Annotated in this window: 182 protein-coding genes, 2 tRNA genes, 1 other RNA gene, 1 riboswitch and 1 other annotated feature (1 of these 187 cut by a window edge); of the genes, 121 read left to right on the plus strand and 64 right to left on the minus strand. The window is 45.2% G+C overall.

Translation table 11 applies throughout. The features are described from left to right. Positions 1 to 27 precede the first annotated feature (27 nt). Positions 28 to 104, plus strand: a tRNA-Trp gene (locus tag F0228_RS03090). Positions 105 to 850: 746 nt separating this feature from the next. On the opposite strand, the gene F0228_RS03095 is transcribed toward F0228_RS03090, so the two are convergent. Then, positions 851 to 2,131 carry a sodium:proton antiporter gene (locus F0228_RS03095; protein ID WP_004740869.1) on the minus strand — a complete coding sequence of 427 codons (1,281 nt, stop codon included), beginning with the start codon at positions 2,129 to 2,131 and terminating at the stop codon, positions 851 to 853. A gap of 168 nt (positions 2,132 to 2,299) precedes the next feature. Here F0228_RS03095 and metH point away from each other — a divergent pair, with 168 nt between their 5' ends. Next, entirely contained in the window at positions 2,300 to 5,977 is a 3,678-nt protein-coding gene (gene metH / locus F0228_RS03100; protein ID WP_171761886.1) for a methionine synthase, read from the plus strand. A 105-nt stretch (positions 5,978 to 6,082) separates the two neighbouring features. On the opposite strand, the gene lysC is transcribed toward metH, so the two are convergent. Continuing rightward, positions 6,083 to 7,450, minus strand: a complete 1,368-nt coding sequence (gene lysC, locus F0228_RS03105) for a lysine-sensitive aspartokinase 3 (RefSeq protein WP_061033504.1) — start codon at positions 7,448 to 7,450, stop codon at positions 6,083 to 6,085. Between the two features lie 107 nt (positions 7,451 to 7,557). Beyond that, positions 7,558 to 7,735, minus strand: a riboswitch (Lysine riboswitch). Between the two features lie 176 nt (positions 7,736 to 7,911). Here lysC and F0228_RS03110 point away from each other — a divergent pair. After that, the gene (locus F0228_RS03110) at positions 7,912 to 9,051 is read left to right on the plus strand and encodes an alanine--glyoxylate aminotransferase family protein (RefSeq protein ID WP_102424820.1); all 1,140 of its coding nucleotides are present in this window, start codon (positions 7,912 to 7,914) and stop codon (positions 9,049 to 9,051) included. A gap of 101 nt (positions 9,052 to 9,152) precedes the next feature. Here the strand turns inward: F0228_RS03110 and F0228_RS03115 are convergent, their stop codons facing one another. From F0228_RS03115 to F0228_RS03130, 4 genes are all read right to left on the minus strand, one after another. Continuing rightward, a complete protein-coding gene (locus F0228_RS03115) occupies positions 9,153 to 10,916 on the minus strand; it encodes a PglL family O-oligosaccharyltransferase (RefSeq protein WP_171761887.1) in 1,764 nt (587 codons plus the stop codon). A 96-nt stretch (positions 10,917 to 11,012) separates the two neighbouring features. Further along, positions 11,013 to 13,844 (minus strand): excinuclease ABC subunit UvrA, encoded by a 2,832-nt coding sequence (uvrA, locus tag F0228_RS03120; RefSeq protein WP_171761888.1) that lies wholly within the window; start codon positions 13,842 to 13,844, stop codon positions 11,013 to 11,015. Between the two features lie 150 nt (positions 13,845 to 13,994). Then, on the minus strand, positions 13,995 to 14,867 hold the full coding sequence (gene galU, locus F0228_RS03125; protein WP_048657943.1) for a UTP--glucose-1-phosphate uridylyltransferase GalU: 873 nt from the start codon (positions 14,865 to 14,867) through the stop codon (positions 13,995 to 13,997). 157 nt (positions 14,868 to 15,024) lie between these two features. Next, on the minus strand, positions 15,025 to 15,672 hold the full coding sequence (locus tag F0228_RS03130; protein ID WP_116869929.1) for a LuxR C-terminal-related transcriptional regulator: 648 nt from the start codon (positions 15,670 to 15,672) through the stop codon (positions 15,025 to 15,027). A gap of 279 nt (positions 15,673 to 15,951) precedes the next feature. Here F0228_RS03130 and F0228_RS03135 point away from each other — a divergent pair, with 279 nt between their 5' ends. From F0228_RS03135 to tldD, 26 genes are all read left to right on the plus strand, one after another. Then, a complete protein-coding gene (locus F0228_RS03135; protein ID WP_061033509.1) occupies positions 15,952 to 16,506 on the plus strand; it encodes a single-stranded DNA-binding protein in 555 nt (184 codons plus the stop codon). Positions 16,507 to 16,667: 161 nt separating this feature from the next. Continuing rightward, entirely contained in the window at positions 16,668 to 18,683 is a 2,016-nt protein-coding gene (gene csrD / locus F0228_RS03140; protein WP_061033510.1) for an RNase E specificity factor CsrD, read from the plus strand. A 2-nt stretch (positions 18,684 to 18,685) separates the two neighbouring features. Next, positions 18,686 to 20,128 (plus strand): MSHA biogenesis protein MshI, encoded by a 1,443-nt coding sequence (locus tag F0228_RS03145; protein ID WP_171761889.1) that lies wholly within the window; start codon positions 18,686 to 18,688, stop codon positions 20,126 to 20,128. After that, positions 20,128 to 20,775 carry a type 4a pilus biogenesis protein PilO gene (pilO, locus tag F0228_RS03150; RefSeq protein WP_171761890.1) on the plus strand — a complete coding sequence of 216 codons (648 nt, stop codon included), beginning with the start codon at positions 20,128 to 20,130 and terminating at the stop codon, positions 20,773 to 20,775. The genes F0228_RS03145 and pilO overlap by 1 nt, the downstream gene beginning before the upstream one ends. Further along, the gene (locus F0228_RS03155; protein WP_019826977.1) at positions 20,768 to 21,100 is read left to right on the plus strand and encodes a hypothetical protein; all 333 of its coding nucleotides are present in this window, start codon (positions 20,768 to 20,770) and stop codon (positions 21,098 to 21,100) included. The genes pilO and F0228_RS03155 overlap by 8 nt, the downstream gene beginning before the upstream one ends. Positions 21,101 to 21,115: 15 nt before the next feature. Then, on the plus strand, positions 21,116 to 22,774 hold the full coding sequence (gene mshL, locus F0228_RS03160; RefSeq protein ID WP_019826975.1) for a pilus (MSHA type) biogenesis protein MshL: 1,659 nt from the start codon (positions 21,116 to 21,118) through the stop codon (positions 22,772 to 22,774). 47 nt (positions 22,775 to 22,821) lie between these two features. Continuing rightward, complete coding sequence (locus F0228_RS03165; protein WP_171761891.1) at positions 22,822 to 23,661, plus strand: AAA family ATPase; 840 nt, start codon at positions 22,822 to 22,824, stop codon at positions 23,659 to 23,661. 2 nt (positions 23,662 to 23,663) lie between these two features. Next, positions 23,664 to 24,809, plus strand: a complete 1,146-nt coding sequence (locus F0228_RS03170; protein WP_171761892.1) for an MSHA biogenesis protein MshN — start codon at positions 23,664 to 23,666, stop codon at positions 24,807 to 24,809. Next, positions 24,799 to 26,523 carry a GspE/PulE family protein gene (locus F0228_RS03175; protein WP_105059038.1) on the plus strand — a complete coding sequence of 575 codons (1,725 nt, stop codon included), beginning with the start codon at positions 24,799 to 24,801 and terminating at the stop codon, positions 26,521 to 26,523. The genes F0228_RS03170 and F0228_RS03175 overlap by 11 nt, the downstream gene beginning before the upstream one ends. A gap of 12 nt (positions 26,524 to 26,535) precedes the next feature. Next, a complete protein-coding gene (locus F0228_RS03180) occupies positions 26,536 to 27,759 on the plus strand; it encodes a type II secretion system F family protein (RefSeq protein ID WP_061033517.1) in 1,224 nt (407 codons plus the stop codon). Between the two features lie 3 nt (positions 27,760 to 27,762). Beyond that, a complete protein-coding gene (locus F0228_RS03185; protein WP_171761893.1) occupies positions 27,763 to 28,218 on the plus strand; it encodes an MSHA biogenesis protein MshF in 456 nt (151 codons plus the stop codon). Between the two features lie 79 nt (positions 28,219 to 28,297). After that, positions 28,298 to 28,873, plus strand: a complete 576-nt coding sequence (locus F0228_RS03190) for a prepilin-type N-terminal cleavage/methylation domain-containing protein (RefSeq protein ID WP_019826964.1) — start codon at positions 28,298 to 28,300, stop codon at positions 28,871 to 28,873. Between the two features lie 35 nt (positions 28,874 to 28,908). Further along, the gene (locus tag F0228_RS03195) at positions 28,909 to 29,373 is read left to right on the plus strand and encodes a prepilin-type N-terminal cleavage/methylation domain-containing protein (RefSeq protein ID WP_171366951.1); all 465 of its coding nucleotides are present in this window, start codon (positions 28,909 to 28,911) and stop codon (positions 29,371 to 29,373) included. 142 nt (positions 29,374 to 29,515) lie between these two features. After that, the gene (locus F0228_RS03200) at positions 29,516 to 30,007 is read left to right on the plus strand and encodes a prepilin-type N-terminal cleavage/methylation domain-containing protein (protein WP_171761917.1); all 492 of its coding nucleotides are present in this window, start codon (positions 29,516 to 29,518) and stop codon (positions 30,005 to 30,007) included. After that, positions 30,004 to 30,573, plus strand: a complete 570-nt coding sequence (locus tag F0228_RS03205; RefSeq protein WP_171761894.1) for a type II secretion system protein — start codon at positions 30,004 to 30,006, stop codon at positions 30,571 to 30,573. The genes F0228_RS03200 and F0228_RS03205 overlap by 4 nt, the downstream gene beginning before the upstream one ends. Continuing rightward, a complete protein-coding gene (locus F0228_RS03210; protein WP_061033522.1) occupies positions 30,573 to 31,313 on the plus strand; it encodes a prepilin-type N-terminal cleavage/methylation domain-containing protein in 741 nt (246 codons plus the stop codon). Before F0228_RS03205 ends, F0228_RS03210 begins: the two co-directional genes overlap by 1 nt. Beyond that, positions 31,303 to 31,731 carry an MSHA biogenesis protein MshP gene (locus F0228_RS03215; protein ID WP_105059035.1) on the plus strand — a complete coding sequence of 143 codons (429 nt, stop codon included), beginning with the start codon at positions 31,303 to 31,305 and terminating at the stop codon, positions 31,729 to 31,731. Before F0228_RS03210 ends, F0228_RS03215 begins: the two co-directional genes overlap by 11 nt. Positions 31,732 to 31,942: 211 nt before the next feature. After that, positions 31,943 to 36,598 carry a DUF6701 domain-containing protein gene (locus F0228_RS03220; RefSeq protein ID WP_171761918.1) on the plus strand — a complete coding sequence of 1,552 codons (4,656 nt, stop codon included), beginning with the start codon at positions 31,943 to 31,945 and terminating at the stop codon, positions 36,596 to 36,598. Positions 36,599 to 36,748: 150 nt separating this feature from the next. Then, entirely contained in the window at positions 36,749 to 37,792 is a 1,044-nt protein-coding gene (locus F0228_RS03225; protein WP_004740843.1) for a rod shape-determining protein, read from the plus strand. Between the two features lie 94 nt (positions 37,793 to 37,886). Continuing rightward, positions 37,887 to 38,774 carry a rod shape-determining protein MreC gene (gene mreC, locus F0228_RS03230; protein ID WP_008220573.1) on the plus strand — a complete coding sequence of 296 codons (888 nt, stop codon included), beginning with the start codon at positions 37,887 to 37,889 and terminating at the stop codon, positions 38,772 to 38,774. Further along, entirely contained in the window at positions 38,764 to 39,252 is a 489-nt protein-coding gene (gene mreD / locus F0228_RS03235) for a rod shape-determining protein MreD (RefSeq protein ID WP_019826951.1), read from the plus strand. The genes mreC and mreD overlap by 11 nt, the downstream gene beginning before the upstream one ends. A 7-nt stretch (positions 39,253 to 39,259) precedes the next feature. Beyond that, positions 39,260 to 39,862, plus strand: a complete 603-nt coding sequence (locus tag F0228_RS03240) for a Maf family protein (protein WP_061033575.1) — start codon at positions 39,260 to 39,262, stop codon at positions 39,860 to 39,862. A 20-nt stretch (positions 39,863 to 39,882) separates the two neighbouring features. Then, a complete protein-coding gene (gene rng, locus F0228_RS03245) occupies positions 39,883 to 41,352 on the plus strand; it encodes a ribonuclease G (protein ID WP_004740839.1) in 1,470 nt (489 codons plus the stop codon). A gap of 10 nt (positions 41,353 to 41,362) precedes the next feature. Next, complete coding sequence (locus F0228_RS03250) at positions 41,363 to 45,235, plus strand: YhdP family protein (protein WP_171761895.1); 3,873 nt, start codon at positions 41,363 to 41,365, stop codon at positions 45,233 to 45,235. A 65-nt stretch (positions 45,236 to 45,300) separates the two neighbouring features. Then, positions 45,301 to 46,113 carry a carbon-nitrogen hydrolase family protein gene (locus tag F0228_RS03255; RefSeq protein ID WP_019826945.1) on the plus strand — a complete coding sequence of 271 codons (813 nt, stop codon included), beginning with the start codon at positions 45,301 to 45,303 and terminating at the stop codon, positions 46,111 to 46,113. A 19-nt stretch (positions 46,114 to 46,132) separates the two neighbouring features. Then, positions 46,133 to 47,578: a metalloprotease TldD gene (tldD, locus tag F0228_RS03260; RefSeq protein WP_019826943.1), complete on the plus strand. Its 1,446-nt coding sequence runs from the start codon at positions 46,133 to 46,135 to the stop codon at positions 47,576 to 47,578. A 101-nt stretch (positions 47,579 to 47,679) separates the two neighbouring features. On the opposite strand, the gene F0228_RS03265 is transcribed toward tldD, so the two are convergent. Then, positions 47,680 to 49,059, minus strand: a complete 1,380-nt coding sequence (locus F0228_RS03265; RefSeq protein ID WP_008220562.1) for a PhoH family protein — start codon at positions 49,057 to 49,059, stop codon at positions 47,680 to 47,682. A 464-nt stretch (positions 49,060 to 49,523) separates the two neighbouring features. Between F0228_RS03265 and rapA the strand changes: the two genes are divergently transcribed. Continuing rightward, entirely contained in the window at positions 49,524 to 52,433 is a 2,910-nt protein-coding gene (gene rapA / locus F0228_RS03270) for an RNA polymerase-associated protein RapA (protein ID WP_171761896.1), read from the plus strand. An 88-nt stretch (positions 52,434 to 52,521) separates the two neighbouring features. On the opposite strand, the gene F0228_RS03275 is transcribed toward rapA, so the two are convergent. Next, the gene (locus F0228_RS03275) at positions 52,522 to 53,793 is read right to left on the minus strand and encodes a divalent metal cation transporter (protein WP_171761919.1); all 1,272 of its coding nucleotides are present in this window, start codon (positions 53,791 to 53,793) and stop codon (positions 52,522 to 52,524) included. 158 nt (positions 53,794 to 53,951) lie between these two features. Here F0228_RS03275 and F0228_RS03280 point away from each other — a divergent pair, with 158 nt between their 5' ends. Further along, positions 53,952 to 54,686 carry a pseudouridine synthase gene (locus F0228_RS03280; protein WP_171761897.1) on the plus strand — a complete coding sequence of 245 codons (735 nt, stop codon included), beginning with the start codon at positions 53,952 to 53,954 and terminating at the stop codon, positions 54,684 to 54,686. Positions 54,687 to 54,722: 36 nt separating this feature from the next. After that, complete coding sequence (locus F0228_RS03285) at positions 54,723 to 55,685, plus strand: D-2-hydroxyacid dehydrogenase (RefSeq protein ID WP_171761898.1); 963 nt, start codon at positions 54,723 to 54,725, stop codon at positions 55,683 to 55,685. An 83-nt stretch (positions 55,686 to 55,768) separates the two neighbouring features. On the opposite strand, the gene F0228_RS03290 is transcribed toward F0228_RS03285, so the two are convergent. The 4 genes from F0228_RS03290 to argR form a co-directional block, all read right to left on the minus strand. Next, the gene (locus F0228_RS03290) at positions 55,769 to 56,206 is read right to left on the minus strand and encodes a universal stress protein (protein ID WP_004740830.1); all 438 of its coding nucleotides are present in this window, start codon (positions 56,204 to 56,206) and stop codon (positions 55,769 to 55,771) included. Between the two features lie 104 nt (positions 56,207 to 56,310). Continuing rightward, positions 56,311 to 58,890 (minus strand): TRAP transporter permease, encoded by a 2,580-nt coding sequence (locus tag F0228_RS03295; protein WP_019826930.1) that lies wholly within the window; start codon positions 58,888 to 58,890, stop codon positions 56,311 to 56,313. Between the two features lie 254 nt (positions 58,891 to 59,144). Further along, positions 59,145 to 60,113 (minus strand): TAXI family TRAP transporter solute-binding subunit, encoded by a 969-nt coding sequence (locus F0228_RS03300; protein WP_008220541.1) that lies wholly within the window; start codon positions 60,111 to 60,113, stop codon positions 59,145 to 59,147. Positions 60,114 to 60,456: 343 nt separating this feature from the next. Next, positions 60,457 to 60,927, minus strand: a complete 471-nt coding sequence (gene argR, locus F0228_RS03305; protein WP_004740827.1) for a transcriptional regulator ArgR — start codon at positions 60,925 to 60,927, stop codon at positions 60,457 to 60,459. A gap of 331 nt (positions 60,928 to 61,258) precedes the next feature. Between argR and mdh the strand changes: the two genes are divergently transcribed. Beyond that, positions 61,259 to 62,194 (plus strand): malate dehydrogenase, encoded by a 936-nt coding sequence (gene mdh / locus F0228_RS03310; protein ID WP_171730888.1) that lies wholly within the window; start codon positions 61,259 to 61,261, stop codon positions 62,192 to 62,194. Positions 62,195 to 62,318: 124 nt separating this feature from the next. Beyond that, on the plus strand, positions 62,319 to 62,510 hold the full coding sequence (locus tag F0228_RS03315) for a hypothetical protein (RefSeq protein ID WP_017061375.1): 192 nt from the start codon (positions 62,319 to 62,321) through the stop codon (positions 62,508 to 62,510). A gap of 93 nt (positions 62,511 to 62,603) precedes the next feature. Here the strand turns inward: F0228_RS03315 and ispB are convergent, their stop codons facing one another. Next, positions 62,604 to 63,575 (minus strand): octaprenyl diphosphate synthase, encoded by a 972-nt coding sequence (gene ispB, locus F0228_RS03320; protein ID WP_017061376.1) that lies wholly within the window; start codon positions 63,573 to 63,575, stop codon positions 62,604 to 62,606. 267 nt (positions 63,576 to 63,842) lie between these two features. Here ispB and rplU point away from each other — a divergent pair, with 267 nt between their 5' ends. The 6 genes from rplU to folA all read left to right on the plus strand — a co-directional run bounded on the left by rplU (position 63,843) and on the right by folA (position 67,750). Beyond that, positions 63,843 to 64,154, plus strand: a complete 312-nt coding sequence (gene rplU / locus F0228_RS03325; RefSeq protein ID WP_004740823.1) for a 50S ribosomal protein L21 — start codon at positions 63,843 to 63,845, stop codon at positions 64,152 to 64,154. 19 nt (positions 64,155 to 64,173) lie between these two features. Beyond that, complete coding sequence (rpmA, locus tag F0228_RS03330) at positions 64,174 to 64,431, plus strand: 50S ribosomal protein L27 (RefSeq protein WP_004735905.1); 258 nt, start codon at positions 64,174 to 64,176, stop codon at positions 64,429 to 64,431. A gap of 265 nt (positions 64,432 to 64,696) precedes the next feature. Next, entirely contained in the window at positions 64,697 to 65,869 is a 1,173-nt protein-coding gene (cgtA, locus tag F0228_RS03335) for an Obg family GTPase CgtA (protein WP_171730887.1), read from the plus strand. 123 nt (positions 65,870 to 65,992) lie between these two features. Continuing rightward, positions 65,993 to 66,760, plus strand: a complete 768-nt coding sequence (locus tag F0228_RS03340) for a threonine/serine exporter ThrE family protein (RefSeq protein WP_171730886.1) — start codon at positions 65,993 to 65,995, stop codon at positions 66,758 to 66,760. Next, positions 66,760 to 67,233 (plus strand): threonine/serine exporter family protein, encoded by a 474-nt coding sequence (locus F0228_RS03345; RefSeq protein ID WP_171730885.1) that lies wholly within the window; start codon positions 66,760 to 66,762, stop codon positions 67,231 to 67,233. Before F0228_RS03340 ends, F0228_RS03345 begins: the two co-directional genes overlap by 1 nt. Before the next feature lie 37 nt (positions 67,234 to 67,270). Continuing rightward, positions 67,271 to 67,750, plus strand: coding sequence for a type 3 dihydrofolate reductase (gene folA, locus F0228_RS03350; RefSeq protein ID WP_105024294.1), 480 nt, complete (start codon positions 67,271 to 67,273; stop codon positions 67,748 to 67,750). 101 nt (positions 67,751 to 67,851) lie between these two features. Here folA and apaH read toward each other — a convergent pair whose 3' ends face one another. From apaH to lptD, 6 genes are all read right to left on the minus strand, one after another. After that, on the minus strand, positions 67,852 to 68,655 hold the full coding sequence (gene apaH, locus F0228_RS03355) for a bis(5'-nucleosyl)-tetraphosphatase (symmetrical) ApaH (protein WP_171730884.1): 804 nt from the start codon (positions 68,653 to 68,655) through the stop codon (positions 67,852 to 67,854). A gap of 27 nt (positions 68,656 to 68,682) precedes the next feature. Next, positions 68,683 to 69,063 carry a Co2+/Mg2+ efflux protein ApaG gene (apaG, locus tag F0228_RS03360; protein WP_004740817.1) on the minus strand — a complete coding sequence of 127 codons (381 nt, stop codon included), beginning with the start codon at positions 69,061 to 69,063 and terminating at the stop codon, positions 68,683 to 68,685. Positions 69,064 to 69,152: 89 nt separating this feature from the next. Next, positions 69,153 to 69,968, minus strand: coding sequence for a 16S rRNA (adenine(1518)-N(6)/adenine(1519)-N(6))-dimethyltransferase RsmA (gene rsmA / locus F0228_RS03365; RefSeq protein ID WP_061033536.1), 816 nt, complete (start codon positions 69,966 to 69,968; stop codon positions 69,153 to 69,155). After that, positions 69,965 to 70,954 carry a 4-hydroxythreonine-4-phosphate dehydrogenase PdxA gene (gene pdxA, locus F0228_RS03370; RefSeq protein WP_171730883.1) on the minus strand — a complete coding sequence of 330 codons (990 nt, stop codon included), beginning with the start codon at positions 70,952 to 70,954 and terminating at the stop codon, positions 69,965 to 69,967. The genes rsmA and pdxA overlap by 4 nt, the downstream gene beginning before the upstream one ends. Next, entirely contained in the window at positions 70,944 to 72,239 is a 1,296-nt protein-coding gene (gene surA, locus F0228_RS03375; protein WP_171730882.1) for a peptidylprolyl isomerase SurA, read from the minus strand. The genes pdxA and surA overlap by 11 nt, the downstream gene beginning before the upstream one ends. 43 nt (positions 72,240 to 72,282) lie before the next feature. After that, entirely contained in the window at positions 72,283 to 74,619 is a 2,337-nt protein-coding gene (lptD, locus tag F0228_RS03380) for an LPS assembly protein LptD (RefSeq protein WP_081090363.1), read from the minus strand. A 149-nt stretch (positions 74,620 to 74,768) separates the two neighbouring features. On the opposite strand from lptD, the gene djlA reads away from it, so the two are divergent. Both djlA and F0228_RS03390 read left to right on the plus strand, forming a co-directional pair. Continuing rightward, the gene (gene djlA, locus F0228_RS03385; protein WP_061033540.1) at positions 74,769 to 75,623 is read left to right on the plus strand and encodes a co-chaperone DjlA; all 855 of its coding nucleotides are present in this window, start codon (positions 74,769 to 74,771) and stop codon (positions 75,621 to 75,623) included. A 61-nt stretch (positions 75,624 to 75,684) separates the two neighbouring features. After that, positions 75,685 to 76,230: a DUF924 family protein gene (locus F0228_RS03390; RefSeq protein WP_061033541.1), complete on the plus strand. Its 546-nt coding sequence runs from the start codon at positions 75,685 to 75,687 to the stop codon at positions 76,228 to 76,230. A gap of 92 nt (positions 76,231 to 76,322) precedes the next feature. Here F0228_RS03390 and F0228_RS03395 read toward each other — a convergent pair whose 3' ends face one another. The 5 genes from F0228_RS03395 to leuA all read right to left on the minus strand — a co-directional run bounded on the left by F0228_RS03395 (position 76,323) and on the right by leuA (position 82,163). After that, positions 76,323 to 77,105, minus strand: a complete 783-nt coding sequence (locus F0228_RS03395; RefSeq protein WP_061033542.1) for a DUF547 domain-containing protein — start codon at positions 77,103 to 77,105, stop codon at positions 76,323 to 76,325. Between the two features lie 182 nt (positions 77,106 to 77,287). Then, positions 77,288 to 77,890 carry a 3-isopropylmalate dehydratase small subunit gene (gene leuD, locus F0228_RS03400; protein WP_061033543.1) on the minus strand — a complete coding sequence of 201 codons (603 nt, stop codon included), beginning with the start codon at positions 77,888 to 77,890 and terminating at the stop codon, positions 77,288 to 77,290. 14 nt (positions 77,891 to 77,904) lie between these two features. Further along, the gene (gene leuC / locus F0228_RS03405) at positions 77,905 to 79,317 is read right to left on the minus strand and encodes a 3-isopropylmalate dehydratase large subunit (RefSeq protein WP_004740808.1); all 1,413 of its coding nucleotides are present in this window, start codon (positions 79,315 to 79,317) and stop codon (positions 77,905 to 77,907) included. Positions 79,318 to 79,428: 111 nt separating this feature from the next. Next, positions 79,429 to 80,520 carry a 3-isopropylmalate dehydrogenase gene (gene leuB / locus F0228_RS03410; protein ID WP_004740807.1) on the minus strand — a complete coding sequence of 364 codons (1,092 nt, stop codon included), beginning with the start codon at positions 80,518 to 80,520 and terminating at the stop codon, positions 79,429 to 79,431. Positions 80,521 to 80,615: 95 nt separating this feature from the next. Then, positions 80,616 to 82,163 carry a 2-isopropylmalate synthase gene (gene leuA, locus F0228_RS03415; protein WP_171761899.1) on the minus strand — a complete coding sequence of 516 codons (1,548 nt, stop codon included), beginning with the start codon at positions 82,161 to 82,163 and terminating at the stop codon, positions 80,616 to 80,618. 568 nt (positions 82,164 to 82,731) lie between these two features. On the opposite strand from leuA, the gene F0228_RS03420 reads away from it, so the two are divergent. From F0228_RS03420 to F0228_RS03465, 10 genes are all read left to right on the plus strand, one after another. Continuing rightward, a complete protein-coding gene (locus F0228_RS03420) occupies positions 82,732 to 83,391 on the plus strand; it encodes a TetR/AcrR family transcriptional regulator (RefSeq protein WP_048609655.1) in 660 nt (219 codons plus the stop codon). Then, the gene (locus F0228_RS03425; RefSeq protein ID WP_171761900.1) at positions 83,391 to 84,728 is read left to right on the plus strand and encodes an HlyD family secretion protein; all 1,338 of its coding nucleotides are present in this window, start codon (positions 83,391 to 83,393) and stop codon (positions 84,726 to 84,728) included. Before F0228_RS03420 ends, F0228_RS03425 begins: the two co-directional genes overlap by 1 nt. Beyond that, entirely contained in the window at positions 84,725 to 87,832 is a 3,108-nt protein-coding gene (locus F0228_RS03430; protein WP_171761901.1) for an efflux RND transporter permease subunit, read from the plus strand. The genes F0228_RS03425 and F0228_RS03430 overlap by 4 nt, the downstream gene beginning before the upstream one ends. A 207-nt stretch (positions 87,833 to 88,039) precedes the next feature. Next, the gene (locus F0228_RS03435; RefSeq protein ID WP_171761902.1) at positions 88,040 to 88,564 is read left to right on the plus strand and encodes a phosphatase PAP2 family protein; all 525 of its coding nucleotides are present in this window, start codon (positions 88,040 to 88,042) and stop codon (positions 88,562 to 88,564) included. Positions 88,565 to 88,618: 54 nt separating this feature from the next. Continuing rightward, positions 88,619 to 89,674 (plus strand): MJ1255/VC2487 family glycosyltransferase, encoded by a 1,056-nt coding sequence (locus F0228_RS03440; protein WP_171761903.1) that lies wholly within the window; start codon positions 88,619 to 88,621, stop codon positions 89,672 to 89,674. A 346-nt stretch (positions 89,675 to 90,020) separates the two neighbouring features. After that, the gene (gene leuO / locus F0228_RS03445) at positions 90,021 to 90,980 is read left to right on the plus strand and encodes a transcriptional regulator LeuO (protein WP_061033548.1); all 960 of its coding nucleotides are present in this window, start codon (positions 90,021 to 90,023) and stop codon (positions 90,978 to 90,980) included. Between the two features lie 201 nt (positions 90,981 to 91,181). Next, positions 91,182 to 92,990 (plus strand): long-chain fatty acid--CoA ligase, encoded by a 1,809-nt coding sequence (locus F0228_RS03450; RefSeq protein WP_171761904.1) that lies wholly within the window; start codon positions 91,182 to 91,184, stop codon positions 92,988 to 92,990. Positions 92,991 to 93,450: 460 nt separating this feature from the next. Continuing rightward, on the plus strand, positions 93,451 to 95,190 hold the full coding sequence (locus tag F0228_RS03455) for an acetolactate synthase 3 large subunit (RefSeq protein ID WP_008219987.1): 1,740 nt from the start codon (positions 93,451 to 93,453) through the stop codon (positions 95,188 to 95,190). A gap of 1 nt (position 95,191) precedes the next feature. Then, positions 95,192 to 95,686, plus strand: a complete 495-nt coding sequence (ilvN, locus tag F0228_RS03460) for an acetolactate synthase small subunit (protein ID WP_008219984.1) — start codon at positions 95,192 to 95,194, stop codon at positions 95,684 to 95,686. 115 nt (positions 95,687 to 95,801) lie between these two features. Next, a complete protein-coding gene (locus F0228_RS03465; RefSeq protein WP_061033550.1) occupies positions 95,802 to 97,685 on the plus strand; it encodes a diguanylate cyclase in 1,884 nt (627 codons plus the stop codon). A gap of 604 nt (positions 97,686 to 98,289) precedes the next feature. Here F0228_RS03465 and F0228_RS03470 read toward each other — a convergent pair. Both F0228_RS03470 and pykF read right to left on the minus strand, forming a co-directional pair. Continuing rightward, positions 98,290 to 98,961, minus strand: coding sequence for a GntR family transcriptional regulator (locus F0228_RS03470; RefSeq protein WP_081090364.1), 672 nt, complete (start codon positions 98,959 to 98,961; stop codon positions 98,290 to 98,292). Positions 98,962 to 99,137: 176 nt separating this feature from the next. Further along, on the minus strand, positions 99,138 to 100,550 hold the full coding sequence (gene pykF / locus F0228_RS03475) for a pyruvate kinase PykF (RefSeq protein ID WP_008219975.1): 1,413 nt from the start codon (positions 100,548 to 100,550) through the stop codon (positions 99,138 to 99,140). 429 nt (positions 100,551 to 100,979) lie between these two features. Between pykF and F0228_RS03480 the strand changes: the two genes are divergently transcribed. Together F0228_RS03480 and glmS are read left to right on the plus strand one after the other, a co-directional pair. After that, the gene (locus tag F0228_RS03480) at positions 100,980 to 101,750 is read left to right on the plus strand and encodes a DeoR family transcriptional regulator (RefSeq protein WP_061033552.1); all 771 of its coding nucleotides are present in this window, start codon (positions 100,980 to 100,982) and stop codon (positions 101,748 to 101,750) included. Positions 101,751 to 101,857: 107 nt separating this feature from the next. Then, positions 101,858 to 103,690: a glutamine--fructose-6-phosphate transaminase (isomerizing) gene (gene glmS / locus F0228_RS03485; RefSeq protein WP_171761905.1), complete on the plus strand. Its 1,833-nt coding sequence runs from the start codon at positions 101,858 to 101,860 to the stop codon at positions 103,688 to 103,690. A gap of 107 nt (positions 103,691 to 103,797) precedes the next feature. Here glmS and F0228_RS03490 read toward each other — a convergent pair whose 3' ends face one another. The 6 genes from F0228_RS03490 to rpsU form a co-directional block, all read right to left on the minus strand. Then, the gene (locus tag F0228_RS03490; protein WP_061033554.1) at positions 103,798 to 105,066 is read right to left on the minus strand and encodes an O-acetylhomoserine aminocarboxypropyltransferase/cysteine synthase; all 1,269 of its coding nucleotides are present in this window, start codon (positions 105,064 to 105,066) and stop codon (positions 103,798 to 103,800) included. Between the two features lie 214 nt (positions 105,067 to 105,280). After that, positions 105,281 to 105,356 (minus strand) — tRNA-Ile (locus F0228_RS03495). A gap of 163 nt (positions 105,357 to 105,519) precedes the next feature. Then, entirely contained in the window at positions 105,520 to 107,364 is a 1,845-nt protein-coding gene (rpoD, locus tag F0228_RS03500) for an RNA polymerase sigma factor RpoD (RefSeq protein ID WP_008222514.1), read from the minus strand. A 99-nt stretch (positions 107,365 to 107,463) separates the two neighbouring features. After that, positions 107,464 to 109,215, minus strand: coding sequence for a DNA primase (gene dnaG, locus F0228_RS03505; RefSeq protein ID WP_061033564.1), 1,752 nt, complete (start codon positions 109,213 to 109,215; stop codon positions 107,464 to 107,466). A 119-nt stretch (positions 109,216 to 109,334) separates the two neighbouring features. Beyond that, entirely contained in the window at positions 109,335 to 109,778 is a 444-nt protein-coding gene (locus tag F0228_RS03510) for a GatB/YqeY domain-containing protein (protein ID WP_171761906.1), read from the minus strand. Positions 109,779 to 109,803: 25 nt separating this feature from the next. Beyond that, on the minus strand, positions 109,804 to 110,019 hold the full coding sequence (gene rpsU, locus F0228_RS03515) for a 30S ribosomal protein S21 (RefSeq protein ID WP_004396009.1): 216 nt from the start codon (positions 110,017 to 110,019) through the stop codon (positions 109,804 to 109,806). 255 nt (positions 110,020 to 110,274) lie between these two features. Between rpsU and tsaD the strand changes: the two genes are divergently transcribed. Beyond that, positions 110,275 to 111,291 carry a tRNA (adenosine(37)-N6)-threonylcarbamoyltransferase complex transferase subunit TsaD gene (gene tsaD / locus F0228_RS03520; RefSeq protein WP_171730864.1) on the plus strand — a complete coding sequence of 339 codons (1,017 nt, stop codon included), beginning with the start codon at positions 110,275 to 110,277 and terminating at the stop codon, positions 111,289 to 111,291. A gap of 106 nt (positions 111,292 to 111,397) precedes the next feature. Then, positions 111,398 to 112,213, plus strand: a complete 816-nt coding sequence (locus F0228_RS03525) for an alpha/beta hydrolase (protein WP_061033565.1) — start codon at positions 111,398 to 111,400, stop codon at positions 112,211 to 112,213. 44 nt (positions 112,214 to 112,257) lie between these two features. Here F0228_RS03525 and plsY read toward each other — a convergent pair whose 3' ends face one another. Continuing rightward, positions 112,258 to 112,854, minus strand: a complete 597-nt coding sequence (plsY, locus tag F0228_RS03530; protein ID WP_061033566.1) for a glycerol-3-phosphate 1-O-acyltransferase PlsY — start codon at positions 112,852 to 112,854, stop codon at positions 112,258 to 112,260. A 138-nt stretch (positions 112,855 to 112,992) separates the two neighbouring features. On the opposite strand from plsY, the gene folB reads away from it, so the two are divergent. The 3 genes from folB to F0228_RS03545 are packed head-to-tail and all read left to right on the plus strand — an operon-like array spanning position 112,993 to position 114,650. Continuing rightward, a complete protein-coding gene (folB, locus tag F0228_RS03535; protein ID WP_105059010.1) occupies positions 112,993 to 113,352 on the plus strand; it encodes a dihydroneopterin aldolase in 360 nt (119 codons plus the stop codon). Then, complete coding sequence (folK, locus tag F0228_RS03540; protein ID WP_061033568.1) at positions 113,349 to 113,831, plus strand: 2-amino-4-hydroxy-6-hydroxymethyldihydropteridine diphosphokinase; 483 nt, start codon at positions 113,349 to 113,351, stop codon at positions 113,829 to 113,831. Before folB ends, folK begins: the two co-directional genes overlap by 4 nt. A gap of 15 nt (positions 113,832 to 113,846) precedes the next feature. Further along, complete coding sequence (locus tag F0228_RS03545; protein WP_061033569.1) at positions 113,847 to 114,650, plus strand: undecaprenyl-diphosphate phosphatase; 804 nt, start codon at positions 113,847 to 113,849, stop codon at positions 114,648 to 114,650. An 87-nt stretch (positions 114,651 to 114,737) separates the two neighbouring features. On the opposite strand, the gene F0228_RS03550 is transcribed toward F0228_RS03545, so the two are convergent. Continuing rightward, complete coding sequence (locus F0228_RS03550; RefSeq protein WP_061033570.1) at positions 114,738 to 116,054, minus strand: multifunctional CCA addition/repair protein; 1,317 nt, start codon at positions 116,052 to 116,054, stop codon at positions 114,738 to 114,740. 36 nt (positions 116,055 to 116,090) lie between these two features. Here F0228_RS03550 and F0228_RS03555 point away from each other — a divergent pair, with 36 nt between their 5' ends. Continuing rightward, the gene (locus F0228_RS03555) at positions 116,091 to 117,761 is read left to right on the plus strand and encodes an ExeA family protein (protein ID WP_171761907.1); all 1,671 of its coding nucleotides are present in this window, start codon (positions 116,091 to 116,093) and stop codon (positions 117,759 to 117,761) included. Continuing rightward, on the plus strand, positions 117,761 to 118,681 hold the full coding sequence (locus tag F0228_RS03560) for a general secretion pathway protein GspB (RefSeq protein WP_061033572.1): 921 nt from the start codon (positions 117,761 to 117,763) through the stop codon (positions 118,679 to 118,681). The genes F0228_RS03555 and F0228_RS03560 overlap by 1 nt, the downstream gene beginning before the upstream one ends. Positions 118,682 to 118,806: 125 nt before the next feature. Here F0228_RS03560 and F0228_RS03565 read toward each other — a convergent pair whose 3' ends face one another. From F0228_RS03565 to F0228_RS03575, 3 genes are all read right to left on the minus strand, one after another. Then, a complete protein-coding gene (locus F0228_RS03565) occupies positions 118,807 to 119,418 on the minus strand; it encodes a TIGR04211 family SH3 domain-containing protein (RefSeq protein WP_008222545.1) in 612 nt (203 codons plus the stop codon). A 205-nt stretch (positions 119,419 to 119,623) separates the two neighbouring features. Beyond that, positions 119,624 to 120,886, minus strand: a complete 1,263-nt coding sequence (locus tag F0228_RS03570) for an inorganic phosphate transporter (protein WP_061033573.1) — start codon at positions 120,884 to 120,886, stop codon at positions 119,624 to 119,626. Between the two features lie 128 nt (positions 120,887 to 121,014). Next, positions 121,015 to 121,695 (minus strand): TIGR00153 family protein, encoded by a 681-nt coding sequence (locus F0228_RS03575; RefSeq protein ID WP_008222549.1) that lies wholly within the window; start codon positions 121,693 to 121,695, stop codon positions 121,015 to 121,017. 207 nt (positions 121,696 to 121,902) lie between these two features. Between F0228_RS03575 and F0228_RS03580 the strand changes: the two genes are divergently transcribed. Then, positions 121,903 to 123,420: an inorganic triphosphatase gene (locus F0228_RS03580; RefSeq protein ID WP_061033574.1), complete on the plus strand. Its 1,518-nt coding sequence runs from the start codon at positions 121,903 to 121,905 to the stop codon at positions 123,418 to 123,420. A gap of 39 nt (positions 123,421 to 123,459) precedes the next feature. On the opposite strand, the gene F0228_RS03585 is transcribed toward F0228_RS03580, so the two are convergent. Beyond that, complete coding sequence (locus tag F0228_RS03585; protein ID WP_171761908.1) at positions 123,460 to 124,209, minus strand: potassium channel family protein; 750 nt, start codon at positions 124,207 to 124,209, stop codon at positions 123,460 to 123,462. A gap of 96 nt (positions 124,210 to 124,305) precedes the next feature. Here F0228_RS03585 and F0228_RS03590 point away from each other — a divergent pair, with 96 nt between their 5' ends. From F0228_RS03590 to hldE, 3 genes are all read left to right on the plus strand, one after another. Next, on the plus strand, positions 124,306 to 125,562 hold the full coding sequence (locus tag F0228_RS03590) for a methyl-accepting chemotaxis protein (RefSeq protein ID WP_171761909.1): 1,257 nt from the start codon (positions 124,306 to 124,308) through the stop codon (positions 125,560 to 125,562). 385 nt (positions 125,563 to 125,947) lie between these two features. Next, positions 125,948 to 128,797, plus strand: coding sequence for a bifunctional [glutamate--ammonia ligase]-adenylyl-L-tyrosine phosphorylase/[glutamate--ammonia-ligase] adenylyltransferase (glnE, locus tag F0228_RS03595; protein WP_171761910.1), 2,850 nt, complete (start codon positions 125,948 to 125,950; stop codon positions 128,795 to 128,797). Positions 128,798 to 128,917: 120 nt separating this feature from the next. Beyond that, the gene (hldE, locus tag F0228_RS03600; RefSeq protein ID WP_048658013.1) at positions 128,918 to 130,348 is read left to right on the plus strand and encodes a bifunctional D-glycero-beta-D-manno-heptose-7-phosphate kinase/D-glycero-beta-D-manno-heptose 1-phosphate adenylyltransferase HldE; all 1,431 of its coding nucleotides are present in this window, start codon (positions 128,918 to 128,920) and stop codon (positions 130,346 to 130,348) included. 110 nt (positions 130,349 to 130,458) lie between these two features. Here the strand turns inward: hldE and tolC are convergent, their stop codons facing one another. After that, a complete protein-coding gene (gene tolC / locus F0228_RS03605; protein WP_061033396.1) occupies positions 130,459 to 131,778 on the minus strand; it encodes an outer membrane channel protein TolC in 1,320 nt (439 codons plus the stop codon). A gap of 227 nt (positions 131,779 to 132,005) precedes the next feature. On the opposite strand from tolC, the gene nudF reads away from it, so the two are divergent. The 6 genes from nudF to parC all read left to right on the plus strand — a co-directional run bounded on the left by nudF (position 132,006) and on the right by parC (position 138,967). Further along, positions 132,006 to 132,635, plus strand: a complete 630-nt coding sequence (gene nudF, locus F0228_RS03610) for an ADP-ribose diphosphatase (RefSeq protein WP_061033395.1) — start codon at positions 132,006 to 132,008, stop codon at positions 132,633 to 132,635. A gap of 4 nt (positions 132,636 to 132,639) precedes the next feature. Continuing rightward, positions 132,640 to 133,080: a DUF1249 family protein gene (locus tag F0228_RS03615; protein WP_008222561.1), complete on the plus strand. Its 441-nt coding sequence runs from the start codon at positions 132,640 to 132,642 to the stop codon at positions 133,078 to 133,080. A gap of 59 nt (positions 133,081 to 133,139) precedes the next feature. After that, on the plus strand, positions 133,140 to 133,964 hold the full coding sequence (gene cpdA / locus F0228_RS03620) for a 3',5'-cyclic-AMP phosphodiesterase (protein ID WP_171761911.1): 825 nt from the start codon (positions 133,140 to 133,142) through the stop codon (positions 133,962 to 133,964). A 15-nt stretch (positions 133,965 to 133,979) separates the two neighbouring features. Then, entirely contained in the window at positions 133,980 to 134,585 is a 606-nt protein-coding gene (gene yqiA / locus F0228_RS03625; RefSeq protein WP_061033393.1) for an esterase YqiA, read from the plus strand. A 239-nt stretch (positions 134,586 to 134,824) separates the two neighbouring features. After that, the gene (parE, locus tag F0228_RS03630; RefSeq protein WP_008222567.1) at positions 134,825 to 136,705 is read left to right on the plus strand and encodes a DNA topoisomerase IV subunit B; all 1,881 of its coding nucleotides are present in this window, start codon (positions 134,825 to 134,827) and stop codon (positions 136,703 to 136,705) included. A 3-nt stretch (positions 136,706 to 136,708) separates the two neighbouring features. Continuing rightward, on the plus strand, positions 136,709 to 138,967 hold the full coding sequence (gene parC / locus F0228_RS03635; RefSeq protein WP_102423068.1) for a DNA topoisomerase IV subunit A: 2,259 nt from the start codon (positions 136,709 to 136,711) through the stop codon (positions 138,965 to 138,967). Positions 138,968 to 139,072: 105 nt separating this feature from the next. Here the strand turns inward: parC and degS are convergent, their stop codons facing one another. The 3 genes from degS to zapG form a co-directional block, all read right to left on the minus strand. Continuing rightward, the gene (degS, locus tag F0228_RS03640; RefSeq protein WP_061033391.1) at positions 139,073 to 140,137 is read right to left on the minus strand and encodes an outer membrane-stress sensor serine endopeptidase DegS; all 1,065 of its coding nucleotides are present in this window, start codon (positions 140,135 to 140,137) and stop codon (positions 139,073 to 139,075) included. 160 nt (positions 140,138 to 140,297) lie between these two features. Continuing rightward, positions 140,298 to 141,653, minus strand: coding sequence for a DegQ family serine endoprotease (locus F0228_RS03645; RefSeq protein ID WP_171761920.1), 1,356 nt, complete (start codon positions 141,651 to 141,653; stop codon positions 140,298 to 140,300). 127 nt (positions 141,654 to 141,780) lie between these two features. Next, entirely contained in the window at positions 141,781 to 142,236 is a 456-nt protein-coding gene (gene zapG, locus F0228_RS03650) for a Z-ring associated protein ZapG (RefSeq protein WP_061033389.1), read from the minus strand. 219 nt (positions 142,237 to 142,455) lie between these two features. Between zapG and zapE the strand changes: the two genes are divergently transcribed. From zapE to sspB, 8 genes are all read left to right on the plus strand, one after another. After that, positions 142,456 to 143,559 carry a cell division protein ZapE gene (gene zapE / locus F0228_RS03655; protein ID WP_171761912.1) on the plus strand — a complete coding sequence of 368 codons (1,104 nt, stop codon included), beginning with the start codon at positions 142,456 to 142,458 and terminating at the stop codon, positions 143,557 to 143,559. 247 nt (positions 143,560 to 143,806) lie between these two features. Further along, complete coding sequence (rplM, locus tag F0228_RS03660) at positions 143,807 to 144,235, plus strand: 50S ribosomal protein L13 (protein WP_004740759.1); 429 nt, start codon at positions 143,807 to 143,809, stop codon at positions 144,233 to 144,235. A gap of 15 nt (positions 144,236 to 144,250) precedes the next feature. Beyond that, entirely contained in the window at positions 144,251 to 144,643 is a 393-nt protein-coding gene (gene rpsI / locus F0228_RS03665) for a 30S ribosomal protein S9 (protein WP_004740758.1), read from the plus strand. Positions 144,644 to 144,974: 331 nt separating this feature from the next. Continuing rightward, positions 144,975 to 145,565 carry a ubiquinol-cytochrome c reductase iron-sulfur subunit gene (gene petA / locus F0228_RS03670; protein WP_004740757.1) on the plus strand — a complete coding sequence of 197 codons (591 nt, stop codon included), beginning with the start codon at positions 144,975 to 144,977 and terminating at the stop codon, positions 145,563 to 145,565. Beyond that, the gene (locus F0228_RS03675) at positions 145,565 to 146,830 is read left to right on the plus strand and encodes a cytochrome bc complex cytochrome b subunit (RefSeq protein WP_008223666.1); all 1,266 of its coding nucleotides are present in this window, start codon (positions 145,565 to 145,567) and stop codon (positions 146,828 to 146,830) included. The genes petA and F0228_RS03675 overlap by 1 nt, the downstream gene beginning before the upstream one ends. Further along, entirely contained in the window at positions 146,827 to 147,564 is a 738-nt protein-coding gene (locus F0228_RS03680; protein WP_171761913.1) for a cytochrome c1, read from the plus strand. Before F0228_RS03675 ends, F0228_RS03680 begins: the two co-directional genes overlap by 4 nt. 97 nt (positions 147,565 to 147,661) lie before the next feature. Then, positions 147,662 to 148,297 (plus strand): stringent starvation protein SspA, encoded by a 636-nt coding sequence (sspA, locus tag F0228_RS03685; RefSeq protein ID WP_004740754.1) that lies wholly within the window; start codon positions 147,662 to 147,664, stop codon positions 148,295 to 148,297. A 5-nt stretch (positions 148,298 to 148,302) separates the two neighbouring features. Continuing rightward, positions 148,303 to 148,797, plus strand: a complete 495-nt coding sequence (sspB, locus tag F0228_RS03690) for a ClpXP protease specificity-enhancing factor (protein WP_061033386.1) — start codon at positions 148,303 to 148,305, stop codon at positions 148,795 to 148,797. Between the two features lie 99 nt (positions 148,798 to 148,896). On the opposite strand, the gene F0228_RS03695 is transcribed toward sspB, so the two are convergent. Genes F0228_RS03695 through F0228_RS03710 form a run of 4 tightly spaced genes read right to left on the minus strand, consistent with a single transcriptional unit; the run spans position 148,897 to position 152,314 of the window. Then, complete coding sequence (locus F0228_RS03695; protein WP_171730860.1) at positions 148,897 to 149,502, minus strand: BON domain-containing protein; 606 nt, start codon at positions 149,500 to 149,502, stop codon at positions 148,897 to 148,899. 16 nt (positions 149,503 to 149,518) lie between these two features. After that, positions 149,519 to 150,109, minus strand: coding sequence for a phosphoheptose isomerase (locus tag F0228_RS03700; RefSeq protein WP_004729817.1), 591 nt, complete (start codon positions 150,107 to 150,109; stop codon positions 149,519 to 149,521). Positions 150,110 to 150,111: 2 nt separating this feature from the next. Then, the gene (locus F0228_RS03705; protein WP_061033384.1) at positions 150,112 to 150,510 is read right to left on the minus strand and encodes a YraN family protein; all 399 of its coding nucleotides are present in this window, start codon (positions 150,508 to 150,510) and stop codon (positions 150,112 to 150,114) included. Then, positions 150,497 to 152,314, minus strand: coding sequence for a penicillin-binding protein activator (locus tag F0228_RS03710; RefSeq protein WP_171730859.1), 1,818 nt, complete (start codon positions 152,312 to 152,314; stop codon positions 150,497 to 150,499). Before F0228_RS03710 ends, F0228_RS03705 begins: the two co-directional genes overlap by 14 nt. 61 nt (positions 152,315 to 152,375) lie before the next feature. Between F0228_RS03710 and rsmI the strand changes: the two genes are divergently transcribed. The 22 genes from rsmI to F0228_RS03820 all read left to right on the plus strand — a co-directional run bounded on the left by rsmI (position 152,376) and on the right by F0228_RS03820 (position 181,435). Beyond that, positions 152,376 to 153,242 (plus strand): 16S rRNA (cytidine(1402)-2'-O)-methyltransferase, encoded by an 867-nt coding sequence (gene rsmI / locus F0228_RS03715; protein WP_105058998.1) that lies wholly within the window; start codon positions 152,376 to 152,378, stop codon positions 153,240 to 153,242. Positions 153,243 to 153,498: 256 nt separating this feature from the next. Further along, positions 153,499 to 153,938, plus strand: an RNA gene (gene rnpB, locus F0228_RS03720) — RNase P RNA component class A. A gap of 228 nt (positions 153,939 to 154,166) precedes the next feature. After that, positions 154,167 to 155,117: a 16S rRNA (cytosine(1402)-N(4))-methyltransferase RsmH gene (gene rsmH, locus F0228_RS03725; protein WP_171730858.1), complete on the plus strand. Its 951-nt coding sequence runs from the start codon at positions 154,167 to 154,169 to the stop codon at positions 155,115 to 155,117. Between the two features lie 3 nt (positions 155,118 to 155,120). Next, on the plus strand, positions 155,121 to 155,438 hold the full coding sequence (ftsL, locus tag F0228_RS03730; RefSeq protein WP_017062901.1) for a cell division protein FtsL: 318 nt from the start codon (positions 155,121 to 155,123) through the stop codon (positions 155,436 to 155,438). Then, positions 155,435 to 157,192: a peptidoglycan glycosyltransferase FtsI gene (locus tag F0228_RS03735; RefSeq protein WP_008223684.1), complete on the plus strand. Its 1,758-nt coding sequence runs from the start codon at positions 155,435 to 155,437 to the stop codon at positions 157,190 to 157,192. The genes ftsL and F0228_RS03735 overlap by 4 nt, the downstream gene beginning before the upstream one ends. Positions 157,193 to 157,210: 18 nt before the next feature. Continuing rightward, complete coding sequence (murE, locus tag F0228_RS03740) at positions 157,211 to 158,695, plus strand: UDP-N-acetylmuramoyl-L-alanyl-D-glutamate--2,6-diaminopimelate ligase (RefSeq protein ID WP_116870008.1); 1,485 nt, start codon at positions 157,211 to 157,213, stop codon at positions 158,693 to 158,695. Then, on the plus strand, positions 158,695 to 160,068 hold the full coding sequence (murF, locus tag F0228_RS03745; protein ID WP_171730856.1) for a UDP-N-acetylmuramoyl-tripeptide--D-alanyl-D-alanine ligase: 1,374 nt from the start codon (positions 158,695 to 158,697) through the stop codon (positions 160,066 to 160,068). The genes murE and murF overlap by 1 nt, the downstream gene beginning before the upstream one ends. After that, entirely contained in the window at positions 160,065 to 161,147 is a 1,083-nt protein-coding gene (gene mraY / locus F0228_RS03750) for a phospho-N-acetylmuramoyl-pentapeptide-transferase (RefSeq protein ID WP_008223690.1), read from the plus strand. Before murF ends, mraY begins: the two co-directional genes overlap by 4 nt. Before the next feature lie 58 nt (positions 161,148 to 161,205). Then, positions 161,206 to 162,522: a UDP-N-acetylmuramoyl-L-alanine--D-glutamate ligase gene (gene murD, locus F0228_RS03755; protein ID WP_171730855.1), complete on the plus strand. Its 1,317-nt coding sequence runs from the start codon at positions 161,206 to 161,208 to the stop codon at positions 162,520 to 162,522. Positions 162,523 to 162,544: 22 nt separating this feature from the next. After that, positions 162,545 to 163,741 carry a cell division protein FtsW gene (gene ftsW / locus F0228_RS03760; RefSeq protein WP_061033378.1) on the plus strand — a complete coding sequence of 399 codons (1,197 nt, stop codon included), beginning with the start codon at positions 162,545 to 162,547 and terminating at the stop codon, positions 163,739 to 163,741. Between the two features lie 12 nt (positions 163,742 to 163,753). After that, positions 163,754 to 164,815, plus strand: a complete 1,062-nt coding sequence (gene murG / locus F0228_RS03765; protein WP_061033377.1) for an undecaprenyldiphospho-muramoylpentapeptide beta-N-acetylglucosaminyltransferase — start codon at positions 163,754 to 163,756, stop codon at positions 164,813 to 164,815. Positions 164,816 to 164,828: 13 nt separating this feature from the next. After that, the gene (murC, locus tag F0228_RS03770) at positions 164,829 to 166,289 is read left to right on the plus strand and encodes a UDP-N-acetylmuramate--L-alanine ligase (RefSeq protein ID WP_008223697.1); all 1,461 of its coding nucleotides are present in this window, start codon (positions 164,829 to 164,831) and stop codon (positions 166,287 to 166,289) included. Between the two features lie 191 nt (positions 166,290 to 166,480). After that, positions 166,481 to 167,260, plus strand: coding sequence for a cell division protein FtsQ/DivIB (locus F0228_RS03775; protein WP_032498757.1), 780 nt, complete (start codon positions 166,481 to 166,483; stop codon positions 167,258 to 167,260). Beyond that, positions 167,253 to 168,521, plus strand: a complete 1,269-nt coding sequence (gene ftsA, locus F0228_RS03780; RefSeq protein ID WP_004740737.1) for a cell division protein FtsA — start codon at positions 167,253 to 167,255, stop codon at positions 168,519 to 168,521. Before F0228_RS03775 ends, ftsA begins: the two co-directional genes overlap by 8 nt. 31 nt (positions 168,522 to 168,552) lie before the next feature. Next, positions 168,553 to 169,782, plus strand: a complete 1,230-nt coding sequence (gene ftsZ / locus F0228_RS03785) for a cell division protein FtsZ (protein ID WP_061033376.1) — start codon at positions 168,553 to 168,555, stop codon at positions 169,780 to 169,782. A 96-nt stretch (positions 169,783 to 169,878) separates the two neighbouring features. Then, positions 169,879 to 170,796: a UDP-3-O-acyl-N-acetylglucosamine deacetylase gene (gene lpxC, locus F0228_RS03790; RefSeq protein ID WP_004740735.1), complete on the plus strand. Its 918-nt coding sequence runs from the start codon at positions 169,879 to 169,881 to the stop codon at positions 170,794 to 170,796. A gap of 388 nt (positions 170,797 to 171,184) precedes the next feature. Then, on the plus strand, positions 171,185 to 173,911 hold the full coding sequence (gene secA, locus F0228_RS03795; RefSeq protein WP_116870012.1) for a preprotein translocase subunit SecA: 2,727 nt from the start codon (positions 171,185 to 171,187) through the stop codon (positions 173,909 to 173,911). Positions 173,912 to 174,246: 335 nt separating this feature from the next. Next, the gene (gene mutT / locus F0228_RS03800; protein ID WP_008222857.1) at positions 174,247 to 174,645 is read left to right on the plus strand and encodes an 8-oxo-dGTP diphosphatase MutT; all 399 of its coding nucleotides are present in this window, start codon (positions 174,247 to 174,249) and stop codon (positions 174,643 to 174,645) included. Between the two features lie 92 nt (positions 174,646 to 174,737). Beyond that, positions 174,738 to 175,562 carry a 4-hydroxy-tetrahydrodipicolinate reductase gene (gene dapB, locus F0228_RS03805; protein ID WP_081090357.1) on the plus strand — a complete coding sequence of 275 codons (825 nt, stop codon included), beginning with the start codon at positions 174,738 to 174,740 and terminating at the stop codon, positions 175,560 to 175,562. A gap of 502 nt (positions 175,563 to 176,064) precedes the next feature. Then, on the plus strand, positions 176,065 to 177,204 hold the full coding sequence (gene carA, locus F0228_RS03810) for a glutamine-hydrolyzing carbamoyl-phosphate synthase small subunit (protein WP_004740731.1): 1,140 nt from the start codon (positions 176,065 to 176,067) through the stop codon (positions 177,202 to 177,204). Positions 177,205 to 177,220: 16 nt separating this feature from the next. Then, positions 177,221 to 180,451: a carbamoyl-phosphate synthase large subunit gene (carB, locus tag F0228_RS03815; protein ID WP_128162012.1), complete on the plus strand. Its 3,231-nt coding sequence runs from the start codon at positions 177,221 to 177,223 to the stop codon at positions 180,449 to 180,451. A 204-nt stretch (positions 180,452 to 180,655) separates the two neighbouring features. Then, positions 180,656 to 181,435, plus strand: a complete 780-nt coding sequence (locus F0228_RS03820) for a TSUP family transporter (protein WP_061033373.1) — start codon at positions 180,656 to 180,658, stop codon at positions 181,433 to 181,435. Here F0228_RS03820 and F0228_RS03825 read toward each other — a convergent pair. The 11 genes from F0228_RS03825 to gltB (F0228_RS03875) all read right to left on the minus strand — a co-directional run bounded on the left by F0228_RS03825 (position 181,386) and on the right by gltB (F0228_RS03875) (position 199,352). After that, complete coding sequence (locus F0228_RS03825) at positions 181,386 to 182,231, minus strand: LysR family transcriptional regulator (protein WP_171730854.1); 846 nt, start codon at positions 182,229 to 182,231, stop codon at positions 181,386 to 181,388. The genes F0228_RS03820 and F0228_RS03825 overlap by 50 nt on opposite strands. A 62-nt stretch (positions 182,232 to 182,293) precedes the next feature. Beyond that, positions 182,294 to 182,875 (minus strand): flavodoxin family protein, encoded by a 582-nt coding sequence (locus tag F0228_RS03830; protein WP_171730853.1) that lies wholly within the window; start codon positions 182,873 to 182,875, stop codon positions 182,294 to 182,296. Between the two features lie 200 nt (positions 182,876 to 183,075). Continuing rightward, on the minus strand, positions 183,076 to 183,693 hold the full coding sequence (locus F0228_RS03835) for a TRIC cation channel family protein (RefSeq protein WP_061033370.1): 618 nt from the start codon (positions 183,691 to 183,693) through the stop codon (positions 183,076 to 183,078). Between the two features lie 74 nt (positions 183,694 to 183,767). Then, positions 183,768 to 184,622 (minus strand): vitamin B12 ABC transporter substrate-binding protein BtuF, encoded by an 855-nt coding sequence (btuF, locus tag F0228_RS03840; RefSeq protein WP_008222870.1) that lies wholly within the window; start codon positions 184,620 to 184,622, stop codon positions 183,768 to 183,770. 1 nt (position 184,623) lies between these two features. Next, positions 184,624 to 185,577, minus strand: coding sequence for a cobalamin biosynthesis family protein (locus F0228_RS03845; RefSeq protein WP_171730852.1), 954 nt, complete (start codon positions 185,575 to 185,577; stop codon positions 184,624 to 184,626). Positions 185,578 to 185,587: 10 nt separating this feature from the next. Further along, positions 185,588 to 186,283 carry a 5'-methylthioadenosine/S-adenosylhomocysteine nucleosidase gene (mtnN, locus tag F0228_RS03850; protein WP_004741524.1) on the minus strand — a complete coding sequence of 232 codons (696 nt, stop codon included), beginning with the start codon at positions 186,281 to 186,283 and terminating at the stop codon, positions 185,588 to 185,590. Positions 186,284 to 186,410: 127 nt separating this feature from the next. Further along, positions 186,411 to 186,839, minus strand: coding sequence for a DUF1499 domain-containing protein (locus F0228_RS03855; protein WP_171730851.1), 429 nt, complete (start codon positions 186,837 to 186,839; stop codon positions 186,411 to 186,413). A gap of 177 nt (positions 186,840 to 187,016) precedes the next feature. Next, positions 187,017 to 188,429, minus strand: a complete 1,413-nt coding sequence (locus F0228_RS03860; protein WP_171730850.1) for an FAD-dependent oxidoreductase — start codon at positions 188,427 to 188,429, stop codon at positions 187,017 to 187,019. 16 nt (positions 188,430 to 188,445) lie between these two features. Then, on the minus strand, positions 188,446 to 192,909 hold the full coding sequence (gltB, locus tag F0228_RS03865) for a glutamate synthase large subunit (protein ID WP_171730849.1): 4,464 nt from the start codon (positions 192,907 to 192,909) through the stop codon (positions 188,446 to 188,448). A 426-nt stretch (positions 192,910 to 193,335) separates the two neighbouring features. Next, a complete protein-coding gene (locus F0228_RS03870) occupies positions 193,336 to 194,805 on the minus strand; it encodes a glutamate synthase subunit beta (protein ID WP_061033364.1) in 1,470 nt (489 codons plus the stop codon). Next, a complete protein-coding gene (gltB, locus tag F0228_RS03875) occupies positions 194,805 to 199,352 on the minus strand; it encodes a glutamate synthase large subunit (RefSeq protein ID WP_171730848.1) in 4,548 nt (1,515 codons plus the stop codon). Before gltB (F0228_RS03875) ends, F0228_RS03870 begins: the two co-directional genes overlap by 1 nt. Before the next feature lie 531 nt (positions 199,353 to 199,883). On the opposite strand from gltB (F0228_RS03875), the gene F0228_RS03880 reads away from it, so the two are divergent. From F0228_RS03880 to F0228_RS03895, 4 genes are all read left to right on the plus strand, one after another. Beyond that, positions 199,884 to 200,837: a TIGR01212 family radical SAM protein gene (locus F0228_RS03880; RefSeq protein ID WP_105058985.1), complete on the plus strand. Its 954-nt coding sequence runs from the start codon at positions 199,884 to 199,886 to the stop codon at positions 200,835 to 200,837. A gap of 91 nt (positions 200,838 to 200,928) precedes the next feature. Further along, positions 200,929 to 202,680 carry a diguanylate cyclase gene (locus F0228_RS03885; RefSeq protein WP_105058984.1) on the plus strand — a complete coding sequence of 584 codons (1,752 nt, stop codon included), beginning with the start codon at positions 200,929 to 200,931 and terminating at the stop codon, positions 202,678 to 202,680. Between the two features lie 150 nt (positions 202,681 to 202,830). Further along, a complete protein-coding gene (gene arcB, locus F0228_RS03890; protein WP_116870022.1) occupies positions 202,831 to 205,182 on the plus strand; it encodes an aerobic respiration two-component sensor histidine kinase ArcB in 2,352 nt (783 codons plus the stop codon). 7 nt (positions 205,183 to 205,189) lie between these two features. Continuing rightward, entirely contained in the window at positions 205,190 to 205,633 is a 444-nt protein-coding gene (locus F0228_RS03895) for a hypothetical protein (RefSeq protein WP_008222882.1), read from the plus strand. A gap of 124 nt (positions 205,634 to 205,757) precedes the next feature. On the opposite strand, the gene arcA is transcribed toward F0228_RS03895, so the two are convergent. Beyond that, positions 205,758 to 206,474, minus strand: coding sequence for a two-component system response regulator ArcA (gene arcA / locus F0228_RS03900; protein ID WP_004741534.1), 717 nt, complete (start codon positions 206,472 to 206,474; stop codon positions 205,758 to 205,760). A 578-nt stretch (positions 206,475 to 207,052) separates the two neighbouring features. On the opposite strand from arcA, the gene F0228_RS03905 reads away from it, so the two are divergent. Continuing rightward, positions 207,053 to 207,538: a putative 4-hydroxy-4-methyl-2-oxoglutarate aldolase gene (locus F0228_RS03905; RefSeq protein ID WP_116870023.1), complete on the plus strand. Its 486-nt coding sequence runs from the start codon at positions 207,053 to 207,055 to the stop codon at positions 207,536 to 207,538. Positions 207,539 to 207,602: 64 nt separating this feature from the next. Here the strand turns inward: F0228_RS03905 and F0228_RS03910 are convergent, their stop codons facing one another. Then, positions 207,603 to 208,061, minus strand: coding sequence for a ribonuclease regulator (locus F0228_RS03910; RefSeq protein WP_116870024.1), 459 nt, complete (start codon positions 208,059 to 208,061; stop codon positions 207,603 to 207,605). A 319-nt stretch (positions 208,062 to 208,380) separates the two neighbouring features. Then, positions 208,381 to 208,499: a sequence feature (Thr leader region), on the plus strand. Between the two features lie 29 nt (positions 208,500 to 208,528). On the opposite strand from F0228_RS03910, the gene thrA reads away from it, so the two are divergent. The 4 genes from thrA (at position 208,529) to F0228_RS03930 (ending at position 214,074) form a co-directional block, all read left to right on the plus strand. Beyond that, positions 208,529 to 210,988, plus strand: coding sequence for a bifunctional aspartate kinase/homoserine dehydrogenase I (gene thrA, locus F0228_RS03915; RefSeq protein WP_008224342.1), 2,460 nt, complete (start codon positions 208,529 to 208,531; stop codon positions 210,986 to 210,988). Positions 210,989 to 211,005: 17 nt separating this feature from the next. Then, the gene (thrB, locus tag F0228_RS03920) at positions 211,006 to 211,962 is read left to right on the plus strand and encodes a homoserine kinase (protein WP_008224344.1); all 957 of its coding nucleotides are present in this window, start codon (positions 211,006 to 211,008) and stop codon (positions 211,960 to 211,962) included. Continuing rightward, positions 211,959 to 213,245: a threonine synthase gene (gene thrC / locus F0228_RS03925; RefSeq protein WP_116870025.1), complete on the plus strand. Its 1,287-nt coding sequence runs from the start codon at positions 211,959 to 211,961 to the stop codon at positions 213,243 to 213,245. The genes thrB and thrC overlap by 4 nt, the downstream gene beginning before the upstream one ends. Positions 213,246 to 213,414: 169 nt before the next feature. Further along, positions 213,415 to 214,074, plus strand: coding sequence for an NAD(P)H-dependent oxidoreductase (locus F0228_RS03930; protein WP_171761914.1), 660 nt, complete (start codon positions 213,415 to 213,417; stop codon positions 214,072 to 214,074). 95 nt (positions 214,075 to 214,169) lie between these two features. Here the strand turns inward: F0228_RS03930 and grcA are convergent, their stop codons facing one another. Next, the gene (grcA, locus tag F0228_RS03935) at positions 214,170 to 214,547 is read right to left on the minus strand and encodes an autonomous glycyl radical cofactor GrcA (protein WP_004739575.1); all 378 of its coding nucleotides are present in this window, start codon (positions 214,545 to 214,547) and stop codon (positions 214,170 to 214,172) included. 326 nt (positions 214,548 to 214,873) lie between these two features. Here grcA and nfo point away from each other — a divergent pair, with 326 nt between their 5' ends. The 3 genes from nfo (at position 214,874) to F0228_RS03950 (ending at position 217,494) form a co-directional block, all read left to right on the plus strand. Further along, positions 214,874 to 215,782, plus strand: coding sequence for a deoxyribonuclease IV (gene nfo, locus F0228_RS03940; RefSeq protein ID WP_008224350.1), 909 nt, complete (start codon positions 214,874 to 214,876; stop codon positions 215,780 to 215,782). A 393-nt stretch (positions 215,783 to 216,175) separates the two neighbouring features. Next, positions 216,176 to 216,856 carry a uracil-DNA glycosylase gene (gene ung / locus F0228_RS03945; protein WP_008224351.1) on the plus strand — a complete coding sequence of 227 codons (681 nt, stop codon included), beginning with the start codon at positions 216,176 to 216,178 and terminating at the stop codon, positions 216,854 to 216,856. Between the two features lie 86 nt (positions 216,857 to 216,942). Beyond that, entirely contained in the window at positions 216,943 to 217,494 is a 552-nt protein-coding gene (locus tag F0228_RS03950) for a hemerythrin domain-containing protein (protein WP_032498816.1), read from the plus strand. Between the two features lie 145 nt (positions 217,495 to 217,639). Here F0228_RS03950 and F0228_RS03955 read toward each other — a convergent pair whose 3' ends face one another. Next, a complete protein-coding gene (locus F0228_RS03955) occupies positions 217,640 to 217,828 on the minus strand; it encodes a DUF3545 family protein (RefSeq protein ID WP_004739567.1) in 189 nt (62 codons plus the stop codon). A 712-nt stretch (positions 217,829 to 218,540) separates the two neighbouring features. Between F0228_RS03955 and F0228_RS03960 the strand changes: the two genes are divergently transcribed. Together F0228_RS03960 and yaaA are read left to right on the plus strand one after the other, a co-directional pair. Beyond that, positions 218,541 to 219,968, plus strand: a complete 1,428-nt coding sequence (locus F0228_RS03960; RefSeq protein WP_061033405.1) for a sodium:alanine symporter family protein — start codon at positions 218,541 to 218,543, stop codon at positions 219,966 to 219,968. A 222-nt stretch (positions 219,969 to 220,190) separates the two neighbouring features. Then, the gene (yaaA, locus tag F0228_RS03965) at positions 220,191 to 220,967 is read left to right on the plus strand and encodes a peroxide stress protein YaaA (protein WP_171730844.1); all 777 of its coding nucleotides are present in this window, start codon (positions 220,191 to 220,193) and stop codon (positions 220,965 to 220,967) included. A gap of 113 nt (positions 220,968 to 221,080) precedes the next feature. On the opposite strand, the gene srmB is transcribed toward yaaA, so the two are convergent. Together srmB and F0228_RS03975 are read right to left on the minus strand one after the other, a co-directional pair. Continuing rightward, positions 221,081 to 222,346 (minus strand): ATP-dependent RNA helicase SrmB, encoded by a 1,266-nt coding sequence (srmB, locus tag F0228_RS03970; RefSeq protein ID WP_061033355.1) that lies wholly within the window; start codon positions 222,344 to 222,346, stop codon positions 221,081 to 221,083. Between the two features lie 107 nt (positions 222,347 to 222,453). Then, positions 222,454 to 223,182, minus strand: a complete 729-nt coding sequence (locus F0228_RS03975; RefSeq protein WP_061033354.1) for a methyltransferase — start codon at positions 223,180 to 223,182, stop codon at positions 222,454 to 222,456. 314 nt (positions 223,183 to 223,496) lie between these two features. On the opposite strand from F0228_RS03975, the gene brnQ reads away from it, so the two are divergent. Continuing rightward, positions 223,497 to 224,810, plus strand: a complete 1,314-nt coding sequence (brnQ, locus tag F0228_RS03980) for a branched-chain amino acid transport system II carrier protein (protein WP_105058976.1) — start codon at positions 223,497 to 223,499, stop codon at positions 224,808 to 224,810. A gap of 124 nt (positions 224,811 to 224,934) precedes the next feature. Here the strand turns inward: brnQ and fldB are convergent, their stop codons facing one another. Beyond that, complete coding sequence (gene fldB / locus F0228_RS03985) at positions 224,935 to 225,456, minus strand: flavodoxin FldB (RefSeq protein WP_061033352.1); 522 nt, start codon at positions 225,454 to 225,456, stop codon at positions 224,935 to 224,937. A gap of 150 nt (positions 225,457 to 225,606) precedes the next feature. Here fldB and xerD point away from each other — a divergent pair, with 150 nt between their 5' ends. The 5 genes from xerD to lysS all read left to right on the plus strand — a co-directional run. After that, entirely contained in the window at positions 225,607 to 226,521 is a 915-nt protein-coding gene (xerD, locus tag F0228_RS03990) for a site-specific tyrosine recombinase XerD (protein WP_008224436.1), read from the plus strand. Between the two features lie 26 nt (positions 226,522 to 226,547). Next, positions 226,548 to 227,327 (plus strand): thioredoxin fold domain-containing protein, encoded by a 780-nt coding sequence (locus F0228_RS03995; protein WP_061033351.1) that lies wholly within the window; start codon positions 226,548 to 226,550, stop codon positions 227,325 to 227,327. Positions 227,328 to 227,446: 119 nt separating this feature from the next. Beyond that, positions 227,447 to 229,183, plus strand: coding sequence for a single-stranded-DNA-specific exonuclease RecJ (gene recJ, locus F0228_RS04000; protein WP_171761915.1), 1,737 nt, complete (start codon positions 227,447 to 227,449; stop codon positions 229,181 to 229,183). 236 nt (positions 229,184 to 229,419) lie between these two features. Next, positions 229,420 to 230,518 (plus strand): peptide chain release factor 2 gene (prfB, locus tag F0228_RS04005; protein WP_100205982.1). Its coding sequence is split into 2 segments (ribosomal slippage): positions 229,420 to 229,494 and positions 229,496 to 230,518, totalling 1,098 coding nucleotides; the frame shifts between segments, so codons are not numbered across the junction. Positions 230,519 to 230,582: 64 nt separating this feature from the next. Then, on the plus strand, positions 230,583 to 230,686 hold the 5' end (the start) of the coding sequence (gene lysS, locus F0228_RS04010) for a lysine--tRNA ligase (RefSeq protein WP_061033349.1). 1,414 nt of this gene lie beyond the right edge of the window; only the first 104 of its 1,518 coding nucleotides appear in the window; the start codon lies at positions 230,583 to 230,585; its stop codon lies off the right edge, out of view.

The raw sequence follows: 230,686 nt of genomic DNA on the forward strand, positions 1-230,686 counted from the left end.
TTTCGAATCTAAAGTACAAAAAGTTTTAGGGGTGTAGCTCCAATTGGCAGAGCAGCGGATTCCAAATCCGCGTGTTGGGAGTTCGAATCTCTCCACCCCTGCCACATTAAAAGGCTCTAGCAGAAATGCTAGAGCCTTTTTGCTTTCTGAATCTAATAATACTCTATTGGCAGAGCCGCGGATTCCCCTACTTACCAAAACTGTGCGTGTTGGGAGTCTATGCCTCAACTCTTGCCATATACTAAGCCTCTGCAGAAATGCTGAGGTTTTTTTTCGCGAAGCAAAGTTGGAATAACTACGCGTTCCCCTAGCTCGCCAGCTCAGTTTAATCTCTCCATTCCTGCCATATTTAAGTCTTTAGACTGCGCGTCCCAGCAAAATGCTAGAGCCTTTATTATTCCTGTCATCTTTAGAAGTAACGCTAGAAGTACCAAGTGATCTCTATCTAGCCAATACTCATTTTGCTCTATAGTTCTGCTAGTTAATAACTAACGCTATTCTAGCGAGACATTGATTCCCGTTCTTTGTGTTTCCAGGTGAAAGGTGAAGTCTTTCGATTGAAGCTAATATAACTTGAGAGTGGGTTATTGGGGAGGCTAGTGAGTGTGCAGAACAATGAGGTATCTGTAGGACTTAACCTCCTGAAAGAGTTCCGGCCAAATTTAGTACTCCCCCTAAATTAAGGTTTTCGATTACTCCAATAATAGTGGTATCAAATATCTATATAAGCTTCTATGTTCTACACATACCTTTCAGCGATAGCTTCAGTGTGGGAATTGGTGAGTTTGACTTTCATTAGGTATAAAAAAGGCCACCTAAAGTAGGTGGCCTTGGTAAATCTATCTAGGTGTTAATCTAGCTCTTTCTCTGCTTGTTTTGCTTTCTCTATCATAGGAGTGATTGTTGAGCCTTGAACTAGAATAGAGAACACAACAACGGCGTATGTCATGACAAGGATTATCTCTTTAACATCTATTGCCTTGTCTTCAATTACCCAGATACCGGAAGGGATTGATAGAGCCATGGCTAGCGCTAAGCCTCCGCGTAAGCCGCCCCAAGTTAGAATCTTAATCGACCATGGGTTGTAAGTTCTAAAGCGCTTAAATCCAATGTACGACAAAAAAACACTTAGGTAGCGTGCACTTAATACCAGAGGAACTGCGAATGCCATTAGGATCCAGTCTTCTTGGTGGAATTTGAATAGCAGCATCGACATACCAATCAATAAGAACAGCACGCCATTTAAGAACTCATCAATCAGTTCCCAGAAGTGGTCTAAGTGGTCTTCACTCTCTTTTGAGAAGCCGATGAAGCGAGTCCAGTTACCAATCATGATACCTGACACCACCATAGCTAATGGACCTGAGACGTGGAGGACTTCAGCAAAAGCATAGCCCGCTGTAGGAACACCAATAGTTAGTAGTAATTCCATTGAGTGGTCATCAGTGTTACTGATTAAGTAGTGGAATATTAGACCTAAAGCAAAACCATAGACGATACCGCCAATTGCCTCTTGGACAAATAACATGGTCACACTGCCCACTGTCGGTGCCTCGGTACCAAAAGCTATGGTGAACAGAGTGACGAAGATTACCAAGCCAAAGCCATCGTTAAAGAGAGACTCACCTTCAATCTGAGTCGAGATTCGTTTGGGTGCATCGAGTTTCTTTACAATGGCTAAAACAGCGATTGGATCGGTTGGTGAGATAAGAGAACCGAACAGTAAGCAGTAAATGAGATCGAATTGGATGCCGATGAACTGACAGAATCCATAAAGAACAAAACCAATAAAGAAGGTCGAGAATAGAGTCGCACCGAGTGCGAGTACTGTGATTTCCCATTTTTGGTCTTTAAGGTTTGGGAGTTTGATCCCTAAGCCGCCAGCAAATAGTAGGAAGCCTAATATCCCTTTAAGTAGGAAGTCTTCAAAATTAATACTGGCAACCGTTTCAGAAGCAATGTCGGCTAATTGAAACCAGTTGTTTTGGCCCGCAATGATAATTAAAAGAGACAGCATCATTGAGCCTGCTGTGATGGCGATGGTTGTTTGCATTTTACCAATTTTGCTATTAACAAAGGCAATGAGCATGGCTGCAGCAGACAAGAAGCATAAGGTGTAATAGACCGACATTGGGGTACCAACATGTAACAAAGTATGAATATGAATTTTCGTTGTCTCATGCTCAAATAGCAAACACTTTTTGTCAGGACTCGGTAATCAATTTCCTCTTTTAGACGTCTAGACTCCTTTTTAATGTGTGATAGGATGGAAGCATAATTAAAGGAATGAGGTTGTACCGTGGGAAGTAATGTAAGGCAAAAGATTGATGCTCTGTTGAAGCAACGAATTTTACTGATTGATGGTGGCATGGGCACCATGATTCAGGACTATAAATTGGAAGAGCAAGACTATCGTGGTGAACGCTTTGCGGATTGGCATAGTGACTTAAAGGGTAACAATGACCTTTTGGTACTTACACAACCTAAGCTTATCAAAGATATTCATTCGCAATATTTGGAAGCTGGGGCAGACATCCTTGAAACCAATACTTTTAACGCTACAACCATTGCTATGGCCGACTACGATATGGAAAGCCTTAGTGAAGAAATTAACTTTGCAGCAGCCAAGTTAGCACGAGAAGCCGCTGACGAATGGACTGCAAAGACTCCTGAAAAACCTCGTTTCGTTGCCGGCGTCTTAGGTCCAACAAACCGCACTTGTTCTATCTCTCCAGATGTTAATGATCCGGGTTATCGTAATGTGAGTTTTGATGAGTTAGTCGAGGCCTACTCTGAATCGACTCGCGCGCTGATCAAAGGTGGCTCAGACCTTATTCTTATCGAAACTATCTTCGATACACTCAATGCTAAAGCGTGTGCTTTTGCAGTGGAATCTGTTTTCGAAGAAGTAGGCATCACTTTACCGGTCATGATCTCCGGCACCATTACTGATGCATCAGGTCGTACGCTTTCAGGTCAGACGACGGAAGCTTTCTATAACGCCCTTCGTCATGTTAAGCCTATCTCGTTTGGTTTGAACTGTGCATTAGGCCCTGATGAGCTGCGTGAGTATGTTGGCGAGATGTCTCGTATCTCAGAGAGTTATGTTTCTGCTCACCCTAACGCTGGCTTACCTAACGCATTTGGCGAGTATGACCTTTCACCTGAAGACATGGCAGAGCACGTTAAAGAATGGGCTGAAAGTGGCTTCTTGAACTTGATTGGTGGCTGTTGTGGTACTACGCCAGAACATATTCGTCAAATGGCAGAAGCGGTTGAAGGTGTAACTCCTCGCCAATTGCCGGACCTACCTGTGTCGTGTCGTTTATCCGGTTTAGAACCTCTGACCATTGCAAAAGAGTCTCTGTTTGTAAACGTGGGTGAGCGAACGAACGTGACCGGTTCTGCGCGCTTCAAACGCTTGATCAAAGAAGAGCTTTACGATGAGGCATTGAGTGTTGCTCGTGAGCAAGTTGAAAATGGTGCCCAGATCATCGATATCAATATGGATGAAGGAATGCTAGACGCTGAAGCGTGTATGGTTAAATTCCTTAATCTATGTGCCTCTGAGCCAGAGATTTCAAAAGTCCCAGTAATGGTCGATTCATCAAAATGGGAGGTTATTGAAGCCGGCCTGAAATGTATTCAGGGTAAAGGTATCGTTAACTCCATTTCTCTTAAAGAAGGTAAAGAGAAGTTCGTCGAGCAAGCGAAGTTGGTTCGCCGCTATGGTGCAGCCGTAATCGTGATGGCGTTCGATGAAGTCGGTCAGGCAGATACACGTGAACGTAAAGTCGAGATCTGTACCAATGCTTACAACATTCTTGTTGATGAGGTTGGCTTCCCACCTGAAGACATTATTTTTGACCCAAACATCTTCGCGGTTGCGACTGGTATTGAAGAGCATAACAACTATGCGGTTGATTTCATTGAAGCGGTAGGCGATATCAAGCGCGACCTACCTCATGCGATGATCTCGGGTGGTGTATCGAACGTGTCATTCTCATTCCGAGGTAATAACTACGTTCGTGAGGCAATCCACGCTGTATTCTTATACCACTGTTTTAAAAATGGTATGGATATGGGCATCGTAAACGCTGGTCAGCTGGAAATTTACGATAACGTGCCAGAAGATCTGCGTGATGCTGTTGAAGATGTTGTACTAAACCGTCGTGAAGACTCTACGGAACGCTTGCTGGATATGGCAACCGAGTATCTAGAGCGAGCGGTTGGTAAAGTTGAAGATAAATCAGCACTCGAGTGGCGCACTTGGCCTGTAGAGAAGCGTTTAGAGCACTCTTTGGTCAAAGGTATTACTGACTTCATCGTTGAAGATACTGAAGAAGCACGTGTCAATTCAGCTCGACCAATTGAGGTAATTGAAGGTCCGCTAATGGACGGCATGAACGTGGTCGGCGACTTGTTTGGTGCAGGCAAGATGTTCCTCCCTCAAGTTGTTAAATCGGCCCGTGTAATGAAGCAAGCTGTAGCCCACTTGGAGCCGTTTATTAATGCATCCAAAGAAGTTGGTGCGAGTAACGGTAAGATCCTTCTCGCGACAGTGAAGGGCGATGTTCATGATATTGGTAAGAACATTGTTGGCGTCGTTCTTCAATGTAATAACTATGACATCATCGACCTGGGTGTGATGGTTTCATGTGAAAAAATTCTCAAAGTCGCGAAAGAAGAAAATGTCGATATTATTGGTCTTTCTGGCCTGATTACTCCATCCCTTGATGAAATGGTGCATGTTGCCAAAGAGATGGAACGACAAGGCTTTAAGCTACCACTATTGATTGGTGGTGCGACGACATCCAAGGCGCATACTGCTGTTAAAATTGAACAGAATTACTCAGAACCGGTGGTCTACGTTAATAACGCTTCTCGTGCAGTTGGCGTATGTACCTCACTACTTTCTGAAGAGCTAAAACCTGCCTTCGTTGAGAAGTTGGACCTAGACTACGAGCGCGTTCGCGATCAGCATAATCGTAAGAAGCCTCGCACTAAGCCAGTGACACTCGAGCAAGCTCGCGCAAATAAAGTGGCGATTGATTGGGACGCATATACCCCGCCAGTACCAGCTAAACCGGGCGTACATGTATTCAATGATTTTGATGTGGCAACACTGCGCAACTACATCGACTGGACACCATTCTTCATGACATGGTCATTAGTCGGTAAGTACCCAGCTATTCTTGACCATGAAGAAGTGGGCGAAGAGGCAAAACGTTTGTTCAAAGATGCGAACGAGTTACTGGATCGTGTAGAGAAAGAAAAGCTACTCGAAGCCCGTGGTATGTGTGCGATGTTCCCAGCCAACAGTGTGGGTGATGATATTGAGGTGTATACCGATGAGTCTCGTACTGAGGTTCTCAAAGTTCTACATAACCTTCGCCAACAGACTGAGAAGCCTAAAGGCTTTAACTACTGTTTGTCAGATTACATTGCTCCAAAAGAAAGCGGTAAAGCGGACTGGATTGGTGGCTTTGCAGTGACAGGTGGTATTGGTGAGCGTGAGTTAGCGGATGAATATAAGGCTAATGGTGATGACTACAATGCCATCATGATTCAGGCTGTGGCTGACCGACTAGCAGAAGCGTTTGCTGAATACCTACACCAAGAGGTGAGAAAGGACATTTGGGGTTACGCTCCAGATGAAGACTTATCTAACGATGATCTGATTCGAGAGAAATACCAAGGTATTCGTCCTGCTCCTGGTTATCCTGCTTGCCCTGAGCATACAGAGAAGGGCACGTTGTGGGAGTTGATGGATGTTGAGAAGACCATCGATATGTCACTGACGTCCAGCTACGCGATGTGGCCTGGTGCTTCAGTTTCTGGGATGTACTTCTCTCACCCTGATTCTCGATACTTTGCGATTGCTCAGATTCAACAGGATCAAGTAGACAGCTATGCTGACCGTAAGGGTTGGAATATGTTGGAAGCTGAGAAGTGGCTAGGTCCAAATATTAACTAGCTATTAAATCCGCGAGTTACTTGTAAAAATAGAAAGGGTTGCTTAATTGCAACCCTTTTTGTATCTGTACTTTGAGCGTTGAACTCTTATTAATTCAGTATCGCCTTATTCGAATAGCTCTTGATGCAGTTTTTGAATCGCCTGTTTAGATACTGATTCATTGAGCAGGAAGCATAAGTTATGAGGGCTTGCTCCGTAACAAATCATGCGCAAATTGAAATCTTCAAGGGTGCTGAATACTTGCTTAGCGTAGCCTTTGCTTTCACTCATGTTATTACCAATCAATGCCACTAAACACAGGTCATGTTCCACATCGACTGAACAAAGTTCTTCTAGCTCAAGACGTGCTGCTTCTGGTAACTCAGGTGCACCACCAGATGTATCAGTTTGATCTAGGGTGAGTGAAACACTGATCTCCGAGGTGGTGATAAGATCGACCGAGATCTTATGTTTAGCAAGGATCTCGAATACTTTCGCGAGAAAGCCGTAAGCATGGAACATATTAGCGCTACGAAGCGTAACCATGGTTTGGTTGCAGCGAAGGGCAAGGGCTCTGAATAGTGGAGAGCTTTCTACCTGCTGGCGAATCCAAGTTCCACCCAATTCTGGTGCTTTTGAAGAGCCGACAAATACCGGAATTTGGTGACGTAGTGCTGGCACGAGAGTCGATGGGTGCAGGATCTTCGCTCCAAAGTTTGCCATCTCAGAGGCTTCACTGAAGCTGATTTCTGGGATTGGAGATGCTTTAGGTGCGATGCGAGGATCTGTGGTGTAAATACCTGGAACATCTGTCCAAATCTCTAAGCCAATCGCTTGTACTGACTCTGCAATAAGCGCTGCTGAGTAATCACTACCACCACGGCCTAAGGTTGTTGTATTGCCGTCATTGTCTGCACCAATAAAACCTTGTGTGACGACAACTTGTTGTTGGCACAGTGGAATCAGTTGTTCTTTCGCTAGCACTGAAATCTCTTCAAGCTGAGGTTCAGCTTTGCCGAAATCATCATTGGTGCGCATCACTTCTCTGATATCGAAGCGAACCGCGGATGTACCACGTTCGCGAAGGATTTGAGCAAGAAGGTGTGTCGACATCAATTCACCGCACGCGACCAAGTGATCGGTTAACTTAGTGCTTGTTTGAAACGATGCAGCCTCGGCAGCGCTCGCAATGTCATCAAGAATGGAGTGAACTTCTTTTTCGACGCTGATTGGATCAGCAAGTTGATCAAGAATTGCATTGTGGATGTCCGTTAATTGGGTCATAACCTCTTGACGACGAGCTTTGTCTTGAACACCATTTGCCAGTTCGACAAGTAAATTAGTTACTCCTGAACACGCAGAACTTACGACTAACTTGGTATTTGAGTTGTTTTCAATAATGGCAGCACAACGGCTCATTGCTTCAAAGTTGGCAACACTTGTACCACCAAACTTAGCGACATTAAAAGAACCAGCTACATTAGATGCACTCACGATATATCTCCCACGACTTCCTAAAATAAAATTACGGTTGGGTAATCCAACGTCCATTGTTTTCGAAGAGAGTTTTAGAGCAAAAAGAGAGGAATTATGTGAATAGTAACCTCAGAAGCTCTTCACCATATAGAAATAGTGACAGTTGCCGGGATTCAGCCCGCTCAACCGATAATAAAGGTCCTGCATCCTTTTATTATCTCGGCACTGCTCCCCCTAAATGCTTTGTATCGGAAATGCGGTTCCACAAAACACCTGCCTGGGCAGTGCTCCTCTTCTGCTAGATAGCCATTTCATTGAACGTGTTTGCGCTCACAATGTCAATTGGTAACTTGAGATAATTTAAAAATAATTTTAACAATTATGTGACAGTGGTTTGACCTCAAGACCGAAGGCTAATTGCTGACATGTTCGATTTGCTTTAGGGTGGAATATCAACACCATTAACGTAAGGGATTTACATGTCTAACTTAACAAATACTTCTACAATCGATAGTTTTTATCCACCACATCGAACGTTAATGGGGCCTGGGCCTTCTGATATCTCACCTCAAGTACTGCAAGCTTTGAGTCGTCCAACCATAGGTCATCTAGACCCACTGTTTATTGCAATGATGGATGAGGTTAAACAGCTTCTTAAGTATGCATTTCAGACAGATAATGAGTTTACGATTGCTGTATCAGCGCCGGGCAGCGCAGGTATGGAAACTTGTTTTGTTAACTTGATTGAACCCGGTGAAAAGGTCATCGTCTGTCGAAATGGCGTGTTTGGTGAACGTATGCGAGAAAACGTGGTGCGCTGCGGTGGCGAAGCAATTCTTGTTGATGACGAATGGGGTAAGCCTGTATCTGTCGAAAAGGTACAACAAGCATTATCAGAAAACCCAGATGCTGTCGCGGTTGCGTTTGTGCATGCTGAGACTTCTACTGGTGCGCTATCGGATGCTCAAGCTATCTCTGCGGTTGCCCGACAGTTCGATGCATTGACGATTGTTGATGCTGTGACCTCACTGGGTGGTGTACCACTGTTAGTGGACGAATGGCAGCTCGATGCGGTTTATTCTGGGAGTCAGAAGTGCTTGTCTTGTGTTCCTGGTTTATCACCAGTGACTTTCTCTCAGCGTGCCGTTGATAAAATGAAAGCGCGTCAGTCACCGGTACAAAGCTGGTTCTTGGATCAGAGCCTAGTATTAGGTTACTGGAGCGGAGAAGGTAAGCGTAGTTATCACCATACTGCACCAGTCAATAGTCTTTACGCGCTGCATGAGTCTCTCGTGCTATTGAAAAATGAAGGCTTGGATAATGCTTGGTCTCGCCATCACGCTATGCATCAAGAGTTGAAAGAGGGCGTGGAAGCATTAGGACTGAAATTTGTTGTTGAGGAGGAGAGCCGTTTACCTCAACTTAATGCTCTTTACTTCCCTGAAGGAATCGATGAAGCGAAAGTCAGATCGCAGCTTTTAGAAGAGTATAATCTTGAGATTGGTGCTGGCCTAGGTTCTTTGGCTGGTAAGGCATGGCGTATTGGCTTGATGGGCTACGGTGCTCGCAAAGAGAATGTCGCGTTGTGTCTTAAAGCGCTGCAAGACGTACTTAAATAGTCAAATCAGATTAGTTTTAAAGAAAAGCGCACGAGGATCGTGCGCTTTTTTGTGTTTGCTCTAAAGGTGAGATGCGAAAGTCATATCTCGCTAGTCCTTAGCTATTCTGCGGATGAAACATTGTTTTCTGCTTGGGATACTTTCTGGTACTGAACCTGTGAAAAGTCTCTGTCAGGAAACAGAAACTTGGCTTCGCTACGGATTTGTTCCGCCTTGCTTTCTTCCCCTAAACCTTGATAGGCAAGGATCAGGTTACTGTAGAACGCAGGTCTTGGTTTACTCTTTATGATCTCGAGTGACCAATCAACATAGGGCTGAATAAGGCTAGGATCGCCTTTATAAAGACCAATGTTTAGGTAAGTGCTGTATATGTCCCAATCGTAGCGATCTTTCCAAACCACAGGGTTGGTGACTTGTTTGAGAATATCTGGGTTTTTAGGTTTAGATAGCTCAAATTTGGTCAGTACATAGTTGGTATGCAGTGCGCTCAACATGTAAATACTCACCAGAATTGGCAACACTAAGCTGATCACTCTAAATAGTGTTTTACTGATGATACTGAACGGCTGTTGATAGTGACGCGAAGCGCGCTGGTCGACCCAATAAATCAATATGATAAAGGTTATCCAGTGTATTGCCGAGTGATAGAACGGGTACTCCAATTGAGAGTGTAAAAGTATCGGTATGAATAGCGCCAGTAAAGCTAAGCGTGTTCCTTTCGCTGAGCTAGAGATACGCGACAGTACTAACATTGCGGCAATCAAGATTCCTATGATAGGAACAATACCACCCTCAACCCCCCAGAATAGAAACTCATTGTGAGGGTGATCCATTGCTGGAAGCCCAGGATGATAGTTTGAATTGAGTTGGTGCTGACGAGCGGTATACAGAGTGTACTCTGATTCAAATTTTCCGTAGCCGTAACCCGTAAATGGTTTCTCTACCAACATGTCTAATGTTTGCGGGAAGGTGTAAGCGCGAGGGCTTTCTAGGTTCGCTTTTTTACTCGCTATGCTATCTGTAGTGCTAAGGCTGATCACTGAAAATGCAACTACGATACCGACAGCAACGGAAGCACACCATCCGTAGAAGCGTTTCTTGGTCGAGAATTTGTATAAGTAGGGCAGAATACATACAAATCCAATGAGTGCCGCTAACCAACCTGTGCGTGATGCGATGATGATCAGCAGTGGTACGGTTAATGTTGGTGTTAGGTAGAGTAAAAACGATTCGCTAATCTTGTGGTTGTACTTAGCGGGCTGCCTCGCTAATAGGTAAGCCGAGAGGACAAAACCAGTCGCTAAAAAACTGGCCATCACATTTGGCTGTTGGAAGATTCCATAAGGACGATTAGCTTCAGTGTTGTAACCAAATAGGTTACCTGGCTCCAATACAAAATATTGTACATAACCAAAAAGCGCTTGTATGACGACAGCGAGTACGATGAACCACAGCATGCGCTGTTTATGTTTATTACTGAATTTGAACTGCTGAAGTACTACAAATAAAGCAAAGCCAGCCCATAACCCAAGTAATCGACTGGATGCTCCTTGCGGCGAAGCATTGCTGTATAGAATAGGCAGTGTGAGTATCACGCAGCTTATCAGCAAACCTATGGTTAACTTGGAATACTTGAGTACTCGATTGGTAGCTAGCTGGTAAAAGCCAATCGCTAGAGTGAAGCTTAGAGCCAGCCAAGTCGTCGGGTTAAAGGATAAAGCAAGGCCAGAACCTCCCGGGTTAGGCATAAAAAAGTGCATGGCTATTAAGAACACAACAGCTAATGAAGCAAGGAATGCTTTGTTGAGAGGTAGCTGAGTGACCTGATTTTCTAGCTGGGTTCCGCTAGTGTGTATTGTTGCCATAAATCCCTAACCTTATAAAAACGGAGCTTGTTCCTTTTGAAACAAGCCCCGTTACTTTAACATTTTTCTGTCTGCCCGCAGGACGCTATTTTACACCTAGTTCAAATTTAACATAGGCTTAAGGAAGCGGGCGGTATGTGAACCTTCGACTAGTGCCACATCTTCAGGTGTACCCTCTGCAACGATTTCACCACCACCTTGACCACCTTCAGGGCCGAGATCGAGTATCCAGTCTGCGGTTTTAACGACATCCAAGTTGTGTTCAATTACCACAACGGTATTACCGTGATCACGTAGTCTATGTAATACGGTCAATAGCTGTTGGATATCGTGGAAGTGAAGGCCGGTTGTTGGTTCATCAAGAATGTATAACGTTTTCCCTGTATCTCGTTTAGACAGCTCACGTGCCAATTTAACACGTTGAGCCTCACCACCAGATAGGGTAGTTGCGGCTTGCCCCAAACGAATGTATGAAAGACCGACATCCATAAGCGTTTGCAGCTTACGTGCGATCACTGGAACCGGATTAAAAAACTCACGTGCGTCTTCTACGGTCATTTCCAGTACTTCGTCGATGGTTTTACCTTTGTAGCGAACTTCTAGTGTTTCACGGTTGTAGCGCTTGCCTTTACATACATCACACGGCACATAAACGTCTGGTAAGAAGTGCATTTCTACCTTGATAACACCGTCGCCCTGACACGCTTCACAGCGCCCGCCACGTACGTTAAAGCTGAAGCGTCCCGGTTTGTAACCGCGCGAACGTGACTCCTGTGTACCCGCAAATAATTCACGAATAGGTGTAAAGATCCCTGTATAGGTTGCAGGGTTTGATCTTGGCGTTCGACCGATAGGGCTTTGGTCAATATCGATGACCTTGTCGAAATGTTCTAAGCCTTTAATTTTCTTATGTGGTGCAGGTATTGCTGTCGTTGCCCCGTTGAGTTGTGTGTGAGCAATTTTAAAGAAGGTGTCATTAATCAGTGTCGACTTTCCTGACCCCGATACACCTGTAATACAACTGAATAGGCCAACTGGGATAGTTGCTGTGACATTTTTCAGGTTATTACCGGTAGCACCAATGATCTCGACGACTTTCTTTTTGTCGATCGGCGTTCGTTGTTTTGGTACTTCAATCTCTTTTACGCCACTTAAGTACTGACCTGTCAACGAGTTTGGATTGTCGACGATATCTTGCATAGTACCTTCAGCGACGACGTGACCACCGTGAACACCGGCACCTGGGCCGATATCTATCACATGATCTGCACAGCGAATCGCGTCTTCATCATGTTCAACGACAAGTACCGTGTTGCCTAAATCTCTCAGGTGAATCAAGGTTTGCAATAGACGTTCATTATCGCGCTGGTGGAGACCAATAGATGGTTCATCCAATACATACATAACCCCCACTAAGCCGGCACCGATCTGACTTGCGAGGCGAATTCGTTGTGCTTCACCACCAGATAGGGTTTCAGCACTGCGTGACAGGTTGAGGTAGTTCAAGCCGACATTAACCAAGAAGTGCAGGCGATCATTGATCTCTTTCATCACCTTATCGGCGATTTGCCCACGTTGACCGTCTAACTTCAATTCTTGGAAAAATTGCAGTGCGTCAGCAATGCTCAATTCAACGATTTCAGGCAATGTAGTATCGTCAATGAAGACATTACGAGCCTCTAATCTCAAGCGTGTACCATCGCAGCTAGAGCATGATTTCGTTGAGATGTATTTAGCAAGGTCTTCACGGACTGCGCTTGATTCTGTATCACGATAACGGCGCTCTAGCGTATTCAAAATACCTTCAAATGGGTGACGTTTGACTCGAATATCACCACGATCATTGATGTATTTGAATTCAACTTCAGTACGACCTGAACCTTTAAGAATAATCTCTTGAGTCTTCTTCGGTAGAGAATTAAAGGGTGCAAATAGATCGAAACCATAGTGCTCCGAGAGCGAGGTTAGCATCTGGAAATAGTAGTAGTTCTTTTGATCCCAGCCCTTAATGGCTCCGTCTGCGATGCTTAAACTTTCATCCAAGATCACTCTGCTTGGGTCAAAGTACTGTTGAACTCCAAGGCCATCACACGTGCCACATGCACCTGCTGGGTTGTTGAATGAAAATAGGCGAGGTTCAAGCTCTTGCATGCTGTAACCACACTTAGGGCAAGCGAAGTTAGCAGAGAATACGATCTCTTCTTGGTCTGTTTCATCCATCCAACCGACAACAGCAATACCACCGGAGAGCTCTAATGTGGTCTCGAAAGATTCGGCTAAGCGTTGTTGAAGATCAGGGCGTACCTTAAATCGGTCAACCACTACTTCTATCGTGTGTTTCTTGTGCAGTTCTAGTGCTGGTGGATCGGATAGGTCACAGGTTTCACCATCAATACGTGCTCGAATAAAGCCCTGAGCCGCTAAGTTTTCCAGCGTTTTTACGTGCTCACCTTTACGCTCTTTAACGATTGGTGCTAATAGCATCATTTTTGAACCAACAGGTAGCTCAAGCACCTTGTCCACCATTTGGCTGATGGTTTGCGCGGCAAGCGGTGTGTTGTGTTCTGGACAGCGAGGTTCGCCGACTCGTGCGTAAAGAAGCCTCAGGTAATCATAGACTTCTGTAATGGTACCAACCGTTGAACGAGGGTTATGAGACGTCGATTTCTGTTCTATCGAGATGGCGGGAGATAAGCCTTCGATGTGGTCGACATCAGGTTTTTCCATAAGGGATAGAAATTGACGAGCATAGGCAGACAAAGACTCAACATAACGGCGTTGCCCTTCTGCGTAGAGGGTATCAAACGCAAGTGATGACTTACCTGAACCAGAAAGACCTGTGATAACAATCAGCTTATCACGAGGGATAGTAAGGTTTACGTCTTTGAGGTTATGCGTGCGAGCGCCTCTAATTTCTATTTTATCCATCTCAACAGACCATGTAATTTTTAGTGGCTAAAGTATTACATAGAGTGAGATTTGTGCAAAGTTTTACTGGATAAAAAAACAGTAAAACAAAAAAGGGTAACTCATCGAGTCACCCTTTTACTATTTGAAACGCTAGTTATTAACCAGTCGTTATGCTTCTTTCTTGGTCGAGTGCTTACCTAGCTCGATTTGCTTTTGGTCTTTTTTGTATAGGTTTTCAAAGCAGTAGTTTGTTGCTTCGATGTAGCCTTCTACACTACCACAGTCAAAACGTTGGCCTTTAAATTTATAAGCCAATACACAGCCTGCTTTTGCTTGTTTTAACAATGCATCGGTAATCTGGATCTCGCCACCTTTACCTGGTTCTGTTTGCTCGATCAGTTCAAAGATATCTGGAGTCAGAATATAACGACCAATGATCGCTAGGTTGCTTGGAGCAGTACCTTGCTCTGGCTTTTCTACCATGTCATCAACACGGAACAGGTCGTCTTTGATCATTTCACCCGAGATAACCCCGTACTTATGTGTCTCTTCTTCTGGTACTTCTTGAACAGCAACAATAGAACAGCGGAACTGTTTGTATAGCGCAACCATTTGAGCCAATACACCTTGTTGCTCGTTCACACAAAGGTCATCGGCAAGTACCACTGCAAATGGTTCATCACCTACAAGCTCACGACCAGTCAGGATTGCGTGACCTAAGCCTTTCATCTCACGTTGACGAATATAGGTAAAGTTTGCCGCTTCAATCGTTTCACGAATATTAACCAGCAGGTCTTCTTTGTTTGTGCCACTGATCTGATGTTCCAGCTCGTAGTTCTTGTCGAAGTGATCCATGATCGAGTGCTTACCACGACCCGTTACGATACACATTCCGTCCATACCGGCTTCGATTGCTTCTTCAACGCCGTATTCAATCAGTGGTTTGTTTACTACTGGCATCATTTCTTTCGGCATTGATTTGGTTGCTGGTAAGAAGCGTGTACCGTAGCCTGCTGCCGGGAAAAGGCACTTTTTGATCATCGTAAGACCCTTTATCTATAATAATTATTGATTCAACCTGAGTGGTTGATATTTCTGAGGGCAACTCTAGCACAAATTTTGTCGAAAATTCAGCAACAATCCATATGGCTAACCAGAGCTTCCCTCAAAATTATCGTCACTTTAAGAAGCAGATCAATTATGCAAGCAGGTTCTGGTTGGCCCATGCTATCGCTTGGACTCTATTTTTTACTGCCAGCTTGCGAAATATCTGATAAAGATGGGACTTAACTGTGAACTCGCTGATAAAGAGATCATCGGCTATTTGTGTGTTCGATGAGCCTGATTGGAGGCAACGAATGACCTGAATCTCGCGAATAGTGAGATCAACATTGGTAGGCGTTGTGTTGGTATTGACCATATTACGGTAGTAAAACAGCAGTTGGTTGGTGACCTTTCTTGGCAGCCAGTTATCGCCATCGATTACCTCTTGTAAACCAAGAGCAATCTTGTCTTTTTTATCGGTGTTATAAAACAGTCCTTTTAATACACCATAAGTCAAAAGCTCTGAGGTCGGCAGTTGCTGTGGGACATTAAACAAAATGATCTCATTATTCTTCCACATCACGGTCAAATTAGGGCAGATAGCCAATAGCTTTGGTACTTCTTTATAGTCGACAAGAAGAATACGATTACTCTGCTTTCTGTCTACCAACATTAAGTCGTCTGGCGTCATCTTATACAAGATGATAGATAGGTGTTTTTCTATCTCTTTTACATGTATGTAAGTATCACTTGGGTCGATGCACATAAAGTGTAAAGTGCGAGCGTATCGAGACTTTCTCATTGAAACGTCCTGTTTAAGAGGGATGGGTATTCACGTTGTCATGCCGACTTTGGCTTCTCTAGCACCATCGTTGTGACTTGCGTTGAATATCAATTCTCAAAGTAAATGAGTGGTTTGTAAGTGGAGAAAAAAGCAACATCGCTCTGAATATCATGATTTGTTACGTTTTTATTCTTTGTCGTGAGGTGAGAATAGGAATGCGATTTATCACAGCAGAAAAGCATGCTATTCTTGTGCGCTAAAAATTTTCTGAGACTATGAATTTAGACGGAGCAAATCATGGCTAGCCGTGGAGTTAACAAAGTTATATTAGTGGGTAACCTAGGTAATGACCCAGAAATTCGTTACATGCCAAATGGCGGCGCAGTAGCGAACATTACCATTGCAACGTCAGAGTCATGGCGTGATAAAGCAACTGGCGAACAGCGTGAAAAAACAGAATGGCACCGTGTTGCGCTGTTTGGCAAGCTAGCTGAAGTTGCTGGTGAGTACCTACGCAAAGGTTCTCAAGTTTACATTGAAGGTCAACTTCAAACTCGTAAATGGCAAGATCAAAGCGGTCAAGATCGCTACACGACTGAAGTTGTGGTTCAAGGCTTTAACGGCGTTATGCAAATGCTAGGCGGTCGTGCTCAAGGTGGCGCACCAGCTCAAGGCGGCATGGGTGGCCAACAACAGCAAGGTGGTTGGGGTCAACCTCAGCAGCCGCAACAACAGCAGCAATACAGTGCTCCAGCTCAACAGCAGCCGAAAGCACCTCAACAAGCTCCTCAGCAGGCTCAACCTCAATATAATGAGCCACCGATGGATTTTGATGATGACATCCCATTTTAAGCCCTGTTTTTAATATATTATAAAGACAGTATTAATTTGGAAAGAGCCGCGATTATCGCGGCTTTTTGTTACCTAGAATTCTTAACGCTTTATTTACAACGTCAATTTATAGTATAAGTAGCAATACGGTATAATGTGAGTTGAAAAGGATTTCGTTATTCATGAGATATACCCCCACACTAAAATTGAGCACCCGATTGGTCGCATTTGTCACCGTGATAGTTATCAGTGCGATGTTCATTCTTTTTATCGGTGGCACCCTCTCATTTAAGCGTATCGGGCAAGAGTATTTAGACCATTATTTGGTGGGTATTGTCGACGTTGTAGATAAGGAAATGGAAGACCCAGACGCTGCATATTCAATGCAACGTTGGATGCCTAAGATGTTGCAAGCAAGCAACATTGTTGAGATGAAACTCTCGAATAAGACCGGCATTGTTTATCGCTTCAAAGATACCTCCCCACAGATTGATCCTAGCCGCCTTTATGAAAAGAGCTTTGTATTAGAGCGAAATACCGGTTATCGAATCGAATTTAAGGCTCTGCCTCCTTACATTGGATACAGCTACTCATTGGAAGCAATGTGGTCGATTACTTTAGCGGTCGCTTTGATTATATTTTGCCTAGCTCGTGGCGTTCGATGGCTAAAAGAACAGTTAATGGGCTCTGAAATGCTGGAAGAGCGTGGAAGAATGATTCTAGCTGGTCAGGTTGAGGCTCATGCAAAAGGTGATGAGCGAGAATGGCCTTTTACCGCGAGTGAAGCTCTTGATGTTCTTATTGAAGAGTTAAAAGACGCTCGGCAAGAGCGTAGTCGTTTCGATACTTTTATTCGTACTCATACCTTCTTAGATAAACTCACAGGCACCGCCAACAGAGTACTATTCGATAACAAGCTTGAATCGGCACTGCATGAAAGTGGTGCGCGTGGTGGTGTGCTGTTAATACGTATCGATGAGTGGGAACAGGTATGCGATGATAATGATAAGCAAGTTACAGATAACTTTATTATTGAGGTTGGCGAAGTATTATCGAATATCGTACAGCGCTACCCAGATGTTATTTTCTCTCGTTATTATGAAGCCGACTTTGCTGTATTTATCCCGCACCAAGGTGCCAAAGATATTGCGACGCTGGCGGCTCAGTGTTTAAGGCAACTTGATAAGCTAACACCACCAGAGCCTTTAGAGTCGGATAATTGGTGCCATATCGGAGTGACCATGTACACCGAAGGTGAACGTCATAGTCAGATCATGGATGAAACGGAAACCGCATTAAAAAGTGCGCAATTGGAGCGTATTAATAACTGGAGTCGTTTCCCTAAACAAAATAAAAATGAGCTCGATAGAGGAAGTGTTCGCTGGAGAACACTACTTGATACAGCACTGCTCCCTGATAATTTAGTAATCTTTGCTCAGCGGTGTTATCTTATGTCTGAATTAGGTCAAGCTAATGAATTACATAGAGAAATATTCACTAGAATTCAGGATCCTGAGAAGGGTTTATTGAAGTCTTCTCGCTTCATGCCTGCGGTGGAGCAAGTGGGTTACCAAGCTCAAATGGATCAATCGGTGTTGAGGGTGTTGTTGAAGTCACTGAAAGAATCGACTCAACCTATTCACTATTCGGTGAACCTTAACGTCACGCCTTTTGCGAGTAAGCAGCACTTTAAGTGGTTTAGGAGTGAGTTGTTGCAGCTTTCTGCACAGCATCGGTCACAACTCGCTTTTGAGTTTCCAGAGGGGCACCTTATTGCTCATCTTGATTATATGAGACCGGTGGCAAAGATGTTGCGAGGACTTGGGTGTAAAGTGATTGTTGGTCAAGCTGGGCGAACCATTGTCAGCACCCACTACATCAAGGACTTGAAGGTCAACTATATAAAGCTTCACCGAAGTTTGATTAAGAAAATCGATCAAAGGCATGAGAACCAGCTGTTCGTCCGCAGTTTAATTGGGGCGTGTGGTGACTCTCCAACTCAAGTGATTGCGGTGGGAGTCGAAACAAAACAAGAAAAGAACACCTTGATAGAGTTAGGTATTAACGGTTATCAGGGAAGGTATTTCGACGAAGAACAACAAATTATCCCTTTGCCTAACAAAGGCTCAAAGCCAGTGAAAGCTGAGTCTGTAGTAAAAGTTGGTCGAAGAAATCGATGGCGTAAGAGTAGTAGCTAAGTATGAATTTTAAAGCGATTGTAGACAAATTAAAGCCAAGCAAAAGCAATGGCAACACTCAAGTTGTCATGTTGGGTAATGATGCAGTCTATATTTCATCGTCAGAGCAAGCATCCCAAGTAACCAGTATTCCTTTCGTTAATGGAGATTGGGAAAGCGCGCTGAAAAAGTCGCTGAATAGTGAGGCGTTTACCAGTAATAGCCTTCAACTGATTGTTTGTGCCAACTATTACCAGACCTACCAACTTGATAAGCCCGACATTCCAGAAAGCGAATGGTCGGTTGCCTTACCATTTCTGCTCAAAGACCTTGTTGCTGAGAGAGTTACGGAGATTACTGCGAGTGCGGTGGCCTTACCTACCTCGAATAAGCTGCAAGTGTATGTATTACCGAAAAAGCTGTTAAATAAGCTGGTTAGTATTACAAGCGCGGCGCAAGTTGAGCTTAAAGGTGTGGTGCCGGAAGATGAAATTTGGGGTTACAGTGCTGGTGAACTGTCGAACTTTATTCTTTTACAACGCAGCCCTAACTCGCACTTTAAACTGGGTGCGTTTGTTGAGCACACTGTTTGTTTCCAAAGAACGATTCGTAGTGTGGTACCCCCTTTAACTGGAGTAGCATCCAGTGCTCTGCAATTAGATGGCCTTGCCTTGGAGCTTCAACGCTCTATTGATTATCTGTCTTCTCAAATTAAAGGCACCCAACTTCATCAACTAAAGATCTGTTGTGATGAAGAGGATGAAGCTGAATTACAAAGTGCATTAAATAATACGCTGAGCTCAACGGTCTCTTTGCTTGTTGAAGGTGAGCGCGAAAACTCTGAAAGTTTGTTAGTGCAATTAGCCGCTGAAAAAGAGACGTTTACGGTCAACCTTTACCCTGAGCATTTAAAGCCTAAAAAAGAGTATTTTACGTTAGCGAATGTGGCTGCGAGTTGGGGAGTGGTTAGTGCGTTGTTGCTTGGCAGCTACTTTGTCATGAACTATCAAGCTTCCAATTTAGACACTGAATTAACAGTGTTACAACAAGACTCTAACCAGCTTAACAAACAAGTTAACCAACTGAATAGTAAGTTAACTCAACATAAACCCTCCCCTGAGAAAGTGGCGGCAGTTGACCGTCTCAAACGTGAGACTCAAGCAAAAAAAGAGGCGCTAAAGGCGGTTGGACAATACGACGAGTCTCAGCAGGTCGGGTATTCTGGCGTCATGAATTCCTTAGCTCAATTAGGCCGAAATGACATCTCTCTTTCGCATATCTATATGACTCATGACACGCTAGATCTGAGTGGCTTAGCTCGCAATGCTAATGTCGTCCCCAACTGGATTGGCCAATTCAAAAATGAGCTTAATCTTGTCGGTCGTTCTTTTGAAAAACTGAAAATAGGTCGTAATGATCAAGATGTGGTGACCTTTGAGTTAAGTACTCGTAGGGAGAGCAAGTAATGCAGCAGTGGAATCAGCTTAGCGATAAGTTTCTTGCATTAAGCCCAAGAGAAAAGTGGCTGCTTTTCGTGTGTGGTTTAGTTGGTCTCTCTATGTTGCTATTTACTTTGCTGGTGGAGCCTGCATACCTCGAGTTGCAAGCTAAAAACGCCAAGATGACGAGCTTGAATCAGTCAAATCAGAGGCAGCAAGGTGAGTTACTTGTTCTGCAAGCTAAATTGAACAAAGACCCTGATAAAGATATCAACCTCGAATACAAAAAACTGATGCGAGAGAGTCAAGAGCTCTCTCTCGAACTTGCCGAAATGGTTGATGGGTTGATCTCGCCATCCCAAATGTCGCAATTGCTCGAAAGTGTACTTAATGCTGGTAACGGTTTGAAGTTGGAGTCGTTGGAGTCACTTAAGCCAGAAGCGATCTCGAACAACAAAGAGACCAGTGAATATTCAGGTTATTTTCTTCACCCGGTGAGAATGGAATTGACTGGTAGTTACTTTGACATTGCAGCTTACCTTCAGGCGCTTGAGTCTCTTCCTGTGAGCTACTACTGGCGTACATTTGAATACACAGTAGAAGAATACCCGAAAGCTCGACTTGTATTTGAGGTTTACACGCTAGGTACCAGACAGGAGTTTATCGGTGGTTAGAACTCTATTGTTGTCATTACTGTTTGCCAGCTCTCTGGTGTCGGCAGAGCAAGATCCAACGGCACCTCTGGGGTGGATGACGCCTCAACAAAAAACAGCGCCGGCGAAGAAATCGCCAACTCATTATCGCCTACCGTCTTTAGAGAGCATCGTGTGTAAAGCGGATACGCCTTGCTACGCCATTCTCAATGGTGAAATTGTTGCTCAAGGGGAGACGATACGAGGGTATCGAGTTAAGAAAATAGATTCAGAATACGTCACTCTGCAGAGAAGCTCTAAGCAGTGGAAATTAGAGATGTTCTCTTTAGATATTAAGAATAATTAAGGTTTGAGTGAAGACATGCGTAAACTTGTAGTAGCAATCCTAGTGTCATCTTTGGTCGGCTGTTCGATGGGGCATCGTGATCCCGTTGAGATAAAAGAGTCTTTAAACGAATCTATTAATGAAGCGAACAGCAAGGCGCTTCACGACCTGCCTTCGTCTGTACAAGATGATCTTATGCCTCAGCTTAATTCCGATGCCATGTCTCCGGGAATGGAGACCGTGAAGCGTTTTCGTATTCAAGCAAAAGGTGTCGAAGCGAGAACCTTCTTTGCCAGTTTAGTGAAAGGTACAGAGTACAGCGCAGCGATTCATCCAAGTGTTTCTGGAAAGCTTACGTTGAACCTAACGGATGTGACGCTAGATGAAGTGCTGGCTGTGGCTCAGGATATGTATGGCTACGATATTGAAAAGCGTGGCAAAGTGATTCAAGTTTACCCTGCGGGCCTTCGCACTGTGACAATCCCTGTCGACTACTTACAGGTTAAACGTGCTGGTCGCTCATTGACTACGATAACGACGGGTACGATCTCTAACTCAGACAACAGTTCATCGAGCTCTTCAAGTTCTGACTCAAATTCATCGAACTCTTCAAATAATTCAAACTCTACCTCGAACGGCGGTACTGAGATTGAGACCACTTCTGAAAGTGATTTCTGGCCACAACTTGAGGCTGCGGTCGCACACCTAATTGGTTCTGGGAATGGGCAAAGTGTTGTCGTGACACCTCAAGCGAGTGTGATTACGGTTCGTGCATTCCCTGATGAAATTCGTGAGGTTCGCGAGTTCTTAGGTGTTTCCCAACAGCGCTTGCAACGCCAAGTTATCCTTGAAGCCAAAATCATGGAAGTGACGTTGAGCGATGGTTACCAGCAGGGCATTAACTGGACGAAAATGTTCTCGTCAAACGGAACTAATTACACTGTTGGCATGGGTTCTATAGTCAAAGATGCGACAGGAGCTATTATTCCGGGCACATTACCTGGGATGGACCCTATAGGTGCAGCACTTGGTGGTCAATCCAATATTGTTGTATCGGGGAGCAGCTTCGAGGCGGTATTGAGCTTTATGGATACTCAAGGCGACCTCAATGTGCTTTCTAGCCCAAGAGTCACAGCTGCAAATAACCAAAAAGCGGTGATCAAAGTCGGCACAGACGAGTATTACGTCACAGATTTATCAAGTGCGGTTGGCAGTGGTGATAATGCCAACGTAGCACCTGAAGTGGAATTAACGCCGTTTTTCTCTGGTATCTCATTAGATGTGACCCCTCAAATTGATGATAAAGGCAGCGTATTCTTGCATGTCCACCCTGCGGTTATCGAAGTCGAAGAAGAAGTTAAAGAACTCAACCTTGGCTCAACAACGGGTGTCGTACAGCTTCCTTTAGCGAAAAGCTCTATTCGTGAGTCTGATTCAGTGATTCGTGCACAAGATGGTGATGTGGTTGTTATTGGTGGCCTGATGAAATCAAATACCAGTGACGTGACTTCTAAGGTTCCATTCTTAGGCGACATTCCGGCTTTGGGTCACTTGTTCCGCAACACCAATCAGTTGACGCAAAAGACCGAGCTCGTGATTTTGCTTAAACCGACGGTTGTGGGTGTGAATACTTGGCAAACTGAGCTTGAACGTTCTCGTGATCTGCTTCAGCAATGGTTCCCTGATGAAGAGTAAATGCTTACTTTCTGAATTGGCAGCGCTTCACTAAGCCGGGTGAACCTATGTATCAAGCTCATTTTGGTTTTGAACAGCTGCCATTTACTTTAACGCCGAATACCGATTTTTTTTACGGATTAGCCCCGCATTTTGAGGCGATTCAAACGGTCATTTCGGCGTTAGAGATGGGAGAGGGCGTCATCAAGGTGACTGGAGAAGTAGGCACCGGTAAGACTATGGTTTGTCGGATGTTGGTCAATCACCTAAAAAACTGTACTGCATTAATTTACTTGCCAAACCCAGTGTTGTCCGGAGCTGACTTACGTCATGCTGTCGCCAAAGAGCTTGATTTAAAGGTTGAGAACGAAGCCTCGCTGGTGGATAACATTCAACATAAGTTGATTGAACTGCATAATTCAGGCTTAAGAGTGGTTGCGATTATTGATGAGGCACAAGCTCTCTCTGACGAAGCACTAGAGACATTGAGACTGTTCGGCAATCTGGAAACTGAAGACAAGAAATTACTTCAGATAGTGTTACTTGGACAGCCAGAACTAGACGCTCGTTTAGAGGCTTATCATCTAAGACAATTTCGTCAAAGAATCACTTTTAGTTCGACATTAAGGGCGCTAACTCTTGATGAGACGGTGGCTTATATTGATAACCGAATTGCTAAATCTGGTGGCAACCCAGAACTGTTCAGTTTGAATCAAAAAAAGGCGATCTGTCGTTCTTCACTAGGTATCCCAAGGCTGATAAATCAGCTATGCCACAAGGCTTTACTGTTGTCGTTCAGTGAAAGCAAAAAAAGTATCGATAACCAACATCTGTTTTCTGCGATGCATGAAACTTACGATGTGTGTAAGCCCAAATTTAAAACGCCAATACTGTGGGGTTGGAATTAATTATGAGCGTCATTAATAACGCCTTGTCTGAATTGGCAAAGAAAAAATCAGCGACAGCAATAGAAGCTGCGGTCGTGCCTAAGGTAAAAACGCGCTCACCATTTGTGTGGGTAGCTGCAGGTTTTACTCTGAGCTTGGCCATGGGCGGTTGGGCGATATCACAGGGCCCAACGGTAGATAACTCAATATCGACTCAAGATAGGCAGGTTCAGGTTTCTGTTGTAGATAGCTCGGCAGAAGTACCTGCAATTGTTACTCAAGCTCCGTCATCGCCAACTAAGAAGTTAGTGACGGTCGATGCTTCCTATCTAACTCAAGTAACCCCAGAAAAAAGCTCTCGAAATCAGGCGCTAGTTGTGGATTCAGCGGTTAAAACGCCACAAATAACAAAACCTCAGGTACAAGCGAAACCGACAGCAACAACAAAAGTAAATACGACACAAGTTCCTGAGCCGACCTTGATTGCGAGTGTTGCGAAGAGCAGCCCAGCTTCTATTTCTAATGAGCCAAAAGACTCAGAAAATAGTGGAATACTGATTGAACAAGTAGAACTGACCCCAGAGCAACTTTCTGTAAATGCTCAAGGGCGAGCTCAGAAGGCGCTAGATGCAAATGATCTTACTGGTGCATTGAAGGGGTACAACGAAGCACTTCGTTATACGCCAAGAAATGAGGATGTTCGTCAAAAGCTCGCTATTCTCTATTTCGGCAAGGGTGATACTCGTAAAGCTTACGAGCTTTTTCAGTCGGGTATTAAGCTCAACATCAATAGTGAAAAGCTACGTTTGGGTTTATCAAAACTGTTGGTAAAAGCGGACCAAGCAGAAGCAGCGTTAAGCCCTTTGGTACATATGCCTCCGCATCCAACTCAAGAATATCTAGCAATGCGTGCTGCGCTGAGCCAAAAGTCACAGCAAGAAGAGATTGCACTGGAGAGTTACCAAAAGCTGGTCGAGATTGATTCTGAGAATGCTCGCTGGTGGCTAGGTTTAGCGATACAGCAGGAGCGACAATTAGACTTTGCTGCTGCAAAGCAATCATACCAAGCTGCGTTAACCCGAGTCGGTATCTCATCTCAATCACAAAGCTTTGTGCGTGACCGATTGAAAATAATCAGTGCTTTAGAGGAGAGCAGCAATGCAAATTAGATTAAGAAAAAGGCTTGGTGATTTGCTTGTTGAAGAAGGCATCATCACTGAGGCTCAAGTTGAACAAGCGCTTGCCTCTCAAAAGAGTACTGGTCGTAAGCTTGGTGATGCTCTGATCGAACTTGGCTTCTTGTCTGAGCAGCAAATGCTAAGCTTTTTGTCACAACAGCTTGCTATTCCTCTGATCGATCTCAGTCGAGCGAACGTTGATGTTGAAGCGGTTCAGCTTTTACCTGAAGTGCATGCCCGCCGTCTTCGTGCATTGGTTATTGGTCGTCAAGGTGACACGCTGCGCGTGGCGATGAGTGATCCTGCGGATCTGTTTGCTCAGGAATCACTGCTTGGTCAATTGGGTGATTACGCACTTGAATTTGTTGTGGCGCCAGAAAGGCAACTGGTCGATGGGTTTGATCGCTACTACCGTAGAACCAAAGAGATCGCCTCATTCGCTGAGCAGCTTCATGCAGAGCACCAAGTTAATGAAGCTTTCGATTTTGATATCGCAGAAGAAGACAGTGATGAAGTGACAGTGGTTAAACTGATCAACTCGCTGTTTGAAGATGCTATTCAAGTGGGTGCTTCTGATATCCATATTGAACCTGATTCTAATGTGTTGCGTCTTCGTCAGCGTATTGATGGCGTCTTACACGAAACTCTCCTTAACGAAGTGAATATCGCTTCTGCGTTGGTATTACGTTTAAAGCTGATGGCAAACCTCGATATCTCAGAGAAGCGCCTTCCTCAAGATGGTCGTTTCAATATTCGAGCGAAAGGTCAATCTGTCGATATTCGTATGTCGACGATGCCTGTGCAGCACGGTGAGTCAGTGGTTATGCGTCTGCTGAACCAATCTGCCGGCTTACGAAAACTGGAAGCGTCGGGCATCCCGAGTGATTTACTGGTTCGTCTTCGTAAACAGTTGCGTCGCCCTCACGGAATGATTCTAGTCACTGGTCCTACGGGCTCGGGTAAAACAACCACCCTTTATGGTGCGCTAAGTGAGTTGAATGAACCGGGTAAAAAAATTATTACTGCGGAAGACCCGGTGGAATACCGCCTGCCTAGAATCAACCAAGTGCAGGTTAATCCTAAAATCAATCTCGACTTCTCTACGATCTTAAGAACCTTTTTACGTCAGGATCCCGATATCATTCTTATTGGTGAGATGCGTGACCATGAGACGGTCGAGATTGGTTTGAGAGCTGCACTTACCGGTCACTTAGTGCTAAGTACACTTCACACCAACGATGCGGTAGACAGTGCACTGCGTATGATGGATATGGGCGCACCAGGTTATTTGGTAGCTAGTGCAGTTCGTGCGGTAGTGGCGCAGCGATTGGTTCGTAAAGTTTGTACCGACTGTAAAGTTGATGACGAGCTGGACGAGGCGCGCAAACAGTGGCTGAGCGTTCGTTTCCCTAACCAGGTCGATGTTCCTTTCATGAAAGGGCGAGGTTGTCAGAACTGTAACTTAACCGGGTATCGCGGGCGTATCGGTGTATTTGAGATGTTGGAGCTTGAGCACAATATGATGGATGCTTTAAGAGCTAACGATGCTGTGGGTTTTGCTCAAACCGCAAGACAGTCTGAAAACTACAAACCACTATTAGCCTCTGCGATGGAGTTGGCTTTGCAGGGCGTAGTGAGCCTCGACGAGATAATGAACCTCGGCGAAGGTGACGCATCAGGCTCAACTGACCCAATTTATCTGTAGGGGTAGAGTGATATGCCAACGTATCGTTATGTAGGTCGCAGCTCTGATGGCAGCCAAGTCAGTGGCCAATTAGACGCGAATAACGAAGATCTTGCCGCTGAAAGCTTGATGAGTAAGGGTATTATCCCAACCTCGATTAAGCTCGGGAAAAGTGGTGGTTCCGTATTAGATATGGACGTCTCTGCTCTATTCTCACCGAGTGTGCCACTTGAAGTCCTGGTGTTGTTCTGCCGCCAGTTATACAGCTTAACTAAAGCGGGGGTTCCGCTATTAAGGTCGATGAAAGGCCTGACCCAAAACTGCGAAAATAAGCAGTTGAAGGCTGCTCTTGAAGAGGTGGTCGCAGAGTTAACCAATGGTCGTGGACTGGCGGCTTCGATGCAGATGCACCCTAAAGTATTTAGCCCACTGTTTGTTTCTATGATCGGTGTTGGTGAAAATACAGGTCGTCTTGATCAGGCTTTGTTGCAATTAGCGGGTTACTACGAACAAGAAGTCGAGACTCGAAAGCGAATCAAGACCGCGATGCGCTATCCAACCTTCGTGATCAGCTTTATTTTGATCGCGATGTTCATACTTAACATCAAGGTTATTCCACAGTTCTCCAGCATGTTCGCTCGGTTTGGCGTCGATTTGCCACTGCCGACCCGTATCTTAATAGGCATGTCTGAGTTCTTTGTTAATTACTGGGGAATTATGCTCGGCGTGATTTTTGGTCTTATCTTTGCTTTTAAAGCCTGGGTTAAGACGGACAAAGGCCTAGAGAAGTGGGACAGGATTCGCTTAAAGATACCTGTCATCGGTGGGGTCGTGAACCGAGCATTACTGTCACGTTTTTCGCGTACCTTTGCTTTGATGCTGAAAGCGGGTGTGCCGCTGAACCAATCGTTAGCACTATCTGCTGAAGCCTTGGATAACCGCTTTTTAGAGCTGCGGGTACAAGCCATGAAGTCGGCTATCGAAGCGGGCAGTACGGTTTCTTCGACGGCGATTAACAGCGAAATTTTCACACCGCTGGTGATACAAATGATCTCGGTAGGTGAAGAGACGGGTCGTATCGATGAGCTATTACTCGAAGTGGCTGACTATTATGATCGAGAAGTCGATTATGATCTTAAAACCTTGACCGCAAGAATAGAACCGATCTTGTTGACCATAGTAGCAGGCATGGTGTTGATTCTTGCTCTCGGTATTTTCTTACCTATGTGGGGAATGCTGGATGCAATCAAAGGTTAAGGAATGCTAAATAACCTACAACGCTCACGTTTTGTGATTTGGACTGTGGTTATTCTTTTTCTAACTATAGGGCTACTTTCTGCATGGGAGTCAGTAGAAGAAGATGCGACCAATACGGCATTAATCGTGGCAAGTAAGCGTATCCTTGAACAAGCAAACCTGTTCAAACAGCAATATTTGCTTAAAGGTGCAGAACAAAAAAGCAACTCTGAATACCCAAAAAGCTTCAGCAGAACTGGGTGGATAATGCCCATTCAAGACTCGGAGGTTGACTGTAATTATTGGCTGGATGAATTGTATCCACCGAAGAGCATTCTAGGGCTAAACTCTCCAAGAGTTGAAGACCAAAGTGATAACAAACAGTTTTATTGTAGTTATCATTATGGTGATAAATATCAGATAGATATATTACTCAAGAGCGAAAGGTTTAGCGTGAAAGCCAATATTTTGGCTTTGTGAAAATATTGACAGTTTTAGTATGGTTTTATACGAGCGCGAATGTATAATGCGCGTTAATAATTAGATGAGTAGGTAGAAAATGCTTAAGAATCAAAAGGGTTTCTCCCTTGTCGAATTAGTGATAGTGATCGTAGTCGTTGGTTTATTGGCGGTCGCTGCGTTACCTCGTTTTCTCGACGTGACGGATGAAGCCAAGAAATCAAGCATTGAAGGTGTCGCTGGTGGCTTTGCAACGGCTGTTTTGTCGGCAAGAGCACAATGGGAAGCAGAAGCAAGGCCGTCAGAGAAGATAGGTGTTGAAACATACAATACTGTAAATTATGATGGTGTTGATTTTTGGTTAACAAGATCAAAGAACAGTAGCAATGTGGATACTGATTTTCGAGATGGTTATCCATGGACCCTGAACAACAATTCTGGCACTGCGCCACAAGATATTTCAGACCAAACATGTTCTGAGTTGATGGAAAACTTGCTGCAAAACCCACCGAAAGTGGGCCCTGTTGCAGATGTAGCGAACAACTCAAACTACAAGTATTCAGCGCAAGCAAATTCTGGTGATGCAACCTGTACCTACGTTCAATTAGAGGGTAGTACCGAGCATGAATTTGTTTACGAAATTAAAACTGGTCGTGTGACCGTAACTTTGCAGTAAGTCTGCGTAAAATTAAACATAGAGAGAGCTTAACTATGAAAAGACAAGGCGGTTTCACCCTAATCGAACTAGTGGTTGTAATTGTTATTCTAGGTATTCTTGCTGTAACTGCGGCACCACGTTTCCTAAACCTGCAAGATGATGCGAAGAATGCAACTCTTGAAGGTCTAGCTGGTGCTATTCAAGGTGCTTCGGGCATTATTTATGGAAAGTCTGCTATTGAAGGTGAAGAAGCACTGTCTTCGGCTCAAGTAACAACCACAAGTGGTAATGTTGATACGGTATTTGGTTACCCAGCAGCAACATCTACAGCTATTCAAACAATTGTTCAAGGTGTAGGTGCTGGTGAGGACTTTGAATTTATCAAAACAAGCGGCGCAACATCTGCATTGTTTGGTATTAACGGATACACTACTAACTGTGTTGTATACACTCAAGCAACAGCAGCTAATGTGGAAGCTACAGCTAACGTTGTAGAAGACGCAAACTGTGCACCGTAGGTTTTTAGTTTAGATTGAGGCCAGCACCTGCTGGCCTTTTTTCTATCTATAACACATAAATATTAAAACTATTCATATACATAAGATCGCAAACTTCGTTATCTTGTATAATTGGTATTCGCTAGGCAGTGAGAGGCTAATGATGGATAGCAGCCCCATATCTAAAGGCTTTACTCTGGTAGAGCTGATCATCGTTATTATTATTCTCGGTATTGTTTCCACTTTTGCCGCGAGTCGCTTCGTTGGTACTTCTAGCTTTTCTACTGTTTCTGCCCAAGAGCAAACCATCTCCGTCATTCGTCAAATTCAAGTTAATCGAATGCAATCAAACGTTTCTTCTGCCAATGATAGTTTCCGTCTTGCGATCAATAGTGACTGCTTAGGTTCGGTTTCGGCATGTAGTTTAAATTTATCGAATAGTGCTCAAAAATCACAAGCCGATGCTCGTAGTGATTATGTGCGTGAGTCAGATATTACATTTTCTCCTGCCAATACGATTATCGATTTTGATCTATTAGGGAACCCTTCAGTAAGCGCTGGCGTTAATATTACGATTAACTCAACCACTTCGAGCAATAGCGCCCAAGTCTGTATTAATTCTCAGGGCTATGTACGAGAGGGAACTTGCTTATGATTCGCTCACGTGGATTTACTCTGATTGAAAGTATTGTTGTGATTATCGTCCTAGGCATTGCGATGGTCACAATTACCAGCTTTTTAACACCACAAGTGGCAAGCTCAGCTGACCCACAGTATCAAAACCGTTCAGTCGCTTTAGGTCAGAGTTTGATGAATCAAATATTGGCACGTGGTTTTGACGAGCATAGTGATTTTGATGGCGGTCTTATACGTTGTGGTGATGCAGGTGCTACGTCTTGTTCTACTCCGAATGAACTTGGCGTTGATGGCTCAGAGGCAACGCCCGCAGCTTTTAACGATGTCGATGACTATATCGGTTGTTGGTACACAGATACCACGGAATCAGCTTGTGTCTCATCAATTAAGTATCCGCTAGCTAATATCCTAGATGAAAATATTGAAGGCAGTTATGCTAATTTCAGAGTCGAAGTATCGGTGTTTTATGATCAAAACATGGACGGAATTAATGATAATTCGATTGGCACGATGAAGCGTATTGAGATACAGATCTTTGGTGGTAACAATCGCTACAGCGTTATCGCTTACAAGGGGAACTACTAATGAAGCAACGTGGTTTCACCTTAATTGAGATGATTGTAACGATTGTCGTTGTTGGTGTGATTGGTTTAGCGATCGCAGGTTTTGTTGAGTACGGCATGAAAGGTTACGTCGACACAATTGATAGACAAAAGGTGCAAGTAAAAGGGCAGTTTGTTGTAGAGAAAATGTCGCGCGAGATAAGCCACGCAGTTCCTAACAGTTTTGATTCGAGCATTATGCCTGCTTCGGCTTTTGCTCAGAAATGTCTTACCTTTTACGCTATTAAATATTCTGGTTTCTACCACCTTGATGAAGCGACAGATAACTTGAACTTTATTATCGGGCAAAACTCTCCAATACTCGACGCTGACGATTTTTTAATTATTAACCCAACCAATTACTCGGAGCTAGGGGCTGGTTCGACTAAGCGGATTTCGGTCTCAGGGTTAGTTTCCACGGATAATGTCTTCACAGCTCCATCGGTTAGTCTTAGCAGCCAGTCTATTGCTCAGCGCCATTATATTTATGATGGGAGCGCCTCGGTGAGTTACTGCTTAGTGAGCGATACTATTCAGAACCAAGGGTTAATTCAACGTAACGGAATCACTGTGGCGGATAGCATAAATTATGCTGAAAGTAATTTTCGTTACGAAGAGCCAAGCTTGCAAAGAGGCGGTGTGATTCATATTGACCTTGTGCTTGAGCAAAATAGTGAAGTGAGCGTTTACCAACAAGATGTGCAGGTACTCAATGCGCCATAGAAAATCATCCCAACAAGGTAGTGTTTTGGTCGTCGCAGTATTTGTTATTGTGGTGATGGGCTTTCTTGCGACTTCTTTAGTGCAAGTACAATGGTCAAACCACGATACATTGACTCGCAAACAGCTTGGAACACAGGCTTGGTTATTAGCACATTCCGCTAATGAGTGGGCACTCACTCAAGTTTATCCATTAGCCGTTTCGCCTGCGGTCTCAACCAGTGTGAGCACTGTGTGTAGCAACTTAAACTCAAACCAAGTGAGTGGTGGGATGTCGACTATCTGTACCGTAGAGCAATTAACTTGTCGACAAATCGGTGTGCTAGATGGTGTTGGCTTTTTCAAAATTGAATCAACAGCAATCTGTGGTTCGGGTATAAACCAAGTACAGCGTATTCAAGAAGTTTGGGTGAGGGAATAGTGACATGAATAGTATAAATTTTCTAAGAACCCTTCCCCTACTTTTTTTATTTTCGTGCTGGTCTTTTGATTCTTATGCACAGACTAATTACAACTTAAATAACTGGAGGCACTTCGACTCCCTATGTTCTGGTAGTACAAGTGTTAGTGGTGGTAATTCCAAAACTTATTTCTGTAACGGAGTATTTGACGCGGATAACGCATATATAAAAATGAACAGTGGTTCAACATTGTGGGCTAGTGGTGGATTTAAACTGATTAACAGTGATTTCACACACAATAACAATAAAGTTTTCTTAGAAGGCGGCTCTAGCGGTGATAGTTATTTTGAAAACTCAGACTTACGTGCTGATATAGCTGTAAACAACAAGGTAACAACGAAAAACTCGATCATTAGAGGTTCAGTATCTAACGTTAGTAGCCACGAGATCGTTTTAGAGTCTGACTCATGGGTCTCTGGAAACGTTGATGGCGGTACTAAAATTACTATCTCTGATTCTCAAGTTAATGGCAGGGTTACTAATAGAACGAATAATGAGATAGAAATAAAGGATGAATCTGTTGTTTGGGGGAATGTCAATGCTGGATCCAAAATTACTGTTGATGATTCAACTATTAGTGGTGGTATATCGAATCGCACTTTAAATGAAATAGAAATAAAAAATGGTTCTATAGTGCAGGGAGATGTCGACGGAGGGACCAAAATTACCATTAATGATTCTGAAGTCGTAGGAGATGTATCTAATCGGAATAATAACGAGATAATAATTAGTGATGACTCTCGTATCAGTGGTAGTGTTGTTGCTGTTGGGCAGTTAAGTGTTTCGGATTCAGAGGTTTCGGGGAATATTGATAGTACTAATCATAATATTAACTTAGATGATGATGCTATTATTCTCGGAGATGCTACGGCTGCTAATAATAATTGGGCAACGATATACTTTAAAGATGATGATAGTGTGGTTCATGGAACTTGTTTATATAGAACAGATCCAGTAGACGCATGCTCTGGAATTCCCCCTATTAATCAAAACCCCCAATTCGAGTTTGGGACGTTAACTGATTCTGAATGTACAACAGCACAGAATGGTAAACGTACCTGTACGATTACTTTTGATAATACTTACGACTCGGCAAAACCCAAGCCATTGGTTTTCGTGATGCCTACAATCGATGCAAATTTGTCGAAGTTATCTCTTAACCAAACCGAATTACCTTCAACAGCCTCCGTTACGGATACAACAAGATTAACCGCAACCATTGTCCAAGAGGTTGCTCCTCATCGAAATGCTGCTAATAACGTTAATTTTGTGCGTAATGCTCAAATGCACAATATCGATTATTTCGTTATTGAGCCTGGTGTTATTACCTTGGGCAGCAAAGCTAAGATTGTGGCGGGAACAATTGAAACCAAGGTGGCAGCCTCACATATTCAAAGTGAACGAAATAACAAAGTTACAATTAACTACCAGGATTATGGCTTACCTTCTAACTTCTCTAATACCCCTGGTGTCCTTGTCCAACCTCAAACTAAAAGAAACAGTTCTAAATGGTTTACGGGTATGGCGCGAGAAGTCCGAAAAGACAAGTTCTTTCTATCATTAGAAAAGTCTGAGGTGACGAGTAACAATTACCTGTCCCAGAGAGAGACTGTGGGTTTCGTAGCAGGTGAAGGCAACGGCTTTATTCAAGGTGCACGCTTTTGGCTTGGTGATGGGCAAACCTTAAAAACAACTGAATTAAACGAGAAAGTTATCTCTCCGATAGAGCAAGGGTGCTTGGAGTCAACGGATATTTCGTTTGCAGGGTTTGATGCTCCTCCTATTTTAGTTGCCAATAAAAATTCTCGCGACGGAAGCAATGGTGGTTGGCTGCGTCGCTGTGATGTGACTAAGAATAAAGTTTATTTTGTCGTTGAAGAAGACATGGATAAAGATAAAGAGCGTGGTCACGTTAAAGAGGATGTGGGCTTCTTTATGTTTGATAGACCTAATGATATAGGCATTTGTGAAGGCTTTAATAATAAAAGTCCAGTACAAACCTGGAAAGGTTCAAATGGTAGTTTGGAAATTAATGGATCTCCTAAAATTGTCGGTGCATTGAGGGATGGTGGAAATCGTTATGTCGGCTTTTTAGACTCAAAAACGAATGATAGAACACTTGCTGCTTGTGAAGGCCAGCAATGTTTTGGCTTAGATGATTTACTTATTGATAAAGAAGCATTAGAAGATGTACCAGATAATTTAGGCAATTCGTTAGATATCCCTTATACCCACAATGTCACTTCCTTACCTATCACTGTTGGTGGTGTGAAGATCTACGAATATGACAGTATCTCAATTGGTACTGGTGCTGTGGTCGAAATAGAGTCTGGTAAGTATAAGATTGGCTCGCTCAATATCAATGGCACGGGGGAATTACGCGTCAAGAGTGGCGATACGGTGACCGTTTTCACTAAAAACTTATCAGTAAATAATGATGGTTATGTGGGAGTCCCAATCATTCGTTGGAATGGTGATAAGCCAGTTCTTGTGGGAGACACTCATTTTAGGGTGAACGTATTAACAAGTGGCAGTCCATTTGTAAGCCTAAATGGAAATGGAACCTTTGTAGGTTTACTTTACAGTGAACAAAACGTGGATATGAGTGGAAATGCTAGGGTGTATGGTGCAGTCTCTGCCAAATCTGTGAATATGTCATCAAACGCTTTAATTCATGCTGAGACCAGTTGTATCGTACCAGTTGATGACTATGAAATAGATATTTCTCCTGCTACCGATTTAGCTTTGATGTGTGGTGATGACTCTCCTCAATTTACCATTAATACCTCTAATAACGGTGTGGCGGAAAGTCTAGGCGTTACTGTAGGTATTACGCCAAACGCTAATGAATTCGACGTTTCGGTGCTAAAAGGTTCTGGCACTTATCCTAATTATGTTTCAAATGACGATGGCCAATTAACCTTAAAAGTTGTCGCTAACAATACTGCTAATATTGATTTTGATACCGGATATAAGTTAACGGCGATATTGGTCGACGATTCAGGAAAAGAAGTTGAAAGCCAATTCAAATTCGTGCCGTTTAAGTTCTCTTTAATGGATGGAGATAATCCGACAAATCGTTTGGATGTTATTGCAGGACAGGCTACGCCAACAGTAACTAAAGTTCTAGCATGTGATTCTGGCGACTCAATTGTTGTTGCTGAAAACTATACCGGCGAAGCTGGGGATGAAGTTACCATTGCTCACGAACTTGATAGTTCTTGGAGTGGCTCTGATGGCTCGCTGACTTACTTACCTGAGTTCAAAGAAGGCAGCGCAACTACTGATTTAACGATCTCTGAATCAGGGCTCTTCAACGTAACTTTAAAAGACAGTAGCTTTGATTGTACAGGCTTCGCTGGTTGCCCTGAAGATGGGAGCTACGATGTGGAGGGGAGCTTTGCTATCTATTCTCGCCCGTGGAAATTTGCGATTTGCACGAATAAGGGATCGGATGGAAACAGCAAAGATAAAGACTCAGACAGTTTCACTGGCGCTAGAGAGGCATTCGATGTTTATGCTCGTCCGATAAAGTATACCGATTCATCTGATGTTTGTTCTGATGATGGATTGTTGACGAATAATTACTTTGAATCGACGGCAAGCGTGAAAGTTACAACAACTCTAGATACCCCTTCAGCTACGGATTATCCTGATGCAGAACTGGGTGAGCTAACCCCTGAAGCGCGATTAACTAAACAGATTTCACCGAATGACCGCAGCAACAAAGGCTATAAATTTGATGGTCTGAGATATTCAGAAGTAGGTAGTTTTAACTTTATTGCAACTGAAACCGGGAGCTTTTACAGCTCCATTTTAGGTGGCTTTAAGGGAAGTAAATCAATTGGCCGCTTTTATCCGAAATATTTCCTGCAAGAGAATCCTGAATGGAATGTCGCGAATCAAAACGACATTGCTTATTTGAGTCAACCTTACGACTCAACTGTTCATCAAGTGTACCCAATGGCATCAGGTGAAAGCGGTGTCGGCAACGCGCTTAACAATTATCGTTTCTTCCATTCAGACTTACAGGCGAAATTTGGTGTTCTAGATGACACTGCTATCGATAATGAGTTCTTACTGGATACAGGGGCAGGCACTTGGTCTACTGATCGCAAGCATTGGTTGTTGAACGATGGTGCAGCTGTTCTTAAGCGAGTCACCGATTCTGATGGGGTTAGCCGCAAGGATAATCCTTTTAATACATCGGATGCTAATTCTACAGTTACCCATTTCGGCTTAACGATAGACGGCGTTGATCCTGTGTCATTTACTGATTCTGATACTTTGACAGACTCTGCAGAGTTTCTGGTTCAACCTCCTGCTCGATATGGTCGAATGGCACTGGATGATATTGGTGGTAATTCCGGTACTACTCTAACTATTCCATTGCGAGCTGAATTCTGGGATGGCAGTGAATTTGTCGTCAACGATGATGACAATCGCAGTACTTTTGATGGTTCAAAAGCTTGTAAACAAGTGATTTGGCACAGTGACGGGGCGATAACCACGTTAGCTTCGCTTAACGGCAGTGGCAGCGTAGATGATGGTGAGGAAGAGGTCACCGCGAATCAAAATACGCCTGCAGGTACAGGTACGCCGCGTGAGCAAGTCCGTCTATGGTTAAGAATGGGTGATTCGAAACCAAGCAAGAAGACGGGCGAAAATGACATATCATGTTCGACAGATTACGAAGATCAACCTTGGTTGCAATACAATTGGCGCCAACTAGGCGATGAAGATCCCTCCACCGTCGTCACATTTGGCATCTACCGTGGTAACGATCGCGTTATTTACCGAGGTGAAAGCGGCTTAACAGGTCAGTAATAATATAATTTTTGATGGTTAAGTTAGGAATCTGTAAGAAATTGCGGATTTCAGTCCATGTTTATACTTCAATGCCTTGCCGTGACAGCAAGGCATTGGTACATTTAGTGCAATTTTTGTCTTCTAATTCTTGCAGGATGAGCGAAGAATATGTTTAAAAAACTTCGTGGCATGTTTTCAAACGACCTATCGATTGACTTAGGTACTGCCAATACCCTTATATATGTAAAAGGCCAAGGCATTGTTCTTGATGAGCCTTCAGTTGTAGCTATTCGCCAAGATCGTGTGGGTTCTGCAAAAAGTGTCGCTGCTGTGGGCCACGCTGCTAAGCAAATGCTTGGTCGTACGCCTGGTAACATTTCAGCGATCCGTCCAATGAAAGATGGCGTAATTGCTGATTTCTACGTAACGGAAAAAATGCTTCAGCACTTCATTAAACAAGTACATGACAACAGTGTGCTTAAACCAAGCCCTCGCGTTTTGGTTTGTGTACCTTGTGGTTCAACGCAAGTTGAGCGTCGTGCTATCCGTGAATCTGCGCTAGGTGCTGGTGCTCGTGAAGTTTACTTAATCGATGAGCCAATGGCTGCAGCGATTGGTGCTGGCCTACGCGTATCAGAACCAACGGGTTCAATGGTTGTTGATATCGGTGGTGGTACTACTGAAGTTGCGGTTATCTCTCTAAACGGTGTGGTTTACTCATCTTCTGTTCGTATCGGTGGTGACCGTTTTGATGAAGCTATCATCAACTACGTTCGTCGTAACTACGGCAGCTTGATCGGTGAAGCGACGGCAGAGAAGATTAAACACGAAATCGGTTCAGCTTACCCTGGCGATGAAGTAGAAGAGATCGAAGTACGTGGCCGTAACCTTGCTGAAGGTGTGCCTCGTAGCTTTAGCCTAAATTCAAATGAGATCCTTGAAGCACTTCAAGAACCTCTATCTGGCATCGTATCGGCAGTGATGGTTGCACTTGAACAGTGTCCACCAGAGCTTGCTTCTGACATCTCAGAAAACGGTATGGTACTAACAGGTGGTGGTGCACTGCTTAAAGACCTTGATCGTCTGCTAACAGAAGAGACAGGTATCCCTGTTGTTGTTGCAGAAGAGCCACTAACGTGTGTTGCTCTAGGTGGCGGTAAAGCCCTAGAGATGATCGACATGCACGGCGGCGATCTGTTCAGCGAAGAATAATATCTAGTGTTAGGCTCTTTTATTATCTAGTTTTATGTAAAGAGCCTAGGACCTTGTCTATAGGATCAAATGTAGCTCTAGGATCAAATATAGAATGAAGCCAATTTTTGGTAGAGGTCCCTCTCTACAATTGCGCCTGTTTTTTGCTGTAATTTTATCAGCCAGCCTTATGCTGGCTGATAGTCGTTTAGATGCTTTCTCAAATGTCCGCTATCTATTGAACAGCATGGTTGCCCCAATTCAATATGCAGCTAACCTACCTCGCACGATGTTTGACGGTGTATACGACCGTTTTAGCACTCGTAAAGGACTGATCGAATCAAACCATAATATGAAGCGAGAAGTCTTGCGACTGAAGAGTGAACTAATTCTGCTTGAGCAATATCAAGAAGAAAATAAGCGCCTTCGTAAGCTATTAGGCTCTCCGTTTATCCGTGATGAAAAGAAAGTCGTTACTGAAGTTATGGCCGTTGATACCTCTCCATACCGTCATCAAGTCGTGATCGATAAAGGTCAGATTGATGGGGTGTATGAAGGTCAGCCGGTGATCAACGAGAAAGGTATTGTTGGTCAAGTGACCTTTGTTGCGGCTCACAATAGTCGAGTCTTGCTACTGACGGATGCAAACAATGCGATTCCCGTCCAGGTTATCCGTAACGATATCCGTGTGATTGCTTCTGGCAATGGCATGATTGATGAAATCCAGCTAGAGCACATTCCAACCAGTACTGACATTCAGGAAGAAGACCTCTTGGTAACGTCAGGGCTTGGTGGTGTTTATCCAGAAGGTTACCCAGTCGCTTATGTCTCTAAGGTTGATTACGATCCGAAACGTGAGTTTGCGGTAATCAAAGCGGAACCTGTGGTTGAGTTTGATAAGCTTAGATATCTGCTGCTTGTGTGGCCTGACGAAAACAAACAGAAACAAACCGATCAATCCAACATAGAGCAAGCAATGTTAGAGGATGAAAATGGCCAATAGCGTTTTAAGAAGCAAGATAGTAATTGGCTGTTCATTATTGATCGCCCTTATTCTGCAAACCATTCCATGGCCAGGCAGTTTAGACTTGTTCAGACCGTCTTGGTTATTGCTGGTTACTTGTTACTGGGTTCTGGCTTTGCCGCATCGTGTTAACGTGGGCAGCGCTTTGATTCTTGGCCTATTGTGGGACCTTTTGATTGGTTCTACATTAGGTATTCGAGGCATGATGATGGCAATCGTGATGTACATTGTTGCGTTAAACTTCCTCGTAATTCGTAATATGGCGCTGTGGCAACAAGCCATGATCATTGCGGCGTTAACGGTATTGTTTGAGGTGCTGATATTCTTCGGTGAATATTTGATCCAAGATGTCGTTTTCAATCCATTATCGTTATGGAGTGCATTGATAAACTGTATACTTTGGCCTTGGATGTTCTTGTTAATGAGACGTGTGCGTCGCCATTGGCATGTGAGGTAACATGACAATGCAAAAGAAACATTTAGTTTTGGCATCCGGTTCGCCGCGCCGCAAAGAATTATTATCTCAACTCGGCTATGAGTTTTCTGTCTTAGTCACCGATGTTGAAGAGTGTAAACACACTCAAGAAACCGCCGAAGAGTACGTTAAGCGACTATCTTTAGATAAAGCCTTAGCCGCGTTGTCTTTATTGGCTGCGAAACCTTCTGAAGAGCAGCAGGGCGCTTCTGGTTCTGATACTGTAGTGCTTGGTTCTGATACGGTTGTCGTTAGCCAAGGGCAAGTGCTCGAGAAACCCGCGGATTTTTCTGACTCTAAGCGTATGCTGCTTCAGTTAGCTAATGGACGTCACCAAGTGATGACGGCTGTGTCAGTGGTTTCACAAGAAAAACAAAAAACAGAAATCGTTATTACCGACGTATGGTTTAAACCCCTCAGTGAAAAAGAAATAGAACAATACTGGCAAACAGGGGAGCCATGCGATAAAGCCGGTAGCTATGGGATCCAAGGTTTGGGGGGGCGCTTTGTCACCCGAATCGAAGGTAGTTATTACGCCGTTGTCGGCTTACCTTTATTTGAAACGGACCAGCTACTGCAAGAATTCTTATAATTACTAATCTGAGGTGCACCATGAGTGCTGAATTGTTGCTGAACGTGACCCCGAGTGAAACTCGCGTGGCCATGATTGAAGGGGGAACTCTTCAAGAGATCCATATCGAACGAGACGCTCGACGCGGAATCGTAGGAAATATCTATAAAGGTCGCGTTAGTCGTGTTCTTCCGGGAATGCAGGCTGCGTTTGTGGATATCGGTCTTGAGAAAGCAGCTTTTCTACACGCCTCTGATATTGTCCCACACACTGAATGTGTCGCTGAAAATGAAAAGAAGCAATTTCAGGTTCGCGATATTTCAGAGCTTGTTCGTCAAGGGCAAGACATTGTGGTTCAAGTCGTAAAAGACCCGCTTGGTACCAAGGGTGCCCGCCTAACCACTGATATCACTCTGCCATCTCGTTACCTCGTGTTTATGCCAGGGGCGAGTCACGTTGGTGTTTCTCAACGTATCGATAGCGAATCAGAGCGTAATCGTCTTAAGAAGGTCGTCTCTCATTACTGTGATGAGCATGGTGGCTTTATTATCCGTACTGCTGCAGAAGGCGCTGATTCAAACGAACTTGCACAAGACGCGGCATTCTTGAAGCGTCTATGGCTCAAAGTATTGGAACGCCGTGGCAAGCATAAAGCGCGCACTCGTTTGTACGGTGAGTTGTGTTTAAGTCAGCGTATCTTACGTGATTTCGTGGGAACGGAACTGAGCAAGATTCAGGTCGATTCTCGCCTTGAGTATGAAAACCTTAAAGAGTTTACTTCTGAATACGTGCCAGAGCTGACTGATAAGCTTGAGCTGTATGAAGGTGATAAGCCTATCTTTGATATGTACGATACTGAGAATGAAATTCAGCGCTCTCTGGATCGTAAAGTCGAGCTCAAGTCTGGTGGTTATCTGATCATCGACCAAACGGAAGCAATGACTACGGTTGATATCAACACCGGCGCGTTTGTTGGTCGTCGTAACCTAGAAGAGACGATTTTCAACACCAATGTAGAGGCGACACAAGCGATTGCTCGTCAACTGCGTTTACGTAACTTAGGTGGCATCATCATAATCGACTTTATCGATATGCTGTCTGAAGACCATCGTAAGCGAGTACTAACTTCCCTAGAAAGTGCGCTAGACAAAGATCGTGTAAAGACCAACATTAATGGCTTCACACAGCTTGGTTTAGTAGAGATGACGCGTAAGCGCACTCGTGAAAGTATTGAGCATATTCTGTGTTCGAGTTGTCCTGCTTGTGAAGGTCGTGGCAGCGTGAAGACAGTTGAAACCGTCTGTTATGAGATACTTCGAGAGATCACTCGTGTCAACCGTGCCTACGACGCTGACAAGTTTGTGGTTTATGCTGCAGCTGCGGTTGCTGAAGCGTTAGAGGGCGATGAGTCTCATGCGCTTGCTGAGCTTGAAGTGTTTATTGGTAAACAAGTTAAAATCCAGGCTGAGCCTCTGTACATACAAGAGCAGTTTGATGTTGTTATGATGTAATGGAAATTTTGTGAGCTCAAGCGTTACTCTGATTCTACGTGCATGCTTATGGTTAGTGGTTACTCTCTTAGTAACGCTAGCCATTGCTGTTACTACACTGCGTGTAGCCTTACCCAATTTAAATAAGTATCAATCTGAAATTGAGCTTTGGGTAAATCAACATTCTGGTTTTGAGTTTTCTAGTCAAGACGTGGGTGGTTTTTGGCGTAACACTCACCCCTCCATCGCGCTGCAAGGTGTAAAAGCTAGCCTTCCTAATGCAGAAGATGTGACTTTTTCTGTTGAGCGTGTCGAAGTCGAGTTTGACTTGATTCAATCGCTCGTTCAAATGCGTCCGGTTGTAGCTGATCTGGTTATGAACCAGATGTATCTTGATATCCGATCTATTGACCTATTTGCTGGGCAAAACGAGACAGATAAACCCAAAGATTCTGGCTCTTCTAAGCGAGTGATGAATGAGCTCGATAACCTGCTGCTGAAAACCTTGGTCGACGTCACCGCGAAAGATTCCACCATTTTGTATCGTGCTGTCTCTGATGAAGAGCGTCAGCTTGATATCGAAACCTTAAAGTGGCAGAACTCAGGTAAACACCACCTCGCAGAAGGCGTAGTGAGTATCAAAGACGCTAACCTCAACTCTTTGTCAGTAAGCGCTAACTTTATTGATGGCGGTTCACTGACAGATGTGACTGGTGAGTTTTATGTCAGCGCAGATAACATCTCGATTAAACCTTGGTTAACCCGTTACATGCAGGCTGAGTCTGGCATTGAAACGGGGACCGTGAGCCTAAATAGTTGGCTCACACTACGTAATAGTAAGCCTGTGAGCGCCTATGTCGAGGTGCTGCCTTCAGAATTGACCTGGAACGAAGATGGCAAGCATGACTTGATGCTTGAATCGGGCGTGTTTAAGTTGTCTCCAATCGATGATGGTTGGCAAGTAAATGGTCACTCACTTAACTTGAGAACCGATGATACGCCGTGGCCTGAACTTGATGTGGCATTTAAATGGCAACAAGGCCCTTGGCAGCTTAATGTATCTGAGCTTGATATTTCGACTATTACTCCGCTGATTAAGCTGCTACCAGACTCAGAAGAATCAACCAAGATGATAAATGTGCTGTCTCCAGGCGGCACGGTCTCTGATATTCGTCTATCGATGGAATCTGGTATCGAGAGCTTACGTTACTCGGCTAGCTTTTCTGATCTTGCGATTGAGCAATGGGATTTAGTGCCGGGCTTTAGCCAAGTTTCTGGTAGCGTGTTCGGCTCTATGACCGAAGCAAAAGCCAGCCTACATGTTATTGACGATGTATTCCCGTATGGCGATGTTTTCCAAGCGCCTTTAAACATCAAGCAAGGTCAAGTTGATATTGTATGGCAGCAAGACGAGAGCGGCTGGAAGCTTTGGTCTGATAAAGTCACGGCAGCCACGCCAGATTTACAAGTGTTAGGTGCGTTTCGATTAGATTTCCCTAAAGATGCGAGCCCTTACTTATCATTTTATGGTGAAGCAGACGCTTACAACGTTGGCGAAACATGGCGTTACCTACCGACCTTAGCGCTTGGGCAAGACCTGACTGATTACCTATCTACTGCTATTCAAGCGGGTAAGGCAGATACTGTAAAACTGTTGTGGCATGGTGAATTGGCTCAATACCCATACGCGAATCACGATGGTATTTTCCAAATCTGGGTTGGATTAGAAGACGCCAAGTTTAGTTTTGATACTGCGTGGCCGCTGATTACAGACCTGCAACTTGATCTATTGTTTGAGAATGATGCGATGCATCTCGATTCTCGCTCTGCACAATTAATGGATGTGACTGCTGATCGAATCACAGGTCGTATTCCTTATTTGGGTGAAGGCGGCCATATCGAGATAGAAGCAAAGGCCACCGCGTCAGGTAATGCGGTACGTGATTACATGACGGCTTCGCCACTGGTTGACTCCGTGGGTGCTGCGTTAACCGCACTGCAAGTTAGCGGTGATGTCTCTTCCGAATTCCAGCTTAATATCCCATTCGACTCTGATAAAGAAGCCAGAGCGTGGGGTTACGCTGACCTAAGCGGCAACCATGTTGAAATTGAAGCGCCACCAATGGTGTTAGAAAACACCACGGGTCGTATCGAGTTTGATAATGATGTTGTGACAGCGAATGGTTTAGCGGCAGACTTGCTTAAACAAGGCATCTCTATTGATTTTAAAGGGCAGAATGATGGCCCTGGCTATGCAGTTGATATTGACGTTCTGGGCGATTGGGATGTGAAACCCTTAGAGCCTTATATTGGAGAGCAATGGTTGAGTCGTCTATCTGGTCATGCACAATGGCAAAGTCAGATTGATATTCAACTCAATGATATCGGTTTTACTTACCAATTAGATTTACAGTCTGACCTAAAATATCTCGCGAGCGATTACCCATACCCACTGGCGAAAAAGTCATTAGAGAGTGGTTCAGCAAGGCTACAAGCATCGGGTAACCAAGAAGCGATTACTGCGCGTTTGCAGTTGCCGAATACCAAGTACCAAGCTGAAATTGATATCACGGGTGATGTGCCTGAGTTAACCGCGACCAACCTAGTATTAGGTCGAGGTGGCTACAAGATTAGCCCCGTGGTTGGCCACCATGCATTGATCCGTACCGATAAGTTTAATGCTGATGATTGGCTTTCGGTGATCATGGAGCCGGTACAGCCATCAACGGCTGTTCTAAGCCAAATGAACACACCAACGATTCCAGCGCCAAGTCGTGTGACTTTTGAAAGTAAAGAGCTGATTCTTGGTGGTATTGCTTGGAATGATGTTGATTTCAGTGCGCGCAAGAATAAACAAGCTTGGCAAATGGAAGTATCGAGCCAAGAGTTAGAAGGGGATATTAATTATCTGCCTCCTTATGATTTAACCGTGTCATTGGATCGTTTGCACCTGTTTGTTCCAGAATGGAGCGACAAATCAAAGCAGGAGCCATTGCTGCAACGCAAAGAGCAAGAAGCACCGCTGATCTCTGAATTGGATAGAAAGATCCATGATGTGATGCCAAATCTCAAGCTAACTCTCAACGACTTCTGGCTACAAGGCTATAAGGTTGGAAAGGTGGATGTTGAGTTAGCTAGAGAAGACAATCGCATTGCATGGAAGAAAATTCAGGTACGCAGCGGCGGTAATAAAGCGGATGTTAGTGGCTGGTGGGAATTGAATGGTGACCAGAGTCATTCATCGCTGAAAGTTGACGTTGAAGGTGAAAATAACAGTGAGTTGATGGAGCGCTTTGGTATCACCTCGGGGATTCAAAAAGCACCGTTTGAGCTAGAAGCTCAACTTGACTGGGACGGTTCACCTTGGGGTATCAAGATGGATACTCTGGATGGCGACGTAAAAACCAAGTTCGGTAAAGGTATTATCTCAGATGTGAGCGGGGCAGCTCGCTTGCTTGGTTTGTTCAGTTTAGATTCGATCATTCGTAAGATGCAGCTCGATTTCTCTGATGTGTTTGATAAAGGCATGGCATTTAACAGCATTACAGGCACGGGCAAGATGCAAAATGGTATCTTCCTGACCAACGATCTGAACATGGATGCCGTGGCGGGTGAGATGAAGATAAAAGGCATCGCTAACCTAAATACTCGTCAGGTAGATGCAGAAGTAAACTTTACGCCAGATATCACATCGGGTATTCCAGTGCTAACAGCGTTTGCGGTAACGCCTCAAACTGCGTTGTATGTATTGGCGGTAACCACGGTGATTTCACCGGTTGTTGAGGTCTTTACTCAGGTTAATTACTCGGTGAAAGGCCCTCTGGATTCACCAACGGTAAGTGAGCTTTCTCGTAGCTCTGGTGAGTTCCAACTTCCAGAAAATCTAAGAAAGTTGGCTGAGTAAAAGTAAGCCCTAATATACAGATAAATAGTGATTTCTGAATCATAATGAATGGAGAAGCAGTACACATGGATTGTGTTGGTTTGATTCAAATGACTTCGGGCCCTGACCCTGACAGTAACCTTGATTATCTCGCCAAAGAGGTAGCCAAGTGTAAGGCGTTAGGGGCTAAATGGGTCGTTTGCCCAGAGAATGCATTGGTATTCGGTAGCAAAGCGGATTATCACCAGTATGCCGAGCCATTGAATGGTGGTCCATTACAGAAAAAACTGGCTGAGTTAGCTAGGCTTCATCGTATTTGGATCATTGTGGGCAGTATGCCGATAAGTACAGCGAAGGGTGTCACCACAACGACTCTGGTGATTGATGACTTTGGCAGCTTAGTGGCTCACTATGACAAGCTACATATGTTCGATGTGGATGTCGCCGATGCCCACAAGTGCTATCGAGAGTCCGATATTTTCACACCGGGTGACCGAGTTGTGACAACGGAAACGCCTTTTGGTCACTTAGGGTTAAGTATTTGCTATGATGTGCGCTTTCCTCACTTGTATTCAGAGTTACGCCAGCAAGGCGCGCAGATCATCGTGGTACCAGCTGCGTTTACTGCGGTAACCGGTCAGGCGCACTGGGAAGCACTGTTAAGATGCCGGGCAATCGAAACACAGTCGTGGATTGTTGCGGTAGGGCAAGGTGGTAAGCACCCTTGCCAAAGAGAAACATGGGGACACTCTATGGTGGTTGATCCCTGGGGGAGAGTGGTCGCACAGTTAGACCAAGACCCTAAAAGTATGGTGGTCGAGATAGACACATCCAGTTGTGAATCCATTAGGCAAAATATGCCCATCACACAACATACTCGATTTACCAATCAATTTTAATTACAAACAAGAGCCATCTATGAGCATTAATCAAATTGAAGAAGCGCTACTGAACCCGACAGGGCTTACGGAGCAAAATATCGCAGATACATTGGCGAGCATTGCTACCCGCCAAATTGATTATGCTGATATCTACTTTCAGTCAAGCTGGCACGAATCTTTAGTGCTAGAAGACAGCATTATTAAAGACGGCTCTTTCAATATCGATTGCGGTGTGGGCGTTCGTGCAGTATCTGGTGAAAAGACCGGTTTTGCTTACTCTGACCAAATCCAACTGGATGGTCTTAAGCAGAGCGCAATTGCAGCTCGTGGTATTGCGAAGCAAGGTCAAAACGGCAAGGTACAAGCCTTCAAGCGCAACTCTAACCAAGCGTATTATGATGCAGTCAACCCGTTAGCAAGCTGGGAAAAGCAGCAAAAAACAGAACTTCTTAAGTCATTGGACGCTTACATTCGTACTAAAGAGCCAATGGTGACGGAAGTATCGGTAAGCCTAAGCGGTGTGCATGAGCAGATGCTGGTTGCCGCGACTGATGGTACGTACGCTGGCGATATTCGCCCGCTGGTTCGTTTATCTATTAGTGTTCTTGCTCAGAAAGGCGATCGCCGTGAGCGTGGTAGTGCTGGTGGTGGTGGCCGTTTTGGTTACGACTTCTTCCTAAGCGATGATAAAGGCACTCAAGTAGCTTATCAGTTTGCTGATGAAGCGATTCGCCAAGCGCTTGTTAACCTTGAAGCAGTTGCTGCGCCTGCTGGGGCAATGCCTGTCGTTCTCGGTTCTGGTTGGCCGGGCGTTCTGCTGCACGAAGCCGTAGGTCACGGTTTAGAGGGCGACTTCAACCGTAAAGAGTCTTCAGTATTCTCTGGAAAAGTTGGCGAACAAGTTACTTCAAGCCTATGTACGATTGTCGATGACGGTACATTGACTGACCTTCGTGGTTCACTGAACGTGGATGATGAAGGTGTTAACGGTCAGTACAACACGTTGATCGAAAATGGTATCTTAAAAGGTTACATGCAAGACAAGCTTAATGCTCGTCTAATGGGTGTAGCACCAACCGGTAACGGTCGTCGTGAGTCTTACGCGCATCTTCCAATGCCGCGTATGACGAACACCTACATGCTACCGGGTGAGCACACACCAGAAGAGATTATTGCGACAGTCGATAAAGGTATCTACGCACCAAACTTCGGCGGCGGCCAGGTTGATATTACGTCTGGTAAGTTTGTGTTCTCGGCTTCTGAAGCCTACATGATTGAGAACGGTAAGATCACTCACCCAGTGAAGGGCGCAACACTGATCGGCTCTGGTATCGAAGCGATGCAGCAGGTGTCTATGGTTGGTAACGACCTAAGCATTGACCGTGGCGTTGGTGTATGTGGCAAGGCTGGTCAAAGCGTGCCGGTGGGTGTTGGTCAGCCAACATTGAAACTAGACTCTCTGACCGTTGGTGGTACTGAGTAAATCAGTCTAGTCTCAGCAAAATGACTGCAAAGTTAAAGTGAAAAGCGCCTCCATCGTGAGGCGCTTTTTGTCTTTGAGGAAGGGTTAGTAGTAGAAAGCGATTACATGTTCTCTTCGGCAAACTCTGCCAGTCGGCTACGTACCACGCCATTGAGGTGGATATTGGCACTGCCTTCGAAGTTTTTAAAACGCTCAACCATGTAGGTTAAACCTGAAGTAACAGGGGTTAAGTAAGAAGAATCTATCTGCGCTAGGTTACCTGAGCAGACAATCTTGGTCCCTTCACCACAGCGGGTGATGATGGTTTTGATTTGCGATGCAGTGAGGTTCTGACACTCATCGAGAAGTACAAACGCATTTTGGATGGAACGGCCACGCATAAAGTTGATCGACTTGAACTGGATATTGGCTTTGTCACAGATGTATTTCATTGACCCTTCGGTACAGTGGTCGTTTTTGTGCAGCGCTTCCAGTGTATCAGTCACAGCAGCCAACCAAGGCAGCATCTTCTCTTCTTCGGTACCAGGAAGGAAACCAATCGACTCTCCAATATCGGGCGTGTTTCGGGTTACGATGATCTTATCGAACTGTTTGCGCTCTATGGTTTGTTCAAGTGCAGCAGCCATGGCGAGCAGCGTTTTACCACTACCTGCCGCACCAGTTAGGATCACCAGGTCAATATCTGGGTCGAGTAGCGCATCAATCGCCATTCCCTGATAAATGTTTTTTGGCGTGATATCCCAAGCTCTTCGGTTCATTAAGCGTTCACGGCTTAAGTCCCTGAGTGTGATGGTTTCAGTATCAATCTCTTCAACTCTTGCTGCAAAGTCGCTCTCTTCATCAATCACATATTGGTTGAGGAAGGTCGGCTCGAAAGGCTCTCTTGCTAACGTGTGTAAGGTTTTTCCGCCGAGGTTTTTGCTTTCGACGTTGTCGATACCGTCCCAAAATGCGCCCTCAAGTTGTTGGAAACCTTTAGTGAGGTATTGGATATCATCGATGAGTTGGTCGGTTTGATAATCTTCAACGAAACGTACGCCCGCGCCTTTTGCGCGTAAGCGCATGTTGATGTCTTTGGTGATGAGAACCACTTCGCGTGGCGCGCGTTTGTTTTGAAGGTAGAGTACAGCGTTGAGGATTCGGTTATCGCCTGCCTTATCGTCGGCAAAGGCTTTGATGCTTTCTTGAAGTTCGTAATCGGCGAGTATTGAAATACTGCCTGAGGCTTTAATGTCTTTGGTGAAAGGGATACCTTCCGATATTTGGTCTGGTGTAGCTTCCCTGAATAGATCTTCGAGAGTTCGTATCGCAATTCTCGCATCTCGGGCAACGTCTCTCTTACTGTCTTTGATTCTGTCTAGTTCTTCTAGCACTGTCATGGGGATAACGACATCGTGCTCTTGGAAAGAAAATATAGCGAAGGGTTCGTGAAGTAGGATATTGGTGTCTAAAACAAATAGCTTCCGGTTGGTCTCGCCCATAGCATCTCCTTGCCGCGTACGGCTTGCCTTGCATTCATTGAACGTAGATAAAGCTCACTTAAAGATTAGTATCTCATTCTGGTGATAGTCAACTACTCACCTAAACTTCATCGAGAGGAATATCGTCATATTGTGATGAGTGAATATGGCGCATTCATTAACAGCAGCAATCTGCTACCAATAGATTAGCCATGACTTTTTGACAGTTTGATTGCATTGGCGAAAACAGAAAAAAAGCATGAAATCATCTCCTTTAGACGTGACCTAAATCACAGCATCGAGTAAGATTAGCGACCTTTTTCTGCACCATTTTCTCGAGATATTTATTATCTAGAGCGCACTTAAAAAGTGGCTGCAAACTAGGCAGTTTTGGCTATATTTTTAGTTCAAGAGCAGGAATGTTCTTGTTTGAAATATCAGCTAAAAAGACCAAATTCCAACTATAAGATTGAGGTAGTCGATTCATGACATTTGCTTTGGGGCAACGCTGGATAAGCGATACGGAGAGCGATTTAGGTTTAGGTACCGTTGTAGCAATGGATGCTCGCACAGTGACACTAATGTTTGCAGCATCAGAAGAAAACCGTGTGTATGCACGTACGGATGCTCCCGTAACCCGAGTAACGTTTAATATAGGCGATGTCATCGAATGCCAAGAAGGCTGGTCTCTATCTGTTGAAGAAGTTATCGAAGATAAAGGGCTACTAACCTATCTAGGTACACGCGAAGATACCCAAGAATCAGAAGTGGCTCTGCGTGAAATCTTCTTAAGCAATCAGATCCGATTTAACAAGCCACAAGACAAACTGTACGCAGGTCAAATCGATCGTATGGATAACTTTGTGCTGCGTTACCGCGCGCTAAGTAACCAATATCAACAACACAAGAGCCCAATGCGTGGTTTGTGTGGTATGCGTGCTGGCCTAATTCCTCACCAGTTATACATCGCTCATGAAGTGGGTCGCCGTCATGCGCCACGTGTTTTACTCGCTGATGAAGTTGGCCTAGGTAAAACCATCGAAGCGGGTATGATCATCCACCAACAAGTGTTGCCTGGTCGTGCGGAGCGTATCCTGATTGTGGTTCCTGAAACTCTACAACACCAATGGTTAGTCGAGATGATGCGCCGTTTCAATCTTCATTTTTCTATCTTTGATGAAGAGCGTTGTATTGAAGCCTTTGCAGAGTCAGACAACCCATTTGATACGCAGCAATACGTTCTTTGTTCGTTAGATTTCCTACGTAAGAGCCGCAAGCGCTACGAGCAAGCACTTGAAGGCGAGTGGGATCTTTTGGTTGTCGATGAAGCGCACCACCTTGAGTGGAGCCAAGACAAGCCAAGCCGTGAATACCAAGTGGTAGAAGGCTTAGCTGAAAATACTCCTGGTGTACTTTTGCTGACAGCGACTCCAGAGCAACTGGGTCGTGAGAGCCACTTTGCACGTCTACGCCTATTGGACCCTGACCGCTTCTACGATTACGAAGCCTTCGTTGAAGAAGAAGACCAATACGCGCCGGTTGCTGATGCTGTCACCGCACTATTCTCAGGCGTGAAGCTTGAAGACAGCGCTAAGAATCAGATTACTGAGCTGCTTTCTGAGCAAGATGTTGAGCCTCTATTCCGCGTTATCGAAGGCGATAGCAGCGAAGAGGAGCAAGCATTAGCTCGCCAAGAACTGATTGACAACCTTATGGATCGCCATGGTACAGGTCGTGTTTTATTCAGAAACACACGTGCCGCTATCAAAGGCTTCCCTAAGCGTAACGTAAACCTACTGCCGATGGACATTCCAACGCAGTACACCACGTCGATGCGTGTATCAGGCATGATCGGTGGCAAGATGGCACCAGAAGCTCGTGCGATGAAGATGCTTTATCCAGAAGAGATCTTCCAAGAGTTTGAAGGTGAAGACTCAAGCTGGTGGCAGTTCGACTCGCGTGTTAACTGGCTGATTGAAAAGATCCAAGACAAGCGTAGCGAAAAGATCCTGGTGATCGCATCGCGTGCAAGTACGGCTCTGCAACTAGAGCAGGCACTGCGCGAGCGTGAAGGTGTACGTGCAACTGTATTCCACGAAGGCATGTCGATTCTAGAGCGTGACAAAGCGGCGGCTTATTTTGCTCAAGAAGAGGGCGGTGCTCAGGTGCTTATCTGTAGTGAAATCGGCTCTGAAGGCCGTAACTTCCAGTTTGCTAACCAACTAGTGATGTTTGACCTTCCATTCAACCCTGACTTGCTCGAGCAGCGTATCGGTCGTCTGGATCGTATCGGTCAACAGCGTGATATCGATATTCATGTTCCTTATCTGAAAGGCACATCACAGGCGATCCTAGCGCGTTGGTTTGATGAAGGTCTGAATGCATTTGCGGAAACTTGCCCTACTGGTCGCACGGTTTACGACAAGTACTCAGATGTACTTATCGAAATGCTGGCTTCTGGCAACACAGAACAGCTTGATGAAGTGATCGAAGAGTCAGCTAAGCTAAACCAAAGCCTAAAAGCGGATCTAGAAAAAGGTCGCGATCGCCTACTAGAGATGCACTCAAACGGCGGCGACAAAGCACATGAAATAGCAGAGAAGATCGCATCGACCGATGGTGACACTAACCTAGTTACTTTTGCGTTGAGCTTGTTCGACACCATTGGTTTGAACCAAGACGACAAAGGTGAAAATGCGCTAGTCGTTACGCCATCTGAGCACATGATGGTACCAAGCTACCCAGGCCTACCTTATGAAGGTGCAACTATCACATTTGACCGTGATACCGCACTTTCTCGTGAAGACATGAACTTTATTAGCTGGGAACACCCAATGATTCAGGGTGGTATTGATTTACTACTTAGCGAAGGGGTGGGTACTTCTGCTGTATCACTACTTAAGAACAAAGCGCTACCGGTAGGCACTATCCTGCTTGAATTGGTTTACCTGGTGGATGCACAAGCTCCAAAACGCAGTGGTATTAGCCAGTTCTTACCTAAGACTCCGATTCGCTTGATGATGGATGGCCGTGGTAACGACCTATCTTCTCAGGTTGAATTTGATAGCTTTAACCGCCAGTTGAGTCCGGTGAACCGTCATCTAGCAAGTAAGTTAGTTAACTCGGTACAAGGTGAGATTCATAAGCTAATCGAAGCGGGTGAGACGCACGTACTTCCTAAAGTGGAAGAAGTGCGTCAACAAGCTCAACGAGACATGCAGACTAACCTAAACGGTGAATTAGAGCGTCTACAAGCGCTTAAAGCCGTGAACCCTAACATTCGTGATGAAGAGCTAGAGGTAATCGAAGCTCAAATCAATGAACTAACCGGTTACATCAGCAAAGCTCAGGTTCAATTAGATTCGCTACGCCTGATTGTGGTTTCTCATAACTAATATCAGCTAGTTAGTGAACAATAAATAAGGCCTTCATTATGAAGGCCTTATTTTTATCTCGAGTTTGTAAACGCCAGTGGTTGGTGGATTACATTAACCATTTCCACCAAACAAATACGGCTAAGAAACCAAATAAGTAAATTAGGCCAGCGACAGACAGCCATTTTAGTTTGCTACCAATGGCTAGCGCTTCTGGAAGCTTAGCTTTGTTCACCAAGATGAAGTTAAGCAGCGCGAAGAATGGCGTCGTTGCGAAAGCAAGTACCATTGCGAAATCCAGCATTGGCATTAACGCAGCGCTGAAGAACATCACAATCGCGAGTGCGGCGATAGAGACAATGATAATCCAGCCTTGTAGCATGCTCGGGCTCGACTCTTTGTTGAATAACAGACGTTGTGATTCCGCGAGTACACGAGAGTAGCCGTCGATAACCGTAATCGTGCTACCAAAGATACAGAAGAAAGCGATAATGGCGATGAGTGGTCGTGACCATTCGCCAATCGTTGAGGCGTAAATACCAACTAACTGGTGAGTAAAGCCTACACCAGAGCGAGACAGTTCCACGCCTGAACCGTGAAGTACCAGCGCACCTAAAGCGACGAATACTAAAGCAAGCAGTGCCGTACCAATGTAGCCGACGTTGAAATCGAATAAGGCAGATTGAGCAGTGACTTCTTGTTTCTCTTTTTGGCTTTTTAGCCACATAGAGGTGATGCTTGAAATCTCGATAGGCGCCGGCATCCAACCCATGGTCACCACGATAAAGCCAATAGCTGCTAATGACCAAGGTGATGGAGGAACAAAAGCAGCATCCGGTTCGACAGGTGAACCGATAGCAATGGCGACAGCGGCTAGAGTGGTAATCGTAAGGATCGCCATGATCGCTTTGGAAAGAGTGTCCAGAGCACGATAGTGTCCTGCAAATAAGATGATTAAGCAGGTCGCGAGTACGATCATACAAAGCGTGCTGGTTGCTAGCTCAAAAGGAATGAAGTAGCTAAGCAAACTCGCACTAAACAGCAGTAGTGCGGCTGTGTTTACGACGGCTGAAATAGCGCTTAGTATCGAAAAGATCACTAGGTAAGGGCGACCGAGGTTTGAGTAACCCTCAACCAAGCTTTGTCCTGTACCAAGCGTATATTGGATGCCGGCACGAAAGAATGGGTACTTGAATAGGTTTACTAAGATGATCAATGCAGCGAGCTGCCAACCATAGATGGCTCCGGCTTTGGTTGAGGCAACTAAGTGTGAACCGCCGACTGCCGCTGCAGCCATCATAATACCCGGGCCAAGAGATTTAATTAAACTGGATAGGGGAGCTGAGGTTTTTGTTGTGGTTGTTTTAACCGTACTGTCCATCATTGTTCCTTTGATGTTGGCTTGTTATTTTCCGTTACCCTATCAATACCATGTTTTGTAAATACGTCAACTTTTATGTACGAAAACATCAAAAATTGTATTTATTAATAAACGAATTAACTGTGAATTATTTGTTCACTAGTAAATAAGAGGCTTCAATGGCGCTAGAACAGTACACACCACCACGCGAACCTTGGATTGATATTGTTTATCAAGATGACGACATTCTGGTGGTGAATAAGCCTGCGGGCCTACTTTCAGTACCGGGCAGATTGCCAGAGCATTACGACAGCATGTGGAGTCGCTTGGTAGAGGAGTTTGCTGATATTCAAGTGGTGCACCGTTTGGATATGTCGACCTCAGGCTTGATGTTGCTGGCTAAGCACAAGCAGGCAGAACGTCACTTGAAGAAGCAGTTCCAATATCGCCTGACACACAAACTGTATTACGCACGCGTATGGGGAGCGGTTGAACAAAAAGCAGGATTGATCGATCTGCCACTCATCTGTGATTGGCTGAACCGCCCTCGGCAGAAAGTGTGTTTGGATAATGGCAAACCTTCACAGACACGTTATGTGGTAGAGCAAACAGATACTCAAACCACCTTGTTGAAGCTACTGCCAATCACGGGACGATCTCATCAGTTGCGTGTGCATTGTATGGAAATAGGTAATCCAATTGTGGGCGACGAGTTTTACGCGACACCAGAAGCGTTTGAATACAGTGATAGGTTGGCTTTGCATGCGTGTGAGTTGAGCTTTTATCATCCAGCGAATAATCAGTTGTTCAAAGCTTTTGTTCCCTGTGACTTTTATCCTCAAGCATTTCCCCAAATCGAACGGCACTTTGAAATTGCGCCTGAGCTTCCAGACTACAGTAAGCTAAAAGCTTAGAATGGATGGATTCATAGGTTTAACCAAGGAAGAAGAATGCCAACGTTGAAAGTTGTGTTTCTCGACAGAGCAACCATCCCATCTCAAATTCATTTAAAACCTCTGAGCTTTGAACATGAGTGGGTGGAGTATGACTTCACCACTCCTGAGCAAGTGTCTGAGCGAGTTGAAGAAGCTGATGTGGTGATCACTAACAAGGTGGTGCTCAATGAGTCGAACCTAGCTGGTACTAAAAAACTCAAGTTGATCGCGGTTTCGGCGACCGGAGTCAACAATGTCGATGTGGAATACTGCAAATCTAAAAACATTGCAGTGGCAAACGTACAAGGCTACGCGACTCAATCGGTTCCTGAGCATGTCATCGCAATGCTATTCGCTCTTAAACGAAACCTTGTTGGTTATCACAAAGACATTGAGGGGGGTGAGTGGCAAAAGGACAAGCAGTTCTGCTTCTTTACTCATCCGATTCAAGATGTGGCTGGCAGTACATTGGGTTTAATGGGCAGTGGCAGCTTAGGTCAAGCCACCGCAATGTTAGCCAAAGCGATTGGTATAAAGGTGATGTTTGCCGAGCGAAAAGGAGCAGAGTCTTGTCGAGAAGGGTATCTGCCTTTTGATACGGTATTGAAGCAAGCGGATGCGATCAGTCTACATTGCCCATTGACTGATGCGACCCAAAATCTGATTTCAGAGCGAGAGCTCGCAATGATGAAATCGAGCGCGGTATTAATTAATGCCGGGCGCGGAGGTCTAGTAGATGAACAAGCCCTAGTTGAGGCTTTGAAAAAACATGAGATTGCAGGCGCAGGTATGGATGTGTTTACACAAGAGCCAGCCGACAACTCAAATCCACTATTGGCTAATAGCCACTTACCGAACTTATTACTCACTCCACATGTGGCGTGGGGCAGCGACAGCTCGATTCAAAAACTGTCTGATATCTTAATGGATAACATTGATGGCTTTATTGCGGGTCGCCCGCAAAACATAGTGAATTGACTCTAAAGCTATGTAGCATGAATGAAAACAAAAAAGGTTGGCTTGTAGGCCAACCTTTTTAGATTGTGTGTCGATTAAATGACTTAACCTTGCGGTTTAACCACCAATACATTGATTGGTGAGTTCTGTACTACTTTGCTTGCAACCGAGCCAAGTACCACTTTGTCGATTTTCGAACGCTTATGGCTAGGCATCACGATAAGGTCGGCGCCAAGCTTTTCTGCGTAATCAAGAATCGTCGCGTAGGTTTTTCCCTCAGCAACATGAACTTTGTAAACCACTTCATCGTCGATGTGTTTGTCGGCGAACTCTTTCAGCTGATTTTTAACATCCAGCTTCATTTGGTTCGCTGCATCTTTCGGGAAGTAAGACGCCACCATCGACATGTGAATGCCTGGTAGTACGTTCAGAATGTGGATTTCAGCATTGCTGTGTTTTGCGTGCCATACCGCCAGTTCGACTGCCTTATCAGAAAAGCCTTTGTCATTAAGATCAACAGGAACAAGGATTTGTTTATACATGTATTCGTCTCTTTTTAATCAGCGCTAAGCTTTCACTTAGCACTGTAATTATCCTTTCCATGTAATAAAGCCAAATAGCGCTAAGCACTACTCAGCCTTATCCATTACGCGCTAATCTCATCCTTACGAGCACGTCTTCTTTGGTTCATCGCTAAACCAATCAAAATGATCAGAGCTGGTAAGAATACCCACTCTTTCATTGGTCGATCTGCATCTTGGATAACGGATTTAATTTCCCAATCGAAATCAATACCAGCCGCTTCTGCTGGGCTACCGAACTCAACCATATCAACAATCATCTTGCCTTCTGATTCAGTCAGCATTAGACCCATAGAGGCAATACGATCTTCACTTGAGGTCGCAGAATCTTCAAACGGTAGGCGAACTGTCTTTTCAGAATAGTCACCTTCTAAGTTTTCGCCACCCACTCTAAGTTCAAGTGATTGTCCCACATCTAGGTTTTCTGTGATTTGAGCAATCTCAACTCCAGGCGAAAGAACTTTCTCTGGGTAAATCATGTCCCACCAGAAGCCAGGGCGGAAGAAAGTGAAGGTTAATGCAATAAGCAGCACCGTTTCCCACCACTTGTTCTTAGTGAACCACCAACCTTGTGTTGCAGCTGCGAAGATAAGTACCGCAGTCACAGATGAGAAGATAGTCAGTGCTAAGTGCCACCAAGAATCAATGCCCATCAGTAGTAGTTGAGTATTGAAGATGAACATGAAAGGTAGAATTGCGGTACGGATATCGTAGGTGAAGCCTTGGATACCAGTACGAATCGGATCTGATTTCGCAATTGCCGCTGCTGCAAACGCCGCGAGACCTACTGGAGGTGTATCATCCGCAAGAATACCGAAATAGAACACGAATAAGTGCACCGCAATCAGTGGAATGATCAAACCGTGCGCTGCGCCCAGAGTAACGATTACCGGAGCCATCAGCGTTGATACAACGATGTAGTTTGCTGTGGTTGGCAAGCCCATGCCCAGGATCAAGCTGATTACCGCAGTGAAGAGCAGCATAAGGATGATGCTACCGCCTGAGATAAACTCAACGAAGTCAGTCATTACAAGACCGATACCCGTTAGCGTCACCACACCTACAACAGTACCAGCAGCTGCTGTCGCCACACCGATACCGATCATGTTACGCGCGCCTGAAACTAAGCTCTCTGCTAGGTCAACGAAACCAGCTTTGGTTTGCTCTGCAAGATCGTCTGATTTGTTCATCAGAGTCATCAAAGGACGCTGGGTGATCAAGATGAAGATCATGAACACTGTTGCCCAGAAGGCAGATAAACCAGGTGAGAAACGTTCAACCGTCAGACACCAAACTAGCACTACGATAGGCAGTAGGAAGTGTAAACCTGATTTAATCGTTGGGCCTGGATCTGGAACTTCCTTTAGATCCGCATCGATCTCCATGCCGCCTTCAGCTGCGTATTTTGCTGATACGCGAACCAGAGCAACATAAGCGATTAATAGCGCCACAGTAACGATTGGTGTTGCTGCTTCGCCAAATACATCTTTCGTCCAACCGACACCGTAGTAAACCGCGGCACTGATAACGCATAGACCTAAAATGGTCCCAGTGAAAGAGAGTAGGCTTTGTACAATAGTTGGTGTGTGACGACGAGGTAGGCCAGTCATGCCTGCTTTACATGCTTCTAGGTGAACAATGTAAATCAGAGCGACGTAAGAGATCAGAGCTGGCAATAGGGCTGCTTTGATTACTTCTACATATGAGATACCCACATATTCCACCATCAGGAATGCCGCAGCACCCATGATAGGCGGTGTAAGCTGACCATTGGTTGAAGCCGCAACTTCTACCGCGCCTGCTTTTGTACCAGGGAAACCAACACGCTTCATCAGTGGAATGGTGAAGGTACCAGTGGTTACTACGTTAGCAATCGAAGAGCCAGAAACCAGGCCAGATAAGCCAGAAGCCACAACGGCTGCTTTTGCAGGGCCGCCTTTCATGTGACCAAGCAGTGAGAATGCGACCTTGATGAAGTAAGCACCTGCGCCCGCACGTTCAAGCATTGCACCAAACAGTACAAACAAGAATACGAATGACGTTGAAACGCCCAGTGCAACACCGAACACACCTTCTGTTGTTAGCCACAAGTGAGACATTGCCTTGTTCAGGCTCGCACCTTTGTGGGCGATAACGTCTGGCATGTGTGGTCCACCAAAGGTGTAAAGTAGGAATACTGCTGCCACAACCATAAGAGGTGGACCTAAAGCGCGTCGTGTTGCCTCAAGCAGTAGAATCATACCGAAGACGGCTGCAACAATATCGAATGTTGTTGGAGCACCAGAACGGCCAGCAAGTTCGGTGTAGAAAATGTAAATATAAGAAGCTGAAAAACTACCAACAAGCGCTAATACCCAGTCGACTGCCGGGATATGGTCCCGCGGCGAGTTCTTCATAGCTGGATAAGCGGTAAATGCTAGGAAAATAGCAAAGGTAAGGTGAATTGCTCGAGCTTCAGTATCGTTTAAAATTCCGAAGTTAAAAATGAACGGCAGCGGAGATGCATACCAAAGTTGGAACAGTGACCAACATAGAGGCACAAACCATAAAATACGGCCTTGGATACCGCGAGGGCTACGCGCACCAGTGTCTGATTGTGCCACCATTTCTTGCACATCTGGAGACGGTGATGTTGTCTGCGTCATGTACTTTATCCTTATTATTGATGGTCTGCCTTTCTTACGAACAACGAGACGTTATTTCTTTCCTATCTAGTGTAGTGAATGGATAGGGAAATGCGTTTTTTGTTCGTCTTTGTCTTAGGCTTGATACGAAGGTAAGTTCGCCAAATTGGAGAAACTTAAAGGTTTGCTCTTTTCACTTAAGTTATTTTTATAAAACGTGAAAAGCCAATAAGGAGGACCAGCCTCCTTATTGGTGTAGTAGGCTTAAAGTAGAATTACTTTAGAAGGCCCACTTCTTTGTAGTATTTTTCTGCACCTGGGTGAAGAGGGATAGAGATACCTGCTTTAACCATGTCTTCTTTTTTCAGGTTAGCAAATGCTGGGTGTAGGCGTTTGAAAGTGTCAAAGTTTTCAAATACTGCCTTAGCAACGTTGTATGCAACTTCATCAGAAACGTCTGAAGTGGTTACCATAGTTGCTGCAACACCGAAGCTGTTTACGTCAGCGTCTGTACCACGATACATACCTGCAGGAACTGTGCTGTATGCGTAGTATGGGTTTTCAGCTACGATCTTGTCGATCTGTGGACCTGTTGCTGAAACCAGTTTTGCGTCACAAGATGTTGTTGCTTCTTTGATTGATCCGTTCGGGTGACCAACCATGTAGATGAATGCGTCAATCTTGTTGTCACAAAGCGCTTGTGAACGCTCAGAACCTTTAAGTTCAGAAGCAAGCTTGAAGCTGTCGTTAGTCCAACCCATCGCGTCCATTACAACACCCATAGTTGCACGGTCACCAGAGCCCGGGTTACCAATGTTTACACGCTTACCAGCTAGGTCTGCAACATTGTTAATACCAGCATCGGTACGAGCGATGATGTTGAACGGTTCTGTGTGTAGAGAGAACATAGCGCGTAGTTTTTTGTACTCGCCCTGATCTTTGAACTTACTTGTACCGTTGTAGCCATGGTACTGCCAGTCAGACTGAACAACACCGAAATCTAGTTCACCAGCACGGATGGTGTTAACGTTGTAGATTGAACCACCAGTAGACTCTACAGAACAACGAATGTTGTGGTCTTTGCGGCCCTTGTTCACTAGCTTACAAATCGCACCACCAGTTGGGTAGTAAACACCTGTTACTGAACCAGTACCAATTGTGATGAACTCTTGAGCGTTAACAGCGCCAGCGCCCATTACAGCAGCTGCAATAGCACCAACTTTGATAAGTTTGGTAAATGCCATGAATTTCCCTTCCTTTATTCATTATTAACCCAAAAACAAGTGTAGTTGTTTCTGGAGTTTCCTATTTGGAAACGGCACCTTTTTCAATCCATGTGATGAAAAAGTGTCTGAATAATATCAAAAATTGGCAGAAAATTACTCGAATGTTAAAAGATATAGCTAAAAAATCTAACAAATGATGCCTAGATCTTGTGTTTAATTTGCTACTGACTTTTTTAAAATCAACGGTTTAGTGTTGCTGGGTAGAGAGGAGGGGAGATATTCTAGGATGTGATTTGGATCACGAAGTCAATAGATGTTCGCGATCCATTTATATGGCTGATAATTATGAAACTATGAGCAATTATCCAGCGTATTCAAACAGTTCACAGACTGAGTCAAATAGCTGTTTAGTCGTCACTGAAAGGGTTGGGGTGATAAAGATAGTGTCATCACCTGCGACTACGCCCAGTATGCCTTCTGACTTACCTAGTGAGTCTAGCAAGCGAGCAATCAGTTGAGCAGCGCCAGGGCCTGTGTGTATCACAACTAATGCATTGTTGTGGTCAATATCTAAGACAAGTTCTCTCAAAGAACTTGAAACTGTAGGAACACCCAGTTCAGCAGGAAGACAGTAAACCATCTCCATTTTAGCGTTACGAGTTCGAACCGCGCCAAACTTGGTTAACATACGCGAGACTTTAGACTGGTTGATGCTTTCAAAGCCTTCATGCTTAAGGGCATCAACAATTTCGCCTTGTGAACCAAAACGTTCTTCTTTTAGCAGCGCTTTAAAAGCACGAACCAAGTTGTCTTGTTTTTCTGTATTGCGCATATGTCATTCTTATTCATTAACAAAGATGTTTGCATATTCTCGCATACATATTCAATTTTAGCCAAAACAACCCGGTAATTTGTTAGTCATATCACTGTAAATATTTAATAGAATAATGTGTTATTTGCGACGACTTATTTTGTTATTTCAGTCGATTATCGCCATAATGCCAGCTTGCTGTGTAGCACGGTTTTACTGACTTGCGCGAAGTCGCAAAGCTGGCGTTAATTGATTGTAATCACTTTGTGATTAATATAGTTTTTTAACTTTATTTTGCTCAAGAATTACCCTACCAAGAATTTATAAGAGAAAGCTCTCAAGGAGAATAACAATGAAAGTAGCTGTTATTGGTGCCGCTGGTGGCATCGGTCAAGCCCTAGCCCTACTACTTAAGAATCGCCTACCTGCTGGTTCAGATCTTGCACTTTACGACATCGCACCGGTAACTCCGGGTGTTGCTGCCGATCTTAGCCACATCCCAACACCTGTTTCGATCAAAGGTTACGCGGGTGAAGATCCAACACCTGCACTAGAAGGTGCGGATGTTGTACTTATCTCTGCGGGCGTTGCTCGTAAGCCTGGTATGGATCGTGCGGATCTTTTCAATGTGAACGCTGGCATTGTTAAGTCTCTTGCAGAGAAAATTGCGGTTGTATGCCCAAAAGCTTGTGTTGGTATCATTACTAACCCTGTAAACACGACTGTGCCAATCGCTGCTGAAGTTCTTAAGAAAGCGGGCGTTTACGACAAGCGTCGTCTATTCGGTGTTACTACTCTGGATGTAATTCGTTCTGAAACTTTTGTTGCTGAGCTAAAAGACAAAGATCCAGGCGACATTCGCGTTCCTGTTATCGGTGGTCACTCTGGTGTGACTATTCTTCCTCTTCTTTCTCAAGTTGAAGGCGTAGAGTTCACTGACGAAGAAATCGCAGCATTAACGACTCGTATCCAAAATGCAGGTACTGAAGTTGTAGAAGCTAAAGCGGGCGGCGGTAGTGCAACACTATCTATGGGCCAAGCAGCTTGTCGTTTCGGTCTTGCTCTAGTGAAAGCTCTACAAGGTGAAGAGAACGTCATCGAGTGTGCATACGTTGAAGGTGAAGGCGAGCACGCACCATTCTTTGCTCAACCAGTTAAGCTAGGTAAAGAGGGCGCAGAAGCTATCCTTAGCTACGGTGAATTGAGCGAGTTCGAACGTAATGCTTTAGACAGTATGCTTGAAACGCTAAATGGCGATATCGAGATTGGTGTTGAATTCGCTAAGTAAGCGAGACGCTATTTAATTCAGCCTAAAGCTAATTAATAAAAGCCGACCTTATAGGTCGGCTTTTTTGATCCTAGAGTTCAAGCTACTCGTATTCGCTTTTAACAATAAGTTGAAGGGAAATGTTATGGCTACTGTTCAGAAAGGTATGAATGTCGAATATTTGGGGCACTTAGGAAAAGTATTGGTAATTGATGAGCAAGAGCAGTATGCCTTAGTAGAGACTTACAATGGGCATGAGCAATATGCAGTGCCAATGGAAGAGCTTGAAGAAATTGAAGCTCAACTGCCACTATCATTGGAAGCTAGTCGATATTGAACTTAGTTCCTTCACAAATATTTGTTCAAAACTAAAAAAAGAGCCCAGAGGCTCTTTTTTGTTATTTATATAGAAGCTTGTCTATTAACCTGCTTACTTGCTGCGTTTAACAGCTAAGTGTGCGAGAGTGGTTAGCGCTTGTTTATATTCAGAGTCAGGAAGTACAGAAAGCTCAGCGATGGCTTTATCGGCCTCTTCGTAGGCTTTATTTGTTGTGTACTCTAAAGAGCCTGTCTCTTTCATCACTGCCATAATGTCGTCGAGACGTTCCATACCGTTGGCTTTTTCAATCGCTTCACGAATCATGCTTGCTTGCTCAGGAGAGCCATTGTGCATTGCATATAGAAGAGGCAAGGTTGGTTTACCTTCTGCTAGGTCATCACCAACGTTCTTACCCATCTCTTTACCATCTGCGGTGTAATCCATCACATCATCAATAAGCTGGAATGCAGTGCCTAGGTATTTACCATAGTTTTGCATTGCCGTTTCGATCTCTGGTGATGATTCCGTCAGAATCGCGCCAATTTGAGTCGCAGCTTCAAACAGGCGAGCAGTCTTAGAATAGATAACCTGCATGTAGCTTTCTTCAGTGGTGTCTGGGTTGTTGCAGTTCATTAATTGTTGAACTTCACCCTCAGCAATCACGTTTACCGCTTCACTCATTAGCTCGAGGATCTTTAAAGATCCTAGCGTCGTCATCATTTGGAATGAGCGTGTGTAAATAAAGTCACCCACCAAAACACTGGCAGCATTACCAAAGGCTGCGTTGGCGGTTGCCTTACCACGTCTCATGTCTGATTCGTCGACAACATCGTCATGAAGCAGAGTCGCGGTATGAATAAACTCAATAAAGGCTGCAGAGGTAATATGTGCTTCGCCTTGGTAACCAAGAGCACGAGCAGATAAAAGAGCAAGCAAAGGGCGTAGGCGTTTGCCGCCGCCGCTAACGATATAAAAACCAAGCTGGTTGATTAAACTTACGTCAGAATTAAGTTGGGCTTGAATTGTTTCATTCACTTTTGCCATATCATTGGCAGTAAGCGTTTGGATAGCTTTAAAATCCATTGTTCATCCGGCTGAAGTTAGACCCTGTAAGGTTTATACGTTGTATTAATTGTTGAATAATACACTAAAAAACGTTGATTAATACATCGCTTAAGGGCATGATTGCCGCACTTTTCTTTGGCGAACAGGTTTTCGCCAATTTTTTAAAAATATGGCTTGTCATAGCGCCATGATTCCCGTAGAATCTGCGCCCTATTGATTAGTTTAGCGCACACCCGAGTTGTACAAATAACAACCATAGGCTGTGCGGAAAAAGCGGAGTAAAATATGTACGCTGTTTTCCAATCTGGTGGCAAACAACACCGAGTAAGCGAAGGTCAAACACTTCGTTTAGAGAAATTAGACGTTGAAACTGGTGCAACTGTAGAATTTGATAAAGTTCTTCTTGTTGCTAACGGCGAAGAAATCGCTGTTGGTGCACCTCTTGTTGAAGGTGGTAAGGTTACTGCGGAAGTAGTACAACACGGTCGTGGCGATAAAGTAAAAATCGTTAAGTTCCGTCGTCGTAAGCACTCTCGTAAGCAAGCTGGTCACCGTCAGTGGTTCACAGAAGTGAAAATCACTGGCATTAACGCTTAAGTATTAGGAGAGTTTAACAATGGCACATAAAAAAGCTGGCGGTTCTACTAATAACGGCCGCGATTCAGAAAGCAAACGTCTTGGTGTTAAGCGTTTCGGTGGCGAATCTGTTCTTGCAGGTAACATCATCGTACGTCAACGTGGTACTAAGTTCCACGCTGGCACAAACGTTGGCATCGGTAAAGACCACACTCTTTTCGCTCTTACTGAAGGTAAAGTGAAATTTGCTGTTAAAGGTCCTAAAAACCGTAAGTTCGTAAGCATTGAAGCTGAGTAATTTAATCTTTAATTAGATTTTATTATAGCTTTCAAGCTGAATTCAAAAGCCCTGCCGATTCGGCAGGGTTTTTTATTTATAACGAGAATAAAAAAGTAGACGCTCTTGTTTAAACTTTAACAAGTTTCAAGCAAAGAACCTCTCCTTATTTGTTCCTTGGTTGCAGGTCGGCCTAGATCTTAGGTGATCGATCTAAACTCGGATCTGCTAGAATTTATATCACTCCTTGATGAGTGGTAACGCAACGTAAGTGCGGAGTTAAAAAATGAAATTCGTTGATGAAGCGGTAGTAAAAATAGAAGCCGGTGATGGCGGTAATGGTACAGTGAGCTTTTGGCGCGAGAAATTCGTCGCTAAAGGTGGCCCTGACGGTGGTGATGGCGGTGATGGCGGTGATGTTTACATCCAAGCCGATGAAAACCTAAATACATTGATCGATTACCGTTTCCAACGCTTTTACAACGCAGAGCGTGGTGAGAACGGTCGCGGCGGTAACTGTACTGGTAAACGTGGTAAAGACATCACGTTGAAAGTGCCTGTAGGTACTCGCGCTGTTGATATCCATACTAATGAAATCGTTGCCGAAGTTGCTGAGCACGGCAAGAAGGTAATGGTTGGTAAAGGCGGCTGGCACGGTCTTGGTAACACGCGTTTCAAATCGTCTGTTAACCGCGCTCCTCGTCAAAAGACAATGGGTACTAAAGGTGAAGTTCGTGAACTGCGTTTAGAACTTCTTCTATTAGCTGACGTTGGTATGCTTGGCTTACCAAATGCAGGTAAATCGACCTTTATCCGCTCTGTTTCTGCAGCGAAACCAAAAGTAGCTGACTACCCGTTCACAACCTTGATCCCAAGCTTGGGCGTGGTGAGTGTGGTACCTGAGAAGAGCTTTGTAGTTGCCGATATCCCAGGCCTGATCGAAGGTGCTGCTGACGGCGCTGGTCTTGGTATTCGCTTCCTGAAACACCTTGAGCGTTGTCGTGTTCTTCTACACATGATCGATATCATGCCGATCGACGGTTCTGATCCTATTCAGAATGCACTAACGATCATTGATGAACTTGAGCAGTACAGTGAAAAAGTGGCACAAAAACCTCGTTGGTTAGTATTCAACAAAGTTGACCTAATGCCAGAAGAAGAAGCAGACGAAAAGATTCAAGAAATCATCGATGCTTTAGGTTGGGAAGACGAGTACTTCAAGATCTCTGCAGTCAATAAGCTAGGCACTAAAGAGCTTTGCTTCAAACTTGGTGAGTTCATGGAGAACCTACCACGTGAAGTGGAAGAAGTTGCCGAAGAAGAAAAAGTCGACTTTATGTGGGATGACTACCATAAAGATGCGATGAGCGGCAAAAATGTCGTTACTGAAGATGATGACGAATGGGATGATTGGGACGACGAAGAAGATGACGGTCATGTTATCTACGTTCGTGACTAATTGAGCCAATTAGATAAAAACCGCAATTAATATTGCGGTTTTTTTGTATCTAAATCATGAACAGAGTTTTATTGTTAAGGCAAAATTTACCTCTTAAGTATTAACGCCAATGGGAAGGAAATCATGGCATCAAAACAAAGAGCGATCTCAAGGCTCGTCGCTCAGTCAGGGCAAATGTTATTAGCGCACGGCGCGGAAAGCACTTTAGTTGGCGATATTATGCGTCGTATTGGTATTGCTTGTGGAGTCGATGAGGTCGAAGTTGCGCTGTCTGCCAATGCACTTGTTGTGACGACAGTAATGAATGATCATTGTATTACGACCACTCGAAGCTGCGCAGATCGTGGTATCAACATGCAAGTGATCACCGATATTCAGCGAGTGTGTATCATGATGGAGAAAGGGATCCTCGACTATGGACTGGCGTATCAAAAGATCCAAAATATCAGTCCTGAGCGCTACAACCGCTGGTTAGTGGTCGTAATGATTGGCCTATCTTGCGCTTCTTTTAGTCGGCTTGCCGGCGGTGATTGGCAGGTGTTCATGATGACCTTTATTGCTTCTGCCTGTGGCATGATCGTCAGGCAAGAGATTGGTCATCGCCACTTTAACCCACTGTTAAACTTTGCAATCACAGCTTTTGTCACCACGACTATCTCTGCTCAAGCCGTCCTCTACAATATTGGTGGTCAGCCAACCATCGTAATGGCTTCATCGGTATTGATGCTCGTGCCTGGATTCCCACTGATTAATTCTGTTGCAGACATGCTAAAAGGTCACATCAATATGGGGTTGGCTCGCTTTACCATGGCAAGCTTACTTACTTTGGCGACTAGTTTAGGGATTGTTGCTGCGATGAGCCTATCTGGTGTTTGGGGGTGGGCGAGCTAATGAGTATTTTCGAACTGTTTTTAGGCTTACTCAACGATATGTTTTTCGCAGCGATTCCGGCTGTCGGGTTCGCATTGGTGTTTAACGTTCCGCAACGCGCTTTGATTTATTGCGCACTCGGCGGCTCTATCGGTCACGGCAGCCGTTATTTAATGATGCACTTTGGGATTCCAATTGAATGGGCAACCTTCTTCGCCGCAACAGTGGTTGGCCTTATAGGTGTGCATTGGTCGCATAAGCTGTTGGCGCATCCCAAGGTATTTACAGTCGCGGCTCTGATTCCTATGGTGCCGGGTGTATTTGCTTTCAAGGCAATGATTGCCATGGTTGAGATTAATAGGGCAGGGTATAGCCCCGAACTGCTAGCGATGTTGATGGAGAATTTTTTGAAATCGATGTTCATTATCGCAGGGCTGGCGGTTGGCTTAGCTGTACCAGGGCTGTTATTCTACCGACGCAGACCTATCGTCTAGCATCCATTTTCTCAGTTAAGGACAGGACTTTCGATTTATGATCATCAGTATGATTGCAGCAATGGCCAATAACCGTGTAATAGGTAAAGATAATCAGATGCCTTGGCACTTGCCTGCGGACTTCGCATGGTTCAAGCGCTCAACTATGGGGAAGCCTGTAGTCATGGGTCGTAAAACCTATGATTCGATAGGCCGTCCTTTACCTGGTCGATTAAACATTGTGATTAGCCGTGATGCGAACTTGGAAATTGAAGGCGTGACAACGGTTACCTCAATTGAAAAAGCTCTGGATCTAGTCAGCGATGTTGAAGAGGTGATGATCATCGGTGGTGGCTCAATCTATGAAAGCTGCCTACCTAAAGCAGATAAGCTGTACCTGACTTATATTGATTTTGACGTTGATGGTGATACTCAATTCCCAGATTGGGGAGAAGGTTGGAAGCAGAGCTTTAGCGATACGTATCAAGCAGATGAGAAAAACAAACACAATATGGAGTTTGTGATCCTCGAACGTTAACCCTGGTTATCAATAGCTAGTCTCAGAAAAGCGCTTGCGTTACTGTATCGAAGGTAGCGCAAGCTTCTCGTATCTCGTATCTCGTATCTCGTATCTCTTTTTTATAACGCTTTTTGCGTAAAAAACTGTTTATCTTCCCAGCGAAGTACAGTCAGATCTCCTCCCCAAACACATCCAGTATCTAGTCCTATTACATCTTTACCTTGATAGCCTTCAAGTGCAGCCCAGTGGCCAAAAACAACCGTTTTATCTAATTTGATGCGCTGTGGTAGGTCAAACCATGGCACTAATGGTTCATTAGTAATTTCACTTGGTGGTAGTTTGCATGCCATGTCGAGCCGAGCATTGGTAAAGCAGAAACGCATTCGGGTAAGGCTGTTGATCGCATAACGGTAACGTTCAATATCTTGCAAATTAACGTCCCATAGATCGGGTGTATTACTATACATATTCTCGATGAGCCACTGCCACTTGTCCGATTGTAATAGGGCGACGACTTCTTGATTCTCTATGCGAGCTCGTTCAAGGTCCCATTGTGGCGAAATACCTGCGTGAGACATTATGAACTCAGGATGCTCTTGAATTAACGGTTGCTGCCTCAACCATTCGAGTAGCGACTCACGATCTTCAGCATCTAGGATCGCTTGCGTCTTATCTTTAGGCTTTGCTGGAAACAACCCTAGAGATACCGCAAGCAGGTGTAGGTCGTGATTGCCCAATACCACCTTTGCCGAATCGCCTAAACTGCGAATAAAACGCAGTGTTTCTAGAGATTTAGGGCCTCGGGCAACTAAGTCACCAGCGACCCACAAGGTATCGTGTTGTTGATTAAAGTTGATGGTTTCGAGCAATAACTGAAGTTCGTCGAAGCACCCTTGGATGTCTCCGACAATATAATTCGACACAGTATTTTCCTGTAGCTGCAAAGGTAGTTAGTTAAGAATATTAGGAATGGCGAGTCTGAATGGGTCGACTTCGGCAATAAAATCGATGCCCTTATGATCGGTCATGACATAGTGACCTTGCATGACACCCACGGGTGTTTCGATAACAGTACCACTGGTGTAAGTGTATTCGTCATTGGACTCGATAATCGGTTGCTGACCAACCACGCCATCGCCTTCAATCGTCAGTTGCTTACCGTTAGAGTCTGTAATTAACCAACGACGTGACATTAGTTGAACCGTGCTTTTACTTAGGTTTTTGATAGTAATGATGTAGGCGAAGACGTAACGATTCTTCGTAGGCTCAGATTGCTCTTCTATGTACTTAGAGTGAACCTGGCATTTGATACAAGGCGTAGATATATCCATATTCGCACCTTTTGTTGTTGATATACTTAATGTAATTAAAGTATTACATAAAAAAGGCTCCTAACCGAAGTGTAGGAGCCTTTTTTATTTTATTTGTCAGCGTTGTGGCTGTCGTGCAACCAATTCGCCATATCGACAAACTGTTCGAGCGTTAGGTTCTCAGGGCGCATGCTTGGGTTGATGCCAAGCTCTTCTAGTACGTCCTTATCAATCAAACTCTTGTAGCAATTACGAACTGTCTTACGACGTTGGTTAAAGCCTTCACGACATACACGATCTAGCCATTTTAGGTCTTTAGCCGGGTAAGGTAGCACTTCATATGGCTGAAGACGCACAACTGCAGAATCTACCTTCGGTGGCGGAACGAAAGCCGTTGGTGGAACTTCCAGTACTGGTGTGACTTTACAGTAGTATTGAGCCATTACCGTCAGGCGACCGTATGCTTTGCTACCCGGGCCTGCAGCTAAGCGATTCACTACTTCTTTTTGTAGCATAAAGTGCATGTCTTGGATGTCTTTATGGAATTCAAAAAGGTGGAACATCAGCGGTGTCGAGATGTTGTATGGCAAGTTACCAAAGATACGAAGCTTATTGTTTGGTTTGACAAGTTGCTCGAAGTCGAACTTCATCGCATCACCTTCGTGGATCGTCAGCTTATCTGCTAGGTCCGGGTGGTTACGAAGACGTTCTGCAAGGTCTCTATCCAATTCGATAACAGTAAATTTATCGACAAGCTTACCTACCGGCTCAGTAATTGCGCCAAGGCCTGGGCCGATCTCTACTAGGTTTTGACCTGGTAGTGGGTTAATGCTCGATACGATGCCATCAATAATGTATGGATCGTTAAGGAAGTTTTGACCAAAACGTTTACGCGCTTTGTGTCCTAAGTGGACATCATTTCTCATTGCTTTTTCTCTACTAATTCAATGGCGTGCGTGAGCGCTGTTCTAAAGCTCCCTGTATCGGCTTGGCCTTTCCCGGCCAAGTCTAAGGCGGTACCGTGGTCGACTGATGTGCGAATAAACGGTAAGCCAAGCGTGATGTTCACTGAGCGACCAAACCCTTTGTATTTCAATACCGGGAGTACTTGGTCGTGATACATACCTAAAACAGCATCTGCATCTTGCAAATATTTTTCATTAAAGATGGTGTCTGCTGGCAATGGGCCAACCAAATTAATCCCATCTTTTTGACGAATTTTTTCTAGCGTAGGAGTGATGGTTTCAATTTCTTCACGCCCTAAACAACCATCTTCACCGGCATGTGGGTTCAAACCACATACGTAGATAGTTGGTTTCTCAATCGCAAACTTTTCGACCAAATCTTTATTCAGAATCGCAATGATTTGCTCTAATCTGTCTTCAGTCACTGCTTGAGATACATCAGCTAGTGGGATATGTGTTGTCACTAATGCAACACGCAGCCCTTCTGTTGCCAACATCATCACCACAAGTGGCGTGTTGGACTTCTCTGCAAAAAACTCGGTATGGCCGCTAAAAGCAACGCCAGCTCGGTTAATTACACCCTTGTGAACGGGGCCGGTGACAATAGCATCAAATTCATCATTCATACAGCCAATTGCTGCGGTTTCTAAAGTATTTAATACGTAATGACCATTGGCTTCGTTAAGTTGGCCTGCAACAGCGCTTTCAGCAAGTGGAATGTGTTTCACAACCAGCGTGCCAGAGCGTTGCGGCTGCTTAGGTGCAGCAGCGTCGTAATCCAGTAGTTCTACTTCAATACCCAGCAGTTCAGCACGTTCCGCGAGTAGGTTTTTATCTGCACAAACCACAAGTTGGTGAGGCCAGCTTTCTTGAGATAGCGCCAGAGTTAAGTCTGGTCCTATCCCTGCGGGTTCACCCGCGGTAATGACAATACGTTTAGTTGTCATCTTGGTCGTCCTCAACCATTTCCACAAAGGCACTTGCTCGTACTTCTTGCAGCCAAGCCCCAGCTTCTTCGTTGAACTTACGGTTAAATAAAATTTGGTAAGCTTTGTTTTTTAAAGCGGAATCAGTACGGTCGACTTCACGGCGGTCCAGTACTTCGACAATGTGCCAGCCATGAACGGTTTTAAATGGCGCACTGATTTTACCTTCAGGCAGGGTTTCTACTTGGTGTTTGAACTCTGGTACGTATAAGTCAGGTGTTTGGTAGCCCAGCTCACCATCCTGTACTGCCGAGCCCGGGTCTTGGCTGTATTGCTGAGCCATATCTCCAAAGCTTGCTTCGCCTGCATTTACACGACGAGTGATCTCTTCAAGCTGCTCTTTAGCACCGTCATCGCTTAAGATTACGGTTGGTTTAATCAGGATATGGCGAGCATTCACTTCAGTAACTGCTACTGTCTCTAAGCCTTTCACATCTTCAATTTTTAGAATGTGGAAGCCGACTCCGCTGCGGAAAGGACCAATGATGCTGCCTTTATTTTGCATTTTGATTTGGTCTGCAAAGATGGTTGGCATCTCTTCTTTGCGCATCCAACCCCAATCGCCACCTTGTAATGCTTTAGGGCCTTTAGAGTAAGTATAAGCCATAGTGCTGAAGTCTTTGCCTGAGTTAAGCTCTTCAACAAGTTCTTTGGCTTGAGCCTCTAGCTCTTCTTTGGTTTGGTCATCGTTAAAGCGAAGTTGAATGTGCCCAATCTTGTATTGAACTGTCGCATTCGTCTCTTGAGCAAGAATATCCGCTAGGTTGTCTACTTCTGCTGGAAGAATGTTGATACGGCGACGAACAAGCGCATTACGAGCTTCACTTGCCGCGATCTCTTTTCTTACCTGCTCGCGAAACGCGTTGTAGCTTAGGCCTTCTTCTGCAACCGATGCGGTGAGTTGCTCTACGGTTTGGTTGTTGTCTTTGGCGATGCCCTCAATCGCTTGATCAAGTCGAGCATCATCAATACGAACACCGATTCGTTCTGCTTCTTGAGTTTGGATGGTATCGATAATTAGCTTTTCAAGTACTTGTTCATCAAGCACGTCTTGAGAGGGTAATGTCTGACCGCTTTTCTTCGCGTTCGCTCGTAGAGTTTTCATCGACGTATCGATGTCGCTCTGCAAGATCACGCCCTCGTTGACGATCACTCTTACGCTATCGAGTTCAACTGGCGCAGCAAAGCTTGTTGATACAGTGCAAGCTGCTGTGATAGCGATTAATGTGCGTTTCCACAATGTCATGTGTAATCCTTTAAATTTACTGATGTGTTATCAATAAAGAAAATTAGTTATTTAAGAAGAATGGGCGACCGTAGCTCAAAGAGTTATCTGAACTGCTATCCCCAACAGCGCCAGAATCAGAGCCGATATTGGTACCAAAGCCAATAATACCGAAGTTCACACTGAAGTTGTTTTCGTATTCAGGTGTGGTATTTGGGTTGCTAATGTTGTTTGTCAAACGGTTACTATAGGTAAAGCCGATGTACCAACAGTCCGATTTATAGTTTAAACGAGCTAACCACTCTAGATCTTCTTGTGTAGTTAAGTCATAGAAATATTGAGCACTGGTGCTCCATTTCGGTGAAATTTGGTAGGCACCAAGTAAACCTGCTTGTGAAATACCGTCTCTTGTTATGGATGATACGTCAAAATCTACAGTTTCATTTATATACTCTTCTGTTACATAGCGGTAGTTGGTTTGTATGTAACCGCCTGCGAAGCGATATTCTAATGTGCTGTTTGCAAGTTGCATCGCTGTGCTATCAATGTCGTACTGTACGCCACCATGGTAGAACAGGTAGTCATCATAGTTGAAATCCATTTCAATAGCCCAAGACGAATAATTAGTTTTTTTGTCTGAGTCGTCGTTGTCTAAAGTCTGTTTTGTATCTTTGTCGATATAAAAAATTTGACCGAAAGAGATATTGAGGCGTTCTCGGTACTCATCATCAAAGAAACGAGACGAGGCGCCGTAGCTAATTTGGTTTGCCGAAGCAATGCGGTCTACACCACTGTATTTACGACTTCTAAATAAGCCGTAATAATCAGTTTGTAACAGCGTAGTGTCGTAAAGGCCAATATCACTTTGGTCTTGCTCTGGTACATACAAATACTGAACCTGTGGCTCGAGTGTCTGAGTGTAGTTGCCAACGATAGTGGTATCACGTTCAAGAACGATACCGGCATGGCTTCGAAACTCAGGGATGACTCGACTTACCGACTCTTCTAAGCCTTCATAGTCAGAACCTGCACCAGTATCAACACCATCAAGGTCTTGTTGGTAATAAGTGCCAAGTAATCTCGCTTCTGTCGTCCATGTACCCCAAGTATTTCCAACAGGTATAGTGATACCTGGTTCCACGTGGATACGGTTCGCTGATGGTTTGCCTTTTGCGTCGGTATCAAATATCGAAACATGACTGATCATGTCGAAATCTAGATATTCCATAACCTCAGGCGCGTAGTAGTTGTATTCTAGCTGCGGCATTAGGCGATAAGGGAGGTTATTACTGGTTGTTAAGACTTGAAAGTCTCGGACAAGTACAGATGCATCCCAGTTGTGAGAACGGTAGGTTGCTTTACCTTCTTGAAGTAATTGGCCATCTTCACGGTTACCTATACTACTTGAGCTAACGTCAGTAAAGTAATCAATGTCACTGACTTTGGAGTAATCAACTTCAAACAACCACGACTCTTGGAAAATCCCAGTGTGCTCTAATTGAGCACCCCATCGGTCGCCTTTGTCTTTGAATTTTTTATCATCTGGTAGGTATTCAGACTTAATGCTACCGGAGCCGAAATCGCTCAAGTAACGGAATTTACTGTTCAGTTGCGTTCCACGCTCTTGCATGTACTTAAACGTTGTTTCCAAGTCGTAGTTTGGTGCCAAGTTCCAATACACCGGGATCTCAGCTTCAAAACCGTCACTTGAACCGTATGATACGGTTGGGTATAGGAAACCTGTCTTACGTGTGTCACCAATAGGAACAGTCAGGTATGGTAGGTAAAAGACAGGGACACTTTGAATTTCAAAGCGTGGGTTATAAAAAGTGGCTTGTTCTTCATCTTGATCGACATCGATGCTTGATGCTCTCAGGCGCCAAGCGTTATCACCGATAGGACAAGAGGTAATCGAGCCATCTTCGATCTCATAAACCGCTTTACCTGTTTTTGCGATATAAACGGCATCGCCACGGCCTGGTTCACAAAGAAATTCGTAGTCGGTGTTTTCTAGTGTCATTTCATCAGTCGTCAGATTATTAGTTGCTCTGTCTGATATTGATTTAATTTGACCATCACTAAAGTTTACGTTGCCTTCAGCTACAACGATGTTTTCTTGTTGGTGAAGGGTTACATTATCAGCAAGGATGGTCTTGTTTCCTTGCGTAACTCTTACGTCACCTGAATATATTGCCTTGTCACCATTGATAGCCTCTAAGCGATCTGACTCAACATGAGCGGGTAGTTGAGTCTCGTTTTCTGCAGCGGGCTCGATCAAGCATTGATCTATAGAGGGCATTTCCTGCACACTACTATCGGTTATTGTTTCAGCTTGAGTTGTCGACACGTATAACGCCGTACTTATAGACGCGGCTAACAAGGTGCGGGAAAAAGATTGCATGAAGTTGAACTATCCTGTGTCACTAGATGAAGGGTTGATCTAGTATCAATCCAATTAATAAAGCATTTTCCTTATGATAAAGGAAATATTAGCATTCAGCATCATCAGACAGCATTACTCAGATAAAATTCATAGATAGAGAACACATAATGCAAATATTTGGCAAAATTTTGGGCGCTTTCTTTGGCTTTCTATTTGGAGGGCCACTTGGTTTAGTTTTTGGTCTATTTTTGGGACACCAATTCGATAAAGCTCGCCGATTGAACCAATCTGGGTTCAACACCTCTGGTTTTGGGCGTGGCCCAAACCAAGCTGAAAGACAAAACGAGTTTTTCAAATCTGCATTTGCGGTTATGGGGCATGTTGCTAAAGCGAAAGGCCAAGTGACTCGCGAAGAGATTCAACTGGCTTCTACTATGATGGAGCGTATGAATCTTCATGGTGAACAGCGCAGAGCGGCACAAGATGCATTCCGCGAAGGAAAAGAGAGCGACTTTCCGCTTAGTGACGTCCTTGAGCGTGTAAAAATCTCATCGGGTGGACGTTTTGACCTCCTTCAGTTTTTTTTAGAGCTTCAAGTATCAGCAGCATTTGCCGATGGAAGTCTGCATCCAAGTGAACGTCAGGTTCTTCATAAGATTGCTCAAGGTCTTGGCTTTTCTGCAGAGCAACTTGAGCGCCGTTTACAGATGCAAGAGGCGGCATTCCGTTTTCAACAGCAGGGCGGAAGCTTCGGCGGCGGTCATCACCAAGGGCAGTCGTCTGGTTGGCAACAAGCATCACAACAAAACCAACTTGGCGATGCATTTAAGGTGCTAGGTGTAAGTGAAAGTGCGGATGGCAAGGAAGTGAAAAAGGCCTACCGTAAGCTGATGAATGAGCACCACCCAGATAAACTGATGGCGAAAGGTCTCCCGCCAGAAATGATGAACGTTGCAAAAGAGAAATCGCAAGAAATTCAAAATGCTTACGACCTAATTAAGAAGGTCAAAGGGTTTAAGTAATCGAACATAAAGCCGAGTAATGATAAGACGTTACTCGGCTTTTTTATTTAAAGGAATAAATATGACTATCAGTTATCTAGACGTTCTGGACTTTTGGTTTGATGAGTTAACACCAAAAGATTGGTTTACTGGCGGTGAACACATTGATGCTTTGATTAAAGAGCGATTCTCCGATTTACATCAAGCTGCAACTCAGGGGGAGCTGTTTGAATGGCGCCAAACGGCACAAGGGCGCTTAGCTGAGATTATTGTACTGGACCAGTTTTCAAGAAACATCGGCAGAAATAGCCCTGCTGCATTTTCAGCTGACCCCATGGCGCTAGCATTGGCGCAGGAAGCGGTAGCCGGTGGTTTTGACCATCAACTTAGCCAACAACAGAAAAGCTTTCTGTATATGCCTTACATGCACAGTGAGTCACTGTTAATTCATGAGCAGGCGGTTGAGTTGTTTTCTCAAACTGGCTTAGAAAATAATCTTGATTTTGAGTTTAAGCACAAGGTTATCATTGAGCGTTTTGGTCGCTATCCACATCGCAATGATGTGTTAGGAAGAGCATCAACACCAGAAGAGGTTGAATTCTTGCAGCAGCCTGGTTCAAGTTTCTAGCTCTAGAACAAAGTGAAATAGATGAAAAGAGGCTAGTGGGTGATATACCACTAGCCTCTTTTTTGTTTTAGCTGTGAGCGACTGGCAGCAAGCTATTTTGTTTGGTTTAGTGACCAGTCGTAGTCATAGCTGATTTTGTCGGTATTCTTTACAGGCTCAACTCGATATTGGTTTAGGTGTTGAATGAGCTGCTGTTGGCTACCAAAGTCCACTGCGAACCACTCATAAATCGATGATAGTTGGGTCTTATTGCCTTTAATCAGAACACCTTTATCACTATTAACAAACTCAGAGGCCGCTTGTTCCAGTAGAGTTTCGGTGTTGTCAGACGTAAAGGCTTGAGACTGGAGGTTTGGGCACCCTAGGCTGGCACAATTTACAGCGTAGTGTGTACGTGGGTCTTGCCATATCGGTCTTAGGATTCGGTGCTCAATGTCGTTGAGTGTCAGTGACTTTCCATTTACTGATACGACATCATCTCCCCATGGGCCAAAACTAAACAGACCTCCGAGCTTAGTGATCGATTTAACTGGATAGGCATCGAGAATCAAATCAACAGTCACGGCATTGTATAGATTGACCCAGTAAGCGTACTGCTCTGCTTTTGGGTACTCGAGTGGGTTTATCTGCTCTAACTGCTTGATGTATTGTTTCAGCTTTGACTTATCTGTAGCGGACACTGCTTGATAACGAACTAACGTATTTTGCCCCTGTTTAACCAAGTAGCTATCGAGGAATTGCTGCCAGCTTTGATGAGAAACTTGTTCTGAGTTGGCCTCATTACTTTGATTCCAGTACGGCCACAGTTCAGACTTAGGTGCCGACCAAGCTAAGGTTGAAAAAAGTAGGCTGATAATAACGAGTAGTTGTTTCATGGCATTCTCCTGATAGCTGACTACTAAGACCTTATGCTTTACGATTTTCTTTCATGGCTCTTTAGTTAAATAACAGATCAGAGTTTGTAGACACTTTAGACTAAAGCTGAACCAAATAAAAAAGGTTGGCGCTAAGCCAACCTTTTCGAACTTTGAAACTGCTTTTCTATTGCAAGACTTCTTTATTTTAGGAAGCTTGGAATCTTCTCTTCATACGCAGAAATCTTGTCAGCGTGCTGCAGCGTTAGGCCAATGTTGTCTAAGCCATTCAGTAGGCAGTGGCGACGGAACTCATCAATTTCAAACGAGTATTGTTTGCCATTTGCGCTTACTTTCATTGCTTCTAGATCAACCGTCACTTCTGCGCCTTCGTTCGCTTCTACGAATTGGAAAATCTCATCCACTTCTTGCTCAGTCAGTCGAACAGGAACCATTTGGTTGTTGATTGAGTTACCGTAGAAGATGTCTGCAAAGCTTGGTGCAATCATCACTTGAACACCGTAATCAGCAAGTGCCCAAGGTGCGTGTTCGCGAGATGAGCCACAACCAAAGTTTTCACGGGCAAGCAGGATTGAAGCGCCTTGGTAACGTGGTGCGTTCATTACGAATTCTGGGTTTGGTTGTTCGCCCGCGTCATCTAGGAAGCGCCAGTCATGGAATAAGTGTTTACCAAAACCAATGCGGTTCACTTTCTGTAAGAACTGCTTTGGAATGATCGCATCAGTATCGATGTTGGCCGTATCTAGAGGAACGACTAATCCGGTGTGTTGTTGAAAACCTGACATGTTAAATCCTCTAATTAAAGTTCACGAATATCGACAAAGTGACCAGCGATCGCTGCGGCTGCAGCCATTGCAGGGCTAACTAGGTGCGTACGACCATCACGGCCTTGGCGACCTTCAAAGTTACGGTTTGATGTAGACGCGCAGCGCTCTTGTGGACCAAGGCGGTCGTTGTTCATTGCAAGACACATAGAACAACCCGGTAGGCGCCACTCAAAACCTGCTTCTTTGAAGATAACATCCAAACCTTCAGCTTCAGCTTGCGCTTTTACTTGCTCAGAGCCCGGAACGATAAGCGCTTGTACATGTTTAGCCACTTGGCGACCTTTCGCTACCGCTGCTGCTGCACGCATGTCTTCGATGCGAGAGTTAGTACAAGAGCCAACAAACACTTTATCTACGTTGTAATCTGATAGAGATTTACCCGCTTCTAGGCCCATGTATGCCAATGCTTTTTCAGCTGATGCTTTTTCAACAGGGTCTGCGAAGCTCTCTGGGGCAGGAATTGGCGCATCAACAGAAATTACCTGACCAGGGTTAGTACCCCAAGTCACTTGTGGTTTGATGTCTGCCGCTTCTAGAGTTACGACAGCATCAAATTCAGCGTCAGCATCGGTTTTTAGTGTGTTCCAGTATTCAACGGCTGCGTCAAACTCTTCACCTTCTGGAGAGAACTTGCGACCCTTGATGTATTCGTAGGTGGTTTCATCCGGTGCAATCAGACCCGCTTTAGCACCCAACTCGATAGCCATGTTACATACTGTCATACGGCCTTCCATTGTAAGGTCGGTAATCGCCTCACCACAGAATTCAACCACATAGCCAGTACCGCCAGCCGCTGTTGTTTTACCGATGATCGCCAGCACGATGTCTTTGGCAGTAATGCCCGGAGCTACCTTACCTTTTACTTCGATCTTCATGGTTTTAGCGCGAGCTTGTTTTAGCGTTTGGGTTGCTAGAACGTGCTCAACTTCTGAAGTACCGATACCGAATGCAAGAGAACCAAATGCACCGTGTGTTGCAGTGTGCGAGTCACCACAAACGATAGTCATACCCGGCAGAGTAATACCTAGCTCAGGGCCCATAACGTGCACAATACCTTGGTATTTGTGGTTTAGGTCGTAAAGCGTTACACCAAACTCTTCACAGTTTTTTGATAGCGTTTCCATTTGGATACGCGCCATCTCGCCAGAAGCATTAATGTCTTTGGTTTGGGTTGATACGTTGTGATCCATGGTCGCGAAAGTTTTGCCGACTTGGCGAACTTTACGGCCTTTTTCACGTAAACCATCAAATGCTTGAGGTGACGTTACTTCGTGGACTAAGTGACGGTCGATGTAAAGGATCGGGTTTTCGCCTTCTGCTGCTACTGCAACGTGCGCGTCGTAAACTTTTTCGTATAAGGTTTTGGCTTGCTGGTTTGTCGACATAGCTTTTCTTCCTTGGGAGTATCAGTCCCAGTGTTTGTTTCTAGCCAAGTCAGGCACTTTGGATGACTTGGCTGGATATTATTCTTATGTACTTACTTTAGATCGTTACGCTTATGAAGCTAAGATGTACTCTGCAATCTTGTCACCCATTTCAGAGGTGGTTAGCGCTTGTTTATCGCCTGCTAGGTCTGCTGTTAGCTCGCCTGCTGAAAGCGCTTTAGATACCGCTGTTTCAATGTCTTGTGCTGCCGCTTCTTCGCCTAGGCTGTAACGAAGCATTAGCGCTGCAGAAAGAATTTGTGCAACTGGGTTTGCGATATTCTTGCCTGCGATATCTGGTGCACTGCCGCCCGCTGGTTCGTATAGGCCGAAGTTGCTTTCGTTCAAGCTTGCAGAAGGAAGCATACCCATAGAGCCTGTGATCATTGCACACTCATCAGAGATGATGTCGCCGAAGATGTTTGAACATAGCATGACGTCAAACTGAGACGGGTCTTTGATTAACTGCATGGTCGCGTTGTCGATGTACATGTGGTTTAGCGTGACATCTGGGTAGTCTTTTGCGATCTCTTCGACAACTTCGCGCCACAAGATAGAACTCTGTAGAACGTTCGCTTTATCAATGGAGTAAACGTTTTTGTTACGTAGACGTGCCGATTCAAAAGCAATCTTTGCGATACGTTCGATTTCGTAGCGGTGGTAAACCTCGGTATCAAACGCTTTTTCCGTTGCGCCTTCACCTTCACGACCTTTAGGTTGACCGAAGTAAATACCGCCTGTTAGCTCACGTACTACCACGATGTCAAAACCGCGCTCGGAGATATCAGCACGAAGTGGAGAGAAAGACTCTAAACCTTTGTGAATTTGCGCAGGACGAAGGTTACAAAACAGTTGGAAGTGTTTACGTAGAGGAAGTAGGGCGCCACGCTCAGGTTGGTCATTTGGTGGAAGGTGCTCCCACTTAGGACCACCAACTGAGCCGAAAAGTACAGCGTCAGACTCTTCGCAACCTTTCACTGTTGACTCTGGTAGTGGGCAACCGTGGTTATCAATTGCAATACCACCAACATCATACTCTTCGCGAGAAAAGCTAATCGCATGCTTCTTTTCGATCGCGTCTAGCACCTTATGTGCTTGCTGCATTACTTCTGGGCCAATGCCATCACCAGGTAGTACGGCAATTTTGTATGATTTATCAGTCATGTTAATCCTTTAATTCTTGTTACTGAGCATGAGCTCGTTTTAAATTTTGTCCATAAAGCCAATAACATCGGCTCTAGGGCTCTGTTATTAGGTTCTTAAACTGTCGCGATTTTTTGCTGTTTCATTTCAGCAATCGTGTCAGCGCGTTGAATGCTGTTGATAACGTGTAATAGCGCCTGACCAGAAGCTTCAACGATATCCGTTGAAACGCCTGTGCCGTGGTACTTACGACCTTTATAGTTAGCAATGATGTCAGCTTGGCCTAAACCATCTTCACCTTCACCTTTCGCGGTTAGGTCGAACTTATCTAGTACGATTTCGTAGCCAGTTAAGCGGTAGATACACTGGTATAGCGCGTCAACAGGACCGTTACCGACAGCGGCTTCGCACTTCTCTTCGTCACCACATTGCAGCTTGATGCTGGTTGTAGACATTACACTACCAGATTGTACGCTTAGGTAGTTAAGTTTGTAGAAGTCATCTTCGTCACGTAGATTCGCGAAGTGCATTAATGCTTCTAAGTCGTAATCGAAGACTTGGCCTTTACGGTCAGCAAGCTTCAAGAAGTCTTCGTACAATGAATCTAGGCTGTACTCGTTGTCTTTGTAACCCATCGCGTCCATATGGCTCTTAACAGCAGCACGACCACTACGGCTGGTTAAGTTCAACGCCTTGTTTTTCAAGCCAATAGACTCAGGAGTCATGATCTCGTAAGTGTTTTTGTTCTTTAGCATGCCATCTTGGTGGATACCTGAAGAGTGGCTGAATGCGTTAGCACCAACGATCGCTTTGTTGTCTTGAATCGGCATGTGGCAAAGCTGGCTCACCAATTTACTGGTGCGGTGGATCTCTTGGTGATCTAGGCCGGTATGAACACCTAATAACTCTTGACGAGTTTTGATGATCATTGCGATCTCTTCTAAAGAACAGTTACCCGCGCGTTCACCAATGCCGTTAATGGTACCTTCTACTTGGCGAGCACCAGCTTGTACCGCTGCGATTGAGTTAGCAACCGACATGCCTAAGTCATCGTGACAGTGAACTGAGATGATTGCTTGGTCGATGTTTGGTACGCGGTCAAATAGCGTTTTGATAATACCGCCAAACTCGTTAGGCACTGTGTACCCCACTGTGTCTGGAATGTTGATGGTTTTTGCACCCGCGTTGATGGCAGCTTCAACCATGCGACATAGATTATCGATAGGTGTACGCCCTGCATCTTCACAAGAAAATTCAACATCGTCTGTGTAGTTACGTGCGTGTTTAATGGCTTTGACTGCCATCTCTACCACGTCATCGTAGCTGCGACGCAACTTATCTTGAACGTGAACCGTCGATGTAGAAATAAAGGTGTGAATACGGAACTGCTCAGCCACTTTTAACGCTTCTGCTGCTGCATCGATATCTTTCGCTACCGCACGAGAAAGCGCACAGATACGACTATCTTTGATGTTCTTTGCGATAGTTTGTACTGACTCAAAATCACCCGGAGATGATACCGGGAAGCCAGCTTCGATTACGTCCACACCCAGTCTTTCAAGTGCATAAGCAATTTGTAACTTCTCTTTTACTGTCAGGCTTGCAGCTAGAGCCTGCTCGCCGTCACGTAAAGTCGTATCAAAAATTATCACTTGATCGTTCATGGGTGCTTCCTTATATCGATATTGTATCGATTGCTATCCAAATTATTATTGAGAATGATGTTCTTTTAAAAGTGCCAGTTACAAAAAAACCCGCTCAGCGCGGGTTTTAATATTTGTGTAGTTCTTGACCCACAACTTACCCGCGCGATTGGTTCACGATAAGGAGAAGTTTCAGCAGTCGAGAAGAAGAAAAAATCATTACACAAATATCCGTAAATAAACTGTTAACACCATATTTACCGTAATTTATTCTGAGCGTCAAACAAGAAAATCCAATATCAGCATACATTAGCGGCGTTTTGGTTTGGTTTGTGCTGCTAGGGTTGTATTTATTGGTTTTATCATCTGCTTGGGGTTTTTAGGTTGGGCGGTTAGTTTATCGTTTGGCTTATGTGCAGGTTAAAACTTTGTAGTAAATCTTTTTGATGGAACGATTCACCAAAAAAATCACAAGCGTGACCAAATTAATTAATCACTTGATTAAATAGTGAGTAATTAATCTTCTACTGTTACGCCTGTTTATCTCTATAATTAATCAGATGATTAATTATAGAGATGGATTTTTGCCATGACGGCACGAAAAGCGGGGCGACCTCAAAAGAACTTAGATGTTCGACAGTTATTGATTGAGCATGCTCGTGATCTGTTTGTCGTTCAGCCATACGACAAGGTCTCGACGCGCCTGATTGCTGAGCGCGCGGGTGTGAACATTGCGATGATCCGCTATTACTTTGGCAGTAAGGCCGGGCTGTTTGAAGCTATGCTGCGTGAAACGCTACGACCGATGCAATTGCAGATGCAGAGATTGGTTGAAGAAAGCAGTCATGAGAACTTTCTTGATTTAATGCGGACTTACTACAAAGAGATGGTCAAGGTGCCGAAGTTTCCGCGCTTGATAGCCCAAGTGATGAATATGCCTCCCTCTGAAGTGCAAAGAGAGTTGCTCGAAAAGGTTTTCCTCGATGTTGCCAAGCCAGCCCAAGATGTCATTTTTGAAAAGTTGGTTGAACAAGGCATCTTAAAACAGAACATGGATCCAAAATTGTGCCGTGTTTCGTATGTAAGCTTGATGGTGTTTCCTTTCATCGCTCCGCCGCCTTTATTGGCAATCCATGGTATTGAGATTAATGAAGAATTTCTTAATCGTTTAATCGAACACAACATTCAACTGATGACTGAAGGCTTTATCAACGCACCGAGCCCTTCTTCCGTGCAGGACCAAAGATAATGAAAATAAATAAAAAACTACTCTTCTTTCCAGCACTTGCGGTTGGTGTTATTGGCCTTGTCGCCGCGATTAACTTGAAGCCAGATCTTCCAACCAAACCTGCGGGTGATAGAGCCCGCTTAGTTGATACAGTGAGCCTAGAACAACAACTGATAGCACCGCTAGCGGTCGGCTTTGGCAAAGTGGTGCCGAAAGTTCAATGGAAAGCGATTGCTGAGGTGACAGGACAAATCGTGTATCGACATCCAGATCTTGAAAAAGGCCAGGTGATCCCTGCGGGAACGGTCGTGCTCAAGGTTGATCCATTGGATTACGAATTGAAACTGATACAAGCAGAGGCGGATCTAAAATCAAGCCAAACCTCATTAGCGAAATTGAATCAAGAAGAAGACAACCTGAAACAGACACTGAAGATCGAAAAAAATCGTTTAGTGATCAGTAATAAAGAGCTACAACGTAAACAAGATCTGCGTAAGAAAGGGCTGACCTCTCAGTCCGATGTCGATCTTCAACAGCAGAGCGCACTCTCCCAACAGAAGCTGGTGTTAGATATACAGAACCAAATCGCCTTAATGCCAGATGAAAAGCGTGTCGCACAAGCGGTGATTAAGGTCAATGTCTCTAAGGTCAAAGAAGCGCAACGCTCTTTGGATAAAACCACCATCACCTTACCCAGACCGATGCGAATCGCTCAGGTTGATATTGAACAGAACCAAGTAGTTAATCTGCAGCAAGAGATGTTCATTGCTCATGGAATTGACGTTATGGAGGTTGAGGCACAACTCTCTATTCACGATATGCAAACTTTAGCCTCAAGCTTTACTCAATTTCCTCGCGATGCTGCTGGCATCCCAAACCCATACCAAACGCCAACTAAGGCAAGCATTCAGCTGAACAGTGGCAGCTTAAATCTGACTTGGCCAGCCAAGGTTGCACGAATCAGTGAGACTGTGGATGAAAACCAAGCGACAGCGGGCATCATCCTTGAAATCAATCAAGACTATTCTGCGCTTCAGCCAAACAGTGCCACGCCTTTGGTAAATGGCATGTTTGTTAAAGCGGAGATTGAAGGCTTAGCCAATCTAAGTTGGGTTGTGCCTGAACGCGCTCTGCATGGCGATAAGATCTATTTGATGGATGAGAACCAGCGCTTGAAAGTTGTGAGTGTCGAAGTGCTTTACCGCCGAGACAATCAAGTGGTGATTAGTGGCGAGTTGCAGACGGGAGACAAATTGGTTCTCAACGACGTTCTGCCTGCCATTGAAGGCATGCTGCTGAAAGAGTCTGGTTCAAATGGTGATGAACTTACCGCAGATAGTGACGGGAGCGCTTCATGATTAAGTTCTTCTCAAGACACCCAACCGCAGCCAACTTGTTGATGCTTGGGTTGTTGATATTGGGTTTGAGTTCGTTATCTACCATCAAACGCGAAACCTTCCCTGCTTACGATCCGCCTTACATTATGGCAGCGATTGTTTATCCGGGTGCTTCACCACAGGAGGTCGAAGAGAGCCTGTGTGTGCGAATGGAGGATGCGGTCGATGGTTTAGCTAACATTGAAGAAACCCAATGTGAGGCGATAGAAGGCAGCGCACGTCTAATTCTCAAGCTCAATGAGAAAGCGGACATCGGTCGAATGCTGGTGGATGTACAAACTCAGATCAATTCGATCAACGATTTTCCTACAGAGATTGAATCACCGGTCGTACAAGAGCTAGATTGGAATGAGCCAGTCGTTGATATTGCGATTACGGCGGACACCTCATGGCCTGAGCTGAAGGCATACGCTGAAGATCTGAAACGCACAATGAAGCTCGATTACGATGTTTCACTGGTTGATGTCAGCGGATTCTCTGATCACCAATATCGTGTTGAACTTGATACCCAAGCGATTCGCCAACTCGGTTTGAGTGTCGGTGATATTGCCGATCAAATTGGTCGCCAGAATGTGAAACTGCCGAGTGGTAACGTTGAAACGCCAGACAAAAACTTCCTGATTCGCTTCGATGAAAGGCGTATCACGCCCGTAGAACTGGAAAGCATTGTAGTGGGTTCGGCGCCAAATGGCTCTGTGATCCGTTTACGAGATATTGCCAAGATCACCGACCGCTTTGAGCTCGATGAACAGAAGGTGTTGTTTGATGGTAAACCTTCTGCGCTGCTCAAGATCAGCAAGAACAAAGAAGATGACGCACTGAGAATCAAAGAGCGTGTCACTCAGTTTGTCGAGGACCAGCGTGCAATTGCACCTGATGGCGTGACTCTGCAAATGACCAACGATCTCTCCTCTGTATTGTGGGATCGTCTGACCATGATGGTGCGCAACGGCTGGCAAGGCATTGTGCTAGTGTTTGCTACTATGTGGCTGTTCTTCAGCTTACGTTATTCCTTTTGGGTTGCAGCAGGCCTGCCGGTAGCCTTTCTTGGCGGATTGTTCTTAATGGCCAATTTAGGACTGTCGATCAACATAATGTCACTGGTGGGTTTGTTGATGGCGATCGGTATTATGATGGATGACGCCATCGTGATCGCTGAATCGATAGCCTCCCACCTCGACCGGGGGCAAAACGTTGATGACGCGGTGTATAACGGTGTTAAGAAGGTACTTCCCGGTGTGTTGTCTTCCTTCTTAACCACAGTGTGTATCTTCGGTAGCTTGTTATTTCTCGATGGGGAAATGGGCGCGGTACTCAAGGCCGTTCCTCAGGTGCTGATTTTGGTGCTGTCGTTGAGCTTGATCGAAGCTTTCTTAATTCTGCCGAATCACTTGTCGCATTCGTTACACAAAGAGAAAAACGATAAGCCAGCGCTGCGCTTCAAAACTGTGTTGCTAGAGAAGTTTGAGAACTTTCGTAATACCACCTTGATGAATATGGTCGAGAAAGTGGTGACCTTCCGCTATGCCTTTATGGGCGGAGTGTTGACCTTGCTGCTCCTATCGATCTCCTTGATTGCTGGTGGTGTTGTCAAATTCCAGCCATTCCCAGAGCTTGATGGTGATATTGCTGAGGCTCGTATCATTCTTCCTCCGGGGGCATCACTGTCTCAAACTGAGAGAGTGGTCGATAAGATTGTGGCTTCTGCTGAGCGTTTGAATGAGCAGTGGAGCGAAGAAGTTGAAGAGGGCAACACGCTAGTCGAACATATCACCAGCCAGTTTAACGCCAATGCCGATGCCAACGAGTCTGGCCCGCACTTGGCTACCGTGCGCTTAGATCTTCGTGGTGCTGAGAGCCGTAATACGGTGATTGATGATTTCATCGATGCATGGCGAGAGGACATCGGTGAACTCGCAGACCCAATCTCATTGGTTTTCAAGCAACCAACCATGGGGCCGGGTGGACGAGCGATTGAGATCCGTGCCAAGCATGATGACCTTAATGCATTGAAGGCTGCTTCTCTGGATATTCAAGCTTATCTGAATGAGTTTGATGGTGTTCATGGTGTGCTTGATGACATGCGCATGGGTAAAGAAGAGATCTTGGTTAAGCTGCGCCCAGGCGCTGAAACCTACAATGTGAACGGGCAGATGATTGCCTCTCAACTGCGCGCGGCCTTCTTTGGTCAGACTGCGGATGAGATTCAAATCGGTGTTGAGAATATCTCGATAGAGGTGCGTCTTGATAAAGAGCAAGCGGGTGACATTCAACAGCTTGCTAACTTCCCAATCATTACTGCGGAAGGCAGCCAAATTCCGTTAGCTACGCTGGCGACACTCGATTTCCAGCGTAATTATGTGCGTATTCAACGTATTGATGGGCTGAGAACTATTAGTATCTTTGGTGATATTGATAATAAGAAAGCGAGCTCTTCAGCGATCTTGGCTCAGTTCCAAAAAGATGAAGCGCCTAAACTCATTCAGAAGTACCCAGGCTTACGTTTTGATTTCGAAGGGGAAGCGAAGGATGCAGCCAAGACGGGCGCCTCGATGGGCAAAGGCTTCTTGCTCGGTCTGTTTGGTGTGTTTGCGATTCTGAGTTATCAATTCAGAAGCTATTTAGAGCCTGTAGTTGTGATGCTCGCGATTCCATTAGCCTTTATCGGAGTTGTAGTTGGTCACTGGGTGCTTGGTCATTCCTTAAGTATGCCAAGTATGATGGGCTTTGTGTCGCTTGCAGGGATTGTAGTTAACGACTCTATCTTACTCGTTCAATACATTCGTCATCACGTTGATGAAGGAGATAGCGTGCATGACTCGGTGGTGAAAGCGAGTCGTGAGCGTTTCCGTGCCGTGTTCTTAACCTCGATGACGACGGCTGCTGGTTTATTGCCTTTGCTCACCGAAACCAGTTTACAGGCTCAGGTTATTCAGCCTTTGGTTATCTCGATCGTATTTGGCATCTTTGCTTCAACCCTGCTGGTGCTGTTTATGATCCCTGCGGCTTACGCAATCTTGGCTGACTTCGGTTTAGTGAAAAAGCACGAGCCCCTTTCGCTATAGAGTTTTAAGTCAGAAATTAGAAATGAATAATAAAGCGGCCTAGGGTCGCTTTATTTTTTTATGAGGTGAATGAGCCTCTGATACGGTTGAATCATCGGCTTCTCAACCGTGGAAAATTTCATTTTAGTTCATTCAAAACGTCACTTAACTGTCATTTGTTGGGCATAACTTGACCCTTAACTGAATAAGGATTGTTAAGGAGAACGTATGCGTACTATCGAACCTATTGTCCGCTGGGATGTGGCATTTTCTGTTTTCTGTTTAAAGAACCGTTTTAGTGGCCAACATGCGACGTTGAGTAAGGCGGTCTCTCATACGGGGGATGGTCACCTCTATATATTGATTGCTTTGATTGCATTGCTCACCGATAGCAAAACAGGCAGCGATTTTCTGTTGGTGGGCTTAACTGCCTTCGCGATTGAGCTGCCAATCTATTGGCTTGCTAAAAATACTCTAAAGCGCCGCAGACCAGCTGAATTTTCCTCTTTGCTTCACTCTCATATTGTCCCATCAGATAAGTACAGCCTGCCATCTGGGCATGCCGCCGCTGCTTTTGTTATGGCGACATTAATCGGACATTTCTATCCGAGCTTATATCTCTTTAGTTTGACTTGGGCTGCAGCGATTGCTGGATCTCGAATATTACTCGGCGTGCACTTTTTAACGGACGTACTCATTGGTGCTGCTTTGGGCGTAGCTTGTACCAGCCTTGCTATTAGCTTCATTCTTTAATTATCGAATGACCACATCACCAAGCGCTAAACCAGCGAATCGAAAGGAAGTTTCATGAAAATTTTATACGGCGTACAAGGCACTGGAAATGGTCATATTGCACGTGCAAGGGCAATGGCTGTCGCGTTTCGTCAACAAAACATCGATGTTGATTTTCTCTTTTCAGGCCGAGAAGCAAGCAAGTACTTTTCGATGGAAGAGTTTGGCAACTACCAAGTTCGTAACGGCTTAACCTTTTATAGTGAACAAGGGCAGGTCAAATATGGAAAGACATTTATTAAGAATAATATCTGGCGCTTTCTTAATGAGGTTAAACAGATGGACCTTACACCCTATGACTTGGTGCTCAATGACTTTGAACCTGTAACAGCTTGGGCAGCCAAAAGGCAGGGAGTCCCTTGTATCGGAATCAGTCACCAGAATGCGTTTCGCTATGATGTTCCTAAAGAAGGGGGGAACTGGATTGAGCACTCTGTTATTCAACATTTTGCGCCGACAGAGCACTCGATTGGTTTGCATTGGTATCATTTCGAGCAACCAATATTGCCTCCTATCGTTCACACCTTAGCTCACCACGATCAGGCTAAAGCGCCGCAGGACTTCACATTAGTCTATTTGCCGTTTGAAGACCTTGAAGCGATTTCAGAGCTATTGATGAAGTTTGTTTCACACAATTTTGTCTGTTATCACCCGAATGTGATTGAGCGTAGCCAAGTCGAAAATATTACCTTCAAACCACTCAGCCATGCTGGTTTTCAATTCGACCTAAATCAGTGCTCTGGTGTGGTAGCGAATGGTGGGTTTGAACTGCCATCGGAAGCTCTAACTTTGGGTAAGAAACTACTGCTTAAACCACTTGATGGGCAGTTTGAGCAGCAGAGTAATGTGGCAACACTTGAGGCGCTTGGATTAGCCCAAACGATGAGCTTTCTTGACCCAGCAATCTTGCGTGGTTGGCTCAACGAAAAACAGGCTGAGGTTGTCTCTTATCCAGACGTCGCTAGTGCACTTGTTGAGTGGGTTTTAGCCGGAAATTGGTCCAACCAAGATGACCTAAGAAAACAACTTTGGGACAAGGTGGATTTTCCAAGCTATGCATCACTCACTTAATCCATAAGTGGTGTTTTTGAATTGAATGGTCAATCAATTCATCGATTCAATAATTTGTAACAAATGTAACCAAACGATAGAACAGCTAAATAAGTCGAAATGAAACTCATAATTAGCGCATTTTATGTTTTTTTATAACTCTGTAAATTTATGATTTTTAAGTGTTAATTAATCATTAAGGTAAAATAAAATTATTCTTTATCAATCTTGTTGGTAGCTAGGGATGTATTGGTTAATAGTAGTGGTAATCCGAAACACATCGGTCTGATAAATATAAGAACTAGTGGTTATCTATTCCCATACCATTACAAATTTAACGCTGTCGTACCGACAAGAGGCAACTTGAATGTTAGATAAAAAAGACGCAATGAGTGCTATTGCTAGCTACAGAATGGAAAGCACACTTCGTGGAGTAGACTTAAACCTTTTGACTGTATTTGATGCAGTAATGCAAGAGCAAAACATTACACGTGCAGCTCACAATTTAGGTATGTCTCAGCCGGCAGTAAGTAACGCTGTGGCTCGCTTGAAAGTGATGTTTAACGACGAACTATTTATGCGCCAGGGTCGTGGTATTCAACCGACTCAACGTGCACGTCAGTTGTTCGGTCCTATCCGCCAAGCGTTACAATTAGTACGCAACGAATTACCAAGCTCTGTATTCTCTCCAGAGTCGTCTTCTCGCCTGTTCAAGCTTGCGATTTGCAGCCCTTGTGACATGCGTTTTGCACCTAAGATTATGTCGACTATCAACGAGCAAGCACCTAGCGTTAAACTGCACATGGATGCTGAATTTGATCGTCAACTTTCTGAGCGTATGCGCTACCAAGAAATCGACTTCGTGATCGATTACGCTCGCTTTGATGAGCAAGGTTTCTCAAGTACTGAGATCTTCCAAGACGAATTGGTTGTGGTTGCTTCGTCTTCTCACCCACGCATTAACGGTGAAGTGACAGCTGAAGAGCTATTGAACGAGAAGCACGCTAAACTGTCTCGCATTCACGGCCAACGCAGCTTCTCTGAGCAAGCATACCGTGACCTAGATTGCATGCCTTTCTACGAAGGTACGAGCCTAAGCAACGTACTTTACGTTGTTGGTCAATCAGAGTTAGTGACGATTGCACCTCGCTGGATGGTAGAGCACGCAGCAAACAAAGAGAACCTACAGATTCTAGATTTCCCATTCGATAATGCGGCAATCTCTGGCTACCTAAGCTGGCACGAATCAAGTGAAAAAGATAAGGGACACATTTGGTTACGAGATCAGCTGATGATGATCTGTGGCGAAGTAGTAGCGCTTAACTAAGCACTAAACTCTATGATTTATAAGCCCTAAGCTGGGAGTCTGGCTTAGGGCTTTTTTGTACCTGCTATTTTTGTTGATAGAAAACTTAGCGTGATACGTACTATTACTTATAACTTTGAGCTTCATCAGTTGCCTTTTCCATGATCAGAGGTACACTTGTGCGCTCAAAAAAGCTTACAGGTGTAAGCCAAAGGTAAAGAGATGGCCAATTTAGATTTTCATATCGTAAAAAGACTTCGTGACCAAATTGCCCAAGGCGGCAACCGTACAGCTTTGAAGCACAAAGTAGATAATGTATGGCAAGGTATTAGCTGGCAGCAGTTTGGACAACAAATCGATACGCTTTCATTAGCACTATTGGCTCAGGGACTGAGAGTTCAAGATAAGATCGGTATCTATTCAAACAATATGCCTCAATGGACCGTGGCAGATTTTGCATCTTTACAAGCTCGTCTTGTGACTGTGCCGATTTATCCAACCAACACAGCAGCGCAGTCGTCTTACATCATCCAAAATGCGGATGTGAAGATCTTATTCGTTGGTGAGCAAGTCCAATTTGACGCGGCCGTGAGCCTATTTGAAGAGTGCGAACAGCTAGAAGTGGTTGTCGCGATGTCTGATGATATCGATCTTCAAGGCCATAGCTTTGCGGTATCTTGGACTGATTTCATGGCGCGCGGTGTTGAGGCTCAGCAAGCTGAACTTGATACTCGTCTTGCAGATGCAAGCATGGACGATTTACTGACTCTTATCTATACCTCTGGTACTACAGGTCAACCTAAGGGCGTAATGCTTGATTACACCAATGTTGGCTATCAGCTAGAAGGGCACGATGAGCGCTTGAGCTTAACGAAAGACGATGTCTCGTTGTGTTTCCTACCTCTATCTCACGTATTTGAGCGTGCGTGGACTTTCTACGTGCTCTACAAAGGCGCAACCAACTGTTACCTGCAAGATACTATGCAGGTGCGTGACGCGCTGAGCGACGTGAAGCCGACCGTGATGTGTGCGGTTCCACGTTTCTACGAGAAAATCTTCTCAGCGATTCACGAGAAGGTTTCGAAAGCGCCGTTTATCCGTAAAGTGCTATTTACTTGGGCAGTAAACATGGGCGCGAAGCTGTCGGTTTGTCACCAAGAAGGTCGCACACCATCACTGATGCTGAAGAAGAGCCATGCACTAGCTGATAAGCTTGTGTTATCTAAATTGCGAGCGCTGCTTGGCGGTAACATCAACTTCATGCCATGTGGTGGTGCGAAGCTCGATGAAACCATTGGTCGTTTTTTCCACGCTATCGGCATTAACGTAAAACTTGGTTACGGCATGACTGAAACCACAGCAACCGTTTCGTGCTGGGATGACCGCTGCTTTAACCCTGACTCGATTGGTATGGCGATGCCGGGCGCGGAAGTGAAAATTGGTGCGCAGAATGAGATTCTTGTTCGCGGCCCAATGGTAATGCGTGGTTACTACAAAATGCCAGAAGAGACAGCGAAAACGTTCGACGAGCATGGTTTCTTGAAAACCGGAGATGCGGGTCATTTTGATGAAAATGGTAACCTGTTTATTACCGACCGTATCAAAGAGCTGATGAAAACCTCAGGTGGCAAGTACATTGCACCGCAAGTAGTAGAGGGCGCGATCGGTAAAGACCACTTCATCGAACAGATTGCCGTTATTGCTGATACGCGTAAATTCGTTTCTGCACTGATTGTTCCGTGTTACGACTCTCTTGAAGAGTACGCTAAAGAATTGAATATCAAGTACCACGACCGCGTTGAATTGATTAAGCACCATCAGATCGTTGAGATGCTTGAGAAGCGTGTGAATGACTTGCAGCAAGAATTGGCTAAGTTTGAACAAGTGAAGAAGTTCAAGCTATTACCAAAAGCATTTTCGATGGATGATGGCGAACTGACGCCAACTCAGAAATTGCGTCGTAAAGTTATCAACGACAAGTATCAAGACGAAATCGAAGAAATGTACACTGAAAAGTCGAAAGATAAGTAGTTTTCTACTGAGATAAATTTTCAGTTGTTTAAAAATCCCCCTACGAATGTGATTGCATTTTTAGGGGGATTTTTTATGCCTCAAGGCTTGGAATAATGTGCGAAGACGCACACAGGAAAGCGCTTCATTTATCGATAATTAGCCATTTATATAAATATTAAGTGCTTTTTTTGTCTTCATTTGTAGTGTTTGTAGCTGGTTATTTAGCTCTGCTTAGGTTTTATTTGATGCTTTAAGCTGATAGTTGGTTTTTTGGCATAATTGTCGATTAACAGGTGTTAGACCGGATGATAATAAAGCGTTAAAGTTGTTTCGTATTACTGTTTGTTGTTATCACGACAGACAGCCATAGCCGAAAAAGTGGAAGTATTTCGAATTAGGCTACGAATAAGCCCTAGACTATGAAAAACCAGCCCAACATGTTCACCAAATGTGCTTGGAAACTGGTGAGGAGAGCAATATGACAACAAAACCTGAAACAGCAATGTTATCCGGCGCTGAGATGGTGGTGCAGTCTCTTATTGAAGAGGGTGTAGAACAAATCTTTGGTTACCCAGGTGGTTCTGTACTTGATATCTATGATGCGCTGCATGCGAAAACAGACGAAATCAAACACGTATTAGTACGACACGAACAAGCCGCTACTCATATGGCAGATGGCTACACTCGTTCTACCGGTAAACCGGGCGTAGTACTGGTATGTTCGGGTCCTGGCGCAACCAATACCGTAACGGGTATCGCAACGGCGTACATGGATTCGATTCCAATGATCGTTATCTCTGGTAACGTACCAAACAATCTCATTGGTAATGATGCCTTCCAAGAGTGTGATATCGTCGGTGTATCTCGCCCGATCGTTAAACACAGCTTTCTTGTTAAGAAAGCGGAAGATATCCCTGAAGTTCTAAAAAAAGCATTCTATATTTCAACGACAGGACGTCCTGGTCCTGTGGTTATCGACTTGCCAAAAGATGTATTAAATCCGCAAATTAAGCTTCCTTATCAATACCCAGAAACGATCAAAATGCGTTCGTACAACCCAACGGTTACGGGTCATAAAGGTCAGATTAAGAAGGCACTAAAAGCACTTCTTGAAGCGAAAAAGCCAGTACTTTATGTCGGTGGCGGTGCGGTTATCTCTGAGGCCGATCAACAGCTGATCAAATTGGCTGAAGCACTGAATTTACCTGTAGTAAGCACTTTAATGGGGCTTGGTGCCTTCCCGGGCACGCACAAGAACTCTCTAGGCATGCTTGGCATGCACGGTTTGTACGAAGCCAATATGGCGATGCACAACGCCGATCTTATTTTTGGTGTCGGTGTACGTTTTGATGATCGTACAACCAACAACCTAGATAAGTACTGCCCGAACGCAAAGATCATGCATATTGATATCGACCCGTCGTCGATCTCTAAGAACGTGAAAGTGGATCTGCCAATCGTAGGTTCTGCGGAAAAAGTACTAGAGAGCATGGTTAACCTACTGGTTGAGCAAGGCGGCAGCAATGATGCTGAAGCTCTGGAAAGCTGGTGGAGTGAAATCAAGCAGTGGCAAGATCGCAACTGCTTAGCGTATGAAAAGTCTTCTGAGTGCATTAAGCCGCAGCAAGTTATTGAAGCTCTGCACAAAGTCACCAATGGTGATGCTTACGTTGCTTCTGATGTTGGCCAACACCAAATGTTTGCAGCGTTATATTACCCATTTAATAAACCGCGCCGTTGGATTAATTCTGGTGGTCTAGGCACTATGGGCTTTGGTCTGCCTGCTGGCATGGGTGTTAAGTTTGCTAAGCCAGATGAAGAAGTAGTAGTGGTAACCGGTGATGGCAGTATTCAAATGAATATCCAAGAGCTGTCGACAGCGCTGCAATACAATATCCCAGTTAAGATTATTAACCTAAACAACCGTTTCTTAGGAATGGTAAAACAGTGGCAAGACATTGTTTATCAAGGTCGCCACTCTAACTCATATATGGACTCTGTTCCTGATTTTGCTGCAATCGCGGAGGCTTATGGCCACGTAGGTATGCGCATTTCATCTCCGGATGAACTTGAATCAGGTTTGGAAAAAGCACTGGCGATGAAAGACCGTTTGGTATTTGTCGATATCAGTGTGGATGACACCGAGCACGTATACCCAATGCAGATTAAGGGCGAGGGTATGGATAACATGTGGCTAAGCAAAACGGAGAGAACATAATATGAGACACATTATTTCACTACTAATGGAAAACCAACCGGGTGCGCTTTCTCGTGTGGTTGGTTTGTTTTCTCAACGTGGCTACAACATTGAGTCGTTGAACGTATCGCCAACCGATGATCCAACGCTTTCTCGTTTGAACGTGACGACCAACTCGAGCGAAATGCAGCTTGAACAGATTCAAAAGCAACTGCACAAGCTGATCGATGTACTAAAAGTGCAAGAGGTGTCTGAGCTTGAACACATCGAGCGTGAGCTCTTGATGGTTAAAGTACGTGCGAGCGGTTTTGCTCGTGCAGAAGTGAAACGCACAGCGGATATCTTCCGTGGTCAGATCGTTGATGTGACGGCTTCTCAATATACAGTGCAAATGGCGGGTACGAGTGAAAAGCTGGATGCTTTCATTCAAGCGTTGTCTGAAGTGACTGAAGTGCTTGAAGTGGCACGCAGTGGCGTTGTGGGCATCGCCCGTGGCGAACGTGCGCTGAAAGCTTAAACAACAAGCACTTAAAAAATAGTTTTATAGCCGCTTTTTTAAGCGGCTTTTATTTTGTTAATTTTATAGAGTGCTATAATCCTGCGCTTCACGCCTTCTTTTACTTGAGTTATCAATGAGAAATAGTAAATCGATAATTACATTGCTGATTATTTCGATAACACTGTCTGCTGCAGTGGGTCTTTACTATTTACAACGTTACCAAGAAGTAAAACAACAAAGTTTTGATTACTCTGCGAAACAAGCCCTTCATCAGTTGGTTTACGCAGAACGAGATTACAAGCTCTTAAAATCTCAGTTGGTTTCGGTGATGAAACTACTGAGTCATAGCCAAAGCCTTGTTAATTTCGCTTCCTCCCCCTCTGAACAAACCAAAAGCCTCCTCGAAGAGGTATGGCAGTCTGTGTTAGTGAACCAAAAATGGTATACACAGATTCATCTTATCGATATTGAGGGTAAAGAGCTGGTCCGAGTGAATTATTCCTCTGCCACGGGCGCTGTGACAATACCTCAGCAATTACAAGATAGGTCTGACTCTAGCTACTATCATTTTGCTAAGAGCTTAGAGCATGAAGATATTGGTGGTTGGGGAATTGAGCTTGAAACCGAACATGGTGAATTGGCATATCCTTATAAACCGGTGTTTAGAGTCTTCACGCCTGTTGAAACTCCGGAGAAGCGAGTCGGTTATTTGGTGATCAATCTGGATGTCTGGGGGTTGTCTTCACGTCTTAATTTCGCACCTGATTATGATTTTAGAGCTGAAGTCGTCAATGGTGAGGGTTATTACATTGCGAGTCCAAACAACAGTAAATTGTTTGGCGATTCTGTTCCTGAAAGGAAAGGCTTCAACCTAAAAAATATCGCACCTCAAACATGGGAAGCCCTCTCTCGACAACAAATGGGCACTGTGTTTGAAGATGGTAACTTGTTCGCGTTTAACACGGTTCAGTTAGCTAATAATCAAAAGATGCACCTTGTGATTCAATTGAATCAAAAACAACTGCTCGCTAGAGCTGAACGTGATCTAAATGATCTTGCCCATGAAGAGATCATAGTGCTTTTCACTGTGTTGCTGTTCGCGTTCCCATTTGCTTATCTGGTGACGCATTACCGACGTCGTAGCTTAGAGAGTAAGTTAGCACGCGCAGCGTTGAATGGCATGTCTGCCGTGATGATCACTGATAAGCAGCATCGTACTATGATGATCAACAACGAGTTTGAAAATATGACCGGTTACAGCGAAGCACAAGTTATCGGTCATAATGCGCTGCAACTTCTGTTGGAAAATACAGAGCAGCAGATCACCAGCGAATCCATCTGGCGACACCTAGACAACGAAGAAGTGTGGGAAGGGGAAGTGCTGTGTAAAAACAAACTGCGCATCCCTTTTACCGCTATTATGCGTGTCCATGCGGTCAAGAACAGTTCAGGGAAAGTAAGCTACTACATTACTTCGCTGGTGGATATATCAGTAAGGAAAGAGCTCGAAGTTCGTCTGCGTTTTCTGAGTGAGCGAGACGCTTTGAGTAACCTTTGGAACCGTCGAAAGTTTGAAGAGCAGTTAGCTTATTATTCTCGTTTGGTTGAGCGTTACCCAAATGAGGCGACTACTTGTTTAGCTTTAGTCGATATCGATAACTTTAAGCGAATTAATGACGAGCTTGGTCATGATGAGGGCGATCGTGTGATTGCAAGAGTAGCTAAGCTTCTACAAGACAGCCTCCGTAGTACCGATTTTGTGGCGCGTGTTGGTGGGGAAGAGTTTGCACTGTTGATGCCGCACACCTCTTTATCAGAAGCGAAGCGTGTATTGGACCGGCTGCGAATCGAGATTGAGTTATCTGCGGGCACCAAGGTAACCGTCAGCGTCGGTTTCACTGATTTGACGAGTAACAGTACCCGTTCATACAAATGCGCAGACGTCGGCCTTTACGAATCGAAATCCTCTGGACGAAATACCGTCTCGATTTGTCCTAGCTATGCGGATGTTGCTTAGCTACAGGCTCTATTTACTCCTAAATATCCTCCCGCTTTCCCATCGAGTACTCTTTATATAGCTTGCAACTCAGTAAGTGATGAAGCCGTTTCTTCTGTGTATATATGAGGAATCTCATTTTTGAGCGATCTATGTCACAAATTCTATACGGTTAGACTAAAGTCTAATATTGGCGAAAATTTGAGCTAAAATGAACAATGAGTAAACTACCTTGCTTCAGATTACATCGTGTTAAGGGGTGTGATAAATAGAGTGTTTACCAGATATTAAAGGGATGACACCGTTAACTTAATTCAGCTGGTTAGCTAGCTTTTTCAATGAGTTGAAAAGCAGCAGTAGAATTAGGTTAGCTGGAGCAAGAGTTTGGGGATCATACAGTCTGGTTGAAAGAGGCGTGGTATGTTTGTCGATTTTTTAGTGAGATTAACCATAGGTACATTGGTCATTCTTGGTTTTAAGCTGAGTGCTTTGTATTTCTTACCTATGGTTTTACTGCTCAATACTCATCACAAAGAGTTTTTTGGGTGGTAGCCAGCTTGATGCTGAAAAACAAAAAACGGAGCTGCTAGGCTCCGTTTTTATTTGTTCAAAATTTATCGCTGCATTAAGCCGCTTCGATAACTTCTTCAATTCGCTTCATTGAACCAAGTAGGTGCTGATCAAGCAGCTCTGTCGCTTGTTCTACGTTTTTTGACAGCACGAGTTTCATGATCATTTCGTGCTCATCAATATTGAACAGATCGTCTGATGCACTTTCCGCCGACATCGCTAGGAAGCGGTATCGCTTTACTTGATTGATCAAATCTTCAAAGAAGCTAAACATGTTCTCTGAATCCGCACCTTCAAGTAGCGCAACGTGGAATTGTTGGTGACGTTCTTCCCATTCCACACAATCAAATTCTTCAGATACGTGCTGTACTCGCGAAAGTTTATGGTAAGAAGTCAGTACATCCAGTTCCCAAGTTTCATCCCCCGCAGAAATGGCTTTTTTCAGTAGAACTGAAGACACGACACGTAAGCTTTCATAAAGATCATTCAGCTCTTTCTTTGACACTGGCGATACCCAGCAGCCTTTTTGCGGCTCGAGCTTCACGTATTTGCTCCAAGATAACTGTACTAGGGCTTCACGAATCGGAGATGCGCCAACGTTGTATCTGTTCTTTAGATCAGCAACAACGAGCTTTTGGCCTGGGGCTAACTCACCATTAAGAATATCTTGGCGAATCATCTTTGATACTTTGTCAGTGAGAGTAGGACTAGACATTACAAACCTCATGTATATTTGATTTCTAGTCTGCTAATCCGTCTCTTAGAAAGAGTCCATTGGAAGTTAACAGTACGTAGTTCTATTGTGATTGATAATACAGCGTACTGAAAAGTTAGGCAAGATTTTGTTTCATAAAAAAAGAGGGCCGAAGCCCTCTTTTATATTTTATGCGAATCGGTTCATTCTTATAGAACGTGAACAGATGCCGTGTTTGTAGTGCCTGAAGCTACTAGAGCACCAGAAACCATTACAACGATGTCGCCTTTGCTGCCGAACTCAGCTTCAAGTGCGTATTCTTTACCCATTTTGTAGAAAGCATCTGTGCTGTCGATAGACTCAACAAGAACTGGACGAACACCTTTAGTAAGAACAAGCTGAGCAGCTGTCTTTTGGTTAGTTGTCAGTGCAATGATGTTTGCAGTTGGGAAGTACTTACGTACTGAACGTGCAGACTTGCCGCCTTCAGTAGCAACGATGATTAGAGGAGCAGCTAGCTTCTCAGCTGTGTCTACTGCGCCTTTACATACTGCTTCAGTGATGCGTAGACGTGGGCTGTCTAGACGAGAACCTAGCTCAGCTTTAAGAGCTGAATCAGTACGGTTCGCGATTTGAGCCATGATAGTAACAGCTTCAACTGGGTACTTACCTTTAGCCGTTTCGCCAGAAAGCATTACAGCGTCAGTACCATCCATGATTGCGTTCGCAACGTCACCCGCTTCTGCACGAGTTGGACGTGGGTTGTTGATCATAGAATCAAGCATTTGAGTTGCTGTGATAACCATCTTACGTGCACGGTTACACTTCTCGATCATCATTTTCTGAGCGAAGATTACTTCTTCAGCTGGGATTTCAACACCTAGGTCACCACGAGCAACCATGATACCGTCAGAAAGCTCAAGGATTTCGTCGAAGTTATCTACACCTTCTTGGTTCTCAATCTTAGAGATGATGTGGATATCGTTGCCGCCGTTTGCGTCTAGGATCTCACGGATCTCTTTAACGTCAGATGCTTTACGGATGAAAGATGCAGCTACGAAATCAACGCCTTGCTCACAACCAAACTTAAGGTCAGCTTTGTCTTTCTCAGAAAGAGCTGGAAGTTGAACAGAAACGCCAGGAAGGTTAACACCTTTGTTTTCGCCTAGTGCGCCGTTGTTAAGAACTTTACACTTAACTTCAGTTTCAGTAGTAGAGATAACTTCCATTTCGATTAGGCCGTCATCTACTAGGATTGTGTTACCAGCGTTTAGGTCAGCTGCGAAACCAGCGTAAGTTACCGCTACAGTCTCTTTGTTACCTACAACTGAAGTATCAGTTGTGAAAGTGAATTCTTGACCAGCTACTAGATCTACGTCGTTACCGCCTTCTAGCTTGATAGTACGGATCTCTGGGCCTTTAGTATCAAGAAGGATAGCAAGTTGCTTACCTACTTTGTCCATTACTTCGCGGAAGTTCGCAATACGAGTGCCGTGCTCTGCGAAATCACCGTGAGAGAAGTTAAGACGCATAACGTTCATGCCAGCATCTACTAGTTCAGTTAGCTTCTCTACAGATTCAGTTTTAGGGCCAATCGTACATACGATTTTGGTCTTTTTCATGGAAGGTACTCTCCGGTAAGTATTGTTACAATTTGAAATTTATTTAAGTTCTGAAGATTGGTCCGCTACATCAACATTTTGTGCCTGTTGAGTAAAATCGCGGGACTTCCAATATGTCCTTCAGAGTTGTAAGTCTTTCATCAATTTTAGTCATTTTATGACCAAAAGATTTTGATTCAACATCGGGTTTCTGTGACTTACACCAATATATCAGGTGAAAGTTGCAAAAAAATAACGGTCAGTTTTGTAATTTTTTTTCTTTTCGGGTGCGGATTCTACCACCTAATCAATTCAATATCACTGCTTAACAATTGTCTTAGGACAAGGTTTTATCGCTATTTATTAATTTTTTGGATCAAAATAAATGGACTAAATAGTTTCGTTGTAACTATAATATGTTTCATATCGAAACTTACTGGTCTTTTTTAAATGTCGAAACGAAACACTCAGCTCAGAAGACATGCAATTTCTAACCTAGTGAACGAAAAAGGGGAGGTTAGTGTTGATGAATTGTCCGCTAAGTTCGAAACCTCAGAGGTCACTATTAGAAAGGACTTAGCGTCTTTAGAGAAAAACGGTCAGCTTTTACGCCGTTATGGTGGTGCGATTTCGCTACCGAAAGAGGTTGTGAACGAGGAATTGGGTCAAAAAGTTTCGACTCGAAAGGTTTCGTTAGCGAAAGCAGCTGCAGATTTAATTCGCGACCATAATCGAATCGTGATCGACAGCGGCAGCACAACAGGTGCCCTAATTCAGCAACTAAACAGTAAGCGTGGTTTGGTTGTCATGACCAACTCGTTGCACGTGGCTAACGCGCTCAATGAGCTGGAAAGTGAACCAACGCTACTCATGACCGGCGGCACTTGGGATACCCATTCGGATTCTTTTCAAGGCAAAGTCGCAGAGTCAGTGTTGCGTGCTTACGATTTTGACCAACTATTTATTGGGGCTGATGGTATCGACCTCGACAGAGGCACAACCACGTTCAACGAACTGGTTGGCTTAAGTAAAGTGATGGCTGAAGTGTCACGAGAAGTGATCGTGATGGTTGAGTCAGAAAAAGTGGGACGAAAGATCCCTAACCTAGAGTTGGCGTGGGATCACATCGACATCTTAATTACAGATACAGACTTGAGCAAAGAATCTCAGGCAAGTATTGAATCACATGATGTTCGAGTGATCTTAACGGATCCAGCTTAACAACTTATTTTAACTATTATGCATTTAACTTCCTATAATTGTTCTTAATAAAGACATGGCCTTTGCTTGCTGCCAATAGGAATAAACGAAATTGATGGAGTCAAACTATGTGTGGAATTGTTGGTGCAGTAGCACAGCGTGATGTAGCCGAGATTTTAGTAGAAGGCCTTCGCCGCCTAGAGTACCGTGGCTACGACTCAGCGGGTGTCGCTGTGGTTGATACCGAATCAAATCTAACTCGCGTACGTCGCCTAGGTAAAGTACAAGAGCTAGCAGACGCGGTAGAAGAGCAACAAGTGATTGGTGGTACAGGTATCGCTCACACTCGTTGGGCAACACACGGCGAGCCGTCTGAAGCAAACGCGCACCCACACATGTCTGGTGACATTGCGGTAGTGCATAATGGCATTATCGAAAACCATGAAGCACTGCGTGCAATGCTGCAAGAGCGTGGCTACGTATTTTCTTCTCAAACGGATACTGAAGTTATCGCTCATCTAGTGGAGTGGGAACTTCGCACTTCAGCTTCTTTGGTTGAAGCACTGCAGAAAACAGCAAAACAGTTGGACGGCGCCTACGGTACCGTTGTGGTTGATCGTAAAGATCCTAGCCGTATTGTTGTGGCTCGCTCTGGTAGCCCTATCGTTATCGGTTTTGGTGTGGGTGAAAACTTCCTAGCATCAGACCAACTTGCATTACTAAGCGTAACTCGCCGCTTCATGTACCTAGAAGAGGGTGATGTTGCTGAAGTGACTCGTCGTGATGTGACGGTATTTGACGTTGCAGGTGAGCGTGTTGAACGTGAAATCGTTGAATCAAATGCAGAGCATGATGCAGGTGACAAAGGTAAGTACCGTCATTTCATGCAGAAAGAGATCTTCGAACAGCCAACGGCACTGATCAATACAATGGAAGGTCGCATCTCAGATACTTCTGTTATCACTAACACGATTGGTGTTAAAGCCGAAGAGATCCTAAGTAAGGTTGAACACGTGCAGATCATCGCATGTGGTACGTCTTACAACTCTGGTATGGCTGCTCGCTACTGGTTTGAGTCTCTAGCTGGCGTAAGCTGTGACGTAGAGATCGCTTCTGAGTTCCGTTACCGTGACTTCGTCGTTCGCCCGAATAGCCTACTGGTTACTCTATCTCAATCTGGTGAGACGGCAGACACACTAGCAGCACTTCGCCTTGCGAAAGAGAAAGGCTACATGTCAGCGATGACAATCTGTAACGTTGCTGGATCTTCACTGGTTCGTGAATCTGACTTCGCATTCATGACTCGTGCAGGCACCGAGATCGGTGTAGCTTCAACTAAGGCTTTCACAACTCAACTAGCAGCAATGCTGATGATGGTGACTTCAATTGGTCGTCTACAAGGTCGTATCAATGAAGAAAAAGAAGCAGAAATCGTGCAAGCGCTTCACCAACTGCCGACTGACATTGAGAAAGCACTGGCGTTTGATAAAGAGATCGAAGCACTAGCGACAGACTTCGCAGACAAGCATCACACGCTTTTCTTAGGTCGTGGTGAGTATTACCCAATCGCGATGGAAGCGTCTCTAAAACTGAAAGAGATCTCTTACATTCACGCTGAAGCATACGCGGCAGGTGAGCTTAAGCACGGCCCTCTTGCACTGATTGATGCCGATATGCCTGTAGTGGTTATTGCACCAAGCAACGACCTACTAGAGAAACTGAAATCAAACGTTGAAGAAGTACGTGCACGTGGTGGTCTACTTTATGTATTCGCAGACCAAGATGCAGGCTTTGAAAGCGATGAGAACATGAAGATCATCAAGATGCCTCACGTGAGTGAAGTCACTGCACCTATCTACTACACAGTTCCAATGCAGCTACTGTCTTACCACGTAGCACTAATCAAAGGTACTGACGTTGACCAACCTCGTAACCTAGCGAAAGCGGTAACGGTAGAGTAAGTTAACTTAAACCCTTAAATAGACGAAAGCCCATCATCATGATGGGCTTTTTTGTGCATGCTATTTAGTAAATCTATATTCAGCTTATAGTCGTTAAGCGTTAAGCGTTAAGCGTTAAGAGCTTGCTCTAGGTCTGCAAGGATATCTTCGATGTGTTCAATACCGACTGATAGGCGAATCATCTCTGGTGATACTCCAGCTTGTTTCTGTTCAGCTTCGCTTAGTTGACGGTGCGTTGTCGAAGCTGGGTGACAAGCAAGAGATTTTGCATCGCCAATGTTTACCAAGCGCTTAAAGATTTGTAGCGCGTCATAAAAGCGAACACCCGCTTCGTAACCATCTTTTAGACCAAAAGATAAAATCGCCGATGGCTTACTTTGCATGTACTTTTCAGCAAGCGGGTAAAATTCTGAACTTGGTAGACCTGCGTAGCTTACCCAGCTGACTTTCTCATGTTGGCTTAAGTATTCAGCTACTTTCAAGGCGTTCTCTGTATGTCGCTCCATACGTAGCGACAGCGTCTCCAAGCCTTGCATCAACATAAAGGCATTCATTGGCGACAAAGCTGCGCCTGTATTGCGTAGTGGAACCGTTCTAGCTCGACCAATAAATGCAGCCTCACCAAAGGCTTCGGTATAAACCACACCGTGATAAGAGGGCTCAGGTTGATTAAATACCGGGAAGCGCTCTTTGTGTTCTGCCCATGGGAATTTACCTGAATCGACAATCACACCACCCAAGGTTGTACCGTGACCACCCACGTACTTTGTTAGTGAATGGACTACAATGTCAGCACCAAACTCAATTGGTTTACACAGCACTGGAGTCGCGACGGTATTATCGACAATCACAGGGACACCTTGCGCGTGGGCAAGTTCGGCGACACGCTCTAAGTCGATGATATTACCCGCAGGGTTACCGATACTTTCGCAGTAAACCGCCTTGGTTTTTTCATCGATAAGCTCTGCTAGACTCTCCGGTTTATCGTCTTTAGCAAAGCGAACTTCAATTCCTTGGTTTGGCAGCATGTGAGCAAATAAGGTGTAAGTGCCACCGTAAAGCTGAGGTGTTGAGACAATGTTGTCACCGATTTGTGCCAATGTCTGAATCGCGTAGTTGATTGCCGCGCTGCCTGCACTCACTACCAAACCTGCAATACCACCTTCTAACGCCGCCATACGTTTCTCCAACACATCGTTGGTTGGGTTCATAATGCGGGTGTAGATATTGCCTGGTACTTCTAGGTTGAATAGATCAGCGCCATGCTGAGCATCGTCAAATTCATAGGCGACAGTTTGGTAGATAGGGGTAGCAACGGATTTCGTGGTTGGATCGGTTTCGTAGCCGAAGTGAATCGAGAGTGTTTCGTCTTTCATGTTTCTTCCCTGAATGATTGAGCGATTTATGTACAACCATATTGCCGATTTTTTTATAAAAGAAAAGTAAGCTTAGTCACAGAGAGGTAATTGGCATTGTGTACTGTGGAGTTCACTCATTCAGGGATGTATTGAAATGAGTAGGGCATAAAGAATAGCGAGCTTAGAAAAGCAAAAAGCCAGAGCAGCGTGAACTGTTCTGGCTTTTCTAATTTGGTGGCCCCTCCCAGATTTGAACTGGGGACCGAACGATTATGAGTCGTGCGCTCTAACCACTGAGCTAAGGGGCCGTAGGGCATTGATTATAGGGGAAGCATTCAGTGGTGTCTAGACACTATAAGGGGCAATTCCGCTTACATCTTAGCCACTTAAATCACACAGCTACAAAAAAGGTGAGCCATAGCTCACCTTTTGTTAATTATGCTTAAAAGCTAATCACATCAATGTGTGTGATTACTCGTCTAGGAAGCTGCGCAGAGTTTCTGAACGGCTTGGGTGACGAAGTTTACGTAGTGCTTTTGCTTCGATCTGACGGATACGCTCACGAGTTACGTCGAACTGCTTACCAACCTCTTCTAGAGTGTGGTCAGTGTTCATGTCGATACCGAAACGCATGCGCAGTACTTTCGCTTCACGAGGTGTTAGGCCAGCAAGAACGTCTTTAGTTGCACCGCGTAGGCTGGTTGCCGTTGCAGAGTCTAGAGGTAGTTCTAGCGTTGTATCCTCGATGAAATCACCTAGATGCGAATCTTCGTCGTCACCGATTGGTGTCTCCATTGAGATAGGCTCTTTAGCGATTTTCAGTACTTTACGGATCTTGTCTTCAGGCATTTGCATGCGCTCAGCCAGCTCTTCCGGAAGTGGTTCACGACCCATCTCTTGTAGCATTTGACGAGAGATACGGTTTAGTTTGTTGATCGTTTCGATCATGTGAACCGGAATACGGATAGTACGAGCTTGGTCGGCAATCGAACGAGTGATTGCTTGACGGATCCACCATGTAGCGTAAGTAGAGAACTTGTAACCACGACGGTATTCAAACTTATCAACCGCTTTCATCAGACCGATGTTACCTTCTTGGATTAGATCCAAGAATTGTAGACCACGGTTTGTGTACTTCTTAGCAATCGAGATTACTAGACGTAAGTTCGCTTCAACCATCTCTTTCTTCGCACGACGAGCTTTTGCTTCACCGATAGACATACGACGGCTGATGTCTTTAATGCTTTGAACAGTCAGAGAGGTCTCTTTCTCGATCATATCCAGTTTTTGGATTGAGCGACGGATATCGTTCTCGTGACGTTTGATCTTTTCTGCGTATGGTTTGTCTGAAGCAAGTACTTCATCTAACCATGCTTCGCTAGATTCGTTGCCAGTAAATAGAGCAATGAAAGATTTCTTCGGCATTTTGCCGTACTCAACCGTTTGACGCATGATTAGGCGTTCTTGAGTACGTACACGATCCATAGAGTTACGCAGTTCGTTTACTAGGTAATCAAACTGTTTTGGTGTTAGACGGAACTCTTTGAATACGTCTTGCATCATTGTCGTTGCAAGCATTGCTTTCGGGCTTTCATGGCCGTACTCGTTGATCGCTAGCTGACGGTTTTGGTAGCTAGTACGAAGCGCTGTGAATTTCTCAAGAGCAAGCTCAGGATCGATACCTGTATCTTCTTCTTCCTCTTCTTCATCGTCATCAACGTCTTCTGCGTCTTCGTCATCCAGATCTGTTTCAGCAAGTTCTGAACCGATGTGAGTCGCTGTTGGTGCAGCTGTGCCATCGTCATCTGGGTCAACAAAGCCATTAATTAGGTCTGTTAAGCGAATCTCTTCTGCTTGTACGCGGTCAAACTGTTCCAAGATGTATGGAATAGTACCTGGGTACTCAGCAACAGATAGCTGAACTGTATTGATACCATCTTCAATACGTTTAGCAATGTCGATTTCGCCTTCACGAGTCAGTAGCTCAACCGTACCCATTTCACGCATGTACATGCGAACTGGGTCAGTAGTACGGCCAATCTCGCTTTCTACGCTTGAAAGCGCAGCAGCTGCAGCTTCGGCTGCGTCTTCATCTATATTGGCATCGTCATCATTAAGCGCTAGATCATCAGCATCAGGTGCAGTTTCAACTACTTTGATGCCCATGTCGTTAATCATTTGAATGATGTCTTCTACCTGTTCAGAATCCACGATTTCTGCAGGTAGGTGGTCGTTTACTTCGGCGTAGGTCAGATAGCCTTGTTCCTTGCCTTTAATAACAAGTAATTTAAGCTGTGACTGCGGATTTTGATCCATAGATGATATCCAACTTCAGGTCTGGTGAAGGACGTTGCATTCTCAAATGCAAACCAATTATGTTAACAAATTTATTAAATGCTGACTAATCAAACAGGGTTACGCTTTTAGATCTAGCATTAAAGCTAGTAGCTCCCTTTTTTCTTCGGCTGATAAACCGACACTTCTTGCTTTGGCCTGCAGGTTTTCAATTTGTTTTTCAACGCACTGGGCAAGTATTTTGTCCAATGAGTCTAAAAATATGTCTTCTTGATTGTCTTCGTCGAGGGGGATTTCCCAGCTCGCGAGACGAGACAGAAGAGCCTCATGTTTATTATCTCGCCAGTGCTCTAATAACTGGCCGGTGTTGATATGGGGATGCGCGTGGCATTTATCAAGTACTTCAACGAATAAACTTAGTCCAGGCAACGGTAAGCCTTTGACACTTGATAAATCCGGTACCATATCAGCATAGCTCGGATTTTGGATAAGCAAAGCGATAACTTCACGCATTGGAGTTCGCTTGAGCTCTTTGTGCGGCTGAGGTGTCGGGTTTTGTGTATGAACACGAGCACGTCTCAGTTGGTTATCAAATCCAGTTCGCTCATCCAGTAATTTTTCGAGCAGTTCTTGGAAATAGCTGTCAGGAATTTTATTAATCAAGGCGCTTGCGTGCGCACGCAGTGCCGATTTTCCTTCGGTTGTTCCCAAGTTCAGTTTGTGTATTTCTATCAGGTTGTCGAACAAATAGGTCGACAGCGGGGTCGCATTTTGGACGAGTTGCTCAAAAGCGGCCTTACCGTGTTCTCTTATATAGCTATCTGGGTCTTCACCATCGGGCAAGAACAGAAACTTGAGTGTATTACCTGTTTTCAGGTACTCAAGTGCATTTTCTAGAGCGCGCCATGCTGCCTCTTTACCTGCTCGGTCACCATCGTAACAACAAACCACAGTGCTGGTTTGTCTAAACAGCATTTGAATGTGGTCGCCAGTTGTTGAGGTGCCTAGTGATGCCACCGAGTAATCTACACCATATTGCGCAAGAGCCACGACATCCATGTAGCCTTCAACCACAAGTACTTGAGGCGGTTCACGGTATGCCTGTAATACTTCATAAAGGCCATATAGCTCTTTGCCTTTATGGAAGATAGGTGTCTCTGGTGAGTTTAGGTATTTTGGTGTGCCATCTTCTAAGACACGTCCACCAAAACCAATCACACGACCACGACGATCGCGAATCGGGAACATAACACGACCACGGAATCGGTCGTATCGATTACCCTTATCGTTTTCTATCAACATGCCGCCTGTTACCAGCATGTCTTGAGCTTCTTTTTGTTGACCAAAGTTCTTACGAACTAAGTCCCACTCATCGGCCACATAACCAATGCCAAACTTCTGAACAATCTCGCCCGATAAACCACGATTTTTTAGGTACTCAATCGCGGGCTTATTGGCTGCTATTTTTAGCTGTGAGCGATAGAACTGGCTAATGCCGCCCATCAAATCATAGAGGTTACGTTTTTGTTCAGTGTTGGCTCTTGGTGCGGTAGAGATCTCACCGCTGCGTTGTTCTCTTGGAACATCGAGCCCTAAGAAGGAGGCGAGCTCTTCAATAGCTTCAACGAATTCGAGGCGCTCGAACTCCATAATGAAGTCGATGGCATTGCCGTGTACGCCACAACCAAAGCAGTGATAAAACTGTTTCTCTTGGCTTACGCTAAAAGAGGGCGTCTTTTCGTTATGGAATGGGCAACAAGCACCGTAGTTTTTGCCTTTTTTCTTAAGTTTCACGCGTGCGTCTACAATGTCGACAATGTCGAGACGCGCTAGGAGATCATCGATGAAACTACGCGGGATGTGTCCTGCCATAAAACCTTAGAAAAATGCACTAACTGAGAGTGTGGATAATAATAGTTTGAATAGGTTACAGATACAAACAAGCCGTGCGTTCCGAAGGATTGCACGGCTTGTTGCAATTTGATTTGGGATTAAGCGAGTTTAGAGCGAACTAAACCACTAACTTTACCCATATCTGCACGCCCTTGAATTTGTGGTTTCAAGATAGCCATTACTTTACCCATGTCTTGCATGCCCGCAGGTTGAGATTCTGCAATTGCGCTATCAAGTAGTGCGATTACTTCTTCTTCAGTAAGCGGTTGAGGCATAAAGCCTTCAAGTACAGCAATTTCTGCTTGTTCCACGTCAGCAAGATCTTGACGACCAGCTGATTCATATTGAGCAACAGAATCGCGACGTTGTTTAACCATTTTTACTAGTACAGCAAGAATGTCGTCATCGCTCAGAGTAATCTGTTCGTCGACTTCACGTTGCTTTACAGCAGCAAGAGCTAAACGGATGGTGCCAAGGCGCGGTTTGTCCTTGGCTTTCATCGCTAATTTTTGCTCTTCTTTGAGTTGTTCAATAAGAGCCATAACTCAGTCCTTATGGATTAAGTTATTAGTACAGGCGAACGCGACGTGCGTTTTCGCGAGCTAGCTTCTTAGCGTGACGCTTTTGAGCTGCTGCTTTAGCGCGTTTGCGAACTGTAGTTGGCTTTTCGTAGTGCTCGCGACGGCGAACTTCAGAAAGGATACCTGCTTTTTCACAAGAGCGCTTGAAACGACGTAGTGCAACGTCGAACGGTTCGTTTTCACGTACTTTAACTATTGGCATATGCCTTTCACCTCAGGGGTTATTCATTATCGCTGGCTACTGATGACCAAATCAGAAAAATTATCCGTAGACAACTTTCGATTAAGTGTGGTCTCTAACCAGCTTGATCAAAAATGGTGCGGAATTTTAATCCGATCAGAGTGGCTTTGTAAAGCACTTTGTCGATTATAGTCTGTACAATATTTGTTTGAAGAGCTTAGGCAGGGTAATATTGCGCTAATTTCCCATTTTAGACGAAAGCGTGCCGAGAAAATTATGCGCATTATTGGTATTGAAACCTCTTGTGATGAAACAGGAATCGCAATTTATGATGAGCAGCAGGGCCTGCTTTCTCATCAATTATACAGCCAAGTAAAACTGCACGCCGATTACGGTGGTGTGGTACCTGAGCTCGCATCACGTGATCACGTGAAGAAAACTATTCCGCTAATTAAAGCGGCTCTAAAAGAGGCAAACCTGACCTCTAAAGACATCGACGGTGTCGCTTACACTGCTGGCCCTGGCCTTGTTGGTGCGCTGCTTGTTGGTGCAACCATTGGTCGCAGTATTGCTTACGCTTGGGGTGTACCAGCTGTGCCTGTTCACCATATGGAAGGTCACCTTCTTGCGCCTATGTTAGAAGATAACCCACCTCCGTTCCCATTTGTTGCTCTGCTGGTTTCGGGGGGTCACACCATGATGGTCGAAGTGAAAGGCATTGGTGAATACAAGATCCTTGGTGAATCGATTGATGATGCGGCAGGTGAAGCCTTCGATAAAACGGCTAAGTTAATGGGCTTAGATTACCCTGGTGGTCCATTACTATCTCGATTAGCAGAAAAAGGCACACCGGGTCGTTTTAAGTTCCCACGTCCAATGACGGATCGTCCGGGCTTGGATATGAGCTTCTCTGGCCTAAAAACCTTTGCAGCGAACACGATTCGTGACAATGACGATAGTGAGCAAACCCGTGCCGATATCGCATATGCATTCCAAGAGGCGGTTTGTGGTACCTTGGTAATCAAGTGTAAGCGTGCCTTGGAACAGACGGGCATGAAACGTATAGTGATTGCTGGTGGTGTAAGTGCAAACAAACAATTACGTGTTGAGCTTGAAGCACTTGCTAAGAAAATTGGTGGCGAGGTTTACTACCCGCGTACTGAGTTCTGTACTGATAATGGTGCGATGATCGCTTATGCCGGTATGCAGCGCCTGAAAAATGGTGAGACTGCTGATCTTTCAGTTCAAGCCACACCGCGTTGGCCGATCGACCAATTAGAGCCAATTGCGTAATACATCAAAATGTTTTGATAAACGGTCGCCTAGTGCGGCCGTTTTTATATCTTAGCTTACCGACGATATGTCGATAAAAAATTGCTGATAGAGATTAGGGAAGAAGATGAATAAGTTCACTGTAGATAATCAATCGATGGCGTACCTAGACGAAGGCGAAGGCCCGGTTGTTGTACTTGGACACAGCTACCTTTGGGATAGTGCGATGTGGAAGCCACAGGTTGAAGCGTTAAAATCTCAGTACCGTTGTATTGTGCCTGAGCTTTGGTCTCATGGTGAGTCTCAAGCGGCACCGAATAGAATGGGCAACCTAAAAGACTACGCTCAACATGTTCTGGCACTGCTTGACCATTTAAACATTGAAGAGTTTTCTGTGGTGGGCTTATCGGTTGGTGGTATGTGGGGTACTGAGCTTGCAGAGCTGGCACCAGCACGTATCAAATCTTTGGTACTGATGGACACTTTTGTCGGTCTAGAGCCAGAAGTTGCACACGCGAAATACTTCAGCATGCTAGACACCATCTCTCAAACGAAGATGGTTCCTCAACCGATTGTAGAAGCGGTTGTGCCGTTGTTCTTTGCTAATGACGCACAAACTAACACGCCAGCTTTGGTAGAAGGTTTTACTCAGCAGTTGTCGGCACTACAGGGCGAGCAAGCAGAGCAAGTAGCTCGAATTGGTCGTATGGTGTTTGGACGTCGTGACATGATTGAAACGATAGAGAACTTTGCTCTACCTGTGTTGGTAGCTGTCGGCCAAGAAGATAAACCACGCCCGGTACTTGAATCTTACCTGATGCATGATTGCATTTCTGGTAGTGAATTAGTGGTAATTCCTGGCGCAGGACATATTAGCTCGCTAGAGCAGCCAGAATTTGTAAACACTATGCTGAAAGAGTTTTTAGGTAAGCACCTGCTGTAGACTTTCTATCGTTTGAAATGATCGGTTTAATCTTGAATATAAGGTTAAGCCGATTTTTTTTGTCCGAGTTTTGGCTCACTGCCGTCCAGTAGGCGGCGGATGTTTTGATGGTGACGCAGCACGATCAAGCAACACAGCATAGCCACGGGCAGGGTGTATTGCGGTTTGACTAACCAAGCGTAGAAAGGGGCAAGTAGCACTGTCACCAATGCTGCCAAAGAGGAGTAACGAAATAAAAGCGCGACCACGAGCCAAGTTGCCATGATCATACCGGTTAGGTCGAATCCAATTGGGGCGATGGCACCCAGTGCCGTTGCGACGCCTTTACCACCCTTAAAGTGGAAGAAGATCGGATACATATGACCAAGACAAGCTGCAATCGCAACGATACCTAAAATAATTGAGTCGATACCGAGAAAGTAGCCAAGCCAGACTGGAATGGTGCCTTTTAACATATCACAGAGTAATACTGCTGCTGCGGCACCTTTGCCACCGACACGTAACACATTGGTTGCGCCTGGGTTGTTTGAGCCCACCGTTCTAGGATCTGGAAGCCTTAAGACTCGGCATATCAAGACCGCACTAGAGATTGAACCTAGCAAATAGGCAGCAATGATCATGATAAGTGCCAATGGGGTCATGTCTGTCCTTTAACGGTTATACGCTTAACGATGGGAAAATAATGCTCAATCCAAGAGTAATTGATATCATATCTCGAATTACGCAAATAATACGTTTTTTTCCCAAATTTGGGTATCCGACCTCTAAAAGGACAAGTCATGGCACTGGATAAAGTTTTCATTGAGCAGCTAGAAGTAATTACAACGATCGGTGTTTACGATTGGGAACAAGAGATCAAACAGAAACTGGTTCTTGATATTGAAATGGCTCATGACAACCGCCCAGCAGGCCAGAGTGATGATGTGGTTGATGCTTTGGATTATTCGAAAGTAAGCACTGCAGTACTCGATCACATTACGAATGGCCGTTTTCTACTCGTAGAACGTGTTGCTGAAGAAGTCGCAGAGCTAATTATGACTCAGTTCTCTGTTCCTTGGGTTAAAATTCACCTAGCGAAGCCTGGTGCGGTTCCTCAAGCAAAAGCGGTGGGTGTGATCATCGAACGAGGTCAAGCATGACCATCGCCTATGTTGGTGTTGGCACGAACATAGACCGCGACAAGCATGCAAGGGTGGCATGGACAGAGCTTCAATCGTTAGGGACTAACCTTAAATGCTCTAAAATCTATCACTGTGAGCCTGTCGGTTTTGATAGCCATCCATTTTATAACTTTGTGATAGAGCTCGACACGCCACTTTCATTGACTGAATTTTCACAAGAACTTCGTAAAATTGAGTACAAATGGGGGCGTGCGCAAGATGCACACAAGCTTCAGGATCGAAATTTGGATCTTGATATTGTGCTGTTTGGCGATGAGATATCTGAGTCTGCTCCAGAGTTACCACGCAGTGATATCTATAAATATCCTTTTGTAACACAACCACTTTATGATCTTTGTCCTGCGAGAGTGATCCCGCAAGACGGAAGAACCGTCAGTGAAATATGGCAGAAGATGCAGCAACTAGACTCGCTCTCTGTCGTAGATATAAAACTATAATTTTAAAGGTAAGTAATGAGTTATTTTGAAGCGTTTATATTGGCGTTGGTGCAAGGCTTTACTGAGTTTTTACCTATTTCCAGTTCGGCACACTTGATCCTTCCATCAGCGGTTTTAGGCTGGGAAGATCAGGGTTTGGCTTTTGATGTCGCGGTCCATGTCGGTACTTTGGCCGCAGTCGTGATCTATTTCCGTAAAGAAGTGATTTCGTTGTTGAGCGCATTCTTCGGCTCAGTGTTTAAGGGCGACCGCAGCAAAGAAGCGAAATTGGCGTGGATGATTATCCTTGCGACGATTCCGGCATGTATCTTTGGCCTGCTGATGAAGGACATTGTTGAACTTTACCTGCGCAGTGCATGGGTAATTGCGACAACGACCATCGTCTTTGGTTTGTTGTTGTGGTGGGTGGATAAGAACTCAAGCCTACGTGATGATGAGTACCAAGCGGGCTGGAAAAAAGCGTTGTTTATTGGTCTTGCTCAAGCTATGGCAATTATTCCTGGTACTTCTCGCTCAGGTGCTACGATTACAGCAGCACTTTACCTTGGCTTTACTCGTGAAGCGGCAGCTCGATTCTCTTTCCTAATGTCTATCCCAATCATCACTTTAGCTGGTGGTTACTTAGGCCTTAAGCTTGTGACCAGTGGCGATCCAATCCACGTTGGTACACTGCTAACCGGCGTTGCGGTGTCTTTCATCAGTGCTTACATCTGTATTCACTTCTTCTTGAAGCTTATCTCTCGTATGGGCATGACGCCGTTTGTTATCTACCGCCTAATTCTAGGTTGTGGTCTGTTTGCTTTCTTAATGATGCAATAACAGACGCTGATAACAGCCTCGTCGTAAAATTGAAAAAGCCCGCTTAACTGCGGGCTTTTTAATGCGTGCTTACTAACAGATTGAAGATTAACTATCAGTGAGTTCTGATAACGCGCTTTCAATAGCCACCGCTCTGCGCTTCTCTTGCTCTTCTCGAATATCTTTACCTTTAAAGCCATCAGCAATGATCACTTTTACTTCAACTTGAAGTGCTGCCTGATAGGCTGCTTCAAAACGAGCCTTTTGAGGGTAAGGCTGATCTTCTAACCCTTTGCGACCAGCGTGGTCAGCTTGGCAGCATAGCAAGATGTCGTTAAGGCGATCTGGTTTGCGCCAAACATCGAACTTGTTGAGAACTTTAAGGAAAGTTGTCGGCTTGAGCTCGCCTGCACGATGAATGTTTGAGTGTTGCTCACACACTAATAGTGCGAGGTCTCTGAATTCATTAGGCACTCTCACTCGCTCACACAGTTTCTTGATGATCTTAACACCTGTGTGGCAGTGCATTTTATGGCTTGGCCATTCAGCTTGTGGTGTCACGCCTTTACCTAAGTCATGCACTTGAGCGGCAAAGCGTACGGGCAGCGATGGGCTTAATAGCGCTGCTTGCTGAGCCACCATCATAGTATGGATACCTGTATCGATTTCAGGGTGCCATTTCTCGGGTTGAGGGACACCAAACAGAGCGTCAATCTCTGGCAAAACAACCGCTAGTGCTCCGCACTCTCTCAATACGGAAAGAAAGACTTCTGGGTGTGGTGTGCTGAGTGATTTGTGCCACTCTTGCCATACTCGTTCTGCAGTAAGATGGGCGAGTTCACCAGATTCAACGATCTCACTCATCATCAACATAGTTTCAGGGGCGACGCTAAAACCGAGATGGTGAAGTTTGGCAGCGAAGCGCGCCACTCGCAGCACTCGAAGTGGATCTTCGACAAAGGCATCGGATACGTGTCGAAGAATACGATCGGAGAGATCTTGCTGGCCGTGGTAAGGATCGTGAAGGTTGCCTGCATCATCTTGAGCGATGGCGTTGATCGTTAGATCGCGGCGCATGAGGTCTTCTTCCAGGCTAACATCTGGCGCGAAGTAACATTCGAAGCCTGTGTAACCAGAGCCTGATTTTCTCTCAGTGCGAGCCAGTGCGTGTTCTTCCTTGGTTTTTGGGTGCAAGAATACTGGGAAGTCTTTACCCACTGCAGTGAAGCCAAGGCTTTCCATCTCTTGAGGGGTACTGCCGACCACCACCCAATCTTTATCATAACTATCAATATTGAGTAGTTTATCGCGCACCGCTCCACCGACTAGATAGCGCTGTAGCCCATTCTCTTTTGGTAGGCTATCGTATATTTGCAACTTATCACCTCGAAATGTTTTATCACTGCTGGACTTTACGGCAAGCAATGGTACTTTCCATTAATCGTAATTATAGGGCAGCACATGTATAAGGAATATTTTGGCTTCGTTGAGATGCCATTTTCGATTGTACCAAATTCTCGCTACTTGTTTTTGAGTCAGCGCCACCAAGAGGCGATGCAGAACCTACAAGCCGGTTTAGGTGAGGGTGGGGGCTTTGCAATGCTTACTGGTGAGGTGGGAACCGGTAAAACAACGGTCGCTAAGGCGATGTTGTCCTCTCTTGATCGCTACACTCAAGCTGGCCTTATACTCAACCCTACGTTTTCCAACACTGATTTGCTTGAAGCTATCTGTGATGAGTTCGAGATCGACTATCCACAGCAGGCATCACTCAAGCAGCTGAGTCAGGCGATTCACTATTTCTTACTGGATAGCCATGCGGAAGGTATTCAAACCTTATTGGTGATAGATGAAGCTCAACACTTAGCTGCCGATGTGTTGGAACAGCTACGCCTCTTGACGAATTTGGAAACCGACAGTCGCAAGTTATTAAAAGTATTACTGGTTGGCCAACCTGAATTACAACAGCATTTGCAGACCACGCAACTGCGTCAATTAGCTCAGCGTATTACAGGGCGTTACCATTTGTTGCCTCTCAATATTCAAGAGACCGGCAAGTACATCGCGTTTCGTCTAGAGACAGCGGGTGGCGAGCAGATGCTGTTTTCGAATCGTTCCGTTAAGCTGATCGCCCAATATACACATGGTATTCCACGGTTGATTAACTTGGTGTGTGATAAGGCGCTTCAGCTAGCTTTTCATAATGGAGAGCAAACACCGAGCAATGACACGGTCAACAGAGCGTGCCAGCAGATCATGGCGTTTCAAGCTGAGGTTTACCATGTCGAAAAACCTCGTGCAGCGAGCACGCTACCAAAGTTAGTTCAATACGCGAGTGCTGCTACCTTGAGTGTCGCACTTGCGATGGCGACCTTTCACTTTGCGCCAGGCTACATTGACTCATGGCTAACACCCCAACCTTCGAATGAAGCCCAAACATTAAGCTCAGTAAGGATGCAGCGGTCGTTAGTCGCAGATACGCCTAAGCTGGTTGTTGAGTCTGAGATAGACAAGTTCGCACTGCCAACACATATTCAGCAACATTTGATGCAAGGGACTAACCGTTCGCTGGCGATCAAGGACTTATATACGCTTTGGGGCTACCAATCCTCTCTGCGTGACGGTTTATGCTTAAGTGAGCCACAAAGCGTGTTCGTATGTGAACAACAACAAGCAAGTCTAGATGACCTTCTAGGGTTAGGCGTCCCTGTGGTATTGAACTTAAATGTAGAGCAAGAGCCTGTGTTTGCTGTGCTTTATGGCGCATCACAAGACGCTGTCGAGTTACTGGTGAACGAAAAACTGTTAGTCATGCCGAAGCAATCTTTAGAGAAGGTCTGGCATGGTGATTATGTCGCGATTTGGAAACAGCCATTGCGAGAAACGTTAAAAGAGGGATATCAGGGTGAAGCTGTCGCTTTGCTTGATTTGTTGCTTTCTGAGGTTCTTGGAGAGGTTGTGTCCGGTAGTGATGTATTTGATTACGAATTAAAAATGAAAGTCGAAGCGTTTCAAACATGGCAGGGCATGTCGGTCGACGGTATTGCTGGTCAACGAACGTTAGCGAGGCTACAAAGATTAGCTCAGCTAGATTCTCCGAAGTTAATGTCATTAAGCGGAGGAGCGAGCTAATGTCACGCATTATGCATGAGTTGAATCAGTCCTCAGACAAATCTAGCTTTAAGGGCTACCAAAACCATCAAGTGCCGAGTTCTGTAAAGGGTATCAGCAACAAACGCGGTTCGTCATTGGCTATGGGGTTGCTTGTTTTACTTGTGCCTTCTCTGTTGGTAGGTGGTGCCTTGGTGTATCAATCTTACCATCAACAGCAAACGGCCAACCAAGCTGCTATTAGTTCGAATTCAGAATCAGAAACCCAGCCTGTTCAAGCCAAGGATATCGAAACGGCTGATTTGAATGTCGAAGAAGAAATCGAAGATGAGCCTCTGTTTGTGGTGCGTCCAGCGCCGACAAGCAAGACGTTAAAATCGTTACCTCGCCAAGAGGTTTATGCTCAAGTTAACTCTGATAGCACTCAACTGTCTGCTGGGGTAATTGTGCCGGTAACCAAAGCAGAGAGCACTGCGCGAACAGTGGATGATTCAGAGCTGTCATTAGCTGAGCCTGAAGTTGGACCTGGTGTGAACGACGAAAGCAATTATCAGCAATCAGATAGCGACCTGCTACAAGGCTTGGATTTGACCGAGTTACCGCCTGATTTGGCATTGAAGCTAGAAGCGATTATGGATGAGCAGCCAAGTGCACCGGAGCCGATGGACTCGCGACCAGCAAGCCAGATGGAACCTCAAGTGATTGAGCTCGAAAATCACGTTAACAGTTTGTCTGGCGTATTACCTAAGCTCGACTTACAAACCCATATGTACTCAAGTAGTGAGAACAAGCGTTGGGTCAAAGTGAATGGGCAAGAGATGTCACAGGGCGATTGGATCGGTAATGATGTTCAACTGCTAGAGATCAAGCCGCAATCTGTGGTTGTTGAGTTTAATCAGCAGAAGATTGAGATTCCTGCTTTGTACGAGTGGAAGGGCTAACCTAAAGCTGCTACAAGCGCTTTGATAACATGTTGAGATAAATAAAAAAGGAGCACTTAGGTGCTCCTTTTTGGTATCCGATATTGAATTTACTTTGCGTAACGCAATACAGTCAAACGATCAGCTTACGCCCAGCCGTTTGGTGATTTCTTACGACGCGGAATGATGTGTGGTAGAACAAGGCCAAGAAGTAGACCAATACCAGCAACACCACCACCGTACATGAAGTACTTCAATAGTAGGTCATCTTTCTGCGTGTCTAGCTTAGCGCGTAGTTCACGGTTTTCTGTTTGAGAGCTTGTTAGTTGTTGGCTAATCTCGCTGTAGTTCTGTTCTAGTTCAGCAATCTGCTTATTACGAGAATCTAGAGAACTTGCTAGGCCTGCTTTTTCACTGTCAGCCGTTTGACGTGCGTTAGCCAGCTTAGTTTTCACTTCTGTCAGTTCTTTCTCAAGCTTAGGCATACGCAGAGCCATACTCTCTTTAGTACTTACAAACTTGCTTTCAACCCAACCTTTACGGCCACGGTTGTCTTGGATTTGTGTGTAACCCGTGCTCTTGTTTGCTTGCAGGTAGGTAATCTTCTCACCAGCGTCAACACTGCCGATAATACGGAAGGTGTTGTTTGGGCCAGAATGCATATAAGTAAATAGTTTGTCAGCAATATAACGGTCTTGTGCAAAGGCAGCTGGAGCCGCAAGCATTGCGAACAAAACTAAGCTAATCAGTTTTTTCACAGTAAATCCCTTAACGATTCTAATTGGGTAGGCGGATGAGTCAGCCTCAATTAGCAAATAATATTTAGTTTCTTTATGCGGTGCAACAAAGAAGGGAGGCAAAGCCTCCCTTTCTGTGCGTTTGAGTCAATAATGACATGGCATTTACATATCGTTACTGAAGCTCACATAATTCTGACGCTAGCATCGACTAACGCAGTGGCAATTACATGCTAAACATAGCCTGAATACCGTAGAAGAACACAACAGCAAGTAGAGCACCTGCTGGCAGTGTCACAATCCACGAAGCCACGATATTACGTACAACGCCTAAGTTCAGTGCTGCGATACCACGAGCAAAACCAACACCCAATACCGCACCAACCAGTGTTTGTGTAGTTGAGATTGGAAGACCAGTACCTGACGCTAGAACAACCGTACATGCTGTAGCAAGTTGTGCTGCAAAGCCACGGCTCGGTGTTAGTTCTGTAATACCAGTACCTACGGTTGCCATTACTTTATGACCAAGAGTCGCAAGACCAACCACGATACCAAAACCACCTAGAGGAAGAATCCACCATGCGATAGTGCTCTTACCAGTGATTTCGCCCATGTGCTCAACCGTTGATACAACAGCAGACAGTGGACCAATCGCGTTTGCAACGTCGTTTGAACCGTGTGCGAATGCCATAGCACAAGCTGTGATAACCATTAGTACAGAGAAGATACCTTCAACACCAGCAAAGCCGTGGTCTTCTTCGCGGTTAGCGAATTTCTTCTGGATGTATAGGTAACCACCAATCATTACAATTGCTGATACTGCTGCAGCCCAAACCCATGCTTCAGTGTTGCTCAGGTGAAGACCAACGTGCTTAAGACCTTTCTTGATTGTTACCAGTGCAATTACCATCGTTGTGATGAACATGTATACCGGTACAAAGCGCTTCGCGTTGAATAGCGGGTTCTCTGTATCAAAAATCAGTCGCTGAGCACTTACGAATATCACGTAGGCGAAGAAACCAGAGATGACAGGAGTAATAATCCAACTGCCCACAATGCCTTGAACGCTGTTCCAGTCTACCGCTTCAGTACCTACAGACACACAAGCGAAACCGATGATTGCACCGATGATTGAGTGAGTAGTAGAAACAGGCCAGCCCATGTACGAAGCTAGAAGTAGCCATGTACCTGCAGCAAGAAGTGCAGACATCATACCGAATACAAGAACGTCTGGTTGATGTGCGAATAGAGATGTTTCGATAACACCTTTACGGATCGTATCGGTAACTTCGCCACCGGCAAGATATGCACCAGCGAATTCAAAGATCATTGCGATAATGATCGCTTGTTTAACGGTTAGAGCTTTAGAGCCTACTGAGGTGCCCATTGCGTTCGCAACGTCATTTGCACCAATACCAATAGCCATCAAGAAACCGAAAGCTGCTGCAACAATAATCAGGACAGTGCCGTAGTTAGCAAGGATATCCATCGTAATACCTAGTTGTTTGATAACAAGCGGAACAAATTTAGACGCAAAAAACCGCTCAGCGAGAGAAATACTCAACGCATAAGTGGTTTGTTCAAAAAATGCTCTTCGTTATATGGTTAACGTATGATTTAAGATCGAGAAAGCATTACTTCAAGACGAGCGCCTACACGCTGTGCTTGATCTGCAATACCACCAACCCATTCAAGAATTTTGTATAAGAACATGATATCAACTGGATTCAGATCGCCTTCAATCGCCATTAGTTGTTGGCGCAGTTCGATCTGCATCGCGTCCGTGTCATCTTCAATTACATCTAATTGATGAATCATTTCAGCAACGAGTGTTACTTCGCGGCCCTTAAAGCCAGTCTCAAGTAATTCGTCTAGTTCATTGATTACGTTTTGTGCTTGGTTCGCTGCATCTAGACAACGTTTAACGTAAGCGATGAAGTTTTCTTGTAGAGGAGCAGGAATGACAAGTTGACGACCATATACACGGCCAGCAATGTCTTTCGCTAGGTTTGCTAGTTTGTCTTGCTGAGTTAATAGCTCCAACATGTCGGTGCGATCAACAGGCATAAACAAACCACGAGGAAGTTTAAGGCGAATTTCACGTTTTAGTACGTCAGCTTCTTTCTCAAGGTGAGAAATCTGAGCTCGAATTTCAGCTGCTTTTTCCCAGTCACCCTTTGAAGAAACTTCAAAGAAATTAACTAGGTGAGAACAACATTCGTTCACGCATACTACGTGACGCTGCAAAGGTTTAATTGGGGACTTTGCAAATAACCCCATAATTGTATTTACTGGCATGGTCATCCAACCTAATAAATAATAACCTTAAAACAACATACACCATATTCATGGTGAAATGTTAAGCGATGGCTACAAAGTCGCGCATGTTAACCTAATCAATGTCTCATTAAAACTGTTTTAGATCATCATAAGGGCGATATTTCTGACTTGCCGACTTTGAAAATTGGCAATATCCTGTCCCTATCTTCACAGAAAGGTATAACTATGGAAACCGAGATAGAACTGAAGTTTTTTGTTTCTCCTGATTTTTCAGAGACTTTACGCAATAAAATTGCTGAAACTAAAGTACTTCAGCACAGTTGTCGTGAGCTAGGTAACATCTACTTTGACACCCCTGACAACTGGCTACGCAAGCACGATACCGGCTTGCGCATTCGACGCTTTGATGACGTATTTGTACAAACGGTAAAGACAGCGGGTCGCGTTGTTGCTGGCCTGCATCAAAGGCCGGAATACAATGCAGAACACGATAGCAATGAGCCAAAACTTGCCTTACATCCAGAAGATATTTGGCCTGAAGGTAAGGACATTGAAACATTGCAAGCTGAGCTTACTCCTCTGTTCTCGACTAACTTCACGCGTGAGCAGTGGCTGATTGGCATGCCTGACGGTAGCCAAGTCGAGGTTGCCTTTGACCAAGGTTTCGTTGAATCCGGCGATCTGCAAGAACCGATTTGCGAAGTTGAGCTTGAACTTAAATCCGGCCAAACGGATGCTCTGTTTACACTGTCTCGCCAATTCTGCGAACAAGGTGGTATGCGCTTAGGTAACTTAAGCAAAGCTGCTAAGGGTTACCGACTTGCTCAAGGTTATCAAGGCGATGAAGTAACTCCTTTGACCTTAGTTGATACTGACAAAAGTGACACCGTTGAATCGTGTTTCATTCAATCTTTAGAGCATGCTCTCGCTCATTGGCATTACCACGAGCAAATTTTCACCGAGCGCCAATCGATTGAAGCTCTGCACGAGATCAGCCATTCACTGAGCTTTATCCGCCAGACTTTCACTATATACGGTGGCATTGTACCGAGACGCGCTAGCGCTATTTTACGCCAAGAGCTGAAATGGCTAGAACAAGAGTTGGATTGGCTAAAAAGCTATGACCACTTTGAGGATTTGCTCGAAGATAAAGGCCACGTTCTGCGTAAGCTTGATGCTCGTAAGTTCCTAGTGGCTGAGCTAAAAGAGATGCAAGAGCAATTGCCAGATCGTGAAGAGTTACTGACTCTCTTGAGTTCAGCCCGCTACACCGGTCTTCTGCTTGATTTAAGCCGCTGGATACTTACTCGAGGTTGGCAGCCATTCTTGGACGATAAAGCGCGTGAGCAAATGGAGCGCGGAATAGAGTGGTTCTCTGTGAAGCAGCTTGATCGCACTTGGGCGGAGCTGATGGAAGCCTTTCCACCAGAGCGCGTGATGACAAGCCAAGCTTACATCGACCAGCAGTATCGTTTGATGCGTAACCTGTATTCTGGTGTTGGCTTTGCGAGCTTATATGATGACGATGAGCGTAATAGCTTCCGTTTGCCTTGGGCGGACATGGTACAAGGTATCGACGATTTGTTGATGCTACGAACCTTACAGCCACTCACTGAGAAGTTAGAAGGTGATGAGAAAGATCAGCTAGAGCGTTGGCTTGCTCGTCAAGAAGTTTCCATTTTGCATGCGATGGAGCAGACTCGCCAAATCAGTGTTGAAGTTGAGCCATACTGGCAAGACTAGTCTCTACACTAACATCCATTTTTAAATAGGGCCTTGGCCCTATTTTTTTGTCTGTCGTTCAAGCAACTCGAGCCGCTCTAGTATCTGTTGCTGCTGCTCTAGAATCTTGTCCAGTTTACGCTCTTTGTTTTCCAATTGTTGATTCTGGAGGTCGGTAGGCTCAGTAATCAGCGAGGTAATTAGACCTGAGATCATACCAAATACACCAACCCCACAGATGATCACAATCGATGCGATTAACTGACCAGCGGTGGTTACTGGATAATGGTCGCCATAGCCAACGGTACTGATGGTCACGAAAGCCCACCACAACGCATCATGACCAGTCGTGATATTGGCATTAGGATCTTTGTGTTCCAATAGCAGGATCGTGCCAGCACCGATGGTCAGTAAGATCACCAAAAGCAGAATGATGGAAGCGAAAGTGGTCTCTTTTCTGTTACGAAACAGCTCTCTGAAAATACGTTTACTTGAACGTAGAACCAAGATGACTCGCAGAATTTGAAAAATACGAGCGAAACGGAGTGGCTCGATCATTGGGATACTTGCCAAGAAATCGATCCAGTGTACTTTGAGGTATTCTTTCTTGTTTTGTGATCTGAATAGATCAATCGTGAGCTGAAAAAGAAAAACACTATAGATTATAAAATCGAGGCCGATAAGGACTTGTTTCGATTCTTTATCAATCGGCGCAAACAACAAGCCTGAGATCACAAATAACGCTAAGAAAGAGAGAATCAGTGATAATAAGCTCATCGGCTTAGGTGTGTCTTTGATACTATTTAACATTCATACGAGGCTCAAAATAAATCGCGAACCTGACTCAATCAGCCATCTCGCGGGTATAGAAGCCATCAATATATAAGAGTTAATGGAGAACTGACAATGACTAAACTGTCATTCAAGCCGTGGGAAAGGGTAATCTCTGACGTTCGTCTCGTTCCGAAAATGATCATGCTGATGGTGTTCAGTACCATCTTGATCATTTCTAAACAGCTATGGGACGCGAGCACGTTTTACGATTCATTGCTCGCTGCAACGAATAATGCACAAGTCGCGCAGCAGCATTATGAGACTTACCTAGTTCAAGTCGCTTGGCAGACAGGCTTGATGATCATTGTGTTTGTGGTTCTTTTATTAGCGGCAGCTCGCGTTATGCTGCGCCAAACTCAATACCTCAGTGATGCCATTAAAACCATGGCCGACAAGAACTTATCAGTGCCGATTCAAATGGACTGTAAAGATGAATACGGCGATGTGGCACGTGAACTCGAAAAAACTCGCGTTCAACTGAACGACATGATCAAAACTCAGGTGGCCTCTTCTGATGAACTGTTTGCTCTGACGGAAGTGATGACCATCAGCATGTCTGAAACCAAAGAATCAGCTCAAGAAGAGTTCAATGAGATTGATCAGCTGGCAACAGCAATGAGTGAGATGACCTCTACGGTACAAACTGTTGCTGAGCATGCGCAAAGCGCTTCTTCATTGACGGAACAGGCATCAGGCCAAGCTCTTACTGGTCAGAAGTTCGTTCAAGGGTCTGTTTCTAAGATGAGTGAGTTATCTTCAGATATCGCAGCATCAGCGGCAGCGGTAAACCAAGTTGAAGAGCGCGTTGACTCAATCGGCAGTGTGGTTGGTACTATCCAAGGCATTTCAGAACAAACAAACCTACTAGCATTGAACGCTGCAATTGAAGCGGCCCGTGCAGGTGAAGCGGGTCGTGGTTTTGCGGTTGTTGCTGATGAGGTTCGTAACCTTGCACAACGTACTCAGCAAGCAACGGTAGAGATTCAAGATATGATCAGTCATCTACAAAGCAGCGCTAACTCTGCGGTAGAACTGATGGAGAAGAGTGTTGTTGAAGCGGCTGAAGGCGTGGACCTTGTGACCAATGCAGGCTCTGAGCTTGATGGTATCGTGAGCCAAGTTAACCAAATCAATGACATGAACTTCCAGATTGCGACGGCTGCAGGCCAGCAGAGCAGCGTTGCGGAAGAGATGAGTGTCAACCTGACCAATGTTCGTGAGCTGGTGGAAGCTTCAGTTGTGGTTGTTGGTGAGCTGTTGGAGACCTCTCAGCTTATGGAAAGCAACGCACAAGAACTCGACGGTAAGATTAAGCAGTTTAAGGTATAACCTTGTTCTCTAAACCCTATTGATAGAGCCTTTTTTTCTAGAGAGAAAGGTCTCACTTGATAAGTTCACTGATAAAACGCCCACATTGCTGATGTGGGCGTTTTTTATTGGCGTAACTTTGGTATAACTATCTTATACCAATCGTAGTAAATAACTGGTCACCCTAGCTTGTTAAAAATCTCGATAACAGCGTTAGAATTTTTGAATGTAGAATAACTACTTATCGAAACTATTTATTGAAAAGAGCAGCCTTGTTCTCAAGCTTTTTTCCTACGCTATCTCTGAACACTTACTTACTGTGATTGGTATTAGTTATGAAAACTCGTTATTGAAAAACTGACCCAACAAATTGATTGTTCGCGCGCAGCTTATACAAGGAAGAAACATGCCATTGCCTCCTCAACTCGTCACTCATTCGCAGTCAGCTTTTAAGCAATTATTAGAGCACCAAAGTGAAGCCATTAATGCTTGGCCTGAGCCGCTAATTGAAGACCTTAAACGCGTCTTAGGATTAAGCTGCTTTATTGGTGATTGCTTACAACGTGACACCGTTTTATCGACGACTCTACCGGATATGTTGGAATGTGAGGAGCGTGCTGAAGGGTATCGTGGACGATTGGCTGAGCTGCTTTCTGATTGTATGGACGAAATGAGCGGTCAGCGAGTGCTACGTCAATTCCGCAATCGAGAAATGACCTATATTGCATGGCGTGACTTTATGGGCTCTTGGGAGCTTGAACAGAGCCTAAGTCATCTCTCTATGTTGGCCGAAGCGATGATCTTCGAGACTTATCAATGGCAGTACGACATTTGCTGTAAAGAGTGGGGCACACCTTGTAATGAACAGGGTGAAGCACAGCCGATGCTTATCATTGGCATGGGTAAGCTTGGTGGCGGTGAACTCAACTTTTCTTCTGATATCGATTTGATCTTTACTTATCCTGAGAATGGCGAAACCCAAGGAGCAAGACGCAGTATCGCCAATGCGCAGTTCTTTACCCGCTTAGGGCAGCGTATTATCAAGGCGCTGGATCAACAAACCTTTGATGGGTTCTGTTATCGCGTCGATATGCGTCTGCGTCCTTTTGGCGAGAGTGGACCATTGGTGATGAGTTACGCCGCTCTGGAAGATTACTACCAAGAACAAGGGCGAGACTGGGAACGTTACGCGATGGTTAAGGCGCGCGTAATGGGCAGTGAAATGTACCCAGAGTATCAAGAGTTGCGCAAGATGCTACGTCCGTTTGTCTTCCGTCGCTATATCGATTTCAGTGCAATTCAATCTTTGCGCCGAATGAAATCGATGATCAGCAGTGAAGTGCGTCGTCGTGGCTTATCCAATAACATCAAGCTCGGTTCAGGCGGTATTCGTGAGGTTGAGTTCATTGCACAAGTCTTCCAACTGATTCGTGGTGGCCGTGAGCCTAGCCTACGTGGACGAGGGCTTTTAGAGACGTTAACCGCCATTGACTCTCTGCATCTGCTAGAAGCCGGAGAAGTGACTGACCTGCGCGATGCTTACCTGTTTTTACGTCGCCTAGAAAACCTATTGCAAGCGATGGCTGACAAGCAAACTCAGACGTTGCCGGATGGTGAGTTTGAACAACTTCAGCTTGCTGTTGCCATGCAATTCAGTGATTGGGAGAGTTTGATTACTGCAACTCGTGCCCATATGGCAAACGTACATAACGTGTTCGAAGAGCTGATCGGGATTGACGAAGAGGACGCTAACCCAATCGCGAGTCACTTCAGTGAGCTGTGGGATATGGCCCATAAGCCGGATGTTATCGAGCATGTATTGGAGCATGATATTGCTATCGCCAATCCGCCAGAAGCTGCGAAAACCATTATTCAATTTAAAGCGGATATCGCTAAGAAAACCCTTGGTCCGCGTGGGCGTGAAGTTCTCAATCGACTGATGCCGAAAGTCTTTCAGGCCCTGTACACAGCTAAAGACGCTGAGTTTGGTTTATCGCGTGTACTGCATTTACTGCATAAAATTGTCACGCGTACCACTTATCTAGAGTTGCTCGATGAGCACCCCGCTGCATTGACTCAACTTGTTCGTTTGTGTACCGCGAGCCCGATGATCTCAGAACAGCTTGGACGTTACCCTATTCTGTTAGATGAACTTATCGACCCTCAGCAGCTCTATAACCCGGTGCCGCTTGAGTCTTACAAGACAGAATTACGTGATTACCTTGCTCGTATTCCTGAAGACGACATGGAACAGCAGATGGAAGGTCTGCGTCAGTTTAAGCAGACTTGTATCCTAAGGATTGCTGCGGCGGATATAGCGGGTGTGCTGCCGGTGATGAAGGTGAGTGATCACCTGACTTACTTAGCAGAAGCGATTGTTGAAGCCGGTGTTAACCAAGCTTGGTTACAAGTGTCGGCTAAGTTTGGTGAGCCCACTCATGTTAAAGACCGTGAAGGCCGCGGTTTTGCTGTTGTCGGTTATGGCAAAGTCGGCGGTTGGGAGCTTGGTTACAACTCAGACCTCGATATTGTGTTTATGCACGACTGCCCGGTACACATCTATACTGATGGTAAGAAAGAGATCGATGGACGCCAATTTTATCTAAGGTTGGCGCAGCGTATTATTCATATCTTCTCGACCAGAACCGCGTCGGGAATCCTGTATGAAGTCGATACTCGCTTGCGTCCATCGGGTGCTTCGGGTTTGTTGGTTAGTCCAACTGATGCCTTTGATGAGTATCAACACAACGACGCATGGACATGGGAGCATCAAGCGCTGACTCGAGCTCGTATGATCTACGGTGATGAGCAATTGGCTTCCGCATTCAACAAAACACGTCATGAGGTGTTGTGTCTATCACGTGATGAAGCAACTTTGAAAAAAGCAGTGGTAGATATGCGAGAAAAAATGCGTGATCACCTTGGCGGTAAAAAAGCCGAACGATTCATGCTCAAACAGGATGCTGGTGGCATCACTGATGTTGAGTTTTTAGCGCAATACTTAGTGTTACGATACAGCCACGAGAAGCCAAAGCTGACACGTTGGTGTGACAATGTCAGAATCTTTGAGAGTCTTATGTCACAAGGAATCATGGACGAGCAACAAGGCATGGCATTGACCAATGCATACACAACGCTACGCGATGAAATACACCATCGTAACCTACTTAATCTTGATGCTGATGTTGCAATTAATAAGTTCGAAATGGAAAGAGAACATGTGGTTCACGCATGGAAGCAATGGATGGAAGTGTAACTTGTCTTTCGCTTAGCTAGCACAGTGCCTATCGAGATAGGCTTTACTCATTTTTCTATGGTTTAGCCACTGTAATCAGTGTGCTAGACTCTAGCCAGATTCGATTTTTGGAGCTCAACAATGAAACCAATTCTACCTGACTACAGCCAATCAGGTGTTCTTATTGTCGGTGACGTCATGCTTGATCGTTACTGGTATGGTCCAACTGGCCGTATTTCACCAGAAGCCCCTGTGCCCGTGGTAAAAGTAGAAAATAACGAAGAGCGTCCAGGTGGTGCTGCCAACGTAGCAATGAATATTGCCTCGCTTGGCGGTCATGCTCATGTTGTTGGTTTAACTGGTAAAGATGAACCAGCTGAGGTGTTGAAAAACACCTTGGGTGCGCTGAAGGTTAAGTGTGATTTTGTTGAGTTAGAAGACTATCCAACCATCACCAAACTACGAGTGATGAGCCGTGGTCAGCAGTTGATACGTCTTGATTTTGAAGACAAGTTTGAAAACACCAATCCAGAGCTTATTTTGTCTCGCATGGAGCAAGCCCTACCAAATGTACGTTCGGTTATCTTGTCGGATTACGCGAAAGGTGCATTAGAGCATGTACAGAGTTTCATTCAAAAAGCACGCGCAGCCAATGTTCCTGTATTCATCGATCCCAAAGGTGCGGATTTAGAGCGCTACCGTGGTGCGACATTACTGACACCAAACATGGCAGAGTTTGAGCTGGTTGCAGGTAAAGTGAAATCAGAAGAAGATCTTATCGAGAAGGGTATTGCCTTGATCGAGAAGTATGACTTTGAAGCTTTATTGGTGACTCGCAGTGAAAATGGTATGACGTTACTACGTAAAGGTCAGGCACCATTCCACTTGCCAACTCAAGCGAAAGAAGTTTACGACGTGACAGGTGCTGGTGATACGGTTATCTCCGTTCTTGCTGCTTCTGTTGCTGCCGGTAAACCATTGGATGAAGCGTGTGCATTAGCGAACGCGGCAGCTGGTGTTGTGGTTGGTAAGCTAGGTACATCAACCTTGTCGACAATTGAATTAGCGGAAGCGATTCACGGTAGTCAAGATACAGACTACGGTGTGATCTCTGAAGCAGCACTGGTAGAAGCGGTGAAGCGCGCTCGCGCGAAAGGCGAGAAGGTCGTTATGACTAATGGCTGCTTTGATATTCTGCATGCGGGGCATGTTTCTTACATGAACCACGCGGCTGAACTTGGCGACCGTTTGATCGTTGCCGTTAATACCGACGAATCTGTTAAGCGTTTGAAAGGCCCTGGTCGTCCTGTGAACCCAACTGATCGTCGTATGGCGGTATTGGCGGGCTTAGGCGCAGTTGACTGGGTGGTGCCTTTCTCTGAAGACACACCTCAACGTTTGATCTCTGAAGTACTACCAAGCATCTTAGTGAAAGGCGGTGATTACAAGCCTGAAGAGATCGCTGGTGGTGCGGAAGTGATTGCTGCTGGTGGTGAAGTTAAAGTACTTAACTTTGAAGATGGTTGCTCGACTACTGAAATCATTAAAGCGATCAAAGGCGGTCGAGGTTAACGTTTCGCCTTTTAGCTCGAAACTTCTCAGCTAGCTTTAGAACAGATAATAAAAATGCCGCTCATTGAGCGGCATTTTTGTACCTATAGCTTAAGTATAGCAATTAAGAATTACTTACTTGCTACTTTTAGACCTGCGTTTACATCAACGATGTCTTGCTCGCTTAGCGTACCAACTGCTTGACGAAGCTGAAGGACACTTAGGATGTAGTTGTAACGAGCGTCTGAAAGGTTTTTGTTTGCATCGTACAGACGACGAGTTGAATCTAGTACGTCAACGATAGTACGAGTACCCACATCGAAACCTGCTTCTGTTGCTTCTAGAGCTGACTGAGCAGAAACAACAGATTGCTCGTAAGCGCGTAGCGCACCAATTGAAGCGCTGATGTTGTTGTTGAATGCACGTACGTCTTTTACAACGCTTCGGTAAGTCGCTTCTAGATCTTCACTTGCTGCAACGTAGTTGTACTCAGCCTGTTTAGTCAAAGAAGTTGTGTTACCACCCGTGTATAGAGGAACAACTAAGTTCAAACCAATGTTTAGGTTATCTGCATCGTAATCGTTTTGGCTGTTAGAGCTGTCAGTCTGCTCTGAGAGACCATAGCTACCATCTAGCGTTAGGCTTGGCAGGTGACCAGAGCTTGCTAGAGAGATGTTGTCTTTTGCTACGTCTTGAGAGATACGCGCAGCTAGTAGGCTAAGGTTCTTTTGCTCGGCTTGTTCAACAAGAGCGGTTGCCGACTCAGAAGATTTGCTCGCTGAGAAGCGGTCAGTATCTAGGATGCTTAGGTTAGAGTGTTCTTGACCTGTAATCTCACGTAGACCTTCATAGCTGTTAGTCAGATCGTTCTCTGCTAATACTTCATCAGCTAAAACGCCATCGTACTGAGCTTGCGCATCATGTACATCGGTAATAGCAGAAAGACCCACTTCGAAACGTTGCTTAGTTTGCTCAAGCTGACGAGCTACCGCTGCTTTTTCAGCACGAACAAATTCTAGGTTATCTTGAGCACGAAGTACGTCGAAGTAAGCTGTTGCTGTACGCAGAATCAAAGCTTGTTGCTCTGCCGCGTATGCTGAATCTGCTTGACGAGCCGATTTCTCTGCCGTGTCTAGAGTGATCCACGAAGAGCGTTGGTATAGCTCTTGGCTGAAACCGATGCCAACACCCCATTGGTTGTTGTCATTGCTCATATCACTTCGATCACCACGATTGATATCGTAGTTTGCTGTTAGATTAATTTGCGGTAACAAAGAGCTACGGCTTGACGTTACTGCTTCAAAAGCGGCATCGCGCTGCGCTGCTGAACGAAGAAGTTGTGGATCGTTCTGTTTTGCTTGGTCGTAAACTTCAGCTAGCGTATCAGCAAAAGCTGACGAACTCAGGCTGCCAATTGCTGCACTGATAAATAGTGGAAGCAGTTTTTTCATTTTCCTATTCCTGCCTTTTATGGAATTTTCTTTAAAAGAGTTTAACCCAGTTTGGTGGTAATTTACTCGAAACTTTGCACTTTTTTACATTTAACTGTCCACTTGTGCAATATTTATTTTTTAAAACTTAACTTTAATTATAAGTTTTATATAAAAAGTTGAACCTTATCCTTGGTAGTTAACTCGGACAATGAGTAAACTATAAAGATCACTTAGTGAGGTACCAAATGCAACAGTCTGACAATCAACGACATGAGTTTACTCCGCAAGATGTGGAAATAGTCTCAAAAGAGACGCTGTTTCGTGGTTTTTTCAAAATGGTTAAGTACACATTTAAGCATAAGCTGTTTGAGGGAGGCTGGAGCCAACCGATAGAACGTGAAATGTTTGAGCGTGGTCATGCTGCCGCTTTGCTACCTTATGATCCTGTGCGCGATGAAGTGGTGATCGTTGAACAGATCCGCGTTGGTGCTTTAGAGCATGAGAACCCTTGGCAATACGAAATTGTTGCTGGGATCATTGATACCGATGAGTCGCCTCAAGATGTGGCTCGTCGTGAAGCGATGGAAGAAGCCGGAGTCGAAGTCGGAACTGTGTTGCCCATTACTTCATATTACCCTTCATCAGGTGGTTGCTCAGAAAAGCTGGATGTTTTTGTTGGCTGTGTGGATGCCACCACGGCCAAAGGGGTGCACGGATTGGATTACGAAGGTGAGGATATTCGTGTACAAGTGATGAGCCGTGAAGCCGCTTATCAGTTAGTGAAAGACGGTGTGTTTGAAAATGGAGCCACAATCATTGCGCTGCAATGGCTACAATTGAACTACCAAGAATTACAGTCAGAGTGGGTGGCTTAACGTTATGCCAAATATAGCGGTCAAAAAACCGTATCATGTTGATCTTGCTGAATTGATGCGAGTCTATGAGACGAATTATGCCAAACTTAACGCTTTGTTACCGGTTGGGCATGAGGTTGGTGATGTCCGCTGTTACCAAGCCGTTAATATGGTGTATCAATTGACAGTGAATGAGGTCACAAAATACACCACATTAATAGATATATGTCAGAGTGACGCGATGCCAGTGTTTCCTTTGCCAAAAATGTCTGTCAGGCTATATCACGACGCTCGAGTTGCAGAAGTGTGCGCTAGCGGGGATTTTTCGCGAGTCAAAGCGAAATATGACTATCCCAACACTAAGCTTCTGCAAAAGGATGAGAAATTTCAATTGAATAAATTTCTTGGGGAATGGTTAACGTTTTGTTTAAAAACTGGTATCAGCCGAACTCCAATTGCCTTTTAATTGAGCTAATTTAAGAACATTTTTAAAGTCTAAACAGTAACGTATCTGGATTTGTTATTTTGGAATTATCACACACTTCAAAATTTGATGAGAGCAGTATTAAGCTTGTGCAGCTAACGGATACGCATTTGTTTGCGCCGAGCAATGGCAGCTTATTAAGCATCAACACTCAAGATAGCTTTCGTGCTGTAGTCGATGGCATTGTTAGTCAGGGCTTTGACTATCAAGCGATCTTAGCGACTGGTGACATTTCTCAAGATCACAGCGCTGAGTCATACCAGAAATTTGAATCAGGGATTCAACCCTTAGAAAAACCGTGTTACTGGCTACCTGGAAACCATGATTTTAAGCCTAATATGGGCAGTGTTTTACCATCACCACAGATTCAATGTGTCGAACATGTATTGCTGGGCGAGTGTTGGCAAATGATCATGTTGGACTCTCAAGTGGTTGGCGTACCTCACGGGCGTCTGAGCGATCAACAACTCGATCTGCTTGAACAAAAGTTAGCGGAATTTCCTGAACGTAATACCTTGGTTTTGCTTCATCATCATCCGTTGTTGGTGGGCAGTGCTTGGCTCGATCAGCACAACCTTAAAGATGCCGACCAGTTCTGGGACGTCGTCCAACAGCATTCTAACGTGAAAGCTGTGTTGTGTGGCCATGTTCACCAAGACATGAATCGAGAACATCATGGTGTACAAGTCATGGCAACTCCGTCGACTTGCGTTCAGTTCAAGCCAAATTCAGATGACTTCGCCGTAGATACCTTATCTCCGGGGTGGAGAGAGATCGAATTGCATCAAGATGGTACGGTCAGCACTCAAGTTCGTCGCTTGCCTCATGGGCAGTTCTTGCCTGATTTTAAGGCTGCGGGTTATTAATAAAGGTTGCTACCGATGTCTGATTCTATCAATCAAACCATAAAGCCATCACTGCTTCTCTATATCCATGGTTTTAATAGTTCATCACGTTCTCACAAAGCGATGGTGATGGCCGAGTATTGCGCGGAGCATCGCGCGGATATTAAGGTGCTAATACCGCAACTGCCGAGTTTCCCGCAACAAGCTGCCCTTTTCCTGCAGCAGCTCGTGGAGCAACACAAAGATCAATATCAGATTGCACTGGTCGGCAGCTCATTAGGCGGCTATCTTTCAACTTGGCTCAACAGTCATTATGGCTTTAAGGCGGTTGTGGTTAATCCCGCGGTGAAACCGTATGAACTGCTTGTGGACTATTTAGGTGAGCAAGTAAACCCATACACAGATGAACGATATGTACTGGAAACAAAGCATATTGATGAATTAAAGGCGTTAGATGTGCCAGATGTAGCAAAGCCAAGCGATTTCTGGTTACTTCAACAAACGGAAGATGAAGTTCTGGATTACCGACAAGCGGTTGAGAAGTATCAAGGTGCAACACAAACTGTAGAAGAGGGCGGAGATCATAGCTTTGTTGATTTTGAACGCTACCCACAACAAATCATCACCTTTCTACAGCTATAACCTATTTTATTCACTGAGTAGATTTCTCTCTTTTGCTTGTTATTTCATCTATCAATGGTGAAATATCATAGTTTGATGTCTTAGTTTTTGAACTAGCTTGACATCATTACTCAGCTTCCAGACTATATTCCCCAATACTTCGCTCGTTCGCTCTGCTATGACGGTTCATAGTAATGATTCTGCTTTAGTGAAACTGGAGCCAGCGAACTGACGCAAACTTTTTGAGTAAACTCCGTATTATGACTGAACAATATAATGCAAAAGACCTCGAGGTACTTGAAGGTCTCGACCCTGTGCGACACCGCCCAGGTATGTATACCGAGACAGAAAGGCCGAACCACCTTGCCCAAGAAGTCATTGATAACTCGGTCGATGAAGCTCTAGCGGGACACGCTAAGAAAATCAAAGTTGTGCTTCATGCAGACCAATCATTAGAAGTTACCGATGATGGTCGTGGTATGCCTGTCGATATCCACCCTGAAAAAGGCATCTCAGGTGTTGAGCTGATTCTAACCAAGCTCCACTCGGGTGGTAAGTTCTCGAACAACAACTACAAGTTTTCTGGTGGTTTGCACGGTGTAGGTATCTCGGTAGTAAACGCCCTGTCTAAGCGTGTTGAGGTTACGGTTCGCCGTGAAGGTCAAGTTCATGAAATCGCTCTAGAGCATGGTAAAGCGGTTACTGAACTGACGGTTACAGGCACTTGTGGTCATCGCAACAGTGGTACATCAGTACACTTCTGGCCTGACCCTAAATACTTCGATAGCTCTAAGTTTTCAACGCTTCGCCTAATCAACAATTTACGTGCGAAAGCGGTACTTTGCCCGGGGTTAGAAATCACCTTTAGCGACAAAGTGAACAATGAAGAACACAAATGGTTCTATGAAGATGGTCTAAAGGATTATCTTGCTGAAGGCGTAAAAGGTTATACCCTGTTGCCTGAAGAGCCTTATGTCGGTGAATTCGTTGCTGAAACGGAAATGGCGAACTGGGCGATCATTTGGCAACCAGAAGGCGGCGACATGATCACTGAGAGTTACGTGAACCTGGTACCGACTAAGCAAGGTGGTACGCACGTAAACGGTCTGCGCCAAGGTCTATTGGATGCAATGCGTGAGTTCTGTGAATTCCGTAATCTATTACCACGTGGCGTTAAGCTAACGGGTGATGACATCTTCGACCGCTGTTCATACGTGCTATCGGTGAAGATGCAAGATCCTCAGTTTGCAGGTCAAACAAAAGAGCGTTTATCTTCTCGTCAAACCGCTGCATTTGTTTCTGGTGTCGTAAAAGATGCCTTCAGCCTATGGTTGAATGAAAAACCACAACTGGCAGAGCAGTTAGCGGAAGCGTGTATTGCGAATGCGCACCGTCGTATGCGTGCCAGTAAGAAAGTAGTACGTAAGAAAGTCGCGTCTGGCCCTGCACTACCAGGCAAGCTAACCGACTGTTCGGTACAAGATTTGAATCGCACTGAAATCTTCTTCGTGGAAGGGGACTCGGCGGGTGGTTCTGCTAAGCAAGCTCGCGATCGTGAGTTCCAAGCAGTAATGCCATTGCGCGGTAAAATCCTAAATACATGGGAAGTGTCTGCAGACCAAGTATTGGCGTCTCAAGAGGTTCACGATATCTCAGTGGCTTTGGGTATTGACCCAGACAACGACGATTTATCAGGCCTGCGTTACGGTAAGATCTGTATCCTTGCCGATGCGGACTCGGATGGACTTCATATCGCGACACTACTATGTGCACTATTCACTCGTCACTTCAGCGCACTTGTTGAAGCGGGTCATATCTATGTAGCAATGCCGCCACTGTATCGTATCGACTGTGGTAAAGAGGTGTTCTACGCATTGGATGACGATGAGAAAGATGGCGTACTTGAGCGCTTGTCTAAGAAGAAATCCAAAATCAACGTACAACGATTCAAAGGTCTGGGTGAGATGAACCCACTTCAGCTACGTGAAACCACCATGGATCCAAATACTCGTCGCCTTGTTCAATTAACCATTGACGATAACGAAGCGACACTTGAGATGATGGACATGCTGCTAGGTAAAAAACGCGCTGATGATCGCCGTACATGGCTACAGACTAACGGTGATATGGCCGAGGTATAATGGATGTCTAACGAAATTACATTTGATGGCGTTGAACAATTGCCAATGCGCAAGTTCACCGAAGACGCCTACTTAAACTACTCAATGTACGTAATCATGGATCGTGCATTGCCTTATATCGGTGACGGCCTTAAGCCTGTACAGCGTCGTATTATCTATGCGATGTCTGAGCTTGGTCTATCTGCCGCTTCGAAATATAAGAAATCAGCACGTACCGTTGGTGACGTACTAGGTAAGTATCACCCGCACGGTGACTCTGCTTGTTACGAAGCCATGGTACTGATGGCACAGCCGTTCTCTTACCGTTACCCATTGGTAGATGGTCAAGGTAACTGGGGTGCTCCCGATGACCCGAAATCATTCGCAGCGATGCGTTATACTGAAGCGAAACTGTCTAAGTTTGCTGAGGTACTGCTTGGTGAATTAGGCCAAGGCACAGTTGAGTGGCAACCAAACTTTGATGGCACCATGAAAGAGCCACAAATGTTGCCCGCGCGTCTGCCTCATATCCTACTTAACGGTATTACTGGTATTGCAGTAGGCATGGCAACTGATATCCCACCACATAACGTGCGTGAGATTGCTGATGCGACGATTAAGCTAATCGATAGCCCTAAAGCTGAGCTATCAGACATCATGGAAAGCGTCCAAGGCCCTGACTATCCGACAGAAGCTGAGATTATTTCTCCGAAGTCGGATATCGAAAAGATCTACAAAACGGGTCGTGGCAGCATCAAGATGCGTGCGGTTTGGCACAAAGAAGGCTCTGATATTGTTATCACAGCTCTGCCTCACCAAGTATCGGGCGCTAAGCTACTTGAGCAAATCGCTAACCAGATGCGTGCTAAGAAGCTGCCAATGGTTGATGATTTGCGTGATGAATCCGATCACGAGAACCCAACACGTATCGTAGTGGTGCCTCGTTCGAATCGTATCGATTGTGATCAACTGATGAGTCACCTATTTGCTTCGACAGATCTTGAGAAGAACTTCCGTGTTAACTTGAACATGATTGGCTTAGACAATCGCCCTCAAGTTAAAGGCCTGGTACAAATTCTGAAAGAGTGGATTGAGTTCCGTCGCACAACGGTTCGCCGTCGTCTGCAACACCGTTTAGATAAAGTACTAGCTCGCCTACACATCTTGGAAGGTTTGCTGGTTGCTTACCTCAACCTTGATGAAGTAATTGAGATCATCCGAACTGAGGATGACCCTAAAGCGGTTCTGATGGAGCGCTTTGGTATTACGGAAATTCAAGCTGACGCTATCCTTGATACTAAACTTCGTCACCTTGCTAAGCTGGAAGAGATGAAAATCCGCGGCGAGCAAGATGAACTAGAGAAAGAGCGTGAGAAGCTAGAGAAGCTACTGGGCTCTGAGCGTCGTCTAAACACACTTATCAAGAAAGAAATTCAAGCTGACGCCGATAAATACGGTGATGACCGTCGTTCTCCATTAGTTGAACGTGCTGAAGCAAAAGCGATGACTGAGCGTGATTTGGTACCTAGCGAACCAATTACTGTTGTGCTGTCTGAGAAAGGTTGGATTCGTCATGCGAAAGGGCATGAGGTTGACGCTGAAGGCTTGAACTACAAATCGGGTGATAAATTCCTAGCGAGCGCCAAGGGTAAGAGTAATCAGCAAGCGGTGTTCCTTGGCAGTGATGGCCGAAGTTACTCCCTTGAGTCTCATTCATTACCATCTGCGCGAAGCCAAGGTGAGCCGATTACCGGTCGCTTGAACATAAGCGCAGGCACCTCTATTCGCCAAGTGGTGATGGGAGAAGATGAACAGCTATGGTTAGTTGGCTCTGATGCTGGTTACGGCTTTGTTTGTAAGGGTAGCGATCTGCTGTCTAAGAACAAGAGCGGTAAAGCTCTGGTTAACCTGCCGCAATCTTCAGAAGTGATGGCGCCTAGTCCGATTGCTGATTTGGAAAGTAACCAGATTCTAGCGATTACCAACCAAGGCCGCATGTTGTTGTTCCCAATAAAAGACCTACCTCAATTGAGCAAAGGTAAGGGTAACAAGATCATCAACATTCCTTCTGCGAAGGCTAAAGAGCGTGAAGAGTTTGTATCGCACCTGATGGCTATTCCTGAGAATGCAACGCTGACCATCTACGCGGGTAAACGTAAGCTTGGCTTAAAACCGGCTGACCTTGAAAACTTCCGTGGTGAACGTGGTCGTCGTGGCGGTCTACTGCCAAGAGGCCTACAGCGTGTGACTCGCATTGATATCGAAGAGCCAAGTGAATCGTAAAGACATTTGATGCTATCTTCGGATAAAAGAAAACCCAGCCTGTGAGCTGGGTTTTTTTGTCTTTGTCTGTCAGTTGCTTTTAATCACTTACTTTTAGCGTTTACTCTACAGGCGAGTATCTTCAGCAATCGTCACTTTGAGAGTCTTGTTTTCACCTTGGCGCAAGATGCCGACATCGATCACCGTACCTGGGCGTAGATCGGTAACGATATCCATCACGCTCTGGCGACCATTCACCTGATTATTGTTGATGCTGACAATAATATCTTGAGCTTCAAAACCTGCATCCGCAGCCGGACCATTTGGATCGATACCCAACACAACAATCCCACCGATATTCTTAGTACCCAACATGCGAGAAGTGACTGAGTTGATGTCTTGCCCGTCGATACCGATATAACCACGGATCACACGACCATCAGCGATGATCTTTTCCATGATTTTATTGGCAAGTGGGTAGGGGATAGCAAATGAAATACCGTAGGTTTCCATGTCGGTCGCTTGTTGGAAAGAGGCTGTATTGATGCCGACTAACTCACCCTGAGAGTTAACCAGAGCTCCACCAGAGTTACCTTCATTGATTGCCGCATCAGTCTGGATAAAGGCTTGATGGCCATCGGCACTGATCGAAGAGCGACCTGTTGCGGAGATGATGCCAAAGGTGGTCGTTTGACCTAGGTTGTATGGGTTACCGATAGCCAGTACCACATCACCGACATTGGCTTTGTAGTTCGGGTTGAGTGGAATCACCGGTAGGTTATCACCGCTGACTCTCAGTATCGCGATATCGGTGCGCTTGTCTGAACCGACAAGTTGCGCTGCTGCTACTCGGCCATCTTGAAGTGCGACAACAATTTGGTCAGCTTGAGCAACTACGTGGAAGTTGGTAATGATATAGCCTTTTTCGCTGACAATAACCCCCGAACCCAAACCTTGAGTCAGTAGTTTGTTACGATCACTTTCTGCGTATTTACGGCTGTAAATATTCACCACAGCAGGTGCAGCGCGGCGTACCGCTTGATTAAATGAAATCTGAAGAGAGCCAATATTATCGACTTTAGGGCTAGTCACATCTGCAACAATGGCTGGCCTTAAGCTAGGAAAGGCAAGAAGAATCAGCGCCGCTGAAACGAGTCCAAGGGAGATAGAACGAAATAGAAAGGCCAGCATGTTTCCCTCTTCGACAGGTAAGGTATTGAGCCTCCACGCATGGGTGACTAGTTTGATTTACTTGTGAAGCATAGCATTTTGATTCATCTAAAGAAAAGAGAGACTGAGTAAGTTTAAAGCAAACTTACTCAGTCTCCCTGTGTTTGTGTTGACGAACTCGTTAGCGAATTACGAGGTAGATGGTTCTGTCATCTCGCTGGATATTGAGTGCTAATACACCAGGTTGTTTTTCAACGATCGCTCTAAACTCGGCAAGGTTCTTAACGGGCTGGCGGTTCACTCCGATGATGATGTCATCTTTCTGGAGCTGATAAGCTTCCGCCGGTGAACCTTGAGCGACGCTAGATACTTTGACGCCTGTTGCAGAGTCATTACCAGTGGTGTTGGTAAGCTCTGCACCAGTTAGTCCTTCATGCAACTTTTCGGCCTTAGTCTTACTATTGGTTGACTCACCTAGCGTTACATCGAAGGTTTTATTCTTACCATCGCGAACCACACCTAACTCGATCTCTTTGCCTGCACCGAGCGTTGCGACTTTAGCTCTTAACTCGCTGAAGGTATCAATTCGCTTGCCATTAATAGAGATAATAATGTCACCCGCTTTTAAGCCAGCATCATCGGCGGCACTGTCTGGCACGACTTGGCTAACGAAGGCGCCTTTACTGGACTCGTAACCTAATGCCTCTGCAAGCTCTGAGGTGATCTCACCACCTTGAACGCCAAGCATGCCGCGTTTAACTTCACCGAAATCGATAATCTGTTCTGTCAGGTTTTTCATCATGTTGGATGGAATTGCAAAGCCGATACCGACATTACCTCCGTTGGGGCCAAGAATAGCTGTGTTGATACCAATTAGTTCACCGTTGAGGTTCACTAGCGCACCACCTGAGTTACCGCTGTTGATAGCCGCATCAGTTTGAATGAAGTTCTCAAAGTTCTCGAGGTTGAGGCCGCTTCGGCCAAGAGCGGATACGATGCCTGATGTCACGGTCTGGCCAAGCCCAAATGGGTTACCAATTGCGACAGTGAAATCACCCACTCTCAACTTATCGGAGTCTGCGAGTTTTATCTGAGTCAGGTTCTTAGCTTTTTCGAGTTTTAAGAGGGCAATATCGGACATCTGGTCACCGCCGATAAGCTCAGCATCGTATTCTCGACCGTCATGAAGTCTTACTTTGATATCGTCAGCACCATCAATTACGTGGTAGTTGGTGACGATATGGCCTTTCTTGGCGTCAATGATCACGCCTGAGCCTAAACCGCGAAATGGACGCTCACGTGTTTGCTCTGGGCCAAAAAAGAATTGGAATTGTTCAGGGATTTGCTGACGCTGTACCTGTTTGCCTTCAACGGCGATACTAACCACAGCGGGGGTCACTTGTTCAAGCATAGGCGCAAGGCTTGGTAATTGTTCATTACCCACACTTAATGGAAGTGCGGCGGTTGCTTGAATGGGGGTGATGATTGAACTTAAGCTTAAGGTCAGTACTGATAAAGCAAGCAAAGGTTTTTTCATCATAAACTCCTCTCTAGTTAAGGTCTTACCCCTCTCATTACGTGTGATACGTATGAGAAGTTTCAAATGACCTGAGTGAAAGTTATGACTCAAAAACCTTTGTAAAGTTCACCTAAGTGTTAAATGTTTATGATGCTTTTGCTGTGACGACATCTGGAGCATCAATGATTTCTTTCTTGTGTTCAGTAAACAAACCGGTTGCACCATTGGCGTAATCTTTAGGTTGCTCTTCCAGTGCCGCTTCTTTGGTTGCCGACTTTTCTTGTGGCTTTTCTGAATGGGCAGCCGCTGTCTTCACAAACGGGTTGTCTTGCTCTGGCAAATTAGGGATTAGCTCTGAGCTGGTTTTTTCCATGTGTTGGTACAGTTTTGTGTAGTCCTTACCTAAGGTGTCCAACATCTCTGCTGATTTCGCAAAGTGATCAGCCAGCTCTTGTCGCTGCTGCTCAAGGGCAAACTTTGCGCTATCCAATTCTTTCTGTACGTTCTTTTGCTTCTTGTATTCAGGTGTCATAAGACGAGAAATAGCGACCCCTAAAATAACTCCGACTAGTAAACCGGCAATGGCATACATCCAAGGCATAACAGCTCCTTATTATTGTTTTTTAACATGTTTGTTACTGCTTAGTTACACGTGCTACGGCTCCATGGTACTATGAGAAAGCCGCAGTATAAAGAGAAATGCATGTGCGCTACTTAGCAGTTTAATGCTGCATTATTCACCGCTTAATGTCACGTCTCTTACTGTTTGAACTTAATTTTATTCGCTGTCTGATATCGCTTTCATTGTGGAAATGTCGTCATGAATCCCGTCCAAAAATACGAACAAGATATAAAAGAGCATGGATTTCAAAGAGATCCAGCGCAAGAGCAAGCCGTAAAATCTTTAGATGAACTCTTTCATCAGTTCCAAGATTACGTAAATACTCCCATTCCTCAATTGACTCGATTCCAGAAATTGCTCGGTAAGAAGCCAGAGCTACCGACACCACCGAAAGGTCTCTACTTTTGGGGTGGCGTAGGGCGCGGTAAAACTTACCTTATGGATACGTTCTACGATGCCTTACCGACCACTAAAAAAATGCGAGTTCACTTTCACCGCTTTATGTATCGAGTGCATGATGAATTGAAGGCGTTGGGCAATGTCAGCGATCCACTGCCTTTGGTTGCTGATAAATTGAAGCAAGAGGCCGATATTATCTGTTTCGATGAGTTTTTCGTTTCCGATATCACCGATGCGATGATCTTAGGTACCTTATTCCAAGAGTTGTTCGCACGAAAGGTTATCTTGGTTGCAACCTCGAACATTCCGCCTGCTGACCTGTATCGTAATGGTCTGCAGCGTGCGCGTTTCTTGCCCGCGATTAAGCTGATTCAAGACAACTGCCATATTCTCAATGTTGATAGCGGCATTGATTATCGTCTGCGTACTTTAGAACAAGCTGAAATTTATCATTACCCATTAGATAGCCAAGCGAACATCAATCTTGAAAAGTACTACAACCAACTGGTTGGGGAAGATAAAGAGAGACTCAAGCAAATTGAAGTGAATCATCGTCAGTTAGACGTTATTGAAGCAAGCGATGGCGTGTTGCATGGTACTTTTGCTCAGCTTTGTCAGTCGGCTCGAAGCCAGAATGATTATATTGAACTGTCGCGCGTTTACCACACGGTTCTCTTGGCTGATGTACTGCAAATGGGCGCGACTTCCGATGACGCAGCAAGACGTTTTATCGCACTAGTGGACGAGTTCTATGAGCGGAATGTAAAGCTGATTATTTCTGCGGAAGTAGAGCTTGAAAATTTATATACCCACGGCCAGCTAGAGTTCGAATTTAAACGTTGTCAGTCGCGTTTAATTGAAATGCAGAGTCATGAATATTTAACAAAAGAGCACTTGAGTTAGCTAGGATTATCTCGATTGAGAAGTAGAAATAAAAAAATCGTGATTTTGTTCAAAAAGAGGTGATTTTTTCTTCGCTCTTCTCTATAATCCTGCGACCTACCGTTACTGCGGGCCTCTAACGATGAGTTAAATCACGTTATGCCAAGAGTTTTCCAACACTCGAAGGGGTGATGAATGGTGACTCTTAGACAGTGGGAATACGCGAGTATTCCTTAAGTGTAAATTTTTTAAATAGGTAATTATTAGCATGAAAACTTTCGTTGCTAAACCAGAAACTGTAAAACGCGACTGGTATGTTGTAGACGCTGAAGGTAAAACTCTTGGTCGTCTAGCAAGTGAAATCGCTTCTCGCCTTCGTGGTAAGCACAAAGCAGAATACACTCCTCACGTAGACACTGGTGATTACATCATCGTTGTTAACGCTGAGAAAGTTGCTGTAACTGGTAACAAAGCTAAGGGTAAGGTTTACTACCGTCACTCTGAGTTCCCAGGTGGTCTTAAGTCTATCACTTTCGAAAAGCTGATCGACAAGAAACCAGAAATGGTTCTAGAACTAGCTGTTAAAGGTATGCTTCCACGTGGTCCTCTAGGCCGCGCTATGTACCGTAAGCTAAAAGTATACGCTGGTGCTGAGCACAACCATGTTGCTCAACAACCACAAGTACTAGACATCTAATTGGGGATTATGAAAATGGCAGAGAATCAATACTACGGCACTGGTCGTCGCAAAAGCTCAGCAGCTCGTGTTTTCATCAAACCAGGTTCTGGTGAGATCGTAATCAACAAGCGTAGCCTTGATGTTTACTTCGGTCGTCCAACTTCTCGTATGGTTGTTAAGCAACCTCTTGAGCTAGTTGAACTAACTGAGAAACTTGACCTTTACATCACTGTTTCTGGTGGTGGTATTTCTGGTCAAGCTGGCGCAATCCGCCACGGTATCACTCGCGCTCTTATGGAGTACGATGAAACTCTACGTCCTGCTCTACGTGCAGCTGGCTACGTTACTCGTGACGCTCGTTGCGTTGAACGTAAGAAAGTTGGTCTACGTAAAGCACGTCGTAAACCTCAATTCTCTAAGCGTTAATTTTTCTTTACGAAAAAGTACACGCTCCCAGTTTTATTACTGGAATTGTGGTTCAAAGCTCGGCTATATGCCGGGCTTTTTGTTTTTCTCCCCCCTGCTAAATGCTTTTCCCCTCTCGTTTTATTTCCAAATTCTTGTATTTTGAAAGCTTTTGTAACTCAATGTGCGCTTTGCCTCATGATTGTTACAAAAAGGTAGCTTTATCTTGTCAAAAAGTAGGGTTTTATTTATCATTTGCCGTCAATAAATAGAACTAAATACATATTTTGTTAGCCATGCTCTTTAATCGGAATAATTTCAATCCACAAGGAGCAAATGGGAGAATGTTTGGATGAGCAACGCGCCTTTAAATAACGGTCGCAGGCGTTTCTTAACCGCAACAACAGCCGTTGTTGGTGGTTTGGGAGCTGCTGCTGTAGCCGTGCCTTTTATTAAATCATGGAATCCGAGTGCCAAGGCGAAAGCTGCGGGTGCACCGGTGGAAGTGGAAGTCAGCAAGTTAGAACCGGGACAAATGGTTCGTGTCGAGTGGCAAGGTAAACCTGTATGGGTTGTACGTCGTGCTGAGTCGGTACTAGAAAACCTAAAATCTATCGGTGGTCAACTTCGTGATCCTCAATCTGAAGCTGAACAACAGCCAGAATACGCACAGAACGAATTCCGTTCAATTAAGCCGGAATTCTTCGTTGCTGTTGGTTTCTGTACGCACTTAGGTTGTTCTCCGACTTACCTACCTGATTCTTTCGCAGAACAAGTACAAGGTGTTAAGTCTGGTTTCTTCTGTCCGTGTCATGGTTCGAAATTTGATATGGCTGGTCGAGTATTCCAAGGCGTACCTGCACCATTGAACCTTGTTGTGCCAAAGCATATGTATTTAAGCGACACCAAGATCCTGATCGGTATTGACGAGGGAGATGCATAATGCAAGGACTACTAGACTGGGTTGAAAAACGTATACCCGCGATGAATGCTTACAAAAAGCACTTATCTGAATACCCAATGCCTAAGAACTTTAACTTTTGGTACCTTTTCGGTTCTTTGGCAATGTTGGTATTGGTTAACCAAATCCTTACGGGTATTTGGCTAACAATGAACTACGTACCGTCTGGTGAGGGTGCGTTTGCTTCTGTTGAATACATCATGCGTGATGTGGAATACGGTTGGCTACTACGTTACATGCACTCGACAGGTGCTTCGGCATTCTTCGTTGTTATCTACCTGCACATGTTCCGTGGTCTAATCTACGGTTCTTACCAAAAACCTCGTGAGCTACTTTGGATCTTCGGTATGTTGATCTTCTTGGTGCTTATGGCCGAGGCTTTCATGGGTTACCTACTACCATGGGGTCAAATGTCTTACTGGGGTGCTCAGGTAATCATTTCTCTGTTTGGTGCGATTCCTGTTATCGGTGATGACCTAACGCTTTGGATCCGTGGTGATTACATCATCTCTGGTGCAACGTTGAACCGTTTCTTCGCACTGCACGTTATCGCGCTACCAATCGTACTTCTGCTGCTTATCGTGCTTCACGTACTAGCGCTGCACGAAGTGGGTTCGAACAACCCAGACGGTATCGAGACTAAGCTTCCTAAAGGCACAATGGGCGACGACTACAAAACTCAGTTCCCATTCCATAAAGATTACACGAAGAAATACGACATCATTGACTCTATTCCTTTCCACCCATACGGGACAGTGAAAGATATGGTTGGTGTTGCTGGTTTCCTATTCTTCTTCTGTTATGTGCTGTTCTTTAACCCAGAGATGGGTGGTTTCTTCCTTGAGCCGCCAAACTTTGAAGCTGCGAACCCGCTGAAGACACCTGAGCACATTGCTCCTGTATGGTACTTCACGCCGTTCTACGCAATCCTACGTGCGGTTCCTGATAAGCTGCTAGGTGTTGTAGCAATGGGTGCATCGATTGTTGTGCTATTCCTACTGCCATGGTTCGACCGTTGTAAAGTGCGTTCTTACCGTTACCGTAGCAAACTGCATTTGATTAACATCATCCAATTCACAATAAGCTTTATTGCGCTTGGTGTACTTGGTGCGCTTCCAGCAACACCAACATACACGCTACTAGCTCAAATCTTTAGCTTAGGTTACTTCATGTTCTTCGTTCTGCTGTGGTTCTACAGTAAAAATGAAGCGACGAAACCATTACCAGAAAGGGTGACATTCAAATGAAAAAGTGGATTGTAATTTTATTTGCTATGTTGCCGTCACTGGCGATGGCAGCGGGTGCAAACGTACCATTAGACAAAGCGAACAATGACTTAACGGACAAAGCTTCATTGCAAAATGGCGCTAAGATGTTCATGAACTACTGTTTTGCTTGTCACTCAACGCAATACCAACGCTATGAGCGTGTTGCGAATGACTTAGAGATCCCTGTTGATCTAATGAAGGAAAACCTGATTTTTGACCCTGAAGCGAAAATTGGTGACCTAATGGTTAATGCGATGCCTTCTGAGCAAGCGGCAAGCTGGTTTGGTGCTCCGCCGCCGGACCTAACTTTGGTTGCTCGTGTTCGTGGTGCTGACTGGCTATACACGTATCTTCGCACTTTCTACGAAGACCAGTCTCGTCCATTTGGCGTGAACAACATTGTTTTCCCAAGTGTTGGTATGCCGCACGTTCTTGAAGAGCTGCAAGGTATCCCTACACCAATCTACGATACTCACATTGTAGATGGCGAAGAAGTAACAGTGGTTGTTGGTACTGAGACTGATGGCTCTGGTGAACTAAGTGCTGGTGAATACGATGAAGCGGTTCGCGACCTAGTTAACTTCCTAGTTTACTCGGGCGACCCTGTTCAACTTGAGCGTCATGCTCTAGGTTGGTGGGTAATGGCTTTCTTAGTAATCTTCACTATCATTGTGATTCTGCTGAAGAAAGAGTATTGGCGTGATGTGCACTAATTGTGCTATAATACCGTGCTAATTCCCAAATTATGTTAATGTTCAATGGAGGCTTTAGGCCTCCATTGTTTTTATTTAAAGTGTACTGGAGGGCTCCATGGCTGTAGCTGCCAATAAACGTTCTGTAATGACTCTTTTCTCAAGTGCTTCTGATATGTATAGCCATCAGGTGCGCATCGTTCTTGCTGAAAAAGGCGTAAGTGTTGAAGTTGAGTTGGTTGATGAAAAAAATCTTCCAGCAGAGCTTGTTGAACTGAACCCGTACAAATCAGTACCAACTCTTGTTGATCGTGAGCTTGCTCTATACGACTCTAAGATCATCATGGAATACTTAGATGAGCGTTTTCCTCATCCACCATTGATGCCTGTATACCCGGTTGCTCGTGGTAACAGCCGTCTAATGATGTACCGCATCGAGCGCAACTGGTATTCAGTTGCAGAGAAGATCGTTAAAGGCAACGCTGAAGAATCTGAAGCAGCACGTACTAAACTACGTAACGATCTACTGACTCTGGCTCCTATCTTCGCAGAGTACGAGTACTTCATGAGCGAAGAATTCAGCCTAATCGATTGCTACCTTGCTCCGCTACTATGGCGTTTACCTGAGCTTGGTATCGAGCTAATTGGCCCTGGTTCTAAAGAGCTTAAAGTTTACATGAACCGCGTATTTGAACGTGATTCATTCCTAGCTTCTTTAACGGAAGCTGAGCGCGAGATGCGACTAGTTCGCTAAGCGTTATGGATATCTCAAATATGACACCACGCCGACCATACATGCTTCGTGCATTCTATGATTGGCTGGTTGATAACGAATTGACTCCACACCTTGTAGTTGAAGCAACACTACCAGGCGTGCGAGTTCCAGAAGAGTTTGTTCAAGATGGTCAGATCATTCTGAACATCGCACCTCGTGCAGTTGGACAACTTGAGCTGGGTAATGAAGCTGTGACGTTTAGCGCTCGTTTTAGTGGTCGTCCTCACTCTGTGATCGTTCCACTTTATGCTGTACAAGCGATTTACGCTCGTGAGAATGGTGCTGGTACCATGTTTGAACCTGAAGAGGCTTACATGGAATCGTTCGAAGAAGGGATTGAAGAAAGTCCTTTCGAAGAGCCAGAAAAAGGCCCATCTTTGAGTGTTGCTACGGTTGAACCAGAAGCTGAAGAGCCAGACTCAGATCCTGAGCCACCTCGCCCGGCAAAAGGTCGTCCAAGCCTTCGTGTTATCAAATAACGTTATTTATAAGTAACGACTCAATAAAAAAGCAGCGACTCATCGCTGCTTTTTTCTTTTCTGTTACCTGCTGATTTCTTTGCAGTTTTAGCTTAATCGCTAGTTAACGGCTGTCTCTTCTTCACCATATTCAAATGCTCGGATTACCTGCTTCACACCGGAAATGTTGCGTGCAACTTCCGTCGCGATATCTGCGTGTTCACGAGATACTAAGCCCAGTAAGAATACTTCTGAATCTTCAGTGATGACTTTCACCTTGATGCCGTTCAGCTCAGAGTTAGCCAGCAGAGCCGATTTCACTTTAGTGGTAATCCAGCTGTCTTTGCTGATAGCGCTAACAGAGAGAGGCTCTTTCACGCGAATCTGATTGTGAATTGTTTCGACGCCAGGTACATCTTTCGCTTGGCTCTCAAAAGAGCGGCGTTCAGCATCTGTTGTTGCTTGGCCCATTAATACCACCGAGCCGCGGTAAGAGCTTGCTGTGACACGAACGCTACCACGGTATGGCTGTTTGTTAGTGATGGCTGCGACTTCAAATTCGATATTGTTGTCGTTCCAAATCTCTTTAGTGGTTCGCGTGTCAGTGACAATGTTTGCAGTGGTTGCTGCACCAGCAATGAAAATGCCAGCACAACCAGACAAAGATAGTGTAAGTAGCGAAACACTAATCAGCTTCAATAGCGTCTTAGAGGTAAATGATTTCATTGTGATGCTCCGTATATCACTCTTCGTGAGCAGGGAAGAGTACTTGATCGATTAGGTCACATAGGCAGTGTAGTGTCACCATGTGCACTTCATGAATGCGCGCTGTGCGGTGTGACGGGATACGAATTTCTACATCGTGCTCACCAAGCAAACCTGCCATTTCACCACCATCTTTACCGGTAAAGGCGATGATAGTCATGTCACGAGTTACCGCTGCTTCCATCGCTTTAATGATGTTCTTGCTGTTACCGCTAGTCGAGATAGCCAGTAAAATATCACCCGTTTGACCAAACGCACGCACCTGTTTAGAGAAGATCTCTTCGTAGTGGTAGTCGTTTGCAACCGCAGTAAGCGTGGTGTTATCAGCTGTAAGGGCCATTGCTGGTAGGCTAGGGCGCTCGGTTTCAAAACGGTTAAGTAGGCATGATACAAATTGCTGAGCGTTTGATGCGGATCCACCATTACCACAACATAGGATTTTGTTTCCGTTGAGCAAGGTAGCAACCATAGCTTGAGCGGCGTGCGTGATTGCATCTGGTAGTGCTTCTGCAGCCGCAATTTGGATTTGAATACTTTCTGTAAAACTTTCTTTAATGCTGTCTAGCATGTTTATCCTTGGGTAATCGCGTTTTGAATCCAGTTGATATGATCATCTGGCCCTTCAATGGCAATGATATCAAACCTGAAATCTGTGGAATGTACCGACAAGCCTTGCTGCATCAGCCACACTTGGGCTGTTTTGAGTAGCCTTTGTGACTTCTTCGCTGTCACCATCTCAGCGGCATGTCCGTAGCGAGTTTGCTTACGGTATTTTACCTCGGCAAACACAATCGTATTGTTATGGCGCATTATAAGATCAATCTCGCCACATTTTGCTATGAAGTTTTGTTGAATTAACGATAAACCGTGGCGAGTCAAATAGGCCTTTGCCACGGCCTCGTATTGATCACCCACTTGTTTATGGGTGACCGTTGCTTTGGACAAGAACGTTCGGCTAAAAAGCCCCATGCTCTGCCCAGCTGATTTCACGTTGTACAACACAGTTGTTGTCGATGGTTAATACGCCAGTTTCACCCGGAATACTGTAACCCTGTACGGCTTTCATCTGTGGTAGCGCATCCATTAGGTAGTATGCATCCATACCTAACGCTTGTAGGCGTTTCTGGCCGTTTGAATGTGCTGGCCATAGTTCGTTAAGCTCTTTGTTCAGCTCACCTTTTTTTTCAACTAGCAGTGGGATATCGCTGTAGAATACACCTGTTAGGTCTTCATACTGCTTGTCGCCGCTATTACTGCGTGAGTTAGAGAACAGAGCAGGCTGGCTAGCATCTGGGTTGATCGCAACTTCAATGAAAGGCTTGATCAGCGTTAGCTCGGAGTTCTTCGCCACGATGTAGACAGAATCGATATCACGACGACTGCGTGGTTCGGTTTCTAGGTCTATATCAAGTAGGTTATCCATTTGCGCGATGCGCTGTTGGCTCTCTTGTAGACCGAATACTTGATTCACGTTGCGTTGAAGTTGGCGTTTGTCCGAGAAGAAGCTGATTGCTACATCGTTATTGCTGTATTTCTTCCACTCTTCTTTAAACGCTTGCTCAACACGATCACCAAGGCGTCCCTTCGGAGCCAGAATCAGTGGGTATTTGTAGCCTTGAGCAAACAGGTGTTTCGCTGCTTGAGCAACCTCTTGCTCAGGAGATAGAGCGAGGTAACAAATATTGGTGTCAGGTTCTAGCTGAGTTGGAATATTCAGAGCTAAAGCTGGAATCGAGTTCTCGTGATTTTTCTGCGCTTGCTGAAGCTTAGTGATGTTGCTCTTAATCAGCGGGCCAACGATGAAATCAACATTGTTCTCTTCAAGTGTCGCTTTAATTTCAGCGGCACTTTGAACATTGGTGTCCATAACCGTCAGCGTTGCATCTTCTTCGCGCTCTTTGTCATTCATCATCGCAAAGATGAAACCATCACGTACCAGTTGTGCTTGCTTACCATATTTACCCGTTAGCGGTAGTAGCAATGCAGTGCTGGTTGGCTTGCTGATCTCTAAGGCTAAGATGTCCGTGATCGCTTGCGGTGTATAAGTAGCAGCAGGATGCTGAGGATTCTCGGCTAACCAATCAGACAGGGTTTCCTGTAGGTTTGGCAGGTTCGAGTTGAGTGTCTTCATGTAAATAGCGAGTTGTAACCAACCGGCTAAAACGTCTTCCGTCGGTGACGTTTTCAGTTCCAGAATCTCATATTGAGAGTAGCTATTTAGATTTTGCCAAATTCGATCTGCAGCTTGCTGCTGGATCTCGTCGTTATCTTTCGCGTACTCAGAATAAAGAACAAGTTCACGACTCGCCTCGAAATACTCGCTTCGCATCTCTGAAATATTCGCACGCAGCTCGTGGTAATCTTTCCACTGTTCGTTTGGCAGTTTCCACCAAGGCTGGAAGTTTAGTTGGCTGTACGCTTGATCCGGCTGTGAGTTATTCACCAACAGTTGAGCTCGAGCGAGTTGCCATTCTGCTTGCTGAACTTCAGTGAGCTCTTGTTTTGCTAAGCGTTTGATAAGCAGTGTCGCTTGGTCGGTTTTGCCAGCTTGCACAGAAGCTTTAAGCGCCATGATTAACCAGTCGTTTTGTAGGCTTCCTTTGCTACTGTCCGCCTGCATCATGTAACTTTCAGTGGATTGCACTGGATCTAGTGTAATATCTACGCTTGTTGGTGCTTGTGGACCTGAAGAACAAGCCGCCAATGTAATTGCTAATGCAATTGGAGTTAGTAAGCGTGGTACACTGAGTCTCTTATGGTTCATCGTTGCCATGAGTTCTTTAAATTCCGTATAAATTTGTATCTATATTAATCGTTGAAGTGATGGTAAACAAATGACAGATAACAAAACCTTGCTCACAGAGAGCCCAACTCTCTACATTGTGCCAACCCCAATCGGAAATTTGGGAGATATCACTCAAAGAGCAATTGAAATCTTATCAAGTGTCGATGTTATTGCAGCCGAAGACACACGCCACACGGGTAAGCTGCTTGCTCACTTCAATATATCAACCAGAACGTTCGCTTTACATGATCATAATGAACAAACTAAAGCTCAAGTTCTAGTCGAAAAGCTATTAGAAGGTCAGTCTATCGCATTAGTCTCTGATGCGGGTACACCTTTAATCAGTGATCCAGGTTACCATCTTGTATCACAATGTCGTCAAGCGGGTGTGAGAGTTGTGCCACTTCCTGGTGCTTGTGCTGTGATTACCGCGTTAAGTGCGTCAGGTTTACCATCGGATCGTTTCAGCTTTGAAGGCTTCTTACCGCCTAAGAGTAAAGGTCGTAAAGATAAGTTCCTAGAGATCGCGAAAGCTGAGCGCACGTGCATCTTCTACGAATCACCGCACCGCATTTCTGACTCTTTGCAAGATATGCTTGAGATTTTAGGCCCTGACCGTGAAGTTGTATTGGCGCGTGAGCTAACTAAGACTTTCGAAACCATTCAAGGCCTGCCTCTTGGTGAACTGATTGAATGGATTGAAGAGGACGCGAACCGCAAGCGCGGTGAGATGGTATTACTGATTCATGGTCACCGCGAAGAAGCGAGCACTGAACTACCAGATGAAGCGACTCGCACGCTGGGTATTCTGACCAAAGAACTGCCTCTTAAAAAAGCGGCGGCAATGACAGCAGAAATCTACAACCTGAAAAAGAACGCGCTGTACAAATGGGGCCTAGAGCACCTAGACAACTAATGCTTCTTTAGTTACATAATTCAGATACAGATAAACAAGAAACCCAACCATCTTTTTATCTGTATCTCTAATCTGCTCTTAGTTCTTTTCTCATCTCTCATCCCGCCACTCGCATCTTTCTTTTTATCCCTTCGAATCCCGCATCTCGCCACTCGCATCCGCTTTTAGGTCAATTCCCCATCAGTTAATCATTGGTTTGCACCATATTTGTGATCTCGCTAGACACTGCACACTAATCTCTATACAATCCGCCCTCGGAGTTGAACGGGTAATCGCTGCTTTGCTGATGTCCTTCGGGAGACTGACGTTGAGGTCCTTCGGGAAACTGACGTTGAAGTCCTTCGGGAGACTGGCAGAGGGGAGGAACGTCCGGGCTCCATAGAGCAGGGTGCCAGATAACGTCTGGGGGGCGCGAGCCCACGACAAGTGCAGCAGAGAGAAGACCGCCGATGGCCTCATTTCTTCGGAAGGGGCACAGGTAAGGCTGAAAGGGTGCGGTAAGAGCGCACCGTGCGACTGGTAACAGTTCGTAGCAAGGTAAACTCCACCCGGAGCAAGATCAAATAGGCCCTCACATTGCGTTGCTCGCGTATGGGGGCGGGTAGATTGCTTGAGCCTGTGAGCGATTGCAGGCCTAGACGAATGGTTACCGCCGCGCAAGCGGAACAGAACCCGGCGTATGTGTCAACTCCACCCATTTTAAGAACCCATCATTACTTAACGGTAGTGATGGGTTTTTTGCTTTATATTGACGTAAATTATTTAGATTTCCTTAAAATCCGTCATCTTGGTATGAGCTTGGGTCAAAAATTCCCAAAGCCTGTACACAATATGGTGGAGATACAGCGTGAAATCAGTACACTAAAACGTTAACAGAACAAATTATTGCCGAACTAATGGCTCAATCCACTCACTGAGAAGACTATGACAGAAGCATTCAAACATATTTCAGTATTGCTTAACGAATCTATTGACGGACTTGCGATCAAACCTGATGGTACCTACATCGATGGTACTTTTGGCCGTGGTGGTCACAGCCGTACAATCCTGTCTAAACTGGGCGAGAATGGACGACTATTTAGTATCGACCGCGATCCACAAGCGATTGCAGAAGCACAAAAAATTGATGACCCTCGCTTTACTATCATCCACGGTCCATTCTCAGGCATGGCTGAATACGCAGAGCGTTATGATTTAGTGGGTAAAGTAGACGGCGTTCTGCTGGATTTAGGAGTTTCTTCACCACAACTTGATGATGCTGAACGTGGCTTCAGTTTCATGAAAGATGGCCCACTAGATATGCGTATGGACCCAACTTCGGGCATTCCTGTATCTCAGTGGCTACTAGAAGCGGATCTTGATGACATCACTTGGGTGATTCGTGAGTTTGGTGAAGACAAGCATGCTCGTCGTATCGCAAAAGGCATCATGGCTTATCAAGAAAACGAAGAGAATGAGCCGTTAACTCGCACTGGCCAGTTGGCTAAGCTTATCTCTGATGTAGCACCAAAAAGCTTCAAAGAGAAAAAGCACCCAGCAACGCGTGCGTTCCAAGCATTCCGTATCTACATTAACAGTGAACTGGAAGAGATCGACACGGCACTAAAAGGCGCAGCAAGCATTCTTGCTCCAGAAGGTCGCCTGTCTGTTATTAGCTTCCACTCACTTGAAGACCGTATGGTGAAGCGCTTTATTCGTAAAGAGAGCCAAGGCCCGCAAGTACCTCACGGCCTTCCGTTAACGGAAGAGCAGATCAAAGCACTAGGCAGTGCTGATCTTAAGCCTGTCGGTAAAGCGATCAAACCATCGAAAGGCGAAGTGGATGAGAACACTCGTTCACGTAGCTCAGTATTACGAATCGCAGAAAAGCTATAGTCAATGAAGACCTCCAAGCCGAACTTAGCCAAGATAATATTTTTTGATTTGATCTCCGTGGGTAAAGTCCCATTGGTGCTGCTTATCTGTATCTTCGCGAGCGCGATGGGGGTCGTTCTCACGACACACATGTCACGTCAGGCAATCACGCAAAAAGACATGGCATTGAGTGAGCGTGAACAGCTTGATAATGAATGGCGAAATTTAATGCTTGAAGAGACGGCTCTGGCTGAACATAGTCGCGTTCAAGCATCGGCAAAACGAGAGCTAGACATGAAACGTCCAGACTCCGACAAAGAAGTTGTGATCACACTGAAATGACCGGAAAAAAGGAAAAAGCACCCGCGAAAGCCGTTAAGAAACCAACGAAAGAGCGAGTGAAGAGCGAAAAGGACTCGGATCCAATTCTGATTAAATGGCGTTTCAACGTCGTTATTGCTTTTGTGTTGGTTGCCTTTTCTGTACTAGTAGGTCGTGTGGCTTACATCCAAGTCATTGAACCAGATAACTTAATTCGTCAGGGCGACCTTCGTTCTGTACGTGTTAAGGCTATTCCTTCTGCCCGCGGGATTATTTCAGACCGCAATGGCGAACCACTTGCCGTCAGTGTGCCTGTTGAGGCGGTATGGGCTGACCCGAAAACCATCTTCGATAAAAATGGCATGGCCCAAATTGATCGTTGGTATGCGTTAGCTGATGTACTTGGCTTAGATCGACAATCAATGATCAACAAGATCTCCAGTGACAAATCTCGTCGTTTTATCTACCTACAAAGACAAGTTAGCCCAGCAATGGCGAAATACATCCGTGACTTAAAGCTGGTGGGTATTGGTCTTAAAGCAGAATCACGTCGTTATTACCCAGCCGGCGAAGTCAGTGCGCATCTGATAGGTGTGACCGGAATTGACGGACACGGGCTAGAGGGTGTTGAGCGCAGCTACGATAAGTGGCTAACGGGTGAAGCCGGTAAACGTACAATCCGTAAAGACCGTTACGGGCGAGTAGTGGAAAACATTGCACTAGAAGAGCGTGAAGAAGGCAAACCACTCGAATTAACCATCGATCAGCGCCTACAAGCCATCGCTTATCGAGCGATTAAACAGGCGGTAGCCGATCACAAGGCGACGTCTGGCTCTGCTATCTTATTAGACGTAAAAACGGGGGCGGTTTTGGCCATGGTCAACGCGCCGTCTTACAACCCAAACAATCGTGCTGACTTACAAAGCTTTAAGATGCGTAACCGCGTGATCACCGATGCTTTTGAGCCAGGTTCGACGGTTAAGCCTTTTGTCGTTCTAGCGGCTCTCGAAAATGGCACCGCAGATGCTGATACTGTGATTGATACGGGCAACGGCATCATGCAAATCGGTGGTAGTCGTGTACGTGATACTTCCAAAGTTGGTAAGGCAGACTTAGCGTTAATCCTTAAGAAGTCGAGTAACATCGGTGTGGCGAAATTAGCCCTGGATATGCCGCTTGAAGCGCTACTGGGTATGTACAGTTCAGTAGGCCTTGGTGAGATGTCTGGACTGAACCTAGTCGGTGAAACTGCCGGTATTTTCCCTAACCGTCGACGCTGGTCTAAGTTTGAAATTGCTACCTTATCATTTGGTTATGGCCTAGCGATTACTCCGCTTCAATTGGCTCATGCCTATGCGACGTTAGCGAATCACGGTGTTTACGAGCCTATTCATATCGTTAAAAGCAACGACCAAGATTTCTCAAAACAGATCATCAAGCGCGAAAATGCTGAGTTGGTTTTGAACATGTTAGAAGGCGTAACCCAAAAGGGCGGTACAGCGACAAGAGCTGCCGTGCCGGGTTACCGAGTAGCAGCAAAAACAGGTACATCTAGAAAAGCGATTTCCGGTGGTTATGGAGACGAGTACTTCGCCTATACCGCTGGTGTTGCTCCAGTGAGTGACCCAAGAGTCTCTTTGGTTGTGATGATCAATGAACCTCAAGGTGACCTTTACTATGGTGGCTCGGTCGCAGCCCCTGTTTTTTCTGAAATCATGAAGGGCGCACTGCAAATACTGAATGTCCCTGCTGATGAAAACAAGTTTCAAGAATAGATCTAATCAGGATTCAATATGAGTAATAGCCTCACGCTGTCATCTTTACTTTCTCCTTGGGGAGATTTTAGTGCTCCCGAGTTAGCGTCGATTGCGGTTGAGCAATTGGTGCTAGACAGTCGTGCCATCAAGGACGGTGATATCTTTGTTGCCATTGTAGGGCATGCTGTCGATGGTCGCCGCTTTATCGACAAAGCCGTTGCTCAGGGCGCAAAGGCGGTTATTGCACAAGCTAGCGATGACAAAACGCATGGTTTGGTTGAATGGTTAGATGCAGTGCCAGTGATTTATGTATCTGAGCTGAATGTAATCCTCTCAGAACTGGCGGGTCGTATTTACTCTTCTCAAGCGACTAAATTGATTGGCGTTACTGGCACCAATGGAAAAACCACTATCACTCAATTGATTGCTCAGTGGCTAGACCTAGTCGGCCAACGCTCTGCGGTAATGGGCACAACGGGTAATGGCTTTCTAGACAACCTTAAAACGGCGGCTAATACGACCGGTAGTGCGATTGAAATACAACGCACACTGAGTGAGTTAGCTGAAGAAAACGCCGTTTATACCGCGATGGAAATCTCGTCTCATGGTTTGGTTCAAGGTCGAGTTAAGGCGTTGAACTTTGAGGTTGGTGTATTTACCAACTTGAGCCGTGACCACTTGGATTACCACGGCACGATGGAAGAGTACGCTCTAGCTAAGAAGAGCTTGTTTACTCAGCATAATTGTAAGCACGCTGTGATTAATGTCGACGATGAAGTCGGTAAAGCTTGGATGGCAGATCTGTCTAATGCAGTAGCTGTTTCATTACTTCCGTTATCGGGCTACCAGCAGTCAGTATGGGCATCGGATGTTGCTTATGCAGAGACCGGTATCAAACTCGCTTTTGATGGTAGCTGGGGGCAGGGAGAACTGTCTGTTCCTTTAATTGGCCAGTTCAACGCATCAAATGTATTGGTTGCTTTCGCGACATTACTCTCACTAGGCATCGACAAGCAAACTTTGATCGACACAGCACCTCAACTGCAACCGGTTATTGGTCGCATGGAATTGTTCCAAGTACCAAACAAAGCCAAAGTAGTGGTCGATTATGCGCATACACCAGACGCATTAGAGAAAGCACTAGCAGCACTACGAGTTCACTGCTCTGGAAAGCTATGGGCAATCTTTGGCTGCGGTGGTGATCGAGATACCGGCAAGCGCCCTATGATGGCGGTGACCGCAGAGCAGTTCGCCGACAAAATTATTATTTCAGATGACAATCCTCGCAGCGAAGATCCGGCATTGATTGTTAAAGACATGCTGGCAGGCTTAAGTGAGCCTGATGCCGCCTTTGTTGAACACGATCGCTTTCAGGCGGTTAAGTTTGCTTTAGAGAAGGCGGGTAATAACGACATTATTCTTCTGGCAGGTAAAGGCCATGAGGATTACCAAGTATTGAAAGACAAAACGATCCACTATTCGGATCGAGAGTCTGCGCTACAACTTTTAGGTATTTCATAATGATTGATGTATCACTCGAGCAGATCTGCTCAGCGGTGAACGGTCAGCTGATAGAGGCTGGCAAATCGAGCAATAGTTTGATCAATGCGGTTTCTACCGACACTCGTACCGTAGAACAAGGTGCGCTGTTTGTTGCTCTCGTTGGTGAACGTTTTGATGCGCATGATTTTTGTGGTCAGGCTGTTGAGGCCAATGCGAGTGCGTTATTAGTTCAACGAAAACTTGACCTAAATATTACTCAAGTTGTTGTTGAAGACACTAAACTTGCTTTAGGTCAGCTAAGTGCTTGGATTCATGAGCAATGTAACGTTCCAACTATGGCGATTACAGGCAGCTGCGGCAAGACGACAGTAAAAGAGATGGTTGCGAGCATTTTGCAGCAACGTGGCAAGGTGCTGTTTACAGCAGGCAACTTCAATAATGATATTGGGGTACCGTTAACCCTGCTGCGTAGTGAGTCAAGCGACGACTACGCAGTGATCGAACTAGGCGCCAATCACATCGGTGAAATTGCTTATACCACTCAGCTTGTTAAACCACAGGTTGCTTTGGTGAACAATGTCGCGGCGGCACACTTAGAAGGTTTTGGCTCTATCGATGGTGTGAAGCAAGCGAAAGGCGAAATTTTTCAGGGGCTTGCTGCTGATGATACTGCTATTGTTAACCTAGAGAGCAATGGTGGTGACTTCTGGAAAGATGTCCTTGCAGACAAAAACGTACTGACCTTTTCTGAAAGTGATGACACGGCGGATTACTTTGCGACGAATATTCGCATCAACGAGCAGGGTGAAGCTTGCTTTGATATGCAGACCCCGCAAGGTGCCATCGATGTCGAACTTGGCATTATTGGTCAGCACAATGTAGCAAACGCATTAGCGGCAGCTGCACTGAGCATTCAATTCGGTGCCACGCTTGCAGAAATTAAAAGCGGTTTAGCGAATCTTATCTCAGTTAAAGGCCGAGTTGAGGTTCAACAATTAAGTCAGAATATCAAGCTGATAGATGACAGTTACAACGCCAGCGTACCGGCAATGAAGGCGGCAGCTAAATTGTTGTCGAGCTTCAAAGGTCAGCGTTGGTTGATTTTAGGCAATATGGCTGAATTAGGCGATGAAAGCCTTGCACTTCACCGTCAAGTCGGTGAATATGCTGCCCCATTCGCTTTTGAGCATGTACTCACTTACGGTGATGATACCAAGGTGATTAGTGAAGTGTGTAACGGTACTCACTTTGCAACGCATGAAGCGATGATCGCGCACATAGAGCAGCACTTGAGCTTGCCAGAAAACGCGCCACATACCTTGTTGGTAAAAGGCGCCAATAGTGCAGGAATGAGTAAAATAGCCGCTGCTTTAAAGGAGAACTTTTCATGATAATTTGGCTTGCAGAGCTACTACAGCCACACTTTTCTTTTTTCCGTTTGTTCGAATACTTATCGTTTCGTGCAATCGCGAGCATTTTGACGGCTTTATGTCTGTCGCTGTGGATGGGACCTCGTTTAATTGAGCGTCTGCAAATGCTGCAAATTGGCCAAGTTGTTCGTAACGACGGCCCAGAGTCTCACTTTAGTAAGCGTGGCACACCAACTATGGGTGGTGTGATGATCCTTGCTGCGATCATTATTACAGTCTTGCTTTGGGCTGACTTATCAAACCCTTACGTTTGGGCGGTGCTTGTCGTGCTAGGCGGTTACGGTGCAGTTGGTTTTGTTGATGATTATCGTAAAGTTGTTCGTAAGAACACTGATGGTCTGATTGCTCGTTGGAAGTACTTTTGGCAGTCGGCGATTGCTTTGGTAGTGGCATTTGCTCTGTATGCTCACGGGCAAGACACTGCAGCAACACAATTAGTGGTGCCTTTCTTTAAAGATGTGATGCCACAACTTGGTTTACTGTACATTGTTCTAACTTACTTTGTTATTGTGGGTACCAGTAACGCGGTAAACCTAACTGATGGCCTAGATGGCTTGGCGATTATGCCAACGGTTATGGTTGCAGCGGGTTTTGCTGTTATCGCTTGGGCGACAGGTAACGTTAACTTTGCAGCATACCTACACATTCCATACATCCCATACACCTCTGAACTGGTTGTGGTATGTACTGCTATCGTTGGTGCAGGCCTTGGCTTCCTATGGTTTAACACTTACCCAGCACAAGTATTCATGGGCGATGTTGGCTCTCTAGCACTGGGTGGTGCGTTAGGTGTGATTGCGGTACTCGTTCGTCAAGAGTTGGTACTAGTGATCATGGGTGGTGTGTTTGTAATGGAGACCTTGTCAGTAATCCTGCAAGTCGGCTCTTACAAATTACGTGGCCAACGTATTTTCCGTATGGCACCGATTCACCACCACTATGAGCTGAAAGGCTGGCCAGAACCGCGTGTTATCGTGCGCTTTTGGATCATCTCAATGGTATTGGTACTGATTGGCCTAGCGACACTGAAAGTTCGTTAATCCTATGCGAGCCTCTGTATTAGAGGCTCTTTAAAACTATTAAGAGCATCTTGTTTAAATGGAACGTTGGCAAAATATTCAAAATGTAGTGGTTGTGGGGCTCGGTATTACCGGGCTCTCTGTCGTTAAACATCTCGTAAAATATCAACCTCATACGCATGTGAAGGTCATTGATACGCGAGATCTACCGCCAGGAAAAGAATCTTTGCCTGAGTCGGTTGAGCTGCATTCTGGAAGCTGGAATAGCCAATGGTTAGCTGAGGCTGATCTAGTGGTTGCTAACCCAGGCATTGCTTTAGCGACACCTGAAATTCAAGATGTGCTTCAAGCGGGTACGCCTGTCGTTGGCGACATCGAGTTGTTTGGTTGGGCTGTAGATAAGCCTGTTGTGGCGATTACTGGTTCAAACGGTAAGAGTACCGTGACTGATTTGACTGGTGTGCTTGCTAAGGCTGCTGGGCTTAATGTTGGCGTTGGCGGCAATATTGGCATTCCAGCCCTAGACCTTCTAGAACTTGATGCGGATTTATATGTCCTTGAACTTTCAAGTTTTCAGCTAGAAACTACATCAAATTTAAAACTTGCCGCTGCGGCATTCTTAAATCTGTCTGAAGATCATATGGATCGCTATCAAGGCATGGCTGATTACCGTGAGGCCAAGTTAAGAATCTTTAATAACGCGCAGTGTGCGATTGTTAATCGTGAAGACAAAGAGACTTACCCTGACCAGACAATGCCATTGTTGACTTTTGGCTTAGATAACCAAGAGTTTGGTGTATCAACGATTGATAGTACTGAGTGGCTAGTCGATCACGGTACACCTGTCCTTGCTACCCAAGATTTAACATTGGTTGGACGTCACAATGTGGCGAATGCGTTAGTCTCACTTGCACTATTGAAGCAAGTTGGTATCGACTACAGCAAAAGTCTTGATGCTTTGAAGGCCTATAACGGTTTGACGCATCGTTGCCAAGTCGTGGCTGACAAGCGCGAAATCAAATGGGTTAATGACTCCAAAGCAACGAATGTAGCCAGCACATTGGCAGCCCTGTCTGGGTTGGAGTATCAAGGTACGTTATATCTTTTGGTTGGCGGCGTTGGTAAAGGTGCTGACTTTAGTGAGCTTGAACCAGTATTGACGCAACTTGAGCGTGTTCAGCTGTGTTGTTTCGGTGAAGATGCAGATCAATTCATGCCTCTACACCCATCGGCACAAAAGTTCGACACTATGCAGCAGATAATCGAATCTATCTCGCCACAGCTGGTGGCTGGAGATATGGTGATGCTGTCTCCGGCGTGCGCAAGCTTCGATCAATTTAATAATTTCATGGCAAGAGGTGACGCGTTCATTGAGCTTGCTCATGAGTATGCTTAACGTGTTGAAGGACTAACATTCAGTGCAAAGAGTCAAAGAGATTAATCAATCCATCTGGCAGTGGCTAAACCGTGCTACTCCCGAGGCGCTTTACGATCGTCAATTGGTATGGATTGCTCTTGGGCTAATGCTGACAGGTTTGGTGATGGTGACGTCTGCTTCGTTCCCCATCAGTGCTCGTTTAACCGATCAGCCGTTTCACTTTATGTTCCGTCACGCGATCTTTCTATTGCTCGCATTGGGTGTATCCAGTGTGATATTGCAAATCCCGATGAAGCGCTGGTTTCAATACAGCATGTACCTGCTGGGCTTATCCTTCTTCTTGTTGGTCGTAGTACTAGCCGTCGGTAAGTCAGTTAACGGTGCATCTCGCTGGATACCTCTTGGGCTATTCAACTTACAGCCTGCCGAGGTCGCTAAGCTTTCCTTGTTTATCTTCATGGCGGGCTACTTGGTTCGTAAACAAGACGAAGTGAGAAAAACCTTCTTTGGTGGTTTTGCAAAACCCATCATGGTGTTTGGTGCTTTTGCCGTCTTGCTACTTGGTCAACCCGACTTGGGTACCGTAGTTGTAATGTTGGTAACGCTGTTTGGCATGCTGTTCATTGCTGGTGCCAAGTTGTCACAGTTTATTGCCTTGATGGTCGCTGGTATTGCCGCTGTCGTTGGTTTGATTGTCATAGAACCTTACCGTGTTCGACGTGTGACTTCATTCTGGGAACCATGGAATGACCCGTTTGGTAGCGGCTACCAATTAACTCAATCATTGATGGCGTTCGGCCGTGGTGATTGGATGGGACAAGGGCTTGGTAACTCGATTCAAAAACTCGAATACCTACCAGAAGCGCATACTGATTTTGTATTTGCGGTCTTGGCTGAAGAGCTTGGCTTTGTCGGTGTTACCTTAGTATTAATGTTGATCTTCAGCTTGGTGTTAAAAGCCATTCTTATTGGCAAAAAAGCCTTTGAACATGATCAAGTGTTCAGTGGCTATCTGGCTTTTGGTATTGGTATTTGGTTTGCGTTTCAGACGCTTGTTAACGTAGGTGCAGCATCTGGCATTGTTCCGACCAAAGGTCTAACCCTCCCGCTAATCAGTTACGGTGGTTCAAGTTTAATTGTTATGTCTGTGGCGGTATCAATGCTGCTGCGCATTGACCACGAATGCCGAATGCAACAAAAAGAACAAGCTGATAGTCAAAACGAATTAGTAGAATAAGAATCTAAAGCGATGAAACAAAACAAAAAACTTTTAGTGATGGCTGGTGGTACTGGCGGTCACGTTTTCCCAGGGCTAGCGGTGGCTAAAAAGCTTCAGCAGCAAGGTTGGGAAATTCGCTGGTTAGGCACAGCAGACAGAATGGAAGCGGATTTAGTGCCAAAACATGGCATTGAGATCGACTTCATTAAAGTGAAAGGCCTGCGTGGTCAAGGCATTAGTAAGCTAATTAAAGCCCCATTCCAAATTATTAATGCCATACTTCAAGCAAAGCAGCATATCAAAGCGTGGCAGCCTGACGTGGTACTTGGTATGGGTGGCTATGTGAGTGGCCCGGGTGGTATTGCGGCATGGTTATCAGGCATTCCTGTGGTTTTGCATGAGCAAAATGCAGTGGCGGGTCTAACCAACCAGTGGCTATCTAAGATTGCGAAAAAGGTTTTCCAAGCCTTCCCTGGTGCATTTCCTACTGCTGAGGTAGTGGGTAACCCAGTTCGTGAGGATGTGGTTGCTTTACCGGAGCCAGAGCTACGCATGGCTGAGCGTGATGGCGATATCCGTATTTTGGTTATGGGTGGCAGCCAAGGGGCTAAAATCCTCAATGATACTTTGCCTGTAGCGATGGCACAGCTTGGAGAAGGCTTCACAGTGATGCACCAAGCGGGTAAGAACAATCAACAGCAAGTGATTGAACAATACAAATCACATTCTGTAGATAATGTTCAAGTAACTGAATTTATTGATGATGTGGCGCAAGCCTATGAGTGGGCGGATCTATTAGTGTGTCGCTCAGGTGCGTTAACCGTATCAGAGGTATCAGCAGCCGGTGTCGGTTCAATTTTTGTTCCGTTTATGCACAAAGACAGACAGCAAGCACTGAATGCCGACCATTTAGTTGAATGTGGTGCGGCGTTAATGATTGAACAGCCACAACTGACGGCTGAAAAGTTAGCGAACACCATCGCTGAACTTGATAGAAATGAATTAAAAATGATGGCAACAAAAGCGCGTCAAGCAGCCAAGCTTGATGCCGACGTTACTGTCGCTGAAGCGATTAAAGCTTTAGCAAAATAATGAGACTGAATTGATGACGATTGAACATACCCAAGACTTAGCGCAAATCCGTGCAATGGTGCCAGAGATGCGCCGTGTTAAATCTATCCACTTCATTGGTATTGGTGGTGCTGGAATGAGCGGGATTGCTGAAGTCTTGCTTAATGAAGGCTACCAGATCACTGGTTCTGATATCGCTCAAAATCCAGTGACAGAGCGTTTAGTTAGCAAGGGTGCGACCGTTTACATTGGCCACCAGGCGAGTAACGTTGCTGATGCAAGTGTAGTCGTGGTATCAACCGCTATCAACGAAGAGAACCCAGAGATTATTGCCGCTCGTGAAGCGCGTACGCCTATCGTTCGTCGTGCAGAAATGCTAGCTGAGCTGATGCGTTTTCGTCACGGTATTGCTGTGGCAGGTACGCACGGTAAGACAACAACAACGGCTTTGGTTACACAGATTTACTCTGAAGCAGGTTTAGATCCAACGTTTGTAAACGGTGGGTTAGTGAAAAGTGCAGGTACCAATGCCCGCCTTGGTTCGAGCCGTATCTTGATTGCTGAAGCTGATGAGAGTGATGCATCATTCTTACACTTGCAACCTATGGTGAGTATCGTAACCAATATCGAAGCGGACCATATGGATACCTATGGCGGTGACTTCGAAACATTAAAGCAGACGTTTATCGATTTCTTACACAACCTGCCATTTTATGGTCAGGCTGTGATGTGTGTGGATGATCCTGTTGTACGAGAGCTGATTCCTCAGGTTAGTCGCCAAGTGATCACTTACGGTTTCTCAGAAGATGCGGACATCCGTATTGAAAACTACGTACAAGAAGGCCAGCAAGGCAAGTTCACTGTTGTACGTGAAGGTAAAGCTAATCTGGATATCACGTTGAACATTCCAGGTCGTCACAATGCACTGAATGCCTCTGCGGCGATTGCAGTGGCAACGGAAGATGACATCAGCGATGAAGCGATCCTAAAAGCGATGGCAGGTACCGAAGGTACTGGGCGTCGTTTCGACCATCTTGGTGAGTACGAGACGGGTAATGGTGTCGCAATGCTGGTTGATGATTATGGTCATCACCCAACCGAAGTTGATGTAACGATTCAGGCTGCTCGAAGTGGTTGGGCTGATAAGCGTCTCGTGATGATTTTCCAACCACATCGTTACAGTCGAACACGTGATTTATATGATGATTTTGCGAACGTTCTTGAGCAGGTTGATGTCTTAATCTTATTAGATGTTTATTCTGCGGGTGAGAAACCTATTGCAGGTGCAGACGGGCGCTCATTAAGTCGAACTATTCGCGGGCGTGGTAAGATTGACCCAATCTTTGTTGCTGATATCAACACGCTGCCATCGGTTTTAGCTAACGTGATTCAAGGCGGCGACCTTGTATTGACGCAGGGTGCAGGCGATGTTGGCCGCGTTGCTAAGCAACTAGAATCGTTACAGTTAGACATTAATAAAATGCAGAACGTGTAGCAGAATACTGTCTACATACTGTGGTCAATCGCTCACTTCTTGCGATTGACCTAAAATTGACCAAAAATCTTATTATCAACGTTTGATAGTTTGATTTTGCTCAGTATAATTCATAGGTTAAAGTAAGTGCTTTTACCTCTATTACGAAGATAGGGAATAGAATTGCGAACCAACGACAGGGAAAGCGGGCTTTGGTAGAAAGTACTTTTAGCGAAAACCGCCACCTATTCAGTTTACCATCGTTAAAGAAACACGCCCTAGGCGGGTCCTTTTTTGTCATGGTATTGCTATTCATTGGGTTTCTTTTCTACACCACACTGACTTGGATGTGGGACGATCAACGATTGCCTCTCTCCAAAATAGTCATTCAAGGTGACTTAACTTATGTAACCGCTGGTGATGTTCAACATGCTTTTGGAAGACTCGAGCATATTGGTACATTCATGTCACAAGACATTGGTGTGTTGCAAGACAGTTTAGAAGCATTGCCTTGGGTGTCTGTTGTCTCTATTCGTAAGCAGTGGCCAGACACAATAAAAGTATTTTTGACTGAGTATCATGCTGCAGCAATCTGGAACGGCAACATGCTGTTGAATGATGATGGTCAGGTGTTTAATGGCGATATCGGTCTTCTGAAAGGCGATAGAGTTAAGCTTTACGGCCCAGATGGCACCAGCCAAGAAGTGATCGAAAAGTGGAGAAAGATAACCCCTTTGATTAACAGTCTAGGGTTAACGGTTACCTCACTTGTTCTCAACGAACGTCGCGCTTGGCAAATAATCCTAGATAACGGTATCCGTTTAGAGCTAGGTAAAGATTCTTTAGATGAGCGTGTTGAACGCTTCATTTCGCTTTACAACGAACTCGGTAGTAAGGCGAATCAAGTGAGCTACATCGACCTCAGGTATGATACGGGAGCCGCTGTAGGCTGGTTTCCAGAGCAAGAGTTAGAAGAGAGCACAGATGACTAAGACCGCAGATGACAACATAATCGTTGGTCTTGATATAGGCACTGCGACCATATCAGCTCTGGTTGGTGAAATACTGCCTGATGGTCAAATCAATATCATTGGCTCTGGGCAAAGCCCATCCAGAGGTATGGATAAAGGTGGTGTGAACGACCTAGAGTCGGTAGTTAAGTCAGTTCAGCGAGCAATTGATCAAGCAGAGTTGATGGCGGAATGCCAAATCAGCAATGTGTTTATCTCGCTATCAGGCAAACATATCGCAAGCCGAATTGAAAAAGGCATGGGCACTATCTCTGATGAAGAGGTGTCTCAAGACGATATGGATCGAGCGATCCATACTGCGAAATCAATTAAAATAGGTGAAGAGCAGAGAATTCTGCACGTGATCCCACAAGAATTTACCATTGATTATCAAGAAGGGATTAAGAACCCACTTGGTCTGTCTGGTGTTCGAATGGAAGTGAGCGTTCATCTAATTTCTTGCCATAGCGACATGGCGAGAAACATTATTAAAGCTGTTGAACGATGTGGTCTCACAGTAGAACAAATCGTGTTTTCAGGACTTGCCTCAAGTAATGCGGTAATTACTGAAGACGAGAGAGAGCTCGGAGTGTGTGTGGTTGATATCGGTGCGGGTACAATGGATATTTCCATTTGGACTGGCGGCGCGCTACGACACACAGAAGTCTTTTCCTATGCAGGAAATGCAGTAACCAGTGATATTGCCTTCGCTTTCGGTACGCCAGTGAGCGATGCTGAAGAGATAAAAGTAAACCATGGTTGCGCTCTGAGTGAACTCGTTAGCAAGGATGACTCTGTTAACGTCCCAAGTGTTGGTGGTCGCCCGTCAAGAAGTTTGCAACGACAAACTTTGTCGGAAGTGATTGAACCACGTTACACTGAACTTATGGGCCTCGTTAACCAAACTATCGATACGGTTCAATTACAGCTACGAGACGAAGGTATTAAACACCACCTTGCAGCTGGCGTCGTCCTCACTGGTGGAGCGGCACAAATTGACGGATTGGTAGAGTGTGCGGAACGTGTTTTCCGCAATCAAGTTCGAGTTGGTAAGCCATTAGAAGTTAGTGGCTTAACTGATTATGTTAAAGAGCCGTATCATTCTACGGCGGTTGGTTTACTTCATTACGCAAGAGATTGTCAGATCAGTGATGAAGGTGATTACAGCGAACCTAAGCGTTCAGCACCTTCGATGTCTGGTTTATTTGGTAAATTGCGTAATTGGATACAAAAAGAGTTTTAACCTGAGTTGCAGGAAAAAACGGAGATAACACATGTTTGAACCGATGATGGAAATGTCTGACGATGCAGTAATTAAAGTCGTTGGAGTTGGTGGCGGTGGCGGTAACGCTGTTGAGCACATGGTACGTGAATCAATCGAAGGCGTAGAATTCATCAGTGTTAATACTGATGCACAAGCACTTCGTAAAACAAGCGTGAGCAGCGTGATCCAAATTGGTGGTGATATCACTAAAGGTCTTGGTGCTGGTGCAAATCCACAAGTAGGCCGTGATGCAGCTCTCGAAGATCGAGAAAGAATTAAAGAAGTTCTAACTGGCGCCGATATGGTATTTATCGCAGCTGGTATGGGCGGTGGTACTGGTACAGGTGCTGCTCCAGTTATTGCTGAAGTTGCGAAAGAGCTGGGTGTGCTAACCGTTGCTGTTGTAACTAAGCCATTTAGCTTTGAAGGCAAAAAGCGTTTAGCGTTTGCTGAGCAAGGTATCGAAGAGCTTTCTAAACATGTGGATTCATTAATTACGATTCCAAATGAAAAGCTACTTAAAGTACTAGGCCGTGGCGTTACACTGCTAGAAGCTTTCGCAAGTGCAAATGATGTACTTAAAAACGCTGTACAAGGTATCGCTGAGCTAATTACTCGCCCTGGTATGATCAACGTCGACTTCGCGGATGTTCGCACCGTAATGTCGGAAATGGGTCATGCAATGATGGGTAGCGGTATCGCGAAAGGTGAAGACCGTGCTGAAGAAGCTGCTGAAACGGCAATTTCTAGCCCACTACTAGAAGACATCGACCTAGCTGGTGCACGTGGCGTTCTTGTGAACATCACTGCTGGCCTAGATATGCGTCTAGATGAATTCGAAACAGTAGGTAACACAGTTAAGGCATTCGCTTCTGATAATGCAACTGTTGTGATTGGTACTTCTCTAGACCCTGATATGACGGACGAAATCCGTGTAACTGTTGTTGCAACAGGTATCGGCACAGAGAGAAAACCAGACATTACACTAGTTGCTGGTGGAAAAGCTAAGGTTGCAGCAACTCCTCAACCACAAGTAGCGGCACAAGCTGCACCAAAAGTGGAAGAGAAAGTGGCACAACCATTGCAAGAAAAAACTGAGGTAAAACCTCAAGTTAAGCCGCAGCCAACAACGTCGCCTGTTTCTTCAGGTACAGGCGCTAGCCAAAGTGCAGCACCTAAGGCTGAGAAAGAGAGCGGATACTTAGATATTCCAGCATTCTTACGACGTCAGGCTGATTAACAATTACCCAAAATTTGACTATCGTCGAATTAATGGTAAAATTCGCGGTCGGTAAATACTGACCGTGATTTGTAGCACTGATAACGAGGCAAGCAGATGATCAGACAACGTACTCTGAAAGAAATTGTGAAAACAACTGGTGTGGGTCTCCACTCTGGTCGTAAAGTCACACTTACTCTTCGCCCGGCAGCTGCAAATACAGGTATTGTTTACCGTCGTACTGATGTAAATCCACCTGTAGATTTTCCAGCTGATCCAGCATCAGTTCGTGACACTATGTTATGTACTGCTCTTGTAAATGACGAAGGCGTACGTATTTCTACAGTGGAACACCTTAACGCGGCTTTAGCGGGCATGGGCATCGACAACATTATTGTTGAAGTAGATGCACCAGAGATCCCAATTATGGATGGCAGCGCAAGCCCATTCGTATACTTGCTACAGCAAGCGGGTGTTGAAACGCTGAATGCACCAAAACGTTTCATTCGCATCAAAAAGCCAGTTCGTTTCGAAGATGGCGATAAGTGGGCAGAGTTTGTTCCATTTAACGGCTTCCGTATGGACTTTGAAATCGAGTTCAACCACCCTGCAATTGAGTCTGACGAACAGCATCTATTGTTTGATTTCTCTTCTCAAGGCTTTGTGAAAGAGATCTCTCGAGCTCGTACTTTCGGCTTCATGCGTGATATCGAATACCTTCAATCACAAAACTTGTGTTTGGGTGGTAGCTTTGACTGTGCAATCGTACTAGACGAATACCGAATTCTTAATGAAGAAGGTCTACGTTTTGACAATGAGTTTGTAACTCATAAAGTGCTAGATGCGATTGGTGACCTTTATATGTGTGGACACGCTATTATCGGTGAATTCCGTGCATACAAATCAGGTCACGGCCTAAACAACCAACTACTACGTGCAGTGCTTGCTGACGCAGAAGCTTGGGAATGGGCAACATTCGAAGAAGAAGCTGGCTCGCCAGTGGCTTTTGCTGAACCAGGAATGGTTCTAGCGTAATTGTTGTTTTCAACAATGTAAGATTTCGAAAACCAGGCTATCGGCCTGGTTTTTTTGTATCTATTTTCCAGATACAGTGTCATCAACATCCGAAAGTCATCGACTAATGGTCGCCAGTCTGGCTAATCCATCAGCAATTAGAAAGAAAAGTTCCAAGCACATCAAACAAATGGGGTTATAAATGGTCGTTGGTGTGAAAATTACTTACACTAAGGGGCATTAATTTTAACTCAAGCCTTGAAAACTCTACTCTCAAGTACAATATCAGAAATACTAGATTTATCTCAGTATCCTTGGTTAGTAACTGAAGACTGGTTCATCGCTAGTAGAGACTGACGGCATTTAAAATAGATCGCGGACGATCTGAGAACGAAGAGATTCCAAGCACATGATTACTAAGCTGCTGACAAAGGTAATTGGCAGTCGCAATGACAGAACACTGCGCCGCCTTAGAAAAATTGTAAAAGAAATTAATAACTACGAGCCAACGTTTGAAGCGCTTTCTGACGAAGAGCTAAAAGCGAAAACTGTTGAGTTTCGTGAGCGCTTAGACAAAGGTGAATCGCTAGACCAACTCCTACCTGAAGCATTTGCTACGGTACGTGAAGCGTCTAAGCGTGTTTACGGCATGCGTCACTTTGACGTGCAAATGATTGGTGGCATGGTTCTAAATGCTGGCCAAATTGCAGAGATGCGTACTGGTGAGGGTAAGACTCTTACAGCAACTCTACCTGCTTATCTTAACGCCCTACCTAGTAAAGGTGTTCACGTAGTAACGGTGAACGACTACCTAGCTAAGCGTGATGCGGAAACTAACCGCCCATTATTTGAATTCCTTGGTATGACTGTTGGCGTGAACGTGCCAAACATGGCTCCACCAGAGAAAAAAGAAGCATACCAAGCGGATATCCTATACGGAACAAACAACGAGTTTGGTTTCGATTACCTACGTGACAACATGGCTTTCCGTGCTGAAGACCGTGTTCAACGCGAACGCTTCTTTGCTGTAGTCGATGAGGTTGACTCAATCTTAATCGATGAAGCGCGTACACCTCTTATTATCTCTGGCCCGGCTGAAGATAGCTCAGATCTTTACACGCGTATTAACACATTGATTCCTCATCTTGAGCGCCAAGATAAAGAAGATTCTGAAGAGTACCGTGGTGAAGGTCACTACACCATGGACGAAAAATCTAAGCAGGTTCACCTGACTGAAAACGGTCAAGAATTTGTTGAAGAGCTAATGGTGAAAAATGGTCTGATGGAAGAGGGCGATACGCTTTACTCTCCAACAAACATCAGCCTACTACACCATGTTAATGCTGCGTTGCGTGCTCACGTATTGTTTGAGAAGAACGTAGACTACATCGTAACTGAAGAAGGCGAAGTGGTTATCGTTGATGAACATACTGGCCGTACAATGCCAGGTCGTCGTTGGTCTGAAGGTTTACACCAAGCTGTTGAAGCAAAAGAAGGTGTGAAGATTCAGAATGAAAACCAAACGCTAGCTTCGATTACCTTCCAAAACTTCTTCCGTCTGTACGAGAAACTGTCAGGTATGACAGGTACAGCCGATACTGAAGCTTTCGAATTCCAGTCTATCTATGGCCTAGAAACGGTTGTTATCCCGACTAACAAACCTATGGTTCGTAACGATATGCCAGATGTGGTTTATCGTACAGAAGAAGACAAATTCAATGCGATCATTGAAGACATTAAAGACCGTGTTGCTGCAGGTCAGCCATCACTGGTTGGTACTGTTTCTATCGAGAAATCAGAGCTACTGTCTAACGCACTGAAAAAAGCAAAAATTAAGCATAACGTACTAAACGCGAAATTCCACGAGAAAGAAGCGGAAATCGTAGCGCAAGCAGGTACACCTGGTGCAGTAACTATCGCAACTAACATGGCCGGTCGTGGTACCGATATCGTGTTAGGTGGTAGCTGGCAGTCTGAAGTTGAGAAACTACAAAGTCCAACTCAAGAGCAGATCGACAAGATCAAAGCGGACTGGAAAGTGGTTCACGACAAAGTACTAGAATCAGGTGGTCTACACATCATTGGTACAGAGCGTCACGAATCTCGTCGTATCGATAACCAGCTACGTGGTCGTTCTGGTCGTCAAGGTGATGCAGGTTCTTCACGTTTCTACCTATCGATGGAAGATTCTCTACTACGTATTTTCACTTCTGATCGTATGGCTGGTCTTATCCAGAGCGGTATGGATGAAGGTGAAGCGATCGAATCTAAGATGCTATCTCGCTCTATCGAAAAAGCACAACGTAAAGTTGAAGGGCGTAACTTCGATATCCGTAAGCAACTTCTAGAGTACGATGATGTAGCCAATGACCAACGTAAGGTGGTATACGAGCTGCGTGATGAGCTAATGGGCTCTGACGACATCAGCGAAATGATTGAGCACAACCGTGAAGACGTGTTTACGTCGGTTATCGATGAGTACATTGCTCCGCAATCGCTAGAAGATATGTGGGACATCGCTGGTCTACAAGATCGTCTGAAGAACGACTTCGACCTAGACTTTGATATTCAAGGCTGGTTGGACGAAGACGACAAGCTTTACGAAGAAGCACTACGTGAACGTATCCTAGGCATGGCTGTTGATGCTTACAAACAGAAAGAAGAAGTGGTTGGTGCACAAGTGCTACGCAACTTCGAGAAGTCTGTAATGCTGCAAACGCTAGATGGTCTATGGAAAGAGCACTTGGCTGCGATGGATCACCTTCGTCAAGGTATCCACCTGCGTGGTTACGCTCAGAAGAACCCGAAACAAGAGTACAAGCGCGAGTCGTTTGAACTGTTTGAAGGTCTACTGGATGTACTGAAGTCAGACGTTATTACTATCCTTTCGAAAGTTCGCGTTCAGCAACAAGAAGAAGTAGAAAAGATGGAAGCGCAGCGTCAAGCTCAAGCTGAAGAAGCAGCGCGTCGTGCACAAGCGCAACACGCAACAGCAGAAAACCAGCTAGGTGATGATGAAGCAGAAGCAGCGTCGCCACAAACTGTAGTACGTGATGAGCGTAAAGTTGGTCGTAACGAGCCTTGCCCATGTGGTAGCGGTAAGAAGTACAAACAGTGTCACGGTAAAATTAATTGATGCTTTGCTGTAAAGGTTGATAACTGCGTCGGCGATGCTCATTTACACTTGTAAACTCCGCGTCGCCTCCTTGTTCTCAACCATTACAGCTTTGCCTAAATATAATTTTATTTATTCAAGAGTCGCTTAGGCGGCTCTTTTTGTATGTAAATTTCATGGCTTACTTTGTTACTCAAGGAAGTCGTCATTCCCTATAGCGAGGAGCGAGCGTAGTAGGGAATCTTGTTTAGTTAGGCTCGCGTAGTTTTAGATCCCCAACTCAGTCGTTCCTCCTTCTTGAGGATGATGTATTTAGGGACTATGTGAGTTCAGCGTTTTATTAAGGAACACCATCAATGAAAAGAATCCATATCGTAGCGGGTATTATCTTCAATCAAGATAAGTCACAGGTATTTATTACAAAGCGCCCAGATGACAAGCACAAAGGCGGCTTTTGGGAGTTTCCTGGTGGCAAGGTTGAAGAGGGCGAAACTATTGAGCAAGCGATGACTCGCGAGCTTGATGAAGAGATCGGTATCAAGGTGACCGAGCAGTCTCTGTTTGAGCATCTTGAATTTGATTACACGGACAAGTCACTTAAGTTCGATTTCATTCTCGTGACTGATTTTGAAGAGCAACCTTATGGTAAAGAAGGTCAGCAAGGTGAATGGGTCAGCCTTGAATCATTGAATCAGTACGCTTTCCCTGAAGCAAATGTGCCAATTTTAGAGCGAGTGGTAAAAGAGTTTTCTTAATTGCTAGCCTGAGTTTGAGATTGTTGTTAGTTTAAAGAGATTAATCGAATGAACGTTGCTGCAAGAGAACTGCGGCAACAGTAACCAAAACAATGGAGATATTCGCAGTGGTAAGAATTGCAATAGCAGGAGCAGCGGGTCGTATGGGCCGCAACTTGGTGAAAGCCGCTCATCATAATTCAGAAGCTAGTGTTGGCGCTGGCTCGGAACGTCCCGAGTCATCATTAGTAGGCGTTGATGTTGGCGAGCTATGTGGGGAAGGTCGCTTTGATGTTGCTCTAGTGGATGATTTGTCTAAAGCCATCGAAGAGTTTGATGTGATTGTCGACTTTACCGCACCTGTTAGCACATTAGCGAATATTGAACTTTGTAAACGTCACGGCAAAAAACTTATCATCGGTACGACAGGCTTCTCAGAAGAGGAGAAGCAGGTGATTGACGCTGCTGCAAAAGAGATGCCTATTGTAATGGCACCAAACTACAGCGTAGGCGTCAACCTAGTATTTAAGCTACTAGAGAAAGCCGCTAAAGTGATGGGCGATTACTGTGATGTTGAAATCGTTGAGGCCCACCACCGTCATAAAGTGGATGCACCATCAGGTACTGCGATTGGTATGGGTGAAGCGATCGCCGGTGCTATGGGCAATGAGCTGAACGATGTGGCGGTATGGTCACGTGAAGGCATTACTGGCGAACGTACGAAAGATGAGATTGGCTTCGCAACGATTCGTGCCGGTGACATCATCGGAGAACACACTGCTATGTTTGCAGATATCGGCGAACGAGTGGAGATTACTCATAAAGCGACTGACCGAATGACCTTTGCAAACGGTGCGATCAAAGCTGCTGTTTGGCTCAATGACAAGCCAGCAGGCTTTTATACCATGACAGATGTCCTTGGTTTGAATGATCTGTAAATAGATAATTATGCGCCGGCAATTGCCGGCGCTTTCTTTATTTGCTACCTTTAACGCAGTATTCTTGTTTCTCACCTCTCTCTTAAACCTACCTTTTAACATCGTTTTTACCTCACTTTTCTTGTTGTTTTGTTGTCTTGGTCTTATTTTTGGATTAGATCTTTAAATCTTCATGTTTTCTGTTTGTATTTATCGATTGCTTTTTGTTGGTGATGTTTTTAGTACTTAAAGGCAGACAAAAGTAATGGGATAAAATTGGAAAATCTCAATATCGTGCTTAATTGACCATGAAAGTTGAACTTTTGGAGCTTTGGAAGGGTAAATTGAATTAGTGCGTACAAATCTTTAATTTCTTTTGCGTTAAATGTTGACACGTATCACGCACATCACTAAAATACCGCCAATTTGTCTAATTTCCATAAACACTCACTTTTAAGTGTTGCAGGAAGGTAGATTTGCAAATTAAATCAATTTTAATGCATATTTATTTCTGGAGGTTGTCTTGAAAAAGTCAGCACTACTTGTCCTAGAAGATGGGACAGTATTTCACGGTGAAGCCATTGGCGCTGTAGGTTCTGCAGTTGGTGAAGTCGTTTTTAATACCTCGATGACGGGGTACCAAGAAATCCTCACTGATCCTTCCTATTCTCAACAAATCGTTACCCTTACTTACCCTCACATTGGCAATACCGGAACCAATTCCGAAGACGAAGAATCCTCTTCAATCCACGCTCAAGGCCTTGTGATTCGCGATCTCCCTCTTATCGCTTCTAACTTCCGTAATGAACAATCCCTTTCTGATTACCTTAAGTCGCAAAACGTTGTTGGTATCGCTGATATCGATACTCGTAAGCTGACGCGTATTCTTCGTGAAAAAGGCGCTCAGAACGGTTGTATTGTAGCGGGTAACAACTTAGACGAAGCTTTGGCTCTAGCTAAGGCAAAAGAATTCCCTGGCCTGAAAGGTATGGACCTTGCGAAAGAAGTTACAACAAAAGAAGCGTATCAATGGAAACAAGGTTCGTGGACGCTTACGGGTGGACTTCCTGAAGCGAAAGCAGACTCAGAATTGCCATACCACGTTGTTGCTTATGACTTCGGTGCAAAACGAAACATCCTACGAATGCTCGTTGACCGCGGCTGCCGCCTAACGGTTGTTCCAGCTGAAACTTCTGCTGAAGAAGTGCTTGCACTAAACCCAGACGGTGTATTCCTTTCAAATGGCCCTGGTGACCCAGAACCATGTACTTACGCAATTGAAGCGACAAAAGTGTTCCTAGAAAAAGGCTTACCAATCTTTGGTATCTGTCTAGGCCACCAAATTCTTGCTCTTGCGTCAGGCGCTAAGACAGTGAAGATGAAGTTTGGTCACCACGGTGCAAACCACCCAGTTAAAGATTTAGATCGTGATGTTGTGATGATTACTTCGCAAAACCACGGCTTTGCTGCTGACGAAGACACACTTCCTGAAAACCTACGTGCTACGCACAAGTCTCTATTTGATGGTTCTCTGCAAGGTATCCATCGTACAGATAAACCAGCATTTAGCTTCCAAGGTCACCCAGAAGCAAGCCCAGGTCCAGAAGACGCAGCGCCGTTATTCGACCACTTCATTGAACTAATTAAAAAGCACACAGCGTAATTCGGAGTAGTAGACAATGCCAAAACGTACTGACATTAAAAGTATTCTAATTCTAGGTGCTGGCCCGATCGTTATCGGCCAAGCATGTGAGTTCGATTACTCTGGTGCTCAAGCTTGTAAAGCGCTTCGCGAAGAAGGTTACCGAGTTATTCTTGTAAACTCGAACCCAGCGACCATCATGACTGACCCAGACATGGCTGATGCAACTTACATCGAGCCTATCCAATGGGAAGTTGTTCGCAACATCATTGCGAAAGAGAAGCCAGATGCAGTTCTACCTACAATGGGTGGCCAAACAGCACTTAACTGTGCACTAGACCTAGAGAAACACGGTGTTCTTGAAGAGTTCGGTGTAGAGATGATTGGTGCAACGGCTGACGCTATCGATAAAGCAGAAGACCGTTCTCGTTTCGATAAAGCGATGAAGTCTATCGGCCTTGAGTGTCCACGTGCGGATACTGCGAAAACCATGGAAGAAGCTTACGGCGTTCTAGATATGGTTGGCTTCCCATGTATCATCCGTCCATCATTCACTATGGGTGGTACTGGCGGTGGTATCGCATACAACAAAGAAGAATTTGAAGAAATCTGTCGTCGTGGTCTGGACCTATCTCCAACCAACGAGCTTCTAATCGATGAATCTCTTATCGGTTGGAAAGAGTACGAGATGGAAGTGGTTCGTGACAAAGCGGACAACTGTATCATCGTATGTGCGATTGAAAACTTTGACCCAATGGGCATCCACACCGGTGATTCAATCACAGTTGCACCAGCACAGACGCTAACAGACAAAGAATACCAATTAATGCGTAACGCTTCTCTAGCGGTACTGCGTGAGATTGGTGTTGAAACGGGTGGTTCTAACGTACAGTTTGGTATCAACCCGAAAGATGGCCGTATGGTTATCATCGAGATGAACCCACGTGTATCTCGTTCTTCTGCTCTAGCGTCTAAAGCGACAGGTTTCCCAATCGCTAAGATTGCAGCGAAACTGGCTGTGGGTTACACATTAGATGAACTGCAAAATGACATCACGGGTGGCGCAACACCAGCATCATTCGAACCAACAATCGACTACGTAGTAACTAAGATTCCTCGTTTCAACTTCGAGAAATTTGCAGGTGCTAACGACCGTCTAACGACGCAAATGAAGTCTGTTGGTGAAGTTATGGCTATCGGCCGTAACCAACAAGAATCTCTACAAAAAGCACTTCGCGGCCTAGAAGTTGGCGCGACTGGCTTTGACGAAATGGTTGACCTAGATGCGCCAGATGCACTAACAACAATTCGTCACGAACTAAAAGAAGCTGGCGCAGAGCGTATTTGGTACATCGCGGATGCATTCCGTGCGGGTATGTCTGTAGATGGCGTATTCAACCTAACGCAAATCGACCGTTGGTTCCTAGTTCAAATCGAAGACATCGTTAAGCTTGAGCAAGAACTTAAAGCGAAAGGCTTTGCTGGTTTGAACAAAGACGAGCTAAACAAGCTGAAGCGTAAAGGTTTTGCGGATGCACGCCTATCTAAGATTCTAGGTGTAGCGGAAAGCGAAATCCGTCGTCTACGTGACCAATACGACATCCACCCAGTTTACAAGCGCGTTGATACGTGTGCGGCTGAGTTCTCTTCAGATACGGCTTACATGTACTCATCTTACGATGACGAATGTGAAGCGAACCCAACAGACAAAGACAAGATCATGATTCTTGGTGGCGGTCCAAACCGTATCGGCCAAGGTATTGAATTTGACTACTGTTGTGTACATGCATCTCTAGCACTACGTGAAGATGGTTACGAGACTATCATGGTTAACTGTAACCCTGAGACTGTTTCAACGGATTACGACACATCTGACCGTCTGTACTTCGAACCAGTAACTCTGGAAGACGTACTAGCAATCGCTCGCGTTGAGAAGCCAAAAGGCGTTATCGTTCAGTACGGTGGTCAAACGCCACTTAAACTGGCTCGCGCACTTGAAGCGGCTGGCGTGCCAATCATTGGTACTAGTCCAGATGCAATCGACCGTGCAGAAGACCGTGAGCGTTTCCAAGTTGCTGTTGACCGTCTAGGTCTTCTACAACCAGAGAACGCGACAGTAACAACAATGGAACAAGCGGTAGAGAAATCTCGCGAAATCGGCTTCCCATTGGTTGTACGTCCTTCTTACGTACTTGGTGGTCGTGCGATGGAAATCGTATACGATGAGCAAGACTTACGTCGCTACTTCAACGAAGCAGTAAGTGTATCGAACGAATCTCCAGTTCTTCTTGATAGCTTCCTAGATGACGCGGTTGAAGTGGATATCGATGCTATCTGTGACGGTGAGCGCGTAGTTATCGGCGGTATCATGGAGCACATCGAACAAGCGGGTGTTCACTCAGGTGACTCAGCATGTTCTCTTCCTGCATACACGCTAAGCCAAGAAATCCAAGACGTAATGCGTGAGCAAGTTGAAAAACTGGCGTTCGAGTTGGGTGTTCGTGGTCTGATGAACACGCAATTTGCTGTTAAGAACAACCAAGTGTACCTAATCGAGGTTAACCCTCGTGCAGCACGTACGGTACCGTTCGTATCTAAAGCAACGGGTGCACCAATCGCTAAGATTGCAGCACGTGTAATGGCGGGTCAATCGTTAGAGTCTCAAGGCTTTACCAAAGAAATCATCCCACCGTACTACTCAGTGAAGGAAGTGGTACTTCCATTCAACAAGTTCCCTGGAGTTGACCCACTATTAGGCCCAGAAATGCGCTCTACTGGTGAAGTTATGGGTGTTGGTGCAACGTTCGCAGAAGCATACTCTAAAGCTGAATTGGGTTGTGGCAACATTTACCCAGAAGGCGGTCGTGCACTTCTTTCTGTTCGCGAAGGCGACAAAGAACGCGTTGTAGACCTAGCATCTAAGCTATCTAAGCTTGGTTACCAGCTAGACGCAACACACGGTACAGCAGTGATTCTTGGCGAAGCGGGCATCAACCCACGTCTAGTAAACAAGGTACACGAAGGCCGTCCTCACATTCTTGACCGTATCAAGAACAACGAGTATACCTACATCGTGAACACTGCAGCTGGCCGTCAAGCGATTGAAGACTCTAAAGTTCTTCGTCGTGGTGCACTTGCTGAGAAGGTAAACTACACGACTACGCTAAACGCAGCATTTGCGACATGTATGGCGCACACTGCAGACGCGAAGACGACAGTAACTTCTGTTCAAGAGCTACACGCACAGGTGAAAGCTTCTCAAGCTTAATTTGTCTTAGCTCAGCTAACTGAACTGAAGTTAGCGGATATAAATGCTCAAAGCCCACTCTTCGGAGTGGGCTTTTTTATGTCCGTGATACAGCGTTAGTTAAATGATGAATATTTGGAATAGGTTAGAATCTTGTGTTTCGTTATTGATCACCAGCTCAGGATGGTAAGTTGTCGCTACACGAGACTTTGAGGCGTTGGGTATATGGAAATCACTCTGGAAATATTGGCTATTTTGTTTGTTGTCGCAACAGCAGCGGGCTTTATCGATGCGATGGCTGGCGGTGGCGGGCTACTGACTTTGCCAGCACTACTCGCAGCGGGAGTTCCACCGACACAAGCCCTAGCAACTAACAAGCTTCAAAGCTCTTTCGGCAGTTTTTCCGCAAGTTGGTACTTCGTGCGTAACGGGATCGTTAGTATTAAGGAGATGCGCCTCGCCATTTTGTGTACCTTCATTGGCTCGGCGATTGGGGCAGAACTCGTTCAGTTCATTGATGCGAGCTTGTTGACCAGTGTGATCCCTCTGCTGCTGATCGCTATCTCACTCTACTTCCTATTAGCGCCACAAACCAAGACCTCTGAAGGTAAACAGAAGATCTCTGAAGCGATGTTTGCTTTGTGCGTTGGTGGTGGTGTTGGCTTTTACGATGGCTTCTTTGGACCAGGTACTGGCTCTATCTTTACTGTCTGCTTTGTTGCAATTGGTCACTTCTCTTTAGTCGATGCTACGGCACGCACTAAGGTGTTGAACTTTACCTCTAACATCGCTGCACTGATCTTCTTTATTTTGGCAGGCTTGCCAATCTGGGAGCTCGGCTTAGTGATGGCAATTGGCGGCTTTATGGGGGCTCAGCTGGGCGCGAAAGTGGTGGTGACAAAAGGGCAGAAGTGGATCCGCCCCCTTGTGATCGTGATGTCGATGCTCATGGCGTCTAAACTACTCTGGGAACAGCATCAACAATGGATTCTATCAGTGTTTTAACTCGTGGAGACTGGTAGCTATTTGGTCTTACACAGACATGAATCGGCCGGATTAAGCCCGCTAATTCCTGGAAGCTATACAGATATTGAGACTCAATATTGAGTGTTTTTACGATAGAGAGCGGAATTAAAGCAGGACCAGTTCCACCTAGTGCAAGTTGCGCTGCGGCAGTGTAGGCATCCATCTCCATCAAAGGTTTGATACCAAATTTTTCTAATACTGAGAGTTGGTAAGAGTTGGCGGGGTTAGTCATATCATTAGTGATGACTTTGGGTGGAAGCCCGTTTAACGGCAATTTACTTACAATGAAAAAGGGCTCGTCGAACAGATGAAACGTCATCAATCCATGATGCGGCGGCAACAAGCCTGCGCATAACCCTAGGGTTGCCTTGCCGGACTGAACTCGCTCGATGATTCTGGGCGTGTGGTTGGTGGTTATCGTGATGTATTTATCTTGTTGGATAAACTGTCCCATCATTTCACCTAAATAGCCGGCTATCAGAGACTTAGAGCTGTCTAAGGTAATGAGAGTCGTATCTTCTAACTCTTGCTGTTCATAAATAAGACCACGAAGTTCATTGAACGTAGGACCAATACTCTCGATCAGTGCTATCGCGTCTGGCGTGAGTTTTATCTGACGACCGCTCGGCTCAATCAGCTTTTTCCCCAACTTCTTTTCTAAGTTAGCAATCCGTTTGCTTACCGCTGATTGGCTGATATACAGCAGGCTGCCAGTGCGGCTCATGGTTTTGGCTTTACTCAAAACTAAGAGAGTTTCGATTCCTTCGAGTAGCATTTGATGATATTCATGAAAGTTGGGAATGGTACGTCCAACTTATCTCAATCAAGGCTGCTGCTCTAGCTTTTGTTTACGAGTTCTTGAACCAAGCTGGCTATTCTTGAACCGTAGTATTGAGCAGTGAGTAAGTCATTGTGGTTAATGCTATCTTCACCATCATCGATACTAGACACTAAACCAATATTTGAACCAGTGCGGTTTAACCCTAAATTATCTGTGTGTCTTGAGGCGTCTAAGCCAACCCAAATCATGCCGTGCTGACAAGCTAGAGTGAAAAAGCTAAGCAGGGTTTGTTGTTGCTCTCCGTTAAGACTGCCTCCAGTGGTGAAGCCAGCAGCGAGTTTATTTCGCCATAACTTCTTGCAGTAGTTGTCACTGCTCGCATCCATAAAGCTTTTAAACTGAGCGGCAGGTGAACCCATATAGGTTGGAGCGCCAAAAACGATCGCATCACAACTGTCTAGGAGTTTGAGCTTTTCGTCATTGTCATATCGGCCTTCAATGATCTCCGAGGGCAGTACTTCGATGAGTAGGGCTGAGTCAGGTAGCTGAGTGTTTACGCCCTCTGCGAGCAGTTCGGCGACCTGCTTAGTTGCGCCGCATTTAGAGAAGAAAACAATTCCAACTTTATTACTGCTCATCCTAGAGCCCTCATTGTTAGTAAATGAATATGTTTATAAAGCCATTCGTTTACTAATATAGCTCGTCAATTGATTAAGTAAATAAAAAACATTACTAAGCTAGGGCGGAAGTGACTTGAGGCGGAGAAGCAGAGCAGGAGTCTGAGGTGGCAAGGTTAAAAAAGGCCCCTAAGTGGAGCCCTTTTCTTTTTAGCGATAGCTTATTTAATCGCGAAAGTTGGTAAAGATAAGTGCCAACGAATGGCGCCAAGTCTGATCAACAATGTAGAGAATACGCCGGCTAGGAATGCGGTCTCTGAATCGTGGCCCATGCGAATAGCCATAGTGTGGAATGCACCGCCGATGATACAAGCGGTCGCGTAGACTTCGCTTCGCAGGATCATCGGTACTTCTCGGGCAAGTACGTCACGAATAATGCCGCCGCCACAGCCTGTAATTACGCCCATGATGATGGCAACCAATGCTGAGTCTTGATAAGCCAATGCTTTTTCAACACCAATACCAACGAACACAGCTAAACCTATGGCGTCACAGACGGGTAGGATCCACCATGCCAAACGCTTGGGGCGTCTCACGATGATCATAGTTAATAAACAGGTAACGATAATGACCCAAAGATAGGTGGTATCGGTTATCCAAAAAACAGGAGTAGCACCCAGTGCCATGTCTCGAATTGTACCTCCGCCAATAGCGGTTACACTGCCGAGAACGGCGACACCAAAAGGGTCCATTTTTAGGCGTCCAGCAACAAATACGCCTGAAATAGCAAAGATGGCAGTGCCAAATAAATCGATAATATAAAGCAGCATGGAGTCCATGATACTGGTGCTCTTATTGTTAAAATTGTAGGGACAGGTCGGTGGCGAATTGTACGAAAAAACAGACTAAAAAGTTAGTGATTTTCTCGGACTCTATCGAAGTAATCGCACACTTGCTGGATAGCTTGCAAAGTTCTTGTGGTTGGTCGGTTAATCCAGTCTGAATTGAGCGACCATATCTGATTTTTAGCGACGGCTGGGATCTCTTCCGCCCACGATTGCCACATGGTTCCATTCTCAATAGCGTGCTGAGAAGTGAAGATCACTTGCGGTTTATTCAGCACAACTTGCTCAATACCGACTTGCGGGTAGGGTGAAGCGCTGTCTTCAAAAATATTTCGGCCGCCACAAAACTCAAATACTTCACTTGGCCAGTGTCCTTGTGCCACGGTGATAATAGGTTTTTCACTTAGCTGGTAGAAGTAGCTGACCGGCTCCGCATCTTTGTATTTTAGCCTTAATGCGTTGAGCTGCTCTTTGTATTGCTTAGCATTATTCTCACCGATACTCGGATCGCTGGCGTATTGGCTAAGTTGCTCAATATTGGTCGCGATGCTGTCTAGGCTTTTGGTTTTCGAATAATAAATATTAAAGCCAAACTGCTCCAGTTTCGCCAGTTCTCTCGGTGGGTTACCCGCTGGCCAAGCAAGGATAAGATCTGGCTGAAGCGCGATGATCTTCTCAACCTTGATACCTTGATAGTTTGCCACTTTTTCTAGCTTATCGGCTTGTGGTGGGTAATCACTTCGTTCACTCACAGCAACTAAGTTATCGCCTAACCCCGCACTGTATGCGAGCTCTGTGGCGTGAGGGGCTAAGCTGACCACGCGTTTTGCCTTGGTTACTTCGGTTGCAAGCGTGCTTGGTATCCATAAGCTAAAGCTGATCGCGAAAGTTGCACATGATGTAACAAGTTGAGAGGGTTTCACTTTAAATCCCTTGGTGAATAATGAGTAAGACTAAGCTTTGTAAGAATATCCAAATAGCGATGCGTCCAAATAGCAGCTTTTGAACCTGTGATAAGTGCAGTGCGGATGGGGCGATTCTTCCGCCTAATTTTGCGCGAATGGCTTTGGTATCGTTGTAAATAGCCGGACCACCGAGTGATAGCTCAAGCTTATTGCCTACTGCTGTAATCAACCACGCAGGGCCTGGCAGAGGCCAAGAGCGACTTTGAGTTAGCATCATCTTAAGTGTATGAGACGCTTTATTACCGCATACGATCATCAAGGCAAATAAGCGCATTGGGATAAATTCAAGGATCGCGACGATTTTGATGGCTGTTGAGCCAAAAGGAGAGAACTGCTTGCGACTTGGTGACCAAGCTCGAGCTAATTCGATAATCAGGCGATACATTAACGCCGCGATTCCGCCTCCGATGGCGTACCAAAACAGCACACAAACCACATTGCGACCGTAGCCCATGATGATGGTTTCAGCCGCAGCTTTCCCGAGCCCTAATGATGATAGTGAATCTGTTTGGCGATTGACAATCGGAGCCAGCAATTGACGCGCAGTCACTTTATCTTCTCGGCTAAGTGTTTTGATGAGCTGGTTTGCCAGCTTTTCATTATTACGCCAATCAATGGCGAGCAGTAACAAAGCCAGTTGAAACAGCTGAGTCTGCCAAACCAGAGGTTGCAGTGCCAAGAGAAGAATCAGAGTTGGAAGTACCATTAATCCCCAGGCTAAGGTGCCAGAAATCAGGCTTTGGGAATAGTTTTGGTTGTTATTAACCTTGCTTGCTAAAAGCTCAGCAAACTTATGCCATAAGGTCGTGGGGTGTGCGGCATGAGGGATAGGTAGAATCAAATGAAAAAGCAGTGCTCCCCACATTACAAGGAGCACGCCATTTGCAAATACCTGATCAAACAGTGTTTGCATGCTTAGTCGCTTACTTTAGTAGGGCAACCATTTTGATAACCATTTCAGAAGAGCTTTGTGCTGCTAGTGGCAGAAATTCTTCAAAACTCATTGGTGATTCTTTGTCTGCAACGTCAGAGATTGCACGAACAACCACAAATGGTACTTGGAACTGGTGACAAGCTTGAGCAATCGCAGAAGCTTCCATTTCTACAGCAACCACAGACGGGAAGTGCTTACGGATGAACTCTTGGCGTTCTGCTGTGCAAACAAATGCGTCGCCAGTACAGATAAGGCCACGAACCGCGTGCTTGTCTTCCATTTGAGCTAGCGCTTGCTCAGCTACCTTCATCAGGTTCTCGTCAGCTTTGAATGCAGCTGGTTGACCTGCCATCTGGCCGATTTCGTAACCGAAAGCTGTTACGTCTGCGTCGTGGTGACGTACTTCTGTAGAGATAACTACATCGCCAAGGTTTAGAGTTGAATCAAAACCGCCAGCAGAGCCCGTGTTTAGAACGACATCTGGTTGGTATTCGCTTAGTAGGATAGAGGTACCAACAGCCGCAGCTACTTTACCAATGCCTGATTGAAGCAAAACAACGTCAACACCATTTAGCTGACCAGAGAAAAAGGTACAACCGCCTTTATTAACTTCAGTAATGTCTGAAATAGCTGCTTTTAGGATCGCAACTTCTTGCTCCATTGCGCCAATGATGCCGATTTTCATGTGTAGTCTCTTAATTAAAAAATATTTAAACAGTAGAGCGAAATTGTAGCATGGATAAGAAGCGTCGAGCGACAGCCCAGAAGCACTTCTCATCCGAATAGTGTGGATTTACTCCAGTATTCTTTGTCTATTTGATTAGACCTTCGCTTTGCAAGCTAGCACGAAGTTGTTCTGCTCGTTTACGGTTCACACCAAAGTCAGAGTAGCCAGTGCGGGACTCTGAACGAACGATGAGCTTGTCTCCATCGACTTTTAACTCAAGGTCATCGACAAAGCGCATGATGCGTGATGTGCACTCAACACGCAGGTAATCATCGGTTTTGTTGGCCGTTTTCGCGCCCGGCAAAGTCAGAGCGACTTGCTCAATGGCATCAAGGCTTGCTGAATCGGATAGCTCGTATGCAGCCAAAGCATATTGTTCACGGTCATCTTGTGTTGATACGCAATTTGGTTTGTCACCACAAGGTGATGATGTTCTGTCTTTCATGTCCGTGATCCCTTGGCTGCAAGCGGTTAAAGTTAAAAGTGATAGCGAGAGGAGAGCGGCTTTTTTCATAGTGTTTCCTATGGCGAATTTTAGTTTTAATTGTAGTTCTCGGTATTGGTTAATTTTCGATTGTTTTACGTGTTTTTTATTATGCCGTTAGTAAACGTATCGAACTTAAAAAAGGATCCATATGCGGATCCTTTCTTCATAGTAACGGCTTGAGTAATAAAGGAAACCTTAGGCTAATCACACTTCTAGATAATCCAATATCCCTTCAGCGGCTTTGCGGCCTTCATCGATAGCAGTCACGACTAAGTCAGAGCCTCGAACCGCATCGCCACCGGCAAAGATTTTGCTGTTGGTGGTTTGGTACTGAAACTCTTGCTGACCGGGTGCTTTAATACGGCCCCATTGATCAAGCTCGACACCGAAAGGTTCTAACCATTCCATAGCGTGAGGTTGGAAACCAAATGCCATGATCACGGCATCGGCTTCAAGAATGTGCTCACTGCCTTCAACAGGTTCTGGGCGGCGACGGCCTGCTTCATCAGGTTCACCTAATGCGGTTTTCACGACTTTAACGCCAGCAACATGCCCAGAACTATCAAGCTCTAAGCCGATAGGCTGGAGGTTAAACTTGAACTTCACGCCTTCTTCACGTGCATTCTTCACCTCACGGCGAGAGCCCGGCATGTTGGCTTCATCTCGACGGTAAGCACATACCACATCTGCCGCATTCTGACGAATAGAGGTTCGAACGCAATCCATCGCGGTATCACCACCACCAAGCACGACGACTTTCTTACCTTGCATATCGATAAATGGGGTTGGGTTGTCCAGTTCCATGACCTTGTAGGTATTAGAAATCAAGAATGGCAGAGCGTCATAAACACCCGGAGCATCTTCATTATCTAGACCTGCACGCATGTTCTTATAAGTGCCGACACCAAGGAAAACAGCGTCGTAATCATCGACCAGCTCTTGAAGTTGAATGTCTTTGCCAACTTCGATATTCATTCGGAACTCAACACCCATCTCGCTAAAGATGCGGCGGCGATTCTCCATGATACCTTTCTCAAGCTTGAACGATGGAATACCAAACGTCAGTAGACCGCCGATCTCCGGATAGCGGTCAAACACAACAGCTTTTACGCCATTGCGTACCAAGATATCAGCCGCCGCTAGACCTGCCGGCCCTGCACCGATGATTGCGACCTTTTTATCGGTCCATTCAACGTGAGACATGTTAGGCTTCCAACCCATCTCAAAGGCTTTGTCGGTAATGTACTTTTCAATATTGCCAATGGTTACTGCACCGAAATCGTCATTGAGGGTACAAGAGCCCTCACACAAGCGGTCTTGAGGGCAAACTCGACCGCAAACCTCAGGCAGGCTGTTGGTTTGGTGAGACAGTTCAGCGGCTTCGATAATACGCCCTTCATTGGCAAGCTTAAGCCACTGAGGGATGTAGTTGTGAACAGGACATTTCCATTCACAGTATGGGTTACCACAGTCTAAACAACGGTCTGCTTGCGCTTTCGCTTGCTGTTTAGTGAAAGGTTCGTAGATCTCTACAAACTCAATCTTACGTATCTTGATTGGTTTCTTCGCTGGGTCTACGCGATTCACATCAATAAATTGGTATACATTCTGGCTCATTATTGGCTCCTTCCAATTATTGCGCTTGAACACGAAGTTCAGCTGAGCTGCGGCTTTGGTGGCCGAGCAAGGTGTTGAGATCCGCCGTCTTTGGTTTCACTAGGTAGAACTTCGGAATCCATTCATCAAAGTTCGCCAGAATAGCTTCAGCGTGTACTGAGCCCGTTTCTTCTAAGTGCTCTGCAATTAAGCCACGCAGATGTTCTTGGTGGATATATAAGTCAGATAGAGAAAGCGCCTCAACCGACTCGTTGTTCACTCGGCCTTGGAAGTCTTCGTTCTTGTCCATGACATAAGCGAAGCCACCCGTCATACCTGCACCGAAGTTGACGCCAGTTGCGCCAAGAATGGCAACAATACCGCCCGTCATGTATTCACAAGCGTTGTCACCCGCACCCTCAATCACGGCAACCGTACCTGAGTTACGTACGCCAAATCGCTCGCCCGCCGTACCTGCGGCAAACAACTTGCCACCGGTTGCGCCATACAGGCAGGTGTTACCTATGATGGTTGCTTCGTTACAAGTAAATGCGGTGCCTTGGTGAGGTTTGATAACCACCTTACCGCCAGCCATGCCTTTACCAACATAGTCATTGGCATCACCCGTTAGGTAAAGCTCTACGCCGCCAGCATTCCAAACTGCGAAAGATTGGCCAGCAGTACCGTCTAGGTACAATTTGATTGGCGATCCAGCCATGCCTTGGTTGCCGTATCGCTTAGCAATTTCGCCAGAGATACGTGCGCCTATCGAACGGTCTGTATTAATCACGTTGTAGTAAAGGCTGGTGGACTGTCGTTTCTCAATCGCATAGAGAGCATCATCCAGAATCTGCTGGTTGAGCTGAGCCTTATCAAATGGCGCGTTTGGTTCGGTCCAATACAGAGGGTGACCCTCTGGTGATACCGGAGCTTCCAGTATCGAGGAGAGATCCAATTTGCTCTGTTTCGCAGTAAGACCTTCAACAGCCTCCAGTAAATCTGTGCGTCCAATTAGGTCAGTGAGTTTTTCTACACCAAGGTCAGCGAGGTGTTGGCGAACTTCATCGGCTAAGCCAGTAAAGTAGTTCACCACCATATCAGGCAAGCCTTTGAAATATTCGCGGCGAAGTGTTTCATCTTGAGTTGCAACGCCTGTCGCACAGTTATTGAGGTGGCAGATTCGTAAGAATTTACAACCCATTGCCACCATTGGTGCGGTACCAAAGCCAAAGCTTTCTGCACCGAGAATCGCGCCTTTAATCACATCGAGACCGGTTTTCAATCCACCGTCGACTTGCAGGCGGATCTTATGACGAAGCCCGTTAGCAACCAGTGCTTGCTGAGTTTCGGCTAAGCCAAGCTCCCAAGGGCAACCTGCGTATTTCACCGAGGTTAGTGGGCTCGCTGCGGTACCGCCATCGTAACCAGAAATGGTGATCAGATCGGCGTAGGCTTTTGCTACACCAGTCGCGATAGTACCAACACCCGGTTCAGACACTAACTTCACTGAAACCAAGGCTTTAGGGTTTACTTGTTTAAGATCGAAAATCAGCTGAGCCAAATCTTCGATCGAGTAAATATCGTGATGCGGAGGCGGGGAGATCAGAGTAACACCCTGAACCGAGTATCTCAGCTTAGCGATTTCTGCCGTCACTTTATGACCTGGCAGCTGACCACCTTCGCCTGGCTTCGCACCTTGTGCGACCTTGATTTGCAGAACATCCGCATTGGTTAGGTAATGTGGTGTTACGCCAAATCGGCCAGACGCAATTTGTTTGATGCGTGAGTTACGGTCGGTGCCAAAACGTCGTGGATCTTCACCGCCTTCGCCTGAGTTTGAGTAACCACCCAAACGGTTCATCGCCATAGCTAATGCTTCGTGCGCTTCTGGACTCAGGGCACCAATCGACATCGCCGCTGAGTCAAAGCGTTTAAAGAGGTCACTGCTTGGTTCTACTTGCTCAAGGGCTAATGGTTTATCAGCTTTTTTTAGGCTCATCAAGTCACGTAACATTGCCGCAGGGCGAGCATTTACCTGCTTAGCAAAAGAGAGGTAATCCGACGTTTCGCCAGTTTTTACTGCGGTTTGCAGTGTACCAACTACATCTGGGTTATAGGCGTGGTATTCACCACCATGGACGTATTTCAGTAAACCACCGTGCTCGATTGGCTTACGCTTAGTCCATGCTTTACGTGATAGGTTGTAAATATCTTGCTGGAAATCGCTAAAGCTTGCGCCTTGAATTCGAGTAGTTACTCCGCGGAAACAGAGCTCAACGACATCAGAATGTAGGCCAACGGCTTCGAAAAGCTGTGAACAGCGGTAAGAAGCAATGGTTGAAATACCCATCTTCGACATGATCTTATACAGACCTTTGTTGATGCCGTTTTGGTAGTTCTGCATCGCTGCACGATAGTCTTTGTCTAAAGATCCATCATCGAGCATCTTACCTAACGCTTCATAAGCAAGGTACGGATAAACCGCAGTCGCACCAAAGCCAAGTAGCACTGCGAATTGGTGTGGATCTCGAGCGGTTGCTGTTTCCACTACGATGTTGGCATCACAACGCAGGTTGGTATCAGCAAGGCGAGTCTGTACTGCACCAACCGCCATGGCTGCTGGAATTGGCAGTTTGCCTTTCTCTAAACCTTTGTCGGATAACACAACCAAAACGGCGCCTTCGCGGACTTCTTGTTCTGCACTATCACATACCGCTTTGATCGCTTGTTCAAGGTCTTGCTGCGCTGGATCGTAGTGCATGCTTAGGATCGCATGGCGGTAGTGCTTTTGATTCAGTTGCAGAAGTTGCTGCATGTCTGAGTAAAGTAGAACAGGAGAATCAAATGTCACACGATAGGCGTGTCCATCTGTTTCACAGAACACGTTCATCTCTTGGCCAATGCTGGTGGCGAGCGACATCACATGCTTTTCACGCAGAGGATCAATCGGTGGGTTGGTGACTTGGGCAAACTTCTGACGGAAATAATCAGTGACTAGTCGCTCTTTTGAAGAGAGTACCGCCATTGGTGTGTCGTCGCCCATTGAGCCGACTGCTTCCTGTCCCATGTCACCAAGCACGCGTAATACCTGATCGGACTCTTCGTTGCTCATTGCAAACTGTTTTTGGTAGGTTTTGAGCGTGTCATCGTCGAAGCTACGCTTACCCACTTGGTCATCATCGAGCTCAGAAAATGGTGTTAGCTTGTGAACGTTCTTTTCCATCCACTCTTTGTAAGGGTGGCGACTTTTGAGGTCATTATCGATCTCGTTAGATTGCCATAGCTTGCCACGGCGAGTATCTATAACCAGTAGTTCACCTGGCCCAACACGACCTTTTTCTGCTACTTCATCTGGCGCGTAGTTCCAGATACCAACTTCTGATGCCAGTGTGATTAGGTTGTCTTTGGTAATGACATAACGCGCAGGACGCAGGCCATTTCTATCGAGGTTACATGCCGCGTAACGACCGTCAGATAGAACGATACCAGCAGGGCCATCCCACGGTTCCATGTGCTTGGAGTTGAAGTCGTAAAAAGCACGCAGGTCTGGATCCATGTCTGGGTGATTCTGCCAAGCGGGCGGCACAAGCATGCGCATCGCTCGAAACACATCCATACCACCGGCTAGGAATAGGTCGAGCATGTTATCTAGGCTTGAGGAGTCAGAGCCGGTTTCATTCACGAAAGGGGCTGCGGTTTGCAAATCTGGCAGCAGTGGTGAAGAGAATTTATAGGCGCGAGCCTTAGCCCATTGACGGTTGCCTTCAATGGTATTGATCTCACCATTGTGCGCCAAATAGCGGAATGGTTGAGCCAGCGGCCAGCGCGGTTGTGTGTTGGTTGAGAAACGCTGGTGGAACAGACATATTGCTGATTCCATGCGTAAGTCTGCAAGATCGAGGTAAAATCGCGGAAGATCGGCAGGCATACACAAGCCTTTGTAGACCATCACTTGTGTTGAAAGGCTACAGATATAGAAATCTTTGTCTTCGGTGATCTGTTTTTCAATTCTGCGACGCGCGATGTATAAGCGGCGTTCGATATCGCGCTCACGCCAACCGGCAGGAGCAGAGATAAACACTTGCTGAATGTTTGGAACAGAATCTTTTGCGATAGGACCTAATACCTCGGTATTAGTCGGAACTTCGCGCCAACCTGCAATAGTCAATGTCTCTTGGGCGAGTTCTTTATTGACGATCTCTTGTGCTGATTGAGCTTTGATTGGGTCTTGGCTGAAGAAAATCATGCCAATCGCGTATTGCTTGCCGAGATTAAAATTATTCTCTTCTGCAATAATTCTTAAATAGGAGTCAGGCTTCTGTAGTAGTAAGCCACAGCCATCTCCGGTTTTACCATCCGCGGCGATACCACCACGGTGTGTCATGCGATCTAGGGCTGAAATAGCAGTTCTTACCAACTTATGACTAGGTTGGCCTTCCATTTGCGCTATTAAACCAAATCCACAGTTGTCTTTTTCAAGACTAGGATCATATAGAGCCATTGCAATTCTCCCTTTTGCTTCTCTGTCATCCAGACAGTAAATGACTAACTATTCATGTACTTGTTATTTTTTATGAACTTATAGTCTTTTAGCTAGTTCAACGTTATCCCTTGTGTTAACAAAACTCAGTGGTTTTATTTTCACCAGTTTTACAACGTATAGCTAATTGTGTTTAAGGTCAAGTTCATGGTTAATTATCATGCGTAAACGCGATTAACCACGTAATAATCTAAAATAGTCGATTGATATCAGTTAGATATGAGTGGTAAATGTTAATGATATTTAACATTTATAGTGGCGGAGTAGTTGTGAGAGGGAAAGGCTAGATAGAAAAAAGGCTAGCATCGAGTGCTAGCCAAATATAAAAGTTAGGAAGGGTGTTGCTTTTCCTCTAGGCTAACGTCATTGACGTTAGCCCGAGAAATATTATGCGGAAAGCATGAGTGAATCAGCTTTCGCTTCTAAGTTTGAGTTACCCATTAAGAAGTCATCAATGGCAATCGCACATTCACGACCTTCATTAATACAACGTACTACTAGAGATTGACCGGTACGCATATCACCAGCAGCGAAAACACCTTTCTGGTTGGTTGCGTAACCTTCAGAAGCAACGTTACCGCGCTCATCCAGTTTGATATCAAGCTGAGCAAGTACACCTGTTGGCTCTGGGTGCAAGAAACCCATCGCTAGGAATGCTTGGTCACAAGGAATAACACGCTCTGAGTTTGCTACTTCATCAAAAGTAGGGCGCTCACCAGGAGCTGCGTCTTTCCATACGATGTCTGCGATACGTAGACCCGTCACCTGACCTTGATCGTTACCGATGAACTCTTTGGTTAAGATGTTCCAGTGACGCTCACAACCTTCTTCGTGAGAAGTCGTGGTCTTCATGATCATTGGGTATTGAGGCCATGGCATGTTTGCTGGGCGCTTCTCTGGTGGGATCGGCATGATCTCAACCTGAGTAATGCTCGCTGCTTTGTGACGGTTTGATGTACCCACACAGTCAGAGCCAGTATCACCACCACCGATAACCACAACGTGCTTATCTTTAGCGTGAATCTCTTCTGTTTTAAGATCTAGGTTGTTAGCTCGGCGGTTGTTTTGACCAAGGAACTCCATGGCAAAGTGAACGCCTTTCAACTCACGACCTGGGATTGGCAAGTCACGTGGAACCGTAGAACCACCAGTTAGCAATACCACATCAAACTCTTGGCGTAGTTGCTGAGCGTTAACATCAACACCTATGTGTTGGTTAACTTTAAACTCTACGCCTGCTTCAGCCATTAGGTTGATCTTACGATCAATCACGTCCATACCCAGTTTGAAATCTGGGATACCGAAACGCAGTAGACCGCCAACTTTTTCGTCACGTTCAAATACCGTCACTGAGTGACCAGCGCTGTTTAGCTGCTCGGCTGCGGCTAGACCTGCAGGTCCAGAGCCAACAATCGCTACGGTTTTACCCGTGCGAGAGCGAGGTGTTTTTGGTTTTGCGTACCCTTCACGGTACGCCGTTTCTACAATCGTTTTCTCGATATTACAGATAGTGATTGGGTCTTGGTTAATACCTAGTACACAAGCACTCTCACAAGGAGAAGGACACACACGACCCGTAAACTCAGGGAAGTTATTGGTAGAGCTTAGGATGTTCCAAGCCTCTTCCCAGCTGTCACGGTAAACCGCGTCATTGAATTCTGGGATGATGTTACCAATTGGACAACCGCTGTGACAGAAAGGTACGCCACAGTCCATACAACGGGATGCTTGAGTATTGATCTTGTCACCAAACTCTTCGTTAAGTACGAACTCTTTGTTGTCTTCGATACGAACCGATGGGTCGAGCTTCTTTGGAAGCTCGCGACCGTGTTCTAAAAATCCAGTAGGCTTACCCATTATACTGCCTCCACTTCTTCCGTTTGTGCCTGTTGTGCTTCAGCTTTACGCTTCTCAAGAACTGCTTTGTAGTCGCGTGGCATAACTTTAATCAGTGATGCAACACTTGCTTCAAAGTTGTCTAGGAAAGACTGAGCAACTTCACTTCCTGTGAATTCAACGTGCTTGGTTAGCATATCTAGTAGAAGATCTTTATCTTCTTGTTCAATTGGATCTAGGTCTACAAGTTCTGGGTTAAGCTTGGTTTCGAAGTCACCTGCTTTGTCCCAAACATAAGCGACACCGCCACTCATACCCGCAGCAAAGTTACGACCTGTTGAGCCAAGGATAACGGCAACACCACCAGTCATGTATTCACAACCGTGGTCACCAACGCCCTCAACAACAACCTTCGCACCTGAGTTACGAACACAGAAACGTTCACCAGCCATACCGCGAATGAAAGATTCACCTGAGGTTGCACCGTAGAAACATACGTTACCAACCACGATATTATCTTCAGCAACGATAGAAGACTTCGCATCTGGGTACAGTACCAAAGTACCGCCAGACAGGCCTTTACCCCAGTAATCGTTCGCGTCGCCTTCTACTTCGAACTTAACGCCTTTCGCAAGGAACGCACCGAAAGATTGGCCAGCACTACCGTGGAACTTAACGTTCATTGGCTGTGGTAAACCTTGGTCTTTGTAAACCTTCGAGATTTCGTTCGACAGCATGGTACCCGCAGAGCGGTCTGTGTTGATGATAGGGAAGGTCGCATTCACGGCTTCACCTTTCTCAAGCGCTGGAATTGCCGCTTGAATCAACTTGCGGTCTAGAACGTCTTCTAGGTTGTGGTTTTGTTGTGTCTGGTTGTAGATACCATCTTCTTCACGAGCCTGCTCAATGTGCAGTACAGGTGTTAGATCTAGGTTCTTGTACTTCCAGTGGCCGATGTCGTCACGAACTTTAAGTTTGTGCGATTGACCTACCATCTCATCGATAGAGCGGAAGCCAAGTTCAGCCATAACTTCACGCAGACCTTCAGCCATGTATTGGAAGAAAGTCACTACGTCTTCTACGCGGCCGTCGAAACGCTCACGCAGAGTTTTGTTTTGTGTTGCGATACCAACAGGACAGGTATTCTTGTGACACTTACGCATCATGATACAGCCTTCAACAACCAATGCTGCTGTTGCTACGCCCCATTCTTCCGCGCCAAGTAACGTTGCTACTGCAAGGTCACGTGGTGTTTTCATCTGACCATCAGACTGAACAACGATACGGTTACGTAGGCCGTTTTTCAGTAGTGTTTGGTGCGTTTCTGCTAGACCCAGTTCCCAAGGCAGACCAGTGTGACGGATAGAAGACATCGGAGATGCACCCGTACCACCATCGAAACCTGCGATAAGTACTACGTCAGCTTTCGCTTTTGCTACACCTGATGCAATCGTACCTACACCAGCTTCTGATACTAGCTTCACGTTGACACGGCCGTTACGGTTCGCGTTTTTCAGATCGTAGATTAGCTGAGCCAAATCTTCGATTGAGTAGATATCGTGGTGTGGCGGTGGTGAGATTAGACCTACGCCTGGAGTCGAGTGACGCGTCGCGCCGATCCAGTCATCAACCTTATCACCAGGTAGTTGACCACCTTCACCAGGTTTCGCACCTTGAGCCATCTTGATTTGCAGCTCATCAGCGTTCGATAGGTAGTAAGACGTTACACCAAAGCGACCAGAAGCTACTTGTTTGATTGCTGAACGTTCCCAGTCACCGTTTTCTTTGCGTTCGAAACGTGCTGGATCTTCACCACCTTCACCTGAGTTTGACTTCGCGCCAATGCGGTTCATTGCAACAGCCAGTGTTGAGTGAGCCTCATGCGAGATAGAACCAAAGCTCATTGCGCCGGTTGCGAAACGCTTAAGGATATTCTCGATTGGTTCTACTTCCGCTAGAGGAATAGAGCCTGCAGGGTTTTTGATGAAATCAAGTTGGCTACGTAGCGTTGCTGCGTTGTCGCCTTGGTCATCGACGGCTTTTGCGTACTTCTTGAACTGACCGTAATCTTTGTTACGCGTCGACTCTTGAAGTAGAGAAATCGTTTCTGGGTTGAATAAGTGTTTCTCACCACGTTGTTTCCACTGGTAAACACCACCAACATCAAGGATTTGAGCTGGGATTTCACGAGCTGGGTAACCAACACGGTGACGAACAAGCACTTCACGAGCGATGTCATCGATCGTTAGACCTTGGATACGAGAAACCGTACCAGTGAAGTATTTTTCAACCACTGACTTGCTGATACCAAGTGCTTCAAAGATTTGTGCACCGTGGTAAGACTGCAGTGTCGAGATCCCCATCTTAGAGAAAATCTTCAGTAGACCGCCGTTAACACCTTTACGGTAGTTATCGAAGAACTCACGTGGGTGAACGTTCGGGTCTAGTTTTTTAGTACGTTGTAGTTCAACAATCGTTTCAATTACTAGGTATGGGTTAACTGCGTTTGCACCATAGCCAAGAAGCGTTGCGAAGTGGTGTGTTTCACGTGCATCACCCGTTTCAACCACGATGTCACACTTAGCACGTAGGCCTTTACGTATTAGGTGGTGGTGCACAGCGCCAACAGCCAGCATTGCTGGAATAGCAGCGTGGTTAGAGTTAACCGCACGGTCAGTCAGTAGGATGATAGAGTAACCATCAATCACGGCATCTTCTGCGTATTGGCAAATACGTTTCAGAGCACGCTCTAACTTACCTTGGTCTCCGTTTGCTTGGAATACGATATCCAACGTCTTCGCTTGAAGGTGCTCGTTATCGATAGCACGCAGCTTTTCTAACTCAGAGTTAGACAGTACTGGAGACTCAAGCTCTACCTTTTGACAGTGCTCAGGTGTTTCAGCGAGTAGGTTCTGATCTTTACCTAGGTAAGTGTTCAGAGACATAACCATACGCTCACGAATCGGGTCGATTGGCGGGTTAGTTACTTGAGCAAACAGCTGTTTGAAGTAGTTTGAAAGGTGCTGCGATTGATGGGAAAGAATCGCTAGCGGCCAGTCAGCACCCATTGCAGAAAGCGGCTCATAGCCTGTCTTCGCAAGAGGTAGAATTATTTCGTTTACTTCTTCAGAGCTCACACCAAACGATTGTTGTTTGTGGAGAAGCTTCTCTGGAGAAGGTTGGCTAAATTCGTTGCTCGCGTCTGGTAGCTTTTTCAAGCTCAGAAGGTTTTCTTCAACCCACTTTTCGTATGGTTGAGATTTCGCGATGCCATCTTTCACTTCTTCATCAGAAATGATGCGGCCTTGCTCTAAGTCAGCAACGAAGATACGACCTGGTTGTAGACGACCACGGTATTCAACGTTTTCTGGTGCAATTTCAACAACACCTGATTCAGACGCCATCACTAGGAAGTCGTCTTTAGTCACTGTGTAGCGAGAAGGGCGCAGACCGTTACGGTCAAGGGTTGCACCTACTTGAACACCATCAGTGAAACATACCGAAGCTGGGCCATCCCATGGTTCCATTACGTTCGCGTGGTACTGGTAGAACGCACGACGAGTTGGGTCCATGTTTTTGTTTTCTTGCCATGCTTCTGGGATCATCATCATCAATGCGTGTGGCAGAGTACGACCTGAAAGAACAAGTAGTTCCAGTGCCATATCGAAGTTTGATGAATCCGAGCTACCTTCCTGACAGATAGGCAGTAGCATGTCGATTTCAGCTTGTGTGAATAGATCCGATTCAAGGATCGCTTCACGCGCTTTCATCCAGTTTAGGTTACCGCGAACCGTATTGATTTCGCCATTGTGCGCGATGTAACGGAAAGGCTGAGCTAGACGCCAACGTGGGAATGTATTGGTAGAGAAGCGAGAGTGTACAAGTGCTAGAGCTGTCACCATAGTTGGGTTTTGCAGATCTAGGAAGTACTGAGGAACTTGTTCTGTTGTTAGCTGACCTTTGTACACCAATGTCTTGTAAGACATAGAGTTAATGTAGAAGTCATCACCGATATTTGAAACGCTTTCTAGACACACGCGAACGGTGTAGTTACGTAGAACGTACAGTTTGCGCTCAAGCTCTTCTGGAGTAATACCAGGGCCGCCAGAGACAAATACGTGTTCAAATTGAGGTTCAGTGCTTAGTGGGTCAGCACCAATCATTGAGTTGTCAGTTGGAAGTTCACGGTAGCCGATCACTTCTAACTCTAGGCGTTGTGCATTGCGTTCTAGAATGTCACGACACTGTGCACGTTTGTGTTCATCTTTAGGGAAAAGTACAACACCAACACCATATTTTTCAAAAGATGGCAGTTTAATTCCAAGCTTTACGGCTTCTTCTAGTAAGAATTCGTGCGGCTTCTGTAGCAGGATACCTGCACCATCACCAGAACACGGATCGCAGCCTTGGCCACCACGGTGTTCCATACGTGCAAGCATATCGAGTGCTTGAGTTACTACATCATGAGATTTGCGATTCTTGAGATGCGCAACAAAACCGATACCACAAGCGTCATGCTCCAGTTCAGGAGTATACAGACCCTGTGAGTTCTGCTCTTGATCTACCATAGATACATCCTTCCAGTTAAATCTAGGCGCAACTTCTTTGTATAAAGTCAGCCTTGTCCTTTTATATTTATGAGTCTAAACCTGCCTATGTTGGCGGTTTGAATCCTTTCCGTATCTCGCAGGAAAAGTATTGCGAGAAAAACAATCCTTGGTGATATCCGTTTATTTTTAGCCACAAACTAGTGGTTTATATAGGTGGGAGTTAGATATCACCGACTTATTAGCAAGTTTTTGTTGTAAGTAAATACTCAAAAATAGCCAATATGTGTAAGTATCCTACAATTTTGTTTAGGCGAATTGCAATGAAAGTTGAACCATGTAGACCATTTTTTTCGTTTTATTTTGAATTTTTTGTCTAACAAATGTGCAACATTAGGCAAATAGAGCCGATTTTTTGCATGTTTATTGATATTTGATAGGTTGCTCGCAAAAAGCCTTGAGTAAACTAATTGGTCGAATTTTGCAGGGATGTAATTTTTTTTCAAAAAAAAGACTGATATTCATTCTTATTTACTTGAGCGCTTTGAAAATATGCAATTACATGAGTTGGTCAATACTATCGGCCAAGATCTTCAACGTCGTTATGGCGAAAAGGTTCATAAACTAACACTGCATGGTGGTTTCAGTTGTCCAAACCGAGATGGAACCATTGGCCGTGGAGGCTGCACTTTTTGTAATGTGGCGTCTTTTGCCGATGAACAAACTCAGGTTCAGAGTATTGCAGAACAACTAAAAGATCGTGCGGGTGAAATTGCTCGTGCTAAGAAGTATCTGGCTTATTTTCAGGCGTACACCAGCACTTATGCTGAGGTGCAAGTGCTCAAGAATATGTATGAAGAGGCGCTAAAAGCACCTGGTGCCGATATCGTTGGTCTTTGCGTGGGCACAAGACCCGACTGCGTACCTGATTCTGTTTTAGAATTATTGGCTGGATACGTAGAAAAGGGGTATGAGATCTGGTTGGAACTCGGTTTGCAAACGGCCAATAACAGCACGCTCAAACGCGTTAATCGTGGTCATGATTTTGCGGTGTATGAAACGATCACCCAACGTGCTCGTGCTCTCGGAATCAAGGTGTGTACTCACCTGATTGTTGGCCTGCCAAAAGAAACTAAAGCGGATAACCTGGAAACACTAGATAAGGTATTAGCGGTAGGAACGGATGGCATCAAACTTCATGGCCTTCATATCGTAGAGGGAAGTACCATGGCCAAGGCATGGAAAGCAGGCAAGCTAGAAGCTCCAAGCCTTGAAGAGTACATCGACATTGCTACCGATATCATTCAGCGTACGCCAGCGGACGTGGTTTACCATCGTGTTTCATCTGCGGCAAGACGCCCTACGTTACTATCTCCGTTATGGTGTGAGAACCGTTGGTTGGCGATGACAGAGATAGGTCGTTCATTAGATAAAACCGGTGCTCAAGGCATTAAAACAGGTTCTGCGTTCGAGTACACATTACCTGTTTTAAACATAACGAATTGATAGAAATGGGTGAAAGTAGGTAACAGCAGATAAAACCAGTAAATAGTGGTAACATTTCCCTCACAGATTTTATGGTATAGATTGAGAGTAGATGGAACTGGTAATGACTTGGTTGTGGGACAGAGCGTATGGCTACGGTGTTTATATCGTTTTCATGTTGCTGATTGCTCTGATCTGCTGGCATCTTTATTCACGTTATCAGTCTCATATTGAAAAGTTACTTCTCTCGACGCCATCCCCTCTATTTTTCGTTGATGTCCGGACCGGCGAGATCTTGTATTCCAACCGTCAGGCAATGCAGTTGCTTGGTATCCGCCAGATTGGCGTAAACTTTCGTTTTCCTACCGTGGAAAGCGAAAATAGTTTCCGTCAATACTTAACCAATCACATCAACTCTCGATCATTTGCTCAGAACTCGCTTTGGGCACTGTCTGAATTTGAGTCCTTCAAGATCAATCTTGTGGGGCGTAAGATCCACTTTAGAAACAAAAAAGCGTGGATGATTCACGCATCACCTTACAAAAACACGAATGAAGAGCAATCCCAAGAGCTGCGTGAACTGAATGTCGCCCGTACCGCTTTGGACTCCCTGTCTGAGTTGATTTATGTAAAGGACCAAAAAGGTGAATTGCTAGCAAGCAATCGCTCCTTCAAGAAGTTTTGGCATGGTCGCCCGGAAGAGGGCACTTTAAGCGTTTCGGGTGGAGCCTTAAAAGGCCGCGTCAGTGAACGTTCATGGACGACTGACCAAGATGGTAAAAGCTGCCTACTTGAAACCTACCAAAGTGTGTTGTTATCTCAGGATGGGGAAAACATCGGCACGCTTTCTATTAGCCATGATGTAACCGACTGGCACGATATGCAGCAGAAACTGCGTGGTGAGATGGAAAAACGTAAAGATACCGAAGTCGCCCTTGCTCAGCGTGACACCATCTTACAAAACATCTTAGAAGCCAGCCCTGACTCGATCGGTATCTTTAATGAAAACATGGTTTACCAAGCCTGTAATAAGCCGTTTGTGGCAGCGCTTGGTATTTCTGAGGTCAGTGATTTGGTCGGTAAGCGCCTTCAGGATGTGGTGCCAAATAGCATGTATATGCGTATCTCAGAGTCCGATCATCAGGTGCTTCATCAAGGGAAATCACTGCGTTATATCGACAAGGTGATCTCTAGTGATGGTGAATACACTTGGTATGACGTGGTGAAGTCGCCATTTAGAGATCCAGCGTCTAGCACTAATGGTGTGTTGATCATGGCTCGCGATATCACCGAGCGTTACCTTGCTGAGCAGAAATTGGAAGAGGCGAACCTTGAGCTTGAGCGTCTCAGCTTTATGGACAGTCTGACTCAGGTTTCTAACCGACGCCGCTTTGATGAACAACTGTCGACCCTGTGGCATTACCATGTACGTGAGAAGTTACCACTTACTATTATGTTGTGTGATATCGACTTCTTTAAAGGCTACAACGACTACTACGGTCACCAACAAGGTGATGATGCGCTGATTCAAGTCTCTCAGGCGTTTAAGAAGGTACTTAACCGTTCGTCAGATTGTGTGGCTCGTTATGGTGGTGAAGAGTTTGGTTTTATTCTGCCAAACACAACCGCGGACGGAGCATTGATGGTCGCACAGCGAATTCATGATGAAGTGCTAAAGCTGGGGCTGATCCATGAAAAATCAACCGTTTCTGAGTTTATTACCGTCAGTATTGGTGTTATCTCTTATGTACCGACTCCTGAAGATGAGATGGAGTCTGCGGTAGCGTTAGCCGACAGTGCGCTTTATCAAGCGAAGTCTGATGGTCGAAATCGTTCGAGCGTGCATCCATCGTCGATTCGCTAAATAAATTTATCACTGACTTAGCCTTTATTTACTTGGGTTATCTGTTTTAAACAATATAACCCAGCTCTCTTGCTGCATGTGATGTAGCTAGCTTACCTCCTATCTTCAAACAGGGTAGAATGTTGCTAGTCTTATCGCATGGAGCGCTAAATGAAACCCATGAAAAATCTCGCCCAGTATTACGTGGATCTACTCGTAAAGCTGGGGATTGTCCGCTTTTCTATCTTACTCGCCTTAGCGCTTGTTGCCCTCGCTGTTGTCGTGCAAGTCGGCATCACTCTCGCACTTAAAGGTAATGTTGATGACATCGACATTGTCCGCTCAGTATTCTTCGGTTTAGTGATCACACCTTGGGCCGTTTACTTTCTGTCAGTGGTTGTTGATCAGCTGGAAGAGTCTCGTCAGCGTTTAGCTAAGTTAGTCTCTAAACTTGGCGACATGCGAGAGCGCGACCAAGAGCTGAATAATAAGTTGCAGCTTAATATCGAGAAGCTTAATCAAGAAATTGAAGAGCGTGAAAAGGCCGAAGAGGCGCGTGCTGAAGCGATGCATGACCTCGAGAATGAAGTATTTCAGCGTGAGCGCACTCAGCTTGAACTTGCAGAGCGAACGGCACTGCTGCGCTCGTTTATCGATGCCTCGCCTGACCTTATTTACTACCGTAATGAGGACGGCGTGTTCTCGGGTTGTAACCGTGCAGTTGAGGAGCTCACTGGCAAGACAGAAAAAGACTTGGTGGGTTTGACACCGTGGGATGTCTACAGCAAAGAAATCGCTCAGCAAGTTGTTGAAACAGATAAGAAAGTTTTTGCTGACAACCAGGCTCTCACCTACGATCAATGGCTTGAGTACCCAGATGGACGTAAGAGCTACTTCGAACTGCGTAAAGTGCCTTTCTACAGCAAAGATGGTCGTCATCTTGGTTTGGTGGGCTTCGGTCGTGATATTACCGAGCGTAAAGAGCATCAAGAGTCCATTGAGAAAGCTAGCCGTGATAAGACCACCTTTATTTCTACTATCAGCCACGAGTTAAGAACACCGCTTAACGGCATTATTGGCTTAAGCCGCATGTTGCTTGATAGCCAACTGACCAGTGAGCAGCGCAAACAGATGCAAACTATCAAGGTGAGCGCGGTAACACTGGGTAACATCTTCAACGATATTATCGACATGGATAAGTTCGACCGTCGCAAGCTTGAGCTATTCCCAACCCCGATCAACTTTGAAGACTTTGTTGTGGAGATCGAAAGTATCTCGGCACTGATGGCTGAACAGAAAGGCTTGAGGTTCGACTTAGAACGATTGTCTGATCTTCCTGTGGCTGTTGAAGTTGATGGTACTCGTCTAAGACAGGTACTGTGGAATCTAGTTAGTAACGCGATGAAGTTCACCAAAGATGGTGGCGTGGTGATGACTGTTAGCGCCGATATTGATGGTGACTTTGCCAACATCACTATGGAAGTTGAAGACACAGGCATTGGTATTCCTGAAAGCGAACTCGAGAAGATCTTCGCGATGTACTATCAGGTGAAATCAGGCACCGATAACTTGCATGCAGTGGGAACCGGTATTGGTCTTGCTGTCTCTAAACAGTTGATCAACATGATGGATGGTGACATTGAGGTAACCAGTGAAGAGGGCTTTGGTAGTACCTTCACGGTTTCGATTCGTGTGCCTGTTAATCATGACACTCAAGCCTTGATTAAGACACCTCGAAAACAGTCGAACCTTAAGATCTTCATGGTTGAAGATATCGAACTCAATATCACGGTTGCACGCTCTCTGTTGGAGAGCCTAGGTCATGAAGTGACGGTGGTGATGACTGGTAAAGAGGCGCAAATTGCCTTCAACCCAGAAGACTATGACTTGGTATTGTTGGATATCCAGCTACCAGATATGACAGGCTTCGATATTGCCCAGTACTACCGTGAGAAATACACCCAATTACCGCCGTTAGTGGCATTGACTGCGAATGTACTAAGTAACAAGCAAGAGTATTTCCAGAAAGGTATGGATGAGGCGATCAGTAAACCGCTATCCGTGAGAGCGATTCAAGATGTGATCAGCGAACTTATCGAGGATGCATCAGAGGCTGTGAAAGAAGCCGGAGCGACCGAAAAGGTAGAGGAGAGTAAGCCGATGATTTCTTCGATTGACACCAGTTTGCTTGATATTGATATGCTAGAGTCTTATGTTGACATTGTTGGACCGAAGCCGGTTTTAGATAGCATCGTGATGTTTGAAGATATGATGCCGGAGTATATGGAAATATTGAACTCCAATATGGTCGCGAAAGACCAAGCCAGTATCGTTTCTGAGGCGCACAAGATTAAAGGCGCTGCAGGTTCAATTGGTTTGAAGCGCATCCAGCAAGTAGCTCAAAAAGCCCAATCTCCAGACCTACCAGCTTGGTGGGAAAATATTTCAGATTGGGTCGATGAGATTAATAACGAATACCAGAATGACATTGAAGTCTTAAAGAGTTGGTTAAACCAAAGGTAGAAGAATAATGAAAAAATTAGCATTCGCCGCATGCGTAGTGGCATTAGCGGGCTGTGCTGCACCACAAGTTGAGTGGCAGCAGGACAACCAAGTTGAAGTATCTGCAGCGACAGTCACAATGAAAAGCAACCTTTGGCACAACAAGATGCCAACGATCGGAGAGACTCAAGACAAGACTCTGCATGGCGCTATCTACCTAGAGTCAGATTCAGAATTACCAGCAACACTGGCGGTGGAAAGCGTGACCGTTAAGCAAGGCGCAGATACCTTGTTAGTAACTGCTGACGATCTTGATCTAAGAACGCACAGCGAGACTCAGTGGGAAGTCGCGTTTGTATGGCAGCTAGAGATCGACAGCGAAAAGCCGGTTGATGTTGCGGTTGAACTGAAAGACGGTGAAACGGTGAAATGGCTGGTGGAGAAAGACGTTAAGGTTGATACGGTTTACTAACCCTTATTCAACTCAGAACAACAAAAAAGGGAGAATGCGTTGGCATTCTCCCTTTTTAATAACTATTGATTGCGCTTCAACTGTTTAAACACTATGTGCTAAACGACTAGAAACGCGAATCGAATTAGTCTTCTAGGTCACCACAAAAGCGGTAGCCTTCACCGTGAATCGTTGCGATGATTTCTGGAGTACCAGAAACAGATTCAAAGTGCTTACGAATACGACGGATTGTTACGTCTACAGTACGATCGTGTGGCTTAAGCTCACGGCCAGTCATCTTCTTAAGAAGGTCTGCACGTGTTTGGATCTTACCTGGGTTCTCACAGAAGTGAAGTAGAGCACGGAACTCTGAACGAGGTAGCTTGTAGCCTTCGCCATCTGGGCTAACCAGAGAACGACTGTTGATATCTAGTACCCAACCGTTGAACTCGTACTTCTCAACGCTGCGCTTCTCTTCTTGAACAGAGCTTGTGCTCATTGAACGGTTAAGAAGGTTGCGTGCACGAATAGTCAGTTCACGAGGGTTAAAAGGCTTAGTGATGTAATCATCAGCGCCGATCTCTAGGCCAAGGATCTTATCAACTTCATTATCACGACCAGTTAAGAACATAAGCGCTACATTTGCTTGCTCACGCAGTTCACGCGCAAGTAGTAGGCCATTCTTACCTGGAAGGTTGATGTCCATAATTACAAGGTTAACTTGGTTGTCAGATAGCACTTGGTGCATCTCTTCACCGTCGCTAGCCTCAAAAACAGCATATCCCTCTGCTTCAAAAATACTCTTTAGAGTGTTACGAGTTACTTGCTCATCTTCAACGATAAGAATCTGCGGGGTTTGCATTTGGCGGTACCTAAATTTGTGACGAAACTGTGCTAATAGAATAAATTCTAGGCAAAAACATAACATACAGGTAATGTATTTTTGATGATAACTTAAAGTTTTCAAAAAAACACTTACTTCCAGCTATCTGCCTTCCTTGAAGTATTGCCCAATAACGTAGATCCAGTACGCCTTTCAATCATTCTTTTAGTGATTGCAACGGATTCTATAATGTTAACAGCATGCTAACAACGCGAGAATGTTAATTCCATTCACTTTGTTGATTTACATCAATTGCCGTATCGCAACAAACTTTAATAGTATGGCTACAACTTAACCAGTGTTATGGTGACTATTTAGCAGGAAAACCAGAATGATTATTCGAGATAGTGATCACATCTCGCCCGCTAAAGACCTGATTATGAACCAAGGAAGCTGAACGCTGTCCTTAGAGTCTAGTAGATAAATATGTTCAATCAACCTTGATTCAGTATTAAATTGAGCATAGAACAATGAAAACAAAGGAATAATTTTTAATAACAATATAAAAGCATAGGGGCTCGCCTGATTTTCAGGTACGCCTTACTCACGGAGGATATATGCACGATATAACACCCGACTTGTGTGATGAGTTTGAAAGCAAAGTCACCCTACTTAACCTTCCATTACAGAACTTCGGCCAACGTGGTGCGTTCTGGGGAAAAATTGTAACAGTTCGTTGTTATCACGATAATTCGAAGGTTCGCGAAGTTTTAGATACTGACGGCAGCGGCAAAGTATTGGTTGTTGACGGAAATGGCTCGTGTCAAAAAGCACTGCTTGGTGACCAACTCGCGATTCTTGCCATAGAGAATGGTTGGGAAGGCGTGATTGTAAACGGTGCTGTACGTGATGTTGGAATGATGTCACAAATGGACTTGGGTGTTCAGGCGCTAGGTGCATCACCATTCAAAACCGAGAAGCGTGGCGTAGGCCAAGTGAATGTGACACTGACGGTGCATAACCAATTGATTCAGCCTGGAGATTACATTTATGCCGATTGGAATGGCGTGCTAATTTCATCTGAGTTGCTGCTTGAATCATAAGTGGTGTGTGATCTTCAGATGAGGTTTGGATCATAACTTTGTCCATCGATATTAAGCTTATGGATTAGAAGCGAAACCCTAGTCCTACTTCGACACCTCGCTGCCACTCTTCGTAATCAAGGGTGGCATGCAAATCCAAGTTGTCGGTCAGTTGCACTCGGCTCGACACCTCAGCCGCAACAGATTTGTCACTGTCTTCTGTTTCATCTTTATAGGTGTGCAAAGAACTGTTGAACGAGACCCTTTCTGAAAACTGGTAACTGACACCGCTCAAGAATCCACTTTCATGTTTCAATGACGCATTGTTGATTCGTGTACCGACGTAAACATCCACGTCATCGAATAAGCTGTACGCGTAACCGCTGTCGACTTTCCAAGTATCGAAACTTTCGTTGGATGCGTTTTGAGATGAAATAAAGAACTTGTGGGCCGAACGATCAATTTGACTCGGCAATAAAGGCAAGCTATTCGCTGAACATACAACAGGCATAGCAAAGGCTAAAAGAATAAGTAATCTCTTCACTTCCCACTCCTGATGTTATTTATTATTGTTCTGCGAACGTTATCGTTCAATTAAAGCACAGTTCTTGTATGCTTGCTGAACAATCGATATAGCATTTTGTTATGACCTTATATGAAATTGATTTGCTAATATCTGTTCGTTTATCAAACCGTACCTCTGAATTGTCGGTGCGCACTGGATGTTTTATCACTGAAATGACGGTTTGCTCTGAAAAACGGTCTGAATGTAAAAAAAACGCAACTTTTCATTGACGTCTAGTGGTAAAAATTGATACACGTAGAGTAAAGCACAAGCAGAGAATTTGATATGCAGCACGTAAGCCACCTAGTAATGACCACAACCATTATTATTACCGACATTAACATTGTTGGGGCAGGCTGCTAAGTAACGGATTTTAAAAAAAAGGCCTGTATCCAACAAGATACAGGCCTTTTTTTGTACCATTTTTATGACTTATGGAGAAAGGGATGCGCGTTTTAAAGTTTGGAGGTTCATCATTAGCTGATGCAGATCGTTTTTTACGAGCGGCTGATATCATCGCTAATAATGCCCAGCAAGAAGAGCTAGCCGTTGTACTATCGGCTCCAGGAAAAACAACCAATAAGTTGGTCGCTGTTATTGAAGCTGCACTAAAAAATGGTGAAGCTGACGCACAGATTACAGAGATCGAATCTTCATTTAATGCACTATTTGCAGAGATCAAAGCGGTCGTACCTTCAATTGATGGTTCTGCGTTCCAAGAGCAGGTGGATACTTCTCTTGCTCAGCTAAAGCAGTTCGTGAATGGCATCAACCTACTTGGTATGTGCCCAAACCACGTCAACGCTCGCATCATCAGTAAAGGTGAGCGAATCTCTATCCAGTTAATGAAAGCAGTGTTGGAAGCGAAAGGCCAACCAGCAAGCCTGATTGACCCTGTTCAATACCTATATGCTAAAGGCGATCACCTTGAAGCTATGGTCGATGTGGATGTCTCTACACAGAACTTCCAACAATCACCACTTCCGAAAGGCCACGTTAACATCATGCCGGGCTTTACTGCTGGTAATGAAAAAGGTGAGCTAGTCACGCTTGGTCGTAATGGCTCTGACTACTCAGCAGCTGTGCTAGCGGCGTGTCTACGTGCAGATTGCTGTGAAATCTGGACTGATGTCGATGGCGTTTACAACTGTGACCCGCGCTTAGTTGATGATGCTCGTCTGCTTAAATCACTTAGCTACCAAGAAGCAATGGAGCTTTCTTACTTTGGTGCTTCGGTTCTACACCCGAAAACTATTGCTCCTATCGCACAATTCCACATTCCTTGTCTGATCAAAAACAGCTTTAACCCACAAGGTGCTGGTACTTTGATTGGTCAAGACACTGGCGAAGATAACCTAGCGATCAAAGGCATCACGACACTAAGTGACCTAACGATGGTTAACGTATCGGGCCCAGGTATGAAGGGTATGGTTGGTATGGCGAGCCGCGTATTCGGCGCGATGTCTTCGGCTGGCGTATCTATTGTTCTTATTACTCAATCGTCTTCTGAGTACAGCATCAGCTTCTGTATCGAGTCGGCTGATAAGTTAAAAGCTAAGCAAGTGCTATCAGAAGCGTTTGAACTTGAGCTTAAAGATGGCCTGCTAGAGCCAGTTGAGTTCATGGATGACGTTGCTATCGTGACCTTGGTGGGCGACGGCATGCGTACTTCACGCGGTGTTGCTTCTCAGTTCTTCTCTTCTTTAGCTGAAGTGAACGTGAACATTGTTGCGATTGCACAAGGCTCATCTGAGCGCGCTATCTCTGCGGTTATCCCTGAAGATAAAATTTCAGAAGCAATCAAAGCGTGTCACGAGAACCTATTTAACTCTAAGCACTTCCTTGACGTATTCGTTGTTGGTGTTGGCGGTGTTGGTGGCGAACTTGTTGACCAGATCCAACGTCAGCAAGGCAAACTGGCTGAAAAGGGCATCGTGATTCGCGTATGTGGTTTAGCCAACAGCAAAGGTTTATTGCTAGACAGTGAAGGCTTACCACTAGAACAGTGGCGTGATCGCATGTCGAGTGCGACAGAAGAGTTCAGCCTCGCTCGCTTAGCCGCTCTTGTTCAACGTAACCATATCATCAACCCTGTATTGGTTGACTGTACGTCTAGCGAAGATATTGCGGCGCAGTATGCTGATTTCCTAGCAGCAGGTTTCCACGTAGTAACACCAAACAAGAAAGCAAATACAGCTAGTATGGCTTACTACCATCAGCTGCGTGAAGTCGCACGTAACTCACGTCGTAAACTGATGTACGAGACAACGGTTGGTGCAGGTCTACCTGTAATCGAAAACCTACAGAACCTAATCTCTGCAGGTGATGAGCTTGAGAAATTCAACGGCATTCTGTCTGGTTCTCTTTCTTACATCTTCGGTAAGCTTGATGAAGGTATGACGTTAAGCCAAGCAACCAACATTGCGAAAGACAACGGCTTCACAGAACCTGACCCACGTGATGATCTATCTGGTATGGATGTGGCGCGTAAGCTACTTATTCTTGCTCGTGAAGCAGGCATGGCGCTTGAGCTTGAAGACGTTGAAGTTGACCAAGCTCTACCACCAGGTTTTGATGATTCAGGTACGGTTGAAGAGTTCATGGCTCGCTTGCCTGAAGCGGACGCTTACTTCCAAGAGCAATCAGCTATCGCAGCAGAAGAAGGCAAAGTACTTCGTTATGTTGGTGAGATCGCCGATGGTAAATGTAAGGTTCGTATCGCAGCTGTTGATGGCGACGACCCAATGTTCAAGATTAAAGATGGCGAGAACGCTCTAGCATTCTACAGCCGTTACTACCAACCAATCCCGCTAGTACTTCGTGGCTACGGCGCTGGTACTGAAGTAACAGCAGCAGGCGTATTCTCTGATGTGATGCGTACTCTTGGTTGGAAATTAGGAGTTTAGGAATGAGTTCAAGTGATATGGATGTTGTCGTTTATGCTCCTGCATCAATCGGTAATGTCAGTGTAGGGTTTGATGTGCTGGGGGCCGCTGTGTCTCCAGTAGATGGCACACTGCTGGGTGACCGAGTTATGGTTAAAGCAGGTGATGAACCATTCTCACTTAAAACAGCAGGTAGCTTTGTTTCTAAGCTGCCAACTGAAGCCAAAGAAAACATCGTCTACGACTGCTGGGTGGTGTTCTCTAGAGAGCTAGATAAAAAAGGCGTTGCGCTTAAGCCACTGGAAATGACGCTAGAAAAGAACATGCCTATCGGTTCCGGTTTAGGTTCAAGTGCATGTTCAATCGTAGCGGCGCTTGATGCGCTAAACCGTTTTCATGGTCAGCCACTGAATGAAACTGAACTGCTTGCCCTAATGGGTGAGATGGAAGGTAAAATTTCAGGTGGTGTGCATTACGACAACGTAGCACCGTGCTACCTTGGTGGTGTGCAACTAATGCTTGAAGAGCTAGGCATCATTAGCCAAGAAGTGCCGTGCTTTGATGACTGGTACTGGGTGATGGCTTATCCGGGCATTAAAGTATCTACGGCTGAAGCGAGAGAGATCTTACCATCTCAATACCGTCGTCAGGATATCATTGCTCATGGTCGCCACTTAGCGGGCTTTATCCACGCGTGTCACTCTGGCCAACCTGAACTGGCAGCGAAAATGATCAAAGACGTGATCGCTGAACCATATCGTGAGAAACTGCTTCCAGGGTTTGCTGACGCACGTAAATACGCGCTGTCGGCAGGTGCATTAGCTACTGGTATTTCTGGTAGTGGCCCAACTCTATTTAGCATTTGCAAAGAACAAGATGTCGCCGAGCGTGTTGCGCGCTGGTTAGAACAAAATTACGTACAAAATGAAGAAGGATTCGTTCACGTTTGTCGCCTAGATAAGCAAGGTTCGATCGTTACAGGAAGTGAGTTATGAAACTGTACAACATCAAAGAAAATGATGAACAAGTCTCTTTTGGCCAAGCCGTTCGTCAAGGCTTAGGTCGCAATCAAGGTCTATTTTTCCCATCTGAACTGCCTAAGTTTGATGATATCGATGCGCTGCTAGCAGAGGATTTTGTCCCTCGTAGTTCAAAGATCTTATCGGCATTGATTGGTGATGAGCTACCAAAAGAGCAGATAGATCAAATGGTGGATGCGGCATTCCAATTCCCTGCACCTATCAATCAAGTGAAAGATGGCGTCTACGCGCTTGAGCTTTTCCATGGTCCAACACTGGCGTTTAAAGATTTCGGTGGCCGCTTTATGGCTCAATCTCTAGCGGCAGTTTCGAATGGTGGTCAAATCACTATCCTGACAGCAACATCAGGTGATACTGGTGCAGCGGTTGCGCATGCTTTCTACGGCATGGAAGACATCAACGTTGTGATTCTTTACCCGAAAGGCAAGATCAGCCCGCTACAAGAAAAACTATTCTGTACGCTGGGTAAGAACATCCACACGGTAGCGATTGATGGCGACTTTGACGCATGTCAGGCGCTAGTAAAAGATGCATTTGATGACGCAGCACTGCGTGAAGAGATTGGTCTTAACTCAGCGAACTCTATTAACATCAGCCGCTTGATGGCTCAGATCTGTTACTACTTTGAAGCGGCTTCTCAGCTAACCAAAGAGCAACGTGAAAACCTGGTTATCTCGGTACCAAGTGGTAACTTCGGCAATCTAACTGCGGGTCTATTAGCGAAAGCGCTTGGCCTACCAGTGAAGCGTTTTATCGCCGCTACCAATGAAAATGACACGGTTCCTCGTTACTTAGAAACTGGCGAGTGGGCTCCAAAACCGACAGTTGCGACAACATCGAACGCAATGGATGTGAGCCAACCAAACAACTGGCCACGTATCGAAGAGCTTTGCCAACTGAAAGGCTGGGGCTTGGATACACTGGGCAAAGGTAAAGTATCTGACGAGCAGAGCTCTGAATCAGTACGTGACCTAAAAGCACAAGGTTACCTATGTGAACCGCATGGTGCGATTGCTTACCGCCTGCTTGAAGAGCAGCTTCAAGAGAATGAAACTGGCTTGTTCCTATGTACAGCGCACCCAGCGAAGTTCAAAGAAGTGGTTGATGATATCCTAGGTTCAGACATTGAACTGCCAGGTCCGCTAGCTAAACACGCTGCAATGGAGTTGTTATCTGAAGATTTAGATAATGATTTTGAAGCACTAAAAGCAGTACTTCGTCGAGTTCAACCGGCGTAATTTTTATTTGCGTGTAGAACCTGATGGTTAAGAGAAAGGTGAATGAGCAGTCATTCACCTTTTTTATTGCCCAATAGCTTATAAAGTTAACTTTATTTAGGTCATTTCCTCGGGTTAAATGGTTTATCTGGTTAATAGTTTTAACCCAAGCTCAACGGAAAGGGATAGTATGAATTTTTTGATTTTCCTTGGCTCTGTACGTGAGAGTACACCGCCAAGACCTGCTCGATTAGGAGTGAGAGTCAGCAAGGCGTGTGCAAAACTACTAACGAATAAACACTCAGATCATACGGTTGAGATTATCGACCCACTGGATTACGACTTTGGTGACGTATTTAAGCCTGAGTTTTCTTACCATCGTTCCAAAGTACCTGCACATCTTGCGGAGTTAGCCGATAAGATTGCCAAAGCTGATGGCTACGTGATGGTAAGCCCGGAATATAATCATTCAATGAGCCCAGCACTGGCCAATATTCTTAACCATTTTGGTAGCTCGTTATTCTCATATAAACCGAGTGCGATTGTGACGTATTCTGCAGGGCAGTGGGGCGGGGCAAGAGCGTCGGTTTCGATGCGAACCTTCTTATCTGAACTCGGTTGTTTACCGGTTTCTGCGATGATTCATCTGCCTAAAGCACAAGAAGTCTTTGATGAAGAGGGTTGTGTTGCCCAAGAGTCAGAGCAAGATCAATGGGATGAATACATGAACCGAACCTTCCATCAATTGATGTGGTGGGCACAAGGTGCAGCGTTACAGAGAGACAAAGTGGATCCTACAACGTTAGCTAAGGCCTTTACTAAAGATCCTTCTCAGCGAAATGCGCCGTAGCCGGTGTATAGGTAAATGTGAGCAGCATAAAAACGAAAAAAGCTTGGTCATCTCTGACCAAGCTTTTTAAATCTTTAACACTCTAGTTTCTGAGATTATAGAGACTCAGTGAACGTACGTGCGATAACGTCACGTTGCTGTTCAGTTGTTAGAGAGTTGAAACGTACAGCGTAACCCGATACACGGATAGTTAGCTGTGGGTAGTTCTCTGGGTGAGCAACTGCGTCTTCTAGTGTTTCACGCTTAAGAACGTTAACGTTTAGGTGTTGACCACCTTCGATACGTGGTGCTGCTTCGATAGCAACTTCACGGCTCTCGTATTCACCTAGGTCTGCAGCTGGGATAACTTGGTCAGCTTCGAAACCAGCAGTAGCTGCAACACAACGAGCTTCATTCTTTTCGCTGTCTAGTAGCCAGATTGAGTTTAGTAGGTCGTCGTTTGCTGCTTTAGTAATTTGAATACCTTGGATCATAACTATCTCCTAGTCCACTGAATGTGGTTTGATTATGGTGTTAACTTTCGATTTTTATTGAGCTGGGTAATATATACCTAATATTTGTGAGGTTAACATTGATTTAAGTCAAAAAACAACCAAAAACCATATTTTTACAAAGGTGATTATTTTGAGGTAAATCAATAAAACCTTTGAAAACAAACTAATTACAAAATATTTTAAACTATAAAAAATATTTAACGGTTATATTTGTTGTAATTTTACTACATTTGTTGCGCTTTTATTGAGCGATAACCGATACAGCCCTTTATTTATTATGCATTCTGAAAGTGTGAAGTGATTTAATGACAAACAAAATTTCATCGTCAAAACCTGAAACAAATATTAAGTTTATTGGCGCTCATGTGTCGGCAGCCGGTGGTGTTGATCAGGCTCCAATGAGAGCTCGAGAGATAGGTGCTAATGCGTTTGCACTGTTTACTAAAAACCAGAGGCAATGGGCTGCAAAGCCGTTAGAGGCGAAAACTATTAGCGCCTTTAAAGCCAACTGCAAAATGTTGGGCTTTTCAGCGGAGCACATTCTTCCTCACGACTCCTACTTGATTAACCTCGGCGCACCAGAAGAAGAGAAACTAGAGAAATCACGCGCTGCCTTTATTGATGAGATGGAACGTTGTAACCAGCTTGGGTTAACGCTTTTGAACTTCCATCCTGGCAGCCATCTTAAAAAGATCTCTGAGACTGAGTGTCTAGCTAAAATCGCAGAGTCGATTAACCTCGCCCATCAAGCGGTTCCAGATGTGATTGCGGTGATCGAGAATACCTCAGGCCAAGGCACTAACTTGGGTTGGAAGTTTGAGCACCTAGCAGAGATTATCGAGCAAGTAGAAGATAAATCGCGTGTTGGCGTGTGTTTAGATACCTGCCACACCTTTACAGCGGGTTATGACCTAAGAACAAAAGAAGCGTGCGAACACACTTTCGCTGAATTTGACCGCATCGTGGGTATGCACTATCTAAGAGCAATGCACATCAATGATTCAAAAGCTGAGTTCGCGAGCCGAGTTGATAGACACCATTCTTTAGGAAAAGGCGAAATTGGCTGGGATTGTTTTGAGTATATTGCCTCAGATTCCCGCTTTAACGGAATCCCTCTTATCCTAGAAACGATTGATTCGACGATTTGGAAAGAGGAAATTCAACAGCTTAGAATGTTTCATCGCTCAGCAACGCTAGCGACGGAAGAGGCGTAATAATAGAGGGGGAAATTAATTTTCTTCTTTTTATAAGAATTGGCACCTTTCTTTCATAGCTACTAAGTGAATATGTAGTTCACGATGTCTTATAGGAGGTGCCTTTATGTATTCAAAAGCCCAAACTTCAACTGTTTCTGCCGCTCGTCGTTTACCGACTCCAAATCGTCACGTGCATAGCCATGGTCACCATCGTACTCAGCAGAAAAGCGGTTAATCGAGATCAACACAACTTGAACTGATTATTATGATTCATTAACAAGTGAACCCTACACATCATGTTTATTGATAGCTGTATGAGGTATAACTAAAGTCTTATTTAGGACAGTTAGCCTATACAGCTATTTTTTGACTGGCGAAACCTAGAAACCATGATGATTGGGAAGTAAAACGATGAGCACACCAAAGACTTGGGAATCCATTATTAATGACGAACGTGAGAAAGAGTACTTCCAAAGTGTTCTCGCTTTCGTCGAACAGCAACGTAATAGTGGGAAAACCATCTACCCACCTCAAGAGCAGGTATTCAGCGCTTTTGATATGACGCCCTTTGAGTCTGTGCGAGTGGTTATCCTAGGACAAGACCCTTATCACGGTGCTAATCAAGCTCACGGCTTGGCTTTCTCTGTATTGCCTGGCGTTAAAATCCCGCCTTCTCTACGCAACATGTACAAAGAACTGGCACAAGATATCGAAGGTTTTGAAGCGCCTAACCATGGTTACCTTGAAGCTTGGGCATCACAAGGGGTGTTGATGTTGAATACTGTTTTAACAGTAGAAGAGGCACAAGCACACTCGCATGCCAAATGTGGCTGGGAAACCTTTACCGATGCCATTATTGCAGAGCTGAACCAGCGTTCTGAGCCGATTATTTTCTTGTTGTGGGGCGCGCATGCGCAGAAGAAAGGCCAAGCGATTGATACACAGAAACACCATGTGTTAGCTGCACCTCATCCTTCACCGCTGTCGGCACGTCGCGGTTTCTTTGGTTGCCAGCATTTTTCAACGGCTAACAAACTGCTTTCTTCTATGGATCAGCAACCTATAGACTGGCGCCTACCTGCAGAAGTGTAGGTTGGTTGTTTTCTGAGCAGGGTCAAATCATAACTCGGCATCTTCGTATACACTTATAAATAGTAGGTGTAATGGAGTGCAATACTATGATGATTGAAAGGATAAGACGAGAGCATGGCTATATGGCTCGATTACTCGCGATACTCAACAATAAGTTAGAGCTGCTAAAGCAGGAGCGAGAAATAAACTATAGCCTGATCGCTGAGGTGGTTCACTACTTGATGAACCATTCAGACAAAGTGCATCACCCTAAAGAAGACGTCATTTATCGCTATTACCTTAAGCAATATGGCAGTGACCAAGCAATTGAGGACTTGGAACTCGAGCATCAATTGCTATCTGAGAAAACGGCTGACTTTTTAGGTGTGGTAGACATGATCCTCCAAGATGCCGTGGTGCCACAGCAGGTGTTCATCGATCAACTCGAAAGCTTTGTTAAAGCGCAGCGAAAGCATATGGAGTATGAAGAGAAGCATGTGTTACCTATGATCGTGCAAGCATTTACAGTGAAGGATTGGCAAGAGGTTGAATCGCAATGGCTTCAACCTGAAGATGACCCCGTGTTTGGGGATACGATTGCTGATCAGTATCGTCAACTCGCGGCGCGCGTGCGACAAAATGAACAAGAGTGTGTTTAGCGAGTCAGTATTCCCCTCTATATTAAAGGGGATTTTCCCTCACAACGGAAATTTCAAAATGACTCGCAGCGTACGATATCACCAAATGAAATAAAAAAGGCACCTTCATAGGTGCCTTTTGCTATCTGTTTTCTTATCGTGCTGATTAAAGCTTTATATCGTCAAGGCTGAAATCAAGTCCTAGGTTCATCTCTCGCAGCTCTTTCTCAAGCTGTCTACGGTCATTGATTGCCTCAATTTCACGCCACTTACGCTTGAGTGGTTTAGAGCGTGTTTTCTGAGTTGCACGTGGCATTTCTAGTTCTGATATTTCATCGAATTGAAAGTTATCCATAAGCCATATCTCCTTCCGTGGGACTAGTTCTTACGAACTATTAAATATCATATTTAGGTTCACCATAACCTTGATTTGTTTCTCATTTGTTTCAAAACTATGAAGCTTTTGTTCTAGTTTTTTATGCATGCTCACACATTGTGGTGATTTTTGTGTGCAAAAAACGAGCAAACAAACCGAAGTAAACGATTAAATTAAAGGTTATTGAATGTTAATTCATTGTGCGAAAGGAATAGTATTTTAGTGATAATGCATTTAAGTGCGTATTGTACTGTACGAGACGGGGATCTTATTACTCTAGAAAAAAACACAGATCTTCACTATACCTTGTAAAACCTAGGCTGACGTTACTTTTACAGTGTGTCGTTCTTATTCGGTGGGGTCGGTTGTTGATGTTGAGATTATGTCCCGATAATGTGACTTTTATTGGGCTGGATTGTTGAAAAATGTGTTAACAAAAGGTGTGTTATTAGTGAAATGTCATTTTAATATAAATTCATTTGCATATTGATTTTTAGGTCATCTCGCTGCATTATCCGCCCGTCAAAAAATACACCGATACGTAAAATGGATGCATGAAGCGACATTTACAATCTAGATCGCAACAAATAAATATAAAACTAATGCCGACACAACTATTGACACTGGCATAGGTGATCTAGGGGAAGGCTTGGAAGCATGATCGGTGCTTAAACTCAATTACGAGGTTCACGTGACAGACTTAATCAATTTGATGAACGATCTCCTTTGGGGATCTATCTTAGTTTATTTACTGGTTGGTGTGGGTATCTACTTCACCGTACGACTAGGCTTCATTCAATTCCGCCATTTCGGCCACATGTTCTCGGTTCTAAAGAACAGCCGTAAAGCAGACAGTGCTGGTATCTCTTCTTTCCAAGCTCTTTGTACTAGTCTTGCTGCTCGTGTAGGTACGGGTAACATGGCAGGTGTTGCTGTTGCACTTACTGCTGGTGGCCCTGGTGCTATCTTCTGGATGTGGCTAATTGCAATGCTAGGTATGGCAACATCGTTTGCAGAGAGCACACTGGCACAGCTATACAAAACACGCGACAACGACGGTAACTACCGTGGTGGCCCTGCATACTACATGGAGAAAGGCCTAGGCATGCGTTGGATGGGGGTTCTATTCTCTATCTTCCTAATCATCGCATTTGGTCTTGTATTCAACGCGGTTCAAGCGAACGCAATCGCAAGCGCGATGAACACTGCGTTTGACTTTGAGCGTAGCTACACAGGTGTAGCAATCGTAATTATCTCTGCATTCGTTATCTTCGGTGGTATCCGTAAGATCGCACGTACTGCAGAAATCATCGTTCCTATCATGGCATTGGCTTACCTTGCTATCGCATTGTTCATCATGTTTGCGAACATCGAGAAAGTGCCTGAAGTGATCGCTCTTATCTTCAAGAGTGCATTCGGTCTGCAAGAAGCGGCTGCGGGTGGCCTAGGTTACGCAATTGCACAAGCGATGATTAACGGTATTAAACGTGGTTTGTTCTCGAACGAAGCAGGTATGGGTTCTGCGCCAAACGCAGCAGCTTCTGCTACGCCTTATCCACCGCACCCAGCATCACAAGGTTATGTGCAAATGCTAGGTGTGTTCATGGATACGATCGTTATCTGTTCTGCGACAGTAGCAATCATCCTGATGTCGGGCGAGTATGTACCACACGGTGAAGTAACGGGTATCGAATTGACTCAACGTGCACTAACAGCACAAGTGGGTTCATGGGGTGGCATCTTTGTAGCGGTAGCGATTTTCTTCTTCGCTTTCACTTCAATCATTGCAAACTACTCGTACGCTGAAACGAACCTTATCTTCCTAGAGCACAACAACAAGAAAGGCCTAGTGCTGTTCCGTATTATTGTGCTGGGTATGGTTATGTTTGGTTCTCTAGCAACGCTACCAACGGTATGGGCACTGGCTGATGTATCGATGGGTCTAATGGCGATTGTTAACTTGGTGGCGATTATCCTGCTATCAGGCATCGTGATTAAGCTAGCGAAAGATTACAATCGTCAACTAGACGCAGGTAAAGTACCGACATTTGATTCAAATGACTTCCCAGAGCTTAAGTCTCAACTGGAAGACGGTATTTGGGACAACAACAAGAAGTAATTTTGTTGGAGCGATAAACCGCTCATCCTAAAACGATTAGAAAGGCTAAGGTTTCGACCTTAGCCTTTTTCTTTGTCTACCGTTTGTTATTTTGCGGTTTTGGTGATTGAAAGTGGGTGGTTAGAATCATCTATCAAAGTAATAGGAAGAGTCATAAAGACAAGTTGATGTTTTTTCTATACTCTAGCAGCATCCAGTTAGATAACCGATTAGGGTAAAGTTATGTTAGTTGTCGTCTCTCCAGCCAAAACACTTGATTACGAATCACCACTAGCGACAGAACGCTTTAGTCAGCCGGAGTTTGTTGAACACTCTGCTGAACTGATTGAAGAGTGCCGCAAGCTGACACCTGCAGATGTCTCTGCATTGATGAAAGTGAGCGATAAGATCGCTGGGCTGAACGTAGCGCGCTTTGAGCAGTGGAGCGAAACTTTTACCCAAGAGAATGCACGTCAAGCCATCCTTGCCTTCAAAGGTGATGTATACACAGGCCTAGACGCTGAAACACTATCGGATGAAGATTTTGACTATGCACAGAATCATCTGCGTATGCTTTCTGGTCTTTACGGCTTACTAAAGCCACTTGATTTGATGCAACCTTACCGTTTAGAAATGGGCACGCGTTTAGCAAATGCTCGTGGTACTAACTTGTACCAGTTCTGGGGCAACATCATCACAGACAAGCTGAATGAAGCGCTGAACGCTCAAGGCGACAATGTGCTGATCAACCTAGCATCTAACGAGTACTTCAAAGCGGTAAAACCAAAGAACTTGGATGGCCAAGTAATTACACCGGTATTTAAAGACTGTAAGAATGGTCAATACAAGGTGATCAGTTTCTACGCGAAAAAGGCGCGCGGCATGATGGCTCGCTACATCATTGAGAACAAAGTGGACTCAATTGAAGCGCTGACTCAGTTTGATACTGCGGGTTATTACTTCGTAGAAGAAGAGTCGAATGTGAAAGAGTTGGTCTTCAAGCGTGAAGAGCAAAACTAGACGTTATTGATTAATGGTCGTCACGCTCTATGGCGAGACACCAGCCAGATAGAGAAAAGCCCCGTGCAGCGAACTGCATGGGGCTTTTTTATTGAATCGTTGAAGCAGCCAAATTACTTCTTCTTAGCCGCTTTCTTTTTCTTCGCGATTTTTTTCTTCTTCGCGATTTTCTGTTTCTCTACCGCTTTCTTATCTTCTTTCTTTGGTTTCTTTTTCTTGGTTACAGCCGCTTTCTTGTGTGTTGGGCGCATACCTTCAACAAAGCGCTCTTTGATCGCTTCTTTGGTGTAACGAGCAACACGTTCAATCATCAGTTGATCGTGCGCTTCGATTAGAGAAACCGCGTTGCCTTTTTTACCTGCACGAGCGGTACGGCCGATTCGGTGTAGGTAAACATCAGCCGTGCGTGGCATGTCGTAGTTGATTACGTGGCTTACGTCTGGAAGGTCGATACCACGAGCCGCTACGTCAGTTGCTAGCAGTACGTTTACTGTGCCATCACGGAAACGAGCAATTGCATTGTTACGACGATCTTGAGGCATTTCGCCTTGAATCCAAGCACATGGAATCTGAGCGCTCTCTAGTAGTGCGCGCAGGTCGCCTAAACGCTCACGAGTCTTTAAGAACACGATACTACGCTCAGCTTCTTTAGTAATGATGTGTTTTAGCAGCTCGAGTTTGTGCTCAGCTGTGTCTGCACGGTGGTACCATTGAGTGATCTTTTTACGCTCACGTAGTGATGATTTTGCGTCGATCTCTGCTGGGTTGTTCAGTAGGTCTTCAGTGAAACCTTCAACACCTTTACCTTCTAGCGTTGCTGAGAAAAGTAAAGTTTGCTTACGCCAGCGACACTCTGCAGATAGGCGATCAACAACAGGACCAAAGCCCATGTCTAACATGCGGTCTGCTTCGTCTAGGATCAGCCATTCGATCGCACGACAATCAAAGCGCTCAGCTTCGATGTATTCCATAAGACGACCTGGAGTCGCAACAACGATGTCTTGCGTGGTGCCAAGAATGTCTGCGTGCTCTTGGTACATCACACCACCTGTGATGGTGAAGATGTTTAGCGCAGTGTATTTCGCAAGCTCACGAGCTTGGTCAGTGATCTGCATTGCTAATTCACGGGTCGGCGTCAGGATAAGCATACGAGCAGGGCCCGCTTTCTTACGTGGGAAATCCTGAAGGTACTGCAGTGCTGGCAGTACGAATGAGGCTGTTTTACCAGTACCTGTTGGCGCAGAAGCCAAAACGTCTCTTCCATCTAACGCTTGTGGGATAGCTTCAGCTTGTATCTGTGTTGGGCGTTCGTAGCCCATTTCGTCAATTGCTTTAAGCAGCTCTTGGTTTAGATCGAGTTCTGCAAAGGTTCTGATCACTGTTGTTTCTCCACAAGCAATAAATGTTTCTGCCTCAAAAAGCAGACGATAAAAAAGAGTAGTCGGACATTATAGAAGCATTAGTGATTAGGATCACATGGTATTTGCTACATCTTGAGATAAAAATCTTTGGTGAGCGCTATAAATGCCTCGCTATAACCATTTTGATGATGAATGGTAAGCGATTCACGCTGCAAATCGGCCTCACACGCAGGATCTTTCGATAACTCAAACAATATTCGACTCGCGGGCTTTTTGTCTGTTGTTTTGACATCAAGACGTTTGGCCAAGTACCAACCGCACTGTTTGGCAAGCTTGATAAAACCTTCTCCCTCAGGCGTTGGCAGTATAAAACTGGCGGTTGCAGTTTCGGTTGTTATCTCGAAACATCGTTTAGCAAGTTGCAGGTGATCCAAGCTGTCGGTATGTCTGGCGGTGGCTCTTTGGCTCTGCTGTGCCTGTTCCCCAGAGTTGAAGTAGGGTGGGTTGCAGATTATCGCGTCAAACTTTTTCGGAAAGTCGGTGGTGAGTACACTGCCATTATACAGAGTGATGCGATCTTGCCATGGCGACTGCTCAATATTAATGGTCGCAGCCTCAATCGCATGTGGATCAATATCGATCGCGGAGATCGAGACGTCTGTAGAACGCTGCGCGGCCATCAAGGCCAAAAGCCCGGTGCCAGTTCCAATATCGAGTGCCGAGGACTTGGGTGTAATGCTTACCCATGCGCCAAGGAGTACACCATCGGTGCTGACTGGCATACCGCTTTGCCCACCGTAAATTGAGAATTGCTTAAAATTGAAGCTTTTAGTCTGCACGATTTTGTCTTTCATGAATGTTCTGAGTATCGAGATATTTTAAGTGATTAGCTCTAATGTTAACCACTTTTATGGATCAATGTTCTGTTTGAGAAACTATTGTTGTGAATTATGGTTAGTTTATAATTGTGGCTATTTTTTCATATCTAGTGGAATCCACTGCTTTTTGTTTGTATATGCAAATTTATATGGTGTTTTTGTGTCGTGACTTGCAGCTAGCCAGTTGTTTCGTCATTATGCGCGACTATTTTATAGATTGAATGGCAGCTTTTCGCTGTAACATTCACGTAAGCACAACATAAATTCATAAATATAATTAAGGATTATCTGTGAAACAGAGTCTAAAACTAACAGATATAATGGCATTGGGCTTTATGCTTTTTGCGTTTTTCTTGGGTGCGGGTAACATCATCTTCCCACCTCTAGCTGGTCAATTGGCTGGTGATCATTTCCTTCCAGCGATGTCTGGTTTCCTGCTGACTGCCGTTGGTCTGCCGTTAATCACTATCGTAGCTGTTGCACTTGCGGGTGGTTCTTGGGGTCACCTGACTAAAGATCTTCCTAAGAAAGCAGCAACCATCATGGCTGTGTTGATCTTCATTATCATTGGTCCTGCATTTGCTGCACCACGTACCGGCCTTGTTGCTTATGAGATGGCGGTGAAACCGTTCTTCATCGATGCCTCTCAAGCCCACCTAACTTTCTTTTCTATCGCGTTTTTTGTGGTTGCCATGTTCTTCTCATGGTCTCAAGGTAAGCTTATTGACGTCATCGGTAAGGTACTGACACCGGCCCTATTTGTGGGTTTGGTTGTACTGGCTATCGCTGTATTCGTTAATCCTCAAGGTGACATTCTTGCTGCTCACGGTGAATACATTACTCAACCGCTGACAAAAGGTTTCCTTGAAGGTTACAACACCATGGATACTTTTGCTTCACTGATGTTTGGTATGCTGATTGTGGATTCTATCCGCAGCAAAGGCATCACTGACCGTGCGGCGACAACTAAGTACCTGATCAGTGCAGGTTGTATTGCAGCGGCTGGTCTAGCGTTTGTTTACATCTCTCTGTTCTTCCTTGGCGCGACAAGCTCAACGGTTGCTGCAGGCGCTGACAATGGCGGTGCGATCTTAAGCCTATACGTTCAATCACTGTTTGGTCCTTCAGGTCAGTTAGTACTTTCTGTTATCGTACTACTAGCGTGTCTAACAACAGCGATTGGCCTTGTGTCTGCGTGTTCTGACTACTTCAGCTCATTAACGCCGCTGTCTTACAAGACTTGGGTAATCATCAACGGTGTTGCGTGTGCTACGGTAGCGAACGTTGGTCTTTCTCAGCTTATTTCTCTGTCTGTTCCTGTATTGTTTGCGCTTTACCCAGTAGCGATCGCATTGGTAGCACTGACGTTCTTGCGTAGCCGTTTCCCTAATCCAAAAGCGGCGTACCGCGTTGTGGTATTAGTGTCACTACTGTTCGCTCTTATCGATGGTGCAAAAGTAGCGGGTGTTGATGTATCTGCATTGAAGATGCTTCCTCTGTTTGAGATCGGCATGGGTTGGTTACTTCCAACGGCGGCTGCAATCATCTGTATGTTCTTTGTTGGTAAGTCAGCAGAGCAAGAGATGGCAGAAGAGACGGTTTAATCTCTGATTGAGATTAGATAGTCATTCTGGATGACATAGAAAAGGCCTCATTACTTCGCAGTAATGAGGCCTTTTTGTATGCTGTGTGCTTTGATATGAACAGCTGTTCGAGAGCTTACATGGCTTATAGCTTCTCGCTGTACTCAACCAGAACTTGTTCTACCCAGCTTGCGATACGGTCGTCGCTGAGTTCGTATTGTGAGTCTTCATCCAGCGCTAAGCCGACGAATTGTGATTGATCTTCTGTGAGCGCTTTAGACGCTTCGAACTCGTAGCTGTCGTCGTTTGGCCAGAAGCCAACAAATTGAGCTCCGGCTGTTTTTAGCTCGTCATGCAATAGACCCATCGCATCTAGGAACCACTCACCGTAACCTTCTTGGTCACCTAAGCCAAACAGTGCTACAACCTTACCTTTTACTGGTGTTGTCGCGATGTCGTCCCACAGCTCATTCCAATCTTCTTGGATTTCGCCAAAGTCCCACGTAGAGATACCTAGCAGTAACAGGTCGTAATCTGCCATCAATGAAAGCGGAGTTTCTTTCACGTTATGGATATCAACTAGGTCTTCACCAATAATGCCGCGAATCTTTTCTGCTGCCATTTCTGTGTAGCAGGTGGTTGAGCCGTAAAATAATCCAATTTTCATAGCAAACGTTCGATTTTAATTTCAGATGGCGAATTCTAACCATAAATCGACTTCGATTGCAGCGATTATCCACTCAAGCTGTAATTTTTATGGCATTCATATTTGCTCTGGCATACTCTCAAAACAGTTTCCAATATTGTGAGTAACACTATGCAGTCGCCTCAAGGGCAGAGCGCAGACCACGGTCTCGTTGAACAGTTTTTAGATGCTATGTGGATGGAGCGAGGGTTATCAGAGAATACTCTTGTCTCGTATCGTACTGATTTATCCAAACTATTAACGTGGATGGAACAGAATAATTATCGCCTCGACTTTATTAGTCTGTCGGGATTACAGGACTACCAAAGCTGGTTGGTTGACGCGGATTTTAAGCAGACTTCCCGTGCACGTATGTTGTCGGCAATTCGTCGTTTGTTCCAATACTTACATCGTGAGAAAGTCAGAGCTGATGATCCGAGTGCGTTGTTGATTAGCCCTAAGCTGCCACAACGTCTGCCAAAAGATTTGAGTGAAGAGCAAGTGGATGCTTTGCTCGATGCACCTGATCCGAATGACCCGATTGAACTTCGCGATAAGGCGATGCTTGAGTTATTATATGCAACCGGTTTGCGCGTGACGGAGCTGGTTAGCCTAACGATGGAGAACATCAGCCTGAGACAGGGCGTGGTACGTGTTATTGGTAAGGGCGGTAAAGAGCGCTTGGTGCCAATGGGCGAAAACGCTGTGGACTGGATTGAGAGTTTTATTGAACAAGGGCGCCCGCAACTGCTTGGTGAAAACAGTTCAGATGTGGTTTTTCCAAGCAAACGTGCTAAACAAATGACCCGTCAGACATTCTGGTATCGTATTAAACATTACGCGGTTATCGCAGGTATTGACACAGAATTGCTGTCCCCGCACGTTTTGAGACACGCTTTTGCCACTCATTTACTGAACTATGGTGCCGATCTTAGGGTCGTACAGATGTTACTTGGGCATAGTGACTTATCGACAACCCAAATTTATACTCACGTGGCGACTGAAAGGCTGAAGCAAATTCATACTCAGCATCACCCTCGTGCTTAAATCCATTTATTTTTAAGGTGAACTTAATGAGCGTATTACGCCGTCTTCCTCTATTAGCGCTGCCGCTGATGATCACTGCATGTAATGCATCAGAAGCGAAAGTAGAACAAACCACAACAGCCGCAGAGGTTGCTTCAGCTCAAGATATTGATACTGCGGCGCTCACCAAGCGTTTTGAAAAAATCGGTATCAAGGTGAACAAGATTGTTCCTTCGGATATTGATGGTCTTTTAGAGATTCAAACCAACAGTGGCATTATTTTCTCTTCTCCAGCGGGTGACCATTTTCTAGCAGGCACACTTTACTCTCTGGATGAAAACGGCAAATTCAGCGACGTATTGGCAGAGCGTCAAGCGCCAATCAATGCTAAGAAAGTAGCGGCATTGTCTGATACGGTTATCGAATATAAAGCAGATAACGAAAAATACGTTGTGACCGTGTTTACTGACATTACTTGCGGTTACTGCGTTCGTCTTCACAGCCAAATGCAAGGCTACAACGACTTAGGTATCACAGTACGTTACATGGCATACCCACGTCAGGGTGCTACGGGCCAAGTGGCCGATCAAATGGCGGCTATCTGGGCTTCTGACGATCCAAAAGCCGCAATGCACAATGCTAAGGTAGAGCGTAAGATGCCAGCTTCAAGTAAAGACCTTGAAGAGAAGAAACAGATTATCGCTAAGCAGTACCAACTGGGTCGTGAGCTTGGCATCAATGGTACTCCTGCAATCGTATTGGCAAGTGGTGAGTTGGTGAGTGGTTACTTACCGCCAGCACAGCTGCTTCAGCGTCTAGAGCAGTAGTTTCGTCTTTAGCAGAGCTGTCACAGTCGTCATCAGTTAATATGGCGACTGTATGACTTATTTATATCCCACGTTTTTGATTTAAGGAGTGGCCTGATTGATATCAGGCCCATTTTTATATGATAGAGATTCAACGCCGTCCTGAGGTCGACATTTCCGTTTTACCTGCTCATTTACCAGATTTGTTAAAACGCATCTACGTGAGCCGCGGAGTTAACAGTGCAGACCAACTTGAGACTGCAGCGAAAGGTCTACACTCCTATCAAAAGCTAGGGGGTATTGATGACGCTGTCGAATTGTTGTTTAAGGCGATTCAGCATCAAAAACGCATTATTGTTGTTGGCGACTTTGATGCCGATGGTGCAACCAGCTCTGCGTTGTCGGTACTTGCGCTGCGTATGCTAGGCAGTTCAAATGTTGATTACCTAGTACCCAACCGTTTTGAAGATGGTTACGGTCTTAGCCCTGAAGTGGTGGAGCAAGCAATCGAGATTGGTGCGGAAGTGATCATGACGGTTGATAACGGTGTCTCTTCGATTGAAGGGGTGCGTTTTGCCAAAGAGAAAGGGTTAGAAGTTCTGGTCACTGATCATCACTTACCGGGCAGTGAATTGCCTATGGTTGATGCGATGGTGAACCCGAACCTAGAGAGCTGTGCATTTCCGTCTAAAGCCCTCGCTGGTGTTGGCGTGGCTTTCTATCTGATGATGGCACTGTGTGTTCACATGCGCAAACTGAATTGGTTTGCTGAACGTGGCATGACAGAACCTAAGCTAATGGAGCTGATTGACCTTGTCGCTCTAGGCACCGTTGCGGACGTGGTGCCACTTGATGAAAACAACCGAATCTTGGTGCACCAAGGCTTGCAACGTATTCGAGCGGGTAAAGCTCGTCCGGGTATTCAAGCCTTGATTGAGATTGCAAAACGAGATGCGAAACGTTTGGTCGCTTCGGATTTTGGTTTTGCATTGGGTCCTCGTATCAATGCCGCCGGCCGACTTGACGACATGTCGTTTGGTGTTGAGCTACTGATGAGTAACAACATCCACGCTGCACGTCGCATGGCGAGTGAACTTGATGGTTTGAACCAGACTCGCAAAGAGATCGAAGAGGGCATGAAACAAGAAGCGATGGCTTTCTGTGAACGCCTTGAGTTTGGTAAAGACGACTTGCCTTCCGGCTTGGCATTATTTCAACGTGATTGGCACCAAGGTGTGATTGGTATTTTGGCTTCCCGTATCAAAGACAAATACCATCGCCCTGTGATTGCGTTCGCCGATGGTGGAGAGGGGAGCATTAAAGGCTCGTGCCGCTCGATTCCGGGTTTGCACATGCGCGATGCGCTAGACCGTATCGACACTCAAAACCCAGGTTTGATTCTTAAGTTTGGTGGCCACGCAATGGCGGCTGGCTTAACGATCATGGAAAAGGATTTTGAACGCTTTAGTAAACTGTTTAACGATGTAGTGAAACAAGAACTCGGAGAAACGGCACTTAAGGGCATTATCTTGTCTGACGGAGAGTTGCTGCCTGAAGAGTTCTCTATGCACACCGCTGAAACGCTACGCGCGGGTGGCCCTTGGGGGCAAGCATTCCCAGAGCCTATCTTCGATGGTGAGTTTAAAGTGTTGCACCAAAAGCTGGTGGGAGAAAAACACCTTAAGTTAATGTTAGAGCCATTATACAAAGGCCACCCAACCAATGTGATGATTGATGGCATCGCTTTCAATGTTGATTTGCGCCGCTGGCCAGATGCCTCAGTGAAAACGGTACATCTTGCCTATAAGCTGGATATTAACGAGTTTCGTGGTAACCAGTCATTGCAGTTAATGGTTGACCACATCGAAGCAAAATAGCCTAACTTCAATAAGATTACGGCTTCTTTCGCCTTATCAAAACAACAAGCTCGGATGTGAAATTCGGGCTTGTTTTCATTCCTAAATCGCCCGCAACGGCACCAATTTCTGAGCTTAAAACTTTATATTGTTGTAAGTGACTGAATATTGGTTTGCCCTCTAAAAATTTCTGTATCTCCGTCACACTTTTGAGTACAATTCTCCGGTTAAATTCTACTCATAAATGATGAGCTAAAATGTTTGAAATCAATCCTATAAAAAACCGTCTGCAGGATGTGTCTGAGCGCACAAATATCCTGAGGGGGTACCTTTGACTATGACGCTAAGAAAGAGCGTCTAGAAGAAGTAAACGCAGAGTTAGAACAACCGGATGTATGGAACGAACCTGAGCGTGCTCAAGCGCTAGGTAAAGAGCGTTCTGCACTGGAAGCGGTAGTAGAAACGATTGACCAACTTGACCAAGGTGTTGAGGATGTTGATGGCCTACTAGAGCTAGCGGTTGAAGAAGAAGATCAAGAAACGTTCGACGAAATTGAACCAGAACTAGCGGAGCTTGAAGCTAAGTTAGGTAAACTTGAGTTCCGTCGTATGTTCTCTGGTGAGCATGACGCTTCAGATTGTTATATCGATCTACAGTCGGGTTCAGGTGGTACTGAAGCACAAGACTGGACTTCAATGATGCTACGCATGTACTTGCGTTGGGCGGAAGCGAAGGGCTTCAAAACGGAAGTTATCGAAGTATCTGAAGGTGAAGTTGCTGGTTTGAAAGGTGCAACGGTACGTATCTCTGGTGAGTACGCGTACGGTTGGCTGCGTACAGAGACAGGTGTTCACCGTCTAGTTCGTAAATCACCATTTGATTCAAGTGGCCGTCGTCATACTTCATTTGCATCTGCGTTTATCTATCCAGAGATTGATGACAACATTACGATCGACATTAACCCTTCTGACTTACGTATTGACGTATACCGTGCTTCGGGCGCTGGTGGTCAGCACGTAAACACCACGGAATCAGCGGTACGTATTACTCACGTTCCTACCAACACTGTGGTTCAATGTCAGAATGACCGTTCGCAGCATAAGAACAAAGATCAAGCGATGAAGCAGCTACGTGCTAAGCTTTTTGAACTTGAGATTCAAAAACAAAATGCTGAAAAACAAGCGAATGAAGATACTAAATCAGACATCGGTTGGGGCAGCCAAATCCGCTCTTACGTACTGGATGATTCACGTATCAAAGATTTACGCACCGGCATTGAAAACCGTAATACTCAAGCGGTTCTTGACGGTGACTTAGACAAATTTATTGAAGCTAGCCTGAAATCAGGTCTGTAAGCTTTTTACCGACTATATTTGCGAAAATATAGCTGTTCAAATTATACAAGCAGGGTACATCTCAATGACTGATGCTGTTCAAAACGAAAACGTACAAGAAGAAAACAAACTAATTGCTGAGCGCCGTAGCAAGCTGGATCACATCCGCCAAAGCTGCAAAGCAAATGG

It is taken from the genome of Vibrio sp. 99K-1, from assembly GCF_013114585.1.
Lineage (GTDB): Bacteria > Pseudomonadota > Gammaproteobacteria > Enterobacterales > Vibrionaceae > Vibrio > Vibrio chagasii_B.

Coding starts and splice junctions, on each gene's coding strand:
- F0228_RS03095 (WP_004740869.1), bottom strand. CDS start 2,131: ATGTCGGTCTATTACACCTTATGCTTCTTGTCTGCTGCAGCCATGCTC.
- F0228_RS03110 (WP_102424820.1), top strand. CDS start 7,912: ATGTCTAACTTAACAAATACTTCTACAATCGATAGTTTTTATCCACCA.
- F0228_RS03115 (WP_171761887.1), bottom strand. CDS start 10,916: ATGGCAACAATACACACTAGCGGAACCCAGCTAGAAAATCAGGTCACT.
- uvrA (WP_171761888.1), bottom strand. CDS start 13,844: ATGGATAAAATAGAAATTAGAGGCGCTCGCACGCATAACCTCAAAGAC.
- galU (WP_048657943.1), bottom strand. CDS start 14,867: ATGATCAAAAAGTGCCTTTTCCCGGCAGCAGGCTACGGTACACGCTTC.
- F0228_RS03130 (WP_116869929.1), bottom strand. CDS start 15,672: ATGAGAAAGTCTCGATACGCTCGCACTTTACACTTTATGTGCATCGAC.
- F0228_RS03135 (WP_061033509.1), top strand. CDS start 15,952: ATGGCTAGCCGTGGAGTTAACAAAGTTATATTAGTGGGTAACCTAGGT.
- csrD (WP_061033510.1), top strand. CDS start 16,668: ATGAGATATACCCCCACACTAAAATTGAGCACCCGATTGGTCGCATTT.
- F0228_RS03145 (WP_171761889.1), top strand. CDS start 18,686: ATGAATTTTAAAGCGATTGTAGACAAATTAAAGCCAAGCAAAAGCAAT.
- pilO (WP_171761890.1), top strand. CDS start 20,128: ATGCAGCAGTGGAATCAGCTTAGCGATAAGTTTCTTGCATTAAGCCCA.
- mshL (WP_019826975.1), top strand. CDS start 21,116: ATGCGTAAACTTGTAGTAGCAATCCTAGTGTCATCTTTGGTCGGCTGT.
- F0228_RS03165 (WP_171761891.1), top strand. CDS start 22,822: ATGTATCAAGCTCATTTTGGTTTTGAACAGCTGCCATTTACTTTAACG.
- F0228_RS03170 (WP_171761892.1), top strand. CDS start 23,664: ATGAGCGTCATTAATAACGCCTTGTCTGAATTGGCAAAGAAAAAATCA.
- F0228_RS03175 (WP_105059038.1), top strand. CDS start 24,799: ATGCAAATTAGATTAAGAAAAAGGCTTGGTGATTTGCTTGTTGAAGAA.
- F0228_RS03180 (WP_061033517.1), top strand. CDS start 26,536: ATGCCAACGTATCGTTATGTAGGTCGCAGCTCTGATGGCAGCCAAGTC.
- F0228_RS03185 (WP_171761893.1), top strand. CDS start 27,763: ATGCTAAATAACCTACAACGCTCACGTTTTGTGATTTGGACTGTGGTT.
- F0228_RS03190 (WP_019826964.1), top strand. CDS start 28,298: ATGCTTAAGAATCAAAAGGGTTTCTCCCTTGTCGAATTAGTGATAGTG.
- F0228_RS03195 (WP_171366951.1), top strand. CDS start 28,909: ATGAAAAGACAAGGCGGTTTCACCCTAATCGAACTAGTGGTTGTAATT.
- F0228_RS03200 (WP_171761917.1), top strand. CDS start 29,516: ATGGATAGCAGCCCCATATCTAAAGGCTTTACTCTGGTAGAGCTGATC.
- F0228_RS03205 (WP_171761894.1), top strand. CDS start 30,004: ATGATTCGCTCACGTGGATTTACTCTGATTGAAAGTATTGTTGTGATT.
- F0228_RS03210 (WP_061033522.1), top strand. CDS start 30,573: ATGAAGCAACGTGGTTTCACCTTAATTGAGATGATTGTAACGATTGTC.
- F0228_RS03215 (WP_105059035.1), top strand. CDS start 31,303: ATGCGCCATAGAAAATCATCCCAACAAGGTAGTGTTTTGGTCGTCGCA.
- F0228_RS03220 (WP_171761918.1), top strand. CDS start 31,943: ATGAACAGTGGTTCAACATTGTGGGCTAGTGGTGGATTTAAACTGATT.
- F0228_RS03225 (WP_004740843.1), top strand. CDS start 36,749: ATGTTTAAAAAACTTCGTGGCATGTTTTCAAACGACCTATCGATTGAC.
- mreC (WP_008220573.1), top strand. CDS start 37,887: ATGAAGCCAATTTTTGGTAGAGGTCCCTCTCTACAATTGCGCCTGTTT.
- mreD (WP_019826951.1), top strand. CDS start 38,764: ATGGCCAATAGCGTTTTAAGAAGCAAGATAGTAATTGGCTGTTCATTA.
- F0228_RS03240 (WP_061033575.1), top strand. CDS start 39,260: ATGCAAAAGAAACATTTAGTTTTGGCATCCGGTTCGCCGCGCCGCAAA.
- rng (WP_004740839.1), top strand. CDS start 39,883: ATGAGTGCTGAATTGTTGCTGAACGTGACCCCGAGTGAAACTCGCGTG.
- F0228_RS03255 (WP_019826945.1), top strand. CDS start 45,301: ATGGATTGTGTTGGTTTGATTCAAATGACTTCGGGCCCTGACCCTGAC.
- tldD (WP_019826943.1), top strand. CDS start 46,133: ATGAGCATTAATCAAATTGAAGAAGCGCTACTGAACCCGACAGGGCTT.
- F0228_RS03265 (WP_008220562.1), bottom strand. CDS start 49,059: ATGGGCGAGACCAACCGGAAGCTATTTGTTTTAGACACCAATATCCTA.
- rapA (WP_171761896.1), top strand. CDS start 49,524: ATGACATTTGCTTTGGGGCAACGCTGGATAAGCGATACGGAGAGCGAT.
- F0228_RS03275 (WP_171761919.1), bottom strand. CDS start 53,793: ATGGACAGTACGGTTAAAACAACCACAACAAAAACCTCAGCTCCCCTA.
- F0228_RS03280 (WP_171761897.1), top strand. CDS start 53,952: ATGGCGCTAGAACAGTACACACCACCACGCGAACCTTGGATTGATATT.
- F0228_RS03285 (WP_171761898.1), top strand. CDS start 54,723: ATGCCAACGTTGAAAGTTGTGTTTCTCGACAGAGCAACCATCCCATCT.
- F0228_RS03290 (WP_004740830.1), bottom strand. CDS start 56,206: ATGTATAAACAAATCCTTGTTCCTGTTGATCTTAATGACAAAGGCTTT.
- F0228_RS03295 (WP_019826930.1), bottom strand. CDS start 58,890: ATGACGCAGACAACATCACCGTCTCCAGATGTGCAAGAAATGGTGGCA.
- F0228_RS03300 (WP_008220541.1), bottom strand. CDS start 60,113: ATGGCATTTACCAAACTTATCAAAGTTGGTGCTATTGCAGCTGCTGTA.
- argR (WP_004740827.1), bottom strand. CDS start 60,927: ATGCGCAATACAGAAAAACAAGACAACTTGGTTCGTGCTTTTAAAGCG.
- mdh (WP_171730888.1), top strand. CDS start 61,259: ATGAAAGTAGCTGTTATTGGTGCCGCTGGTGGCATCGGTCAAGCCCTA.
- F0228_RS03315 (WP_017061375.1), top strand. CDS start 62,319: ATGGCTACTGTTCAGAAAGGTATGAATGTCGAATATTTGGGGCACTTA.
- ispB (WP_017061376.1), bottom strand. CDS start 63,575: ATGGATTTTAAAGCTATCCAAACGCTTACTGCCAATGATATGGCAAAA.
- rplU (WP_004740823.1), top strand. CDS start 63,843: ATGTACGCTGTTTTCCAATCTGGTGGCAAACAACACCGAGTAAGCGAA.
- rpmA (WP_004735905.1), top strand. CDS start 64,174: ATGGCACATAAAAAAGCTGGCGGTTCTACTAATAACGGCCGCGATTCA.
- cgtA (WP_171730887.1), top strand. CDS start 64,697: ATGAAATTCGTTGATGAAGCGGTAGTAAAAATAGAAGCCGGTGATGGC.
- F0228_RS03340 (WP_171730886.1), top strand. CDS start 65,993: ATGGCATCAAAACAAAGAGCGATCTCAAGGCTCGTCGCTCAGTCAGGG.
- F0228_RS03345 (WP_171730885.1), top strand. CDS start 66,760: ATGAGTATTTTCGAACTGTTTTTAGGCTTACTCAACGATATGTTTTTC.
- folA (WP_105024294.1), top strand. CDS start 67,271: ATGATCATCAGTATGATTGCAGCAATGGCCAATAACCGTGTAATAGGT.
- apaG (WP_004740817.1), bottom strand. CDS start 69,063: ATGGATATATCTACGCCTTGTATCAAATGCCAGGTTCACTCTAAGTAC.
- rsmA (WP_061033536.1), bottom strand. CDS start 69,968: ATGAGAAATGATGTCCACTTAGGACACAAAGCGCGTAAACGTTTTGGT.
- pdxA (WP_171730883.1), bottom strand. CDS start 70,954: ATGACAACTAAACGTATTGTCATTACCGCGGGTGAACCCGCAGGGATA.
- surA (WP_171730882.1), bottom strand. CDS start 72,239: ATGACATTGTGGAAACGCACATTAATCGCTATCACAGCAGCTTGCACT.
- lptD (WP_081090363.1), bottom strand. CDS start 74,619: ATGCAATCTTTTTCCCGCACCTTGTTAGCCGCGTCTATAAGTACGGCG.
- djlA (WP_061033540.1), top strand. CDS start 74,769: ATGCAAATATTTGGCAAAATTTTGGGCGCTTTCTTTGGCTTTCTATTT.
- F0228_RS03390 (WP_061033541.1), top strand. CDS start 75,685: ATGACTATCAGTTATCTAGACGTTCTGGACTTTTGGTTTGATGAGTTA.
- F0228_RS03395 (WP_061033542.1), bottom strand. CDS start 77,105: ATGAAACAACTACTCGTTATTATCAGCCTACTTTTTTCAACCTTAGCT.
- leuD (WP_061033543.1), bottom strand. CDS start 77,890: ATGTCAGGTTTTCAACAACACACCGGATTAGTCGTTCCTCTAGATACG.
- leuC (WP_004740808.1), bottom strand. CDS start 79,317: ATGTCGACAAACCAGCAAGCCAAAACCTTATACGAAAAAGTTTACGAC.
- leuB (WP_004740807.1), bottom strand. CDS start 80,520: ATGACTGATAAATCATACAAAATTGCCGTACTACCTGGTGATGGCATT.
- leuA (WP_171761899.1), bottom strand. CDS start 82,163: ATGAACGATCAAGTGATAATTTTTGATACGACTTTACGTGACGGCGAG.
- F0228_RS03420 (WP_048609655.1), top strand. CDS start 82,732: ATGACGGCACGAAAAGCGGGGCGACCTCAAAAGAACTTAGATGTTCGA.
- F0228_RS03425 (WP_171761900.1), top strand. CDS start 83,391: ATGAAAATAAATAAAAAACTACTCTTCTTTCCAGCACTTGCGGTTGGT.
- F0228_RS03430 (WP_171761901.1), top strand. CDS start 84,725: ATGATTAAGTTCTTCTCAAGACACCCAACCGCAGCCAACTTGTTGATG.
- F0228_RS03435 (WP_171761902.1), top strand. CDS start 88,040: ATGCGTACTATCGAACCTATTGTCCGCTGGGATGTGGCATTTTCTGTT.
- F0228_RS03440 (WP_171761903.1), top strand. CDS start 88,619: ATGAAAATTTTATACGGCGTACAAGGCACTGGAAATGGTCATATTGCA.
- leuO (WP_061033548.1), top strand. CDS start 90,021: ATGTTAGATAAAAAAGACGCAATGAGTGCTATTGCTAGCTACAGAATG.
- F0228_RS03450 (WP_171761904.1), top strand. CDS start 91,182: ATGGCCAATTTAGATTTTCATATCGTAAAAAGACTTCGTGACCAAATT.
- F0228_RS03455 (WP_008219987.1), top strand. CDS start 93,451: ATGACAACAAAACCTGAAACAGCAATGTTATCCGGCGCTGAGATGGTG.
- ilvN (WP_008219984.1), top strand. CDS start 95,192: ATGAGACACATTATTTCACTACTAATGGAAAACCAACCGGGTGCGCTT.
- F0228_RS03465 (WP_061033550.1), top strand. CDS start 95,802: ATGAGAAATAGTAAATCGATAATTACATTGCTGATTATTTCGATAACA.
- F0228_RS03470 (WP_081090364.1), bottom strand. CDS start 98,961: ATGAGGTTTGTAATGTCTAGTCCTACTCTCACTGACAAAGTATCAAAG.
- pykF (WP_008219975.1), bottom strand. CDS start 100,550: ATGAAAAAGACCAAAATCGTATGTACGATTGGCCCTAAAACTGAATCT.
- F0228_RS03480 (WP_061033552.1), top strand. CDS start 100,980: ATGTCGAAACGAAACACTCAGCTCAGAAGACATGCAATTTCTAACCTA.
- glmS (WP_171761905.1), top strand. CDS start 101,858: ATGTGTGGAATTGTTGGTGCAGTAGCACAGCGTGATGTAGCCGAGATT.
- F0228_RS03490 (WP_061033554.1), bottom strand. CDS start 105,066: ATGAAAGACGAAACACTCTCGATTCACTTCGGCTACGAAACCGATCCA.
- rpoD (WP_008222514.1), bottom strand. CDS start 107,364: ATGGATCAAAATCCGCAGTCACAGCTTAAATTACTTGTTATTAAAGGC.
- dnaG (WP_061033564.1), bottom strand. CDS start 109,215: ATGGCAGGACACATCCCGCGTAGTTTCATCGATGATCTCCTAGCGCGT.
- F0228_RS03510 (WP_171761906.1), bottom strand. CDS start 109,778: ATGGCTCTTATTGAACAACTCAAAGAAGAGCAAAAATTAGCGATGAAA.
- rpsU (WP_004396009.1), bottom strand. CDS start 110,019: ATGCCAATAGTTAAAGTACGTGAAAACGAACCGTTCGACGTTGCACTA.
- tsaD (WP_171730864.1), top strand. CDS start 110,275: ATGCGCATTATTGGTATTGAAACCTCTTGTGATGAAACAGGAATCGCA.
- F0228_RS03525 (WP_061033565.1), top strand. CDS start 111,398: ATGAATAAGTTCACTGTAGATAATCAATCGATGGCGTACCTAGACGAA.
- plsY (WP_061033566.1), bottom strand. CDS start 112,854: ATGACCCCATTGGCACTTATCATGATCATTGCTGCCTATTTGCTAGGT.
- folB (WP_105059010.1), top strand. CDS start 112,993: ATGGCACTGGATAAAGTTTTCATTGAGCAGCTAGAAGTAATTACAACG.
- folK (WP_061033568.1), top strand. CDS start 113,349: ATGACCATCGCCTATGTTGGTGTTGGCACGAACATAGACCGCGACAAG.
- F0228_RS03545 (WP_061033569.1), top strand. CDS start 113,847: ATGAGTTATTTTGAAGCGTTTATATTGGCGTTGGTGCAAGGCTTTACT.
- F0228_RS03555 (WP_171761907.1), top strand. CDS start 116,091: ATGTATAAGGAATATTTTGGCTTCGTTGAGATGCCATTTTCGATTGTA.
- F0228_RS03560 (WP_061033572.1), top strand. CDS start 117,761: ATGTCACGCATTATGCATGAGTTGAATCAGTCCTCAGACAAATCTAGC.
- F0228_RS03570 (WP_061033573.1), bottom strand. CDS start 120,886: ATGGATATCCTTGCTAACTACGGCACTGTCCTGATTATTGTTGCAGCA.
- F0228_RS03575 (WP_008222549.1), bottom strand. CDS start 121,695: ATGCCAGTAAATACAATTATGGGGTTATTTGCAAAGTCCCCAATTAAA.
- F0228_RS03580 (WP_061033574.1), top strand. CDS start 121,903: ATGGAAACCGAGATAGAACTGAAGTTTTTTGTTTCTCCTGATTTTTCA.
- F0228_RS03585 (WP_171761908.1), bottom strand. CDS start 124,209: ATGTTAAATAGTATCAAAGACACACCTAAGCCGATGAGCTTATTATCA.
- F0228_RS03590 (WP_171761909.1), top strand. CDS start 124,306: ATGACTAAACTGTCATTCAAGCCGTGGGAAAGGGTAATCTCTGACGTT.
- glnE (WP_171761910.1), top strand. CDS start 125,948: ATGCCATTGCCTCCTCAACTCGTCACTCATTCGCAGTCAGCTTTTAAG.
- hldE (WP_048658013.1), top strand. CDS start 128,918: ATGAAACCAATTCTACCTGACTACAGCCAATCAGGTGTTCTTATTGTC.
- tolC (WP_061033396.1), bottom strand. CDS start 131,778: ATGAAAAAACTGCTTCCACTATTTATCAGTGCAGCAATTGGCAGCCTG.
- nudF (WP_061033395.1), top strand. CDS start 132,006: ATGCAACAGTCTGACAATCAACGACATGAGTTTACTCCGCAAGATGTG.
- F0228_RS03615 (WP_008222561.1), top strand. CDS start 132,640: ATGCCAAATATAGCGGTCAAAAAACCGTATCATGTTGATCTTGCTGAA.
- yqiA (WP_061033393.1), top strand. CDS start 133,980: ATGTCTGATTCTATCAATCAAACCATAAAGCCATCACTGCTTCTCTAT.
- parE (WP_008222567.1), top strand. CDS start 134,825: ATGACTGAACAATATAATGCAAAAGACCTCGAGGTACTTGAAGGTCTC.
- parC (WP_102423068.1), top strand. CDS start 136,709: ATGTCTAACGAAATTACATTTGATGGCGTTGAACAATTGCCAATGCGC.
- degS (WP_061033391.1), bottom strand. CDS start 140,137: ATGCTGGCCTTTCTATTTCGTTCTATCTCCCTTGGACTCGTTTCAGCG.
- F0228_RS03645 (WP_171761920.1), bottom strand. CDS start 141,653: ATGAAAAAACCTTTGCTTGCTTTATCAGTACTGACCTTAAGCTTAAGT.
- zapG (WP_061033389.1), bottom strand. CDS start 142,236: ATGCCTTGGATGTATGCCATTGCCGGTTTACTAGTCGGAGTTATTTTA.
- zapE (WP_171761912.1), top strand. CDS start 142,456: ATGAATCCCGTCCAAAAATACGAACAAGATATAAAAGAGCATGGATTT.
- rplM (WP_004740759.1), top strand. CDS start 143,807: ATGAAAACTTTCGTTGCTAAACCAGAAACTGTAAAACGCGACTGGTAT.
- rpsI (WP_004740758.1), top strand. CDS start 144,251: ATGGCAGAGAATCAATACTACGGCACTGGTCGTCGCAAAAGCTCAGCA.
- petA (WP_004740757.1), top strand. CDS start 144,975: ATGAGCAACGCGCCTTTAAATAACGGTCGCAGGCGTTTCTTAACCGCA.
- F0228_RS03675 (WP_008223666.1), top strand. CDS start 145,565: ATGCAAGGACTACTAGACTGGGTTGAAAAACGTATACCCGCGATGAAT.
- F0228_RS03680 (WP_171761913.1), top strand. CDS start 146,827: ATGAAAAAGTGGATTGTAATTTTATTTGCTATGTTGCCGTCACTGGCG.
- sspA (WP_004740754.1), top strand. CDS start 147,662: ATGGCTGTAGCTGCCAATAAACGTTCTGTAATGACTCTTTTCTCAAGT.
- sspB (WP_061033386.1), top strand. CDS start 148,303: ATGGATATCTCAAATATGACACCACGCCGACCATACATGCTTCGTGCA.
- F0228_RS03695 (WP_171730860.1), bottom strand. CDS start 149,502: ATGAAATCATTTACCTCTAAGACGCTATTGAAGCTGATTAGTGTTTCG.
- F0228_RS03700 (WP_004729817.1), bottom strand. CDS start 150,109: ATGCTAGACAGCATTAAAGAAAGTTTTACAGAAAGTATTCAAATCCAA.
- F0228_RS03705 (WP_061033384.1), bottom strand. CDS start 150,510: ATGGGGCTTTTTAGCCGAACGTTCTTGTCCAAAGCAACGGTCACCCAT.
- F0228_RS03710 (WP_171730859.1), bottom strand. CDS start 152,314: ATGGCAACGATGAACCATAAGAGACTCAGTGTACCACGCTTACTAACT.
- rsmI (WP_105058998.1), top strand. CDS start 152,376: ATGACAGATAACAAAACCTTGCTCACAGAGAGCCCAACTCTCTACATT.
- rsmH (WP_171730858.1), top strand. CDS start 154,167: ATGACAGAAGCATTCAAACATATTTCAGTATTGCTTAACGAATCTATT.
- ftsL (WP_017062901.1), top strand. CDS start 155,121: ATGAAGACCTCCAAGCCGAACTTAGCCAAGATAATATTTTTTGATTTG.
- F0228_RS03735 (WP_008223684.1), top strand. CDS start 155,435: ATGACCGGAAAAAAGGAAAAAGCACCCGCGAAAGCCGTTAAGAAACCA.
- murE (WP_116870008.1), top strand. CDS start 157,211: ATGAGTAATAGCCTCACGCTGTCATCTTTACTTTCTCCTTGGGGAGAT.
- murF (WP_171730856.1), top strand. CDS start 158,695: ATGATTGATGTATCACTCGAGCAGATCTGCTCAGCGGTGAACGGTCAG.
- mraY (WP_008223690.1), top strand. CDS start 160,065: ATGATAATTTGGCTTGCAGAGCTACTACAGCCACACTTTTCTTTTTTC.
- murD (WP_171730855.1), top strand. CDS start 161,206: ATGGAACGTTGGCAAAATATTCAAAATGTAGTGGTTGTGGGGCTCGGT.
- murG (WP_061033377.1), top strand. CDS start 163,754: ATGAAACAAAACAAAAAACTTTTAGTGATGGCTGGTGGTACTGGCGGT.
- murC (WP_008223697.1), top strand. CDS start 164,829: ATGACGATTGAACATACCCAAGACTTAGCGCAAATCCGTGCAATGGTG.
- ftsA (WP_004740737.1), top strand. CDS start 167,253: ATGACTAAGACCGCAGATGACAACATAATCGTTGGTCTTGATATAGGC.
- ftsZ (WP_061033376.1), top strand. CDS start 168,553: ATGTTTGAACCGATGATGGAAATGTCTGACGATGCAGTAATTAAAGTC.
- lpxC (WP_004740735.1), top strand. CDS start 169,879: ATGATCAGACAACGTACTCTGAAAGAAATTGTGAAAACAACTGGTGTG.
- secA (WP_116870012.1), top strand. CDS start 171,185: ATGATTACTAAGCTGCTGACAAAGGTAATTGGCAGTCGCAATGACAGA.
- mutT (WP_008222857.1), top strand. CDS start 174,247: ATGAAAAGAATCCATATCGTAGCGGGTATTATCTTCAATCAAGATAAG.
- dapB (WP_081090357.1), top strand. CDS start 174,738: ATGGAGATATTCGCAGTGGTAAGAATTGCAATAGCAGGAGCAGCGGGT.
- carB (WP_128162012.1), top strand. CDS start 177,221: ATGCCAAAACGTACTGACATTAAAAGTATTCTAATTCTAGGTGCTGGC.
- F0228_RS03820 (WP_061033373.1), top strand. CDS start 180,656: ATGGAAATCACTCTGGAAATATTGGCTATTTTGTTTGTTGTCGCAACA.
- F0228_RS03825 (WP_171730854.1), bottom strand. CDS start 182,231: ATGCTACTCGAAGGAATCGAAACTCTCTTAGTTTTGAGTAAAGCCAAA.
- F0228_RS03830 (WP_171730853.1), bottom strand. CDS start 182,875: ATGAGCAGTAATAAAGTTGGAATTGTTTTCTTCTCTAAATGCGGCGCA.
- F0228_RS03835 (WP_061033370.1), bottom strand. CDS start 183,693: ATGGACTCCATGCTGCTTTATATTATCGATTTATTTGGCACTGCCATC.
- F0228_RS03845 (WP_171730852.1), bottom strand. CDS start 185,577: ATGCAAACACTGTTTGATCAGGTATTTGCAAATGGCGTGCTCCTTGTA.
- mtnN (WP_004741524.1), bottom strand. CDS start 186,283: ATGAAAATCGGCATCATTGGCGCAATGGAGCAAGAAGTTGCGATCCTA.
- F0228_RS03855 (WP_171730851.1), bottom strand. CDS start 186,839: ATGAAAAAAGCCGCTCTCCTCTCGCTATCACTTTTAACTTTAACCGCT.
- F0228_RS03860 (WP_171730850.1), bottom strand. CDS start 188,429: ATGAGCCAGAATGTATACCAATTTATTGATGTGAATCGCGTAGACCCA.
- gltB (WP_171730849.1), bottom strand. CDS start 192,909: ATGGCTCTATATGATCCTAGTCTTGAAAAAGACAACTGTGGATTTGGT.
- F0228_RS03870 (WP_061033364.1), bottom strand. CDS start 194,805: ATGGGTAAGCCTACTGGATTTTTAGAACACGGTCGCGAGCTTCCAAAG.
- gltB (WP_171730848.1), bottom strand. CDS start 199,352: ATGGTAGATCAAGAGCAGAACTCACAGGGTCTGTATACTCCTGAACTG.
- F0228_RS03880 (WP_105058985.1), top strand. CDS start 199,884: ATGCAATTACATGAGTTGGTCAATACTATCGGCCAAGATCTTCAACGT.
- F0228_RS03885 (WP_105058984.1), top strand. CDS start 200,929: ATGGAACTGGTAATGACTTGGTTGTGGGACAGAGCGTATGGCTACGGT.
- arcB (WP_116870022.1), top strand. CDS start 202,831: ATGAAACCCATGAAAAATCTCGCCCAGTATTACGTGGATCTACTCGTA.
- F0228_RS03895 (WP_008222882.1), top strand. CDS start 205,190: ATGAAAAAATTAGCATTCGCCGCATGCGTAGTGGCATTAGCGGGCTGT.
- arcA (WP_004741534.1), bottom strand. CDS start 206,474: ATGCAAACCCCGCAGATTCTTATCGTTGAAGATGAGCAAGTAACTCGT.
- F0228_RS03905 (WP_116870023.1), top strand. CDS start 207,053: ATGCACGATATAACACCCGACTTGTGTGATGAGTTTGAAAGCAAAGTC.
- thrA (WP_008224342.1), top strand. CDS start 208,529: ATGCGCGTTTTAAAGTTTGGAGGTTCATCATTAGCTGATGCAGATCGT.
- thrB (WP_008224344.1), top strand. CDS start 211,006: ATGGATGTTGTCGTTTATGCTCCTGCATCAATCGGTAATGTCAGTGTA.
- thrC (WP_116870025.1), top strand. CDS start 211,959: ATGAAACTGTACAACATCAAAGAAAATGATGAACAAGTCTCTTTTGGC.
- F0228_RS03930 (WP_171761914.1), top strand. CDS start 213,415: ATGAATTTTTTGATTTTCCTTGGCTCTGTACGTGAGAGTACACCGCCA.
- grcA (WP_004739575.1), bottom strand. CDS start 214,547: ATGATCCAAGGTATTCAAATTACTAAAGCAGCAAACGACGACCTACTA.
- nfo (WP_008224350.1), top strand. CDS start 214,874: ATGACAAACAAAATTTCATCGTCAAAACCTGAAACAAATATTAAGTTT.
- ung (WP_008224351.1), top strand. CDS start 216,176: ATGAGCACACCAAAGACTTGGGAATCCATTATTAATGACGAACGTGAG.
- F0228_RS03950 (WP_032498816.1), top strand. CDS start 216,943: ATGATGATTGAAAGGATAAGACGAGAGCATGGCTATATGGCTCGATTA.
- F0228_RS03955 (WP_004739567.1), bottom strand. CDS start 217,828: ATGGATAACTTTCAATTCGATGAAATATCAGAACTAGAAATGCCACGT.
- yaaA (WP_171730844.1), top strand. CDS start 220,191: ATGTTAGTTGTCGTCTCTCCAGCCAAAACACTTGATTACGAATCACCA.
- F0228_RS03975 (WP_061033354.1), bottom strand. CDS start 223,182: ATGAAAGACAAAATCGTGCAGACTAAAAGCTTCAATTTTAAGCAATTC.
- fldB (WP_061033352.1), bottom strand. CDS start 225,456: ATGAAAATTGGATTATTTTACGGCTCAACCACCTGCTACACAGAAATG.
- xerD (WP_008224436.1), top strand. CDS start 225,607: ATGCAGTCGCCTCAAGGGCAGAGCGCAGACCACGGTCTCGTTGAACAG.
- F0228_RS03995 (WP_061033351.1), top strand. CDS start 226,548: ATGAGCGTATTACGCCGTCTTCCTCTATTAGCGCTGCCGCTGATGATC.
- recJ (WP_171761915.1), top strand. CDS start 227,447: ATGATAGAGATTCAACGCCGTCCTGAGGTCGACATTTCCGTTTTACCT.